Here is a 230,686-nt window from a genome sequence, read left to right as displayed (position 1 = left end):
GGTGGAACCGCCGCGCAGAGGTGCCTATACGCTTCAAAAAGGCGCCAAAATTGGGCATTCTTCGCATGTGGTGACCATGGACGTACGGCCTCAGCTCATCGACGCACTTTCCGCCCTGCGCGACCGTGTCGCCGCCGTGCGTCTTCCACTCCCGCTTCCCGGGGCCGCGCGGGCCCGGCAGACCAGGGTGGAACTGCTCGCCCAGCTCGACGACTACCTCGTGCCACGGCTCAAGGACCCCGAAGCGCCGCTGCTCGCGGTCATCGGCGGGTCCACCGGGGCCGGGAAGTCGACGCTCGTCAATTCACTCGTGGGATGCCGGGTCAGCGAGGCGGGCGTGCTGCGGCCGACCACACGGACACCGGTGCTCGTCTGCCACCCGGACGACCATCACTGGTTCGCGGGGGTACGGGTGCTCCCGCAGCTGACCCGGATCTGGCTGCCGCCGGGTCAGGCCCCGGACCCGGACGGGCTCGACGACCTCGCGGCGGCCGGGGACGAGGAGGGGACCGTCCTGCGGGTGGAGACCGCCGCCACGCTGCCGCGCGGGCTCGCCCTGCTGGACGCCCCCGACATCGACTCCCTCGTCGTACGCAACCGGGTCCTCGCCGCCGAACTCATCTGCGCCGCCGACGTATGGGTGATGGTGACCACCGCGTCGCGCTACGCCGACGCCGTGCCCTGGCATCTGCTGCGCACCGCGAAGGAGTACGACGCCTCCCTCGTCACCGTGCTCGACCGGGTGCCGCACCAGGTGATCGCCGAGGTGTCCCGGCAGTACGCGGCGCTGCTCACCCGGGCGGGTCTGGGAGAGGTGCCGCGCTTCACCATCCCCGAACTGCCCGAGTCGGCGGGCGGCGGCAGCGGGCTCCTGCCCACCACCGCCGTCGCCCCGCTGCGCGCCTGGCTCACCCACCGCGTCCAGGATCCGGCCGCCCGCCAGCAGGCCGTGGGGCGTACGGCGGCCGGGGTCATCGAGTCGCTCAACGTACGCGTCCCGGGGCTGGCCGGAGCCGTCGCCGCACAGCACGCGGCGGCGGTACGGCTGACCGGGGTGGTCGAGGAGGCGTACCGGAAGGAGGAGTCCCGGATCCGCCGGAGGCTCCAGAGCGGCGCCGTACTGGCCGGGGACGCCCGGACCCGGTGGCGCGGCTATCCGCTGGACAGTTCCGCCGAGGAACTCATCGAAGCGCTGGTGGACAGCCTGGTGGCGCTCCTCCAGTGCGCCGTGGCCGCCGCCGACGAGCAGATCCGTACGACCTGGCAGCACGATCCGTCCGCCGGTCTCTTCCGCTTCGGGAGCGCCGGCCGGGAAGCCGGGGGATGGGGGCCCGCCGAGGACATCGAGGGGCGGATCTCCATGGCCGTACGACGGTGGCGGCGGGTACTCGAAGAGCTGGCGGAGGAAGAGGTGCGGCTGCTGGAACGCAACGTCGCACCCGATCCCGAGACCGTGGCCGCGCTGCTGGCGGCCGCCCTGCTCGGCGGGCGCCGGGCCCGCACCGCGGGGGAGCAGCTCGCCGAACGCATCGGTGCACAGGGCGCGTTGAGGCTCCGCGACAAGGGCGGCGCGCTGCTGACCGGCTATCTCGATCAGGTACTGAACGGTGAACGCGACCGGCGGCTCGCCCCGCTCGACGCGCTCGACGTCGCTCCGGAACCACAGGCCGAACTGATCGCCGCGCTTTCCGTACTGCAGAAGGAGAGGTGGCAGCGATGACCGCCGTCACGGGACAGAACCAGGAGCAGGGTCAGGACCACGGGCAGGACGAGGGGCCCGGCTCGGGCCAGAGCCAGGGGCAAGGCGCAGGCCAGGGGCAGGGCACGGGTGCGGGCAGGGAGGCACAGCGGGAGGACGGGCGTTGGGACGACGGGCTCATCGCCCGGCGCGCGGCGGTGGTCGCCCGCGCGGACACCGGGCCGCTGAGCGCGCCGGACGACGACGTACGCCCCCAGGTCGAGGCATACGTGGGGTCCGGCAGCCCCCTGCGCACACGGCTCGACGCGCTGCGTGAACTGGTCGGGCTCTCCAGGGCCCGGCTCGATCAGGGGACGCTCACCGAGGCGGGGCGGGTGCTCGACGAGGCCGCCGCCCGGCAGCGGCTCTCCTCCCGGCACACCGTCGTCGCCGTCGCCGGAGCCACCGGCAGCGGGAAGTCGACCCTGTTCAACGCGCTCGCGGGCGTCCAGATCTCCGACACCGGGCTGCGCAGGCCGACCACCGCCTCGCCGATCGCGTGCAGCTGGACCGACGGAGCCGCCGGGCTGCTGGACCGGCTCGCCATTCCCGGGCGGCTGCGGCGCAGGCCCCAGCAGGGGGGTACGGAGTCGGACGAGGCGCTTCACGGGCTCGTCCTGGTGGACCTGCCCGACCACGACTCGGCGGCGAGCGGCCACCGCGACCAGGTGGACCGGGTGCTGGCGCTGGTCGACGCGGTGATCTGGGTCGTCGACCCGGAGAAGTACGCCGACGCCGCTCTGCACGAACGCTATCTGCGCCCGCTGGCCGGGCACGCCGAGGTCACCTTCGTCGTCCTCAACCAGATCGACCGGCTGCCCGGCGAGGCCGCCGACCTGGTTCTGGATGATCTGCGGCGGCTGCTGGACGAGGACGGCATGGCGCTGGGCGAGCACGGCGAACCCGGTGCCACCGTCATGTCCCTGTCCGCGCTCACCGGTGACGGGGTGGCCGAACTGCGCGAGATGCTGGGCCGGTTCGTCCAGGAACGCACGGCCGCCGCCCGCAGGCTCTCCGCCGATGTGGACGCCGCGGCGGCACGGCTGAGGCCGGTGTACGTGGCGGAGGGGCGGCCCGGTCTCGGCGAGCGGGCCCGTGAGGAGTTCACCGACCGGCTCGCGGAGGCCGTCGGGGCGGCCGCCGCCGGACAGGCGGCGGAACGCGAGTGGCGCAGGAACGCCGGGCGGGCGTGCGGGACCCCGTGGCTGCGGCTGTGGCGCTGGTACGAATCGTCGCGGCAGCCGGGCAGCCTGGACCGGATGGCGCAGGTCCTGGCCCCGCCGGAGGAGGAGCTGACCGCCAGGCAGCGGGTGGAGCAGGCGGTACGGACCGTCGCGGACGACGCCGCCGACGGGCTGCCCGCCCCCTGGGCGCAGGCCGTGCGCGAGGCGGCGGTGAGCGGGGCGAAGGGGCTCTCGGAGGCGCTGGACGAGCTGGCGGTGAAGGCGGGGGCCGGTGCGGGGAGCCGGACCGCGAAGGAGAGCGGGCCCGAGACGTCCGGCGGTGCGGGCCAGGCGGAACGGACCGGGGCGGGCAGGGCGGCACGGACCGGGGCGGGCGCCGGGCTCGCGCTCGGTGGACGGGGCGTGCGGCCGCCGCGGCCGAAGTGGTGGCCCGCCGCCGTGCTGGCCCAGGCGTCGATGACCCTGCTCCAGATCTTCGGCGGCCTGTGGCTGCTCGGCCAGATCGTCGGAGTCCTGGAACCGGGCCTGGTCACCCCCGCGCTGATCATGCTGGCCGGAGTCGTCGGCGGGCCGTTGGTGGAGTGGTCGTGCGCGGCCGCCGCCAGGGGGCCGGCGCGACGGTACGGGCAGGAGGCGGAGCGGCGGCTGCGTGACGCGGCGGCCGGTTGCGGCCGGGCCCGGGTCCTGGACCCGGTGGCGGCGGAACTGGTGCGCTACCGCGAGGTGCGGGAGCGGTACGTGGCGGTGACGGAGTTTTCCACAACCGGCCGGTAGTCCACAGGCTCCGACGCGATTCCCCTCTTCCGTCCACCATGAAGTCAGCAGGCAGGACGGGCTGGACGAAGACGGACGAGGGGGACGGAAATGAACGAGACCTTGGTGACGGTGGTGGGAAACGCCGCCACGGGCGTGGAGTTCCGGGAGACGGCCACCGGCCCGATGGCACGATTCCGGTTCGCTGTGACACCGCGCCGCTGGGACTGGGAGAAACAGCACTGGGCGGACGGGCACACCAGTTTCTACACGGTCTGGGCATGGCGGACGCTCGCGTCGAATCTCGCCGGATCCGTGTCCGTCGGAGAACCACTGCTCGTGCACGGACGGTTGAAGGTGCGCGAGGAGGAACGGGACGGTCAGCGGCGGACCTTCGTGGACATCGAGGCGGTGGCCGTGGGACACGACCTGACGCGGGGGACCGCCGCCTTCCGCCGAGTGGTGCGGGCGGAGCCCTCGCTGACGGCCGGTCCGGCACGCGGTGGGGGTGACCCGGGCGGGGGTCCGGCACGCGGTGAAGGTGACGCAGAGGAAGGTACGGCGCCGTCGCGGAGGAGCCGGGAACAGGCCACCGAGTTGGCGGCGGTGTCCTGAAATGGCAGGTGAGCGGCCTGTACCGGCCGTACCGGCGATAACGATTCCGATTCGGAATGGTTGTCCGAGGCTGAGACGGGGGACTACGCATCGTTGCGGTCCTTAGGATTCCTCAGTACTCACGGGGCACTTGAGTCTGCTGGCGGGGCATTCCCCACACGCGCACCATGCGCGAGGGCCCGCCCGGAGGGGAATTCTGTGTTTTCTGCGTCTTCAGCGTCCACCCTGCCGTCCGACACGACGGTGGTGCACTCCGTCCGTGGCAGAGCCGGGGGAAGAACGCGTGGCTCGGGGCGTACCCGGCTGGGCGCTGTGACGCTGGTCTCGGGTCTCCTCATGGCCGGCACCCTCGCCGGTGCGGGCGGGGCGGCCGCCGAGGACGTGCCCCAGCACCAGGGCGGCGCGGTCGCGGTGCTGGACGGGCTGAAGACCTTCGACACCGCCGTGCTCCACACGGAGGGCCTGGGCGGTGAGCCGGACCGGACGCAGCAGCTGCCCGCCGGGCTCTTCGAGATGACCGTCGACGGCGGCGGCAAGCTCAAGACGTACTGCATCGATCTCCACAACCCCACCCAGGAGCAGGCGAAGTACCTGGAGACCCCCTGGGGCCAGACCTCGCTCGGGGCCAACCGGAACGCCGGCAAGATCCGGTGGATCCTTCAGCACTCCTACCCGCAGGTCGACGACCTCGCCGCACTCGCCGAGGAAGCCGGCACCGGACCGCTCACCGAGCGGACCGCCGCCGCGGGCACCCAGGTCGCCATCTGGCGCTACTCGGACGACGCCGACGTCAACGCCTCCGACAAGCAGGCCGAGAAGCTCGCCGACTGGCTGGAGCGGCGCGCCAAGGACGTCGGCGAACCCAGGGCGTCCCTGACGCTGGAGCCCGCCGCGGTCTCCGGCCGGGCCGGGGAACGGCTCGGCCCGGTCACCGTCCGTACCGACGCGGACCAGGTCTCGGTGGCGCCGCCCGCCGATGCCGCCGCCAGCGGTGTCAGGATCAGCGACAAGGACGGCAGGCCCGTCACCGCCGCGGCCGACGGGGCCCGCCTCTACTTCGACATACCGAAGGACACGGCCGACGGCTCCGCGGCGCTGACCGTCCAGGCCACCACCTCCGTGCCGGTGGGCCGGACCTTCGCCGGGGTGACCAGGAGCCAGACCCAGATCCTCGCCGGGTCCAGCGAGTCCACGGTCTCCGCGCGGGCCACCGCCACCTGGGGCGAGACGGGCGCCGTGCCCGCCCTCTCCGCCAGGAAGAACTGCGCCAAGGGCGGGGTGGACATCACCGCGGCCAACAAGGGTGACGCGCCGTTCACCTTCGAGCTGGCCGGTTTCGAGCACACCATCGCCGCCGGAACCACCAGGACGGTCACGATCCCGGTGGCCGAGGACCAGGGCTACGACTTCACCATCACCGGACCGGGAGGGTTCGCCAAGAGTTTCAAGGGCGTCCTGGACTGCGTCACCAGTGGCAGTACCAAGGACACCGACGGCGGCATCGACATCCAGAGCGCCAAGCAGCCCGTCCCGGCCTCCACCGGCACCAGCTCGACGGGGATCGAGGGCGACCTCGCCGCGACCGGCGGGTCCAGCGCCACCCCGATGATCGCGGGCATCGCCATCGTCCTGGTCGTCGTCGGCGGCGGCGCGATCTTCGTCCTGCGCCGGAAGAAGCCGCACACCGACGGTGAGTGAGCACGCGCGCACCGTGCCGGTGCGCTGAACAGCGGCCCCGGGCGCCTCGGCGTACCGGGGCCGCCGTGCGCCGGGGCCGACGTCTGCCGGGGGCCGACGTCTGCCGGGGGCTCGTCAGGAGGCGGCCACGGCGATCGGCAGGCAGGGGCTCGTCAGGCGGGACCACGGCGGGATGCTGCGTCGAGAGCGGTCCTCCTGGACGTCCAACTGGGCGAAAATGGAAGGCGGTTGACCATCCCCTGGGGGGATCATGGGGCTTGGAGGCGGGCCACCGAACCTGGGGGGCCGGTCCGCCCTGCGCGCATCGCCGCGGCGATGCCGGATGATGAGGGATATCTCAGTGAACCTGCGAAGAACCATCACGGTCCTGTCCGGTGCGGCGCTCTCGCTCGTCATGCTGGTGACGCCGGTCGGCGCACAGTCGACGCAGACCGGAGCCTCGACCACCTACCAGATCAACGCACGCCACGACGGCAGTCTCGTCGACACCGCCGTGGGCGCGCCGCCGCTCAGCCGGAAGTGGTCCCGTGACCTGGGCGGGAGCGTCTCCTACCCCATCGTGGCCGGTGGGCGCGTCTTCGCCACCGCCGCCTCGCCGGACGGGTACGGCACCACCCTCTACGCCATCGACGCGGCCACGGGCGAGGACGCCTGGAAGCCCGTCGGCCTCGGTGGCACCTACTGGTGGTCCGCGCTCACCTACGGGGGCGGCCGGCTCTACGCCCAGAACTACGACGGTGTGCTGACCGCGTTCAACCCGGTCACCGGGAAGAAGATCTGGACCGTCGCACTGCCCGATCAGTACTCCTTCACCTCGCCGCCCACGTTCGCCGGCGGCGTGGTGTACACGGGCGGCGCCGGCTCGGGCGGCACCCTGTACGCGGTGAACGCCGCCGACGGTGCGGTGCTCTGGACCCAGCCTGTCGAGAACGGGGACAACAGCTCGCCCGCCGTCACGGCCAACGGGGTCTACGTCTCCTACGCCTGTGAGCTGACCTACGCCTTCGACCCCAAGTCGGGCGCCCCGGTCTGGCACCACCGGACGGGCTGCTCCGGTGGCGGGGGCCGCACCCCTGTTGTCGCCGACGGCGGTGTCTGGATTCGCGACGACGGCGGAATCGCCCTCGACGCCGCCGACGGGAAGGTCCGCAGCACCTACGGGGCCACCGGCCGGGCGCCCGCACCGGCCTTCGACGGCCGCCAGGGCTACTTCGTCGACGACGGTGTCCTTCAGGAGCGGCACAGCCGCACCCTGGCCACCCGCTGGAGGTTCGAGGGCGACGGCCTGATCACTACCGCGCCGATCGTCGTCAACGGATACGTCTACGTCGGTTCTCAAAGCGGTCGGCTGTGGGCGCTCAACGGCGCCACCGGTCAGTCCGTCTGGTCCACCGACGTCGGCGCACCGATCAACGGGCCCGACGAGCAGAACGTGTCCCAGCCGCTGACCGGGCTCGGAGCGGGTGGCGGGCTGGTGGTGGTTCCGGCCGGCGATCTGCTGGTCGCGTACGGGCAGTGAGCAGAGGGGGTGGTGGCCGGTTCCGGTCACCACCCCCTCGCCCCGTGCGAGACCGTTCGGAGGACTCCCACCGCCCGAGGAGGCCCGACAGCGATCGCCGACGACAGGCAGTGACCGGTCGACTGCGGGCGGGGGTTGGCGAAAGGGCAGGTCACGGGCGCCCGATGAGATGGGTTTCCGTCCGGGGATGGACGTCAGGCAAGATGGGGTGTATCTGCCCACACCTCTATTGCTGCCGGACGGTTTCTCTTGGCTGAGTTCATCTACACCATGCGCAAGACGCGCAAGGCGCACGGCGACAAGGTGATCCTTGATGACGTCACCTTGAACTTCCTGCCCGGCGCGAAGATCGGTGTCGTGGGGCCCAACGGCGCCGGTAAGTCCACGGTGCTGAAGATCATGGCGGGCCTGGAGCAGCCGTCCAACGGTGACGCGTTCCTGTCACCCGGTTTCAGTGTCGGCATCCTCATGCAGGAGCCGAAGCTCGACGAGACGAAGACCGTCCTGGAGAACGTCCAGGCCGGCGCCGCCGAGATCATGGGCAAGCTCCAGCGCTTCAACGAGGTCGCCGAGCTCATGGCGACGGACTACTCCGACGCGCTCATGGATGAGATGGGCAAGCTCCAGGAGGACCTGGACCACGCCAACGCGTGGGACCTGGACGCCCAGCTGGAGCAGGCCATGGACGCCCTGGGCTGCCCGCCCGGCGACTGGCCGGTCACCAACCTCTCCGGTGGCGAGAAGCGCCGTGTGGCGCTCTGCAAGCTGCTCATCGAGGCCCCGGACCTGCTCCTCCTCGACGAGCCCACCAACCACCTCGACGCCGAGTCGGTGAACTGGCTGGAGCAGCACCTCTCGAAGTACGCGGGCTGTGTCATCGCCGTCACCCACGACCGGTACTTCCTGAACAACGTCGCCGAGTGGATCCTTGAGCTCGACCGCGGCCGCGCCATCGCGTACGAGGGCAACTACTCCACGTACCTGGAGAAGAAGCAGGCCCGCCTCAAGGTCGAGGGCCGCAAGGACGAGAAGCGCCAGAAGCGGCTCAAGGAAGAGCTGGAGTGGGTCCGCTCCAACGCCAAGGGCCGCCAGACCAAGTCCAAGGCCCGTCTCGCCCGTTACGAGGAGATGGCGGCCGAGGCGGACAAGATGCGGAAGCTGGACTTCGAGGAGATCCAGATCCCGCCGGGCCCGCGCCTCGGTTCCATCGTCGTCGAGGTCGAGAACCTCTCGAAGGCCTTCGGCGACAAGGTCCTCATCGACGACCTGTCGTTCACGCTGCCGCGCAACGGCATCGTCGGCGTCATCGGTCCGAACGGCGCGGGCAAGACCACGCTGTTCAAGATGATCCAGGGCCTGGAGACGCCGGACACCGGCTCCATCAAGGTCGGCGACACGGTCAAGATCTCCTACGTCGACCAGTCCCGCGCCAACATCGACCCCAAGAAGACCCTCTGGGCCGTCGTGTCGGACGAGCTGGACTACATCAACGTCGGCCAGGTCGAGATGCCCTCGCGCGCCTACGTCTCCGCGTTCGGCTTCAAGGGCCCGGACCAGCAGAAGCCTGCGGGCGTCCTGTCCGGTGGTGAGCGCAACCGCCTCAACCTGGCGCTGACGCTCAAGGAGGGCGGCAACCTGCTGCTCCTCGACGAGCCCACCAACGACCTCGACGTCGAGACCCTGTCGTCGCTGGAGAACGCCCTGCTGGAGTTCCCCGGTGCCGCGGTGGTCATCTCCCACGACCGCTGGTTCCTGGACCGCGTCGCCACGCACATCCTGGCGTACGAGGGCGACTCCAAGTGGTACTGGTTCGAGGGCAACTTCGAGTCGTACGAGAAGAACAAGATCGAGCGCCTCGGTGCGGACGCGGCCCGTCCGCACCGCGCCACGTACAAGAAGCTCACGCGGGGCTGATCGTCTTGGCTCGTCATATCTACAGCTGCCCGCTGCGCTGGTCGGACATGGATGCCTTCGGCCACGTGAACAACGTGGTCTTCCTCCGCTACCTGGAGGAGGCGCGCATCGACTTCATGTTCCGGCTGGCGCCCGGGGACGGCTCGCCGTCGTTCTCGGGCGGGTCCGTGGTGGCCCGGCACGAGATCGACTACGTACGGCCGCTGGTGCACCGGCACGCCCCGGTGACCGTCGAGTCGTGGGTCACGAAGATCGGTGCCGCGTCGCTGACGATCTCGTACGAGATCAAGGACCCCGAGCAGGTGTACGTGCGCGCCTCGACCGTCGTCGTGCCGTACGACCTGGCAGCGGCGCGACCCCGGCGGATCTCCGCGGAGGAGAAGCTCTTCCTCCAGCAGTACCTGGCAGAGGAGCCCGCCGCAGCATGACGGTGCCCGTGCGGTCGCCGCAGTTCGCCGACGCGAGGGAGGCGGCGGATCTCGCCGCCTTCCTCGGTCGGCTGCTCCACTACGACCGGGCCGCCGCGGTCCGGCTTCAGGCGGGCGGCGGCGACGCCCTGGCCGTCTTCGGCCGGCCGCCGTCGTTCGAGGTCCTCGCGATCCGTACGGCGCGGCTCGCCCACCCCGAGACGTTCGACATCACGGTGTCGGCCGGGGAACTCCTCGAATCGCTGGATGTCGAGGAGCCGGCCGACGCGGGTGCGGGTGGCGGTTCCGGTTCCGGAGCGCTGCCGGGGCCCGTCACCGGACCGCCCTGGACCGGTGTCCTGCCGCCCCGCGGCCCCTGGCGGGAACTGCCCGGCCTGCCCGGTCCGGACGCCCTGCGCGTCGCACTCACCGCCGCGGTCGCGGAGTTCCGCACCCGTGACGAGGCGCTGCCCGACGAGCACCGCACCCGGGCCGAACGCGACCGCATCGGCCGGGAGATCTGGTCCCGCCCCGTCGGCACCACGGAGCTTCCCCTCCGGGCCGTCCACGCGGCCCAGTCCCTCGGCTTCCTCCGGGCCGACCCGCACTTCCCCGTGTCGCTGCTGTCCTCGGGGACCTGGCTCCGGCTGCGGACCCCGTACGGGTCGATCGCCCTGCGCCGTGCGGCAGGCGGCGGGCTCGGCGCCCTGCCCTTCACCGTCGGCCCCCGCTGACCCCGTAACGCACGCCCGGCTGACCCGAGGCCCGGCGGCCCGGTACTCCGGCCGCGAGAGCCCACCGCCGGCCCGTCACCGCCGCCGCCGTCACCGTCATCACCGCCGTCACCACCGGCCCGTCAGCGCCCGGTCCACCAGTCGGCGGGCCGCCCGGTCCTGGGCGTCCTGGCCCGCGCCGCCCATGCGCAGCGTGAACGTGGCGCTGGTCGCGGCCCGTTCACCGTCCGGCGTCACCCCGCTCTCCGAGACGACACCCAGATGCGTGCCCCCGTGGAACCAGACGCCGCCGCGGCTGCCCGCCACCGGCCGCCAGGCGATCCCCAGCCCGTAACGCACTCCGGGAGCGTCGATCCAGTCGTCGGCGGCCACCGTCTCCTTCATCGCCGCCAGTTGGGCCGGGCGCAGCAGCCGGCCGCCCATCAGCGCGCGGAGGAAGCGGCCGTGGTCATGGGTGTCGCTGATCAGGCAGCCGTCGGCGCCGCCCCCGTACGCCAGCGTCGTGTCCGTGAAGCCGTCCTCGCCGGGGAACCTGGTGTACGCGGTGGCGGTCGGGGCCGGGACGTAGGGGGAGGTGCCCGGCGAGAAGGTGTGGCGCAGGCCGAGAGGTTCGATGATCCGGTCGTGGATCTCCTGCGCCCAGGGATGTCCCGTCACCTCCTCGATCACCAGACCCATGAGGGTGTAGTTGGTGTTGGAGTAGCCCCAACGCCGTTTTCCGCCGGGGGAGCCGACGGGGTCCGGAAGCCACTGCGGAGGCCGGCTCAGGGCGGCCGCCACCTGCTCGCGGGCGGTCTGCGAGCGGAACCGTGAGCGGTGATAGCCCTCCGGGGTGAACGCCTCCGCGGCGTCGGGCGACACCGCGAGGTAGTCGTTGAGCCCGCTGGTCTGGCCGAGCAGATCGCGCACGGTGATCCGGGTGCCGTCGTTGCCGTTGCCCCGCACCGTTCCCGGCAGCCACCGTTCGACCGTGTCGTCCAGCGCGAGTCGGCCCTCGCCGACCAGTTGCAGGGCGAGGGTGGCGGTGAAGGTCTTGGTGTCGCTCCCGATCCGGTACGAGGCGTTCCGTGGGACCGGGGTGCCCGGGTCCGCCAGATCGGCCGTCCCGGAGGACGCCGTCCTGCTGCCGAGCGCGCTCTGTACCTCGGCGACCACCCCGGTGGCCCCGGTCGCCACGATCGCGTCCGCGTCGGTCCGCAGGCGGTGCTGTGCCGCACGGGTGGCGGCCGCGGGGGCCGGGGCCGGGCGGGTGGCTGCCGCCGCCGGTCCGGCCGCGCCCGCCAGGAGCGCCGCCGCGGTGGCCGTGAGGCCCGTACGCCTGCTGATCATCGCTCGGACCTCCGGGTCGCGGGGCAGGTGAGGTCGTGCGCGGGCAGGGTGCCGTCGCGCAGATAGTCGTTGACGGCCCGGTCGGCGCAGGGCACCGGCCGCATCCCGTCGATCCCGCGTCCGTAGACGCCGTGCGAGCGGATGTCCGCCGTCACCAGCCGCGAACCGGTCAGCCTGCGGTGCAGGGCCAACGCCCCCTCGTAGGGGACGTTGTTGTCGCGGCGGGCCTGGAGCATCAGGACGGGTACGTCATTGCCGATCGTCGTGCCGGGCTCGGCCGGTTCCGTCTCCCAGAAGGCGCAGGGGGCCGTCATCCCGTTCACGAACGGACCGAAGACGGGCTGCTCGGCCCGGCTGCGCACGGAGTTCTTCCAGTACGTCTCCGGGTCCGCCGGCCACCCGCCGGACGGCCAGCCGCCGTCCCCGCACATGAACACCGCACCGCCCAGCATGCCGTCCGCCAGCTCGGGGGAGGAGAGCAGCTCCAGCATCGCGGCCAGTTCCGGACCGGGCTCGACCGGCTTCCCGGCGGCCGCGTCCACCAGGTCCCGTACGGTGCCGGCCAGCGCCGCGTCGTACTCCTCGTGCTGGATCAGCTGCCGGAGCACCAGCCGCAGGACGGGGGCGTCGAGCCGGATACCGGCGACGGGCACCGGGTGCCTCTCCGCCCCGTCGAGGAGCCGCTGCACGCGGGCCCGCACCTCGGTGGCCGTGCGGCCCAGCGCGTAGGTGCCGTGGTGCCGGGCGGTCCAGCCGGCCCAGGCGTCCAGGGCCTCTTCGAGCGGCTTCCCGGCCGACCGGAACAGTTCGTACTGGGTGGCCGTCGGGTCGGTGCTGGAGTCGATCACCATCCGGTCCGCCCGCCGCGGGAACAACTGGGTGTAGACGGCGCCCAGATCGGCCCCGTACGAGATGCCGTAGTACGAGAGCCTGCGCTCGCCCAGCGCCGCCCGGATCGCGTCCATGTCACGGGCGACGTTGCGCGAGGAGGCGTGCGGGAGCAGCGTGGCGTTGTCCCCGTGCCGGCCGCAGCGCTGTGCGGTGTCACGGGCCGAGCGGACCGATCTGTCGAAGTCCTGGCGTGCGGAGGTGACGGGTCCGGGTGGCACGGCCGGGGCCGCCGGGGCGCAGCCGACCGGGGTGGAGTCGCCGAGGAAGCGCGGATCGAAGCCGATCAGGTCGTAGCGGTCCGCCACGTCCCCGAGCGCCGGCCGCAGGCGCAGGGTGTTGTCGAGCCCGGTCCCGCCCGGTCCGCCCGGGTTGGAGAGGAGGATGCCGCGACGCTTGGAGGGGTCCGCGGCCTTGATGCGGGAGATGGCGACCCGGATCGTCCGGCCGCCGGGATCGGCGTGGTCGAGGGGCACGGTGACATCGGCGCACTGGGCGCCCGCCGCGTTCAGGTCCTCGTACCGGTCCGGGCAGGGCCCCCAGTCGAGGCGCTGGTGCGCGGGGGTGGGGGCGGGTGACGGGGCGGCCGCGGTCGCGGGCACCGCACCCGCGAGCAGACCGGCCAGTCCCAGGCCGACGAAGGACAGGGGGGCGACGCGCATGGTGCTCCTCGGAACAGGTGGAATGACCTGACCGACGCTACGAGCGCACAGGGTGCCGCCACCATCGGGACAGCCCCTCGAACTGCCCTGGTGCCAGCCCTACTTGCCCTGCTCGCACGTGCCGTGCTCCGTGCCCGCACGTGCCGTGCTCCGTGCCCGCACGTGCCGTGCTCCGTGCCCGCACGTGCCGTGCTCCGTGCCCGCACGTGCCGTGCTCCGTGCCCGCACGTGCCGTGCTCCGTGCTCCCTGCTCGCAGGCGACGTGCCGCGTTCCCTGCTCCCTGCCCGAGCTGTGTTTCCGCCCGGCCGCTCCCGGCCCGCGGCTCTACTTGCCCGGCTCCTCCGGGGCGTCCGGCCATACCCCGATGTGGTCCTGCTCCAGCTCCAGCATCACCCGGTGCTCCATGCCCAGCGCCTGGGTGTAGTCGGCGGGGAGCTGGAGGCGTCCGGCGCGGTCGAGCATCGCGTACTCCCGGGCCACCTGGGACTCCTGGCCCGTCGCCGCGTCGACCTCCGTGCGGCGCAGCACCTCGGAGGACGTACGGCCGTCCCGGATGGCGACCGTGCGGCGCACCTCGCTGGCCACCGCCTGGTCGTGCGTGACGATCACGATGGATGTGCCGAGCTCCTCGTTGGCGCGGCGGAACGCGGCGAAGACCTGCTCGCCGGTGGCCGAGTCCAGCTCACCGGTCGGCTCGTCGGCGAGCAGGACCGACGGGTTGTTGGCGAGGGCCACCGCGATCGCCACCCGCTGCTGCTGCCCGCCGGACAGCTGCTGCGGCCGGCGGTCCCGGCAGTCGTCGATGTCCAGCATCCGGAGCAACGAATCGGCGCGGGCGGCCCGTTCACGGCTGCGCCCGCCGCCGCGCAGCTGCATCGGCAGCGTGATGTTCTGGATCGCCGTGAGGTACGGCAGCAGGTTGCGCGCGGTCTGCTGCCAGACGAAGCCGACCACGTCACGGCGGTAGCGGAGCCGTTCCTTCGGTCCCATCGACAGCAGATCGCAGCCCGCGACCTTCGCCGACCCGGCCGTGGGCACGTCCAGGCCCGCCAGGATGTTCATCAGCGTCGACTTGCCGCTGCCGGACGCGCCGACCAGGGCCATCAACTCGCCTTCGGTGACCAGCAGATCGAGGCCCTGGAGGGCCTGCACCTCCACCCCGTCCGTGGTGAAGATGCGTACCAGCCGGTCGCAGGCGATCAGCGCGTCATGGCCGTACGAGGGGCGGTCCCGGCGCGCGGTGGCCCGCTGTTCGAGTTCCGCCAGCGTGGTCTCGGTGGTCGACGTCATCGGGTGTCTCCTGCCCTGAGTTCGGTGATCGAGCCGCGGCGGCTCGCCCACCAGGCCTGGACGCCGGCCACGGCGGCGGCGAGAACGATGACCCCGAGCGCCGGAAGCACCAGCGACCAGGGGTCGGCCCGCAGCGAAACGGTGTGCTGGGCGGTTCCGGAAGCGCCGGCCAGGGCCAGCGTGACCAGGTTCACCCCGGGTGCCAGCAGGGCGATGGTCGCCCAGCCGACGAGCAGGCCGCCGACGGCGGCCAGCAGCGCCTGCGGCATCGCCTCGAACGCGAGGAGCCGCCTGCCCTGCCCGGTGGTGAGCCCCATCGTGCGCAGCCGGGCCAGCAGTGTGGTGCGCTCCGGCGCGGTCTGGAGCAGCGACAGCAGCACGGCCAGCAGGGCGTAACCGGCGCCCGCCGTGATCGCCGCCGTGTAGATCCGCTCGGCGCCCGCCTGCATCGGGGTGTCGACGAACGCGTCGAGTTCCTCGGACCGCAGCTGTACGGCGAAGTCCTTGCCGGTGTCGTGCGCGGCGGCGCGCAGCCCCTTCGCGTCCGGATCCGGGCCCGTGACGAGCAGTGTGGTGGGGTGGCCTTCGGAGAGCGACGCGCTATTGACGATCATGAAGTCGGAGTCCGCCACCGCCGATGTGCTCGGCTGGACGCCCACGACCCGCACCTTGAAGTCCCCGGCCAGCGACTCGATGTCCTGCGGCTGGTCGCCGAGCCGTTCGGCGACCGAGGGCGAGGCGATCACGGGCAGTACCCGGTCGAGTGACGGGAAGGTCCCCCTCGGGACCGGCGCGGCCGAGCCGGTGGCCTTCAGCCGGTCGCCGGGGAACGCCTTCAGCCCGGTCGCGCGTGCCAGCCGTGCGTACGACTCGGGTTCGACGCCCACCAGAGTGGCGCCCTTCGCGTCCGTGGAGCCGTCCGCGGCGGGCGGCAGCAGGACGCCGTAGTCGATCTGGACGGGCGCCACGTCATCGACTCCGCGCACCGCGCGCACCCGGTCGGCGAAGCCCTTCGGCAGCGTGCTGCGATCGCCCGGACCGCTGATCCGGGCATCCGCCCCGACGGCCTTCAGCGCCGCGTCGCCGCGGGCGTCCCCGACCCCGGCGAGCACCGAACCGCCGAACGCCGCGGTGGTCAGCGCGATCAGCAGCGCGAGCAGCGGCAGTGTGCCGCTGGAGGAGGCACGTCCGGCGCGGGCCAGCGACAGGAAGCCGATGGCCCCGCGCAGCCGGGCGACGGGACGCGATGCCAGCCGCAGGGGCAGCGGATAGAGCCGTACGAGGACCAGGGCCGCGATCAGCCCGACCAGCACGGGCGCCGAGCTGACCAGCAGATCGGTGCCGCCGTCCGCGTCCGTGCCCCGGCGGCGCAGCGCGGCGACCGCGCCGATCGCCAGGACGAGCAGGGTCAGTTCGGCGACGGTGCGCCGGCGCGAGGGCCGGGCGTTCATCATGTCGTCGCGGGCGCCGTGCAGTTGCGGCCGAATGTGCCGCAGGGTCGTGCGGAGCGGCAGCGCGGCGCAGACCAGTACGGTCACGGCCGCGGCGGCGGTGACCGCCGGCCACAGCCGGGCCTGTCCGACGGTCAGCACGGCGAGCAGCAGCCCGAGCGCCGCCGCGGGCAGCACGGTCACCGCGGTCTCCGCGAAGAGGCGGCGGCCGATGCCCCGCAGTGAGCCGCCGCGTGAGCGCAGCAGGGCCAGTTCGTGGTGGCGGCGAGCGCCGATCAGCCCGCCCGTCATCAGCAGGACGACGGCGGCGACCGCCCCGATCCCGACCGCGGCGACCGTCACGACGGGACTGATCGCCGACCGCATCCGGGTGTGGGCGAGGACGATCTCGTCCAGATCGGTGGTGAGCGTCGCGGTGGGACCCGCGATGTCGCGCAGCTTCAGCAGCTCGGGACCGCTCTCCAGCGAGGCGACGGCGGACCGCAGCCCGGACACGTCGAGCCCGGTGAGGTGAGCGGCGTCCGGGGCGATCCGCCAGAACAGCTCCGGCTCGTTCATCGTGGCCAGCAGGGCGGGCGCGGCGTCCGGGGGCAGCAGCAGGGCGGCCGTCCAGTAGTTCTTCGGTTCCGAACTCCCGCGCTCCGGGATCAGCGCCGGTCCCCTGAACAGCGGCTCGACGGACCAGAAGCTCTCGGTGGGGCGCAGGGGAGTGACGATGCCGGTGATACGGACGGTCAGCGGAGTACCGGTCCGGGTGGGCACCGAGAGCGTGGAGCCGACCTTCATCCTCAGGGCGGACGCCGTCTCGGCGGTCACTGCGGCCTCCACCTCCCGGCTGTCCGCGGAGACCTCGCCGCGGACAGCTGGCCATTTCCCGGAGCGCAGGGTGCCGTGCTTGTCGAGTCCCGACGCGGTGGCGTAGGTGAACTGCGGGGCGAGGCCGTCCGGCCGGGGCAGCCACGGCTCGGACGCGACGGCGGGGGCCGTGGTGTGCACCCCGTAGGACGAGCGCGCGGCGTCGGGCCGTACCGGTTCCGGCAGCGACTTCATCAGCGCGGCGTCGACCCGGGACATCCCGGCGCTCCGCACCGCGGTGTCCCGCGCCTCCGGCCGCAGGTCCGGGGAGGGCGGCGGCGACGTCACTTCGAGGACGCTCCGGCTGGGCGAGGCCGAGACGATGTCGTGCCGCAGCCCGTCCGTCTCGTAGGCCTCCACGGAGCGCGGGAACGCCGCGGCGAGGAACGTGGTCAGCAGCACGAGGCCCGCGAGTGCCGCCGCGGCGCCGGGGGCGGTACGCAGCCGGGTGCGGACCCACGGGGCGCAGGCAGCCGCGCGCCGGGCGACGGCCGTGCCGGGGCCGGCGGTGGCGGCCGGGGTCTTCTCCGCTCCGCCGGGCGCGCCGGTGTTCTGGTTCTGGTCGGCGCTCATGTCAGTTGTCCCCCTGGTGGCGCAGCGATACCGCCGGGTCGGCGCGGCGCAGCGAGATCGCCGCGACGATCAGCAGCGGCAGTGCGGCGACCCCGGCCAGCAGTGCGGCGACCTGTACGGCCGGCAGGTGCACCAGCACCTCGGGCACCGGCTGGGTCGCCTGCCCGGTCAGCACGATGAGTGGCACGACGGCCCTGGTCAGTACGGCTCCGAGGGCCAGCCCGACCAGCAGTGCGATGGCGATCAGCACGCCCTGTTCGGCGGCGATCATCCGGGCCAGTTTGCGACGGGGTGCCCCCAGCGCCCGCAGGACGGCGAATTCGGCGGACCGTTCGCGCTGCGAGCCGACGACGCTGACCGCGAAGCCGACCGCCGCCAGCGCGGCGGCCACCACGGCCACGGCGAGCAGCGCGGACTGCGGACCCGCCCCCAGCGGGTCGTTGACCAGCTCCCGGGCCGTCTCGTCGCGCACCTCGACCTGCGCCGGGTCGGTGTCGGGCAGCTCGCGCAGCGCGGCGGCGACCTTCGAGGCGTCACCCGCCTCGGTGCTCAGCCACCACTCGGTGGCGGCGATGGTGGCGCCCGGCCGCTGGGCGAGCAGATCGGTGACGGACCGGAGGTCGAGCAGCAGGGCCCCGCCGTCCTTGGTCCGGGTCAGCGAATCCCGGGACTCCGTGAGGGCGCCGGGTCCGGTCGTGGGCAGTTGGCGCACGGACTTCACCAGGGTCACCCGGACCGTGTTCCCGGCCAGCGTGAGGTCGACCTGCTGGCCCAGCTTCGCGCCGGAGGCCTTCAGATACGCGTCCGTCACCACGGCGTTGACCGGTGCGGCCTTCGCGCGGGCGGTGGTGATGCGCAGCGAACCGTTCGAGGTCGCGTAGTCCGACACGGTGTCCTCGGAGGACCCGGTGCTGTAGCTGAAGTCAGGGGCGCCGCCGGCCTCGTTCTTCTGGACCGGAGTCTCCCCCGGCTGCTCCTCGCCGAATTCGGTGAGCATGGTGGCCCCCACCCAGCGCAGCCCCTTCTGGGCGCGCACCGGGAGCCGGCCGCCGTCGGCGGTCACCGCACCGAGTCCGCTCACGGAGAACCGGCGCTGCTGTGCCTCGACGGGCAGCCGGTCGTCCACCTCGAAGCCGGTCACGGCCAGTTCGCCCGCGGCGGCCACCGCGATCGAGAGGGTGTGCGGCCGGCCGTCGGCCGGCACCGGCCCGGCGAGAGTCCGGTACGGGATGCCGTAACGGTCCTCCAGCAGGACGGTCACCACAGGCACCCGGTCCGGGGCCCAGGAGTCCACCTGCTCGTCGCGGGACTTCTTCGACGGGCCGCTGATCCGCGCGTCGAACGTCAGTCGCTCGCTGCCCTTGGGCAGCAGCAACCCGGTACGGGCCGTCTTCGCCGGGGCGATCGCGTCGAACAGCTGCTGCGGCGTCTCGTCGCCGAGGTCCGGGCGCATCAGCATGCCCTCGTCGGCGTGCGCGGTGTCCAGGGCGATGACCTGGGCCGTGCGGTCACCGGAGAGTTCCACGCCCGTGCGGTAGGCGGGCGCCGCCTCCCGTACCCCCGGAAGTCCCACGTACGCGCCCGCCTTCGCCGGATCGCCGCTGAGCCCGCCCACCATGCGGACCGACGCACCGGACCTGAAGTCGGCCTGGTCGCCCTGCGAGCGGTTCCAGGACGCGCTCTGACCGATCGCCAGCATGCCCATCGCGACCGAGAGGACCAGCAGCAGCACCGGTCCGGCACCGCGCAGCGGCCGTCGGCTGAACTGCCAGCCGGCCAGTGCCGCGGGCAGCCCGCGGCCACCCGCCGCGCGGCGCTCCGCGAGCTTCGCCGCCGGGGGCAGCAGCCTCAGGGTCAGTACGGTGCCCGCGAGCAGCGCCAGCGCGGGCGCGGCCACCAGCAGCGGATCGATGCCGAGGTCGCCCTCCCGGTCACCGCTGAGTGCCCCGTTGCCGGAGCCGCCGGTCTGCCGGTCCAGCTGCCAGTACGCCACCGCGGCGATCAGGAGCAGCCCGACGTCGGCACCGGCGCGCACCGGCCCGGGGAGCGCGGCGGCCCGCGCCCGGCGGCCACCGCCCGCGCTGGCGGCCAGCGCGGGCGCCACCACGGCGAGTGCGCAGGCCAGCGCGACGGCGGCGGCGACCAGCCACACCGTGCCGGTCGTCGCCTCCTCGAACCGCAGTCCGATCCGGGAGAGCACGCTGCGCTCAGCCAGCAGCCGGGTCAGCGGCCCCGCGAGCAGCGGGGCGATGACGGCGGCGGGTACCGCGAGCATCAGCGCCTCGATCGCCGCGAACGAGGTGATCCGGCCCCGTGAACCGCCGCGGGCCCGCAACAGCTCGGTCTCGCCGCCGCGTTCGCTGCTCAGCAGCCGGGCCACGAGCAGCAGTGCGTACGCCGCGAGCAGTACCAGCTGCACCGCGACGATCATCAGCGTCGAACGCGAGACCAGGAGCGCCCGGTCGATCTGGTCGAGCACGGTGGGCAGCGAGGTCCGAACGTTGGCGCCGTCCCTGAACACCGGGGTGGCCAGCAGGGCCTTCGGCCCGTCCGTCGACGCCTTGTGCAGCGTGTCCATCGAGCCGGTGGTCACGTCGGTGAAGTCGGCCGTGGCCAGCCAGGACGTCTCGCCGGTGCTGATCCGGCCGGAGCCGAGGACGGAGGGGTCGGTGAGCAGGGGACCGTAGGTGGTGAAGACGACCTTGCGGACACCGCGCCCGCCGAGCGCGTCCAGCTGCCAGTACGTGTCGGCCTGGTCGGACGCCTCGTACAGGCCGGTGACCAGGATCTGCTGCGGCTTGTCGCCCAGCCGGTCGGTGAGGGTGAGCCGGGTGCCCGGCTTCAGCTTCAGGACCTCGGCGGCGGCCCCGGGCAGGGCCACCTCCACGGGGCCGTCCCCGTTCGCGCCCGCCGGAAGCCGTCCTTCGGTGAGCCGGACGCGGCTGCGGTCGAGGGCGGCGAAGTGGGTGAGGTCGGGTTCGCCGCGCCGGGCGGCCGGGGACTGGAGGTCGCGCGGCAGCGCGTACGGCCCCGAGCTCTCCAGCTTCCGTACGGTGACGGGCAGTCCGCCGAAGGTGTCGTGGGCCGCCTTGCGGGTGGCCTTCTCCGCCTCGCCGCGCTGCTCCCGGTCCACCTGTGCCGAGACGAACAGCGAGGCGGAGGCCGCGGACCGGTGGGTGAGCGTGTGCCGCAGCGCGGCATCCCCGACGGAACCGGAGAACGCGGTGAGCGCGGCCAGTACCGATGTGGTGAGCAGTACGGCCAGGAGAGCCGCGGCGAGAAGGAGCCGATGCGCCCTCACCCGCAGAAAGACGAACCCCGTCACTTACTCCCCCAGAACCCCTGAAACCCGCACGCCCCCCGACGTCCCCGTGATGCTTTCAGAGGGCACAGGGTTCTGGAAACCGCTTACGGGGGCACCTTGATGCGATCGTGACCGTTATTCGGGGGTGGAGTACCGCATTCCGGATATTAGTCGGCGGTATTGATCATCGATGCGGCAGCATATGTCAGGTATTTCCACAATTGCTGCTCGTGCTCCGGCGCCAGGCCGAGTTCGTCGAGAGCGACGCGCATATGACCGAGCCAGGCGTCATGAGCGGCCCGGTCCACCCGGAACGGGACGTGCCGCATCCGCAGCCGGGGGTGTCCGCGCTGATCGCTGTAGGTCCGCGGGCCGCCCCAGTACTGGATCAGGAACAGCGTGAACCGCTCCTCGGCCGGGCCCAGATCCTCCTCCGGGTACATCGGCCGCAGCAGTTCGTCGCCCGCGACCCTCTCGTAGAAGCGGTGGACCAGGCGCCGGAAGGTCGCCTCGCCGCCGACCTGCTCGTAGAAGGTCTGCTCCTGAAGCGTGCCGTGCGGAATCTCTGTCACCCGTCCATGGTCGCAGACGCACCGGCCGAGGTCCCGGGTCCTAGGTCCTTCGTCCCGCACACCTGTCCGGGACCCGGCTCGGCCACTCGGCCCGCACACTGGCTCCCGGGGCGCCGCCGCAGGACAGTGGGGACATGGGCGGACACCAGGAACAGTTCGTGGCCGACGCCGACGAGGCACGGTGGTCCATGGCACGGGCCATCGCGGCGCGCGGCGGCCTGACGGACCCCGCCTGGCGCGCCGCGTTCGAGGACGTACCGCGCCATCTGTTCGTGCCGTACTTCTCCGTGGGCGGGGTCCGCGGCTACGAGCGGCTGTGGGGCGAGGACCCCGACCCGGTACGCCGCGGACGCTGGCTGCGCGAGGTGTACGCGGACGCGCCGCTCGCCACCCGGATCAGGGACGGCGAACTGATCTCGTCGAGCAGCCAGCCCTCGCTGATGGCCCTGATGCTCGACGAACTGGACGTACGGGACGGGCACACCGTCCTGGAGATCGGTGCGGGCACCGGCTACAACGCGGCGCTGCTCTCCCACCGGCTCGGTGACCGGGCGGTGACCACCGTCGATCTGGACCCGGAGATCACGGAGTCGGCCCGCCGTCATCTGGCCGCCGCCGGATACCGCCCGACGGTGATCACGGGGGACGGCGCACGCGGCTGCCCGGCGCGGGCCCCCTACGACCGGATCATCGCGACCTGCACCCTGCCGTCCGTGCCGTGGGCCTGGCCGGCGCAGTGCCGGGACGGCGCACGGATTCTGGCCCCGTTCGCCACCGGACTGATCTCCCTGCGGGTACGCGACACGGCGCACGGCCGGAGCGCGGAGGGACGGTTCCTGCCCACCCCGGCGTACTTCGTGCCCCTGCGCGGAGCGCTGCCTCTGCCCGCAGAGCTCCAGCCCCTCGCCGGACTGCCGAGGCGCGTGATCGACGACGAACTCTTCCGCTTCCTGCTGACGCTGACCGCGGGCACCCTCGATCCGCACGAGGCCCTCTCCCTCTGGCGGCGCGAGCGGCGCCCCCAGCGGGAGAGGTACGGCATCACGGTCGGGCCGGACCGGCAGTGGGCCTGGCTGGACGACCCGCAGGGGCCGTACGCCTGGCCGCTCGCCGGGCCCTGAACCGCACGGCGCGAGCGGTGCCCCGCCCGGCCCGTGACGCGCCCCGGACGAGCTGGTGCCGTGACCGGCAAAGCCTGTCGGGAGGGGCGCTAGTCCCGGCGGACCGTGATCGTCGTCCAGGCACCGACATGCACCTGGTCGCCGTCCTGGAGCGGGACGGGGACATAGGGCTGGATCGGGTCCTCGGCGCCGTTGAGCGTGGTGCCGTTGGTGGAGTTCTGGTCGACCACGGCCCAGCTGCCGTCGGGCTGCTGCACCAGCACCGCGTGCTGGTGCGAGACACCCGGGTCCTCCGGCGGCACCGACAGATCGACGTCGGGGGACTCGCCGGTGCTGTGCCGACGGCGCCCGATGGTGATCTGGCTGCCGGTGAGCGGGAGGCGCTGCTCCGGGGAGTAAGCGGGCAGGTTGAGCCCGGTCGCCTCGGGGCCGCTGCGCTGCATCATCGCCAGGAAGTACTCACGGTCCGGGGCGATCACGGCGGTCCAGCTGGTGGAGACGGGCTGCTGCTGCGCCTGGCCCTGGTCATGTCCCTGGCCCGGTACGGGGCCGTGCCCGTGCCCCTGGTCATGTCCCTGACCCGGGAACTGCGGTGACCCCTGCGGCCCCTGCTGCTGGTACCCCTGCGGCAGCTGCGGGGCGGGGGGTGCCTGATGCGACGGGGGAGCCTGCGCCTGCGAGGGAGGCGACAGCATCCAGTCGTCCGCCCCGGTTTGCGGGGCCTGCGGCTGCGGCGGCGCGGGCGGCGCCGACTGCTGCTGCTGGTGCGGCGGGAACGGCGCCGGCGGCTGCTGGGCGAACGGCGACGGGGACGGCGCCGACTGCTGCTGGAACGAGGGCGGGGGCGGCGGGCCCTGCTGGAACGACGGCGGCGGCCCGGGGTGACCACCCTGGGCACCCGGTCCACCAGGTCCGGCCTGAGCACCCGGTCCACCGGGTCCTCCCGGTCCGGCCTGACCGCCGTGACCAGCCTGGCCACCCGGTCCGCCCGGTCCGCCCTGCTCGGGCGCGAGCGTCTCGGCCGGACGGTTCACCTGCGAAGGCCGCGAGCTCTGGTACTCGAACGGGTCGCGCGGCTGCTGCTGCTGAGGCGGCGCGGGCTGCTGGGCCTGGAAGCCCGGCGGCAGGCTGAGCCCCGGCACCGGACCGCTGGGGCCGCCGTGCGGCGGGGCGAGCGGGGTGTAGGAGGTCGCCGTGTTCGTGAGGAAGTTCCAGCGGCATTCCTCGCAGAACGGCGCCATCGCCTCACGCGGGGTGCGGCACTGCGGGCAGAGCTCCGCCTGCATGGTCGGCTGCGAACCGGGGCCGGGGCCCTGCGGGTATCCGTAACCGGGTGCGGGCGGCGGGGGAGGGGGCGGGGGAACCGCGCCCGCGGGCGCGCCCGCCCCGGCCATGCGGTGTCCGCAGACCTCGCACCAGTCCTCGGAACCCGACTGGTGTCCGTTCGGGCAGGTCGGCATGTCGGCGCTTCCCCCTCTCCTCGTCCGGCCCAGGGGGCCGTCATGCTCGTTCGGTTGCGGTGTGCTGTCTTGACGCTACTTCTTGACGCGAACGGTCTTGGTGGAGCGCGTTTCGAGGGTCATCTCGTCCGCCTCCGCCACCTTCGCCTTCAGTCGCACAGTACCCGTCGCCGCGTCTACGACGTCGACCACCTTCGAAAGCAGTTTCGCAGTGTCCTCGTTCCCCGAGGCCGACGCGAGCTGCACCGCACGGCCCAGTTTCGCGGTCGCGCCGTCGAAGTCGCCCGACTTGCGTGCGTCGAGCCCCTGCTGGATGACTTGTGCCAGTTCCGCCTGACCTGTGTAGTGCGCGACCTGCGGATTGATCGACGTCGACGCTGCCATGTCGTCCGTCCACACCGCCCGTACGAGGCCCTGCGACAGGGTCTGCGGAGTGCCACCGCCGGACGGGGCGGGAAGGATCAGCGAGACCCGGGCCGCCAGCATCTCCTGGCCGATTCCGGCCGTGGGGACCTGGACGCACACGTGGTAGTCGCGGGACTCGTCGCCCCAGGAACCCGTGGGGTAGTCACCGGCGCGCGGTCCCGCCCCGGTGCGCCGGTCGGTCAGGTCGGCGACCGTGGGCGCCACCTGCTTCACAAATCTGATCTCGACCCCGACGGGCGTCCAGAGCCGCAGCGCCACGTCCGCGACCTCCTTGCCCATCGCGTTCTCCATCATCTGTGTGAAGTCCGCCGCCAGGCCCGCCGGATCGGCGACGATGTCGGCGGTCCCGAGCAGCGCGGAGGCGATGGCGGTGACCTCCTTCACCTCCCAGTCGGTGCCGACACCGCGTGCGTCACAGGTGAAGCGGCCCGCGCAGGAGTCGAGCGCGGCCCGCAGATCCTCCGGGGCCTCGTGCTCGTTGCGGCCGTCGGTCAGCACGATGCCGTGCCGGATGTCCACGTCGGCGGCGGCGAGCAGCCGGTCGGCCAGCCGCAGCCAGGTGCCGATCGCGGTGCCGCCGCCCGCGCTCAGACGCCGCAGGGCGTCCTTCGCCTGGGCCTTGGTCTGCGGGTCTGCGGTCGCGAGCCGTCCGTTGCCCGGATAGACGTCCTTGGCCACGTGCGTACCGGCGACCACCGCGAACTGCGTGCCCTCGCGCAGGGTGTCGATGGCCGCGGCCGTCGCGTCGCGGGCGTTGCGCATCTTCGTCGGCGGGTAGTCCATCGACCCCGAACAGTCGACCATGATCACCACGGCGGCGTTCGGCGCCTGCCCCGGAAGGTGCGAGGGCGACAGGGACGCACCGGTCAGCGGAATGCCACCGGTGGTGCCGCCGCCGGTCGAGGTGACGGTGACGATCGCGTTGACCTCGCGTCCGCCGTCGGGCAGATAGGCGTTCTGATACACCTCGACGGAGAACTGCGGCACATTCGACTTGGAGAAGTTGGCCATCTGATCGGCTCCTTGAAGCGGGAAACAGCCGGAGGACTGGGGCGCAGCCGGAGGACGGGGAGACAGGGACCGGACAGGGACCGGGAGACGCGCCGGGTCAAGCGGTGCCGACGCCCGGTCCCGCCTCGTGAGGCGTTACGGCGAACGGCAGCAGGGCCACCGTGATGTTGTCGTGGCCTCCGCCGTCGAGCGCGTGACCCACCAGCACCTGGGCGCCGTGCAGCGGTCGTTCGTACGCGTCCGGCGGCACGGCCGCAGCCATCTCCACGGCGGACTCCGCGTAGTTCCACAGCCCGTCCGTGCAGACCACCACCAGACCCGGCCGGTCCGGTTTGAACGAGGCGGTGTGCGGTTCCAGTTCGTAGCTGTCGGCCCCGAGCCACCCCGTGATGGCATGGGCGCGCTCGTCCGCGTACGCCTCGGCCTCGCTCATCAGGCCGGCCGCCACCATCTGCGCGGCCCAGGAGTCGTCCTCGGTGAGCCGGGCGGGCGGGACGGTGCGGTCGTCCGGCACCCAGTAGACCCGGCTGTCGCCGACCCAGCCGATGACCAGCAGGCCGCCCGCCATGATCGCGCCGACCAGCGTGCAGGCCGGGGCGTTCTGATGGCGGTGGGGATCGTGCTCCATCGCCCGGCCCGGCTCCTGGGCCAGCGCGTTGACCGCCTCGGAGGCGGCGATGATCGCGTCGTGCATCGCCTGCTGCGGGTGCGTACCGCGCGGCAGGGACTCCAGCAGCGTCTCGTTGGCGCAGCTCGCGGCGGCCGCCGACGCCTCGTCGGGCCGGCTCGCGGAGGAGACGCCGTCGCAGACGATCGCGACGACGGCCGGTGAGCCGTCCGGCAGGGCGGTCGAGGACACCGCGAAGGAGTCCTCGTTGCGGTGGTGGCGCAGACCCCGGTCGCTGACCGCGGCCACCGAGCCCAGTTCCTGCTCCATGTGGTCGCGCTCGCGGGGCTGGGCGTGGCCGCAGTTCTCGCAGTAGCCGTCGGGGTCCACCCGGCCCGAACGGCAGGCCACACAGAGCTTGGTGCCCGCCGCCGGGGTGGAGGTGTGCTCCGCCGTACGGGGGTCCGGCGCCGCGAGCGCGAAGTCGCCCGAGGAGTCCGTTCCCGCCGGCCCGTCCGGGGCGGCCCGGTCGTCGTACCGGACCGGGTCCGCGGCCGTGGTGGGCAGCGGCTTGCCGCCCGAGTCCGTGCCGGGCAGGTCGGCCGGACGGTGCGTCGGCGCGGGCAGATCGGAGCTGTCGACCTCGGACGCGGGCGGCCAGTCCACCGCCCCCGCACCCGGAACGGGACCGGCGGGAGGGGCCGGAGGGGCCGCAGGGGCCGCAGGAGCGTGCGCGCCGGCGACGGGCACGGCGATGGGCATCGTCGGCCGGTCTTCCGGCGGCGCGGGCACGGCCGACAGGTCGTACCCGCACGCACCGCAGAACAGGTCGCCCGACTCCAGCGGCTCCTCGCAGCCGGGGCACCTCGACAAGGAGGTCTGCTGGTGGATCTGTGACATCTTCACACCCACGTCCGGGGGCGGAAACGGTTGGCCCGCTCCACCAGTTCGATCCGCTCGTCGCCACGCTGCGCCAGCCGGGCGAGCATCCGGTACGAGCGTTCCAGCCCGAACCGCAGTCCCCGCTCGTCCAGTTCGGTGCCGAGCAGTTTCCGCGTACCCGGAGCACCGGCGGACGACCCGCCCGGCAAGGGCGCACCGGGACTACCGGAGAGTACCCAGTCCAGCGCCTTGCCCAGTACCTCGGTCGACAACCGCTCGCGGCGCACCGCGTCCAGGCCGAACCCGGCCAGCGCCGCCACCTGGACCGCGGCGGCCGTCAGATCCGTCAGCAGGGGCTCGCCGGGGTCCCGTTCACGCAGCCGCGCCCGCACGGCGGCGACCCGTGCCGCCGTGTAGTGGATCGACGCCTCCGGCACCGACTCCAGGGTGCGGACCGCCCCGGACCGGTCCCCGGCGGCGATCTGCACCCGGGCCAGTCCGAACGCGGCGCTCACGAAGCTCGGATCGGTCGTCCACACCAGACGGTAGTACTCGGCGGCGTTGTCCAGCTGACCCAGCACCTCGGCGCAGATGCCCAGCGCCAGCTTGGGCGCGGGCTCCCCGGGAAAGGCGTCGTAGACCGCGTCGAAGGACAGCGCGGCGACCTCGTTGTCCCCGGTCACCAGCGAGGTGATGCCCCGGTACCAGACGACCCGCCAGTCGTCCGGGTGCTGCCCCTCCAGCGTGCTCAGGGCCCGTGCGGCGGCGTCCGGTTCGCTCATCTCCAGCCGGGCCCGCAGCTCCCGCAGCCGCGTCTCCAGCGAGGCGGCGGGCACGGCGTGCAGCGCGGCGATCAGCTCGGCGGGCGCGGACGCCATCACCCCGGCGAGGAAGCCGGCGTTGGGGTCGTCGGCGTCGACCCGGGGCACCGGCAGCGCGAGCGAGGTGCCCCGCGCGTCGAGCCCGGGGAGCCGGAGACCGCGCCGGGCGGACGCCCCCGACGGACCGGCGGGCGCCGTCCGGGGCGCCGGAACCACGGCCTGCGGCTGCGCGTACGCGAGAGCGGCACCGGCTCCGGCGCCGCTCCCCGGACCGCCGCCCCGGCCTCCCTGTACATGGGTGACCGGCGCCGACAGCGGAGCGCCCCCCGGAGCGCGGTACCCCGGCGGGGGCGGGCCCGCGGGCTGTGCGCCCACCGGCAGCGCGCTCGCCACCGCCGTCGCGGCCGCCCCCGGGGGGACCGGCACCGCGGCACCGGCCGCCGCGCCCGCACGGCGCTTGCGCCGGCCCGGCCGCCCGCCGCCCGGCGGATCGGCCCGGACACCCAGGCGCGACACATCCTGCGTCAGCTCGAAGAACAGCTCCGTGTCCGTCACCCGCAGTTCCGTACCGAAGAGTGTCGACAGCGCCGGCCTCGGCCGCCCCGTCTGGAGCGACACGACCTCGCGCAGCACTCCCGTCAGCTGCTCGGCCATCTCCGTCGCCGAGGCGAACCGCCGCGCCGGATCCGGGTCGGTGGCCCGCACCAGCAGCCGGTAGAACGACTCGTACGTCCGGAACACCTCGATGTTGTCCGGGTCCGGCAGCGAGTCCACGAAGACGTTCGTGTACCCCTGGAAGTCGAACGTGAGCACCGCGAGCGTCCGCGCGACCGTGTACAGGTCGGAGGCGACCGACGGGCCGACCTCCGCGACCTCGGGCGCCTGGTAGCCCACGGTGCCGTAGATGGCCGACTCCTCGTCGTCCATCCGGCGCACCGCGCCCATGTCGATCAGCTTGAGCTGGCCCTCGGTCTGGATCGCGTTGTCGACCTTGAAGTCGCAGTACAGCAGATTCCGGCTGTGCAGATGACCGAGCGCCTCCAGGGCCTCGATCCCGTACGCGCACGCCTGCTCGACCGGCAGCGGGTCCCGCTTACCGGCCGGGGTGCGGCGCTCGTTCGCGATCTCCTTGAGCGCCTTGCCGCCGACGTACTCCATCACGATGTAGCCGTCGAGCGAACCGGTCCGCTGGTCCAGGTGCTCGACGAAGTTGTAGATGCGGACGATGTTGGAGTGCTCGATCTCCGCGAGGAAGCGGCGCTCCGATATGGCCGCCGCCATCGCGTCCTGGTCCCCGGTGTCCAGCAGGCCCTTGAGGACCACCCAGCGGTCGGAGACGGCACGGTCCACCGCGAGGTAGACCCAGCCGAGACCGCCGTGCGCCAGACAGCCCGCGACCTCGTACTGCCCGTGCACGATGTCACCGCCGCGCAGCTTCGGCACGAAGGAGTAGGGGTGGCCGCACTTGGTGCAGAACCCCTCGGTGCGGCCCGCCCGTTCGCCGCGTGCGCGGCCCACCGGGGCCCCGCAGTCGGAGCGCGAACAGAACCGCTTGCGCTCGGGGACCTCGGGATTCTCCATCACGGCGGTACGCGGATCGGGACGCGGCACGTCCGGGACCTGCACCAGGCCCACGCCCAGCCTGCCCCGGCCGGAGGAGCCGGACGCGGTCCCCGAGGAGCGCACCGACACCGAACGGGACGTCGAGGCACCGGACAGCGAGCGCGACAGCCGCCCGGAGACGGAACGCCGTGAGGTCGACGAGCGGGACGAGGCACGGGAGGAGGCACGCGAACTCGACCGCTGTGACGTGCTGCGGCTGCCGGCCCGGCCGCCGCCCGCGATGCCCGTGGGCGGCGAGGCGACCGTCCCGTCGCCGGCTTCCCGGTGCTGCCCGGACAGGGGAGACCCCGTCGACGGGACCACCGGTGCCAGACCGCAGGTGTCGCAGTACAGCTCACCGCCGCCCATGTCCTCGTAGGCGCCCTCGCACGCGGGGCGCTGGCACTGCGTACTCATCGTGTCTCCCCCTGTTCGCCCCGCCGGTCCTCGGGTGAGGACGGCCGCTGCGGTGTCAGCAGTTCCGCGGCCGCCTGCTGATAACGCAGCACCGCCTGCCCGGCGACCCGCAGATCGCACGGGGCGCTCCACAGCATCCGGCGCGCGGCGTCGTACCGCTCGATCAGCACCGGGTCCTCCGCCAGACCGTGCCGGGCCACCTTCGCCTTGTACGCGTCGAGCCGGCCGCGCAGCTCCGCACGGACCGCGAGCGGCGCCGTGACGGACGTCAGTGATGCACGGGCCCGCATCAACTCGTCCTCGGCCTCCCGCTCCAGTGACTCCAGGAGCGGTGAGAGCCGGTGCCACTGCGCGTACCTGCGGTAGTCGGACGCGGCCGCGAGCCGCTCCTGCAACGCCGTCGGCGGGCCGCTGACCGCGGGCACCTCGGACGCGGCGATCTTCGCCAGCACCTCACCGCGCGCCGAGCGCGCCTCGGCCAGGGTGCGGTCCGCCCGCGAGAGCACGTCCCGCAGCTGGACCAGGCGCTGTTCGGCGTCCTGCCGGACCGCGAGCACCGCCTCGATCTCCCGGCGCACATCCTCCAGCGCCCTGGCCGCCCGGTCGTAGCGGGTGGTGTCCGGACGGCCGCCGCCGGGCGCCGCGCTGCCGGGGCCCGGCAGCCAGAACGCCAGCGGGTCGGAGATCACCTGCGTCCGCAGCGTGGTCAGCTCCTGGGTGATCTCCGCCAGGTCGTCGCCCGCCGGATGCTCACCGGGGCGCACCCCCACCGAGTGCGCCAGCGAGCGCGTCCGGTGCAGTTCGGCGGCGAGCAGATCTATCCGGGCGGGCAGCGCGGACCAGACGGAGTCCGAGGCGACGACCATGTCCAGCGAACGCGCGTACAGCTCGTTCATCCGGCTCACCAGCTCCTCCAGCGTGAACCGCTCGGAGAGCCGGGCCGGGCCGGTGATCGAGGCATCGGGCACCGCCGCGGTGTTCGCCACGGTGATGTCGTCGCCGCGCAGCAGCCCGGTCAGGGCCACCAGGTCGTCCCGGTTCGGGTAGCGCCTGCGGGCCCGCACCTCGCGGGCCAGGGCGAGCGCCCCCGCGTAGGCGTCGAAGTACCCCCACAGCAGCGTGATCGCCCGGTCGGTCGTGGCCCAGCGGTCCCGGGTCACCCCGGTCAGCTCGGCGCCCTCCAGGAGCCGGCGGCCGGCATGGTCCTGCAGGGCGAGGAGCGAGGTCTCGATCGCCTCGTGCTCCGCGCCGAGCCGGGCCAGCGCACGGTCCGCCTCGTCCCGGTCCATGACCGGGCCGGGGGGCTTCCCCGCGAAGCCGGGGAAGGATCCCGCCACGCCCATCGATCACCTCTCCGCTCTCCCCGCCGGGCCGGTGGGCCCGGACGGGATCAGTTGCTCCGGTACTTGGGCGCGGGCGGTGCCTCGATGCCGGGCAGTCCGGTCGCCAGCCACGCGCGGTACGACACCATCCAGTCGCTGTCCTTCCCGCCCCGGCGATAGTCGTCCAGCACGGCGTTGACGCGGGCCACCAGGTCGTTCGCGCCCTTCTTCGTCGCCACGCCGTAGTACTCGGTGGTGAACGGGGCGCCCTTGAGGACCACCGCCGGGTCCTGCGCGGCCTGGCCGGCCGCCAGGGCGTTGTCCGTGACGACGGCGTCGACCTCACCGAGCTGGAGACGGACCAGGCAGTCCAGCTGATTGGGCACGGTCAGCTGGTCCTTGTCCCGCTCGGTGCCGTCGGACTCGTCCTTGAAGACCGCGCCGTAGGACTGCTTCTCCAGCGCCTCGTACGCGGTGGAGCCCTCGGCGGTGCAGACCCGCTTCCCCTTCAGCGAGGAGTCGTACCCCGTGATCGCCGATTCCTTCGGGGCCAGCACCTGCTGCCCGGCCTGGAAGTAGGCCGTGGAGAAGGAGACCTGGTCCAGCCGCTTGCAGTTGATCGTCATCGTCCGTACGACGACGTCGACCCGGTCGTGCTCCAGGGCCGCTATGCGCTGGTTGGTGGGAATGGCCCGGAAGATCACCGCGTCGGGGTCGCCCAGGATGTTGCCCGCGATGGCCCGCACCAGGTCGATGTCGAAGCCTTCGAGCGTGCCGGTGTCCGGGTTGCGATAGCCCCACCGGAAGCTGTTCTGGTCCACGCCGGCGATCAGCTTGCCGCGCTTGCGGATCTTCTCGATGCTCGGCCCGCCCGCGCTCGACGGCGGCAGACTCGCCTCCGGGTCGGTGCAGGCGTCGGCCCGTGCGGGCAGCGCCGAGGCCGCCCCCGGGCCCGCGGTGTTCACGCCGAAGGGATCGGCGCCGCCGTGGGAGAGGGGCAGCAGGGTGAGCGAGGCCGTGAGGGCACAGGCCACGGCCATGCCCGTCACCCCGCCCCAGCCACGCAGCCCGCCGCGCGCCGCCCAGTCCTTCACCCCGGTCATCGCTGCCCCTCTCACCGGTACTCCGAGAGCCTGCGGTTGACCCCGAGGACGGCGGCGGCCGCGCCGAGCACGGCCAGGGCGCCGGCCCCGACCGGCAGCCCGCCCAGCGCCCCGCGTCCGTCGGCCGCCGACCTGGTGAACTCGTCCTGCTCGACGGCGAGCGCCTTTTCGAGCGCCGAGTCCACGCGCTGGAACGACTGGCCCGTGGAGTCCCGCGTGCCGATGATCTGCACCAGGGCACCCTCGTAGTCGCCCTGGTCGTCGGTCGCACGGGCCTTGCGGTGGCGGTCCTGCCACTCGGACACACTGGTGATGGCCTTCGCCACCGGCTCGCTCCCCCGGAAGTCGTCGGCGAGCTTCTCGGCCCTCTTCAACTGCGCGTCGAGGGCCTTCATGCCCGAGGTGTAGTCGGTCTCGTACTTGTCGCCGGTGCCGTCCGCGGTCAGTACGGCACCGCGGGCGACCAGGGTGAGGTTCTCATTGGCGCGCGCCTTCAGCGAGTTGATCCGCGCGTTGTTGAGGACATCGAGTGACTCCTGCCCGTGGGCCATCGCGGCACGCACTTCGGTACGCGCCACCGTATGCCCCACCGCCAGCCACAGCAGCAGCACGGTCGTCGCGGCCGTCGCCGCCAGCAGGCCGTGGTTGAAGACCCTGTTCGTGCGACGGTAGTTGCGCCGCTGCATCCACACCAGCGCGCCCAGCGCCACGATCCCGGTCAGCAGCGAGAGGTACGGAGACCGCCGGGCGTCGGCGGAGTCGCGGCCGAGCCGCCCGGTCTCCGCGACGTACAGCCGCTCGGCGGCGGGCAGCATCTCGTCGGTCATCTTCTGGTTCGCGTACCGGAGGTAGGCCCCGCCCAGCGGCAGACCCTGCCGGTTGTTGGCGCGGGCCCGCTCGATCAGTCCGGTGTAGACCGGGAGCAGTTCGTTCAGTGTGGTGATCTCGTGCCCGGACGTGGTGGTGGAGTCCGTGTTCGCCGCGGCGCTCACCAGCAGCCGCGAGGCGTCCTTGATGTCCTTCTCGTACTGCTCGTGCACATCCCTGGGCTCCTGGGCACCCGCCAGGAAGCCGCTCGCCGCCATCGTGTCCGCGTCGGCGAGCGAGCGGTAGACGGCCGCCGCGTCCGCGCTCAGCGGCTGACTGCGGCTGACGACGTCATCGGCCGCGGCGGCACGGTCCGAGATCTCCAGGGCGGTCACCGCCCCGAACGCCACGACCAGCAGCGCCAGTACGGCTCCGATGATCTGGAGCCGGCCGGGCTCGGTCGTCGCCGCGGCCCGCAGCCGCTCCGTCCGCCCGGTCCAGGCACCGCGGCGCTGCGCGGGTACGGGCGCGGACAGTTCGCCGGGCGCGGACGGCTGAGCCGGTGCGCGCTCCGCCTGCGAGCCCCCGATCGGCGGGTATGTCACTCGGCCTCCCCCTCGGTCACTGACGACGGCCCGGCCCCCCGGCCGATCGGAGGACTGGTGCCCGGCCAGAAGTATGGCCGCAGGGAACGGAGTCCATACGGAGAACGCCTGGATCGTGCATCGGTCCACGCATTCGATCAGGGCGAGCGCGGGCGATCAAGACGATCGCCGTAACAAGCCCCGAAACATCCCCGTCAGCGCTGCCGAAGCATCCCCGAAGCGGACCGGATCCCCACCAGGAACACGTTCGGGACCACTGATCGGTTCCCTCACGCCCGGGGGCGCCTCACGGCGCGAACGCGGTGAGACGCCCCACGGGAGTGTCCAGTGTGTCAGGTGTACTGGGCGCGCAGCCTCCGGTGCACCTCGGGCGCCGCACCCACGTGGTCCAGGCCGAGCAGCGCGGCCCCCAGGACCGGCGGCTGCGACACCACCCGGACCACCGCCTTCGGGGCCCGGACCGCGAGGAGTTCGGCGATCCTGGCGTCCAGCTGCGGGTGGCGTGCGGCCAGCACACTGCCGCCCAGGAGCACCGGCGCCTCCTCGTCCAGCAGACCGAGCCGGGTCAGCGCCACCGAGGCCATCGCGACGACCTCCTCGGCCAGCCGGTCCACCACGGAGCCCGCCAGCGGGTCACCGGCCGCACTCGTGGCGAACAGCACCGGGGTCAGCTCATGGCGCCGCTCGTAGGGAATCCGCCCCCGGTGCAGCGCCTCGATCAGCGCGTACATCGAGTCGAGCCCGAAGTGGCCGGGCAGCGTACGGACCAGTTCCGTCGGCTCACCGCGGCCGTCCTCGGCCCGCGCGGCCAGCCACAGGGCCTCCTCGGCCAGCCCCGAACCGCCGCCCCAGTCACCGGATATGCGGCCGATCGCGGGGAAGCGGGCGGTGCGCCCGTCCGGCACCATGCCGACACAGTTGATCCCGGCGCCGCAGACCACGGCGACGCCCCGCGGCTCGTCCACCCCGGCCCGCAGTATCGCGAAGGTGTCGTTGCGCACCTCCACCGTGCCGGCCCAGCCGCGGGCGAGCAGAGCCTCGGTCAGCTCCGCCTCCTCGACCGGGAGATCGGCGTTGGCCAGACACGCGGACACATGCCCGATGTTCCCGATGGGCCCGCCGGCGGCGGCGACCGCACGGTCCAGGATCGAGGACAGGACGTCCACGGCCGCCGTCACCCCGACGGCGGGCGGCTGGAAGCCGCCGCCCCGGGCCGTGGACAGCACGCTTCCGTCCTCGCCGATCAGAGCCACATCGGTCTTGCTGTTCCCCGCGTCGATGGCGACGACCGAGACGTTCACGCCCACGCGAGGTGCTCCCGGTTGTGCGCGATCAGCCGGTCGGTGAGGCCCTCGGCGTACTCGTACTGGCCGACCAGCGGATGGGCGAGCAGCGCCTTGAAGACCCGGTCCCGGCCGCCGCGCAGCGCGGCTTCCAGGGCGAGGTCCTCGTACGCCGTGACATGACCGATCAGACCGGCGTACAGCGGGTCCAGCGCCGGGACGGCGAGCGGGGTCGCGCCCGTGCCGTCGATCCGGGCCTGCACCTCGATCACCGCGTCGTCCGCCAGGAACGGCAGCGTCCCGTTGTTGTACGTGTTGACCACCTGCACCGCGGAACCGCCGCCGCCGAGCAGCGAGGCCGCCAGGTCCACGGCCGCCTCCGAGTAGAAGGCGCCGCCGCGCTTGCCGAGCAGGGCCGGCTTCTCGTCCAGGGCCGGGTCGCCGTACATCTCCAGGAGTTCCTTCTCCATCGCCGCGACCTCGGCGGCCCGGGACGGCTTGGTGCCGAGCTCCCGGACGACCTCGTCGTGCGCGTAGAAGTACCGCAGGTAGTACGAGGGGACGACGCCCAGCCGGTCCACGATGGCGCGCGGCATGCGCAGGTCGTCCGCGATGGCGTCGCCGTGCTCGGCGAGCAGCTTCGGCAGGACGTTCTCGCCGTCGGGGCCGCCCAGGCGCACCCCGAGCTCCCAGGTCAGGTGGTTCAGTCCGACGTGGTCCAGGTGGACCTCGCCGGGGGTGACGTCGAGCAGCGCGGCGAACTTCCGCTGGAAGCCGATCGCCACGTTGCACAGGCCGACGGCCTTGTGCCCGGCCTGGAGGAGCGCCCGGGTGACGATGCCGACCGGGTTGGTGAAGTCGATGATCCAGGCGTTCGGGTTCGAGCGGCGGACCCGCTCGGCGATGTCGAGGACGACGGGCACCGTGCGCATCGCCTTGGCGAGGCCACCGGCACCGGTGGTCTCCTGGCCGACGCAGCCGCACTCCAGCGGCCATGTCTCGTCCTTGTTGCGGGCGGCCTGTCCGCCGACGCGCAGCTGGAGCAGGACCGCGTCGGCGTCGGCGACGCCCGCGTCCAGGTCGGAGGTGGTGGTGATCCGCCCCGGGTGGCCCTGCTTGGCGAAGATCCGCCGGGCCAGGCCGCCGACCAGCTCCAGCCGGTCGGCCGCCGGGTCGACGAGCACGAGCTCCTCGACCGGCAGGGTGTCGCGCAGCCGCGCGAAGCCGTCGATCAGTTCAGGTGTGTAGGTGGACCCGCCACCAACTACTGCGAGCTTCATGGTCAGCCCTTTACTCCGGTCAGTGTGACGCCCTCGACGAATGCCTTCTGGGCAAAGAAGAAGACGGCGATCACGGGGGCCATGACCAGTACGGTCGCGGCCATGGTCAGATTCCAGTTCGTGTGGTGCGCGCCCTTGAAGGATTCGAGGCCGTAACTGAGCGTCCAGGCGGCCGGGTTCTCGGAGGCGTAGATCTGTGGGCCGAAGTAGTCGTTCCAGGCGGCGAAGAACTGGAACAGCGCGATCGCCGCGATGCCGGGCTTGGCCATCGGCAGAACGACTCTGATCAGCGTGCGGAATTCGCCGCAGCCGTCGACCTTGGCCGCGTCGAGGTACTCGTTGGGGATGGTCAGGAGGAACTGCCGCAGCAGGAAGATGGAGAACGCGTCACCGAAGGCCATCGGGATGATCAGCGGCCAGAGGGTGCCGGACAGGTCCAGCTGCTTGGCCCAGAACAGGTACATCGGGATGATGACGACCTGCGGCGGCAGCATCATCATCGAGATGACCAGCATCAGCGACAGCTTGCGGCCGCGGAAGCGGAACTTGGCGAGCGCGTACGCCACGGGCACGGACGACACCACCGTCAGCACGGTGCCGACCCCCGCGTACAGCAGGGTGTTGCGCCACCAGGTCAGGAAGCCCGGAGTGTCGAAGACCTGCTTGTAGTTGCCCCACTCCCAGGTGTTCGGGGTGAGGTCGCGGGTCAGCGCCTGCTGGTCGGTCATCAACGAGGTCAGCACCACGAAGACGAACGGCAGCACGAAGAAGAGCGCGGCCGCGACCCCGAGCGAGTGCACGGCGATCCAGTGCAGCAGTGCCTTGCGGCGGGCGGTGCGCGCGGCGGGCGTGGGACCGTCGGTCACCTGGACGGCGGGCTTGTCGAGGAGTTGGGTCATGACTCAGTCACCGGCCTGGAGAAGGTTGTTGCGGCCGCGCATCAGCAGCGCGGTGAAGGTCATGGCCAGGGCGAACAGGACGAGGGCGACGACACAGGCGGAGCCGTAGTCGAAGCGCTGGAAGCCGAGGTTGTAGACGAGCTGCGGAAGCGTCAGTGTCGACTTGTCGGGATAGCCCGGCTCGAAGGCCTGGCCGGAGCCGCCGATGATGCCGGAGGCGACCTTCCCCGCGACCAGCGGCTGTGTGTAGTACTGCATCGCCTGGATCACTCCGGTGACCACGGCGAACAGCACGATCGGCGAGATGTTCGGCAGCGTGACGAAGCGGAACTTCTGCCAGGGCGAGGCGCCGTCCAGCTCGGCGGCCTCGTACTGCTCCGTCGGCACGTCCAGCAGCGCGGCCATGAAGATGACCATCAGGTCGCCGATGCCCCACACCGCGAGCATGGTGAGCGCCGGCTTGGACCAGGAGTCGTCGTTGAACCAGCCGGGCGTCGGCAGCCCCAGGTCGCCGAGGATCGAGTTGACCGGCCCCGTCCCGGGGTTGAGCAGGAAGACGAAGGCCAGCGTCGCGGCGACCGGCGGCGCCAGGTACGGCAGGTAGAACAGGGTACGGAAGACGCCCGTACCCGACTTGATCTTGGTGATCAGCATGCCGATGCCGAGGCCGAAGACGACCCGGCAGGTGACCATGACGAGGACCAGCCAGAGCGTGTTGCGCAGCGACGGCCAGAACATGGGGTAGTCCTCGAAGACGTACCTCCAGTTCGTGAGGCCGTTGAAGACCGGCGCACCGAAACCGTCGTAGTCCATGAAGGAGAAGTAGACGGTCGAGATCATCGGGTACGCGAAGAAGACGGTGAACCCGATCAGCCACGGCGACATGAAGGCCGCTGTCCGAAGGGCCGACCTGCGGCGCTTGGAGCGGAGCGTGTGCGTTGTCATCGTGCTGCTACTTAGCCTTGGCGATGTCGGTGTCGATCTGCTTCGCGGTCTTCTCCAGGCCGGCCTGGAGGTCCTTCACCGCGCCCTTCTCGTACTGGTAGCCGAAGTCCTGGATGGTCTGCTGGTACGTCGCGCCGTTGATGGCCCCGTCCGGGGTGTTGGACTTGGGGTGCTGGGCGATGTCCAGGAAGGTCTTGAAGCGCGGGTCGAACTCCAGGTCGGGCGACTTCAGCGCCTCGAAGGTGGAGGGCACGTTGCGGATGCCGTTGGCGAAGTCGACGACGGCCTTGGTGTCGCTGGTCATGAACTTGACCAGCTCCCAGGCGGCGTTCTGCTTCTTGCTGGCCGGGGCGATGCCCATGATCGTGCCGGACAGGAAGCCCTTGCCGTAGCTGTCGGCCTCGTCGTCGGCGACGGGCATCGGCGCGACACCGATCTCGAACGGCACCTTGGCGTCCTCGGCCATGCCCAGCCGCCACTCGCCGTCCAGCTGCATGGTGACCTGACCGGTCTGGAAGGGGTGCTTGGAGCCCCACTCGTCACCGAAGGTGCCGCGGTACTTCTCCAGCTTGTCGTAGCCGCCGAGGTCGGCGACCAGCTTCTTCTGGTACGTGAACATCTTCGCGAAGGACGGGTCCTTGGCGATGTTGGACTTGCCGCTCTCGTCGAAGTACTTGTGGTCCCACGAGGACATGTAGTGGTCGGCGACCGTCTCGTAGCCGTGGAAGGTCGGCATGAAGCCGAGCTGCTGGTAGCTGTCGCCCTTCTCGACGGTCAGCTTCTTCGCGATGCTCGCCAGCTCGGACATCGTCTTCGGCGGCGCGGCGATCCCGGCCTTCTCGAAGGCGTCCTTGTTGTAGTACAGCCCGTACGCGTCGGCGAGCAGCGGCAGGGCGCAGCGCTTGCCCTCGAACTGGGTGTAGTCCAGCAGGACCTTCGGGAAGGTCTTCTCCAGGTCGAGCTTCGACTTCTCGATGAAGGGCTTCAGATCGGCGAACGCGCCGGACGAGCAGAACTTGCCGACATTGGACGTGGTGAAGGAGGACACCACGTCGGGGCCCTTCGAACCGCCCGCGCGCAGCGACTGGTTCAGCTTGTCGTCGTTGATGTTCCCGACGACGTTGACCTCGATGTTCGGGTGGGCCTTCTCGAACCGGTCGACGTTGTCCTGGACCGCCTTGACCTCGGCGGGCGCGCTCCAGCCGTGCCAGAAGTTGATCGTGGTCTTCGCGTTCGGATCGTCGGTCGCGGCGGACTCGGACTGGCCGGTACACGCGGTGGCAAGAACCGAGATCGCGGCGACGGCGACAGCGGCGGTGGTGGTCAGACGGCTTTTGCGCATGACGGGACTCCCAGGGACAGGGACAGGGGATGGAAGCAGGGGACGAGCGGGGAAATGAGGAGAGGAAAGAAGAGGGGAGGGCGGTGCGGCGGATCAGCGCGAGGTGTCGAACACTTCGTCGCGGGTATCGGAGAGGGCCCTTTCCAGGGCACCCCGCAGGACCGGATGCCGGTCGATCTCGCCCAGGACGAGACGGGGCCGGGAGGCGGCGAGTTCGGCGAGCTCGGACTGGATCAGGGACCGCAGGAGCTCGCCGCCCGCGGAGACCAGCTCACCGGAGAGCACGATCAGCCCGGGGTCGAGTACGGCGGTGACGGAGGCGAGACCGGTGGCGAGCCGCTGGGCGTACTGGCGCAGCAGCTCGGTCAGCGGCTCGTCCTGCTCGTACGCGGCGGTGGCCCGTACCAGCAGGGCGGCGGCGACCTCGGGGTAGGGCGTCTGAGGGGTGTCGATGCCGAGTGTCCGCGCCAGCCGCGGCAGCGCCTGGGCGCCCGCCAGTTCCTGGAAGCCGCCGCTGTTGGCCTTCACCACCTGGCGTACGAGCGGAGTGCCCGGCACCGGCAGGAAGCCGACCTCGCCCGCGCCGCCGGTGAAGCCGCGGTGCAGCCGTCCGTTGATGACGAGGGCGGCGCCGAGGCCCTCCTCGTTCCACAGCAGGACGAAGTCCTCGTTGCCGCGGGCCGCGCCGAGCCGCTGTTCGGCCACGGCGACCAGGTTCACGTCGTTCTCGTACTCCACCGGCATCGGCAGGAACGCGGCCAGCTCGTCCAGCAGCGTGCCGGAGTGCCAGCCGGGCAGGTGCGAGGCGTACCGCAGGCGGCCGGTGCCGGGATCGAAGGCGCCCGGCGTGCCGATGACCACGCGGTGCACGTCGGAGCGGGTGAGCCCGGCGTCCTTGACCGCGCCGTCCAGCGCTTCGGTCACCTGGCGCACCACGCTGTCGGCGCGCCGGCCGGGGGTGCGCAGCTCGAACTCGCCGACGGTCTCACCGGTCACATCGGCGACCGCGGCGACGATCCGCTGGGCGTTCACATCGAGCCCGGCGACATGGGCGGCCCGCGCGTTCACGGTGTACAGCTGCGCGTTGGGCCCGGGGCGCCCCTCGCTGGTCCCGGTGGCCACGACCAGACCGGCCGCCTCCAGCCGGGCCAGCAGCTGGGACGCGGTGGGCTTGGACAGCCCGGTCAGCTTCCCGATCTTCGTCCGGGAGAGCGGGCCGTGTTCCAGGAGCAGGTCGAGGGCGGCCCGGTCGTTCATGGCGCGCAGGACGCGTGGCGTACCCGGGGTACCCGGTGTGGTTCCCGCCATGATCGATGCACCGCCCTCTGTTAGGAAACTTTCCTATTCGGTGAGAGGACGGTATGGCGCTGGTCACCGGACCGTCAATGGTTCACACCCCTGTGGCAACCAAAGCGTTACCTGGAACCGTGATCGCACCCGCCGAACGGTCCGGGGGCGCCCCGCGAACCGCCGCGGGGCGCCCCTGGACCGTGCTGACGGGCGGGTGTTACTTCGTGATGCTCGGTGGCGCTATCGGGGTCGCGGCCATCGACTGCGGCGAGGTCGACGAGGCGTACGCGGACGGGGCGGCCATCCCGGCCGTCGGGTCCGGGACCGTCTCGCCGTCCGTCTGGACCGGCATGGTCCCGACCATCCGGATGCCCGCCTCGTCCAGCGCCTGCTTGATCCGCCAGCGCAGCTCCCGCTCCACTCCCAGCGCCTTGCCCGGCATCGTCTTCGCGGTGACCCGGACCGTCATGGAGTCCAGCAGCACGGCGTCCAGGCCGAGGACCTCCACCGGGCCCCACAGCCGCTCCGCCCACGGGTCCTCCTTGGCCATGGTCTCCGCGGCGGCGGTGATCGCCTTGCGGACCCGGTCCAGATTCTCCGTGGGGCGCACCGTCACATCGACCCCGGCGGTGGACCAGCCCTGGCTGAGGTTGCCTATCCGCTTCACCTCGCCGTTGCGGACGTACCAGATCTCACCGTTGTCGCCGCGCAGCTTGGTGACCCGCAGGCCCACCTCGATGACCTCGCCGGAGGCGACGCCCGCGTCGACCGTGTCGCCGACGCCGTACTGGTCCTCCAGGATCATGAACACCCCGGACAGGAAGTCGGTGACGAGGTTGCGCGCGCCGAAGCCCAGCGCCACTCCGGCGACACCCGCCGAGGCCAGCAGGGGCGCCAGATTGATCTGGAACGCGCCCAGGATCATCAGGGCGGCCGTGCCCAGGATCAGGAACGAGGTCACCGAGCGCAGGACGGAGCCGATGGCCTCCGAGCGCTGACGGCGGCGCTCCGCGTTGACCAGCAGGCCGCCCAGCGCGGTGCCCTCCACCGCCTGGGCGCTGCGGTTCATCCGCTCGATCAGGTTGGTCAGGGCCCGGCGGATCACGTAGCGCAGCACGATCGCGATCGCCGCGATGAGCAGAATGCGCAGACCGGTGTTCAGCCAGGTGGACCAGTTCTCCTCGACCCAGCCCGCGGCGTTGCCGGCCTGCTTGGCGGCTTCGTCCAGCGAGCCGCCCGGCTCGGGTGACGGGGCTACGGCCAAGAGGACGGACAGGGACACGGTGGGAACCTCCAACAGGGGGCGACGGCTGACCAACCACACTAACGAAGCCGGTGGAGTGGATCGTTGCCGCTTTCCGGGGAGAGACACGTCTCACCTGGGAACGGAGTGAGTGTGGCCGATCGCACAGTGCGGGCGGCCACCCCGGTGAAGCACCTGTTCCGGCGGGCTCCGGCGCCCCGTCCGGGCGGTGGTGAGAAAAATCCTCCCGGCCCGTTACCCGCACGTGGTGGCGCTTGGACCAGGCAGGAGGAGAGACTGAGATCGGATCGTCCCGGCGCGAGCCACGCGCCGCCGGCGTACAAGGAGGCATCCACGTGCCGCACGTCCTGGTTCTCAACGCGTCGTACGAGCCGCTCGGCGTCGTACCGCTCCGTCGCGCGCTCGTCCTCGTGCTGGAGAACAAGGCGATCTGCCTGGAGGAGTCCGGCTCCTTCCTGCACAGCGCCACCCGTGCTCTGCCGGCGCCCAGTGTCGTCCGCCTCAAGCGCTTCGTACGGGTCCCCTACCGGGGGCCCGTTCCCCTGACGCGCCGCGCGCTGTTCGCCAGGGACGGCGGGCGCTGCATGTACTGCGGAGCCGCCGCGACCAGCGTCGACCATGTCATTCCGCGCAGCCGCGGCGGTCAGCACGCCTGGGACAACGTGGTGGCGGCCTGCCGCCGCTGCAACCACGTCAAGGCCGACCGGCATCTGCCCGAGCTGGGCTGGCGGCTGCGCCATCAGCCCGCCCCGCCGACCGGGCTGGCCTGGCGGATCATCGGGACCGGACACCGCGACCCGCGCTGGCTGCCGTATTTGCAACCGTTCGGCGCGGACGACGTGATGGCCCGGATCGACGGCGTTTCCGCCTGAGACCCGGGCCTTCGTCGTCCCGGCGTCGCCGCCGTGGAGCCACGGCGTGCGCCCGCGGGCGACGGTGCACCGCTACGGGGCGACGGCGTACGCCTCCACCGACCAGAGGGAGTAGCCGTACTCGGTCGCCCGGCCGTCGCCCTGGATCCGGAGGAAACGGGTGTCCTTCGCGTCCATCCGCACCGCTTCGCGCCCGCCCCCGCCTTCCCGCACGGTCGCCGCCGTGCGCCAGGTGCGGCCGTCCGCGGAGACCTGTATGCGGTAGCGGGAGGCGTACGCGTCCTGCCAGTGCAGCACCACCTGGCCGAGCCGGGCCGGCTCGGCCAGTTCGGCCTGCCACCAGGCGCCGTCCTCGACCGGTGAGGACCAGCGGGTGGCGGGATCGCCGTCGGAGGCCGCCGAGGCGGGGAAGTCCGGGGTCTCGTCCCCGGACGAGGACGCCCTGGCCGTACGCGCCAGATCGGGCCCCGCCGTGCGCGGGAAGGCCCGGACGGTCAGCGTGCTCTCCTCGCCCCCGAAGGTGAACGGCACCTCGTACTCGCCGGCCGGGGTGTCCGCCGGGACGGTGATGTCCACGGGGACGTCGGTACGCGAGCCGCGCGGCACCGTCGTCCGCTTCGGGACCTTCACCTCGATGCCCTTGGGCGCCTTGGCGGTGAGCTCGCCCCGTACCTCGGCGGGGCGCTGCGCGGCCAGCCGGGCCGCCACGCGCTGCGTGCCGCCGCCGATCTCCGCGTCCGTCACCCCGCGCACGAGATCGAGCTTGGCCGCGGGCTCGTCACCGAACCACGGGATCAGGCCGCGCACCTTCGGCGCACCCCGGTCCACCAGGGGAGCGGCCGGCAGGGCGGGGCTCATGAAGGAGGGGGGAGCGGTGCTGGCGCTCTCCGGCAGGCGGACGCGGATCGCGTCCGCCCGCAGCCCCTTCGCCGCCGTCTGGGTCCAGCCGCTCGCCGAGAGCCGGCCCAGCGTCCGCCAGCCCTCGCCCGGCACATGGCCCTCCAGGACCGCGTCGGCGAATCCGCCGCCCGGTTCCGTCATCGCCGTCACGGACTCCACGGGGCGGGCCCGGTTCAGCCGGACGGTGTAGCTGTCCGCGTCGCGGCTGACCGTTCCGGCGGTGCGGTCGGTGCCGTTCCAGCTGTCGGCCGCCTTGCGGGCCCGGTCCAGGAACGGGCCCAGCACGCCCTTGCCGACGGTCGCGCCGCTCGCCGCGATGTCCTTGCGCAGCGGCTCCAGGGCCAGCTGCGCCTGCCAGGCCGCCGCCCCGTCACCGCGCGCCTGGGCCTGGAGCAGATCGACGGTCAGTTCGCCCGCCTCGCCGTACCGGGCCAGCTGCTCGGTCCACGGCCGCACTTCCTCGTCCAGCCGTCCCTCCGCCGGGGTCTTCAGCCGCTCGGGGGCCTCTCGCATCACGGAGAACGCCGCCCGCAGATCGCGTGCGGCACCGTCCCGCACCGCCGCGTCCGCCGCCCGGGACTTCCAGAACGCGGCGAGCAGCGGCTGGAGATAGGCGGACTCGTCGCCGCCGAGCACGGAGGTCGCGCTGTTGCCCGCGAGCGCCCGCAGCGCGGCCCGGGTACGGGCGTCCCCGCCCGCCAGGTCGTCGATCGCCGCGTGCCAGGACTCCTGCGGCCGGTACCCCTTCGGGTTCCAGGCGAAGTCGGCGGCGGTGAACAGCGGGATGCGGGAGGCGGACGCCTGCTCCATCGCGTTGGCGAGCAGTGCGGCCGAACCGCTCGCCACCGCCGGATCCCGGCCGGTGTACGGGCCCAGGAAGATCCGGTCCTGCGCGTAGTCGTTGACCGGATAGTTGTCCATGGTGACCAGCGGGTGCCGGAACGCGGCGCGCGCCCCGGCCAGTTCACCCCCGGTGATGGTCTTCGGCACGACCCCGACTCCGGTCCAGGCCACCTGCACCCGGTTGTCCAGCTCGGCGGCGAGCGCCGTGCGGTAGTCGGTGGCACCGTCCTGGTAGAACTCGGTCGGCAGCACCGACAGCGGGGCCGCGCCGGGGTGACGGTCCGCCAGGTGCTGGGCGAGCGCGCCGGCCACCCGGGCCTGCGCCCTGGCCGCCGCCCGGGGGCCGCTGCCGAAGGTGTCCGCGTCCTGGCCGCAGTGCCATTCGCTGTAGCTGACGTCCTGGAACTGCAACTGGAACACCCGCACGCCCAGCGCCCACATGGCGTCGACCTTGCGGGTCAGCGCCCTGACGTCGGCGTCCGACGCCATGCACATCGCCTGGCCGGGGGAGACGGCCCAGCCGAGCGTCACATGTTCGGCGCGGGCCTTCTCGGCGAGCGCCCGGAAGTCGGCGCGCCGCTCGGCCGGGTACGGGTCGCGCCAGCGGGCCAGCCGATAGGGGTCGTCGCCCGCCGCGTACAGATACCGGTTCTGCTTCGTGCGCCCCATGAAGGCGATCTGCGCGAGCCGTTCCTCGCGGGTCCACGGCTGTCCGTAGAACCCCTCGGCCATCCCGCGCACGGCCGTGCCCGGCCAGTCGCGCACCACCACCCCGGCCACGGAGCCGTCGCCCACCAGCTGACGCAGCGTCTGGACGCCGTGGAAGAGGCCGTCCTCGCCGATGCCGTCCAGGGCGACGGTGGAGCGCCCGGCGATCCGGCCGACGGCGATCCGGTAGCCGCCCGGGGGCAGGTCGGCGCGTTCGGGGGCGCGCAGGGTCCGCAGCGCGTCCTGGGCACCCGTGCCCCCGATCCGGACGACCGGACCGCGGCCGGGCAGGCCCTCGTGCAGGGTCCGTACGCCCGCCTCGCGCAGCACGGTGCGCAGCGCGTCGACGGCGTACGGATCGGCGTCCGCGGCGGCGACGACGGTGACCTCGGTGCCCAGCGGCACGGCCTGTCCGGCGGCCTTGATGCTCTGCGGCCGGGGCCAGACGGAGGGCAGCCGCGCGTCGTCGGCGCGGTCGGGCGAGGTGGCGGCCGGCTGGCCGGGTACGACGGGGGCGGCCGTCGCGGCCGGTGCGACGGCCCCGAGCAGTCCGCCGATCACGGCGACGGCGACGGCCGTCGCGTGCTTTCTGCGCCCGAACCGCACGTCGCTCTCCCCTCGTCCCACCGGTGGGCTCCGAGCCCACCACCCGGGACCGGGGGTGTCAATGCACGTGGCCGTTCTGTCGGATATGCCGGATGTGTTGGCGGGTGCGGTTCCTGATGGGCCGTAAGGGGGGCATTGGGGTGGCCGAAAACGCCTCATACCTGCCGTACGGGGGAACGGAATGTGACCTACGGCACGTTGGGCTCGTTGTCATAACGCCTATGTCTCGTCCACGTCTGCGCCCGCCAGGTCTGGGTAGGTCTGCTGTGTCCTGTTCTCCACGGCCAGGAGGCCACCATGCCCGCTTCCGCGCAGCTTCTGCTCTCCGCCTTCTCCAAACAGGTACCGGACCAGGCCGGCTCGGCCCCACTGACCAGTGAGCCTCCCCTGGCGCAGGTCGCACCGCTGATCAGCGAGCTGCCGCTCGCCGATGTCTCCTCCCTGATCGGTGAATCCTCGTTCGCCGACACCGCCCCCCTGACCAGCGAGCCCCCGCTCGCCGACGCCACCCCGCTCACGAGCGAGCCACCGCTCGCCGCCGTCGCCCCTCTGACCAGCGAGCCGACCGCCCCCGGCACCGCAGGGGGCATGGAGTTCCCTGGAGTCTGAATGGGCTTGTCCCGGCTCGCCGCACTGCATGGCGTCGCCACCTCCTACTCCCCGTCCGCGGATGTCACGGTGTCCGTCCCCGACGACACGGTCACGGCCGTGCTCGCCGCGCTGGGCGTGGACGCCGGCACCCCCGAGGCCGTACGGAAATCACTGGCGGCCGCCGAATCGGCGGCGGCTTCGCGCCTGCTTCCGCCGACGCTGGTGGTCTGGTCCGGCGAGGCGCTGCCGCCCGCCCTGACCGCGCTGCCCCCCGGCACCACGCTGACCCTCACCCCGGAGACCGAACCGGGCCGGGGGAACGGCCGGGCGCCGCGGAAGCTGCGGATGCGGGTGACGGAGCGGCCTGCGGGACTGCCCTCGGTACTGGAGGGGCTGGGAGGGGCGTCCGCGGTACGGGAAGGGGCCTCGGCGGGACCGGAGGGGACCCGCGGACTTCCCGCGCAGGGCGCACCCGCCGCCGGGCCCGGGGGATCACCGGTCCCCTCCTGGTGGACCGGCCCGCCCCACGGCGTCCACCGCCTCGACGTCCGGGCCCCGGACCGCAGCAGCGCCACCGTCACGCTCGTCGTCGCCCCGCCCCGCGTCCCGCAGCCGCCCGCCCGCACCCACGGCTTCCTGGTCCAGCTCTACTCCCTGCTCTCCGGCCGCTCCTGGGGCATGGGCGACCTCGGTGACCTGGCCGACCTCGCCGCCTGGTCCGGCCGGACGCTCGGATCCGGATTCGTCCAGGTCAACCCGCTCCACGCCGCCGTACCGGGCAGACCCACCGACCCGTCCCCCTACCGCCCCTCCTCGCGCCGCTTCCCCGACCCCGTGCATCTGCGGGTCGAGTCGATCCCCGAGTACGGGCACGTCCAGGACCGGGCCACCCTCGACGACCTCCGGCAGGACGCCGCGTCCCAGCGCGAAGCCGTACTGAACAAGGGCGCGCTGATCGACCGGGACGCCGTCTGGGAGCTCAAGCGGCAGGCCCTGGAGCTCATCCACGAGGTGGAGCTGACCCCCGGCCGCCGCGCCGCGTACTGCGACTTCCTGGCCGAGCAGGGGCAGGCACTGGAGGACCACGCCCTGTGGTGCGCCCTCGCCGAGGTGCACGGCTCCGACTGGCACGCCTGGCCCGCCGCCCTGCGCGACCCCCGCTCGGCGGGGACCGCCCGCGCCCGCGCCGGGCTCCTGGACCGGGTCGACTTCCACTCCCGGCTCGCCTGGCTGACCGCCACTCAGCTCGCCGACGCCCAGCGCGCCGCCGAGGACGCCGGGATGGAGATCGGGATCGTCCACGACCTGGCCGTCGGCGTGCACCCCGCGGGCGCCGACACCTGGGCCCAGCAGGACGCCTTCGCTCAGGGGATGTCCATCGGCGCGCCCCCGGACGCCTTCAACGCGCGAGGCCAGGACTGGGGACTTCCCCCGTGGCGCCCCGACGCCCTCGCCGCCACCGGCTACGCCCCCTACCGCGGCCTCCTGCGCGGGCTGTTCGGCCACGCGGGCGCCCTGCGCATCGACCATGTGATGGGCCTCTTCCGGCTCTGGTGGGTGCCCGAGGGCAGGCCGCCCACCGAGGGGACCTACGTCGCCCAGGACGCCGAGGCGATGCTCGCCGTGCTCGTCCTGGAGGCACACCGGGCCGGGGCGGTCGTCGTGGGGGAGGACCTCGGCACCGTCGAACCGGGCGTACGCGAGGCGCTCGCCCGGCGGGGCGTGCTCGGCACCTCCGTGCTCTGGTTCGAGCGCGACTGGGACGGCACCGGCCGCCCGCTGCCGCCGCGGAACTGGCGCCGGGACTGTCTGGCCACGGCCACCACGCACGACCTGCCGTCCACCGCGGCCCGGCTGACCGGCGACCATGTGACGCTGCGCCACCGCCTCGGGCTGCTCACCCGGCCCCTGGAGCAGGAGCTGGCCGAGGACGCCACCGACACCGCCGAGTGGCTGGCCTGCCTCGCCCGGCTCCGGATGCTCCCCGAGGGCGACGGCGACGAGGAGGCGGCTGTCCGGGCCGTCCACCGGTTCCTGATGGACACCCCCGCCCGCATGGTCGGCGTCTGGCTCCCCGACACGGTGGGCGACCGCCGCCCGCAGAACCTCCCCGGCACCTGGGACCAGTACCCCAACTGGCGGCTGCCCGTCGCCGACGCCGAGGGACACCCCGTCACCCTGGAGGAACTGGCCGTCTCGTCCCGGCTGCACGGCCTGATGGACGTTCTGAGACCCCGAAAGGGTCATACGGCACCCCCGGGCGCGCGTCGCTCCTAGGCGTTCGCTACGTTTGCACCGTGGACAAGAAGAACGCTATGCGCGCCGGCGCCGTCGCGGCCGGTACGACGCTGATGATGCTGCTCATGTCGTCCCCGGCGCTCGCGCTGACCCGCGACGACGGTGACGACCCGGGTCCGGGCCTGAGCGCGATGGAGACCATCGGTCTCTATGTCGTGGCGCCCATCGCCCTGTTCTTGGTGATCACGGGCCTGGTCATGGTCCTGGACAAGTCCAAGAAGCAGGCCTAGCCCCACACGCTCCTGACGAGTGCGCCGCCGGTACGAGGTACCGCGCGGCGCATTCGCATGTCCCGGCCCACCTGCCCGTACGGTGCGGTGGTCCACGAGCCCGCACGGTGCGGTGGCCCACGCGCCCGGCGAAGCCCCGGCCCGCGTGTACGCCGAATCTCCCGCCTGTGCTTACCCCAGGTCCCGGCCTGCGCCTACGCCCAGGCCCCTGACCGCTCGGCGGTCCAGGTGCGCGTGTCCTCCCGGTAGGTTGCGCCCATGACCGAGTGGGACGTGAAGAAGCTCCGCATCCTGCGCACCCTGCGCGACCGGGGCACCGTGACCGCGACCGCCGAGGCGCTGTCGATGACCCCGTCCGCGGTCTCCCAGCAGCTCACCAATCTGGCCAGACAGCTCGGGGTGCCGCTCCTGGAGGCCCAGGGCCGCCGGGTCCGCCTCACCGACGCCGCGCACCTCGTACTCCGCCACGCCGAGGTGGTCTTCGCCCAGTTGGAGCGCGCCGACGCCGAACTGGCCGGCTATCTGCGCGGTGAGGCGGGCGAGGTGCGGGTCGGCGCGTTCTCCACCGCGGTGTCCGCCCTCGTCGTACCCGCGGTCCGGCTCCTGCGCGCCGAGGGCCGGCCGGGTCCCGACGTACGCGTACGGGAGGCCGAGGCGGCGCAGGCGTACGAGCTGCTCACCTCGGGCGATGTGGACCTGGCCCTCTCCCTCGCCGCGCACGCCCCCACGGCCCGCGACCCCCGCTTCACCCTGCTGCCGCTGCTGGCCGATCAGCTGGACGTGGCGCTCCCGGCGGACCACCGGCTGGCGCACACCCCCGCCCTCCGCCTGGCGGACCTGGCCCGTGACCCCTGGATCTTCGGCGGCTCGGGCCCCTGGTCGCAGATCACCACCGCCGCGTGCGAGGCCGCGGGCTTCGTGCCCGAGCAGGCCCACAGCGCCGCCGGCTGGACGGCGATCCTCTCCATGGTCGAGGCGGGCATGGGTATCGCGCTGGTTCCCCGGATGGCGTCGAGGGAGCGCAGTGAGGGCGTGGTGATGCGGGTCCTGGACGCGGACCAGCCGCGCCGCCATGTGGTGGCGGCGGTGCGGCAGGGGGCGGAGCGGGGCCCGGCCGTGGCGCGCGTCCTGAAGGCGCTCACCCGGGCGGCCGAATCGTTCAGCTGAGCTGAATATCATCTGCGAAAACTTTCGATGGACCTGATGGGTAAGGCCGTAGGACAGTCGTCGCATGACCTTCGACGCGAGCGGGACCACATTCCAGGACACCGACCCCCACGCCAATGACGCGGCCCCCTACGGCGGCGGCGACCCGTACGCCGACTACCGCACCGCCGACGACCTGCCCTTCACCGAACTCGTCGACCTCGCCGACCGCCGCCTCGGCGCGGGCGTGATCGCCGCCGACGACGAGTTCTTCGCCGAGCGCGAGAACCTCCTGATCCGCGAGCGCGCCGTCTTCGACCCCGAGCGCTTCGGGCACAAGGGCAAGATCATGGACGGCTGGGAGACCCGCCGTCGCCGCGGTGCCGACGCGGCCCATCCCTTCCCGGCCCCCGGGGAGCACGACTGGGCCATCGTCCGGCTCGGCGCCCCCGGCATCATCCGCGGCATCGTCGTGGACACCGCGCACTTCCGCGGCAACTACCCGCAGCGCGTATCGGTCCAGGCGACCGCGGCCGAGGGCGCGCCCGGCCCGGACGAGCTGCTGGCCGACGACGTGAAGTGGGAGGAGATCGTCGCGCCGACGCCCGTACGCGGCCACGCCGCCAACGCCTTCGAGATCACCGGCGGCCGCCGCTACACCCACATCCGTCTCTGCCAGCACCCCGACGGCGGCATCGCCCGCCTCCGCGTGCACGGCGAGGTGATCCCCGACCCGGCGTGGCTCGCCGCACTCGGCACCGTCGACCTGATCTCGGTCCTGAACGGCGGCACGTACGAGGACGCCTCGGACCGCTTCTACTCCTCGCCCACCCAGATCATCCTGCCCGGCACCTCCCGCAAGATGGACGACGGCTGGGAGAACCGCCGCCGCCGGGTCCGCGACACCAACGACTGGGTCCGCTTCCGGCTGCCCGCCCAGGGCGCGGTCCGCGCGGTCGAGATCGACACCGCCTACCTCAAGGGCAACGCGGCCGGCTGGATCGCTCTCCAGGGCCGCAACGGCGAGACCGGCGAATGGTTCGAGATCATCCCCCGCACCCGGCTCCAGCCGGACACCCTCCACCGCTTCGTCCTGCGCGCCCAGGCGGTGGTCACCCACGTCCGCCTCGACACCTTCCCCGACGGCGGAGTGGCCCGGATGCGCCTGCACGGCACGCTCACGGAGACCGGCACGGCCGAACTGGCCCGCCGTTACGAGGAGTCGGGCGCCTGAATCCGGTCGGGCGCTCCTGCCCCACCCCGCTCCCGCCCGGCGGACGGCTGCGCTCGTGCGCCTGCCCGCCGGGCGGATTCCACGCTCCGGACGGCCGAGGGGGACGCCCGGGGAAGAGGCCGCGCGGGACGGGCTAGTCTGCCGTCGATCCCGTTGTTTCGCCCCCGTGGGGATGGCAGATGGCAGAGCTCGTGCTGTGCACCGGACTGGATCCGGACGAACCGGACTCCGTGACGCTCGTCGTGGTCGTGGCGGAGGAAGGGGCCGAGGACGAGCGCGCCGTCGCGCGGCTCGGGGCGTACGGCTACGAGGGCGACGGCTGCCTCTACTTCGTGCGGACGGACGGCTGGGCCGAGCGGCGGCTGGACGGCGAGCTGCTGACCGTGGACATCGTGGCGTACCCCGCCGTACTCGAAGGGCTGGAGGCCGACGCGGAGCTGTTCCCCGGACGGTCCTCGGCCGACCCGGCGGCGCTGCGGCTGCTGCGTGTGAGCGGCCGTGTCAGCCCCGGCCTGTACGCACGGGCCCAGGACAGCACCCTCGTACTGACGGCACCCGCCGGAACGCCGGCCGGACAGGTCGTGGCGGAGGCCCGGTCCGGCGAGAACTGGCCGCTCGTCCTGGCACCGCCGCCCGAGTAGTCCGGGAAGAGCCGCCGCCCGGACAGCCCGGAAGACGGAGAGGGGCGCCCCCCGAAGGAGGCGCCCCTCACCCATGCGGTGGTGCGGCGCTTACGCGGTCGCCGCCTCCGCGTCCGCGGTCCGGGCCTTCAGGGCGCGTTCCACGCCCGACCGGGACTCCGACATCAGGCGGCGCAGGGCCGCGCTCGGCTCCGCCGAGGCGAGCCAGGCGTCGGTGGCCTCCAGGGTGGCCTCCGAGACCTGGAGGGCCGGGTAGAGGCCCACCGCGATCTGCTGAGCCATCTCATGGCTGCGCGAGTCCCAGACGTCCTTCACCGCGGCGAAGAACTTCTCCGTGTACGGGGCCAGCAGCTCGCGCTGATCGGTCTGGACGAAGCCGCCGATCACCGCCTCCTGGAGGGAGTTCGGGAGCTTGTCGGACTCGACGACCGAGGCCCACGCGGCGGCCTTGGCCTCCGCGGTGGGCTGGGCGGCACGGGCGGACGCCGCGTGGCGCTCACCCGCCGCCGTCCTGTCCCGCTCGTACTCGGCGGCGATCTCCTCCTCGTCCAGCAGACCGGTCGCGGCCAGCCGCTGCACGAACGCCCAGCGAAGCTCGGTGTCGACCGCCAGGCCCTCGATGGCCCCCGTGCCGTCCAGCAGCGCCTGGAGCAGGTCCAGCTGCTGCGGGTTGCGGGCCGTCGCCGCGAAGGCGCGGGCCCACGCGAGCTGGTGGTCGCTGCCCGGCTCCGCCGCGTGCAGATGGGCCAGCGTCGCGTCCGTCCACTGGTTCAGGAACGCCTCGCGGGACTCCGGCGCCGCGTACAGGTCCAGCGCCAGCTTCACCTGACGGTGCAGCGACTGGACCACGCCGATGTCCGACTCCTTGCCGATGCCGGACAGCACGAGCGAGAGGTAGTCCCGCGTCGCCAGCTCGCCGTCGCGGGTCATGTCCCAGGCCGAGGCCCAGCACAGGGCCCGCGGCAGGGACTCGGTGAAGTCGCCGAGGTGCTCGGTGACGACCCGCAGCGACTCCTCGTCGAGACGGACCTTCGCGTACGAGAGGTCGTCGTCGTTGAGCAGGATGACCGCCGGGCGTGCGGTGTCCGCCGGGAACGGGACGGCCGTGCGCTCGCCGTCGACGTCCAGCTCGATCCGCTTCGTACGGACCAGCTTGCCGGCCCCGTCGAGGTCGTAGCAGCCGATCGCGATGCGGTGCGGGCGCAGGGTCGGCTCGCCCTTCGCACCGGCGGGCAGGGCGGGAGCCTCCTGGAGGACCGCGAAGGACGTGACGTGACCGTGCTCGTCCGTCTCGATCTCCGGGCGCAGGATGTTGATCCCGGCCGTCTCCAGCCACGCCTTCGACCAGGTCTTCAGATCACGCCCGGAGGTCTTCTCCAGCGCGCCCAGCAGGTCCGAAAGCCGGGTGTTGCCGAAGGCGTGCGCCTTGAAGTACGCCTGGACACCCGTGAAGAACTCGTCCATGCCGACGTACGCCACGAGCTGCTTCAGGACCGAGGCGCCCTTCGCGTACGTGATCCCGTCGAAGTTCACCAGGACGTCGTCGAGATCGTTGATCTCCGCCATGATCGGGTGCGTGGAGGGCAGCTGGTCCTGCCGGTACGCCCAGGTCTTCATGGAGTTGGCGAACGTGGTCCAGGAGTGCGGCCACTTCGAGCCCTCGGCGTACGCCTGGCAGGCGATCGAGGTGTACGTGGCGAACGACTCGTTCAGCCACAGGTCGTTCCACCACTCCATGGTGACCAGGTCGCCGAACCACATGTGGGCCAGCTCGTGCAGGATGGTCTCGGCCCGCACCTCGTACGCGGCGTCCGTCACCTTCGAGCGGAACACGTACTGGTCGCGGATCGTGACCGCGCCCGCGTTCTCCATCGCGCCCGCGTTGAACTCCGGGACGAAGAGCTGGTCGTACTTGGCGAAGGGGTACGCGTAGTCGAACTTCTCCTGGAACCAGTCGAAGCCCTGCCGCGTGACCGCGAAGATCTCGTCGGCGTCCAGGTACTCGGCCAGCGACGGGCGGCAGTAGATGCCGAGCGGAACGGACTGGCCGTCCTTCTCGTAGCTGCTGTGCACCGAGTGGTACGGGCCGACGATCAGTGCCGTGATGTACGTCGAGATGCGCGGCGTCGGCTCGAAGGACCAGACGTGGTCCTTCGGCTCCGGGGTCGCCGAGTTCGAGATGACGGTCCAGCCCTCCGGCGCCTTCACCGTGAACCGGAACGTCGCCTTCAGGTCGGGCTGCTCGAAGCTCGCGAACACCCGGCGCGCGTCCGGCACCTCGAACTGCGTGTACAGGTACGCCTGCTCGTCGACCGGGTCGACGAACCGGTGCAGACCCTCGCCCGTGTTGGTGTAGGCGCAGTCGGCGACGACCTTCAGCTCGTTGGTGCCCGCCAGCAGATGCGGCAGTGCGATCCGTGAGTCACGGAAGACGGCGGCGACATCGAGCGACTTCCCGTTCAGCTCGACATCGTGCACCGCCGGGGCCACCAGGTCGATGAAGGACTCGGCACCGGCTTCGGCGGAGTCGAAGCGCACGGTGGTGACGGACCTGTAGGTGCCGCCCTCCTGCGCTCCGGAGAGATCGAGATCGATCTCGTACGCGTCCACGGTCAGCAGGCGCGCCCGCTCCTGTGCCTCTTCGCGGGTCAGATTCGTGCCAGGCACGCGGTCATCTCCTTGATGTGCTACTTGGACCGACCGGCACATGGGAGCGGTCGATCTTGCTATGCGGCGTTTCCGGCCATCCTTCCACGCGGCACCACACAGTGCGATGTCCGTTTTCCGCCGGACGCGGACGGCGGGCGCGCTCACCCTCGAACCATGACCGGATACGAGGCACGTCCCATCGGACCCACCGCCCTCAAGGAGCTCCGCGACACCGACGACGCGGGGCGCCCCTGCCTCCCGTACACCGCCGTGGAGAGCGGCGGCCCGCTGCGCTGCTGTCTGCGCGGCGCCGAGCCGGGGGAGCGGATCGCCCTGGTCTCCTACGCGCCGCTGCGCCGCTGGGCGGCCGAGGCGTGGGCCCGGCCGGGGGCGTACGACGAACAGGGGCCGGTCTTCATCCACGCCGAGGAGTGCGGGGGCCCCGCCCCGGAGCGGGCGGGCTACCCCTTCGCGCGGACCGGGGCGCTGCGGACCGTCCGGCGCTACGACGCGGAGGGGCGGATCGTGGGAGGGCGGCTGATGGAGATCCCCGCGGACCACGATCGCGGGTTCGACACGGCCTTCGACGAGGCGTTCGCCGATCCGGCGGTGGCGCTGGTGCATGTGCGGGCCGTGGAGTACGGCTGCTTCCAGTTCGAGGTGCGGCGCGGCTGACCCCGCCCCTCCCGCGCCGAAGGCCCGCCGGGGCCGCACCGGTCCCCGGACGCCGACGGGCGGCCACCGTGTGCCGGTGGCCGCCCGTCGGCGCGTACGGAGCCGGATGCCCGGCAGCGTACGGAACTCAGCCCTGGAGCTCGGCCGCCACCAGCTCCGCGATCTGCACGGCGTTCAGCGCCGCGCCCTTGCGGAGGTTGTCGTTGGAGACGAAGAGCGCCAGGCCGTGCTCGACGGTCTCGTCGACCCGGATACGGCCCACGAACGAGGCGTCCTTGCCGGCCGCCTGGAGCGGGGTGGGGATCTCCGAGAGCTCGACGCCCTCCGCGTCCTTCAGCAGCTCATGGGCGCGCTCGACGCTGATCGGCCGCGCGAAGCGGGCGTTGACCTGGAGCGAGTGGCCGGAGAAGACCGGGACCCGGACGCAGGTGCCGGACACCTTGAGCCCCGGGATCTCCAGGATCTTGCGGGACTCGTTGCGGAGCTTCTGCTCCTCGTCCGTCTCGAACGAACCGTCGTCGACGATCGAACCGGCCAGCGGCAGCACATTGAAGGCGATCGGACGCTTGTAGACGGCCGGCTCGGGGAAGTCCACGGCCTCGCCGTCATGGGCCAGCCTGTCGGCCTCGGCGACGACCTTGGACGCCTGGCCGTGCAGCTCGGCGACACCGGCGACACCGGAGCCGGACACCGCCTGGTACGTGGCCACGGTCAGCGTTTCGAGACCGGCCTCGGCGTGCAGCGGGCGCAGCACGGGCATCGCGGCCATGGTGGTGCAGTTCGGGTTGGCGATGATGCCCTTGGGGCGGATCAGCGCCGCGTGCGGGTTGACCTCGGAGACGACCAGCGGGACCTCGGGGTCCATGCGCCAGGCGGAGGAGTTGTCGATCACGACGGCACCCTGGGCGGCGACCTTCTCCGCCAGCGCCTTGGAGGTCGCGCCACCGGCCGAGAAGAGCACGATGTCCAGGCCCGTGTAGTCGGCCGTGGAGGCGTCCTCGACGGTGATGTCCGCGCCCTGCCACTCGATCGTGGAGCCCGCCGAACGCGCGGAGGCGAAGAGCCGCAGCTCGGCGACCGGGAACTTCCGCTCGGCCAGGATCCCGCGCATGACTGTGCCGACCTGACCGGTGGCGCCGACGATTCCGACCTTCACAGGATCTCCTCTGTACGTTTGTGCGGCCCGCTTGCCGCTCCATGATGCGTATGTCCCTGCCCGCCTTGTCCAATCCATTGTCCGGCCTGCGGACTCCCGGCCCTCGGACCGAACGTTCTGCCGCGTTCCGGCGTCTGAGGGGAAACATCTTCAGGGGGAGGCAGTCCTTGCTGGGACGGAAGGCGTCGGGCGCGGGGGAGGACCCGCTGTCCCCGGCGCAGGTGGACAGGGTCAGGGCCGTGCTGTCCCTCGGCGGTGTGCCGTACGCCGATCTCCAGGACGCTGTGCAGCAGATACGGCTGCGGCTGCTGGAGCGCGCGGCGAGCGGCAGGGAGGCACCGCGCGACATCGGTGCCTGGGCGGCCGTGGTCGCCTCGAACCTGGCGGCCGACTGGCACCGCGGCCGCGGCCGGCAGGAGCGGATCGGCGCCAGGCTCGCGGCGCTGACCCCGCCGGACGGGGCGGCCGAGGGCGGCCAGGAGGCACGGCTGCTGGCCCTCACGGTCGCCGCCGGGCTCGACGAGCTGCCCGGACCGCAGCGCCAGGCCCTGGTGCTGCGGTTCTACGCGGACCTGTCCGTACCGCGGATCGCGGCCGAGCTGGGGATTCCGGAAGGCACGGTCAAGAGCCGCCTGTACGCGGCGGCCGGGGCGATGCGCGAGCGGATGGCGCTGCTGCGCACGGACGAGGTGGTGTGACGATGAACACGGGCGAGCCGTACGGATCGGACGAGCTGATGGCCGTGCTGCTGGGGGAGCCGGCGCCCCGGGACGGGGGGAGCGGCACCGCGGCCCGGTACGCGGCGGTGGAACGGGACCTCGCGGTGCTCGGTACACAGCTCCGGCTGATCGGGGACGCACTGGCCGCGGGCCCGCGGCCGGCCGTCCCGGAGCCCCCGGCCCCGGAGCCCCCGGCCCCGGAGCCCGCCGCTCCGGCGTCTCCCGCCCGGCGGTCCCGGTGGCGGGTGCTCGCACTGGCCGCGTCGCTGGTGGGCGCCGCCGCGCTGGCAGGCACCGGGATCATGTGGTCGGTGGCACGGCCCCCGGACGGCGGGCACGGTGACGCCAAGCCGACCCACGAGGGGATCATGGCCTGCGCCCGCCTCGTCGTGGACGGCACGGTGAACCGTACCGAGCGGGTCGCGCCCGGCCTGCGCGTGGTGCTGGACGTCGAGCGCCGGCTGAAGCCGGAGCGCGGCCCGCGTCAGGCCGTGTTCCTCGTGCCGGGCAAGGACGCCGGCCACTACCCGCCCGGCGCCCGCGTGGTCGTCAGGGTGTCGCGCTTCCCCGGCGAGGGGGTCGACTCGTACACGGCGGCGGCGGACCGGGCGGCGGCCTGGGAGTGGATGTCGGCCGCGCTGCCGGGCTCCCGTGACACGGAGTGCTCCGGGCCCGGCTGACGTCACGGACCCTGGCGGCTGACGGCCCGGACCCGCGCCCGGCTGACGTCACGGACCCTGGCCCGGCTGACGGCTGACGGCTGACGGCTGACGGCTGACGGCTGGCGGCTGGCGGCTGGCGGCTGGCGGCTGCCCGCCCGGACCCGGACCCCGCTGACGGCCGACGGTCCGGCCCCGACCCCGGCCGACGTCCTGGACCCGGAGCACCGGCGCGGGACGTGCAGCGGGGCGGGAGCTCCCGGGAGAGCGCCCGCCCCGCTGGCCGTTCAGTGGGTCACCGCTCCGGTGACCCACCGGTGCGACGGCTCACCGAGCCGTCGCACCGGTCGCTACGGCGTGACCTTCTCGATCACGACGCTGCCGGTGCCCGCCGCGGTGCCGCGGGGGTTGACCAGCTGGATCTCACCGAAGAACTGCCGGCCCTCGGGAGCCGCTCCGGCTACCAGGACCTCGGCGCCGACCTGGGCCGAGGCGCCGTTGGCCAGGTTCACGGCCTTCGACTCGTCGACCTTGATCGTGCCGAGCGTCGGCGAGTAGAACACGTCGCGGTAGGCGAACTCGGTGGTCCCGGCCGGGACCGAGTAGCCGTCGACGACGACGGTGTACGTACCGGCGGCGGGCTTGACCAGGCTGACCGACTCCTCGGAGCCCGCGGTGGTCGACTTGCCGGCCTCCTTGTCGCCCTTGAAGACATACAGGTCGATGTCCGCGTTGGCGTCGGAGGTGCCGCCGATGGCGACGTCCAGCTTCTCGACACCCTCACCGATGGTGACCGTGGTCTCGTAGGTCCCACCCGTGGAGATCGACGGGCGTTCGACGTCGGCCGAACCCAGCGAACCGCCCTTGAGCTTGCCCTCCAGGGCGGCGGCGCTGTTGGTGACCTTCCAGTTCACCGCGGCCGGGCTGCCGATCTTCGCCTCGGCGATGGTCTGCACGGCCGGGTCGAAGGACGCGCCGAGCAGGCTGACATCCAGCTTGTACGGGTTGTCCAGCAGCGGCGACGTACGACGCGACTCGACCTCGACCTCCCAGACGCCGGGCTGCGGGTCCTTGTAGGAACGCACGTCCGGGCGGCAGGTGTTGGCCGGGTTCTCGTAGTTCGGGTAGCAGTAGATCGTGGCGCTGTCCTCCACCGCGACCCCGTAGGGGTGCAGGGAGATGAACCGCGTCTGGCTGCCCGAACGCAGGGCGCTGAGGGCGACCTCAAGGGTCTTGGCGCCCTCCGGTACGTTCAGGAAGTACGACGTGCTGCTGTTGCGCTGCACCGAGCCGGACGCCTTGAACGCGTAGCCCGGCTTCTTGAGGTCGGTGGCGACGACGACGGTGGTGAGGATCTGGTGGTCCACGCCGACGGTCTTCTTGTCATCGACCTTGAGGATCGCGCTGTGCACACCGGTGCTGCCGGGCTTCGCCTGGACCTTGACGGTCACCGGCTTGCCGAGCGGCAGCGAGACGGTGCTCGGACCGGTCAGCTTGAAGGTGCCGTCGTTGTTCTTCCACGACAGCGTGTGCTTGACGTTGCGGTCCGGACCCGTGGTGCGGGTGACGGTGACGTCGTACGACTTCTTCTGGCCGGCCTTCAGGCCGCCCTCACGGTCGTACAGGCCCGTGCCGAAGCCCGGGTCCTTCAGCGCGAAGTCGATCGCGGTGTCGACCGGGGCCTTCACCGTGTACTCGTGCGCGGTGGCGCCCTTTCCGATGGCCTTCCAGGCACCGACGATGTCGATGAGACCGGCACCCTGGGCGTGCGCGGGCACTCCCTTGATGTGGGTGGCGGTGCTGGTCAGCGCGGTGCGCAGATCCGCCGGCGGCAGCTCGATGTTCTTCTGCTTCGCGGCGGACAGCAGCAGCGCGGTCGCACCGGCGGCCTGCGGGGAGGCCATCGAGGTGCCCTGGAGCATGGAGTAACCGGCCGGCAGGTCGTAACCCGCCTCCTTGACCGGTCCGCCCGGGATCCAGGTCTGGGTGGTGTTGATGGACGCACCCGGCGCCGTCAGGATCGGCGCGAAGCCGCCGTCCTCACGCGGACCGCGCGAGGAGAAGGGCAGCATGTCGTACTTCTTGGTGACCTTCGAGCCGTAGTTGGCGGCCCAGGTCTCCTTGGAGATGGACGCGCCCACCGAGATGACGTGGTCGGCGAGACCGGGGTCACCGATGGTGTTGACACCCGGGCCGTCGTTGCCGGCCGAGATGACCAGCTGGACGCCGTAGATGTCGATGAGCCGCTTGTAGAGCTCGGCGCGCGCGTTGTTGCCGTCGTTCAGCGGCGGCAGGCCGCCGATCGACATGTTGACGACGTCGACACCGCGGTTCACGACGAGGTCGATCATGCCCTCGGTGAGCGCGATGTTGGTGCAGCCGCCGGTCCAGGTGCAGGCACGCGAGGAGACGATCTTGGCGCCGGGCGCCGCACCGTTCATCTTGCCGCCGAACAGGCCGTTGGCCGCGGTGATGCCCGCGACGTGCGTACCGTGCTCGCTCTCGATGACACCGATGCTGACGAAGTCGGCCTTGGCGCCCGCGGCGTTGTAGACGACGTTCTTGCGGGTCTCGACGACGAACGGGATGCGCTCGACGACGTCGGTGCGCGGGTCGTCCTTGCCGAAGTAGGCGACCTGGTGCTTGTCCTTGTACGGCTTCAGGACGGTGTCGTCGGCGAAGTTCGCGTTGCCGTTCAGGTCGACCCGCGTGGTGCCGGTGACCGGGTCGTACAGCACGCCCCAGGTGTCGGTGGTGTCACCGTCACGGTTGAGGTCGCCCGCCATGTCGCCCCCGAGCGTGGCGGACTCCTTGAACAGGCTGAACCGGTACGAGCCCGCGGGCGCCGAGTACGTCTTGCCCAGGGCCGTGAACGTCGGGCCGGTCACGGCCTCCGTCATCCGCAGCCAGGTGCCGTCCTCGTCGTCGACCGGGTCGGTGGCGGTCACCCAGTCGACGATCTTGCGCTCGCCGGTGGTGGTCTTCTGGAGGGCCGGGTGACCGAGGTCGACTCCGGAGTCCAGGACACCGATGGTGATCCCGCGGCCGTCGGCCTTCGGGTGCTGCTTGACGAAGTCGACCGCGCCCGTCTCGAAGGACGGGTTGTACGGGTTCTTCGCCGGCGTCTTCCTGCCCGGGGCCGCGTGGCTGCCCGTGGACTTCGCCTTCTTCGCCCCGGCGGCCCGGTCGCCCTTGGGCGTCGGGTCGTCCAGCTTGATCTCCTGCTTGAGGTCGATGCCGAGGACGGACGACAGCTTGGAGGCCGCCTTGATCGTCGACTCGGCCGAGGCGGTCGGTACGGTCGCGCGGACATAGCCGAGCTTGTCGTACGTCTGCCCCAGCACGGACCCCTTGACGGCGTCCAGCTGCTTGGTGACCTGCTCGGTCGCCCCCGGAGTGGTGGCGACCATCATCGTGACGCTCTTCTCGCCCTCGGCCTCGGCCTTGGACAGCACGTCGGCGTCGGCCTTGCCGAGCTTGTCGCCCTTCCCGCTCGTGGCGGAGGGCTTGACGGGCGCGGTGGCCGGGTCGTCGGCGGCGAAAACCGGGGCGGCACCGGAGGCGGCCAGTGCGGCCACCAGACCGGCGGCGGCCGCGATACGGGCCGCGCGTCTCGCCCCGGGTATGGAGCTGGGGGATTCCTTGGTCATCAGCATCCCTGTATCTGAAAGAGAGAGTCCGGAATTCGGTACCGGATGACCGCTCACCCTGTCGTAAATGACAGGGGTTTGTGGAGAGTTGACGGAGACGAGAAATGGACATGGCGTAGATCCGCCAGTGGGTCCGATGCGTCACGAGTGATGAATGGGGTCAAAAGGGCGCCGCGGAGGCCCTCATCGGGGCAGGACCATCACATACGCCGCCGGTTCGCGGTCACCCGCCGCCATCAGCGCCGTACGCACCACGGTGGCCTGTTGCTCCGCCGCCTCGCGCAGTTTCCTCGGCGTGACATGGACGACGGTGATTCCGAGCCGCTCCAGGTGCTCCCGCTCGGCGGCGTACGCGGACCACCGCGCGCCCTGTTCCTCCTGGCGCCCGTCGGCCGGCGAGCCGTGCCCGGAGCTGCGGATGTCCAGCCCGAGGGCGACGGCCTCATCGGGCCAGTAGGCGTCGACCCCGCCCAGCGGCGGGCCGCCCGGCAGCCGCAGCTCCACGTTCCACAGCGGCTCCGGCAGCCCGTGCGCGCGCACCATGTCGTACAGCCGCAGCTCCGCCTCGGCCCGCCCCTCGGCCAGCAGCGACTCCACGGCGTCCACCACCGGCGTCCGGCCCAGGAGCTTCGCCGCGCTCAGTTCCCGTACGAGGGCGGCACTCTCGCCGTGCCCGTCCCGGACCGCCTCGGTCAGCAGCCGGCGCACGGCCCCCGAGTCCGTGAGCTCCGCCACCGCGTCGGCCACCGCCCGCTCCACCGGTGCGACCGGCAGCCCGGCGACGCGCTCCGGCTCCGGCAGCGCGGCCGACCGGAGCACCTGCACGAACCGGGTCGAACGCAGCCGCCGGGAGCGCGGCACGAGCACATCGATCCGGTGCAGCGACATCAGGTGCGGCGCGGAGGCGAACCCGTGCAGCGTGAGCGCCGCGAGCCCGGTGACCATCGCCTCCCCGTACTCCGCCCCGCCGTGCGCGGGCGCCGGGGCCCGCCGCCCGGAGACCGGCGGACGGCCCGCGTACAGCAGGGCGCCGTGCAGCCGTTCCGCACCGGAGGGCCGACCCGGCCGCAGCAGGTACACCCCCGGCAGCAGCTGCTGCCAGGGGCCGCCGCCCAGGCACTGTGCGGCGGTCTGCGCGGCGGACACCCCCCGCACCCGCAACTGGGCGGCGGACAGCACGCGTTGCCGCACCTCGTGGAGGTGATTCAGGGGGCAGGGGGAGAGTGGGGTGTTCTGGGTCATGCCCCGGGGTTTCCCGCTCACCCACAGGTTGCTAACCCCTGTTACACGCCCGTCGACAATCCAGGACAACGCCGTCCTAAAGTACGGGCGTTCGAGAGCCGAAAAGCACCGTCACGCAGGGGATTGTGCGGGGCGCCAGGGACGGGTGTGCGAGCGCCGCCTCCGCGCCGCTCGCACCCCCCGGCTCACGCCCTGCGGTCGCACTCCTGCCCGCGCAGCGCCCGCGCAAGGGCGTCACGGGCCTCCAGGACCAGTCGGCGCAGTGCCGGTGCCGCGTCCGGGTGCGAGGTCAGCCACGCGTCGGTCGCCGCGAGCGTGGCCGGGTCGTCCTGGAGTCCCGGGAACAGCCCCGAGACCACGTCCATGCCGATCTGGATGGAGCGCTCGGCCCACACCCGCTCGATCGCGTCGAAGTACGCGGTCGTGTACGGCGCCAGCAGCTCGCGCTGCGAGGACTGCACGAACCCCGCGATCGTCGCCCCGGCCAGGGCGTTGGACAGCTTGTCCGACTCCACGACCGCCGCCCACGCCTGCGCCTTGACCGCGGCCGAGGGGCGCGAGGCCAGACAGCGCACCTGGTGCCGCTTCCCGGACGCCGTGTCGTCGCGGGCCAGTTCGGCGTCGATCACCGACGCGTCGGCGATCCCGTGCGAGGCCAGCGGGGACAGGAACGCCCAGCGCAGCTCCTGGTCGACGTCCAGGCCGTCGATCCGGGCGGTGCCGCCGAGTAGCTCGGTCAGCAGCTGGAAGTCCGCCTCCGAGGCGGCGACCGCCGCGAAGAACCGGGCCCAGGTCAGCTGGTGCTGGCTGCCCGGCTCGGCGAGGCGCAGCTCGTGCAGCGCACCCTCGGACAGGGCCTGGCCGCCCTCCTCGCGCCAGGCGGGCGCGGCGTAGTGCACCAGGGCCGACTGCGCCCAGGCGTGCAGCATCTGGAGCACGCCGATGTCCGTCTCCCGGCCGGAGAAGGCCAGCACCAGGTGGACGAAGTCGCGGGCGGGCAGCAGACCGTCGCGCGTCAGGTTCCACAGCGCCGACCAGCACAGCGCCCGTGCCAGCGGGTCGGTGATGTCGCCCAGGTGCTCGCGCAGGGTGGCGAGGGACACCTCGTCGAAGCGGACCTTGCAGTACGTCAGGTCGTCGTCGTTGACCAGGATCAGCTCGGGCCGCTCGGCCCCGGCCAGCTCCCCGACCACCGTGCGCGGCCCGGCGACGTCCACCTCGGCGCGGGCGTAACGCACCAGGTCGCCGTCCGGGTTGCGCCGGTACAGGCCCACCGCGACGCGGTGCGGGCGCAGCTCCGGGTGCGACTCGGCGGCCTCCTGGAGCACGGCGAGCTCGGTGATCCGGCCGGCCGCGTCGTACGTCGCGACGGGGTTGAGCACATTGACGCCCGCCGTCTGGAGCCAGGAGTGCGACCAGGTGGTCATGTCGCGGCCGGAGGTCTCCGCCAGCACCGACAGCAGGTCGCCCAGCCGGGTGTTGCCGTACGCGTGCCGCTTGAAGTAGCGCCGGGCGCCCTCCAGGAACGCGTCCCGTCCGACGTACGCCACCAGCTGCTTCAGTACGGACGCGCCCTTGGCGTACGTGATGCCGTCGAAGTTCAGCTTGGCGTCCTCCAGGTCACGGATGTCGGCCGTGACCGGGTGGGTGGAGGGCAGCTGGTCGGCGCGGTAGGCCCACGCCTTGCGGTTGTTGGCGAAGGTGATCCAGCCGTTGGTGAAGCGGGTCGCCTCCACCATGGAGAAGGTCCCCATGAAGTCGGCGAACGACTCCTTCAGCCACAGGTCGTCCCACCACCGCATGGTGACCAGGTCGCCGAACCACATGTGCGCCATCTCGTGCAGGATGACGTTGGCCCGGCGCTCGTAGGACGCCGAGGTGACCTTGCCGCGGTAGATGTACTCCTCGCGGAAGGTGACGCAGCCCGGGTTCTCCATGGCGCCGATGTTGTACTCGGGCACGAACGCCTGGTCGTACTTCCCGAAGGGGTACGGGTAGTCGAAGTGGTCGTGGAAGAAGTCCAGGCCCTGCTTGGTGACGAGGAAGATGTCGTCCGCGTCGAAGTGGCGGGCGAGCCCCTTGCGGCACATCGCGCCGAGCGGGATCTCCAGCGTGGAGCCGTCGTCGAAGGTACGGGTGTAGTGGTCGGTCTCGTAGTGGTACGGACCGGCGACGACCGCCGTGATGTAGGTGGAGATCGGCTTCGTCTCGGCGAACCGCCACACCTCGCCCTGGTGGGACTCCTCGGCCCCGTTGCTCCAGACCCGCCAGCCCTCGGGCGCCGTCACCTGGAAGCGGAAGGGCGCCTTGAGGTCGGGCTGCTCGAAGTTCGCGAAGACGCGCCGGGCATCGGCCGGCTCGTACTGCGTGTAGAGGTAGACCTCGCCGTCCTCCGGGTCGACGAAGCGGTGCATGCCCTCGCCGGTCCGGCTGTACGCGCACTGCGCGTCGACGACCAGGACGTTCTCGCCCGCGGCGAGGGAGTCCAGCGCCACCCGGGTCCCGTCGAAGACGGCCGCCGGGTCCAGTGCCGTGCCGTTCAGCGTCACCGCGTTCACCCGCGGCGCCACCAGATCGGCGAACGACGAGGCCCCCTCGCGGGCCGCACGGAAACGGATGGTGGTCAGCGAGCGGAAGGTACGCGGACCGGTGCCGTCGGCCTCCTCGTCCCCGCCTGGCTCCCCGACGGCGGAACGCAGGTCGAGGGCGACCTCGTATCCGTCGACGGTCAGCAGCTCGGCCCGCTCATGGGCCTCGTCGCGGGACAGGTTTTCACCGGGCACGGGCACTCCTTCGTGACGCGCGTTTTCTGTCGTGTTCGAACACCTTTGATCCTCCCATGTGGCTCGGGACGCCGGAATCCGGGAATGGGGGGACCGCCCTGCGGTGTTCTGCCGGACAGGTGGGAACCGCCCTCTTGAGGAGAGACATGTCTGACAACAGCACGGCCAACGGCAGGACTCCGGTCGATTTCTGGTTCGACCCGCTCTGCCCCTGGGCGTGGATGACCTCCCGCTGGATGCTGGAGGTGGAGAAGGTCCGCGACGTCGAGGTCCACTGGCATGTGATGAGCCTGGCCGTCCTGAACGAGGACAAGCTCGACCAGCTGCCCGAGGAGTACCGCGACCTCCTGGAGAACAAGGCATGGGGCCCGGTCCGGGTCGTCGTCGCCGCCCGGCAGAAGCACGGCGACAAGGTCGTCGGCCCCCTCTACACGGCGCTCGGAACCCGGTTCCACAACAAGGGCGAGGGCCCGACCCGCGAGGCGATCATCGGCGCCCTCACGGACGTCGGCCTGCCGGCCGAGCTCGCGGAGTACGCCGATTCCGACGCGTACGACACCGAGCTGCGCGCCTCCCACAAGGAGGGCATCGACAAGGTCGGACAGGAGGTCGGCACCCCGGTCATCGCCGTCCCGGGCGCCGACGGTGAGCAGATCGCGTTCTTCGGTCCCGTCGTCACCCCCGCCCCCAAGGGCGAGGAGGCGGCGAAGCTGTGGGACGGCACCCTGCTGGTCGCGTCCATTCCGGGCTTCTACGAGATCAAGCGGACCCGGACCCAGGGCCCGATCTTCGACTGACGTATCCCGAGGCGCGGCGGGCGGGTGGCGCGGGGTTCCGGCCGGGACTCCGCACCACCCGCGCGTTCCCGCCTCTTCCCGCCGAACGGAAGGGGGACCGGCGCATGCGTGTGCGCGCGGGCGAGGCGGCGGAAGCCGCGGAACTGACCGAACTGGCCCTGCGCTCCAAGGGCCACTGGGACTACGACGAGGACTTCCTGGCCGCCTGCCGCCAGGAGCTGACCGTCCACCCGGCCGACGTGGCCCTCCGGCGGACCGCGGTCGCGGAGGAGCACGGCCGGGTGCTGGGCTTCACCACCCTGGACGGGGACCCGCCCGAGGGGGCGCTCGGCATGATGTTCGTCGACCCGGACGCGATGGGCCGGGGCATCGGGCGCCTGCTGTTCGCCCACACCGTGGACGAGGCCCGCCGTCTCGGCTTCACCCGTCTGATGATCGACGCCGACCCGAACGCGGAGCCGTTCTACCTGGCGATGGGCGCCGTCCGCATCGGCGCCACCCCGTCCGGCTCGGTCCCGGGCCGCGAGCTGCCGCTGCTGGAGGTCGCCCTGCGCTGACGCCTCGCCGATCGCGTACGCAGAGTGTCCCGGGCCCGCTGTCAGTGCCTCGCCGTACGGTGAAAGGCATGAGAATGGCTGCGGAGATGATCACGATCGACTGTGCGGACGCGCGTGCGCTGGCCGACTGGTGGGCCGGTGCGCTCGGGGTGGAAGTGGCGCAGGACTACGGGGAGTTCGTCATCCTGGCGGCCCAGCCGCTGGTGCTGGGCTTCCAGCAGGTGCCCGAGCCGAGGGCCGGCAAGAACCGGGTCCACGTCGACTTCTCCTCCGAGGACCGGGCCGCCGACGTGGAGCGGCTGGTGGGGCTGGGGGCCGTGGTCGTCGGTGAGCACGAGATGCCGGGGCTGGCCTGGACGACCCTTCAGGACCCGGTGGGCAACGAGTTCTGCGTCTCCGGCTGAGCGGAGCGGGAGGGCGGGCCCGCCGGAGCTGAGGTAATCCGGTGGATCCGTCCCCGCCGCGTTGTTACGGTGCTCGCACCTTCACGCGGGACCGACCGCGGGTGACCTCTGGGCGTATGCCCCGGAAAGCAGCTGATGTATGCCCCGGCCAGTGATTCCGAGCTTCCCTCGCCGCGCCTCTCGCGCCGGGGGGACGGGACCTGCCCGCATGCGACTGTTCGCCGCTCCTCGCTGACACACCATGCCGTCCGGCCCGTGACCCCTGCCCCGTGACGCCGTGCGCCGAGGGCTGCTCGGTACTCCCCTGCTGCTTCGTTCCTCACCTTCGGCAAGGAGTATCCGGGTGTCACACGACAACCCCCAGCACCGCTCAGCCATGTCCTCCATCGGCACCTTCACCTGTGTGCGCTGCGGACTGACCGTCGCCGCGCTCGCGCCCGACGGCAGCCGCCGCAACCACTGCCCCAGCTGTCTGCACTCCAAGCATCTGACCGACCACATCGAGGGCGGGCCCTCCGGCTGCGAGGGCCGGATGACCCCGATCTCCATCGCGGTGCTGCGCACCGGCGACTGGATGGTCGTCCATCGCTGCACCCGCTGCGACGAGCTGACCTCGAACCCGGTCTCCGGGGACGACAACCAGCTGATCCTGATGCGGATGGCCGTGCGCCCCCTGGCCCAGCCACCCTTCCCGCTCGAAGCGTTCGGTGACCTGTGAAACGGGCCCGAGGGCTCCGGAGCAGGGCGGGAGGGGGCGACCGTGCCGCGACGTAGACCCCGGCGGGACGGCGGTCACCGTCCCCAGCGGCCCAAGGACGTACTCCACGGACCGGCCGGGGCACGTGGCGACGCGTTCCGGTGTGCCGGCTGCCGGCTCGACGTGCCGCTGGTGGCGCCGGGCACCGCCCACCGCAATCACTGCCCGCACTGTCTGGCCAGCCTGCACGTCGACCGGCGGATACCGGGCGATCGGGCGGCCGGTTGCGGCGGACGCATGGCGGCGCTCAGCCTGTCGGTGCGCCAGGACGGGGAGTGGACGCTGATCCACCACTGCCTGACCTGCGGGGAGTTGAGCGCCAACCGCATCGCGGGCGACGACAACCCGCTTGCCCTGATGCGGCTGGCGCTGCGGCCCTTGGCGGACGCCCGTATCCCCGTACGGGCGCTGCTCGCGCTGTGACACGGCGGGGCGCCCGGAATCCTCCGGGCGCCCCCTGGGCCGGAGGGTTCGCGGCGCCCACCGACTGCTCGCCCGAGGCAACGGTCCACGGCGGGACCGTCGCCCGAGGCAACGGTCCACGGCAGGACCCGGCCCTGGCCCCGGTCCGCGCCCTGCCCGTGGCCTCGCCGCGCGTCTGCTCCGGTCCGCGCGGACAATGGGACTGTCTCCCGAGGGGGCGAACAGGCAAGGAGTCGTACATGACGGCTTACCGGAGAAGGCGCCGCGCTGCCTGTGCAACTGCTGCGCTGACGCTCACCCTTGCTGCCGCTCCGATCACCGCACACGCCGTTGTGGCGGAGTCGCAGGCCGATCGGGGAGCCGCGAGGGCCCTTGAGCCCTGCGCGGAGGCCAATGCACCCGTAACCATCGCGCCCGGTTACGACGGCCTGTACACCCACTCCGCGGACGTGGTGTCCGGTTGCTCAGTGGTCACGAACGTCGGCACCCTGCCCCTCCAGCTCTGGAGCGACAACGGCAGCGTGATCGGTGCGCCCGCGCGTCCCGCGACCCCGGCGGGCTGGGCCACCGAGACCGCCGCCCGGCAGATCCTGCTCGGGCTGCCTCGGGGAAGGGTGGTCGTCCTGCCCGGAGAGCAGGCGGTGCTGTACCAGCCACCACCTGCGTACACCGTGGATGTGGTCCCCCTCGAACTCACCCAGGAGGCCGTTTTCGCGGCGCAGTACGCCGGCTTGGCCAAGGATCTCGCCGAGCGCGACGGCGTCCAAGTCGTTCCGCTTCCGCTGTACAACCGCTTGGGCAACGCCATCAACAAGTGCGCGAAAGCCGCGGCCGGCACATTCAACGAACTGCGGCAGGAGGGGGCGGTGAACTCGCTGGCGGACATCTTCGACCAGGCGAAGGGCCTCCCCTCGTGCAAGACCGCCTACAGCATGCTCGACCCCAGCTCCACCAGCGCCGACAAGCCCTCACTCCTGGAGAAATGGCGCCAGAAGGTCACCCGCTTCAACGTCAAGTGGAACACCCAGCTGGTGGACGACATCGTCACGCGCATCCCCAGCAACCTGGGAAAGCTCCATAGATGACCTCCGCGTGAAGGCGGGCGGGAGCCGTAGCCGGGGACCGGCTACGGCCTCAACCACCGGATCACGGCGCTCACTTCGGCCGGACGGGCGCCGCGGCCTCCAGTGCGTCGAGGGTGCCGGACATGACGGTGCGGATGTGCTGGGTGAGGTGCTCGGTGGGCCAGTCCCACCAGGCGACGGCCAGCAGGCGCGCGACGTCCTTCTCCTCGTACCGGGTGCGGATGAGCTTCGCCGGGTTCCCGCCGACGATGCCGTAGTCCGGTACGTCCGAGACGACGACCGCCCGCGAGCCGATGATCGCGCCGTGCCCGATGCGGACGCCGGGCATCACCGTGGCCCCGTAGCCGAACCAGACGTCGTTGCCCACCACGGTGTCGCCCCGTCCGGGCAGACCGGTCAGCAGGTCGAAGTGGTCGGCCCAGGCGCCGTCCATGGAGGGGAAGGGAAAGGTGGACGGGCCGTCCATCCGGTGGTTGGCGCCGTTCATCAGGAACCGCACCCCGGTGCCCAGCGAGCAGAACTTCCCGATGACGAGCCGCTCGGGCCCGTAGTGGTACAGCACATTGCGGGTCTCGAACTCCTCCGCGTGCTCCGGGTCGTCGTAGTACGAGTACTCCCCGACCTCGATCAGCGGAGAGGTCACCAGCGGCTTCAGCCGCACCACCCGTGGCTGACCGGGCAGCGGGTGCAGGACGGTGGGATCGGCGGGGACGGGGCTCGTGGGCACAGGGGTCGCTTCCAGGTGATCGTTCGGCAGGGGCGGGCCCATCGTGGCAGCCATGGACCTGCGGCGACGTGCATTTTCTTGCCGACCCTAGTAAGTTCCTTAAAGGAACTCACCCGGTGAGCAGGGAGAACGCATGACGCAGGCACAGTGGACCGCGGTCGACAACTACTTCAACGGCTTGCTCGTGGGGCCCGACGAGGCCCTGGACGCAGCCGTCGGGGCGAGCGGGGCGGCGGGTCTGCCCGCGATCCAGGTCGCCCCCAACCAGGGCAAGCTGCTGAACATGCTGGCCCGGCTCCAGGGGGCGCGGACCATCCTGGAGATCGGCACCCTCGGCGGATACAGCACCATCTGGCTGGCGCGGGCGCTCCCGGCGGGCGGCAGGCTCGTGACGCTGGAGGCCGATCCGGCGTACGCCGAGGTCGCCCGCGCCAACATCGCACGCGCCGGGCTCGCCGAGGTCGTCGAGGTCAGGGTCGGGCCCGCGCTGGAGACGCTGCCCGCGCTGGCCGCCGAGGGGTACGGGCCGTTCGATGTCGTGTTCATCGACGCCGACAAGCCCAGCAACCCCGACTACCTCGCCTGGTCCGTCGAGCTGACCCGGCCCGGCAGCCTGATCATCGCCGACAACGTCGTACGCGACGGGGACGTCGTCGACGCCGACAGCACCGACCCGAAGGTGCAGGGAGTGCGCCGGTTCACCGAACTCGTCGCGGCCGACCCGACGCTGAGCGCCACCGCGCTCCAGACCGTGGGGGACAAGGGGTACGACGGCCTGATGGCCGTGCTCGTCACCGAGGGGGAGCGGCCGGAGCGGTGAGGGGGAAGGGTGCGCGCGGCGACCAGCGGGCCGGGACGCCCCGCATGACCAGCACGCTGTCCAGCGCGGCACTCCCCGGGGGGAAGCGGTCCGGGTCCTCGAAGAACGAGGACCGCACGGACCGGACCCGCCCGGCCGTCACCCGCCAGGCGTCGGTGCTCATTTCGAGGACGTCGAGATGGCGGCCGGCGGCGTTGGGGGACAGGCCCCTGGACCCCGCGCGGAAGAACGCCGATGCCTCGGCCAGGTCCATGAACAGCTCGCTGCCGCGCAGTTCGTCCGTGGGTTCCACCGAGGCGTCCACCCGGACCTCGCCGTCCCGGGTCGCGAAGGCCACCCGCACCTCGTCGGCGCCCTCGCACACCGTGAAGTCGGCGCGCCCGTGCGCGCCCGGGAAGATCCGGCCGCCCGCGAGGACGTTGAGCCGCGACGCGCTGTCGCGGCGCGGGATGTAGACACCGCTCTCCACGCCCCCGGGGCCGTCCCACTCCACGGAGATCCGGTGCGCGGCGTTCTCGCTGCGCACGCCGACGGCGGCCGGACTCCAGCCGGGGCGTACGCCGCCGACGCGCAGCAGGCAGATCCCGGCGACCGCCCTGCCACGCACGAGCTGGGGGCGCAGGGGGGCGGGCAGCAGCCCCGCCGCGATGTCCGGGTCCACGCGGTAGTTCACCAGGAGGCGGCGTTCGATGACGCTGGACAGCCGGGGGCCGGTCATGAGGCATCGCCCTTCGGATCCTGCCGCCACGCGGTGCGGCGGAGGACGATCTGTTCGGGGCAGACGGCGCTGAGGAACCGTCCCACGCACATCGCGAGCCGCTCCTCGGCGAGCGAGTAGAGGATGCGGTTGGCGTCGCGGCGCTCGGTGACGAGCCCGGCGCCCTTGAGTACGCCCAGGTGGCGCGAGACGGACGGTGCGCTGATCGGGAACCGGCCCGCGATCTCGCCGGCGGCCAGCTCACCGCCCCGCAGGTCCTCCAGGATCTGGCGCCTCGTCGGGTCGGCGAGAGCGCGGAACGCGCTTGCCTCGTCGGCGGAAGGATTCTCCATGATCCATGTTTAGCATATGAGCTAAATGGCTAACAAGCCAGGTCGAGGCGGGGGCTTGGGCATGGAAGAGCCCCCGCGAGTCATGTCCTCGCGGGGGCTCTTCGTTCATCCGCCTGCCCGGGTGAAGGTTGAGAAGACGATCACGAGGCAGGACGCCTGGGGATCGTCAGGGGGCGAGCAGGAGCACGTCCGCGCGCTCCTTCGCGGCGGCGTACCGCTTCGCCACGTCCTGCCAGTTGACGACGCGCCACATCGCCTCGATGAAGTCGACCTTCTGGTTCTTGTACTGCAGGTAGAAGGCGTGCTCCCAGGCGTCGAAGACCAGGACCGGGACCGAACCCTGGCCGACGTTGCCCTGGTGGTCGTAGACCTGCTCGACGATCAGCTTGCCGCTGACGGGCTCGTACGCGAGGACGCCCCAGCCGGAGCCCTGGGTGGTGGCCGCGGCCTTCGTCAGCTGGGACTTGAAGCCCGCGTACGAGCCGAACGACTCGGTGATCGCGTCGGCCAGATCGCCGACGCCGTCCGCCGCGAGGGGCTCGCCGCCGCCGTCGCCCGTCATGTTGTGCCAGTAGATCGAGTGCAGGATGTGGCCGGAAAGGTGGAACGCGAGGTTCTTCTGAAGGCCGTTGATGGCACCCCAGGCTTCCTTGTCGCGGGCCTCTTCCAGCTGCTCCAGGGTGTCGTTCGCACCCTTCACGTACGCGGCGTGGTGCTTGTCGTGGTGCAGCTCGATGATCTGGGGATTGATGACCGGTTCGAGCGCCGCGTAATCGTAAGGGAGCTCCGGGAGCGTGTACGTGGCCATGATGCGAACCCTCCGACTGCTGGGAATGCCGTCCAGTTGTTATTGCAACCTATATGCAGGAGCAGGCTAACAGCAGGAGGGTTCGTCCGTGATCAGCCCTTCGGCCTAGGTCTCCCGGCGGGCGAGGGGTGGGCGACGGGGCGGGCGCGCGAGGGCGGAGCTACGGCCGCAGGTCCTCCCGCGCCGCCGCCGCGATGTCCGGGAAGTCCGTCACCACCGCGTCCACGCCCAGCCCGTAGTGGAAGGCGTACTCGGCGAACGCGTCACCGAAGTCGTTCGGTGCGGTGCCCCGGCGGTACTGCGCCGGGAGGTACTGGTTCTCGGCGCGGAAGGTGTACGCGCCGACCTTCAGGCCCGCCGCGTGCGCGTCGGCCGGCAGGGTGAGCGGCGGGACGAGCGAGGACTTGTCCGGGCCGATCCAGTCCGCGTACGAGGCGATCTCGCGCAGTCCGGCCGGAGTCATCATCTCCTTGTAGGTGCTCCCGTGGCCGTAGGGGCCGCCGCTGGTGCCCAGTGCCTGCCAGAGCGGCAGACCGAGCCCGGCTTCGGCCACCCGGTGCAGGCTGGACGGTTCGAAGGACTGGACGACACATTCCCGGGCGGTGAGACGGTTGCGCCGGATCACCCGGATCAGCTCCGGCTCCAGCGGCAGGCCGATCGAGCGGAAGTACGTGGGGTGCTTCGTCTCGGGGAAGACCGCGATCCGGCGGCCGTACTCCTTCGACAGGGCGCGGGCCAGATCGATGACCTCCTGGAACGTCATGACCTGCTGGCGGCCGTCGAAGACCGTGTTGCGGTTGCGGATCAGCGGCAGCCGCTCCACCGCGCGCAGCGTCTTCAGCTCCTTGAGCGTGAAGTCCTCGGTGAACCAGCCGGTGACGGCCTTCCCGTCGACCGTCTTCGTGGTGCGGCGGCCGGCGAACTCCGGATGGCGGGCGACATCCGTCGTGCCGGAGATCTCGTTCTCGTGGCGCACGACCAGGACGTGGTCCTTCGTCGGTACGAGGTCCGGCTCGATCCAGTCGGCGCCGGACCGTACACCGAAGGTGTAGGCGGCTGCCGTGTGTTCGGGGCGCCAGCCCGCCGCGCCGCGGTGGCCGATGACCACGGGGCCCCGGGGGCGGTGCGGGCGGCGGTCCGTGGCGGAAGCGGGCGTGGTCGCCGCCGCCGCGGTCACCGCGGCGGTGGCCAGAAGGAGCGAACGGCGGCCGGGGGCAGGGGACATGGGATCTCCTCGGGTGGGCGGTAGGACCACCAAAGCGATGGGGGGTTACGGCCGGGCGGCCGGCGGCTTGCCGGGTCATGTACGGCCGTGGGTACGGGCCCGCGTACCCGGCCCGCGTACCCGGCCCGCGTACCCGGCCCGCGTACCCGGCCCGCGTACCCGGCCCGCGTACCCGGCCCGTGCACCGGTCCGTGCGCGGGCGGGGTCGGTGCCGTCGGCGCCGGGCGCGCGTCGGCGGGCTCCGCTACAGCGCCACCGACGGGCTCCCGGTGGTGCGGGCCCGTGTGCGCGCGTCCGCGAGGCGTGCCAGGTGGTCCTCGTACACCGTCGCGTAGAAGGCCGCCCGCCGCGGATCCGGTGTCACCACCGCCGTGGGCGCCGTCCAGGACGCCGTGTCCAGCTCCGCCCCGAAGCGCCCGGCCGCCGCGAGCACCGCACCCCGCGCCCCCACCTCCCCCTCCACGATCCGGACCGGCCTGCCCAGCACATCGGCGAACAGCCGCATCCAGGCGGGGGAGCGGGTGCCGCCGCCGCACAGGGCCAGGGTGCCGGTCAGCCCCGCGGCCTCCAGGCAGTGCCGGGCGGCGAAGCCGATGCCCTCGCAGACCGCGCGGATCAGGTCCGCCGGGGTCGACTCCAGGGAAACGCCGGTGAGTTCGGCCCGCAGCCGGGGCTCGACGAACGGGGCGCGTTCACCGGACGGCGCGAAGTACGGCAGCACCCGCACGCCGCGTGCGCCGGGCGGCGTCGCGTCGAGGAGGGCGTCGAGCTGCCGGTGGCGTACGCCGGTGGTGGCCAGGACCCAGTCCAGCGCCGCCGTGCCCACCATCGCGGGCATGGCGCGCAGCCAGTGGCCGGGACGGTCGGTGGAGATGTGCAGCCCGGCCGGTTCACCGGACAGATCGAGACGGTCGGTGGCGACCAGCGCCGCCAGACAGGTGCCGATGATCAGCAGGCCGTCGCCGGGGCGGGTGACACCTGCCCCGATCGCGGAGGCCGGCAGGTCGTACGGGCCGTTGGCCAGCGGCACCCCGGTGGGCAGCCGGGCGGTCGCCACCGGGTCGCTCACCGGAGGCAGCAGCCCGGCCCTGTGGGTGAGGCCGAGCGCGGCCAGGACCCCGGGGGAGTACGCCCGGGTCACCGGGTCCAGGAACGGCATCGAGGCGTCGGACACATCGGTGGCCCGGACGCCCGTCAGCCGCTGGAACACCATGTCCTTGCAGTACAGCGCCGTGGCCGCCGCGTCCAGGACGGCGGGTTCATGACGGTCGAGCCAGGCCAGCACCGGCCCCGGACAGCCCGGGAACATCGCGCTGCCGGTGGCCCGGTAGACCTCCTCGAAGACACCCGACGCCAGCCAGCCGTCGACCACCTCATGGGCCCGGCCGTCCATCCAGGAGATCGCCCTGCGGACCGGGCGGCCCGCCGCGTCCACCAGCCAGACCCCGTCGCCCTGCCCGGTGAGACCGGCGAACGCCACCCCGTCCGGGCCCAGGGCGGCAAGGACCTCGCGGACCGCCCCGTACACCTCGTCCATGTCCTGCTCGACACGGCCGCCGCGGATGTCCAGCCCGACGGGGCGGGACTCCACGGCCAGCGTGCGGCCCCGTTCGTCGAAGGCGGCCGCCTTCACCAGCGAGGTGCCGACATCGATCCCGACGTACCTGGTCACGGCGCATGGCCTCCGGTCAGAGGAGTTCGAGGGAGTGCGGGCGGTGTCGCGCGGTCACAGGACGTGGGCCAACGGCTCGCCCCGCGCATAGCGGGCCACCTCGTCCGCCGCGATCCGGGCCGCCTTCTCGGCGACGGCACGGCTGGCCCCCGCCACATGCGGGGTCATCAGCAGATGCGGGGTCCGGAACAGCCGGGAGGACGCGGGCGGCGGCTCCTGCTCGTACGTGTCGAGCGCCGCGGCCCCCAACTGACCCGAATCCAGCGCGTCGCAGAGCGCGTCGGTGTCCAGCAGCCCGCCCCGCGCCGCGTTCACCAGCACCGCCCCCCGAGGCAGCAGGGCCAGCTCGCGGGCGCCGATCAGATGCCGGGTCTCGGGAGTCAGCCGGGCGTGCAGGGTCAGGACCCGGGAGCGGGCGAGCAGCGCGTCCAGCGAGGCGGCGCGCATCCCGTGGACGTCGCCGCGCACATAGGGGTCGTACACCTCGACCTCGGCGCCGAACGCGCCGAGCACCCGGGCCACCCGGCTGCCGACCGCCCCGTAGCCGATCAGACCGACCGGGACGTCCTCCAGTTCGAGGCCGGCCTGCTCGTACAGGAAGTGCGAGGCGTCCCAACGGCCCTGGGTGCGCAGGGTCCCGTGGGCCTCGGGGATGCGCCGGAGCGCGGCCAGCAGCAGGCCCACGGTGAACTCCGCGGTCGCCGCCGCGTTGCGCCCGGGGGCGAAGCACACCCGTACGCCCCGGTCACGGGCGGCCGCCGCGTTCACATTGACCGGGCCGCCCCGGCAGACGACGACGAGCCGCAGCCGGGGCGCCGCGGCGAGGACGCGCTCGGTGAACGGCCCCATCTGCGTCACGCACACCTCGATCCCGTCCAGGGCCTGGATCAGGGCGTCCTCGGCGTCGCTGGCCTCGTCGACCTCGCCGACCCTGCCGAACGGCTCCAGGGGCCAGGGGAGGGTGAGTTCCGTGATGTCCGCGTCGCCCGCCACCGTCCGGCGCAGGGCCTCGGTGATCAGCGAGGCACGGACGAAGTGGTCACCGGCTGCCAGAATCCTCATCGGGGGGCGGTTCATCGAAGTGCGTCTCCTGTTTCGGCGTCGAAGACATGGATGTGCCGCGGGTCGGCGGCGACCGTCACGGTGTCGCCCCGGCCGAGCCGTACTCCGGGTCCGGTCAGGACGACGACGGGCCCGGCCACCCCGTCCAGGGCGAGCGTGGCGATGCCCGTTTCGAGGAGGGGCTCATGGGCGGCGACCCGGGCCGGTACGCCCGTGTCGCCCAGGGTGAGGTCCTCGGGCCGGATGCCCAGGACCACGGAGCGCCCCGGTGCGGCGCAGCGGTGCGGTACCGGGAAGGCCACGGTGTCCGAGAGCCGTACGCCCCCGCCGTCCATGACGCCCGGAAGCAGATTGACCGCCGGTTCCCCGACGAAGTCGGCGACGAAGAGATTCGCCGGGGCGTCATAGATCTCCTCGGGCGTGCCGAGCTGCTGGATCTCGCCGTCCCGCATGACCGCGATCCGGTCGGCGAGCGACAGGGCCTCCTCCTGGTCGTGCGTCACGAGGATCGCGGTGTGCCCGGAGTCCCGCTGGATGCGTTTCAGCTCGCGCCGTGTGGCGTCCCGCTGGGCGGCGTCCAGATGCGAGAGCGGTTCGTCGAGCAGCAGTACGTCGGGCTCGCGGATCAGCGCGCGGGCCAGCGCCACCCGCTGCTTCTGCCCGCTGGAGAGCGCGGCCGGGCGGGATCCGAGCAGGTCGGTGATCCCGAGACGTTCGGCCATGGCCGCCACTCTGCCGCGAATCTCGGCCCGGCCGTGGCGTCGCCGCGCCGACAGCCCGAATCCGAGGTTCTCCGCGACCGTCAGCGGCGGATACAGCGCGTAGTTCTCGAACGCGACCCCGATATTGCGCCGCTGCGCCGGGAGCGGCACGACCGAGGAGCCGCCGATGAGGATGTCGCCGCCGGTGACGGTCTCCAGACCGGCGATCATCCGCAGCGTCGTGGACTTGCCGCAGCCGGAGGGGCCCAGCAGGCCCAGCAGCTCTCCGGACCGCAGCTCGACGTCGATGGACCGCACCGCCTCGACCCCGGCCGCCCGGCCCCGCCCGGGGTAGGTCTTGCGCAGGGCGCGCAGGGCCAGTTCAGTCACCGTTCACCGCCACCTCCCGATGCCGTGCCGACGCCCGCCCCGTTGTCGTCGCCCGCGCTCGTGCCGGTCGCGCAGACCTCGTAGGGGACCTTGTGCTCGTCCAGATCGCGCAGTGCCTCGGCGGACGCCCCGTCGTCCACCAGCACCAGATCGAACCGGCTGAGCGGGGCGAGCCGGTGCAGGGCGACGCGCCCCAGCTTGGAGTGGTCCAGCAGCAGGACGTTGCGTGCGGCCGAGTCGAGCATCGCCCGCTTCACGGACACGATGTGCTGCTCCTGGTGATAGGCGAAGCCGCCGGACACCGCGGACGTCGAGGTGAAGCAGACGTCGACCTGGAGGGACTGCACGGCCTCCACGCAGGAGACCCCGAGGAAGGAGGAGTGCAGCGGGTCGTAGTCGCCGCCCAGGCCCATCAGATGGATGCCCCGCTCCTGCGACAACACGGTTATCGCTTCGAGGAAGTTGGTGACGACGGTGAGGGGGGTGATGGCCCGCAGCCGCCGCGCGATCTCCAGGGTCGAGGTCGAGTCGTCCAGCATCACCGCCATGCCCGGCTCGATGAGCCGCACCGCCCGCTCGGCGACGGCGGCCTTCTCGGCGCGCATGGTCTTCAGCCGGTAGGCCACGTTCGACTCGAAGACACCGGAGGGCTGGGCCGTCACCCCACCGCGGAACTTCCGGACGATGCCCTGCCGCTCCAGCTCGTCGAGGTCGCGGTGGATGGTCATCAGACTGACGTCGAACCGCTCGGCCAGCTCGGCGGCGCTGACCTCGCCCTCGGCGAGGACGTACTCGGCGATGGACGCCTGACGGGGGGCGGGTCCGCGCTGCTGAAGACTGCTCATGGGCTGATCCTTCGTCCTGGTCTCTCCGGCCGGTCGGCCTCGAACAACAGCAGTCTCGTCCGCGCCGCGTGGAGCCGCACCGGTTCGTCGGGACGCAGGCCCGCGGCCTCGGCGCGCGGGACGACGAGGGACAGCTGCTGTTCGCCGATCCGGACGGTGACCTCGGTCGCCCGGCCCAGCACCTCGGTGATGTAGACGGAGCCCGTGAACGCGACCCCGGGTCCGCTGCCGGGCCCGCCGCCCGACGCTCTGCCGGCATCGCTCACCCGGCCTTCCCCGAGCCCGATGTCCCGTGGGCGCAGCCCCAGTTGAACGGCCGTGCCCGGCGCCGCGGGCACGGTCAGCGGCAGTTCGTACGAGCCGTCCGCCGCCCGGAAGCGGCCCTCGGACGTCACGGTGCCCGGCAGCAGATTGATCCGGGGCCGGCCGAAGGCACGGGCGACGAAGGTGTCGTCCGGGTGGTGCCACAGCTCCTCGCGGGTGCCGCTCTGCACCAGGCGGCCGTCCCTGATCACCCCGATCCGGTCGCCGAGTGCCAGCGCCTCCACCGCGTCGTGCGTGACGTACAGGGTGGTCGTGCGCCGCACCTCGCCGATCGCCCGCAGCTCGGCGCGCATCGCCTGGCGCAGCTTGGCGTCCAGGTGCGACAGCGGCTCGTCGAGGAGGAAGGCCCGCGCCGGACGGACCAGCACCCGGCCGAGCGCGACGCGCTGGCGCTGCCCGTTCGACAGGGCGCCCACCGGCCGGTCCAGCAGGGCGCTGATCCCGAGGAGTTCGGCGGTCTCCCCGATCCGGGCCCGCACCTGGTCCGCGGGGAGGCGGTGGCGGGGCGAACGGAGCGGGGAGGCCAGATTGTCGTACGCCGTGCGGTGCGGGTACAGCGCGTACGACTCGAAGCACATGGCCACGCCCCGGTCGTACGGCTCGACGCCCGCCATGTCGGCCCCGCCCAGCTCCACCGACCCGGACTGCGGCTCCACCAGGCCCGCGACGGTCTTCAGCGTGGTCGTCTTGCCCGCGCCCGACGGGCCGAGCAGACAGTAGAACTCGCCCTCCGCCACCTCCAGGTCCAGCCCGTCCAGCGCGACGTTCCCGCCGTAGCGCAGATGCACGGAGCGCAGCGCGATGGCGGCCGGGGCGGTCATGACTTCACCGCCCCGAACGACAGACCCCGCACCAGATACCGCTGGATGGTCAGCGCCAGCAGCAGCGGTGGGACGGCCGAGATCAGCGCGGCGGCCGCCGTGAGGTTGTACTTGGGCCGGTCACCGCCGAGGAAGGACAGCGCGCCGACCGTCACCGTCTGGGCGTTCGACGAGGTCAGGATGAGCGGGAAGACGAAGTTGTTCCACGCGAAGATGAACGCCAGCAGCGAGACGGCCGCGATGCCGGGTTTCACCAGCGGCAGCACGACCCTGAAGAACGCCTGCTTACGGGTGTAGCCGTCCAGCAGCGCCGCCTGCTCCAGCTCCGGTGACAGATCGGAGAAGTACGAGCGCATGATCCAGACGATCAGCGGCAGCGTCACCAGCTGGAGCACCCAGACCATGCCGACGTAGGTGTCGAAGAGCCCGAGCTTCTGGTAGAGCACGAACAGCGGGATGATCACCGTCAGTTCGGGGGCGAAGCGGAAGGAGAGCAGGGTGAACATCAGGTTCTCCGAGCCGCGGAACCGCCACCGGGCGGCGGCGTACGCGGCGGGCAGCCCGATCACCAGTGACAGGGCCACCGCCCCCACCGACACGATCAGGCTGTTGACGAAGAAGCGCGGGAACGGCACGCCCCGGTCGTCCCCGGCGCCGAGCACCGTGCGGTACGCGTCGAGGGTCGGGGTGAACGAGAAGTACGTGCTGAACAGCTCGTTCGTCGGCTTCAGCGACAGGATCACCATCCAGACGACGGGGAACAGCGCGAAGACGAAGTAGACGATCAGCGCCCCGTCCGCGGCCACCGACAACAGCCTCCGCCTGCCGTCCCCGGCCCGCGGTCCCGCCGCGCTGCCACCTCCGGCCCCGCCCCGTGGTTCCCGCCTCACTTCGGCACCTCCGCCGCACGGTTCTGGATCCGGCCCAGATAGCGCACCAGCACCATCGTGACCAGGTAGACCACCGCCCACAGCACGATCATGTAGCTGATGCCGAACGAGTAGCGCTGGAAGCGGATCGCCTCCAGATACGCCCGGATCTGGAGCACCACCGTCGAGTCGCCGGGGCCGCCCTCGGTCAGCGCGTAGATGATGTCGAAGACCTTCAGCGAGTCCATGAACCGGAAGATCACCGCCACCAGGACGTACGGCCAGAGCATCGGCAGCGTGAGCCGCCGGAAGGTGAACCACCAGCCCGCCCCGTCCACCGCCGCCGCCTCGAACGGCGACACGGGCAGCGAGCGCAGCCCGGCCAGCGCGAGGACCGCGACGAACGGCGTGTACACCCACACATCGACGGCGATCGACGACAGCAGCGCCCCGGCCGGGGTGTCGGTCCACTGCACCCCGCCCAGACCGACCGGCTCCAGCAGATGGTTGACCACCCCGACCGAGGGCTGGAGCATCAGCTTCCACATGATCGCGGCGATCACCGGCGCGATCATCAGCGGCAGGATCAGGATCTTCTCCAGCACCCGCCCGACCCTGCTCGCCCGGTGCAGCAGCAGCGCCACCGACACCCCGAGCACCGTCTCGACCGCCGCCGCGCCCACCGCGTACAGCACGGTCACCCGGGCCGACTCCCAGAACGAGGACTGGGAGAGGATCCGCCGGTAGTTCTCGACCCCCACCAGGTCCGGCCGAGGCTTGCTCGCCGCGAAGTCGAACAGCGTGTAGTAGAGGCCCAGACCGAACGGGTAGAGGATGCCGCCGGTCAGCAGCAGCGCCGGGACGATCAGGAGGTACGGCCGCAGCGAGCGGCGCCATCCCGGCACCGGCCGTACCGGCGCGGTCTCCCCGCCGGGGACGGCCGGGCGGTCCGGGGGCGCCGGAGGCGTCGTCAGGGCCACCGGTCAGCCGATCTTCGACGCCAGATCGCCCGCGAGTCCGTTCAGCACGGACGAGGGGTTCTTCCCGCCGTAGATCTCCTGGAGCGCCGAGGCCCAGCTCGTCGTCGCGTCGAAGAACTGCTCCTGCGGGGTGAACTGGATCCTCGTCTGGTCGACGACCGCCTCGAACGTCTCGATGAAGCCGGGGATCGCCCCCATCTTGTCCCGGTACGCGGCGGCCTCGCTCACCGACCTGCGGACCGGATCGATGTGGTTGTCCTGGACCGCGCCCCTGAGCAGATGGTCCTTGCCGGTCGCCCACTGGAGGAACAGCCAGGCCGCCGGCTTGCTGCGGCTCCTGGCGTTCATGCCCAGCGACCAGATCCACATGTTCGTCGCGAGCGAGCCGCCCGGCCCCTTCGGACCGGGGTGGAAGGCGATCTTCCCGGAGGCCGGGGAGGCACCCTTCACCGCCTGGAAATACGCGGCGGTGTCCGCGTCGAACAGCATCCCGGCCTTCTTCGCGCCGAGGTCGCCGGAGCACTGGTACCAGGTGTACGAGGTCCAGGACGGCGGCCCGCCCTTCCTGACCATCTCCGCCCAGTCCCCGGTGAACGCGATGGCCCGCGGGGAGTTCATCGCGGGCTTCACCTTCCCGTCCTCGACGGTGAAGTCCTTCAGCCCGTTGCGCGCGTACATCGTCATGAAGCCGGGGTGGATCGTGGCCCAGCTGCGCGACCCGCGCACCGCGACCCCGTACATCCCGTCGAATCCCGCGCCCGGCGCCCTGCGGGTGATGGTCCCGGCCAGCTCCCGCAGCTCGTCGAAGGACTCGGCGGGCTTCAGCCCGAGCTTCTTGAACACCTCGGTGTTGTACGCGACGACGTTCGTCTCCCAGCCCCACGGCAGCGCGTACTGTCCGCCCTGTCCGAGCGGGGCGCCCGCCTTCAGGGACCACTGGCCGGCCTGGAGCAGATTCGGGTAGAAGTCCGCCTGGTCCCATTCGGCTCCGGTCGCCGAGGAGTTGCGCATCCACGGCCCGAGGTCCTCCAGCCAGCCGGGCGGGCCGTACTGCCACACCATGTACGCGCCGAGCATGAACACGTCGTACGAGGCACGCCCGCTGGAGAGGTCGACGGTGAGCTTGTCGAAGTAGTTGTCCTCGGGGAAGACGTCGTACTCGACCTTGATGCCCGTCTTCTCGGTAAACGCCTTCAGATCGGCGATCAGGGCATCGGTGTACGGGTGTTTGTTGAGCAGCGCCCTGACGGTCTTCCCCTCGGCCCGCTTCCAGTCGAAGGCGCCGGTGACCTCGTCGGCCGCGGAGCCGCCCCCGCCGGTGGTGTCGCCGCCGAAGCCCGCCCCGCAGGCTGACAGCAGCGGAGCTGCGGATGCTGCGGCTGCCGCGCCGAGAGCGAATAAGCGGCGCCGGTCGTGCCCGTGCCTGTCCATCCGTGACCTCCACGGTCCGGCCGGAGATGCTGATCACATAGTGTGCTGATTGGTTAACAGAGCTTGGAACAACGCAAGTTGCCCGTCAATCCCTCGCGCAAGTGAAATTCTCAGTGCACAGTGAGAAGTTCACAGAGGGAGCCGATATGTGGATGGGCATCGATCTCGGTACGCAGAGCGTCCGCGCGGTCCTCGCCTCCGACCGCGGGAAGATCCTCGGCAGCGGGTCGGCCCCGCTCGGCGGCAGGCGCGACGGCGTACGCCACGAGCAACTGCCGGAGCACTGGTGGACGGCGGTGTGCGCGGCGACCCGGCAGGCGCTGCGCGAGGGCCCCGCGCCCCGTGCGCTCGCCATCTGCTCCACCTCCGGCACGGTCCTGCTCACCGACCGCACCGGCCGGCCGCTCACCCCCGCGCTGATGTACGACGACGGGCGCGCCGGGGCCGAGGCGGCCAGGGCCGGGACACCACCGACCTGGGCGCTGCCCAAGGTGATGTGGCTGCTGGGCGAGTACGGGGGAGGGGGCGACGGCGTCCGCGTGGCGCACCAGGCCGATCTCGTCCTGGCACGGCTCGCCGGGCACCCGCTGCCCACCGACTCCAGCCACGCCCTCAAGACCGGCTACGTGCTGGAGGGGGACGCCTGGCCGCACGCGCGATTCGCCGGACTCGGCCTGCCCGAGGGGCTGTTCCCCGAGGTGGTGCGGCCGGGCCGGCGGATCGGCGAGGTGGGGCGCGCGGCGGCCGAGGAGACCGGTATCCCGGCGGGCACGCCCCTGGTGGCCGGGATGACGGACGGCTGCGCGGCGCAGATCGCCTCGGGCGCGCTCACCGTCGGCTCCTGGAACGCGGTGCTCGGTACGACCCTGGTGCTCAAGGGGGTCACCGACGCACCGGTCGCCGACCGGACCGGGGTGGTCTACAACCACCGGGCCCCCGACGGGAGCTGGCTGCCCGGCGGCGCGTCCGGGACCGGCGGCGGGGCGCTGACCGCCGCCTTCCCGGAGGCGGACCCGGCCCGGCTGGACGCTCTCGCCGCCGGGCTCGGGCCGTCGGACGTGGTGGCGTACCCGCTGGTGGCGCGCGGCGAACGCTTCCCGTTCCTCGCCCCCGACGCCACCGGCTTCCTGCTCGGCGAACCCGCGTCCGACGCCGAGCACTGGGCGGCGCTCCTGACGGGCGTCGGCCTCGTCGAACGGCTCTGCCTCGACTACCTCGACCTGCTCGGCGCGCCCCTGCACGGCCCGCTCACCTTCACCGGCGGCGCCGTCCGCAGCGACCACTGGAACCGGCTGCGCGCCGACATCCTCGGCCGGACCGTCCACCTCCCGCACCACAGCGAACCCGCCCTCGGGATGGCCGTCCTCGCCGCGTACGGGGCGGGGGCCGCGGACACCGTGCAGGAGGCCGCGGGCCGGATGGTGCGGCTGCGGCAGACCCTGCACCCGGACCCGGCGCGTACCGCCCGCCACCTTCAGCCGTACCGCACGCTGGTGGACGAGCTGGAACGGCGCGGCTGGCTCCCGGCCACCGTCGCCGCGCACGCCCGCACCCGAACGGAGCACCCATGACCGCGAGCCCGCCCCCCACCACGCTGCTGCTCGCCCGCCACGGGCAGACCGTCTGGCACGCGGAGAACCGCTACGCCGGGGTGAGCGATGTCGCCCTCACGGACGAGGGAGGGCGACAGGCGGAGCGGCTGGGCCGGTGGGCCGCCCGGCACCCGGTCGACGCGGTCTGGACCTCCACCGTCTCCCGCGCCATGGCGACCGCCGACCCGGCCTGCCGGGCACTCGGCCTCGTACCGATGCGCGAACACGGGCTGCGCGAGTGCGACTTCGGAGTGGTGGAGGGGCGCACCCTCGCCGAGTTCGCCGCCGAGGACCCGGAGCGGGCACAGGCGTTCCGGGCCGACCCGGCGGCCAACCCGTTCCCGGGCGCCGAGGACCCGCGGGCGGCGGCGGCCCGGGGGACGGCGGCCCTGCGCCGCATCGCCGCGGGCGGACCGGGCGGACGGATCCTGGTCGTCGCGCACAACACGCTGCTGCGCCTGGTCCTGTGCGAGCTGCTGGGCATTCCGCTGGGCTCCTACCGCAGGGTCTTCCCACGGCTGCGCAACGCGGCGGTGAGCGAGATCCGCCTGTCGGGCGAGGGCGGCGGGGGTGCGGCGCTGCTCTCCCTGAACGTGCCGTGCGACGACTGACGTGATCTTCGGCCCCGGGGCCGAAGATCACGTGGGGGCCCGTCCGGCGCCTGCGGCATCACGGCCGGCGCGGGACGGGCCCGAGGGCACGGCGGTCACCCCGCGGCGGCGCCCCGGCGCTGCCGCAGCAGCCCCACGACGATCAGCACCGCGGTCAGCGCCCCCGTGGCCAGCAGCTGATCGCGTGTGCCGGGCTGCCGCAGCATCAGCAGGAAGATGCCGGCCATCGCCGCCAGCGCGAGCACCGTGCCCACCGGGAACAGCCACATCCGCACCACCAGCTTCTCCGGCGCCTCCCGCTCCATCCGGCCGCGCAGGATCAGCTGCGAGACGGCGATGAAGATCCACACCACCAGGATCACCGCGCCGATCATGTTGAGCAGCCAGGGGAAGACGTCGTCCGGCCGCCAGTAGCTGAGCAGCACGCACAGGAAGCCGAAGACGGAGGAGACGAGAACGGCCGTGCGCGGCACCCCGGAGGTGATCCGGCCCAGCCGCTTCGGTCCCTGGCCGCGTGCGACGAGGGAGCAGGCCATGCGCGAGGCGCCGTAGATGTTGGCGTTCATCGCGGAGAGCAGCGCGATCAGGATGACCACGTTCATGATCTCCGCCGCGCCACTGATGCCGAGGTGGTCCAGTGCCGCGTAGAACGGGCCGACCTCGACGACCTTCGGGTCGTCCCACGGCACCAGCGCGACGATGACCGCCATCGAGCCGACGTAGAACACCGCGATGCGCCACATCGCCGTCCGGACCGCCTTCGCGACGCCCCGTACCGGGTTCTCGGACTCGGCGGCCGCGATGGTGACGGTCTCCAGACCGCCGTAGGCGAAGACGGAGGCGAGCAGTCCGATGATGAAGCCGTCGGAGCCGTTGGGCAGGAAGCCGCCGTCCCCCGTGAGGTTGGAGGTGCCGGGCGCGTCCGTGCCGGGCAGCACCCCGAGGATCGCCAGCACACCCAGGACGAGGAAGAGCGTGATCGCGACGACCTTCAGCGCGGCGAACCAGAACTCGAACTCGCCGAACTTCTTCACGGCGGCGAGATTCGTCCCGAGGAACATCACCATGAACAGCGCGACCCAGGCCCACTCCGGGGTGCCGGGCAGCCAGCCGGTGACGATCTTCGCGGCGCCGATGCCCTCCAGGCCGACGGCGACGCACAGGAGCACCCAGAAGGCCCATCCGGCGGTGAAGCCCGCCCAGGGGCCGATCGCGCGTTCCGCGTGGACGGAGAAGGAACCGGAGGCCGGATTGGCGGCCGACATCTCGCCGAGCATGCGCATCACGAACATGACCAGCAGCCCGGAAATCCCGTAGGCGATGACGATCGAGGGCCCGGCGGCGGCGATGCCCGCACCGGAACCGACGAACAGCCCGGCCCCGATGACCCCGCCCAGGGCGATCATCGAGAGGTGGCGCTGCTTGAGGCCGTGGGTGAGAGCGGAGTCGGTCGTGGCGGTGCCGGCGGCTGCGGAGTCAGCGGTGGGGGGAGACGCGGAGGTCCGAGGCATGGACGAGCTCAGTTCGGTAGGTGAGACGGGAACGGGCCAACAGTCTGAGCACGGCCCCCGCTCACAAGGAACAGCTGTCCGCTATACGGTCACGAGGCTCACACAAGGTGCGCACGTGCCTACTCCCGAGTAGCTCCCGGCCGGGTGCGGAACTCCCGCACCACCGAGACCAACAGCACCAGCGCCGTCGCCCCGGCCGACCACAGCACCTGCGGGCGGGCCGCGTCATCGCTCAGCATCAGCAGCAGCACCCCGAACAGACCGGCCAGCGTCAGCCAGGTCAGATACGGGAAACACCACATCCGCAGGGTCAGCGCCTCCGGTGCCTCGCGCTCGATCCGGGCACGCAGCCGCAACTGCGAGGCGGCGATCAGGGCCCAGACGAACAGCAGCACCGCGCCGACCGAGTTGAGCAGGTAGAGGAAGACCGTGTCCGGCCACCGCAGATTGAGCAGGACGGAGACGAAGCCGAAGGCCACCGACGCGAGCACCGCCCGCCGCGGCACACCGCCTCCGCCCCCTGCCCCGCCGCCGCGCCCCCGCCCGCCGCCCGACACCTTCAGCAGCCCGCGCGGCGCCTCGCCGCGCTCGGCCAGCGAGAAGATCATCCGCGAGGAGCCGTACAGATTGGCGTTGAGCGCGGAGAGCAGTGCCACGAACACCACGATGTTCATGATCTGCCCGGCGGACGGCACCCCGATGGAGTCCAGCACCTTCACATAGGGGCTGAGCCCGGCCTGCTGCGCGGTCCACGGCAGCACGGTCACGATGACCAGCATCGAACCGACGTAGAAGAAGAGGATGCGCACCACCGCGCTGCGCACGGCGCGCCCCACCGCCCGCGCCGGGTCGTCGGTCTCGGCCGCCGCGATGGTGACGACCTCCAGGCCGCCGAAGGCGAAGACCACGGTCAGTACGCCGGAGACCACCCCGTCCCAGCCGTTCGGCAGGAACCCGCCCTGCCCGGTGAGGTTGGTCATCCCGACCGGATCGGTGTCCGGGAGCAGACCGAAGACCGCCAGCAGCCCCAGCACCAGGAACGCCACGATCGCGCCGACCTTGAGCGCGGCGAACCAGAACTCGAACTCCCCGAAGTTCTTCACGGCGGTCAGGTTGGCCACGGTGAACACCACCATGAAGACCAGCACCCAGGCCCACGGTTCCATCCCCGGCACCCAGCCATGGGCGATCTGCGCGGCGGCCGTCGCCTCCACGGCGAGCACCACCACCAGCAGGAACCAGTAGAGCCAGCCGGCGCTGAACCCGGCCCAGCGGCCGAGCGCCCGCTCCGCGTGCACGGAGAACGAGCCGGAGGCCGGCATGGCGGCCGACATCTCGCCGAGCATCCGCATCACCAGCATCGCGAGCGCCCCCGCGATCAGGTACGAGACGACGATGGCCGGGCCCGCCACCGCGATCCCGGCGCCCGACCCGACGAACAGCCCGGCCCCGATCACCCCGCCCAGGCCGAGCATCGTCAGATGCCGCTGCTTCAGACCGTGGGAGAGCGGCTCGGCCGGTACGGGGGAGTGCGTGGGGGGAGGCACGTCGTGCATGGGGTGCGGGTCACTCTCGGCTCATTTATGGGGAACCTACAGTCTCACGCCGCGAGCCCCCGTCCGGCAGGAGGCGCCCGCTCCACCCCAGGCTCAGTGACCAGCGTCACGCCCGCGGATGATTGCGGGCCGGTCTTTGTGTGAACCCCACCATGCCCTCCGTCACCGCTTTGTGGGCGGCTGACGGTGATCGAGCGTTAACCCGTGGGCTAACGTCAACTCCAGTCTGTCTCCACCCGGCTGTCCCACCCGGCTGTTCCCACCGGATGTCCCCAGCCCGCCTGCACCCACGGTGCTCGCGCCCACCCTGCCTGCCCTCACCCGCGGAGTCCCGATGAGCACTGCAGTCGCACCCGTCCGTTCCGGAGCGGTCCTCGCCGACCTGCTGCCCGCAGCCCGGCACCGTTACGCCGTCGACACGGCCCTGGTCATGGGCGGCGCCGCCCTCACCGGCATCGCGGCCCAGATCGCCGTCCCGGTCCCCGGCTCCCCGGTCCCCGTCACCGGCCAGACCTTCGCCGCTCTCCTCATCGGCACCGCGCTGGGCGCCCGCCGCGGCTTCCTCTCGCTCGCCCTGTACGCGCTCGTCGGCATGGCCGGCATGCCGTGGTTCTCCGAGGGCTCCTCCGGTGCGGGCGGCGCCTCGTTCGGCTATGTGCTCGGCATGCTGCTCGCCGCCACCGTGGTCGGCTCTCTCGCCCGTCGCGGCGGCGACCGCTCCGTGCTGCGCACCGCGGGCACGATGGCGGTCGGCTCCGCGGTCATCTACGCGGTCGGCGTGCCGTACCTCGCGTTCTCCACCGGGATGTCGATGGGCGCGGCCGTCGCGGCCGGCCTGGTGCCGTTCCTGATCGGCGACGCCCTCAAGGCGGCGCTGGCCATGGGCGCGCTGCCCGCGTCCTGGAAGCTCATCGGGCGCCGCGGCTGATGCCGTAGGGCCCTCGCAGGAGGCTCGCCGGATCGTACTGGGAGACCAGACCGGCGAGCCTTTCGCGTGTCCGGGGGTCGTGGAAGCCCTCGGTGCGGTCGCCGCCGCCGAAGGAGAAGTTCAGCGACCGGCCCAGGACGTCCGGTGCCAGCACCCCGGACACCCGCGCGTACAGGTCCCGTACCGCCGCCACGTCCGTACCGTCCAGCGGGGACAGCAGCCGCAGCAGGTAGCCCGCCTCCCGGTACGGCACCGCGCTGTCCACCCCGGGCCGCTCGGCCAGCGCCCCGCCCAGGTGGTTGAGCTGGACCACCGTCATCATCGGCGCCTTCGGCCCGGTCAGCTCCAGCACCCGCGCCGCCCGCCCCGCGTCCGCCTCCCCGAGCAGCGCGCTGTCGCCGTAGTAGGCGTGCGGGAACGGCGGGTCGCTGTGAATGGTGTGGCTGTCGGTGTACGGCATCTCCCGCAGCGAATCCGCGAGCGCGGGCCCGATCGCGCGCAGCGGCGCGACCAGCCGCTCGCCCTCCGCCGTACCGCCCGTGAACGCCACCCGCACCGAGACCACGTACCGTCCCCGCAGCGCGCCGGGCAGCTGCGGGGCGTCGGGGTACTGGATCGCCGCGAGCGAGGAGCTGAGGGTCCGCGGAACGGTCCGGGTCCACTCCAGGTACCGGCCCAGGACCTCGTCGGCCCCCACCCCGTCGAAGGCGACCGAGCCGCCGTACAGCCGCTCCACCGCCACCAGGCCGATCTCCATGCCCGTCACCACCCCCAGGCGGTGCCCGCCGCCGCGCAGGCCCCAGAACAGCTCGGGCTCGCTGTCCGCGGTGACCCGGCGTGCCACAGCGTCGGCGGTCACCACGTCGAGGGAGCGCACATGGTCGGCGGCGTACCCGAACTCCCGGGCCAGCAGGCCCAGCCCGCCGCCGAGCGTGTAGGAGACGGCGCCCACCGACGGGGCCGAGCCGTTCAGCGGGGCGAGCCCGTGCGGTGCGGCTGCCGCGATCACCTGCCCCCAGGTGGCGCCCGCTCCGACCAGGGCGGTGCGGCGCTGCGGATCGATCCGTACGGAGTCCATCCGGCGGGTGCTGATCAGTACGCCGCCCTCGACGGGGCCGGGCAGCCCGTGCCCGGTGGCGTGGACCGCGATCCGCAGCCCGCGCCCGGCGGCGTGGGCCACGGCGGCGCGCACGTCATCGGCGCCGGTGGCCTCGACGACCCGGTCGGGACGGATCGGGAAGCCGGTCTGGAAGGTGTCAGGTGCGTACGTCATGAGGGGAGGCTCTCCATTCGCCCGCGACGCACCCGGTGGGCGTCGCGGGGGAGAGCCTCCCCGGTAAACCTGACATCGGCCGTCAGGTATCGGTTCACTTGTCGGCGGTGACCCCGGCGGCCCTGCGGCCGCGCGCCTCACGTACCAGCGAGATCGTCACCACGAGTGCCGCGACCAGCAGCGAGAGCAGTACCTGCTCGCGTCCGGCGTCGTCGGTCAGCATGTAGACCAGGACGAAGGAGATCATCGCGATCGTCGCCCAGGTCAGATACGGGAACAGCCACATCCGTACGACGAGCTTCTCCGGGGACTCGCGCAGGATGATCCCGCGCATCCGCAGCTGGGTGAAGCAGATGACCAGCCAGACGAACAGGGCGACGGCGCCCGAGGAGTTCAGCAGGAACTGGAAGACGGTGTCGGGCCACTGGTAGTTGAAGAACACCGCGACGAAGCCGAACACCACGGAGGACAGGATCGCCGCCTGCGGCACCCCGCGCTTGTTCACCCGGGCGAAGGCCCTCGGCGCGTCCCCCCGGCCGCCGAGGGAGAACGCCATGCGGGAGGCCGTGTAGAGGCCGGAGTTCAGACAGGACAGCACGGCCGTCAGCACGATGACATCCATGACCTGGCCCGCGTGCGGGATGCCGATGGAGTTGAGGGCGGCGACGTACGAACCCTCCTTGAGGATCGACGGGTCGTTCCACGGCAGCAGGGTCAGGACGACGAAGATCGAGCCCAGGTAGAAGACCGCGATCCGCCAGATCACGCTGTTGGTCGCCTTGGACACGGCACGCTGCGGGTCCTCGGACTCACCGGCCGCCAGGGTCACGATCTCACTGCCCATGAAGGAGAAGACGACCATCAGCACACCGGTGAGGATGGCGCCCGGCCCCTCGGGGAAGAACCCTCCGCTGTCGGTGAGATGCGCGAGCCCGGATCCCGGGTTGTCCGAGCCCGGCAGCAGTCCGAAGACGGCGAGCAGACCGACGACCACGAAGGCGCCGATCGCCACGACCTTGATCCCGGCGAACCAGAACTCGAACTCCCCGTACGAACCGACCGAGACCAGGTTCGTCGCGGTGAGCACGATCATCACGATCAGCGCCCAGGCCCACTGCGGCACGCCCGGGATCCAGCCCTCCAGGATCTTGGCACCGGCCGTCGCCTCGACGGCCAGCACCACGACCCAGAAGAACCAGTACAGCCAGCCGATGGAGAAGCCCGCCCAGCGGCCGAGCGCCTGGTCGGCATAGGCGGAGAAGGAGCCTGAGCTCGGCCGGGCGGCGGCCATCTCGCCCAGCATCCGCATCACGAACACGACCATCAGGCCGACGAGCGCGTAGGAGAGGAGGATGGCCGGACCCGCGGCGGCGATGCCCGCGCCGGATCCCACGAAGAGGCCCGCACCGATCACACCGCCGATCGCGATCATCGAGAGGTGGCGGTTCTTCAGACCGGCCTGGAGCCCGTCCGGGGAGACCGGCTTTTCCGGCTCACCGGGCTCCTCGCCCGACTTCGCCAGCGTCGTCTGCGACGTCATGGAACGGATCCTTACGTTTACGGTCACGCGGGTCGGCTCCGGCTCCGCGTGGTGGTGCGGAGACAGGGCCACGCATTCAAGCCCGGCATCTGGTTGAAACGGAACCCCCCATTCCGAATCGTTGACCGGATCGTTGCCCGAGTGGTGTTGCCCACACGGACGCCGTGGAGGGTCCCGACCCCGCTGACGGCTACCCCGCGATGTTCGTGCCACACTTCGGCACATGCGCGTGTACCTCGGATCGGACCATGCCGGTTACGAACTCAAGAACCACCTCGTCGAGTGGCTCCAGGCCCACGGCCACGAGGCCGTCGACTGCGGCCCCCACATCTATGACGCCCAGGACGACTACCCGCCGTTCTGCCTGCGCGCCGCCGAGCGGACGGCCGCGGACCCGGAGAGCCTGGGCATCGTGATCGGCGGCTCGGGCAACGGCGAGCAGATCGCCGCCAACAAGGTCAAGGGCGTCCGCGCCGCACTGGCCTGGAGCGAGCAGACCGCCGCGCTCGGCCGCGAGCACAACAACGCCAATGTGGTCGCCATCGGCGGCCGGATGCACACGGTGGAGGAGTCCACCAAGTTCGTCGAGATCTTCCTCGCCACGCCGTACTCGAACGAGGAGCGTCACACGCGCCGCATCGAGATGCTGTCGGCGTACGAGGCGACGGGCGAGCTCCCCCCGATCCCGGCCCACCACCCGCAGCAGGGCTGAGCAGCCCGCACCGCTTCACCGTGCCGCCGGGCCCGCCCGGCGGCACGGTCATGCCATCACCACCGCACCGTCACCACCGCACCGCACAGGGAGCCGGCCGTGCCCGAGGGACACACCATCCACCGCCTCGCCGCGGACCACCGGGACAGATTCGCCGGGCGGCCGGTACGGGTGAGCAGCCCGCAGGGCAAGTTCGCCGACAGCGCGGCCCTGCTCGACGGCCGGGTGCTGGACGCGGTGGACGCCCACGGCAAGCACCTCTTCCTCGGCTTCGGGGACACCGGCTGGGTCCACATCCACCTCGGCCTGTTCGGCAAGCTCGGCTTCGGTACGGCCCCGGCGCCGCCGCCCACCGACACGGTGCGGCTGCGTCTGGCGAACGGGGAGCACCACGCCGATCTGCGCGGGCCCACCACCTGCGCCCTGATCACCGAGCCGGAGAAGCGCGCGATACACGACCGCCTGGGCCCGGACCCCCTGCGCACCGACGAGAGGGGCGAACGGGCCTGGTCGCGGATCTCCCGCAGCCGGATCACCGTCGCGGCCCTCCTGATGGACCAGAAGGTCATCGCGGGCGTCGGCAACGTCTACCGCGCCGAGGTCCTGTTCCGGCACGGCATCGACCCGTACCGCCCCGGCAAGGACCTCACCCGCCACGAGTGGGACGCGATCTGGGCCGATCTGGTGATGCTGATGCGCGAGGGCGTACGGAACAACCGGATCGACACGGTCCGCCCCGAGCACATGCCCGAGGCGATGGGGCGCGCGCCCCGCGTGGACGACCACGGCGGCGAGGTCTACGTGTACCGGCGCACTCACCAGCCCTGCCACATCTGTCACACCGAGATCCGCACGGCCCCGCTGGCGGCCCGCAACCTCTTCTGGTGCCCCACCTGCCAGCCGCCGGGCTGAGCCCGCCCGGCCGCTCGGCCGAACCCGCCGGGCCGCTCGGGCCCGGCAGGCTCAGAACCGGCGGCCTCGGAAGCCGCGGCTCAGAACCGGCGGCCTCGGAGGCCGCGGCTCAGAACCCGTGCGGCAGCCACGGCTCCACGTCCCAGGAGAACGCCGCCCCGGCCTCGGCCAGCGCTCCCGTGCGCAGTTCCCGCACCCGCCCGGCCGCCGCCAGCGAGGCGAGCGACACCCCGCCGAGATACGCCGACCCCAGCTCCCGTACCGAGAGCTCCAGATCCGCGTCGTCCTCCGTCCGCCGGCACGAGGCCACGCCCTTCGCGTCCGCGGTGAGCCGCCAACGCCCCGTGTTCCAGGGGCAGAACGCGTCCTCGACCTCCAGCACCACATCCACCGGCGCCCGGTAGGTCCGCGCCTCCAGGGCCGCACCCACCTCCACCAGCCGGACGTACAGCCCGTCCTGCATGCGCACATCGCAGCGCCGGACATCGGAGACGAGATGCAGGAGCGCGTCGTCCGCCGGCCGGTTGCCGCACTCGACCGTCGACATCAGGTCGATGTCGAAGAGGAACTGCCACAGCGAGGCGTACGAGGCGGGATCGAGCGCCCCGAGATCCCGCAGCGACACCGTGCCGGCGGGCTTGGTCAGGTTCCACTCGGGCTTGGTGTGGAAGGTGGCGTACCCGACGACCTCCCCGTCCCGCTCCGCGAGCACACACTGCAGCGGGGAGGCGCCCGACCGCTCCCGCTCGGGGTCGAGCACCGCCGTACGGTCCCAGTTCGGCCTGCGCACGGGGGTCCCCGGGCGCCCCGGCGCCAGCCGCGCGTACACCGCCTCGCAGGCGGCCAGGGCCTCCACCGGATCCGCGTACCGCAGCCGGACCCCGTCCGAACCGGCCGGCCGGGCGAGCCGCACGCGGTCGGTGTCGATGTCCAGGTGCATCTCCCGGGTGGCGGCTCCGTAGCCGAAGCGTCCGTAGATCGCCGGTTCCGAGGCCGTCAGCACGGCCAGCGGCTCACCCCAGGAGCGGACGTCGTCGAGCTGGCGCCGCATCATCCCGGTGAGCGCCCCGCGTCTGCGGTGCGTCGCGGCGACGCTCACCATGGTCACCCCGGCGGCGGGCACGGCGGCCCCGCCCGGCACGGTCAGCCGGAAGCTGTACGCCCCCGTCGTTCCCACGCATTCGGCGCCGTCCCACAGCCCGAGGAACCGCTCGTACTCGGCGAGGGCGAGCCAGAGCTCCCGTGCCTCCGGAGGGCTGGGCACCGCGCCGAAGCCACGCTCCAGGCAGGTGATCCAGTTGTCCCATTCGGAGGGCCGGAGAACCCGGAGTTCTGTTGTCATATGCCATCCCTACCAGGGCGTCGGCGAGCAAGCGACCCGTTTTCGAACACATTGTCACCGGGGTCCCCCTGCACCGGAGGCGGCCGGGTGGATAAAGTCCCCGCAATGGACCGTCGCGGAGGAGTGGACGCGTACCCGGCCCGCTGGCGGAAGTCGGCGCACCGGGCGCGCATCGCGCTGCGCAAATCCGGGGTCGACTACTTCCGTGGTGACGGCTCCGACTGGATCGCCCTCATCGGCCTGTTGCTGACCGTCCCGGCCATCACCTGCGCCACGGTGCTGAACCCCGTGTGGTGCCCCCCGGCCGCCCTCGTCCTGCCGATCGTGGCGGGCGGTCTGCTGCTGCGGCCCGCCAGCCTGCTGGGCCTGTACGCGACGGCGGCCGTCGCCCTGATCGTGGAGGCCCTCACGCTCGGCCCGTACGCGGACGGCCCGGCCCGGGTCACCCCGGGCACCGTCCTGGTGGTCGCGGCCTGCGGGTTCTTCGGCCTGGTCCTCGCGCAGTTCCGGGCCCGCGTCGGGGTCCCGTGGCGACGCGGCGGCACCATGCTCTTCGACCTGCGCGAACGCATCCGGGTGCAGAGCGCCCTGCCCCGGCTGCCGCAGGGCTGGCACCGGGAGATGGCGCTGCGCCCCGCGGGCGGCCAGTCCTTCTCCGGCGACTTCGTCGTCGCGGCCCGGACCAACGGCGGGCGCACCCTGGAGGCCGTACTGACCGATGTCTCCGGCAAGGGCATGGACGCGGGTTCCCGCGCCCTGCTGCTGTCCGGCGCCTTCGGCGGGCTCCTCGGCTCGCTGCCCCCGCACGGCTTCCTTCCCGCGGCCAACGGCTATCTGCTCCGCCAGGACTGGGACGAGGGCTTCGCGACCTCGATCCATCTGGTCCTGGACCTGGAGTCGGGCGACTACGAGATCCTCTCGGCAGGTCATCCGCCCGCCCTCCAGCTGCACGCGGGCAGCGGTCACTGGGAGGAGAAGTCCGGTGAGGGACCGCTGCTCGGGGTCTACGACGGGGCGCAGTTCGACGCGGTGAAGGGCCGACTGGCGCCCGGGGACGTGCTGATGCTGTTCACGGACGGCCTGGTGGAGGCGTCCGACCGGGACATGGCCGAGGGCATCGACCGGCTGACCGGTGAGGCCGACCGCTATGTCACCACCGGCTTCGAGGGCGCGGCCTGGCACCTGATCGAGGCCTGCGCGAAGGACGTCAACGACGACCGCGCGCTGCTGTTGCTGTCCCGCCGCGCCTGAGCCGCGCACCGACGCCCCCGCCGATCCGCGAACCATGCGCAAACCGGCGATATCGCTCGGACGTCAACGCGGGGGTGCCCCGTCACCGAAAGGTGCGGAGCCGGGGCGCCCCCGCGCCGCCGCCTCAGGCCGTCACCGGAATCTTCCCCGGATTCGGATCCCCGTTCCCGTCTCCGCCGCCGTCACCGTCTCCGCCCTTCGTCCGGCCGCCGGGCAGAATCCGGGCGAGCCAGTGCGAGCGTCCGGCCGCCAGCGGTGCGAGGACGGCGAGGACGAGCACATAGCCCGCGATGAACGGGGAGAGCCGTTCGTCCAGACCGGCGCCCGCCGCCATCGTGGCCAGGATCAGCGCGAACTCGCCGCGGGCCAGCAGGGTGGTGGAGATGTTCGCCGTGGCCTGCGGCCCGAAGGTGTACACCTTGGCCGCGGCGAGCCCCGCGAACACGTTCATCGCCATGGTCACCGCGACGGCCGCGAGCACCGGCCACACCACGCTGGGCAGGTCGCCCGGATCGATGGAGAGGCCGAAGGCGAAGAAGAAGATCGCTCCGAAGGCGTCCCGCAGCGGGTGGACCAGCTTGAGGATGCGGCCGCCCGAGGTCGTACTGCCGAGCATCAGGCCGACCATGAAGGCGCCGATCGCGTCGGCCACACCGAACCACTCGGAGACCCCGGCGACGAAGACCGCGGCACCGAGGAAGGAGATGACGAGGAGTTCGTCGTCCTTGGTGTTGATCAGCTTGGAGATGACCTTGGTGCCGAAGCGGGCCGCCAGGGCGAGCAGCAGCAGGAAGCCGAACGCCTTTCCGCCGTCGACGACCGCGGCGGAGAGGCTGTCCGCACCGGACAGGATCGGCTGGAGAGCGGCCAGGTACAGGGCGAGGAAGACGTCCTCGACGACGATGATGCCGAGGATCGGCTTGGTCTCCGGATTGCCGATGCGCCCGAGGTCGACCAGGACCTTGGTGACGATGGCCGACGACGAGATGCCGAGGACCCCGGCCAGGACCAGCGCCTCCGAGGTGCCCCAGCCCAGCGCGAAGCCGAAGCCGAGCCCCGCGCCGACGTTCAGCGCGAGATAGGCCCCACCGGCGAGCGCCATCCTGCGCCCGCCCGTCTTGAGGTCGTCGAGGTGGAATTCGAGTCCCAGATAGAAGAGCAGCAGCACGAGGCCGAGTGCGGAGAGCATCTCCAGCTCGTGCGGGTCGGCGACGAGAACGATGCCGGGGGTGTGCGGGCCGAGCAGGATTCCGGCCAGGATGAACAGGGGGATGGTCGGCAGTCCGATACGGCCGCCGACCCGGGCGAGGACGGCGGCGGCCAGGAAGGCGCCGCCCATGGCGATGAGCGTGTCTGCGTGTCCGATGAGCTTGGTCCTTCGGTAGGTCAAGGGGGCGTCAAGAAATCGTCAGTAATTAGTTTACCGAACGATTGACGTCGCAACTATGCCCCCCGTGGGATCCGCCCGGGAACCCCTGCCGGTTCCGCCCCCGGGACCCCGTGCGAACCGTCCGGGACCCGCGTGCGAACTGTCCCGGGCCCGCGTGCGAACCGTCCGGGGCCCCTGTCGAATCCGTCGGGGGTGGGGCAATCCCCACCCCTGATCCACCAGTAGCCGCCATGGCCCGGGACACCCCGTGATCCGTACGTTCGAGGTATCGATCAAGCAGGGCGACGGAAGGACGGAACACCATGGGGCTGCGACGCACGAGGCGCACCGCGCAGAGCTCGCGGGACGCGCAGAGCTCGCAGGCCGCACGGGACCCGCGGGGCGCCCACGGGCAGCACGCTCACGCCGACGCGGCCGTCGAACTGCGGGGCGTCCAGCGGCGGTACGGCCGCGGCTCCGCCACCGTCCACGCCCTGCGCGGCATCGACCTGACACTCTCGCGCGGCAGCTTCACCGCCGTGATGGGCCCCTCCGGATCGGGGAAGTCGACCTTCCTCCAGTGCGCGGCCGGACTCGACCGGCCGACCGAGGGGTCCGTACGCCTCGGTGGCACCGAGATCACCGGCATGAGCGAGAACAAGCTCACCGAGCTGCGCCGCAGCCGACTCGGCTTCGTCTTCCAGGCGTTCAACCTGCTGCCGTCCCTGACGGTCGAACAGAACATCATCCTGCCCATGCGGCTGGCCGGCCGGGGCACCGGCTCCGCCGCCCGCCGCAGCGCCGCCGACATGCTCACCAGGGTCGGCCTCGCCGGCAAGGGCGACCGCCGCCCCGGCCAGCTCTCCGGCGGCCAGCAGCAACGCGTCGCCATCGCCCGCGCCCTGGTCACCGCACCCGATGTGATCTTCGCCGACGAACCGACCGGCGCCCTCGACACCACCACCGCCGTCGAGATCCTCGGCCTGCTCCGGCACGCCGTGGACAGCCTCGGCGCGACCGTCGTCATGGTCACCCACGACCCGGCGGCCGCCGCCTGGGCCGACCGGGTGCTCTTCCTCGCCGACGGGGAGATCGCGGACAGCCTGCCGCACGCCACCGCCGAGCGGATCGCCGCCCGGATGACCGCGCTCACCGCCCCCGCCCACGCATACGCGGGAGCGGCAGCCTGATGTTCACCCCGCACCTCCCGAACGGCCTGGCCCGCGCGGCGGTCCGCTTCCGGCCCTCCTCGTTCGTCGGGACCTTCGTCGCGCTGCTGATGGCCGCCGCGATCGTCTCCGCCTGCGGCATCCTGCTCCAGACCGGCCTCACCGCCTCCGTCCCCGCCGACCGGTACGCGAAGGCACCCGTGCTCGTCGCCGCCGACCAGCAGGCCAGTGTGACCTCCGGCCGCGGCGACGAGGCGTACGAATCGACCGCCGTACTCCCGGACACCGCACGGCTGCCCGAATCCCTCGTGAAGAAGGCCGCGGCCGTGCCTGGCGCGGCCGCCGCGATCGGGGACCGCACCTTCCCCGTGCAGCAGCACCGGACCCCCCTCACCGCCCACGGCTGGGGCTCCACCGCCTTCACCGGCACGGAGTTGGTCACCGGTGAGGCGCCGAGGACCGGTGAGGTCGTCATCGGCAGCGGCATCGACGGCCGGGTCGGCGACACCCTCACCCTGGACACCCCGGCGGGCCCCCACGAGTTCCGCGTATCGGGCACCACCGCCACCGACGCCACCCTCTGGTTCACCGACCGGCAGGCGGGCACCGTCTCCGGCCACCCCGGCCGGGTCGACGCCATCGCCGTACTCGCCGCCCCCGGCACCACCGCCCGTACCCTCGCCGCCCAGGTCGGCCGGGCCATGGGCACCGAGCACGCCGCCCAGGTCCACACCGGCGACGACCGGGGCGGCGTCGAGGACCCCGGCCTCGCGAGCGCCGAGGAACTCCTCGTCGGACTCGGCGGCTCCTTCGGCGGCATCGCCGCCATGGTCGCCGTCTTCACCGCCGCCGGTACGGTCGCGCTCTCCGTCGGCCAGCGCGGCCGCGAGTTCGCCCTGCTGCGCGCGATCGGAGCCACCCCGCGCCAGCTGCGCCGCACCATCGCCACCGAATCCCTGCTCGTCGCCCCGCTCGCCGGAGCACTCGGCACACTGCCCGGAATCGCCCTGGCGAACTGGTGGTTCGGCCGGCTGAAGGACAAGGGGGCGATCCCCGACGCGGTACGGCTCGACATCGGGTGGCTGCCGCTGGGCGTCGCCGTCGCCGCCACGGTGCTCACCGCGCTGCTCGCCGGATACCTGGCCGCCCGCCGTCCCGCGAAGACCAAGCCCGGCCTGGCCCTCGCCCGGACCGCGGTGGAGGGCTCCCCGTTCGGCCGGATCCGTACGCCGCTGGGTTTCATCGCCCTCGCCGGCGGTGGCGTCTTCGCGGGCATCGCCGCCTCCCAAACCGGCGAGGACGCCGCCAACGCCGCACTCGGCGTGGTCATGCTCTTCATGATGGCCGTCGCCCTGCTCGGCCCGGTGATCGCCCGCGTCTGCGCGAGCGTCCTCGGCCTCCCACTGCGCGCCGCGGGCGCCTCCGGGGCACTGGCCGCGGCCAACTCCCGTACGAACGCCCGCCGGCTGGCCTCCGCGATCACCCCGATCGTGCTCGCCATGGCCTTCTCCTCGACCCTCGTCTTCATGCACACGAGCGAGAACCGGGCCGTCGAGCACCAGCAGCGCGACGGCATCACCGCCGATCACATCGTCTCCGACCCGGCGGGACTGGCCTCCGACGCCACCGCCCGCGCCGCCGCGACCCCCGGGGTCTCCACCGCGGTCGGCCTGGTCCGCAGTTCCGTCCTGGTGCCCAGCGGAGGCTCCTCCGAGAGGTACCTGGCCACCGCATCCGCCCAGGGGGTCATCGGTTCGCCCGCCGACCTCGGACGGGTCCAGGACCTCGATGTCCGTACCGGCACGCTCGACGCCCTGCGCCCCGGCACGATCGCCATCGACACCACCCTCGCGGCGTCGGCGAAGGTCACCACCGGCGACCGGCTCGCGCTGCACCTTCCGGACGGCACCAAGGCGTCCCCGAAGGTGGTCGCCGTCTACGGCCGCGGCCTCGGCATCTCGCTCGTCACGCTGCCCGCGGCCGACCTCAAGGGCCATGTGACCTCGCCGTACGCCTCGGACGTCCTGGTCCGCGCCACCCCGGCCGCGGCCGGGGCACTCGGCGCACTGGGCACCGTCACCGACTCCTCCGGCTACGCCGCCACCCAGAACCAGCAGCGGGAACTCAGCGCCTGGGCCAACACGGTCATGGCAGCGGTCCTCGGCGGTTTCGCCGCGGTCGCCGCCGTCAACACGCTGGTCATGACGGTCCTGGACCGCCGCCGCGAACTGACCGTGCTCCGTCTGGTCGGCTCCACCCGGCGTCAGGTCATGGGCATGATCCGCTGGGAGGCCCTGCTGGTCACGGGTGCGGGCATCGCCCTCGGCACGGGCATCGCCCTGGCCACGCTCGTCCCGATGATGAAGGGCCTGACGGGCGAAGCCCCGTACATCCCGCCGATGCTGTACGGCTCGTTCGCCGCGGTGACGGTGCTCCTGGGGCTCGGGGCGACCGCCATACCCGCTCGGGCGGCCCTGCGCTGAGCCGCCGTCCGCCCGTACAGTCGGGGCCGTGCCCACCCCGTATCTGACCCTGGCCGAGATCGAGGCGATCGCCCGCACGGCCCACGCGACCCAGAAGGACAAGGCGGGACGCCCGTACACCGAACACCTCGCGGCGGTCGCCGAGGGGGTACGGGTCCGGGGCGGCAACGACGAACAGATCGCCGCCGCCTGGCTCCACGACGCGATCGAGGACGACGCGCTCACGGCCGGCTGGCTGGCCGGGGCGGCACTGCCGCAACAGGTCAAGGACATGGTCCTCGCCGTCACCAAACGGGCCGGCGAGGACCTGTCCGCGTACACCGGACGGATCCTCGCCACCCCCGGCGCCCTGCTGATCAAGGAGTCGGACCTGGCCCACAACGCCGACCCGGCCCGCCTCGCGGTCCTGGAACCGGCGACCCGTACCCGGCTGACAGCGAAATATGCGCAGGTACGCGGCCTGTTGGGTCTCACGGGGGCCGAATCGCCCACCGACCAACGGGATCAAGCCAACCCGGCGGCGCACTGACAGCCGCAGCGGCGGACCCGTACCGGCACAGCCGTACGGACTGCCGCACCGCGACAGACGCGTACGGGCCCTGCCGGACAGTCCGGCAGGGCCCGTACGCGTCTGTCGCGGAGGTTCAGCGCTCAGCGGCGTTCCGCCGGAACGCCCATGTCATGTCCGGCTCCGTGGCGAACCGCAGCGCTCGGCGCACCGGCGGAGTGCACAGGAGCGTCACCGCTCCGGCGGCGACGACCGAGACGACGATCAGCCCGACCGGATCGGCGAGCCACTCGTAGCGGTCGAAGAGACCGGCGTATCCGGCGCCCTTGATGAGGAAGCCGTGCAGCAGATAGCCGCAGATGGTCCCGGCACCCAGCACCGTGAACCACATGCGGCGGCGCGGCACCCAGGCCAGGAATCCGGCGGTCAGCACCAGCGCGCACCCGAACATCGCCAGTGACATCACCGCGCCGGACCACCACGGGGCGTCCAGTTCCTGCGCGCTGTTGCTGCGGTAGAACCAGCCGAGCTGCATACGGGGGGCGGCCCAGTAGGCGAACAGCAGGGCCCCCGCGAACAGCGGCAGGGACAGCAGCCGCGCCTCGCGCCGCCTGACCAGGTCGAAGTGCTCGGGCTTCATGATCAGGCCCAGCACGAAGAACGGCAGGAACTGCAGGACCCGCTGGAGATCGAGGTCGTCGCCGATGTCCGGCGACACGGAGGCGAGCACGGCGATCGCGAGCGCGACCGGCAGCGGATGGCGCAGCGTGCGCCAGATCGGTGTGGTGACCCGCCAGACGAAGAGGGCGACCAGGAACCAGGTCAGGAACAGCGGATCGAGCAGGCTGACCGGTTCGTCGGGCGAGCCGCCCGCGTACCGCTTGAACAGCGCGTACGCGGTCTCGAACAGGACGTACGGCACGGCCACACCGGTGACCAGGCGCTTCACCTTGGCGGGCGTCATGTCGAAGGAGCGGGAGAAATAGCCGGAGATAAGGATGAAGGCCGGCATGTGGAACGTATATACGACGAGATACAGGGCCCGGGTGGCGCGGCTGCCGTCCATCACCGGTTCCCAGGCGTGCGCCACCGCGACGAGCACGATGGCCAGATACTTCACATTGTCGAAGTAGGGGTCACGTTTCTTGGCCGGTGAGGACGCCGACGCGGTGCCCGGCGGGGTGACCGGCACCGGGGCGGGGGGAGTCCTGGTGGCCGTCATGGTCTGCTCGTGTCTGGGCTCCGACTCCCGGGGCGCTGGGGGGAGCGGGGCCCTCTGAAATACGCTCGGAGCTTGGAACATCTAAGGCACCTTAGACCCGTCGATTGTCATTCGTAAAACGGCCACGAGATATTGCGTGTTCCCGCCCATTCGAAAGTGAAACCACCAAACACCGACCGTTATGACACGATTGATCCTGCTTAAATAGGGCATATCGGCGGCCAGTTGGGCCAAGTGAATTACGTCGCATGTCGCGCCCGTAAAAGCCTGTGAACGAACTGTGGGGATACGGAAACGATCACTGTGATTCATATTCGGCCCCGTGTCCTCGGCGGCGTACGCACAGTTCACCCACAGCCCGCGCACAGCTGCCGGTGAAGCCCCGTCAGCGCGGCCCGAACCGGCTCCCGCCGCGCCCCGACTCGCCCCGCGGCGACCCGTGTTCATCGGATCCCGGCCGCGAGGATGGCGGAATCCGGTCAGGTTGATTCATCAGGCGGCAGCAACCACAGGGGAGTTGGTGGCACGATGGAGGCAACGGGGCGCGCTCTGGTGTGCGCTTCCGGGCCGGCAAGGCGGACCGACCGAGGGTGTGAATCAGACGTGGCTATTTCACTGTCTATGGTGCTGCTGTTCGCGGTCATCCTGGTGGTGCTGATCCGTGGTGGATCCATCAAGGCCGGGCCCGCGATCGTGGCAGTGCTGTTCGGATTCTTCCTGGCATCGACCGGCATGGCGCCGTCGATCAACAGGTTCATGAACTCGATAGCGGACACCATCAACCAGATCAGCTTCTGACCCGCGACCCGTTCCGCGCCCCGCACCGGGGGCGCGCACGGGGCACGCGGCACCCTCGCGGCACGCAAAAGGCCCGGTTCGGCGATCGGATCGCCGGACCGGGCCCACGCATGGAGCGGGCGACGGGAATCGAACCCGCGTAGCTAGTTTGGAAGACCCCGTATGCGCATGGGCCCTGGCCAGCGAACTCGCTGACCTGGTACTTCGTTGCTCGTGTCCCGAGCTTCCCCGTGGCGCCCCGCTGGTTCCCTCTGGAACGGGCACGCGGCGGGCACGCCTACATCAGTTTGGCGATCAGGGGCGTGAGTGCTGTGACGATGCTGGCCACAGCCGCGATCAGGGATGACGTGCCCGCGAGGTCGTAGGCCCGTCGCTTGTTGTGTCGATCGACAGGGCTGGGGTAGGGTGTGCTCTGGAACCTATGGCGTACGCAATAGGTTTCGGGTGACTGCTCCTCATCTGACATGAGGCTCCTTCGCTCTCACGCCGTGGGGCACGCGTTCTCTTGCCGGAGAGTGCCCGCACGGCCATTTTGGGTTTCAAGTGGGATTGAGCCTAGCGCACTTGGGGATGTCAATGCTCCGCATGTCCGGCGCTTCCTTAACCCACCACTCACCCCAGCTCCCATCCCGTCCGCCTCCGACCCACACACCGTGGAGCGGTCGCGGTTCAGGGCGTCAAGGTGGAGCGCGCCACTGTACGAACGACCTTGACGCCCTGGGCCGTGACTGCTCGGCTCTGCCTGGGTCGGAGGTGGTCGGGATGGGAGCCCACGACGCTCGCCACGTTCCGGCCGGCACTCGCGAACGGCGCCCCCACCATCCCGGTGTCTTTGCGCCCCCGCCGGAGGCATCGTCTTGAAGCCGCGGACTTGGTTCTCGTCTCATGCCCTCGGGCCTACACAGCGGGCGCGCGTCGGCGGCGGCAGCGCCGAGCGGGCCGGAGGCAGGAGCGCGGGCGCAGCCAGAGCCGGGAAGCGCGCCCGGCGGAGCGGAGCGCAGCCGGGTGCCTTGATGAGGTAGAGAAACCTGTAACCCCTGGGAGCTAGCTGGCGGGCCAGACGTAGCACTTGGCGGGGATCTGCTGACCGGCTCCGTATTGGTGAGTGGCTTCGCCGATGAAGTGCCAGCCCAAGCGTTCGTAGAGGCGGATGGCTGACGTGTCCTTGTCCATCACGTCGAGCACTAGGTGGAGGCCGTGCACCTTCGCGTAGTCCATGGCGGCGCGCATGAGGCTTTCGCCAACGGCGTTCTTCCGGGCGCTCTGGACGACGAAGAGCCGAGCCAGGACACCGATGTGCGTTTCGTCCTCGCCGATCTGCCTTCGCCAAAGCGTGACGGCCTTCTCCCCTTGCGCCCTCATGACTGCGACGTGCCCCACGATCTTGTGGTCCACCTCTCCCACCCATGCCTGCACAACCTCCGGCGGCGTGATCCAGGCTTCAGGCTGTGCCACCCCTTCCACCGGATATCCATCCGTCGCATGCACCTCCATCAGGGCAGCAGCAGCCCCGGCGACGTCGGCGTCTTGGATGGGGCGAACAACGGTGTCGACCATGGGTCCTCCAGCAAGGTGGGTGGGCTACGTAACGGGAAGCTCGTAGAGCAGGCCGGTTTGATCGGCGCGGTGCACGTAGCGGGACACCTCGAAGGGCTCTGAGTTCTGGTCCAGGCTGGTGTGCAGGACTTCGAGCACGGGTACCCCCGGCAACAGGTCAAGAAGCTCCGCCTCTTCAGGCGTGGGCATGCGAGCGCTGATCTCGTCTCGAACGCGCGTCATGACGTGCCCCAACTCCTCCAGGCGGCCGTAGATCCCATTGGGCCCGGACTTCGCTTGCATCAGGAGGGTTCCTTCCGCCTCTTCCCACCGGACATAGGTGGAGACGATCTGGACCGGTTCGTCATCCGCGAAGTAGTGGTTCTCGCGATGAACGACGCTCTCGCTGTCGCCAGGAACCTGGAGTCGCTCTGCCACGTCGCGGGGCGGAACCTCACGAGTGATGCTCAGAACGTCGATGCGCGGAGTTTTCCCTTGACGCTTGGCCTCCAGTCGAAATGGCGTCAGGCCCGTCTCACGGTTAGCGAGCGAGTACCGGTCACTCCCAAAACGGAACAAACGCTGAGGCTCGCGAACAAAGACGCCTCGCCCATGCTTCGCCGTCACTAGCCCCTGCTCGGCCAGGAGGCGGATGGCCTCTCGCGCGGTATTGCGCGCAGCACCGTACTCCTCGGCCAAGGTTCGCTCCGAGGGGAGTCTGTGCCCCGCCGCCAGCTCGCCGCGCTCGATCGCAGCACGAAGAGTGTCGGCGATTCGCCTGCTAGCTGGCTGTTGAGGGGAACGGTCGGATGCGGTCATATCCCGAGCATACCAACTGGCTTAAGCCAGTGTCTTGACCCGCGTGCACCGAGCGTGCTCAACTGGCTTAAGCCAGTAACTGGCTCAAGCCAGTGGGAGCGGCGTTCCTACCGCCAAGCAGACACGCCGCTCCCCATCCCCTGAGGGAGCTTCCATCATGACTGCTTCTGCTGTGTTTGTGCGTCGTTCGGCGTTGGGTCGGGCCTGCCCGGCGTGCGCGGAATCGCGTTGCGCCGATCCGGCTGAGTGCCTGTACTTCCTGACTTCTCGCCCGTGGGCGGACTGCTCGGAGTGCGCCGGGTCCGGCTGGGCGGGTGATGACGACTACCTGTCGGTGTTCTGCTGGGTCTGCAACGGTTCCGGGCTGGAGGAGCACACCGCCCGCTCCATCGTGCACGCCACCGTCAGCGCCCGGCCTCGCGCCCGTCTCCTCGCCCACATCGAGCGCCTGACCGTCGAGGTCTCCGACTCCGTGGCGGTGGCCGCGTAATGGGACTCTTCGGTCGGAAGAACAACGACGAGAACAGCGACGACGCGATCGACCGCCAGGAAATGGAGTGGGAGCGCTTCAAGCAACTGCGCCGTGACGAGCGGGCGGCCAGGAACTTCCACCTCTATCACGAGACCCCGCGCCTCGACTCGTACGAGAAGGGCGGTGACCGGAAGAGCAAGCAGAAGGCTTCCGGTCCCGCGTGCCCCTCGGCGACCACTCCCAAGCGGCGGCGGCTCTGGTGACCGTCTTCCCTGTCGCCCCGGCCGAGGTCGCCCCCGTGGCTGCCTCGGTCGGGGTTGCCCCCATGACCCTGGCCGACCTCCTGCGTGTCGCCAACGCCCCCGGCTTCGACCGGTGGCAGGAACAGGTACGCCGTACCGGTGGCTGCTCGGACCCGATCCACCTGGAGGGCATGACCACCACCCGCGACGCGAAGTCCGGGCAGGTGCTCTACTCCTACAGCACCCAGGGCGAACCCGGTGGACGGCTGCGGGTGGCCTGCGGGAACCGCCGTGCCTCCCGGTGCCCCTCCTGCGCCTGGACCTACGCCGGAGACACCTTCCACCTGATCCGCGCCGGACTCACCGGCGACACCAGCAAGGGCACCCCGGTCACGGTGCGCACGCACCCCAAGGTGTTCGCGACGCTGACGGCCCCGTCGTTCGGCCCGGTCCACAACCGGCCCGCCAAGGGCGTCTGCCGCTGCGGCACCGACCACCCGGAGGGCTCCCCGCTGCTGGGCTCGGCGCTGAACCCGTCCACGTACGACTACGCCGGGGCGGTGCTGTGGAACAACCACGCCGGGGACCTCTGGCGCAGGTTCACCATCTACCTCCGCCGCGAGATCGCCCACCGCGCAGGACTCTCACAGAAAGCCGCGGCCGAGACCTGCCGGGTCTCCTTCGGGAAGGTCGCAGAGTTCCAGAAGCGCGGCGCCGTCCACTTCCACGCGATCGTGCGTCTCGACGGCCCCGACGGTCCCGACACCGCTCCGCCGTCCTGGGCGGGCGTGGCCCTGCTGTCGGATGCGATCCAGGCCGCGGCTGCCCGTGTGAGTGTGCCCGTCCCGCCCTCGGGCGACCAACCGGCCCGGACCCTGCGATGGGGTGCGCAGGTGGATGTGCGGCCGATCGGCGCGGACAGCGCGAACGATGACCTGACCGAACAGGCCGTGGCCGCGTACGTCGCGAAGTACGCCACCAAGGCAGCCGAGACCACCGGAACCGTCGACCGCCGCATCGGAGAACTCGCCGAACTCGACAAGCTCACGGACCTGCCCGGCCACGCCCGGCGCCTGATCGAAGCGTGCTTCGACCTGGACGACGCCTACCCCGAACGCAAGCTCTGGCAGTGGGCCCACATGCTCGGCTTCCGCGGCCACTTCTCCACCAAATCCCGCCGCTACTCCACCACCCTCGGAGCACTCCGCCAGGTCCGCGCCGACTTCCGCGCCCGACAGGAACGCCACGAACGGGGCCTGCCCGACCCCGACGACTCTCCGGAGGGCTCCACACTCACCCTCGCCCACTGGGCCTACGCCGGACACGGCCACACACCCGGCGAATCTTGGCTCGCCGCCACCATCGCCCGCGACATCCACACCAACCGCGAAACCGCCAGAGAAGCACGCACCGAACTCGAAGCACTCGACACAACGGGGGAGTGGTGAGCATGGAACGCCTGCTCAGCGTTGATCAGGTCGCCGAACTGCTCGGCACCACTGTCCGGTTCCCCCGGCGGCTGATCGAGGAACGCCGGATCACCTTCGTCAAGGTCGGCCGACACGTCCGCATCCCCGAGACCGCCGTAGCGACCTTCATCGCTGCCAACACTGTGGAGCCTTCGACGGTGCGCCGGGCTGTCCTGAGGAGGGCTGCCTAGTGGCGGGCAAGAAGCGTTCCTTCGGGCGGGTACGGAAGCTGCCTTCCGGCCGCTATCAGGCTCGGTACCTCGGTGCGGATGGCATCGACCGGCCCGCGCCCGAGACCTTCCGGACCAAGCGGGATGCCGATGACTGGCTGGCGGAGCGGCAGGCGGAACTGCGGTCGGGTGACTGGTCGGACCCGGATGCGGGCCGGATCGACTTCGGTTCCTACGCGGCCACTTGGATCACCGAGCGCGGCATTGGGGCCTCGACTGCCGACCTGTACCGCTCGCTGCTCCGCAATCACCTAGTCCCGACCTTCGGCAAAGTCGCGGTAGCGGACATCACCTCGGCCATGGTCCGTGCGTGGCGGGTCGTCCGGCTGGAGAGCGGGACCGGCCCGTCAACGGTTGCGAAGTCGTACGCACTCCTTCGGGCAGTGCTGATGACCGCGGTGGATGACCGGTTGATCCGGCGAAACCCCTGCCGGGTCAAGGGGGCCAGCACCGCACCGACCCCTGAGCGGCCCACAGCGACCGTTCAGGAGGTCTACGCGCTCGCGGAGGCCATTCAGCCCCGGTATCGGGCTCTAGTCCTCCTGGCGGCCTTCTCCGGGCTTCGCTGGGGGGAGTTGGTCGGGCTCCGTCGTCGGGACTTGGACCTGACGGCCGGCGCTTTGCGGGTGCGTCGGAATATCGCCGAACTCCACAACGGCACGCGTCTGGTGAAGGAGCCTAAGAGCGCTGCCGGGAAGCGCACCGTGGCGATCCCAGCGGTGATCCATGAGGAGCTGGCCACACATCTGACGGTCTATGCGGAGCCCGGTGCGGATGGCCGCGTCTTCGTTGGCGCCAAGGGGGCGACGCCTCGGCGGAATCACTTCAACCGGCTGTGGCGCAAGGCGTGCGATCTCGCTGGGATCAAGGGGCTGCACTTCCATGATCTTCGCCATACGGGCAACACCCTGGCAGCGGCGACCGGTGCCAGCACGCGCGAGTTGATGACGAGAATGGGCCACAGTACGGCCCGTGCGGCGCTGATCTACCAGCACGCGACCGCCGAGCGAGAGCGGCTGATCGGCAATGCCGTGAGCGCGGCCGTTGAGCAGGCCCGGAAGCAAGATCCCGATCCGAACGGGCATGCAGCGGGCACGTAGGGCCGAATGAAGATCGGCAACGCACAAGGGCCAGGCTGGAGAATGACTCTCCGACCTGGCCCTTAAGCATCTGGAGCGGGCGACGGGAATCGAACCCGCGTAGCTAGTTTGGAAGACTAGGGCTCTACCATTGAGCTACGCCCGCAAGCATCGCACCGCAGGTCACTGCGACCGCGGCACGAAGAGCATCGTAGCGGGTCGGTGGACCGGTCCGCACACCCCTCGTGCCGGCCGGCGGGCGACCGGGTGGCGGGCCGCCGGGTAAAGCGGCGGAAGCACTGCCCTTCTGCATGTACCCTACGTGTCGCACCGACGGGGTGTGGCGCAGCTTGGTAGCGCGTCCGCTTTGGGAGCGGAAGGTCGTCGGTTCGAATCCGGCCACCCCGACCACCAGCAAGATCGCATTGTGGGAGTCATCCTCCTTGCCGTTACTATGCAAAATGCGTGCCCGTGTGTCTGATGTACCGGGCTCGGTCCGCGAAGCCGCCTCTCGGCGGCCCAGCAGAACCCCAAGAAGTCAGCCACCAAGGAGACCGAACCGTGAAGAGCGCCGTGGAGACCCTGAACCCGACCCGGGTTCGGCTCAGCATTGAGGTGCCCTTCGAGGAGCTCAAGGACAGCCTCGACGCGGCGTACAAGAAGATCAACCAGCAGGTCACGGTGAAGGGCTTCCGCAAGGGCAAGATCCCTGCCCGGGTCATCGACCAGCGGTTCGGCCGTGGTGCGGTGCTGGAGGAGGCCGTCAACGACGCCCTCCCGAAGTTCTACACCGAGGCCGTCAACGAGGGTGAGCTGAACGTCCTCGGCCAGCCCGAGGTCGACATCACCGAGCTGAAGGACGGCGAGCTGCTGGCCTTCACTGCCGAGGTTGACGTACGCCCCGAGATCGAGATCCCGGACTACTCCGGCATCGAGGTCACCGTGGACGCCCTCGAGGTCACCGATGAGGACGTCGAGAAGGCCGTGGAGCAGCTCCGCGAGCGCTTCGCCTCCACCAACCCGGTCGAGCGCGCCGCCGCCGAGGGCGACGTCGTGACGATCGACCTGGAGGCCAAGGTCGACGGAGAGGTCCTGGAGGACGGCGTGGCCGCCGGTGTCTCGTACACCATCGGTTCCGGCGAGCTCCTCGACGGCATCGACGAGGCCGTGACCGGCCTGGAGGCCGGTGGCGAGGCCACCTTCACCTCCGAGCTGAAGGGCGGCTCCGCCGAGGGCAAGGCCGCGGAGGTCACCGTCAAGGTCACCGCCGTCGCCGCCCGCGAGCTTCCCGAGCTGGACGACGACTTCGCCCAGATGGCGAGCGAGTTCGACACGCTCGACGAGCTGAAGGCGGACAGCCGCAAGCGCCTGGAGAACACCAAGCAGTACGACCAGGCCACCCAGGCCCAGGAGCGCGTCCTGGACGAGCTGCTGAAGCTCGCCGAGGTCCCGATCCCCGAGAAGCTCCTCGCGGACGAGGTCCAGACCCGCAAGCACAACCTGGAGCACCACCAGCTCGGCCAGATGGGTCTCGACCTGGAGAAGTACCTGGAGATCCAGGGCAAGACCCTTGAGGAGTTCGAGGCCGAGACCGCCGAGCAGGCGATCAAGGGCATCAAGACCCAGTTCATCCTTGACGAGCTCGTCAACAAGGAGAAGCTGAACGTCAACCAGGAGGAGCTCACCGAGCACCTCATGCGGCGTGCCGCTTCCTCCGGCATGAGCCCCGACCAGTTCGCCCAGGCCGTCGTCGAGGGCGGCCAGGTGCCGATGCTCGTCGGCGAGGTCGCCCGCGGCAAGGCGCTGGCCGTGGTCGTCGAGGCCGCCAAGGTCGTCGACACCAACGGTGAGGTCGTCGACCTCGAGGACGACGAGGACGAGGCCACCGAGGCCGCGGCCGAGGAGACCACCGAGGCCGCCGCCGAGGAGCAGTCCACGGAGAAGACCGAGGCCTGAGTCCCGCGCTGATCGGCTCCGGCTGATCCGCACGGACCGGTCCGTACGACGGGCTCCGGACGCACCGCGTCCGGAGCCCGTCGTCGTATCGCCGTGCGACCACCGGAACCCTTGTGCCCACTGCGGACCTTGCGCTCCCAGCGAACAGTTGGGGAAGCGGGATGGCGTTGTCCTACCTGCGCGTTAGGGTCCATGAATAGGAAGGGTGGGGGAGTCCCCACCCACCCGGTACGAAGACGCTGAGACGGCCGGAGCCGTCAGAGACGAGCAGGTGGATACGTGACGAATCTGATGCCCTACGCCGCCGGAGAGCCGTCCCTCGGTGGAGGCCTCGGTGACCAGGTCTACAGCCGACTGCTCGGCGAGCGCATCATCTTCCTCGGTCAGCAGGTCGACGATGACATCGCCAACAAGATCACCGCACAGCTTCTCCTCCTTGCCGCCGACCCGGACAAGGACATCTACCTCTACATCAACAGCCCCGGCGGTTCGGTGACGGCCGGCATGGCGGTCTACGACACCATGCAGTACATCCCGAACGACGTGGTCACCATCGGTATGGGCATGGCGGCCTCGATGGGCCAGTTCCTGCTCACCGGCGGCTCCACGGGCAAGCGCTTCGCGCTCCCGAACACCGACATCCTCATGCACCAGGGTTCGGCCGGCATCGGCGGTACCGCCTCGGACATCAAGATCCAGGCCGAGTACCTGCTCCGTACCAAGAAGCGGATGGCGGAGATCACCGCCCACCACTCCGGCCAGACCGTGGAAACGATCATCCGCGACGGCGACCGCGACCGCTGGTACACCGCGGAGGAGGCCAAGGAGTACGGCCTCATCGACGAGATCATCACGTTCGCGTCGGGCATCCCGGGCGGCGGCGGCACCGGTGCCTGATCCGGCCTCCACCGGACCGGCAGCACCTTCCGCGCACCTCTCGTACGCCGAGATCCCCAGCCCACAGAACGCCACCAGGATGGTGAACACCCACATGAACAACTTCCCCGGCGCCTCCGCGAGCGGCCTCTACACCGGCCCGCAGGTGGACAACCGCTACGTCGTCCCGCGCTTCGTGGAGCGCACCTCGCAGGGTGTGCGTGAGTACGACCCGTACGCGAAGCTCTTCGAGGAGCGCGTGATCTTCCTCGGCGTCCAGATCGACGACGCCTCGGCCAACGACGTCATGGCGCAGCTGCTGTGCCTGGAGTCGATGGACCCGGACCGCGACATCTCGATCTACATCAACAGCCCCGGCGGCTCGTTCACCGCGCTCACCGCGATCTACGACACGATGCAGTTCGTGAAGCCGGACATCCAGACGGTCTGCATGGGCCAGGCGGCCTCCGCCGCCGCCGTCCTGCTGGCCGCGGGCACGCCGGGCAAGCGCATGGCGCTCCCGCACGCCCGGGTGCTCATCCACCAGCCGTCCTCGCAGACCGGCCGCGAGCAGCTCTCCGACCTGGAGATCGCGGCCAACGAGATCCTGCGGATGCGTTCGCAGCTGGAGGAGATGCTGGCCAAGCACTCCACCACCCCGCTGGAGAAGATCAGCGAGGACATCGAGCGCGACAAGATTCTCACCGCCGATGACGCCCTCGCGTACGGTCTGGTTGACCAGATCGTCTCCACCCGTAAGACCACGGCCGGCGCGGCCGTCTGACGTCGGTTTTTCCCCTTGGCACATGACGGTCACACGGTCCGGACCGTGTGAACCGTGCCAAGGGGGGCCCGAACGGGGGGCTAGGCAAGGTACCGTCGGATAGAGGCACCAGGAGTCGCTGAACCAGGCGTCTCCCAGGCGAAGGGGAAGCACCTCGTGGCACGCATCGGTGATGGCGGCGACCTGCTCAAGTGCTCGTTCTGCGGAAAGAGCCAGAAGCAGGTGAAGAAGCTCATCGCGGGACCCGGTGTGTACATCTGCGACGAGTGCATCGATCTCTGCAACGAGATCATCGAGGAGGAGCTCGCGGAGACCTCCGAGGTCCGTTGGGAAGAGCTTCCCAAGCCTCGCGAGATCTACGAGTTCCTCGAGGGGTACGTCGTCGGGCAGGAGCCGGCGAAGAAGGCCCTCTCGGTCGCGGTGTACAACCACTACAAGCGGGTCCAGGCCGGGGAGAACGGCGGCGGCGCCAATCGCGAGGACGCGATCGAGCTCGCCAAGTCGAACATCCTGCTGCTGGGCCCCACCGGTTCCGGCAAGACGCTCCTCGCGCAGACACTGGCCCGCATGCTCAACGTCCCGTTCGCCATCGCCGACGCGACGGCGCTGACGGAGGCCGGCTATGTCGGTGAGGACGTCGAGAACATCCTGCTCAAGCTGATCCAGGCGGCGGACTACGACGTCAAGAAGGCCGAGACCGGGATCATCTACATCGACGAGATCGACAAGGTCGCCCGCAAGAGCGAGAACCCGTCGATCACGCGTGATGTCTCCGGCGAGGGTGTCCAGCAGGCCCTGCTGAAGATCCTGGAGGGCACCACCGCCTCCGTACCGCCGCAGGGCGGACGCAAGCACCCGCACCAGGAGTTCATCCAGATCGACACGACGAACGTGCTGTTCATCGTGGGCGGTGCCTTCTCCGGTCTGGAGAAGATCATCGAGTCGCGGGCCGGCGCCAAGGGCATCGGCTTCGGCGCGACGATCCGTTCCAAGCTGGAGATCCAGGCGAGCGACCAGTTCCAGGAGGTCATGCCGGAGGACCTGGTGAAGTTCGGGATGATCCCCGAGTTCATCGGCCGCCTTCCCGTGCTGACCTCGGTGCACAACCTGGACCGCGAAGCGCTGCTCCAGATCCTGGTCGAGCCGCGCAACGCCCTGGTGAAGCAGTACCAAAGGCTGTTCGAACTCGACGGTGTGGAGCTGGACTTCGAGCGCGAGGCCCTGGAGGCCATCGCCGACCAGGCGATCCTGCGCCAGACGGGCGCACGCGGTCTGCGCGCCATCATGGAGGAAGTCCTCCAGTCCGTGATGTACGAGGTGCCGTCCCGCAAGGACGTCGCCCGCGTGGTCATCACCCCGGACGTCGTCCGCAACAACGTCAACCCCACGCTGGTCCCGCGCGAGCCGCGCACCATCGGCAAGAACGACGGCGGCGGCCGCCACGAGAAGTCCGCGTAGCGGAAGTCGCCCAGGAGGTACGCCGAAGGGGCGCCCGGCCGGTCAACCGGCGGGCGCCCCTTCGTTGTTGTGCGGTGCCGCGTGGTGACGCGGGATCAGATCTTGGTGCGCGAGGTGTTGTAGAGCTTGGCGGTGAGGGCGGCGACGTCCTCCTGCGGCATGGCCTTGCCGGTCACGGACGCGCCGATGTCCAGGCCCACCACGATTCCGATGGTGCTGTAGTCGGCCCAGATGCAGACCGGCATGACCATTTCCTTCGGGCCGTTGGCGGGCGTGCCGTCACCCTTGGCATTGATCATCTTCATGCTCTGGCACTTCATCAGCGCGCCCTTGAAGCCCGCCGGTGTGACGTTCTCGGGACTGCCGACCAGGGAGAACGTCGAGCCGTTGTCCCCCTGCTTCATCTCCTTCTCGGCGTTCTTGAAGGAGCCGTCGACGACCTTCGCGGGATCGCTGACCTCGCCCCACCTGCCCTGGAAGGAGAGCACCTTCTGCGCCAGCGGGTTGTCCTTGCTCCCGCTGGCGTAGCTGGTGACCGCCTTCTGGGGGTTCTTGATCCCCATGGCCTCGGCCTCGGTCTTCTCCGTGCCCGTGACGGGGCCGGACGGTGCCGACTGCTGGCTGTTCTTCTTGTAGTCGTCCACCGAGTCCGGGGGCGTCAGCTTGTAGCCCTTGGTCGAGTCGGCCACGTCACTGTTGCTGGAGCTGCCGTCCGAGGTGAGGAAGTACACCCCGCCCGCGATGACCGCCAGTGCGACGACGGCCACACCGATGATCAGACCGGTCTTCTTCTTCGGTGCCGCCGGGGGGAACGGGGGCTGGCCGCCGTATGCCTGCTGGCCACCGTAGGGGGGCGTGGGCGGCTGCTGGCCGTACGGGCCCGGCTGCTGGGCCTGCGGGTAGCCGTAGCCCTGCGGGGGCTGCTGCGGGGGAACGCCCTGGGGGGCCTGCTGCGGGTACCCGTAGCCGGGCTGGCCCTGCGGCGGACCCTGGGGCGGCTGGCCGCCGTACGGGCCCGGCTGCTGTCCGTACGGTCCGGGCTGGCCCTGCGGCGGCTGCCCACCGTATGGGCCCGGCTGGTTGTAGCTCATTGCGCTGTCCCCTCCAGAAATGCTTATGCGTTCCGAACATCCTGGCGGAAGCGGCGCTGACATGGGGCATCGCGGATCACACCGTTACTGAACAATCCCGTTTCAGTACGGGACTGTGACGGCCCTAAACTGTCTCCCGTGACCGAGAACACTCAGCAGCAGCCAGCCAGCAACCCCGAACTGCCGACCCAGTACGCGCCGGCCGATGTAGAGGGGAAGCTGTATGAGCGCTGGGTAGAACGCGGGTACTTCGAAGCGGACGAACACAGCGACAAGCCGCCCTACAGCATCGTCATCCCGCCGCCGAACGTCACCGGAAGCCTCCACCTGGGGCACGCCTTCGAGCACACCCTGATCGACGCCCTCGTCCGCCGCAAGCGCATGCAGGGCTTCGAGGCGCTGTACCAGCCCGGCATGGACCACGCCGGGATCGCCACCCAGAACGTCGTCGAGCGCGAGCTCGGCAAGGAGGGCAAGTCCCGCCACGACCTGGGCCGCGAAGCCTTCGTCGAGCGCGTCTGGAAGTGGAAGAACGAGTCCGGCGGCCAGATCGCGGGACAGATGCGCCGCCTCGGCGAGGGTGTCGCCTGGTCCCGTGAGCGCTTCACCATGGACGAGGGCCTGTCCAAGGCCGTCCAGACCGTCTTCAAGCGGATGTACGACGACGGCCTGATCTACCGCGCCGAGCGCATCATCAACTGGTGCCCCCGCTGTCTGACCGCGATCTCCGACATCGAGGTCGAGTACCAGGACGACGACGGCGAGCTCGTCTCCATGAAGTACGGCGAGGGCGAGGACACCATCGTCGTCGCCACCACCCGCGCCGAGACGATGCTCGGTGACACGGCCGTCGCCGTCCACCCCGACGACGAGCGCTACCGGCACCTGGTCGGCAAGCAGATCAAGCTGCCGCTCACCGACCGTACGATCCCGGTCGTCGCCGACCACCACGTCGACCCCGAGTTCGGTACCGGTGCCGTCAAGGTGACCCCCGCGCACGACCCGAACGACTTCGAGATCGGCAAGCGCCACGACCTGCCGTTCCTCACGGTCATGGACGAGCGCGCCGTCATCACGGTCCCCGGCCCCTTCCAGGGCCTCGACCGGATGGAAGCCCGCTCCGCCATCGTCGCCGCGCTGCGCGCCGAGGGCCGGATCGTCGCCGAGAAGCGGCCGTACGTCCACTCGGTCGGTCACTGCTCGCGCTGCAAGACCACCATCGAGCCGCGCCTCTCCCTCCAGTGGTGGGTCAAGGTCGCCCCGCTCGCCAAGGCGGCCGGTGACGCCGTCCGCGACGGCAGCGTCAAGATCCACCCGCAGGAGATGGAGAAGCGGTACTTCGACTGGGTCGACAACCTCCACGACTGGACGATCTCGCGCCAGCTCTGGTGGGGCCACCGCATCCCCGTCTGGTACGGCCCGAACGGCGAGGTCGTCTGCGTCGGACCGGACGACGAGGCGCCCACGGGCGAGGGCTGGACCCAGGACAGCGATGTCCTGGACACCTGGTTCTCATCCGGCCTGTGGCCGTTCTCCACGCTCGGCTGGCCGGAGCGGACCGACAGCCTCGCGAAGTTCTATCCGAACTCCGTCCTGGTCACCGGCTACGACATCCTCTTCTTCTGGGTCGCCCGGATGATGATGTTCGGCCTGTACGTCAACGACGGCGTCCCGCCGTTCGGGACCATCGTCCTGCACGGCATGGTCCGCGACGAGCACGGCAAGAAGATGTCGAAGTCCTTCGGCAATGTGGTCAACCCGCTGGACTGGATGGACAAGTACGGCTCCGACGCCCTGCGCTTCACGCTGGCGCGCGGCGCCAACCCGGGCACCGACGTCCCGATCGGTGAGGAGTGGGTCCAGGGCTCGGCGAAGTTCGCCAACAAGATCTGGAACGCCACCCGCTTCGCCCTGATGAACGGCGCCACGATCGAGGGCGATCTCCCGTCCGCCGACGAGATGTCGGTGACCGACCGCTGGATCCTGTCCCGGCTCAACAAGACCGTCGCCGAAGTCGACGCGTTCTACGACGACTACCAGTTCGCCAAACTCAGCGAGACGCTGCGGCACTTCGCGTGGGACGAGGTCTTCGACTGGTACGTCGAGCTCTCCAAGACCACGTTCTTCGCTGGCGGCAGGCAGGCCGAGGTCTCCGGCCGGGTCCTCGGTGAGGTCCTCGATGTGATGCTGCGACTGCTGCACCCCATCGTCCCGTTCGTCACCGAGACGCTCTGGACCGCGCTCACCACCCGGGAATCCGTCGTCATCGCCGACTGGCCCGCCGACTCCGGCTTCCGGGACGACGCGGCCGAGAAGGAGATCGAGCTCGTCCAGCAGGTCGTCACCGAGGTCCGCCGCTTCCGCTCCGACCAGGGCCTCCAGCCCGGCCAGAAGGTCCCGGCCCGGCTCACCCTGACCGGTACGGCGCTCGCCCCGCACGAGGCGGCCATCCGCCAGCTGCTGCGGCTCCAGCCCGCCGAGGACGGCTTCCACGCCACCGCGACCCTGCCCGTCGCGGGGGCCACGGTCGCCCTCGACCTCTCCGGCACGATCGACATCCCGGCCGAGCGCAAGCGCCTCACGAAGGACCTGGAGGCGGCCGGGAAGGAGAAGGCCCAGGCCAACGGGAAGCTCGGCAACGAGGCGTTCCTGGCCAAGGCCCCGGACAACGTGGTCGACAAGATCCGCGGGCGCCTGGCCAAGGCCGAGGCCGACATCGAGCGGATCACCGCCCAGCTGGCGAGCCTGCCGCAGGGATGATGACCTGAGAGCGAAGCCCCCGCACGCCCGACCGACCGGGAGCGCGGGGGCTTCGCCGTACCCGGCGCACCTTCTATGTCTCCCGCGCGGCCGGTCCGACCATCAGCGGCTCCGCGTTGCGGCGGGTCTTCGCCCAGCCGTTGCGCCCCCGGAGCATCCGGACGAAGCCCCGGGCCGAGACGATGAACAGGTGGTACGCGTACAGCCACAGCGCCACGCCCCACACCAGGGACTTCAGGAACGACGCGTCGGGCACGTGATCGCGGCGGTAGACCGGCCCCCACAGGATGAACGGCGTCACCGACACCACGGCCAGGACGACCATCACGGGCCAGTGGACCAGCAGACCCTCCAGCTCGTGCACGCCGTCGCCCCGCACCGCCCCGACGGCCGGCGACGCGAGGATCACCACCGTGAGGGCCAGTGTCAGCAGATGCGCCAGCGGCTGGACGAAGGTGTAGAGCGTCTCCATCACCCCGCGCCCCCGGATGTGCCGGGAGGAGACGATCCGCGACGCGTAGCGCACGCACTGGAGATTGCCCTGCGCCCAGCGGGTCCGCTGCGCGAGCAGCCGACGCCCGCTCGGCAGCGCCTCCTGGGTGACGTGGGCGTCGGCGACATGCGTGGTGCGGTATCCCGCGAGCAGCATGTGGAGGCCCAGCTCGTAGTCCTCCAGCAGCGCGCCTCGCTGCCAGGGACGGCGCTCGGCGGTCGCGATCCGGTCCAGGGCACTCAGCCGGGTGAACTGGCCGTTGCCGCCGAGCCCCGTCGAACCGGTGCGGTTGCGCAGCAGCTGCATCCCCGTGTTCGACACGGCGAACTCCATGTCCTGCACCCGTACGAGGACCCGCCCCAGGGCGTTGGCCGCGCGGCCGCGCTCCGGGAACGGCCGGCGCTCGCCCGCGTTCCGCATCCGTACGGACACCTGCACCCCGCCGGTCTCCGGGTCGCCCAGCGCCTCGGGACCCGAGACGGGGACCAGGGCCCCCGGATCGAGCTGTCCGTCCGCGTCGATCACACAGACGATCACCCGGGAGCGGTCGGTGCCCGCCGGGAGGAATTCCCCGAGCCGTTCGTACGCGGTGTTGAGCGCGGCCCCCTTTCCGGTCCTGGCGTCCGGGCGGCGGCGGCGGACGAGATGCACCCGCGGATCGTCCGCGGCGAGCGCGGCGGCGATCTCGCCGGTCGCGTCGTCGCTGTCGTCGTCGATCACCCAGACGTCCGCGCCGGGGAAGCCGGCACGCAGTCGCGCCACGGTCGTCCCCACCACGGCCTCCTCGTCCCGGCAGGGGACGAAGAAGTGCCAGTCGAACAGCGCCGGGTCACCGGGCGCGGTGGGGCGGCGGCGCAGGTAGGAGCGGCGTGATCCCGCCCAGTAGAGAAGGAAGCAGAGCAGGAGGGCGAACGGATAGACGAGAAGTGCGGTGGTCAGTGGGGCAGGCACGACAGGCTCCGAAGAGTCGGGCGGAAGGGGACGGGCTCTCAGGCGGCGAGTGCCGCGTCGCGGGCGGCGGGCCGCACGAGGCCGGTGATGAGCGCCGCGATCCGCTGGGCGGCGAGGCCGTCGCCGTACGGGCTGGGGGTCCGCTCCAGCAGGCGCAGCCCGGGGGCGCCCTGGGCGAGGCGATGACGGGCCAGTCGGCCGATCTGCGGCCCCGGCGACACGAGGTGGGCGAAGTGGGCCATCGACTCCGGGCGCTCGGTCGACCGGCGGACCACGATCAGCGGCCGGCCCAGGACGGTGCACTCCTCCTGGACGCCGCCGGAGTCGGAGATCAGCAGCGCCGTGTGCCGGGCCAGGGCGAGGAACTCCCCGTACCCCAGCGGGGCCAGCACGGTGATGCCGTCCAGCAGTCCGCCCAGCTCGGCTTCCTCGATACGGGCGCGGGTGCGCGGGTGCAGGGGCAGCAGCACCGGCAGGCCGTCGGTGGCCAGCGCGGCGAGTTCGGCCAGGACGGTGCGCAGGGTCGCGGTGTCGTCGGTGTTCTCGGGCCGGTGCAGGGTCGCCAGGATGTAGTGGTCCGGCTCCAGTCCGTGGTGCGCCAGCAGGGCTCCGCGCCGTTCGGCCGGGGGCAGATGGCGCCGTACCGCCTCGACGACGGTGTTGCCGGTCAGGGTGATGCGCGCCGGGTCGATGCCCTCGGCCAGCAGGTTCGCCCGGTTCTCCGGGGTGGCGGCGCACAGGACGTCGGCGATCGAGTCGACGAGGACGCGGTTGTGTTCCTCGGGCATCGCCGGGTCGTTGCTGCGCAGTCCGGCCTCGACGTGGACGAGGGGAATGTTCCGTGCGTTGGCGGCCAGCGCCCCCGCGAGCGTGGCGTTCGTGTCGCCCTGCACGACGACGGCCGCGGGCGGGTGCTCACCGAACAGCGCGTCGAGCTGTTCCAGCGAACGGCCGATCTGGACGGCGCGCGGGGTGCCGCCGACGCTGCGCAGGAGCTCCGGTGCGGGCAGACCCAGTTCCGCGACGAACCGGCCCGACATGGCCTCGTCCCCGTGCTGGCCGGTGTGGATGAGCCGGGCCGAGGAACCGAGGCGGTGGATGACGGGGGCGAGCTTGACCAGTTCGGGCCGGGTGCCCAGGACGACGGCGACGGAGCGCGCGGGCAGCTCGGAGAGTTCGGGGGACATGGGGGGCCGTTCCTTTCGCCGTTCCCGGCCGGGGGAGTCCCAGGCTCGGCGGCGCAGGTTGCACGGCGGGTGTACGGGGGGTGCGGCGACGTTGCGCGACGCCGGTGCGCACGGATGGGGAAGTTGGTCCCGGGACCTATGGCCCGGACGGGCCGGGCCGGTCCGGGCCCAACGGCCCGGTGGACGTCCCCTTCGGAGCCTGCGGAGCCTCGGGAGCCGGATAGCGGTAGCCCAGGCCCCGTACGGTCTCGACCGGCGCGGGCCGACCCGTCGTCCGGGCGATCTTCCGGCGCAGCCGCAGCACGGTGTACTTCACCCGTGCCGGATCGCTGCCGGGCGGTACCTCCCACACCATGTGCAGCAGCTGATCGGCGGACAGCACCTGACCGGCGTGCCGGGCGAGCGCGGTCAGCAGGGCGAACTCGATCGGCGTCAGATCGAGCCACTGCCCGTCCAGCACCGCCTCGTGCGCCCTGAGGTCCAGCGTGAGCCGGCCGTCCTCGACCAGGGGCATCACCTCCGGCGCCCCGCCCGCCGCACGCCGCAGCCGGGCCCGCAGCATCGGCTCGTACAGTGCCTGCGGCACCTCGGCGGTCACATAGTCGTCGGCCCCGGAGTTCAGCGCCCGTACGGCGTCGCGCACATCGAAGGAGCCGTCCACGACCGCGATCGGCAGATCGCTCATGTCCCGTACCCGGCTCAGTACCTCCCAGGGGCTGAGCCCGCCCAGCCGCAGGCTGAGGATCAGCAGGTCCGGCCGATGCTTGTACAGGGCACGCAGAGCGCTCTCGCCGCTGTGCACGACCAGGGTCTCGTAGCCCTCGCCCGAGGTCACGCCGACCAGCCCCGGATGGACTCCGTCCGGGGCCGCGATCAGGATCAGCGGGATGGGGCGCACTCCTCCACCATGCGGCAGCGCGCGGCTTCGCACCGCGCGCACCGGCTCCGAACGGCCGATCCGCCCCGGCCGCCGGGCGCTGCGCGCGATGTCCGTGCCCATCCGTAGACTGGCCCCGTGAGTGAGCCCCGCCCTTCAGACCGGCACGACGCGTCAGAGTCCGACGACACCTTCGAGGAGATCGTCGACGAAGCGACCCAGCGCGACCCCGACCTGGCGGTGATCGAGGCCGGGAGCCGCACCCTGCGCACCCAGTCCGGACCGCCCCTGGGCGACACCGTCCCCACCCGCCCGGCCGATCCCGAGACCGACAGGGCACTGCACGCCGTGGAGCAGGAGCTCGCCGGCCGCTGGGGCGAGACCAAGCTCGAACCCTCGGTGACGCGCATCGCGGCACTGATGGACGTGCTCGGTGAGCCGCAGCGCGCGTACCCCTCCATCCACATCACCGGCACCAACGGCAAGACCAGCACGGCCCGCATGATCGAGGCCCTGCTGAACGCCTTCGAGCTGCGCACCGGCCGGTACACCTCGCCGCACGTCCAGTCGATCACCGAGCGGATCAGCCTGGACGGCGCCCCGATCGAGGCGGCGCGCTTCATCGAGACGTACGAGGACGTCAAGCCGTACGTCGAGATGGTCGACGCCCAGCAGCCCTACCGCCTGTCGTTCTTCGAGGTGCTGACCGGCATGGCGTACGCGGCCTTCGCCGACGCCCCGGTCGACGTCGCGGTGGTCGAGGTCGGCATGGGCGGCACCTGGGACGCGACGAACGTGATCGACGCGACGGTCGCCGTCGTCACCCCGATCTCGCTGGACCACACCGACCGGCTCGGCGACACGCCCGCCGAGATCGCCGGGGAGAAGTCCGGGGTCATCAAGCAGGGCGCCACGGTCATCCTGGCGCAGCAGCCGGTGGACGCCGCGCAGGTGATGCTGAAGAAGGCCGTCGAGGTGGACGCCACCGTCGCCCGCGAGGGCATGGAGTTCGGTGTCGGCTCCCGGGAGATCGCGGTCGGCGGCCAGCTGCTGACGCTGCGCGGTCTCGGCGGCGAGTACGACCAGATCTTCCTGCCGCTGTACGGGGCCCACCAGGCGCACAACGCCGCGGTGGCGCTCGCCGCGGTCGAGGCGTTCTTCGGCATCGGTGCCGAGCAGGCCCGGACGCTCGACGTCGACGCGGTCCGCAAGGCCTTCGCCTCGGTGCTGTCCCCGGGCCGTCTCGAAGTGGTCCGCTCCAGCCCGACCGTCGTCCTGGACGCCGCCCACAACCCCGCCGGTGCGCGCGCCGCGGCGGACGGCATCTCCGAGGCGTTCAGCTTCTCCCGGCTGATCGGTGTGGTCGGGGCGAGCGGCGACAAGGACGTGCGGGGGCTGCTCGAAGCCTTCGAGCCGATCTTCGCCGAGGTCGTGATCACCCAGAATTCCAGCGCCCGCTCGATGGACGCGGACGAGCTGGCCGGTATCGCCGTCGAGGTCTTCGGCAACGACCGGGTCCAGGTCGAGCCCCGGCTGGACGACGCGCTGGAGGCGGCGATCACCCTCGCCGAGGAGCACGAGGAGTACGCGGGCGCCGGGGTCCTGGTGACCGGATCCGTGATCACGGTCGGCGAGGCCCGGCTGCTGCTGGGAAGGGGCTGAGCCCGGTGCGTACTCTCTGCGCGTCCACGCTGATCGGTGAGTTCTTCGTGATCGGCTTCGCGGGACTCGTCGCGATGAAGTCCGACGACCTGACGGCGGCCACGGTCTGGACGGTCTGCGGCATCGGCATGGCGCTGTCCGTGCTGCTGTGCGGCGTGATCACCCGCCCCGGCGGCGTACAGCTCGGCTGGGCGCTCCAGATCGCGCTGGTGCTGAGCGGTTTCGTGGTCCCGATGATGTTCATCCTCGGTCTGGCCTTCGGCGGTCTGTGGTGGGCCTCGGTGCACTACGGCCGGAAGATCGACGAGGCGAAGGCCCGGTGGGCGGCGCAGGAGACCACCGAGGCCCCTGCCTGAGACCCGGCCCGGCCCGCCCGGTCGCGGGACTCCACGAGCCCGGCCGTGGGCCCGGGGATGACGCTGCGTAACCCGGCCGTCGGGCCGTTCCCGTACCCCTGTAATCTCGCCTCACCGCACCCGTATGCCTGCAAGGAGCCGTACATGACTCAGCGCACCCTCGTCCTTCTGAAGCCGGACGCCGTCAGGCGTGGGCTGATCGGCGAGATCGTCGGCCGTATCGAGCGCAAGGCCGGCTGGCAGATCACCGCGCTGGAGCTGCGTACGCTCGACGAGGGGACGCTGGAGCAGCACTACGGCGAGCACAAGGGCCGCCCGTTCTACGAGCCGCTCGTGGAGTTCATGGCATCCGGCCCCGTCGTCGCCCTTGTGGCCGAAGGCGAGCGGGTCATCGAGGGTGTACGTGCCCTGGCCGGCCCCACCGACCCGATCGCCGCCGCGCCCGGCTCGATCCGTGGCGACTTCGGCACGATCACCAGGGAGAACCTCATCCACGCCTCGGACTCCGAGGAGTCCGCAGAGCGAGAACTGAAGCTGTTCTTTCCGGGACTTTCCTGACCGGGGATCGGCCAAACAGCGCTCATGACCTGGGGCGACCGAAGTAATTCGGTCGCCCTTCGGCATAGGGTTCGAGATCGCGGGAACGCATCCCTCCGACGTAACGTCACCATGGGTAGAACGGGAACCCGTTCCGCTCACAATGGCGAAGGACCCTCGCGCTGTGTCCGTGCATACGGCACTACGATGGAAGCTTCCACGCCCGCAGCGCCAACCTCGCCTACCAAAACAAGCCACTCTCGCTTCTTGGGAAGGCCCGACGCATCCTCATGGGGAACAAGGGGAACTCAATGTCGTTCATCGGCCGTGACATGGCTATCGACCTCGGGACTGCCAACACGCTGGTGTACGTCAGGGGGCGCGGCATCGTTCTGAACGAGCCGTCCGTCGTGGCCATCAACACCAACACCGGCGGCATTCTCGCGGTCGGCTCCGAGGCGAAGAAGATGATCGGCCGTACGCCGGGCAACATCGTTGCCGTACGACCGCTGAAGGACGGCGTGATCGCCGACTTCGAGATCACGGAGCGGATGCTCCGCTACTTCATCCTCAAGATCCACAAGCGCCGCTACCTGGCCCGCCCGCGGGTCGTCGTCTGCGTTCCCTCCGGTATCACCGGGGTCGAGCGACGCGCCGTCATCGAGGCATCGACGCAGGCCGGGGCGCGCCAGGTGCACATCATCGAGGAGCCCATGGCCGCGGCCATCGGCTCCGGTCTGCCGGTCCACGAGGCCACCGGGAACATGGTCGTCGACATCGGTGGCGGCACCACCGAGGTCGCCGTGATCTCGCTCGGCGGAATCGTCACTGCCCAGTCGATCCGGGTGGCCGGGGACGAGCTGGACAACGCGATCATCCAGCACATCAAGAAGGAGTACTCCCTCCTCCTCGGTGAGCGCACCGCCGAACAGATCAAGATCACGATCGGTTCCGCGTTCGAGCTGGAGAAGGACGAGCACACCGAGATCCGCGGCCGCGACCTGGTCTCCGGGCTGCCCAAGACCGTCGTGATCTCCGCGACCGAGGTCCGCAAGGCCATCGAGGAGCCGGTCAACGCGATCGTCGACGCCGTGAAGACAACGCTCGACAAGTGCCCGCCGGAGCTCTCCGGCGACGTCATGGACCGCGGCATCGTCCTCACCGGCGGCGGCGCGCTCCTGCGCGGACTCGACGAGCGGCTGCGCCACGAGACGGGCATGCCGATCCACATCGCCGAGGACCCGCTGGACTCGGTGGCCCTCGGATCGGGCAAGTGCGTCGAGGAGTTCGAGGCGCTCCAGCAGGTGCTGGACGCCCAGCCCCGACGGTAGAAACTCCATGATCCGACGTGCGGACGCTGCCACTCCGTACGTCGGATCGTTGATATACAGGCACGAACATTCCGACGAGGAAGGCACGGCCGCCGCACGTGAGGGACACACGAGAGAGCCGGCTGCTCCTGGTGCTGCTGATCGCCATCGCATTCGCTTTGATTACGGTGGATATCCGCGGCGGCGAGGAGTCACCGGTGGACGGCGCCCGGCAGGCCGCCGCGACGGTCTTCGGACCGGTCGAGAACGGGGTGGCGGCAGCCGTCGACCCGGTGGGCAACGCCATCGGTGCCGTACGGGACTCCGGTGACCGGCACGACCGGATCGCCGCCCTGGAGCGGGAGAACGCCGCGCTGAAGGCCAGGCTCGGCAGCGACGACCGCAACAGCAGCCGGGTCCGCCAGCTCGACGCCATGATGAAGAACGCGGGCGCCGGCCAGTACGGCATCAAGGGCGCCGAGGTCATCGCCATAGGAGCGGCCCAGGGCTTCTCCTGGACGATCACCATCGACGCCGGAAGCAACGACGGCGTCAAGCGGGACATGACGGTGCTCAACGGCCAGGGACTGGTCGGCCGGGTCACCACCGTCGGCCCGGACACCGCGACCGTCCTGCTCGCCAACGACCCCGACTTCACGGTCGGCACCCGGATGGAGAAGACCGACGAACTCGGCTTCGCCACCGGCCAGGGCTCCCGGCCGCTGTCGGTCCAGTTCCTCAACGGCAAGGCCAAGGTGAAGAAGGGCGACCGTCTGGTCACCTTCGGCTCCAGCAAGGACAAGCCCTTCGTGCCCGGCGTCCCGGTCGGCGAGGTCGTCCGCGTCGACCCGTCCGGCGGTGATCTGACCCGGACCGTCTATGTGAAGCCGTACGTCGGCTTCACCAAGCTCGACATCGTCGGCATCGTGGTCCAGGCCCCGCGCGAGGACCCCCGCGACATGGTCCTGCCGAAGAAGCCCGCCAAGCCGAAGCCCACCCCCACGGTCACCGTCACCGTCCAGCCGAACGGCGATCTCGTCGGCCCCGGTGGAAAGGTCGTCGGGAACATCAACGAGAAGCCCGGCACGAAGCCCACCGGCAATGGCACGGACAATCCGGCGGGGAACACCGGAAACGCCACGGGAAATACCGACGGCAATACCACCGGGAACGCCGACAACGCGGCCGATCCCGACGGCGCCGGTAATCCCGACAACGCGGTAAACGACCAGGAGTAGGGCTGATTCCCATGCGCTTCAACCGGACTCTGCTCTCCGTCACCCTGGTCGTGGTCGCCCTCGTCGTCCAGGTCTCCGTACTCGCCCGGCTCCAGCTCCCCGGCGCCGTCCCCGACCTCCTGCTGCTCACCGTCCTCGGACTCGCCTTCGTGTACGGGCACGTCAGCGGAGCGCTCATCGGCTTCGGCGCGGGCCTCCTCGCCGACCTGGCACCGCCCGCCGACCACGCCGCCGGGCGCTACGCCCTGGTGCTGTGCGTCATCGGCTACCTCGCGGGCCTGGCCCGGCCGGAGAACGGACAGCTCAAGTCGGCGTTCGCCCCGATGGCCGTCGTGGTCGCCGCGGCCATCGGCTCGACCCTGCTGTACGCCGGGGTCGGCGCCCTCGTCGGTGACACGGCCGCCCGCCATGTGGGCCTGGGCAGCCTGCTGTTCACCGCCGCGATCTACGACCTGCTGCTGGCGCCGTTCACCGTGCCGCTGATCATGGCCCTCGCCAGACGCACCGAGAACGACCCGCTGGCCGAGTCCTCCTCCGGCGGCGATGTCGCCGCCGGATGGCTCGCCTCGGGCACCGGGCTGCGGATCGGCAGCCAGCGCGGCGGACTGCGCGTCAAGGCGGCCCGCAACCGCGCCGCACGCGCGGGAAGGATCAAGGGGGTCAAGCGCCTGTGAGGCCGCACTTCCCGGGGGACATCCCCCGTACCCCCAGCCGGACCACCACCGGGGGCGCCCCGTGAGCAACATCCCCGAGACCGGCCGGACCCAACGGGTCCAGATCCGGCTCATCGTCATTCAGGTCCTCGTCTTCTCCCTGCTGCTCACCCTCGGAGGCCGCCTCTGGTACCTCCAGATCCGCAACGGCCAGGAATACACCGACGAGGCCAAGAACAACCACGTCCAGCAGGTCGTCCAGCCCGCCGTCCGCGGCTCCATCCTGGACGCCCGCGGCGTACCGCTCGCCGACAACGAGACCCGCCTCGTCGTCTCCGCCAGCCGCACCGAGCTGATGAAGATGGACGACAAGGGCAACGGCGTCCTCACCCGGCTCGCCGAGGTCCTGGACATGAAGCCCAAGGACGTCCTCGACAAGGTCCGGCTCTGCGACGCGAAGACCCCGCAGCCCTGCTGGAACGGATCGCCGTACCAGCCGATCCCGGTCACCGACGAGGCCACCACCCAGCAGGCCCTCCAGATCCGCGAGCGCGCCGAGGACTTCCCCGGCATTACCGCCGAACCCACCGCCGTACGCCGCTACGCCGCACCCGGCAAGGCCAACACCGCCCAGGTCCTCGGCTACCTCTCACCGGTCACCGACGAAGAGATCACCAAGGCCCAGGACACCGAGTCGCCCTACCTCCGCTCCGACCAGGTCGGCCGCTCCGGACTGGAGCGCACCTACGACAAGGCGCTGCGCGGCAAGGCGGGCGTCACGCGTTACGAGGTCGACAACCTCGGCCGGGTCATCGGCCAGGCGGCCAACGACAAGGCGGAGCCCGGCGCGAGCGTCGTCACCTCCATCGACGCCCGCGTCCAGGCGGTCGCCGAGTACGAGCTGAACAAGGCCATGGAGACGGCCCGCAAGGAACTCGACCGCAACACCGGTGTGAACTACAAGGCCGACTCCGGCGCCGTCGTCGTCATGGAGGCCAGGACCGGCCGCATCGTGTCGATGGCGTCCCTGCCCACCTACGACCCGAACTCCTGGGTCGGCGGCATCTCCGGCAAGGACTACACCAAGCTCACCAGCAAGAAGTCCAACTTCCCGCTGCTGAACCGGGCCATCCAGGGACAGGCCGCCCCCGGCTCGATCTTCAAGGTGATCTCCTCCACCGCCGCGGTCAACGCGGGCTACGACTTCGACGGCAACTACCCCTGCCCCAGCTCGTACTCCATCGGCGGCCAGACCTTCAAGAACTTCGAGTCCCAGGGCTACGGCAGCATCAGCATCGGCCGCGCCCTGGAGGTCTCCTGCGACACCGTCTACTACGGCCTCGCGCACAGGGAGTGGCAGAAGGACGGCGGCACCCAGCCGAAGAAGAACGCCAAGGACTGGTTCTACCGGACCGCCCACCAGTTCGGCCTCGGCAAGGAGACCGGCATCGACCTCCCCAACGAGGTCACCGGCCGGGTCCCCGACCGCAAGTGGAAGCAGGACTTCTTCAAGGCGAACAAGGACGCCTGGTGCAAGCAGGGCAAGAAGGGCGGCACGTACGTCGAGCAGATCGCGTACGAGAACTGCCTCGAAGGCAACAAGATGCGCGCCGGTGACTCCGTCAACTACTCGATCGGCCAGGGCGACACCCTCGTCACCCCGATCCAGATGGCGACCATCTACGGCGCCATCTCCAACGGCGGCACCCTGTACAACCCGACCGTCGGCAAGGCGATCGTCAGCGGCGACGGCCGGACCGTCCAGGAGATCAAGCCCGAGTCGCACGGCAAGCTCCCCTTCACCGGAGACACGCGCGACAAAATAGACGAAGCCCTCGCGGGTGTCGCGACCCGGGGCTCGGCCGCATGGCGGTTCGGCGGCTGGCCCCAGGACAAGATCCCGATGCACGCCAAGACCGGCACCGCCGAGGTCTACGGCAAGCAGACGACCTCCTGGTTCGCCACGTACACCAAGGACTACTCGATCGTCATGACGATCTCGCAGGGCGGCACCGGCTCCGGTGCCTCCGGGCCCGCCGTGCGCAACATCTACAACGCCCTCTACGGTCTCGACGCGGCGGGCAAGCAGGACCCGAAGAAGGCCCTCCTGCCCAAGCCGCAGAAGGCGCTCCCGAAGATCCAGCCCGACGGCTCGATCGAATCCCCGAACATCAAGCCGTACACCCCCGAGCCGCCGGTCCAAGAGGGACAGCAGGCGCTCGCCGGTGCACCGGGAAGGCGGGACTGATGGCCGGCGGCTTCTCCGTCTCGCGGTACGCCCCCGAGCAGGGCTCCTGGGCCAAGCTCACCGCCCGTGACTCCGTCGTGCGGCGGCTGGACTGGCCACTGCTCGGCTCGGCGCTCGCGCTCTCCTTCATCGGCTCACTGCTCGTCTGGTCCGCCACCCGCAACCGCGACACGCTCACCCACGGCGACCCGTACTACTTCTTCTTCCGGCACGCCCTGAACACCGGCATCGGCCTCGCGCTGATGATCGGCACGATCTGGCTCGGCCACCGCACCCTGCGCGGGGCCGTGCCGATCCTCTACGGGCTCTCGGTGCTCCTGGTCCTGTCCGTCCTCACCCCGCTGGGCGCCACGGTCAACGGCGCCCACGCCTGGATCATCATCGGCGGCGGATTCTCCCTCCAGCCCTCCGAGTTCACCAAGATCACCATCATTCTGGGCATGGCGATGCTGCTCGCCGCCCGCGTTGACGCGGGCGACCAGCTGCACCCCGACCACCGGACGGTCGCCAAGGCCCTGGGCCTGGCGGTCATCCCGATGGCCGTCGTGATGCTGATGCCGGACCTCGGCTCGGTGATGGTCATGGCCGTCATCGTGCTCGGCGTGCTGCTGGCCTCCGGGGCGTCCAACCGCTGGGTCTTCGGACTCCTCGGCGCGGGCACCGCGGGAGCCGTCTCCATCTGGCAGCTCGGTCTGCTCGACGACTACCAGATCGCCCGCTTCGCGGCCTTCGCCAACCCGGCGCTGGACCCGGCGGGAGTCGGCTACAACACCAACCAGGCCCGCATCGCGATCGGCTCCGGCGGCCTCACCGGCACCGGGCTGTTCGAGGGCACCCAGACCACCGGCCAGTTCGTCCCCGAGCAGCAGACCGACTTCGTCTTCACCGTCGCCGGTGAGGAGCTGGGTTTCCTCGGCGCCGGACTGATCCTCGTCCTGCTCGGTGTCGTCCTGTGGCGCGCCTGCCGGATCGCCCGCGAGACCACCGAGCTGTACGGCACGATCGTGGCCGCGGGCATCATCGCCTGGTTCGCCTTCCAGGCGTTCGAGAACATCGGGATGACGCTCGGCATCATGCCGGTGGCGGGACTGCCGCTGCCGTTCGTGTCGTACGGAGGGTCGTCGATGTTCGCCGTCTGGGTGGCGATCGGGCTGTTGCAGTCGATCAGGGTGCAGCGGCCGATAACAGCCTGAGCCGTGCGGATCTCCTCCACGCCCCTCCCCATCTGCGGACAACGCGTCTAGATTCGGTACATGGCGGACTCGAAGCGTGAGATCGAGCGGAAGTACGAAGCGACTCCCGAGACCCGGCTGCCCGACCTGACCCGCGCGGCCGGGGTCTTCGAGGTCGTCCACCGCGGCGTCCGCGAACTCGACGCCGTCTACTACGACACCGACGACCTCCGTCTCGCCGCCGCCTCCCTCACCCTGCGACGCAGGACCGGCGGCGACGACGAGGGCTGGCACCTGAAGTTCCCCGTCGCCACCGGCATCCGGGACGAGATCGGGGCCCCGCTCGCCGACACCCTGCCGGACGGTCTCGCCGCGCTGCTGCGCTCCCGGGTCCGCCACGCCGCGCTCGTCCCCGTCGTCCGGCTGCGCTCCGCCCGCGACGTCCACCATCTGCTCGACGCCGACGGCGCCCTCCTCGCCGAGCTCAGCATCGACGAGGTCCGGGCCGAACGGCTCACCGAGGACGGCGGCGGCGCCACCGCGGCATGGACCGAGATCGAGGTCGAACTGGCCGACGACGGCGACCCCGCCTTCCTGGACGTGGTCGAGCGGCGGCTGCGCAAGGCCGGGGTACGCCCCTCGGCGTCCTCCTCCAAGCTGGCCAGAGCCCTCGACGAGACGGCCCCGGGGACCGGGCACCACAAGAGCGAGCACAAGAGCAAGCACAGGAACGACCGGGGGAAAGCCCCCGGGAAAGCTTCCGCGAGCGGCCCGGCGAAGGCCACCGCGGGTGACCACGTCCTGGCCTACGTACGCGAACAGACCGAGGCGATCATCACCCTCGACCCCGCCGTACGCCGTGGCCTCCCCGACTCCGTGCACCGGATGCGCGTCGCCACCCGCCGGCTGCGCAGCGCCTTCAGGACGTACCGCAGGATTCTGGACCGCACGCTCACCGACCCGCTGGGCGAGGAGCTGAAGTGGCTGGCCGCGGAGCTGGGCGTCGACCGTGACCAGGAAGTCCTCGACGAACGGCTGAGCGACGCCCTCGCCGCGCTGCCCCGCACCCTGCGCCTCGGCCCGGTCCGCGGCCGGCTGCGCATCTGGTCGACGGCCCGTCGCGCGGGCTCGCGCCGCAGGACCGTGGCCGTACTCGACGGACAGCGCTACCTCACCCTGCTGGACTCCCTCGACGCGCTCCTCGCCGACCCGCCCCTGCTGCCCGACGCCGCCCGGTCACCCGGCAGGGCCCTGCCCCGCGCGGTGCTGAAGGACCACGACCGCCTCGCCGCCCGCATCGACCACGCGCTCGTGCACCCGCCGGGCCACGAGCGGGACCTGGCCCTGCACGAGGCCCGCAAGGCGGCCAAGCGCGCCCGGTACGCGGGCGAGGCGGCCCGGCCCGCGCTCGGCGGGCCCGCCAAGAGGTTCGCCCGCCGGATGAAGGACGTACAGAAACTCCTCGGCGACCACCAGGACAGCGTGGTCGCCCGTGACGCCCTGCGCGACCTCGCGGTCCAGGCGCACGCGGCGGGGGAGTCCGCCTTCACCTGGGGGCTGCTGCACGGGCAGGAGGAGGCGCGGGCGGCGGCCCGTGAACGCGAGCTGCCGGAGAGCTGGGCGAGGGCGTCCGGGCCGGGGTTGCGGGCGGATCTGAAGGGCTGAACAGCGGGGTACGCTGGATGGTCACCCCTGCCAGCTCACGAAGGTTCGCGAGATGTCTGCCGAGTCGGTCTTCCCACAGCTCGAAGCTCTGCTCCCGCATGTGCAGAAGCCCATCCAGTACGTCGGCGGTGAGCTGAACTCCACCGTCAAGGAGTGGGACAGCTGCGACGTCCGCTGGGCCCTCATGTACCCCGACGCCTACGAGGTCGGACTCCCCAACCAGGGCGTCATGATCCTCTACGAGGTGCTCAACGAGCGCGAAGGGGTCCTCGCCGAACGCACCTACAGCGTCTGGCCCGACCTCGAAGCGCTGATGCGTGAGCACCGGGTCCCCCAGTTCACCGTGGACAGCCACCGGCCCGTCGGCGCCTTCGACGTCTTCGGCCTCAGCTTCTCCACCGAGCTCGGTTACACCAACATGCTCACCGCCCTCGACCTCGCGGGCATCCCGCTGGAGGCCGCGGACCGTACGGTCGACGACCCGATCGTGCTCGCGGGCGGCCACGCGGCGTTCAACCCCGAGCCGATCGCGCGGTTCATCGACTGCGCGGTCATCGGCGACGGCGAGCAGGCCGTCCTGGAGATCACCGAGATCGTCCGGGCCTGGAAGGCCGAAGGCCGTCCCGGTGGCCGTGACGAGGTGCTCTTCCGGCTGTCGAAGACGGGCGGTGTCTACGTCCCGCGCTTCTACGACGTCGAGTACCTCCCCGACGGCCGCATCGGCCGGGTCGTGCCCAACAGGTCCGGCGTGCCGTGGCGGGTGTCCAAGCACACCGTCATGGACCTCGACGAATGGCCCTACCCCAAGCAGCCGCTGGTCCCGCTCGCCGAGACCGTCCACGAGCGGATGTCCGTCGAGATCTTCCGCGGCTGCACCCGCGGCTGCCGTTTCTGCCAGGCCGGCATGATCACGCGCCCCGTGCGGGAGCGAAGCATCACCGGCATCGGCGAGATGGTCGAGAAGGGTCTCAAGGCCACCGGCTTCGAGGAGGTCGGCCTGCTGTCCCTGTCCTCCGCCGACCACAGCGAGATCGGCGAGATCGCCAAGGGCCTCGCCGACCGGTACACCGAGGACAAGATCGGGCTCTCGCTGCCCTCCACCCGCGTCGACGCGTTCAACGTGGACCTGGCCAACGAGCTGACCCGCAACGGCCGCCGCTCCGGTCTCACCTTCGCCCCCGAGGGCGGCTCCGAGCGCCTGCGCAAGGTCATCAACAAGATGGTCTCGGAGGAGGACCTGATCCGTACGGTCTCCACCGCGTACGGCAACGGCTGGCGCCAGGTGAAGCTGTACTTCATGTGCGGCCTGCCCACCGAGACCGACGAGGACGTCCTCCAGATCGGTGACATGGCGGTCAACGTGATCGCCAAGGGCCGCGAGGTCTCCGGCCAGAACGACATCCGCTGCACCGTCTCCATCGGCGGCTTCGTACCCAAGCCGCACACGCCCTTCCAGTGGGCCCCGCAGCTCAGCGCCGAGGAGACCGACGCCCGGCTGACGAAGCTCCGCGACAAGATCCGCGGCGACAAGAAGTACGGCCGCTCCATCGGCTTCCGCTACCACGACGGCAAGCCCGGCATCGTCGAGGGACTGCTCTCGCGCGGCGACCGCCGGGTGGGCTCCGTCATCCGCGCGGTCTACGAGGCCGGCGGCCGTTTCGACGGCTGGCGCGAGCACTTCAGCTACGACCTCTGGATGGCCAGCGCGCAGAAGGCGCTGCCCGAATTCGGCGTGGACGTCGACTGGTACACCACCCGGGAGCGGACGTACGAGGAGGTCCTGCCCTGGGACCACCTGGACTCCGGCCTCGACAAGGACTGGCTCTGGGAGGACTGGCAGGACTCGCTCGACGAGACCGAGGTCGAGGACTGCCGCTGGACCCCGTGCTTCGACTGCGGCGTCTGCCCGCAGATGGACACCAGCATCCAGATCGGCCCGACCGGCAAGAAGCTCCTGCCGCTCACGGTCGTGAAGTAGCCCCACGGCGCTCCGCCCGACCCCGCGGGGCCCGGCGGGCGCGCGGCGCGTAACCGCCCGCGGCCGCGCGAGTGACAGCTCGGTGACGATGGCCCGGTCCGGGAAACCCCGGACCGGGCCATCGCGTCATGTACGGCATGGAATACGGCAAGCACCAGGCGCCCGCGCGGTACGAGTCCGGCGAGGGCTGCCTGACCACCCTGGTCAGGATTCCGGTCCGGATCGTGGTCCTGGTGGTCGTGCTGCCCGTACGCATGGTCTGGGACGCGCTCGCCGCCACCTGGCACGCCGCCGAACGTGTACTGCTGCGCCCCCTCGGCCGGGCCCTGGCGTGGCTGTGCGACGTACTCGTCGTGATCCCGTCGGCCTGGCTGTACCGCATGGTCCTCACCCCGCTCGGCCACGCCCTGCTGTGGCTGGCCACGGCCCTGTTCGTCCGGCTCTGGACCGGCCTCTGGCGCTACCTGGTGGTGCCGCTGGTCCGGTACGGGCTCGTCGTCCCGCTGGTGTGGCTGTACGAGGCGGTCCTCACTCCACTGGGCCACGGGCTCACCTGGCTGTACCGCTCGCTGCTCGCCCCGGCCGGACGGGGCATCGGCACCGCGCTGGGATGGCTGCTGACCACGGTGTTCGTCCGCCCGGTGGTGGGCCTGTGGCGGTACGTGGTGGTGCCGCTGGTGCGGTACGGGCTCGTCGTCCCGGTGGTGTGGCTGTACGGGGCGGTCCTCACCCCGGTCGGACACGGCATCTCCTGGCTGCTCGCCCTGCTGGGGCGGGGTCTCGCCGCCGTCGGGAACGCTCTCGCGACGGCCTGCGTGTGGCTGATCCGCACGCTGCTCGTCGTCCCCGTCTCCTGGGTGTACACGCGCGTCCTCGTTCCGGTCTGCCGCGAGATCGGCACCGCGATCGGGGTCGCCTGGCGCGTCGCCGGGTACCTCTCCCGGGCGGTCGGCCGGGCCCTGGCCTGGCTGGCGTGGCATCTGGTCGGCGCGCCGGTGGCCTGGGTCTACCGCACCGTGTGCACCCCGGTCGGACATTTCGTGCGCGACGCGGTCTGGGCCCCCGCCAAACGGGCCGCCGTGGAGGCCGGACGGGCCGCACGCGGCGCCCTGCGCGCGGCCCGCGAGAGCGTCCGGCAGGCCCGGCGGGACGCCTGGCGGGCACTGGTCGGGGGAGGGCCGGACCCCCGGGCCGGGGAACAGGGCGTGGTTGCTGCGCGTACGCTGGGTGGTGCGCAACAAACAACGACTGTCCCCAGCGCGGCGCAGGCACCAGAGATCTCCCCGCTCGGAGAGCGATTCACCAAGCGGGGGTGAGCCGGTACGGGCACCCCGGGGCCACCCGTATTTCGTGGGCGGCGCGCCACCGCGCCCGCCCCGCACCGAGGAGAAGAACCACTGGGCAAGCGACAGCCCGAAGGCCCGCCGCCCGCACCGGCAGTGCAGCGCATCCGCCTGCGCTACACCAAGCGCGGCCGCCTCCGGTTCACCAGCCACCGAGACTTCCAGCGGGCCTTCGAGCGGGCACTGCGCCGCTCCGAGGTGCCGATGGCGTACTCGGCGGGCTTCACCCCCCACCCCAAGGTGTCGTACGCCAATGCCGCCCCCACCGGCACGGGCAGCGAGGCCGAGTTCCTGGAGATCGCCCTCACCGAGGCGCGTGATCCCGACGTACTGCGCGACCTGCTCAACGCGTCGCTGCCGGACGGTCTCGACGTCACCGACGCGGTGGAGGCCCGTACCTCGGGTCTCGCCGACCGGCTGACCGCCTCCGTCTGGGAGATGCGCCTCGACGGAGTCACGTCCGAGGACGCCCGCAGGGCCGTCTCCGCCTTCAACGACGCCGAGACCGTCGAGGTCCAGCGCCGCGCGAAGAACGGGATGCGGACCTTCGACGCCCGTGCCGCCGTCGCCGACCTGCAGGCTCTTGATCCACAGCCTGATAGGCCCGGGGACAAGCCCTGTGCGATACTGCGGCTGGTTGTTCGGCACGTGACACCTGCCGTGCGACCCGACGACGTCCTGTCCGGTCTCCGAGCTGTGGCCGACCTCGCGCCGCCGGTCCCCGCAGCGGTGACCAGGCTGGCGCAGGGGCTCTTCGACGAGGAGTCCGGCACGGTGACCGACCCGCTCGCGCCTGACCGCGAGGCAGCCCCGACCGCTCAACCAGCGGTCGCACAGGCTGCCGTCGCGACAGCGCCGGAAGGTACAGGTTCCGCGTAAGGCGGTCGTTGAAGCGCAGCCCTTGGACTCGGGAGCCACCTGGGTCGGGCCGCGCACTGACCAGAAGACTTTCGCCAGGCCGTGCGTACAACGCGTACGGAACCGGCGAGCCAGACATCAGCTCCTGTGCGGCGCCCGCGCCCCGGACGGCGGTATCGCACCACATGCGGACCGTGACGGACCGGAATCAGACGCGGCGCCCGGGAGCGTGACGGGAGAACCGCCCGCATGCTTGAGTCGAACGAACCCGGTACGACCGGAAACAGCGAAGACGACACCCCCGGCGACAAGCTGCCGCCGCGCCGCAGGCGCCGCGCGGCTTCCCGCCCCGCGGGCCCGCCCACGGCGGGCGCACCGGGCACGGGCGCCGAAGACGTGACGCCGGCCATACCGGCCGTCGAAGCCGCGGACACCGCGCCGGACGAGGCCGCGCCCCCGGCGCGCACACGCCGCCGCGCGGTCCGTAAGGCCACCGCTCCGGCTGGTGCCCCGCAGACCGCCGAGACGGTGGAGAGCGCCGCCGAGCCCGCACCCGTGGAGGCAGTGGAGGCCCCGGCCGACCCCGAGCCCGCCGAGGCCCCCGCGCCGCGTGCCCGCCGCCGCGCGGTCCGCAAGGCGACCGCCCCGGCGGGTGCCCCGCAGACCCCCGAGGCCGTGGAGAGCGCCGCCGAGATCGTGGAGCCCGTGGCGGAGCCCGTCGAGGCGGTCGAGGAGCCGGTGGCTCCCCGTGGCCGTCGTCGTGCCTCCCGCAAGGCGACCTCCCCCGCCGGAGCCCCGCAGACCGCCGAGGCCGCCGTCGTGGTCGAGCCGGCCGCGTCCGCCGAGCCCGAGGCCGTCGCGGAGCCCGCCGAAGCCGTCGAGGAACCGCAGGCCCCGGCAGCACCCCGCGCCCGTGCCCGGCGCCGCGCGTCGGCCCCGGCCGGTGCGCCGCAGGCCGCCGCCGCGGAGAGCGCCGTCGAGATCGTGGAGCCGGTGGCCGAGGCCGTGGTGGAGCCCGTCGAGGCGGTCGAGGAGCCGGTGGCTCCCCGTGGCCGTCGTCGTGCCTCCCGCAAGGCGACCTCCCCCGCCGGAGCCCCGCAGGTCACCGAAGCGGCCTCCGAGGAACTGGCGGCCGAGACCGGCGAGAGCCTTCCCGAGGCGGTCGCCGAGGAGCTGGCGACCGAGACCGAAGAGGTCGAGGAGGCCGCGCCGCGCGGCCGTCAGCGCCGTCGGGCCACCGCCGCCGCGGGCAGGCCGGAGTTCACCGGCAAGGTCGAGGAGCCGACCCGCAAGGGCCGCCGTGCGGCGCGCCCCGCCGTGGCCGTCTTCCAGGCGCCGGTCTTCGCCGAGCCGATGTTCCAGACCCCCGAGACCGCCGCTGCCGCCGCTGCCGCGGCCGGTTCGGTCGCGCCGTACGACGAGAGCGACGAGGCCGAGGAGCAGGTGACGGCCGAGGCCGAGCCCGCCCAGCAGGCCGCGCCCGCCGAGGCCGAACCCGCCGAGGCCGCGTCCCAGGGCGGCTCGCGCCGCCGTCGCCGCCGTCGCGGCGAGAGCGCCGAGCCCGAGCAGACCGCCGCGCCCGCCGCCCCGGCCGATGAGCCCGTCGAGCAGCCCGGCAACGAGCAGGACGAGCCCGAGGCCGAGGCCGACGCCGAGCACGAGGGCGAGGACTCCGACGAGTACGGTGACCGGCCCTCGCGCCGTCGCCGTCGCGGTGGACGCCGTCGTCGTCGCGGTGAGATCAACGACACGGACGACGCCGAGCAGCACGGCGACGAGACGCATGCCGACCGCTCCGACCGCTCCGAGGACGAGCAGGGGCAGTACGCCGACGAGGCGGAGGACGAGGAGGACAACGACTCCTCGCCCGCCGGTTCGAGCAGCAGCCGTCGCCGTCGCCGTCGCCGCCGTCGCAGCGGTGACGCCGGACCCGAGACCGAGAACGGCCAGGACGACCCGGAGCGTACGGTCGTCAAGGTCCGCGAGCCCCGCAAGAAGGAAGAGCGCGAGCCCGGCACCGGCTTCGACGAGGTCCAGTCCATCAAGGGCTCGACCCGTATGGAGGCGAAGAAGCAGCGCCGCCGCGAAGGCCGTGAGCAGGGCCGCCGTCGCGTCCCGATCATCACCGAGGCCGAGTTCCTGGCCCGCCGCGAGGCCGTCGAGCGGGTGATGGTCGTCCGCCAGAACGGCGAGCGCACCCAGATCGGCGTCCTTGAGGACAACGTGCTCGTCGAGCACTACGTCAACAAGGAGCAGGCCACCAGCTACGTCGGCAACGTCTACCTGGGCAAGGTGCAGAACGTTCTGCCGTCCATGGAGGCCGCCTTCGTCGACATCGGCAAGGGCCGCAACGCCGTCCTGTACGCCGGTGAGGTCAACTTCGAGGCGCTCGGCATGGCCCACGGGCCGCGCCGTATCGAGACCGCGCTGAAGTCCGGCCAGTCGGTCCTCGTCCAGGTGACGAAGGACCCGATCGGTCACAAGGGCGCCCGCCTGACCAGCCAGGTCTCGCTGCCCGGCCGTTACCTGGTGTACGTGCCCGAGGGCTCGATGACCGGGATCAGCCGCAAGCTGCCCGACACCGAGCGGTCCCGGCTGAAGTCCATCCTCAAGAAGATCGTCCCCGAGGACGCGGGCGTCATCGTGCGCACCGCCGCCGAGGGCGCGAGCGAGGACGAGCTGCGCCGCGATGTCGAGCGGCTCCAGGAGCAGTGGGAGGAGATCCAGAAGAAGTCGAAGAACAGCGGCAGCTCCAACGCGCCGACGCTGCTCTACGGCGAGCCGGACATGACCGTCCGGGTCGTCCGCGACATCTTCAACGAGGACTTCTCGAAGGTCATCGTCAGCGGTGACGACGCGTGGGAGACCATCCACGGCTATGTCTCGCACGTGGCCCCGGATCTGACGGACCGCCTGTCGCGGTGGACCTCCGAGGTCGACGTCTTCGCGACCTACCGGATCGACGAGCAGCTGATGAAGGCGCTGGACCGCAAGGTCTATCTGCCGAGCGGCGGCTCGCTGGTGATCGACAAGACCGAGGCGATGGTCGTCGTCGACGTCAACACCGGCAAGTTCACCGGCCAGGGCGGCAACCTGGAAGAGACCGTCACCAAGAACAACCTGGAGGCGGCCGAGGAGATCGTGCGTCAGCTGCGGCTGCGCGACCTCGGTGGCATCGTCGTCGTCGACTTCATCGACATGGTGCTGGAGTCCAACCGGGACCTGGTGCTGCGGCGACTGCTGGAGTGCCTGGGCCGGGACCGTACGAAGCACCAGGTCGCCGAGGTCACCTCGCTGGGCCTGGTCCAGATGACCCGCAAGCGGGTGGGCCAGGGTCTGCTGGAGTCCTTCTCCGAGACCTGTGTCCACTGCAACGGACGCGGTGTGATCGTGCACATGGAGCAGCCGACGTCCGTCGGCGGCGGCGGTGGCGGTGGCAAGCGCTCCAAGAAGCGCCGCGGCGGCTCGGGCCAGGAGCACGACCACGAGAGCGGTCAGTTCACCGAGCACACGGAGCACGCCGAGCACGAGGCGGAGCACGAGCACGCGGCCGAGACCGAGGCCGAGCTGGCTGCCGAGGTCGCCGCCCCGGTGGCGCTGCCCGAGCCGGAGTTCGTCCCGGACGAGGAGCTGTACAGCAGCCCGGCCGAGGCCGAGGCGGCCGCCACGCGCGGCCGCGGCCGTCGGCGTGCGACCCGCAAGGCGACGGCTCCGGCCGGCGCCCCGAAGGCCGCCGCCGCTCCCGCCCCGGTGACCGAGAGCGCCCCGGTCGCCGAGGAGCGGCCCGAGCCCGAGCCGGTCGTCGAGACCCCGGAGGCCGCTCCGGCCCCCGAGGCCGAGGCGGCTCCGCAGGGCCGGACGCGTCGCCGCGCGACCCGGAAGGCGTCCGCCCCGGCGGGTTCGCCCAAGCAGGCCGAGGCGGCGGAGCCGGTGCAGCCGGCCGAGCCCACCACGGACCCGGTCGCCGTCGAGGACCCGGTCGTCGAGGCGCCGGCCGCCGAGACCCCGGTCGCCGAGGCCCCCGCGGCCGAGGTCACCGAGACCCCGGCAGCCCCGCCGCGTGCCCGGCGCCGGGCGACCCGTAAGGCCACCGCCCCGGCGGGCTCGCCCGCGGGTACCGAGGAGCCGGCGGTCGTCGTCGTGACGACCACGCCCGAGTCCGAGGCCCCGGCCGACGGTGCGCAGACCGGGGCGGAAGCCCCGGAGGCTCCGGCGAAGAAGACGGCGCGCAAGACCGCCAAGAAGGCGACGGCCAAGAAGGCCACCGCCACGAAGACGGCTGCGAAGAAGACGGTCGCCAAGAAGACCGCCGCGAAGAAGACGACCACGAAGAAGGCCACGAAGAAGACGGTTGCCGCAGAGCAGTCGTCGCCTTCCGTGACCGCTTCGGCGCCGTCCGCGGAGGGTACGCCGTCCGACAGCTGACGAATCCGTAACCGGTAGTTCATCTCCTGTGTCCCGTCCCGACCACTTCGGGGCGGGACACAGGTTTTGTTTCAGAACTGATGCAAGCACGGGTTAACGGGCCCGAAATCGGCCGAGAAATCCCTGATAATGTGACGGCGGTCGCTGTCCTGTAGCTGTTCTCAGCAGAAACTACAATCGGTGACCGGCCCGGTGATGGACAGACCGGACCCAGAATCCTCGGCAGGGCGTCGGCATTGCGCCGGTGGGGTTGGGCGCGGCCTCGTGAGACGTCCCCGCACCCCAGACCTCTGCCTGTCAAGAGCTCTTGCGGTGTTCAAGGAGGACGTCCATGACGAGCATCAACGAGCAGCCGATTCCTGCTGCCCGCCCGGTCATCGGGGAAGACGAGATCGAGGCCGCGGTGCGCGTGCTGCGCAGCGGCCGTGTCGTCCAGGGACCCGAGGTCGCGGCCTTCGAAGAAGGCTTCTCGGACCTGGTCGACGGCCGGCACTGTGTCGCCGTGAACTCCGGCACATCTGCCCTTCACCTGCTGCTGCTCGCCCTGGGCATCGGCCCGGGCGACGAGGTGATCGTCCCCTCCTTCTCCTTCGCGGCATCCGCGAACGCGGTCCGTCTGGTCGGCGCCGATGTCGTGTTCGCCGACATCGAGCCGGGCAGCTTCGGCCTCGACCCGGCCGCGGTCGAGGCCGCGATCACGCCGCGCACCGCCGCGATCATGCCGGTGCACCTCTACGGTCACCCGGCGGCGATGGACAAGCTCATGCCCATCGCGGACAAGCACAATCTCGCCGTCGTCGAGGACGCCTGCCAGGCGCACGCCGCGGCGCTGAACGGAACCCCGGTCGGCGCGTTCGGCGCGGGCGGCACCTTCAGCTTCTACCCGACCAAGAACATGCACTCGCTCGAAGGCGGCATGGTCACCACGGCCGACGCCGAGACCGCCCGCACCCTGCGCCTCCTGCGCAACCAGGGCATGGAGCAGCGGTACGCCAACGAGATCGTCGGCGCCAACATGCGTATGACGGACGTGGCCGCCGCCGTCGGCCGCGTACAGCTGATCAAGCTCGACGGCTGGACCGAGCAGCGCCGGGCCAACGCGGCATACCTCGACGCGCACATCACCGCCCCGAACGTGGTGACCCCGCCGGTGGCCGAGGGCGCCCGGCACGTCTACCACCAGTACACGATCCGGGTGCTGGGCGACCGGGACGCCGCGATGGCGAAGCTCACCGAGGCGGGCATCGGCAACGCGGTCTACTACCCGACGCCGATCCACCGGCTGAAGCCCTACTGGGAGCCGGACCAGAAGGCCGGCCGCACCTGGGACCTGCCGGAGACCGAACGCGCCGCCGCCGAGGTCGTCTCGCTGCCCGTCCACCCGTCGCTCGGCGAGAGCGACCTGGAGCGCATCGCCGCCGCCGTGAACGCACTGGGGGAGAACCTGTGACCGCCGCACTGAAGGCCGGACTCATCGGCCTCGGTTCCATGGGCCGCCACCACGCCCGGGTGCTCGCCGGCCTGGAGGGCGTGGACCTGGTCGGCGTCGTCGACCCGATGGGGGACAAGAACGGCTGGGCGCAGGGCGCACCCGTCCTGTCGACCGTCGAGGAGCTCATCGGCCTCGGCGTCGACTACGCGGTCGTGGCCTGCCCCACCGGACTGCACGAGGAAGTCGGCCTGCAACTGGCCGACGCCGGTGTCTGCGCGCTGATCGAGAAGCCGCTGGCGGACACCGTCGAGGGCGCCCGCCGCCTCGTCGAGGCCTTCGAGTCGCGTGACCTGGTGGCCGGTGTCGGCCACATCGAGCGCTGCAACCCGGCCCTGCGCTCGCTGCGCACCCGGCTGGAGGCCGGCGAGCTCGGCGATGTGTACCAGGTCGTGACCCGGCGCCAGGGACCCTTCCCGCACCGGATCGCCGACGTCGGTGTGGTCAAGGACCTCGCCACCCACGACATCGACCTGACGGGGTGGGTGACCGGTCAGACGTACAACTCGATCGCGGCCCACACCGTGTCGAAGTCCGGCCGCCCGCACGAGGACATGGTCTCCGCAGTGGGCCAGCTCTCCGACGGCACGATGGTCAACCACCTGGTCAACTGGCTGAGCCCGCTCAAGGAGCGGTTCACCTCGGTCACCGGTGAGCGCGGCTGCTTCATCGCCGACACCCTCACCGCCGACCTCACGTTCCACTCGAACGCGTCGGTGACCACCGAGTGGGAGGCGCTGCGCGCGTTCCGCGGGGTCTCCGAGGGCGACATGATCCGCTACGCCATCCCGAAGCGCGAGCCGCTGCTTGTCGAGCACGAGCTCTTCCGGGACGCTGTACAGGGCAAGTCGTCCGATATTTGTACATTGAGGCAGGGGCTGCGGACCGTCGAGGTGGCGGCTGCGGTTCTCGAGTCGGCTGCAGACGGTAAGACCGTCCGTCTGGACAACACCAGTGCGGCGGTCTGACATCTCGGCAGTGGGTGCACCACTCGCTCGCCCGGTGCTCGGCGCGTTTCCAGGGAATGGGCCGCAGGCACCGACTCGATTGCCTTCCACCGGAGGAAGTACAGAATGAAATCCCCTGCCCGCCGACCGCGGCTAGCGGTGATCGTCGCCAATGGCATCAGTGGCGACTCGCGGGTCCAGAAGACAGCGTTGGCCGCCGCCCGCGACGGTTGGGACGTCACGCTGATCGGCCGGAGCGACACCAAGCGCGTACAGCGGTCCAGGATGGGCCCGATCGAAGTGGTTCGAGTCCCCGTGACCCCGGAGTACGGGCGATCGGTGAAAGCCCGTAAGGCTCATCCGCTGCGCGGCGCCATGACACAGTTCCGCATTCACGACCAGACGGCGCTGAAACACTACCGGGTCTCCTATCGGGCCTGGGTGCGCCAGATGTCTGCCGAAACTGCGTGGTCGGGTGCGCCCCGGCGGGCCTCGCTGAAGGCAGTGCTGCGCGCGCGCCGTGCCGTGTACCGGCTGAGGGTGCGTGCGTTCAAATGGGAGGAACACAGAACCTCCAAGGATCCGCAGCCGGCCCGCGACTGGCGGCTCGCCTGGCCGCAGCTGGTCGACCTGGATCTGGCGTTCGGCCCGGTGATCGAGGAACTCAAGCCGGACGTCATCCATGCCAACGACGCCACGATGATCGTGACGGCCGCGCGCAGTGCCGCCCGTCTCCGGGCGAGTGGCCATGGATGCGTCTGGATCTATGACGCACATGAGTACATTCGCGGTGTCGAGTGGCCCAACCCGCGGCAGGCATACGCCCTTCCCGCGGCCGAGGCCGAGTACATCGGCCGGGCCGACGCGGTCGTCACGGTGTCCCCGCAGCTGGCCGAGTTGCTCAAGGACGACCACAACCTCCCCGGGTTGCCCCTGGTCGTGGGTAATTCCCCGGTGCGCGAGGTGATCGGATCCGGGTCGGTGCGGTCGTCCGTCCGCGAGGTATGCGGTCTGGATCCCGACGTTCCGCTCATGGTGTACGCGGGGTGGCTGGGCCCCGAGCGCGGTTTGGACGCAGTGATCGACGGGCTTCCCGAGCTGCCCGGTGTGCACCTGGCGCTTGTCTGCGGCAGAGGAACGTCTCTCCTGGAGGAGTTGCTGGCCACCGCCGAGAAGCTCGGTGTGCGTGACCGTATTCATCTGGTCCCCTATGTGTCGCAGCACGAGGTCGCCGACTATCTGTCGTCCGCGGATGTCGGTCTGACGCCCTTCAGACGGGTTCCCAACTGCGAGGTCTCCTTGCCGACGAAGGTCTCCGAGTACCTTCAGGCAGGGCTGCCGCTCGTTACCAGCGATGTCCGTGTGATCAAGGAATATGTGGAGGAGAAGGGGCTCGGCGAGGTCTTCACCTGGGACGACCCCAAGACCTTCGTGGCTGCCGCTTCACGAGCGCTGAAGGGCCGCCGAGAGCTTGCGGCGCACATCAGCGAGGATGTGCTCAAGGAGCTTTCCTGGGAACACCAGAGTGCCGGGCTGCTCGAGTTGTACCGCACGCTGTCGAAGAAGACACCGACGGTGCCGGCTGTCGAGGTGTCATGGGTCGTCCAGGAGTCTCCTGGGGCCGCCCCGATCGGGGCGAGCAGCGGCAAGGCCGGAGCACCGGTCTGGACGCCCCTCGGCTCAACCCGGATCAAGCTCGGCATAGGGCCGGCCAACTACGCCGGTCAGGGCGCGGCCTTCGCGCAGGCGGTGTCACAGGCGAATCCGGATGTGTCCGTCGAGGTCGTCATGAACCGACGTGCGGACACATTCGACTATCCCGCAGACGTTTATGTCGACGCCGCCGGACTCGGCGAGCTCGATGTTCAGCTGCAACAGGTGAGGCGAGCGGTCGGCCGATACAGCCACCTGCTCGTCGACGCCTTTTTGCCCGTCTTCGGACGCCTCAACGGCGACACGATCGCCGGTGATCTGGCAGCACTGGACAAGGCCGGCATCAAGGTGGCGATTCTGTCGCACGGCAGCGACATCCGGCACCCCGCCCGGCATCTGGAGCGGCACGAGTACTCGCTTTTCCGGGATGCTCCCGACGGTATTGCCGAAAAGCTTCAGCGCAAGGCCGAGATCAACCGACGGATCGCCGACGAATGCGGCCTGCCGCTCTTTGTCACGACTCCTGATCTTCTGGATGACCTGCCGACGGCCAAATGGGTGCCGCTCGTGGTGGATGTCGCGTCGTGGGCGACCGACAGCCCGGTGATGGAGCGCAAGCGGCCCATTGTGTTGCACGCTCCGTCCAAGCGCTGGACCAAGGGCACGGACCGGATCATGCCCAGTCTCACCGAGCTGCACGATGAAGGTGTGATCGACTTCAGGCTCGCCGAGAACATTCCGTGGGCGGAGATGCAGGAACTGGTCAAACAGAGCGATCTGGTTCTGGATCAGTTCACCACAGGCAGTTACGGCACGTTCGCGGTGGAAGCGATGGCCGCCGGTAGGCCGGTGATCGGCCACATCAGCGATGCGGTGAAGATCGCGACGAATGGCGAACTGCCTGTCGTCAGTGCTACGCCGGACACCCTGCGCGAGGTGCTGGGTTCCTTGATCGACGACCGGGACGGAACCGCAGCCGTCGGTCGTGCCTCGTCGGAATTCGCTCGCACGTATCACGACGGACGCTGGAGCGCACAGGCGCTGAGTGGATTCCTCAAGTGAATCGTCCGGAAAGGTTGTTGATGGAGACGCAGGAATTCGGCGACGATCGGCCGGCCAAAGGCCGGGTGGTCATGCTGGTCGACAACAAGGTCGAGGGCGACTCGCGCGTACAGAAGGCCGCCGAGTCCATGGCTGCGGCGGGCTGGGACGTGACCCTGTTGGGCCTCGTTCGTACTGGCAGGGGCCGCAGCTGGAAGCTGGGCGATGCCGAAGTGCGGCTGCTGCCGCTGAAGGCGCCCCTGGCGAAGCGGCATGCCGAGCGGCACCGCTCACTCCTGCGCCGCCCCCTGGCGTATCCGCCGGGCCCTCTCGGCGCCTATCGACGGCAGTGGGCAAAGGCCTGGCGTACCGATGTCGCGACTCGTCGTGCCTCACTCAAGGTCGCGCCCCATGCGGTCGGCTCGCCGGCCTTCCGCAAGGCGGAGCGCGCCCGCCTCGCTGTAGCAGGACCGGCGTCGAAGGTGATGCAGCGCTGGATCGAGTTCCGTTCCGAGCAGTCCGTGGAGGCCCAGAAAGCCGGCCGACGGCTCCAAGGGCCGCTCGACCGTGCCTTCACCGCGGCCTGGAAGGGTGCCAAGGGGAAGAGGGCTTGGCGCAGGCTCGAACCTGCTCTGTGGGATTACGAGTTGACGTACGGCAAGGAGATCGAGGCTCTCAAGCCGGATCTGATCCACGCCAACGACTTCCGGATGCTCGGGGTCGGTGCCCGCGCGGCGGTTCGCGCCCGGGCCGCGGGCCGTCAGGTCAGCCTTGTCTGGGACGCCCACGAATTCCTGCCGGGTGTCCGTCCCTGGGAGGACAATGCGCACTGGATCCCCGGCAACACGGCGCACGAGAGCGAGTACGCCCCGTACGCCGACGCGGTAGTGACCGTCTCCGAGGGCCTTGCCGATCTCTTGCGCGAGCGCCACTCCCTGTCCACGCAGCCGACGGTGGTGCTCAACGCGCCCGATCGTCCGGTCGAGCCGCTCCCGGGACAGGACGCCGATCCTGTGCCGGATCTGCGTTCGCTGTGCGGCATCGGCCCGGAGGTTCCGCTGGTTGTCTACAGCGGTTCGCCCGGTCCGCAGCGGGGCCTCGGGGACATGGTGGAGGCGCTGCCGCATCTGGACGGCGTACACATGGCATTCGTCGTTCCCAATCCGGCCGCGGCCTACATAAAGACCCTTCTGGCCAGGGCCGAGGAACTCGGCGCGGGGGACCGTCTGCATGCGGTGCCGTACGTACCGCACTGGCAGGTTGTCCCGTTCCTTTCTACGGCGGACGTCGGCTGCATTCCGATCCATCACTGGCCGAACCACGAGATCGCTCTGATCACCAAGTTCTTCGAGTACTCGCACGCGCGGTTGCCGCTGGTGGTCAGTGATGTGAAGACCATGTCCGAGGTGGCTCGTTCGACCGGCCAGGGCGAGGTATGCACCGCCGAGGACGTAACCGATCTGGTCCGCGCGATCAAGCGGGTGCTGGCCGATCCCGGCCGGTACCGTGCCGCTTACGACAAGCCCGGGCTCCTCGACACCTGGACCTGGGAAGCACAGGCGGAGCTCCTGGACGAGCTCTACACCAATCTGCTCTCCGACCGCGAGAAGGCGGAAAACTGACTATGACGACGGCTCCTGACGTCAGTGTGGTTGTCGCCGTTTACAACACCATGCCCTACTTGACGGAGTGCTTGAACTCTCTTGTCCGGCAGAGCATCGGCCTCGACCGCATCGAAATCGTGGCGGTCGACGACGGGTCGACGGACGAGAGCGGTGCCGAACTCGATCGGTTTGCCGACAAGTATCCCGGCACGTTCAAGGTCATTCATCAGGCCAACTCAGGAGGGCCCGCCGCACCGAGCAACCGGGCTCTCGATCTCGCCACCGGTCGCTTCGTGTACTTCATCGGTTCGGACGACTACCTCGGCGAAGAGGCCTTGGCGCGGATGGTCGCCTACGCGGACGATCACGGCTCGGACGTGGTGGTCGGCAAAATGGTGGGCACCAACGGCCGCTACGTTCATCAGAAGTTGTACGTGAAAAATGACCCGGACATCAGTCTCTACGATTCGAGTCTGCCTTTCACGTTGGCCAATACCAAGCTCTTTCGCCGCGAGTTGGTGGAGAAGCACCAGTTGCGTTTCCCGGAGGACCTGCCGGTCGGCAGCGACCAGCCGTTCACGATCGAGGCGTGCGTCCGGGCCCGCAAGATCTCCGTGCTCTCCGACTACACGTATTACTACGCGGTCAAGCGCGGCGACGCGAGCAACATCACCTACCGGGCCGATCATCTGGCCCGGCTCCGGTGCACCGCGAAGATCATGAAGCACACGGCCGGTCTCATCGAGCCCGGACCGCAGCGCGACGCCGTCTTCAAGCGGCACTTCGACTGGGAGCTGTCCAAGCTTCTGCAGAAGGACTTCCCCGCCCTCGACACCAGCACCAAGCGCCTGGTGTGCGAGGGTCTGGCCGTCCTGATCGACGCGTACTACACCGACGGTCTGCGCGACGGTACGGGAGTGACGCGGCGGGTGCGCTTCGGTCTGGCCCAGCGCGGCGCCGTCGACGAGCTCAGCCGCGCTATCGCGGAGGAGACCGAGCACGGCGCACCGCCCTTCTTCCTGGAGGGCGACCGGGCTTTTGCCTCCTACCCCGGCTTCCGGGACGACGCCGTCGGCCTGGACGACCGCTTCTACGAGGTGCTCGGCGAGGCGGTGCCCGGCAGGCTCTCCAAGGGGACCGAGCTGGAGTCGGCCGCGTGGGAGCAGGACGGGGCGGAGCTGTCGCTCGCCCTGAAGGTGCGGCTCGGCATCATCGGCGACACGTCCTCGGCCGTGGTCGCGCTGGCCCAGGGTGCGATGCCCAAGAGCGCGGACAAGCCGGGAGCGCTGCGGATGTCCAAGGACGCCCGACGCCCCGAGGCGGTCGGCGAGTTCGTCAGGGAGACCGTGGGCGACGACCGCGGGACCCTGCTGAGCGCCCGCATCCCGGTCCAGCCCGTCAAGGCCAAGCGGGGAGTCCGGGTCTACGCCGACGTGGCGGGCTCGACGTACGAGATCCCCGTACGCACCGACGGGCTGCCGATGCCGCTGGCACGCCGATGGGGGCGCGTCGTCCCGTATCGCGTCGCCGCGAATCCGAACACCAAGGGCCGGCTCGTGATCACGACGGCCCCGCTGTGGGAGACCAAGGCCGGGACGCTGACGCGGCTGCGCCGCAAGCTGTCCGGTCGGAAGAGGAAGTAACACCGATGAACATCTGCGTAGTCGCGCTCGGCAAGATCGGGCTTCCGCTCGCCGTGCAGTTCGCCGCCAAGGGCCACACGGTCATCGGCGCGGACGTCAACGAGAAGGTCGTCGAGCTGGTCAACGCGGCCACCGAGCCGTTCCCCGGCGAGCACGACCTGGACGTCAAGCTCAAGGAGACGGTGGGCGCCGGGCTGCTCTCCGCGACGACGGACACCACGGCCGCGGTCGCCGCGTCCGACGCCGTCGTGGTCGTCGTCCCGCTCTTCGTGGACGCCGAGGGCACCCCGGACTTCGGCTGGATGGACAACGCCACCAAGGCGATCGCCGCGGGGCTTAAGCCGGGCACCCTGGTCAGCTACGAGACCACGCTGCCCGTCGGTACCACCCGGACCCGCTGGGCACCGATGCTCGCCGAGGGCTCCGGTCTCACCCCGGGCGAGGACTTCCACCTGGTCTTCTCCCCGGAGCGCGTGCTGACCGGCCGGGTCTTCGCCGACCTGCGCCGTTACCCCAAGCTCGTCGGAGGCATCGACGAGGCGTCCGCCCGGCGCGGCGTCGAGTTCTACGAGGCCGTGCTCGACTTCGACGACCGCGAGGACCTGCCGCGCCCCAACGGTGTCTGGGACCTCGGTACGGCGGAGGCGTCCGAGCTCGCCAAGCTCGCCGAGACCACCTACCGCGACGTCAACATCGGCCTGGCCAACCAGTTCGCCCGGTTCGCCGACCGGACCGGCATCGACGTCAAGAAGGTCATCGAGGCCTGCAACAGCCAGCCCTACAGCCACATCCACCAGCCCGGCATCGCCGTCGGTGGCCACTGCATCCCGATCTACCCGCGGATGTACCTGTGGAACGACCCGGAGGCGACCGTCGTGCGCTCGGCCCGCGAGGCCAACGCCGCGATGCCCGAGTACGCCGTGGACCTGCTGGCCGCCGCCTACGGCGACCTGGACGGTGTCGGCGTGCTGGTGCTGGGCGCCGCCTACCGCGGCGGGGTCAAGGAGACCGCGTTCTCCGGTGTCTTCGGAGTCGTCGAGGCGCTGAAGGCACGCGGCGCGATGCCGTTCGTCTCGGACCCGATGTACACGCCCGAGGAGCTGACCGCGCACGGCCTCGTGCCGCACCAGGGACAGACCGTCACCGCGGCCGTCCTCCAGGCCGACCACGCCGAGTACCGCGAGCTGGCCGCCGCCGACCTGCCGGACGTCCGCGTCCTGGTCGACGGGCGCCGGACGACGGACCCGGCCAACTGGACCGGTGTGCGCCGCGTCGTCATCGGCGGCTGATCGTCCGACAGAACAGTGGGAGGCTGGACCGGCCGACCGGTCCAGCCTCTCGTTGCTGGGGAATCAGAGCCCTGCGCCGGTGCCGGCGTCATGGGGACTGCCCACGCTCGATATCCCCGGTGGGCAGCTATCGGGGCCCGTCGGCGCTCCTCGCCTCGGCGTCGGCCGAAGGTGTACTGCTCAAGCCCGGCTCCGCGCGGATCCGGGTGTGCCCGATGTGCGCGCACGCCGACCAGTAGGCGCAAGCGGGACCCAGGACCGGTTCACAGCTTCGTGCGCAGCCAGCGGACCGCGGGCCGTTCCAGGTAGCGGTGCACCAGCCAGGACAGCACCAGCAGGACCGTCACGGTGACGGCCAGCGTGGGCCACGCTCCCAGGTGTCCGTAGAGGGTGCGGATCATGGCCCAGCCCAGTTCCTCGTGGAGCAGGTACAGCGGGTACACCAGCGCTCCGGCGGTGGCGAGCCAGCGCCACTGCACCCGGTCGAGCCAGTGCAGCGCCACGGCGAGCACGAGGAGATAGGAGACCGTCACCACGGCCAGGGCCACGTACGGGGAGCGGTCGAAGCCCAGATCGTCCCGCAGCCGGTCCCCGTGTTCCACGAGGTCGCTCTGCATGGTCAGCCAGCTCATGCCGAGGAGCAGCCACAGCTTCAGGTCGGGCCCGAAGCGGTACATCAGGTACATGGTGATGCCGGCGACGAACAGCGAGGTGTTCAGCGCTGGGGCGAGCGTGGGAAGCAGCGGTACCCCGTCGTACTGCTGGATCAGCACGGAGAGGACCAGCCAGGACCAGCAGAAGACGTAGACGCGCTGGAGACTGATCGGTTTCACCAGCACGACGAGGAAGACCAGGTAGAAGCAGAGCTCCAGCCAGAGCGTCCAGTAGGCGCCGATCAGGTGCTGTGCCTTCAGTGGCACCTGGAACATCGTCAGGTTCGTCAGAGCGTCGCTGAAACTCGGGGACTTGCGAACTCCGTCCGGCAGCACCCGGTACAGCACGAGCGCGACGATCACCGAGAACCAGTAGGCGGGGAAGAGCCGCAGGAACCGGGCACGGACGAACTGCCCCGGGGTGCGGCCCCAGGCCGACAGACAGATGACGAAACCGCTGATGATGAAGAAGAGCTGGACCCCGTAGGAGCCGTACTTCGCGAAGGGGAAGAGCCAGGGGAACAGCTCGCGGGGATTGACACCCCAGTTGACCGCCGTCGCCTTGTCGATCCCCGCGAAGTGGAACGCGAGGACGGCCAGCGCCGCCACGACCCGCAGGGCATCGAGTGCGTAGAGCCGTGGAGCCGGGCTCTTGGCCCGGCCGCCCCCGTCGTCGGATACGGCCGGGGCCGGAATCTCCGATCGCGCTTCGCCCGACGGGTGCGGACCGATCTTGGCTGGCAGGGAAGGAAAGTTCACTGCCTCATCGTCGGCTGTTCAAGCCCCTTCTTGGGGAGAACGCGTCGGATCGAGATCAAATGGCGACCGAGTTTGCCCGAGTTGCGGGGAGTCTTACGCGGCCCGTTCGCTGAGGACCCCGTCCTTCTCCTCGTACACCGCCCCGCTCTGCGGGCACTCCCACACGCCCGGCTCGCCCGCGCGCTCCACGAGGCGCACACCGCTGTGGCCCACCCAGCCGATCTGCCGGGCCGGTACGCCCACCACCAGGGCGAAGTTCGCCACGTCCTTGGTGACGACGGCGCCTGCGGCCACCATCGCCCAGCGCCCGATCCGCACCGGCGCGACACAGACGGAACGCGCGCCGAGCGACGCGCCCTCGGCCACCTTCACACCGACGGCCTCCCAGTCGCCCCCGCGCTTCTGCTTGCCCTCGGGGTCGACGGAGCGCGGGTTGTGGTCATTGGTGAGGACGACGGCGGGCCCGACGAACACACCGTCGCCGAGCTCGGCGGGCTCGTACACCAGGGCGTAGTTCTGGATCTTGACGTTGTCGCCGATCTGAACGCCCGTACCCACGTAGGCGCCGCGGCCGACCACGCAGCCTTCACCGAGCTTGGCGCCCTCGCGGATCTGGGCGAGCTCCCACACGCTGCTGCCGTCGCCGATCTCGGCGGTCTCATCGACCTGGGCGGTGGGCTGGATCCTGTAGTTCACGTGCGGTGCCTTCCTGGCGGGCGTATCTGCCCGCCGAGCATACGATCTCCCGGGACCTGCCCACTTCCCACACTCCTCCGGGACGCGCGCGAGGTCCCGCTCCCCGGACGGGGAGCGGGACCTCACCGGTGCGTGGGTGTCAGCCCTTCGGCGAGATGAAGGCGAGCGCCGGGCCGGCACCGATCGGGCTCGAGGCGGTGTCCCAGTTGAACCAGCTGGTCTTCTGGACCTGGTGGCTCTCGTTCCCGCCGACCGTCTCGATCTGCTTGCCGTCGGACGAGACGGCGATCACGATGTTCACGTGATCGGCCTCACCGTCGGTCAGGTTGCGGTCGGTGTCGTAGAGCACGGCGTCGCCGACCTTGGGGGAGCCGGTCCGGTACGTGTCGTGCTTCAGTCCGTACTCGCGCAGGCTGATCGCCCTCGCGTCCAGCGCCGACGAACCGGTCACGTCGTTCCCGGCCCAGATGTACTTCACGAACTCGGCGCACCACGCCCGGCTGTACGTGAAGTCGTAGTCGTTGAAGTTGTTGCCGACCTCCGTCTTGGCGTCCTTGGCGATGTCCTCACCGAGCGTGCTGACCGACTTGCAGGTGACTTGTCCGGGTGCGGCGGAGAGGAGCTTCTGGGTCCAGCCGGAGGCGTCGACCGGGTCGTCGTTGTTGTAGGTGATGTCGTCGCCGTTGCCGTCGGAGATGTTGGCGTCCTTGTACCAGTACATGGCTCCGGTCTTGGCGATGCGGCCGTAGTAGAAGCCGCTGCCGGAGGAGGTGACCTGGTCGAATCCGGACCAGCCGGACTCCTTCAGGTCGTCCCGCTTCCAGGCACCACCAATGATCTTGTAGGAGTGGAGCTTTCCGGCTTCGGTGGTGCCGAGGAGACGGTTCTGACCGGTGCTGGTGAGGGTCTTGAGGACGAAGCCGGTGCCGATTTCGGTGCGGCTGGTGATGTGCTGGGGGCCCTGGGGCTTGGCCTGGGTGACGGCGTACTGGAGGAGGACTCCGGTGGTGGTGGTGCCGTAGAGGTGGCCGTATCCGTCGTAGGTGAGCTTGTCGTGGGTCCAGCCCTGGTCGGCGATCTTCTCGATGCTGGAGACGGTGAGGGTTTCGTCGTTGCTCTTGACGTCGACGCGGTAGAGGGCGCCGGTGGTGGAGGTGACGAGGATGGTGTTGAAGTTGAGGGTGGCCATGGCCTGGGGTTCGAAGCCGAGGGCGGGGCCGATGCGGGTCTTGATCCGGTTGCCGTTGCCGGGGGTGATCGAGGAGTAGGTGAGTCGGCCGTCGTCCAGGACGCCGTAGATCGAGGTGGTGCCGGTGCATACCTGTTCGGCAGCCTGAACCGTGCCCGCACCGGCGGTCAGCAGACCGAGCGACATCGCGCCGGCGGCAATTGACGTGACAGCGGTACGCAACGCCTTGGAGGAAACGAACACAGGATGACTCCTTGATTTCGGGCAGCCCGGACGTCGGGCCGAGGTACTGGGCAAGTGGTACGGCGAGGCGAAGAGCCGGAATGCGGGAGGTTCAGTACCAGCCGGTGTTCTGGGAGTGGGTCCAGGCGGCGCACGGTGTCGCATAGCGGTCGTCGATGTAGTCGAGCCCCCACTGGATCTGAGTGAGGGGATTGGTGCGCCAGTCGCTGCCGGCGGAGGACATCTTCGTTCCGGGGTTTGCCTGAGGAATGCCGTAGGCGGCGGAGGTGGGGTTCTGGGCATTCCAGCGCCAGCCGCTCTCGCGGGTCCAGAGACTGTCCAGGCAGTTCCACTGCGCGGTGGTGGCCCAGTCGCGGTCCTGCTTGTTCATCAGGTCGCGGCCGGCCTTTTTCACCTCGCTGATGTTGTCGCGGTCGAGGGTTTCCTCAGGCGTCGTGCAGGTGACTTGTCCGGGTGCGGCGGAGAGGAGCTTCTGGGTCCAGCCGGAGGCGTCGACCGGGTCGTCGTTGTTGTAGGTGATGTCGTCGCCGTTGCCGTCGGAGATGTTGGCGTCCTTGTACCAGTACATGGCTCCGGTCTTGGCGATGCGGCCGTAGTAGAAGCCGCTGCCGGAGGAGGTGACCTGGTCGAATCCGGACCAGCCGGACTCCTTCAGATCCCCCCGCTTCCAGGCGCCGCCGCTGATCTTGTAGGAGTGGAGCTTTCCGGCTTCGGTGGTGCCGAGGAGACGGTCCTGGCCGGTGCTGGTGAGGGTCTTGAGGACGAAGCCGGTGCCGATTTCGGTGCGGCTGGTGATGTGCTGGGGGCCCTGGGGCTTGGCCTGGGTGACGGCGTACTGGAGGAGGACTCCGGTGGTGGTGGTGCCGTAGAGGTGGCCGTATCCGTCGTAGGTGAGCTTGTCGTGGGTCCAGCCCTGGTCGGCGATCTTCTCGATGCTGGAGACGGTGAGGGTTTCGTCGTTGCTCTTGACGTCGACGCGGTAGAGGGCGCCGGTGGTGGAGGTGACGAGGATGGTGTTGAAGTTGAGGGTGGCCATGGCCTGGGGTTCGAAGCCGAGGGCGGGGCCGATGCGGGTCTTGATCCGGTTGCCGTTGCCGGGGGTGATCGAGGAGTAGGTGAGTCGGCCGTCGTCCAGGACGCCGTAGATCGAGGTGGTGCCGGTGCATACCTGTTCGGCAGCCTGAACCGTGCCCGCACCGGCGGTGAGAAGCCCCACCGAAACCGCCCCCGCGAGCAGCAGGCCGACGGTGGTGCGGGTCTTGCTGGACCTGGTCTTCATGGTGTTGTCCCCCCAGGGATCGGTGATTACTGCCAGCTCATGTCGTTCGGAGTGACGACTGCGGGCACGTCGGTCCCCACTACTGCGGCAGCGGCGGAGTTGCTCTGGACCGGCACGGAGAGGGCGATCACGGGGGCCGCGAACACCAGGGCGAGAACGGTGAGCGTGCTGGCCTGGAGGTGACGGGAGAGGCTCATGGCGTGGCTGGCCCTTCATGTGTGCCGGTCGGCAGGTGGGGTGGCTATGGCCTTGCGGATGCTGCGTCGCAGTGACGCGCCCCGTTCGGTGATGCATAGCTAAGTCGCAGCTCAGAGGGGTAGGAAGAGGCTGCGGCTGACCCAAAGCGGCCTTGGACGGTTACGTCCAGAGGGGCCGGATCGGGCCTCCTGGACGTACGGCTGGACGGGCTGCCTCGGGCGCGGAACCGGTCATTGCCTGAGCAGAGGGGCGATGAGAGGTACGCCCACATCCAGGAGCTCGGCCGGAGGGACGCGTGTGTCATCGAGCAGCCGTCGGCTGATCTCCTCCGCTGTGGCTTCCGCCTGTGCCAGCGAGTCCGACAGGAGATAGAAGCCCAGTACGAAGTGCCGCGGCGGCACGAGGTGGACCGCGACATGTTCGACCTGATCGCCAAGGACGAGCGCGGCGCGCGCCAACTGCCGTATTTCCGGCGAAACTTCAAGGCACTTCAGCGTCTCGAAGCGTGCGTGGACGAGAAACATGCTCTTCACCATGGACGGCTTGGCGGGAGGGAATGGCCATCGGCAGTGGACGGTTTCGGCCATGGCCGCATCGGGCCCCGCTTATTCGCCCCGGCGGACATGCATACGCTGATCAATTGAAGTGTTGGTGAAGATTCTGAGATGATTCATTTGGTTGGGCGTACCAATTGATGGCGGGGTGGGGGCAAACGTGTTGACCGAGCTCGGGCTGGACGTCACAGCCGAAGCTGTCTATCGCACCATGCTGTCCATGCCGCGAGCCGGTGTGGCCGCCATCTCGGCGGCCCTCGGGGCATCGGAGGACGCCGTGCGCCGGGCGCTGGACGAGCTCAGCGAACTGGCGCTCGTGCGGCCGTCGGTCGAGCAGGACGGGCGGTTGCGGGCCGTCTCGCCGGATATCGGGATGGAGATCCTGATGGCCCGGCGGCAGGCTCAACTCACGGCCCAGCAGCAGCGATTGGATGCTTCGAGGGCGGCTGCCGTGCAGCTCATAGCGGAGTACGCCGAACTGACGCCGGACAGTGATCATCCGGGCGTGGAGCAGCTCGTCGGGCTGGACAGGATCCGGGACCGGCTGGTCTCCCTGACTCACGGCACGAGGGAGGAGGTTCTGTCGTTCTCGCCGGACTCGGTGCTGACCGAGGCGGCCATCGCCGCCTCCCGACCTCTCAATGAGGACCTGCTCGGCCGTGGTGTAAGGATGCGCACGATCTACCTCGACAGCGTCCGCAACAGCCGGCCGACGATCGAGCACGCGAACCTGCTGGCAGGCTTGGGCGGGCATGTCCGTACCGCCGCTTCACTGCCCATACGCATGCTCATCGTGGACCGTTCCACCGCTCTGATTCCGGTCAGCAGCAACGACACCGCAGCCGGTGCGGCCATCCTGACCGGCGAGGGCATGCTCACCGCTCTCTGTGCGCTCTTCGAAACCACCTGGGCGGCCGCCCAGCCGCTCGCCGATGTCCAGGTATGCGGCACGGACGGTCTCACCGCGCAGCAGTCGACCGCGATCCGACTGCTGGCCCAGGGGCACACCGACGAGTCCATCGCCAAGCGGCTGGGAGTCTCGCCGAGGACCGCCCGGCGGATCGCCAACGAGCTGATGGAGCGATTGACCGCCCGTAGCCGTTTCGAGGCCGGGGTCCGTGCCGTCCAGCGCGGCTGGCTGCCGCCGCACGCCTGAGGGCCCGGTCCGCCGACCGCGACCCGGTTTGACCCCCCGAACCCCGCCCCGTAACCTTGACCCTCGGTGTGTTTCTGTACGCACCTACCCCTGAGCACATCCCTTCCGGACCCGGTCGGCGTTCGCGTCGTCCGTCACGGGAGAGGCCGCTCATCCTTCCGGATCGTCCCGGGCCCCGGCCCGTGCGAGCGGCTGGCATCAGGGGATCCGTTCCGAGCGAGAGAGAGATCCGCGTGTACGCCATCGTGCGCAGCGGTGGTCGCCAGCACAAGGTAGCTGTCGGCGACATCGTTGAGGTTGACAAGATTCCCACCGCCCAGGTCGGCGACACCGTAGAGCTCTCTACGCTGCTCGTGGTCGACGGCGACGCCGTCACCAGTGACCCGTGGGTCCTGGCCGGGATCAAGGTTCAGGCCGAGATCGTGGACCACCACAAGGGCGCGAAGATCGACATCCTTCGCTACAAGAACAAGACCGGCTACCGCCGTCGCCAGGGTCACCGCCAGCAGTACACGGCGATCAAGGTCACCGGTATCCCCGCGGCTGCGAAGTAAGGGACTGAGGAGACATGGCACATAAGAAGGGCGCATCGTCCACTCGGAACGGGCGCGATTCCAATGCTCAGCGGCTCGGCGTGAAGCGCTTCGGCGGTCAGGCCGTCAACGCCGGTGAGATCCTGGTCCGCCAGCGTGGCACCCACTTCCACCCGGGCACGGGCGTCGGCCGTGGCGGCGACGACACGCTGTTCGCGCTGACCGCCGGTGCGGTGGAGTTCGGTACGCACCGTGGCCGCAAGGTCGTGAACATCGTTCCGCTCGCCGTCTGATCTTCTTCGGCGCACGCAGAGCGACACACAGCACCTTCCGAGGGCGGATCTCAGCTTTCCCGGTAAACGGGGAAGCGGGTCCGCCCTCGGCGTGTTACGACAGAGACAATTCCGTATTTTTCCGCAGTACCTGGAGGCACCAACCATGACCACCTTCGTGGACCGCGTCGAGCTGCATGCCGCCGCGGGTAACGGAGGCCACGGCTGCGCCTCCGTCCACCGTGAGAAGTTCAAGCCGTTGGGCGGCCCCGACGGGGGCAACGGCGGGCGCGGCGGCGATGTGATCCTCGTCGTCGAGCAGGCCGTGACCACGCTGCTGGACTACCACCACAGCCCCCACCGCAAGGCCACCAACGGCCAGCCCGGTGCGGGTGACAACCGCTCCGGCAAGGACGGCCAGGACCTGGTCCTGCCGGTTCCCGACGGCACCGTCGTCCTCGACAAGGCGGGCAATGTGCTCGCCGACCTGGTCGGCCAGGGCACCACCTTCGTCGCCGGTCAGGGCGGCCGCGGCGGCCTCGGCAACGCGGCGCTGGCCTCCGCCCGCCGCAAGGCGCCCGGTTTCGCGCTGCTCGGTGAGCCGGGCGAGGACCGGGACATCGTCCTGGAGCTCAAGACCGTCGCCGACGTCGCGCTCGTCGGCTACCCGAGCGCGGGCAAGTCCTCGCTGATCTCCGTGCTCTCCGCGGCGAAGCCGAAGATCGCGGACTACCCGTTCACCACCCTCGTACCGAACCTCGGTGTCGTGACCGCGGGCGGGACCGTCTACACCATCGCGGACGTCCCCGGGCTCATCCCGGGCGCCAGCCAGGGCAAGGGCCTCGGCCTGGAGTTCCTGCGCCATGTGGAGCGCTGCTCGGTGCTCGTGCACGTCCTGGACACCGCGACGCTGGAGTCGGACCGCGACCCCGTCTCCGACCTCGACATCATCGAGGAGGAGCTGCGGCAGTACGGCGGTCTCGACGACCGGCCGCGCGTCATCGTCCTGAACAAGGTCGACATCCCCGACGGCCAGGACCTCGCCGACATGATCCGCCCGGAGCTGGAGGACCGCGGTTACCGCGTCTTCGAGGTCTCGGCCATCGCGCACAAGGGCCTCAAGGACCTCTCGTACGCGCTCGCGGGCATCATCGCCGAGGCGCGCGCCGCCAAGCCGAAGGAGGAGGCGACCCGGGTCGTCATCCGCCCGAAGGCCGTCGACGACGCGGGCTTCCAGGTGGCCGTGGACGACGAGGGCATCTACCGCGTGCGCGGCGAGAAGCCCGAGCGCTGGGTCCGGCAGACCGACTTCAACAACGACGAGGCCGTCGGCTACCTCGCGGACCGCCTCAACCGCCTCGGCGTCGAGGACGCCCTGATGAAGGCGGGCGCCCGTGCCGGTGACGGCGTCGCCATCGGCCCCGAGGAGAACGCGGTCGTGTTCGACTGGGAGCCGACCGTGACGGCCGGTGCCGAGATGCTGGGCCGCCGCGGCGAGGACCACCGCCTGGAGGAGCCGCGGCCCGCCGCGCAGCGCCGCCGGGACCGGGACGCCGAGCGGGACGACGCGCAGAAGGAGTACGACGAGTTCGACCCCTTCTAGGCCGGAGCGACCGGAACGGGCCCGCCCGCGAGAGACCTCGCGCGGCCGGGGCCCGTCCGGTCCGGGCCGCCGGGTCGGATGTGTGCCGTCGGGAAGCTGTGTGGCCCTGGGTTGGCCGTGTGCCGTCGGGAAGCCCGAGTAGCCCCCGGGTCGGCCGTGTGCCGTCGGGAAGCCGTGTGGCCCCGGGTCGGCCGTGTGGCGCAGGGCCGGTTGTGTGCCGCGGAAGCGCCCCTGCGGTACACGACCGACCCGGAACCCGCGCCTCCGGACCCGACCGGCCCGCGAACGGTCCGAGAAGGAGTCCCGCCCGCCCGCCGTGCGTCGCCCGCCGGCCCGTACCGCACCGGGAATTGCCTGGTGACGGCCGGTGTACGTGCGGCAGATGTGCGGATTACGCAACACCTCTGTGGATTCGGTCACCTCGTGTACCGGCCCCGTGGAACCCAACCTCCCTGGCCAGGCAGTGAACTGCGGGTATCCGCAGGGCATGCGACGATCGACGTCCGCCTTGCGAGACGGTCACGGAGAGTGCGACCATCACACTGTTTCCCTCGTCATAGCAAGGTAGGTCGTCTGTGTCTGTGCCGCATGAAGCCAAGCCCCGGACCACAGCAGTCGTGCTCGCCGGTGGTACCGGTCAGCGCGTGGGACTGTCGATCCCCAAGCAGCTGCTGAAGATCGCCGGCAAGGCAGTCATCGAGCACACGCTGACCATCTTCGAGAACGCCGAGGGCATCGACGATGTGATCGTGCTGATGGCGCCGGGGTTCGTGCCCGAGGTCGAGAAGATCGTCGCCAAGGCCGGACTCACCAAGGTCACCCGGATCATCGAGGGCGGCAGCACCCGGAACGAGACCACCGAGCGTGCCATCGCGGCCCTCGGCGAGGGCCTCGCCGAGGGCGAGGACCGCAATGTCCTCTTCCATGACGCGGTCCGGCCTCTCCTGTCACAGCGCGTCATCAAGGACTGCGTCGACGCCCTCGGCCGCTACGAGGCCGTCGATGTCGCGATCCCCTCCGCGGACACGATCATCGTGACCCGCACCCACGGCGGGGACGGCGAGTTCATCACCGACGTGCCCGACCGGTCCCGGCTGCGCCGGGGGCAGACCCCGCAGGCGTTCAAGCTCTCCACGATCCGCAAGGCGTACCGGATCGCGGCGGGAGACCCCAACTTCCAGGCCACCGACGACTGTTCGGTCGTCCTCAAGTACCTCCCCGACGTGCCGATCTATGTGGTCGCGGGCGACGAGTACAACATGAAGGTCACCCAGCCGGTCGACGTCTTCATCACCGACAAGCTCTTCCAGCTGGCCTCCACCGCCGCCCCGCGCCAGGCCGACGAGGCCGCCTACCGTGAGCTGCTCTCCGGCAAGACCCTCGTCGTCTTCGGCGGTTCGTACGGCATCGGCGCCGACATCGCCACGCTGGCCGAGCAGTACGGCGCGAGCGTCTACGCGCTGGGCCGCTCCACCACCGGTACGCACGTCGAGAACCCGGAGCACATCGACGACGCGCTCTCCAAGGCGTACGCGGAGACCGGCCGCGTTGACTACGTCATCAACACCGCGGGCGTGCTGCGCATCGGCAAGCTGGCCGAGACCGACAACACGACGATCCAGGAAGCGCTGAACGTCAACTACCTGGCGCCCGTCCAGATCGCCCGCGCCTCGTACAAGTACCTGGCGGAGACCAAGGGCCAGCTGCTGCTCTACACCTCCAGCAGCTACACCCGGGGCCGTGCCGAGTACAGCCTCTACTCCTCCACCAAGGCCGCGATGGTGAACCTCACCCAGGCGCTGGCCGACGAGTGGGCGGGCGAGGGCATCCGCGTCAACTGCGTCAACCCGGAACGCACCGCGACGCCGATGCGCACCAAGGCGTTCGGCCAGGAGCCCGAGGGCTCGCTGCTCTCCTCGGAGGCGGTGGCGCGTACCTCGCTGGACGTGCTCCTCTCCGCGTTGACCGGCCACGTCATCGACGTACGGCAGCAGGACCCGACGCGCGGGGCCGCCGAATCCTCCGGGTTCGAGCAGGCGCTGGCCTCGGTGCTTGATCGTCAAGAAGATGTGTAATAATTCTTGAAAATTGTGCTTTTCCGGGCCTCTGTGATCGCTTAGTGCGATGGCAGAGGCCCGAATGCGTGAAGCCGCACCTTCACATTTCCCTCAATAGGTGAATCAACCGGCACCCCCCTGGAGCAGGTTCTTCGTGATTTCGACAGCCATTCGCCTGGCCCGTGTGGGCAGCAGGTCGGAACTGGCGGCAGCAATGTTGATGGGGCTGGGATATCCCTGCGTCATGGTCGCCGCTCTCCTCCCCAACATCTGGTTCTTCGCGGCGGCCACGGCGCTCACGTACGTCGCGGACTGGTACCTGCACCAGCGGGGGAGTTACCTGGTCAACCGGCTCGGCAAGGTGCGGGCGGGACTGCCCATCCGCTTCCTGCTCCGCCAGCTGATGCTCATCCTGCTGCTGGCCCGGCTGGATCTCGCGGAGGAGCCGCTCTTCTACACGGCGGTCGCCTGCTTCCTGGTCTTCTACGGACTTCAGGCCCCGCACGGCGCCCTGACCACCCTCATCCGGATGCGCCGCACGATGCCGGTCGTCACCCGCAACGTGGACCTGCACGCCGTCCGTATCCCCGACGCCCCGCCGAACGCGCTGCTGCACCGCCCCGCCGAGAAGATGCTCCACCTCGACATCCCGGCCGTCGTGGGGATACTGATCGCCGCCGAGACCGGCAGGTACGTCATCGGCTACGTGGGCGCCGCGATCACGCTGACGCTCGCCGTCCTGTACAACGCGGTGCTCGTCCCGTACCTGCGCCGCGGCCGGCTGGTTCCGCCGGCACCCGCCGTGCTCAAGGCCGTGGACACCTGGCTGCGCGAGTACCAGCCGACCGTCGTGCTCTACTTCTCCGGCTCCAACGAGTCCGCGTACCAGGGCAACATGTGGCTCGACACGATGGCACGGGTCGAGGGCCGCCCGCTGATCATCATGCGTGAGCGTGGTCTGGTGCCGCAGCTGGCCGAGACCGGCGTACCCGTGATCTGCATTCCCGCGGGCACCCACCTGATGAACCTGGACCTCTCCACCGTGCGGGTCTGCCTCTACCCCGCCAACGTCGGCAAGAACATCCACATGCTGCGGGTCCCGACCATGAAGCACGTCTTCATCGGCCACGGCGACAGCGACAAGCTGGCCAGCGTCAACCCGTTCTCCAAGGTGTACGACGAGGTGTGGACCGCGGGCCGGGCCGGACGCGACCGGTACGCCCTGGCCGACGTGGGCATCCGCGACGAGGACATCGTCGAGGTCGGACGCCCGCAGCTGGCGCCCATCAAGAGCTGGACCGGCACCACGAAGAACGCCGTCCCGACCGTCCTGTACGCACCCACCTGGGAGGGCTGGGACGACAACCCGGGCAACACCTCCCTGCTGCTGGCGGGCGAGAACATCGTGCGGCGGCTGCTGGCGGCCGACCGGCCGGTCCGGATCATCTACAAGCCGCACCCCTTCACCGGCATCCGCAGCGCCAAGGCCAAGGCCGTGAACGCGCGGATCACGGCGATGCTGGACCGGGCGGCCGCCGAGCGCGCCGCCGAACCCCGCTGGGCGAAGGAGGCGGCCTCGGACGCCGCCGGGCAGAGTGCGGCCAAGGCCGAGCTGGCCCGGATCGAGGCCCGCCTCGCCGCGCTGACGGCGACCGGGCAGTCCGGCGGCGACGACGCGGAGGAGTCGCGGGTCTCGCTCGCCGACCCCGCGCGCGAGGCCGAGACGGCCGCCCTGCGGGCCGAGTGGGACGACGCCTACTGGCGTTCGTTCGGCTGGTGGGAGCACCGGACCGTGTCCGGCGCCCAGCCGAAGCTGTACGACTGCTTCAACGAGTCCGACGCGATGGTTTCGGACATCTCCAGCGTGGTCTCCGACTTCATCGCGAGCGGCAAGCCGTACGCGGTCACCGACTCCGCCCAGCTCGGTGCCGAGGAGTTCAAGCGACAGAACACCGCCGTGCGGGCCGCGGTCATCCTGTCCAACAGCGCCGAGGAGATCGGTGAGCTGCTGACAGCGGTCACCGATCCCGCGGCCGACGCGCTGGCCGGCGCCCGCCGTGAGCTGAAGAGCTACCTCCTGGGCCCGGACGAGCCGACCTCCATGGAGCAGTTCAACGCCGCGGTGGCGGCCCTCGCGGCGAAGGCCGAGGCACGCAACGCGGGCGTCGCGCAGCGCGTCGCCGAGCAGGTCGTCGCGGAGCCCGACCGGGAGGCGGCCTCCAGCGGCGCCGGGACCGGTGAGACGGAGATCGTCGCGGCCGCCGCGACCACCGCCGACGCGGACGCGGTGGGCACGCCGGGCGACGAAGCCCCGCTCGCCGCAGGGCCCACGGCGGTGCGCTGACCGTCCTCACGATGGTGCGCTGACCGTGTCTCCGCGGTGGTGTGCTGACCGTCCTCACGGGCGGTGTGCTGACTGATCGCCGCGGCCGTGCCCTGACTGTTCGCGGCAGGTCAGGCCGACCGGACCGCCCAGACCGACGACCCGGTCGATTCCGTTCACCAAATGGCAAAGACGGTCAAAACTGGCCGAAAATGGAGCAACCCCCGCAACGGCCCGTACGTCTCTCCCTCCGGAGAGGCGTACGGGCCGTTCGGCATGTTGATGCACGTTGGGTGCGATAGTCGGACAATTGGCCCCCAATCGTGATCAAATCGACAGGTGTACAGCATGGCCGAAATGCCGATCAAGAACAGCGAGCCCGATGTCAGCGTGATCATCGGCGCCTACGAAGCGATGCCCTATCTGGTCCGCTGTCTGGAGTCCGTCGAAGCGCAGACGCTCGGCGCCGGGCGCATGGAGATCGTCGCGGTCGACGACGGCTCCACGGACGGTACGGGGGAGTACCTGGAGGAGTTCGCCGCCCGGACCGACATCCCCATGAGAGTGATCCGGCAGGCCAATTCCGGCGGGCCCAGCGGGCCCCGCAACGTGGGCCTGGGGCTCGCCCGCGGCCGGTACGTCTTCTTCCTCGACGCCGACGACTACTTCGGCGAGGAAGCCCTGGAACGCATGGTCGCGATGGGTGACCGGGCCGGTACGGATGTGGTGCTCGGCAAGGTCGTCGGCGTCAACCGCGGCGCGGCCAAGTCGATGTGGAAGGAGACGGTCGAGCGGGCCGACCTGTATTCCTCCAACATCAAATTCACCCTGAGTGCCCAGAAGCTGTTCCGGCGCGAGCTTCTCGCACGGCTCGGGATGAGATTCGACGAGGAATTGAAGACCGGTGAGGACGCCCTCTTCACCATGGAGGCGTACCTGCGGGGCAACGGCGTCTCCGTCGTCGCCGACTACACCTGCTACTACCTGGTGGGCCGTGACGACGGCAAGCACGTGACCAAGAGCGGCGGCTACGTTCTGCGGTTCGACTCGGCCAGGGCGCTGATGGGGCTCATCGCCACCCATGTGCCCGCCGGGCCGCACCGCGACGCCCTGATGGTCCGGCCGTTCGTCATCACGCTGCTGCCGCAGTTCGGTCCCAGGATGCTCAAGCAGACGGCCTCGGTGCACCGGAAGAAGATGGCGCTCGCGGCCCCGCTGATGGAGTCCTACTGGACACCGGGGCTCGCGCGCCGCCTCAAGGTCCACGAGCGGCTGCGGCTGGTCTGCGTGGCGAAGGGCCGGCTCGACCTGCTGCTCGACGTCGTGCGCTTCCTGCGGGCCAAGGAGGCCCCGGAACTCGTCCGCAGGACGGACCCGGCCCGGCTGTACCTGGCGTATCCGCACTTCGGGGACGGCTCGGGACTGCCCGACGAGGCGTACGCGGTGACCGTGACCGAGTGGGTCGGCGGTGAGCGCGTCCTGCCGCCGGAGCCGCGGCCCTATGTGTCCTTCGCCAGGCGCGCGGTCCGCAAGGCCCGCCGTACGGTCCTGTCGCTCCTGCGCGCACCGCGGGCGCACCGGGCCTGACGGCGGATGTACCGCGCCCAACTCCGGGCGCGGTACGGCGGATTCGCGCTCGGGCGCGATACGGCGGCCCACCGCCGGAGCCCCGTCCCGGAAGTGCCGGGGGCCGGTCGATCCTGTGACTGGGTTCACGTCATACTGTGGGGCAACCATGAGACCGTTGTAGGCGTCTCATTTACGCCCCGTCTTCCTGGGGTTCACATCTGTACGTCCCCCCGGAAAGGCCCTCCCGCCGTGGCGTCCCTCGAAGCGATTCCCGAAGAGCTCAGCCGGCTCATGAAGTACTTCCCGGAGACCCCGGTCGAGGAGCGTCCCGCCTTCCACAGCGCGGCCAAGGAGTTCCTGGCCCAGGCCGCGCCCAAGCTCGTCCGCAAGTTCTCGCCGATGGCCCGGGTCAAGTGGCACCTGGCGGCCAGCGGACGCGGGGACGAGCTGGAGGGACTGCTCCACTACGAGCGCGAGAACCCCGGCGCCTTCTCCGTCAGGGGCCTGCGACGGGCCCGGATCGAGCTGCCCGGCGTGGAGAACTCCTCGCTGCCGCCGACCGTGCGCAACTTCAACCGCAGCGAGCTGCCCGTACGCGGCAAGCTGCTGGACCTGACCTGGAAGGACGGCCGGCTGGTCGTCCACGGGTACGCGTACATCCCCAATGTCCCCTCCGCGACCGGCAAGCGCTCGCTGCGGGTCGCCGTCCTGCGGCGCCAGGGCAGCCGGAGCACCCTTCCGCTTCGCGTGCGCACCGTCCAGGAGCCCAGGGCGACCGCCGAGGCCAAGGGCGCCCTGCACAACTACGACTGGTCCGGCTTCGAGATCGGTATCGACCCGGCCCGCCTGCGCACCCGCGGCCAGTGGCAGCCGGGCACCTGGCGTCTGGGCGTCGGCATCCCGCGCCCCGGCGGCATGTCCGTCGGCAGCGTGACCAAGAACAACGCGGGCGCCGCGGGCCACAGCCAGGTCCACGTGCTCGACGACGGCGTACGGCTCGTCGCGGGCTTCGACCGCAACCGGCTGAAGCTCACCGTGGACATCGTCCCCGCCGAGGTCGAGGCCCAGGAAGCGGACGCCGACACCCTCTCCGTGACGCTCCGCTCCCGCGCCACGGGCAAGAAGCCCACCGCGCTGCGCATCGACCACGAGGCCAGCGGGTACGCCACCGACCTCCCGCTGGTCAAGGGCGACACCGGCGCCGACGGCTGGGTCCGCCACACCGCCCGCCTGTCCTTCGCGGACCTCCCCGTCGACGGGGTCACCCCCGGCCGGGCCAGGAAGTACCGCGCGCTCATCGTGTTCGAGGACGGCACCACCCGCCGCGCCACCATCGGACAGAAGCCGGCCACCGGTGTGCACCCGCTGCCCGGCGGGCTGGAGTTCGCCGTCCTCACCGACGGAGCGGGCAACTTCACCCCGCAGCTGCGGTCCGTCCAGCCGGTCGTCGACAGCGTCGAGTGGTCGGCCGGCGGCGAGCTGGTGCTCTCCGGCACGTACACCGGCCCCGCCGAAACGATGAAGCTGATCCTGCGCCACACCGGGCGCAACGAGGACCGGCCGCTCCCCGCGGAGTTCGAGGACGGCCGGTTCACCGCCCGCGTCACACCGGACAGCATGCCCGCGTACGAGGGCACCCTGCCCCTGCGGGCCGGGCGCTGGCTGCCCTTCCTGCGCGCCCGCGCCGAATGGGACCACACCCGCGACATCCCCGTCACGATCCGCCCCGACCTCGTCGACACCCTGCCGCTGACCCACCGCGGCGCCCACCGGACGTACACCGTGGAGCGGCTCGACTTCGACCGGATCTTCGTGGAGTCCGGGCCGGTCCTCGACCCCGAACTGCGCGGCGCCTACCGCCAGCGGCTGATGCGCGACGTGTACACCCCCGAGCAGCGCGCGCTGCCGCTGCGCGAAGCCGTGCTCTACAACAGCTTCGGCGGCAAGCAGTTCTCCGACTCGCCCCGCGCGGTCTACGAGGAACTGGTACGCCGCGGGACCGAGGTCGAGCACATCGCGATGGTCCACGACCAGCAGGTCGTCCTCCCGCCCGGCGTGCGCGGTGTGGAGTGGGGCAGCAAGGAGTGGTACGAGGCGCTGGCCCGCAGCCGTTACGTCGTCACCAACGGCGGCATCCGCGAGTGGTTCGTCCGCCGCGAGGGGCAGGTCGTCGTCCAGACCTGGCACGGCACCCCGCTCAAGCGCATCGGCGCAGACCTCCTCGGCACCCCGAAGGCGAACCTGGCCTACATCGCGAGCCTGCCCCAGCGCTCCCGCCAGTACAGCCTGTTCATCACGCCCAACTCCTTCACCACCCCGATCATGACCAACTCCTTCCGGCTGGAGTGCGAGGTGCTGGAGGCGGGCTACCCGCGCAACGACGTCTTCCACGCCCCGGACCGGGTGAAGCGGGCATCGGCGGTGCGGGAGAAGCTCGGCATCCCCGCGGGCAAGAAGGTCGTCCTGTACGCGCCGACCTGGCGTGACGACCAGCGCTACGGCGGCCGCCGCTTCAAGCTGGACAACCAGATCGACGTCGACGCGGCCCAGCGGGAGCTCGGCGATGACCATGTGCTGCTGTACCGCAAGCACCACAAGGTCCTCGACAGCATCCCCGGCGCCGGGCAGGGCTTCGTCTGGGACGTCACGTACTACCCGGACATCGCCGACCTCTACCTGATCGCCGACGTGCTGATCACGGACTACTCCTCGGTGCTGTTCGACTTCGCGCACTCCGGGCGGCCGATGCTGTTCTTCACGTACGACCTGGAGCACTACCGCGACACCCTGCGCGGCTTCTACTTCGACTTCACCTCGCGCGCCCCGGGCCCGCTGATCAAGACGTCGGAGGACCTCGTCTCCGCGATCCGGAACATCGGCGCCGTGACGGAGGAGTACAAGGAGAAGTACGCACAGTTCCGGGTGGACTTCTGTGAACCGTCCGACGGCCGGGCCGCCGCCCGGGTCGTCGACCGCATGCTGACGGTCAACGACGGCTGAGCAGCGGCATCGCCGCTCCCGCCCGGTCCGCCCGCCGCCCCGCTGCCCGCCGTTGCCGCCGTCCGCCGCTGTCCACCGGACGGAATGGGCGGGCGCGGAGCGTGGCCGCTCGCGTACTGTGCTGAGCCGGGACGGCCCGGCACCACCGCCTCACGGCGCCCACGGCCATCCCTTCGGATCCACCGGGCGAGCCAGAGCGAGGAAGCACGTGTCAGCTGCAAGGCCGGAAGTGACCGAAGCCCGCCGGATCGTCGTCAAGGTCGGCTCCTCCTCGCTCACCACGGCGGCGGGCGGCATCGACGCCGACCGGGTCGACGCACTCGTCGACGTACTGGCCAAGGTCAGGAGCGGCGGCGAGCGGGAGGTCGTCCTCGTCTCCAGCGGTGCCATCGCCGCCGGACTCGCCCCGCTCGGCCTGGTCCGCAGGCCCAAGGACCTGGCCCGCCAGCAGGCCGCGGCCAGCGTCGGGCAGGGACTGCTCGTGGCCCGCTACACCGCCTCGTTCGCGCGCTACGGCGTACGCGTCGGCCAGGTTCTCCTCACCGCCGACGACACCAGCCGCCGCGCCCACTACCGCAACGCCTACCGCACCCTCGACCAGCTCCTGGACATGGGCGCCCTCCCCGTCGTCAACGAGAACGACACCGTGGCCACCGAGGAGATCCGGTTCGGCGACAACGACCGGCTCGCCGCGCTCGTCGCCCACCTCGTCCACGCCGACCTGCTGGTCCTCCTCTCCGACGTGGACGGCCTCTACGACGGCGACCCGAGCACCCCCGGCACCACCCGCGTCGCCGAGGTCGGCGGCCCCGAGGACCTGGCCGACGTCACGATCGGCAGAGCCGGGAAAGCGGGCGTCGGCACCGGAGGCATGGTCACCAAGGTCGAGGCGGCGAGGATCGCCACCGCCGCCGGCATCCCGGTCGTCCTCACCTCCGCGAGCCGGGCCGCCGACGCCCTCGCGGGCCGCGACACCGGTACGTACTTCCACCGCACCGGACGCCGCTCCGCCGACCGGCTGCTCTGGCTGGCCCACGCCTCCACCCCGAGGGGCGCGCTGACCCTCGACGACGGAGCCGTACGGGCCGTCGTGGAGCGCCGCACCTCGCTGCTGCCCGCCGGAATCTCCGCCGTCGAGGGCGAGTTCACCGCCGGTGACCCGGTGGAGCTGCGCGACCTGCGCGGCCTGCCCGTCGCCCGAGGACTCGTCAACTTCGACGCCAAGGAGATCCCCCAGCTGCTCGGCCGCTCCACCCGCGACCTGGCCAGAGAGCTGGGCCCCGCCTATGAGCGCGAGGTCGTACACAGGGACGATCTGGTCGTTCTCACGCCCCGCCTCGCCCCCTGAATCGGCTGAAAGTCCGGCCTCAGGACAGAGAGCTTCACCAAAACCGCCCCAAGCCCGGCCTCGGACTGGTCAACTTTGTAGCGGGGACACCAGGGGTAGACAGCACAGCAACACATTCACAGGAGGCCGCCGGTGAGACGAGCGCGCCCGGGGGCGCCGCCCCGCGGATCGGGCAGCCGCGCCCTGACCAGCGTCGGAGCGGGGGCCGACTTCGACAGGAGTGTGCCCGCGGACCGCACCACCGAGCAGGAGCCGGTGACGGCGAAGGAGGAACACACCCAGTCGAAGCTGTGGCACATCACCCTCTGCGTCTCGGGAACCGAGACTCCGCTGAAGGAGGTCAGACGCGGCCTGGAACAGCTGGCGCACGACCACCCCTTCCTGCTGACCAGCCGCTACGCCAACGACCATGCGGAGATCCGCTATTGGGAAGAGGCCCGCGACCTGCACGACGCGGCGGCGGTGGCCCTGCGGCTGTGGGGCGAGCACCGCTCCAGCGCCCAGCTCCCGCCCTGGAAGATCGTGGGGCTGGAAGTGATCGACCGGGAGACGTACCACCAGCGCATCGCCGAGGGGTACGGGCCGCCACCCGCGGCCCCGGTCGGGGTGCACCCGTACTGACCGGTGTATCTGTACTGACCGGTGCACCCGTACTGACCGGTGCATCCGTACTGATCGGTGTGCGTCTGCGCTGATCGGTTCGCACTCGTCACGGTCGGTGTGCACTCGTCCGTATCGGTGTGCACCCGTCCCGGTCGGTGTGCACCCGGACGGGGACGACCATCTCTCGGGGCGGTCGTCTCGCATCACGGGATACGTGACGGATGCCCGCAGTGTGCGCACTACTCTGCGGGCATGACCACGCTTTCGCCGTACGACAACATGTCCCCGGTCGCGCAGGCCGCCTACCGGGCACGCGCTGCCGCCGCCGACATCGCGCCACTTCCGCGCTCCGCCAAGGACGACGCGCTGTTGGCGATCGCGGACGCGCTCGAAGTACGCACGAGCGAGATCGTCGCGGCCAACGCCGAGGATGTCGAGCGCGCCCGCGAGGCCGGGACGAGCGAGGGCATCGTCGACCGGCTCACCCTCACCCCCGAACGGATCCGCGCCATCGCCGCCGACGTACGGGACGTGGCGGCACTGCCCGACCCCGTGGGCGAGGTCGTACGCGGCTCGACCCTGCCCAACGGCATCGACCTGCGCCAGGTACGGGTACCCCTCGGCGTGGTCGGGATCATCTACGAGGCCCGGCCCAACGTGACGGTGGACGCGGCGGCCCTGTGCCTGAAGTCCGGCAACGCGGTGCTGCTGCGCGGCTCGTCGTCCGCGTACGCCTCCAACACCGCCCTCGTACGGGTGCTGCGCGACGCCGTCGGCGGCTCGGGTCTGCCGGCCGACGCGGTGCAGCTGGTGCCGGGGGAGAGCCGCGACTCGGTACGGGAACTGATGCGGGCCCGCGGCCTGGTGGACGTCCTCATCCCGCGCGGCGGCGCCTCCCTGATCCGCACGGTCGTCGAGGAGTCCACGGTCCCCGTCATCGAGACCGGCACCGGCAACTGCCACGTCTACGTCGACGCGCGGACGGACCTGGCCATGGCCGTCGACATCCTGATCAACTCCAAGGCGCAGCGCCCGAGCGTCTGCAACTCGGCAGAGACCCTGCTGGTCCACAAGGACATCGCCGCGGAGTTCCTGCCGCTCGCCCTGGACGCGCTGGCCGAGGCGGGCGTGACCGTGCACGCCGACGAGCGGGTGCTCGCCCACGCGGAGGGGTCCAAGGCCACGGTGGTGGCGGCGACGGCGGAGGACTGGGAGACCGAGTACCTCTCGTACGACATCGCGGCGGCGGTCGTGGATTCGCTGGACGCGGCCGTGGCGCACATCCGCCTCTGGTCCTCCGGCCACACCGAGGCGATCGTGACCACCTCGCAGGCTGCGGCCCGCCGTTTCACCCAACTGGTGGATTCGACGACGGTCGCGGTGAACGCGTCCACCCGCTTCACGGACGGCGGACAGTTCGGATTCGGCGCCGAGATCGGCATCTCCACGCAGAAGCTGCACGCACGCGGCCCGATGGGACTGCCGGAGCTGACATCGACGAAGTACATCGTCACCGGCGACGGCCACATCAGGTAGGCAGCCGATCCGGCACCTGCTGCCAGCTGCCAGCCGCCCGTTGTTCGGCGGGTCGGCGGGCAGCAGCGGCGTGCGGCATGTCGGCCCGCCGAACAGCGCCGTGCGGCGGGCCGGAGTGGTCCGTGGAGGATCATGCGGCGGGCCGGATGGGGCCTCGGAGGGGCGTGGGACGGGTGGGGTGGGCGGGTCGGGTGAGTTTGCGGGCGTCCCTGCCGAAACCGCCCCTTCAGGGCTACGCTGAAGCTGTGCCGGACGACGTGGGGGGCAGGCCGTTCCCGGACGGCTGGGAGCCCGACGACGACCGCGGGGGCGCGGACGAGGACTTCGCCGCCGTGGTGTTCGACGAGGACTTCGTACGGGCCGCAGCGGTCCATGAACCCACCGCGGTGGAGCGGCTGCTCGCCGCCGCCCAGGCCCGTGCCGAGGCCGACGCCGCCCGAGCCCGCCGCGGCGGCCCCATGGACGACGACCTCTACGAGGACTTCGGCCGGGACGGCGCGTACGGCCGTGAGAGGGCGTACGGGGACCCGCTGGACCCTGACGACGACGACGCGGCCGGTACGGGCCCCTACGGGCGCCACGGCGGCTCCCTGCGCCCCTACCGGGGCGCCGCACGCTGGCACCGCCCGGTGGCCTGGCTGCTCGCCCTCGTGATGGGCGTCGGCATGGTCGCGCTGGCCTTCACCGCCGTCTACCGAGGTGGCTCGGCAAGCCGGGGCGAGCAGGCGCCGCCGCCGGTGACGAGCGGCGTCGACAAGCCCGGTTCCGATCAGTCCGGTACCGATCGGTCCGGTTCCGATACGCGCGGCTTCGACAGGCCGGGTGCCGCCCCTTCCGCCTCGGCCGACTACTCCCGCCCGGCGGTCTCCGCAGTCCCACGCACCCCCTGATCCACCCCTCCCTCCTGGTCCACCGTGTGATCCACCCGCCTGGCCCACTCCTCATCCGGTCGGCCCCGAGGCACGCGCTCCGGTCGCCCCACGCGTCCCCGCACCGTCACCGCACCGTCTCCGTGCACCTCCCCGCACCGTTCTCGCACCGTCCCCCCGCGCCCCACGCCGACCGGCTCGCCGGTCCCCCCGCACAGTTCTCACCCGTCTCCGCGTTTACGTTCGGGGCATTCGACCTACTCTGAAGATGTGACCCCTCTTCGAGGGGGCTTCTCACTGCCGTAAGCCTCAGGCCGAAGCAGACCGTTACGCACCGACCGTCGGCCGGTGGTGTGGAGATCGGGAGAAGTGGATGACAGGCCGTGGAGAACCACCCGAAGGCCCGATCGAGAACCCCTCGGGCGGCGAGGACGAGTACCGCTCACTCGTCTTCGACGAGTCGTTCGTCCGGGCTGCCCGGCTACAGGAATTCTCCGCCCAGGAGCGGATGGGCGAGCACGCCCGCGCGGTCCGCTCCCTGCCGGGACGCGCTTCCCGCAGCGGCTCCAGAGCCGCCATAGCGCTGGTGGTGCTCATCGCCCTCGCCTTCGCCATGGCCGTCTACATCGGATTCCGCCACCCGTACCCCCAGCCCGCCGTCAGACGCGCCGAAGCCCTGCGGGCCACCGTGGTCCCCCTCGCGCCCCGGGGCACCGTGCCGGGCGGGACCCCCACCCACCTGTACGCGACGAGCCCGGCCGCGGAATACCCGACCGGCGCCGACGGCATCAACCTCCCCCCGGTCCGCCGTACGAAGAACTTCTCGGACAGTCAGGTGATGGCGGGCCTGGCCATCGCCAAGGACTACCTGGTGGAGTCCTCACTGAATCCCGACGTCCTGAGCGGCCAGGCCCTGCGCCCCGTCGAGCATCTGCTCGACCCCGATCAGACGGCCCAGTTCGAACGCAGCATGGACGCCCCCGCCGACGACGGACAGCACGCGGCGACAGGATGGCTGGTGCGCTTCGACCCGGCCGACGCGGAGCTGGCGGATCCGCAGATCCGGGTCCAGGGCACGCTCTCCTACGCCGAGACGGAGTCCGGCACCCTGGAAGTGGTGTCGGACCACACCTTCACGTACACCCTGCGCCCTGCGGCCACGGGGCCCGGCGGGCAGGGCGCCGCCTCCCTGTTCACCGTGCGGCGCGAGCTGCACTTCCGGTTCGACCGCGAGGACCTGCGGCTGCACCGGGCGGAGCTGCGCACGGCCTATGTGCAGGCCGGACCGCAGTCCTGCTCGGCAGAGGCGGCCGGTGCACTGCGCCCCCTGCTCGCCGGGGAACGGGCGGACAACCGGGGTCCGGCCGGGACCGACCCGTACGCCACGGGCCGGCCCACCGCGGCGATGTGCGGAACGCTGGCGGTCAGCTCCCCGTCGTCTCCGGCCCCTCCTCAGGGTTCTGCGGCCGGCCAGGCCCCTCGGACCGGCCCGTAGCGGCCCCGCCGCCACTGCCCCCGCCGGTGAACTTGTCGCGCAGCTTGCCGCCCAGGTCTCCCGCGCCGCCGGCGATGTCACCGACGAGCTTCATCAGCGGGTCCTTGCTGGTGCGCACCGTGTCGGCGTAGTGCGAGGCGGACTCGCGGAAGGAGTCGGTCACCGAGGTGTTCTTGTCCTCGTCGCGCCGCGGGTAGTGACCGTCCATGATCCGCTGGTAGTCGCGGGTCTCCGACCACTTCTTCAGCTCGGCGGCCCGCACCGTGGTGAAGGGGTGGGTCCGGGGCAGCACATTGAGGATCTTGAGCACGGAGTCGCGCAGATCGCCGCCCTTCTCGTACTCGTCGGCCTGCGCGAGGAAGGCGTCGACATTCATCTCGTGGAGGTGATTGCCACCGGCGATCTTCATCAGACCGCGCATCGACGCATTGAGGTCCTGGCCGACCAGCAGTCCGGCCCGGTCGGCGGACAGCTCGGACTTGCGGAACCACTCGCGCAGCGCCGTCACGATCGCCATGATCGCGACATTTCCGAGCGGGATCCAGGCCACCTTCAGGGCCAGGTTGGTGAGGAAGAGCAATATCGTGCGGTACACCGAGTGCCCGGAGAGGGCGTGGCCCACCTCGTGGCCCACCACCGCCCGCATCTCCTCCTCGTCGAGCAGTTCCACCAGCCCTGTCGTCACCACGATGATCGGCTCGTCGAGGCCGATACACATGGCGTTGGGCTGCGGGTCCTGGTTGACATACATCGGCGGGACCTTCTCCAGGTCCAGGATGTAACAGGCGTCCCGCAGCATGTCGTTGAGGTGGGTGAACTGAGCGTCGCTCACCCGGACGGAGTCGGACAGGAAGAGAAGTCGCAGACTGCGCTCCGGGAGCAGTCCGCTGAGTGCCTTGAACACGGTGTCGAAGCCGGTCAGCTTGCGCAGGGCAACCAGGGCCGAACGGTCCGCCGGGTGTTCGTACGCCCGGGACGAAATGCCCGGGAACCGCTTGCGCTGCCTGCTCGGCACGTTCTCGTGACTGCTGTCGGTCATGGATGGCCCCCTGTTCGTACGAGACGTCGCTCGTCCCCCTGACAAATGCCAGCGTATGTGCTGGCGCTACGGTGTGCGGGGGGCTGTGGATAACTATGAGGAGCGCCCGAAATGCCGCACACCGTCGCACTGCTCGCCGCCGCGTCCGAGGAGCAGGGACCGGGCAACACCCTCCGGATCGTGCTGCTCGTGTCGATCGTCGGAGCCGCTCTGCTCGCCTGGTTCCTGCTGCGTGGATACCGCAACGACGACAACAACGACTGAGTCGGCGTGAGCGTGCCCGGGGCTCCCGCATACGATGTGCCCGACGTCTTCCTTCCGACTCCCGATCGATAGGTCCTGCTGAAGATGAGCCTCACGAGCACTGCCCACCAGCTGGTCACTCTCGCCTCCGAGGGCGGCGCGGGCGGCAACCACGAAAGCCTCAACCCCTACCTGACCGGTGGTGGCGCGTTCCTCGCGCTGATGTTCCTGCTCTGGGTCACCACCCGCTTCAACCGCGACCGCTGAGGCGGGGGCGTACAACCGTGCCAGTAGGCTCTGCACGCATGGGAGAGCAGAAAGTGCCTACCGGCCCCGGCAAGCGCCGACTCGGCGTGATGGGCGGGACTTTTGACCCGATTCATCATGGACACCTGGTGGCGGCCAGTGAAGTGGCCGCCCAGTTCCACCTCGATGAGGTCATCTTCGTCCCGACCGGGCAGCCGTGGCAGAAGAGCCACAAGCAGGTCTCCCCGGCCGAGGACCGCTATCTGATGACGGTCATCGCCACGGCGTCCAACCCGCAGTTCTCGGTCAGCCGCAGCGACATCGACCGTGGCGGACCGACGTACACGATCGATACGCTGCGGGACCTGCGCGAGGTCCACGGCGACGCGGACCTCTTCTTCATCACCGGCGCCGACGCGTTGTCCCAGATCCTCACCTGGCGGGACGCGGAGGAGCTGTTCTCGCTCTCCCACTTCATCGGTGTGACCCGGCCGGGTCACGTGCTCACGGACGACGGGCTGCCGGAGGGCGGTGTCTCCCTCGTGGAGGTTCCGGCACTGGCGATCTCGTCCACGGACTGCCGTGGGAGGGTCGCGCAGGGGGATCCGGTCTGGTACTTGGTGCCGGACGGTGTGGTCCGCTACATCGACAAGCGCCAGCTGTACCGCGGCGAATGAGCCACGGAGAGGGGCACCGGTGAACGACCGACAGAACCCGTACTACCAGCAGCCGCAGATCATCGGCTACGACGAGTACGGGCAACCGGTGTACCAGCAGCAGGGGCAGCAGCAGTACGACCCCTACGCGCCTCAGCAGAGCCAGCAGGTTCCGCAAGGCCAGCAGGGCCAGCAGCTTCAGCAGGGCCAGGGCCAGGCTCCGGACCAGGGGTACGGATACGACGCGTACGCCCAGCCGCAGCAGCCCCAGTACCCGCAGCAGCCCGAGCAGCCCCAGTACCCGCAGCAGTACGACCCGTACGCGGAGCAGCCCCAGCAGGGCCAGGGCGCCGATCAGGGGTACGGCTACGGGAACTACGCCAACTACGGCTACGACACCGGGCAGCAGACGGCCGCGGTCGACACCGCCCAGCAGTGGGACATCCCGCACCAGGGCTCCGCCCCCGCTCCGGCCCAGCCCGTCGAGGAGCCCGCCCGACCCGCCGAGGAGCCCGTCAGGGAACCCGAGGCGCCCACGGATCAGGAACCCCTCGTCCCGGGGCAGCGGCGTCCCGCCGACTACGGCACCGAGCAGTTCTCGTTCATCGAGGAGCCGGACGAGGACTCCGAAGACGTCATCGACTGGCTGAAGTTCACCGAAAGCCGCAGCGAACGGCGTGAGGAAGCGCGGCGCAAGGGCCGTAACCGGATGGTCGCGCTCATAGTCGTCGTCGCGCTCGTCGTGGTCGGCGGGGTCGGCTATCTCTGGTCCGCCGACAAGATCCCCGGCCTCTCCGGCTCGGACGAGAAGAGCGGCACCGTCGCCGGTCCGCAGCAGCGGGACGTCATCGTGGTGCATCTGCACAACACCAAGAAGGGCGGCACCTCCACGGCGCTGCTCGTCGACAACACCACCACCAAGCAGGGCACCACCATCCTGCTCCCCAACTCACTCGCCGTCGCTTCCGACGACGGCACCACCACGACGCTCGGCAAGTCCGTCGACGAGGACGGCAGCACCGGCACCCGTGAGTCGATCGACACCCTTCTGGGCACCAAGATCAGCGGTACCTGGCGGCTGGACACTCCGTACCTGGAGAACCTCGTCGAACTGGTCGGCAACATCGAGGTCGACACCGATACCGATGTGCCCGATGCCAAGAAGGGCGCCGCGCCCCTCGTGAACAAGGGCGAGTCCCAGACGCTGAGCGGTCCGATGGCCGTCGCCTACGCCACGTACCGCGGTGAGGGCGAGACCGAGGCGAAGCAGCTGCTGCGCTTCGGACAGGTCGTCCGGGGAGTCCTGCGGAAGCTCTCGGAGGACCCGAAGGCCGCCACCGTCACCGTGGAGACGCTGGCCCAGATCCTCGACCCGTCACTGCCCGAGAGGGACCTGGGGGTCTCGCTGGCCAAGCTGGCCGGGCACGCCAAGGTCGGCGACTACAAAACGGCGCTGCTGCCGGTCCAGGACGACGGCACCCTCACCGACAAGGCCACGGAGAGCGTCGTCAAGGACATCCTGGGCGGCACGGTGAAGGCCCCGGACCAGGACGCGGCCGTCCGCGTCGGTGTCAGGAACGCCACCGGCAACGCGAACGGAGGCGAGGCGGCCCGGGTCCAGCTGGTCAACGGCGGATACGCCTACGTCGACAGCGGGAAGGCGGGCACCGAAGCATCGTCGGAGGTGCTGTACCGGACCCCCGAGGACAAGGCGAAGGCGACCGAGGTCGCCAAGACGCTGGGGCTGCCGGCGGAGGACGTGAAGCAGGGCAAGCCCGCCGCGAACGCCGACGTATCGGTCGTGCTCGGTCAGAACTACAAGATCAAATAGTGCGCGGTGGCGCCCCGCTCCGGCCACCGGAGAGCGCCGTGGAGCATCGCAGTAAGGGCTGTCGGCGGTCCGTGAGACCCTAGAGGTTGATCTGACCGCCGACGAAAGCCTGCATGTGACCGCCACGGACCGCTCCATCGAGCTCATCAACGCCGCCGCTCAGGCGGCCGCCGACCGGCTCGCGCACGACATCATCGCCTACGACGTCAGTGATGTGCTGTCGATCACCGACGCCTTCCTGCTGGCCTCGGCCCCCAATGACCGCCAGGTCAAGTCGATCGTCGACGAGATCGAGGAGCGGCTCCAGAAGGAGCTCGGCGCCAAGCCGGTGCGCCGTGAGGGCGACCGCGACGCCCGCTGGATCCTCCTCGACTACGTCGACATCGTGATCCACGTTCAGCACAGCGAGGAGCGCGTCTTCTACGCGCTCGAGCGCCTGTGGAAGGACTGCCCCGAGATCGCGCTCCCCGACGACGCGATCAAGACCCGCGGCAAGGCCGAGGAGCACGCCCAGCTCAACGGTGGCACGGAAGGTGACCTGAGCTGAACGGCAGCAGCAGCGCCAGGGGCCGCAGGATCGTCCTCTGGCGGCACGGCCAGACGGCGTGGAATCTGGAGCGCCGTTTCCAGGGCTCCACGGACATCGAGCTCACCGATGCCGGCGTCGGGCAGGCCCGCCGGGCCGCCCGGCTGCTCGCCTCGTTGAAGCCGGACGCGATCGTCGCCTCGGACCTGCGGCGGGCGGCGGCCACGGCCGCCGAGCTCGCTGCCGTCACGGGCCTCGAAGTCGCCCACGACTCCGCGCTGCGCGAGACGTACGCGGGCGCCTGGCAGGGCCTTACGCACGAAGAGATCATCGGGCAGTACGGCGAGCAGTACGCGGCCTGGAAGCGCGGTGAGCCCGTGCGCCGGGGTGGTGGCGAACTGGAGACCGAGGTGGCCGACCGGGCTGCCCCGGTGGTCCTGGAGCACGCCGCGAAACTGCCCGACGCGGGCACGCTCGTCGTGGCCAGCCACGGGGGCACGATCAGGACGACCATCGGCCGTCTGCTGGGCCTGGAAGCGCACCACTGGGAAGGGCTGGGCGGACTCACCAACTGCTGCTGGTCCGTGCTGGGCGAGGGCGCGCGCGGCTGGCGCCTGCTGGAGCACAACGCGGGGACGCTCCCCGAACCCGTGCTCGGCGACGACGATTAGGCAGAGCCCGCGGACCGTCTCCGGGCGGCCTCGGCCGGATTTCACTTTCTGGCTGGTCACAGGCTAAAGTTCTTCTTGTTCGCAGCGCGGAAACGCAGGGAAACACAGCGAACAGCGGGGCTATAGCTCAGTTGGTAGAGCGCCTGCATGGCATGCAGGAGGTCAGGAGTTCAATTCTCCTTAGCTCCACAATCAAGATCCCGTCCCTTTCAGGGGCGGGATCTTTGCCGTATCTCCTCCATGCCGTCCTGCCCCGTTCTGTGCGTCCTGCGCGGTCTCTGCCGGTTCGCGGGCTGACCCCCTTGCGGGGTCATGGCAGAATCGGAGCGCCGGAGGGGGCGATGGACCGATCGGGAGGGAGCGCGATGCCTGCGAGTCGCGAGCAGGTCCCCGACCTGCCCCTTGTTCCCGTCTCGCCCCCCGGTTCCGTAACTCCCGAAGATCGATCCCGTCTCGGCTGCCCGTCCTGCGGTTCGTCCCACGTGGCTCAAGCGCCGGGTGGCAACAGCGGGGTCTCATACGTGTGTACGGCCTGCGGCCACAGCTGGAGCTGACTGATGGGTGCGCACAGGCGGAAGTGTGACTGGTGCGGCAGCGGTACGCCCATCGTCAGGGATATGGACCCGATCAATCCTGAGTACCAGTACTGGTGCGAGGAGTGCGCGCGGGCGCTGATCATAAAAGGCGACCCCATCGAGACCTACCGCGAGCTGGAGGGGGAACCGATCTACGGGCGGCTCCTGGAGGAGCACTGCACCCTCAAGCGCTTCTACTCCTTCGCGACGGCGTGACGACGCGACGGCGTGACGACGCGGACATGGTGGCGTAGCTGATATTCGGGCATACCTGACTAAATGGGAAACGATTTGGTGGAGGGCCGGGGGGACCGTGTAATGTTCTCGATGTCGCCAAGGGAAACCGGGCGGCGCGCAGTGAGGGGCTATAGCTCAGTTGGTAGAGCGCCTGCATGGCATGCAGGAGGTCAGGAGTTCAATTCTCCTTAGCTCCACAGTGGGGAAGCGGGTCATCCGAATCGGATGGCCCGCTTTCTCGTTGTCCGGCCGCGCCCGACGCGTTCCATCGGGTACGACCGCGTTGCGCCGGGGGGTGAGAACCGCGTTCCAGCGGGCGCGAACCGCGTTCCACGGGGCACGAGCGCGTCCACCGTGTTCGCGCACCGGCTCGCTTCCGCCTGCCGCCGTGCTGTGGAGCGCCCCCGCCTCCCGGACGAACCGTCGGAGGCGGGTTGTCCACAGGTCGGTTACTCCCGGCCCGGCTCCGGGTCCGTGCGGTACCCTGACGCCATGCGTGCCGTACGACTTCTGCTTAGCGAGCCGCGCTGATCAGTCCCGACCGGTGAGAATGCCTGGTCGGAATCGGCGCGGCGTCCCCTCCTGTGCGAGGGGATTTTTCGTTTCGGTAGACGCGTGTCCGTAGACATGGGCGCCGGCAGATGACGATCGATGGAGCTTTGAGGATCATGAGCGAGACGAATTCCGCAGCCGAGACAGCTGCGCCGCACCGCTACACGGCGGCGATGGCCGCCGACATCGAGGCACGCTGGCAGGACTTCTGGGACGCCGAGGGGACCTACGAGGCGCCGAACCCCACCGGTGATCTGGCGGACGGCCCCGAGCTGGCCGCCAAGCCGAAGAAGTTCATCATGGACATGTTCCCGTACCCCTCGGGTGCTGGCCTGCATGTCGGTCACCCGCTGGGCTATATCGCCACCGACGTCTTCGCCCGGCACCAGCGGATGACCGGCCACAACGTCCTGCACACCCTGGGCTTCGACGCCTTCGGACTGCCCGCGGAGCAGTACGCCGTGCAGACCGGCACGCACCCGCGGGTCTCCACCGAGGCCAACATGGCGAACATGAAGTTCCAGCTGCGCCGGCTGGGCCTGGGCCACGACAAGCGCCGCTCGTTCGCGACGATCGAGGCCGAGTACTACAAGTGGACCCAGTGGATCTTCCTGCAGATCTTCAACTCCTGGTACGACACCGAGGCCGACAAGGCGCGGCCGATCGCCGACCTGGTCGCGCAGTTCGAGAGCGGGTCGCGTGCGACCCCCGACGGCCGTGACTGGAGCGCGCTGAGCGCCGCCGAGCGCGCCGAGGTCCTGGGCGAGTACCGCCTGGCGTACGCCTCCGACGCGCCCGTCAACTGGTCGCCGGGCCTGGGCACCGTACTGGCCAACGAAGAGGTCACCGCCGACGGCCGTTCCGAGCGCGGCAACTTCCCCGTGTTCAAGGCCAAGCTGCGCCAGTGGAACATGCGCATCACCGCCTACGCCGACCGGCTGCTGGACGACCTGGACCCGCTGGACTGGCCCGAGGCCATCAAGCTGCAGCAGCGCAACTGGATCGGCCGGTCCGAGGGTGCGCGCGTGGACTTCCCGGTCGACGGCGCGGGCAGTATCACCGTCTTCACCACCCGCCAGGACACCCTGTTCGGCGCGACCTACATGGTGCTGGCCCCCGAGCACGACCTGATCGAGCGGATCATTCCGGCCGCCTGGCCCGAGGGCACCCACCCGGTGTGGACAGGCGGCCACGCGAACCCGGCCGAGGCCGTCACCGCGTACCGCAAGCAGGCCGCGGCCAAGTCCGAAGTCGAGCGGCAGGCCGAGGCCAAGGACAAGACCGGCGTCTTCACCGGCGCGTACGCGACCAACCCGGTCAGCGGCGAGAAGGTGCCCGTATTCATCGCCGACTACGTCCTGATGGGCTACGGCACCGGCGCGATCATGGCCGTGCCGGCGCACGACGCACGCGACTTCGCGTTCGCGCGCGCCTTCGAGCTGCCGATGCGCTGTGTCGTCGAACCGTCGGACGACCGCGGTACGGACGCCTCCACCTGGGAGGACGCCTTCGGCTCGTACGACGCGAAGCTGGTCAACTCCGCGAACGAGGAGATCTCGCTGGACAGCCTGGGTGTCGTCGACGCCAAGGCGAAGATCACCGAGTGGCTGAAGGCGCACGGCGTAGGCGAGGGAACCGTCAACTTCCGGCTGCGTGACTGGCTGTTCAGCCGCCAGCGCTACTGGGGCGAGCCCTTCCCGATCGTGTACGACGAGGAGGGCGTCGCCCACGCGCTGCCCGAGTCGATGCTGCCCCTGGAGCTGCCGGAGGTCGACGACTACTCGCCGCGCACCTTCGACCCGGAGGACGCGGACACCAAGCCCGAGCCTCCGCTGTCCCGGAACGCCGACTGGGTCAACGTCACGCTGGACCTGGGCGACGGAAACGGCCCGAGGAAGTACCGGCGTGAGACCAACACCATGCCCAACTGGGCGGGTTCCTGCTGGTACGAGCTGCGTTACCTGGACCCGAACAACGACCGGCAGCTGGTCGACCCGGCCATCGAGCAGTACTGGATGGGACCGCAGGAGGGACAGCCCAAGGGTGGTGTCGACCTGTACATCGGCGGCGCCGAGCACGCCGTACTGCACCTGCTGTACGCCCGCTTCTGGTCCAAGGTGCTGCACGACCTGGGCCACATCTCGTCCTCCGAGCCGTTCCACAAGCTGTACAACCAGGGCATGATCCAGGCGTTCGTCTACCGCGACAGCCGTGGCATCGCGGTGCCGGCCGCCGAGGTCGAGGAGCGCGACGGCGCCTTCTACTACGAGGGCGAGAAGGTCAGCCGCGTCCTGGGCAAGATGGGCAAGTCCCTGAAGAACGCCGTCACGCCGGACGAGATCTGCGGCGAGTACGGCGCCGACACACTGCGCCTGTACGAGATGGCGATGGGACCCCTGGACGTGTCGCGGCCGTGGGACACGCGCGCCGTGGTCGGCCAGTACCGGCTGCTGCAGCGGCTGTGGCGCAACATCGTCGACGAGGAGACCGGTGAGGTCACCGTCGTGGACACGGAGCCCGGCGAGGACACGCTGCGGGCCCTGCACAAGGCCATCGACGGGGTCGGCCAGGACATGGCCGGGATGCGCTTCAACACGGCCATCGCCAAGGTCACCGAGCTGAACAACCACCTGACCAAGGCCGGCGGCCCGCTGTCGAGGTCGGTGGCCGAGCGGCTGGTCCTGCTGGTGGCGCCGCTGGCACCGCACGTGGCGGAGGAGCTGTGGAGGCGCCTGGGCCACACCGAGTCCGTGGTGCACCAGGACTTCCCGGTGGCGGACCCGGCGTATGTCGTGGACGAGACCGTGACCTGTGTCGTGCAGATCAAGGGCAAGGTCAAGGCCCGACTGGAGATTCCCCCGTCCATCACGGACGAGGAGCTGGAGGCGCTGGCGCTGGCCGACGCCGGTGTCGTGGCCGCGCTGGGCGGGGCGGGGATCCGCAAGGTGATCGTGCGGGCGCCCAAGCTGGTCAATATCGTCCCCGAGTGATGCCTGCCGTACGCGGTTAGGTTTCCGTCAGGGCTTTCCCCTACGGGCAGGTTGGGGGTTCCGATGGAACCCTTGGCCTGCCCGTTCCGTTTACGGTGGAAGGGGCACCGGTACCGGCAGCCGCATCGACAACCGAGGGGCGTCCATGGAAGCCACGATCACGATCCTGGCGCTTCTCCTCGTCGCGTTCGTCGCGCTGGGTGTGTACATCGGAGTCAAGGCGGTCCGCGCGGCCAAACGGGGCGTGGACCGCACGATCACGCAGGCACGGCGCACCGTGGAGGACACCACTCTCCGGGCGAAGAGCTACGGGCAGGTGGGCGTCGCGGGCACGCTCGCGCAACTGCGGCTCGACCTGCGTACATCCATGCGGGCCACCCAGGACGCGCTGCAGGCGGGCGTGGCGGAGGACGCCTCGCTCTCGGAGTCCCTGGGGCTGTTCGAGCGGCTGAGCGTCCATGGACGCGAGCTCGACGACGAGCTGAAGCGGCTGGAGCGCGAGCCGGACCGGGCGACGGTCGCCGCGCTGCTGCCGAAGCTGAAGGAGCGCACGGAGCGGATCACGCATTCGGCGGATTCGCTGCGGTGGGCGGCGCGGGACCGGGCGCAGCGGTTCCACGAGGACGATCTGGACGCGCTGAACGCGCAGATCGACGTCGAGGCGGGGGCGCTGCGGCACTGGACGGTGGAGGACCCGCAGGCACAGCCACAGGCGCCCGCAGCGGGTGCGGGGGCGGCGGGCACCGTACCGAGGACGGATACGGCGCGGGGGCGCGGCCCGGGTGTGGAGTGGCCGGAGCCGTCCGCCGGCGCCGGGAGCAGCAGTACGGCCGAAGCGAGCTGGAAGGGTCCGGCCGACGAAGAGGTGCCGCAGGCGATCACGGCTCCGGACCCGCGGCTCCGGACCGGCTATCCGTGGCAGAAGTCGGCCAGGCCGGAGACGACGAACTGAGGCCCGGCAGGCACCCCGTACGGTCGGCGGGGGTGCGCACCGCGGGTGGGCGAGGGTGGCAGGATGCGTGGCGAAGCGACCGCGAATGATCAGCGGGCCGGGGGCGGGCTCCCGCACCACAGCCCCGGAAGGTAACCTCCGGCTCATGTCCCGCCATGTCGCGATCGTCACCGATTCAACGGCCCACCTGCCGCGCCAGGCGATGGAACGGCACGGCATCACCTCAGTGCCGCTGACCGTCGTCCTGGGCGATCAGGCACTGGAAGAGGGCACGGAGATCTCGGCCCGCTCGCTGGCTCTCGCGTTGCAGAAACGCCACTCCGTGACCACGTCCCGTCCCAGCCCCGAGGTCTTCGCGGCGGCGTACCGGGCTGTGGCCGATGCGGGGGCGACCGCCATCGTGTCCCTGCATCTGTCGGCCGAGCTCTCGGGCACGTACGACGCCGCGCTGCTCGCGGCCAAGGACGCGCCGGTGCCGGTACGGGTGGTGGACACCGGAATGGTCGCCATGGCGCTGGGGTTCTGTGCGCTGGCGGCGGCGGAGACGGCGGAAACGGGCGGCAGCCTGGACGAGGCGGTGGCGGCCGCGGAGAAGCGGGCGGCAGGAACGTCCGCGTATTTCTATGTCGACACGCTGGACTATCTGCGCCGAGGCGGCCGTATCGGCGCGGCGCAGGCGCTGCTGGGTTCCGCGCTGGCGGTGAAGCCGATCCTTCAGCTGGACGGCGGCCGGATCGATCTGCTGGAGAAGGTGCGGACGGCGTCCAAAGCCATCGCGCGCCTGGAAGAGATCGTTGCCGAGCGGGCAGGTGCGGGCTCGGTGGACATCGCCGTACACCATCTCGCCGCGCCCGACCGTGCCGAGCGGCTGGCCGAGCGCCTGCGCGAACGGATTCCGGGACTGGGTGACCTCCACGTCAGTGAGGTGGGCGCGGTGATCGGGGCGCACACCGGGCCGGGACTGCTGGGCGTGGTGATCTCGCCGCGCTGAGGCGGCTGTGGTGTGGTCGCAGTGGTGAGCGCGCCTCGGTGGGCGCGCCGTAGTGAGACCGCCGTGCTGAGTGCGTTGTGGTGAGCGTGCCCTTGAGGTACACCCGGGAGGGTGGCGAAGTTATCCACAACTGGGCGGTTATCCACGGGAATCGGAGCTGCTCGGCGGGTTCGGGCAGATGTGCCTAATGTCGTGAGGCATGGCCCTTCGATCACTTCGGACACCCGTTCCCGCACCGGCTTCGGCCCCCGTTCCGGCACGCTCTCCCGACCTCGGTACCGGTTCTGACCTCGGTACCGGTTCTGACCTCGGTACTGGTCCTCACCTCGGCCGTGGTCGCGCCGCTGGCCCCGGTCCCGGTTCTGTTGCCGGTCCCGGTCCCGGTCCAGTGCCGGGCGGACGGGCGCGACATGGGCCCGGCCGCGGCCCCAGCGGCGCGGCGGGCACCGGCCCCGGCGCTCGCCACGGGCGGCGGCGGCCCCCACGTGGACACAGCGCAGCCGTTGCGGCGGCTTCGCGTCGTCGGGCGGATGCGCTGATGACGAACGCCCTCGAAGGTGTGCTCGGCTCGACTGTGGCGGAGCCGGGCCCGCTCCCGTCCTTGTCCTCGGCATCGGGCTCGGCCACAACCCCGTCTTCGGGCTCGGCCACAACTCCGTCTTCGGCTTCAATCCCGGCTTCGGTCAACGTTCCAGTCCCGGCACCTGTGTCGGCTCCCACGACGTCCGCCGGCGGACAGGGCACGGGCCTGTCGCGGCGGAGTCGGCGGCTGGTGCTCGCGCTCCGCGAGAGGCTGCCGCTCTGGTTGCAGCTCCGGTGCGGTCTGGAGCCGAAGACGCTTGCCGCACTGGCCGTTGTTCTCGTCGGAGCCGCCGTCCTTGCCGCGGTGCACTTCTGGACCGTCCGCCCGCAGTCGGTCCGTGCGCCTGAGCCGGTGAGAGGGGGAGAGGCCGCCCCGGCGGCCGTTCGGGAACCCGCGCACCCCGGAAGCCCGGCGCCGCCGCCAGGCCCGGCCGCCGGGCAGCCGCCCGCAGCTGACCCCGGAGGTCAGATCGTCGTCGATGTGAGCGGCAAGGTGCGTATGCCGGGTATCCGGCGGCTGCCGGCCGGTTCGCGGGTCGCCGATGCGTTACGGGCGGCCGGAGGCGTGCGTGAGGGCACGGACATCACCGGTATCAACAGGGCGCGGGTCCTCATGGACGGCGAACAGGTCGTGGTGGGGCCGGCCGCGGTCCCGTCCGGATCCGGGACAACGGGCGGCGGTGGTCCCGCAGCCGGGCATGCGGGACCGACGGCGCCGGTGAGTCTGAACACGGCGACCATGGACCAGCTCGAAACCCTTCCCGGGGTCGGCCCCGTCCTGGCGCAGCACATCGTCGACTACCGCACGGAACGCGGCGGCTATCGCTCCGTCGACGAACTCCGTGAGGTCAACGGAATCGGCGACCGCCGGTTCGCGGACCTTCAGCATCTGGTCCGGCCATGATCAGCCCGGGGACAGGGCCCGGGGCCGCCCCTCGGGGCAACACGGGGGGCAGCGCCGTTCCCCGCGGCAGCACGAGCGACAGCGCCGACAGCCCTGGCAGCGTCGACGTTCACGGGGCGTCGGGGCGGCGTCTCGGCGTGCCGGATCCGCGGCAGGAGGGGGCGGCAGATCTGCGGCTCGTCCCGCCCGCTCTCGCGGCCTGGGGGGCCGCGGCGCTCGGTCTCGGACTGCCGGGGCGGTGGACGGTCTGGGGAGCCGTGGTCTGTGCCGGCCTGGCTCTGGGGCTGCTGGCCTCGTTGCGGCTGTCGGCCCCGGCGGACAGCAGAAGGCGGACCAGGGCCACTGCCGCGGGAGCGGTCCTGCTCTGTGCGGCGGCCGGGGCGGCGACTGCCGGGCTGCACGGCGCCGATGTCCGGCGGGGGCCCGTACCCGCTCTGGCGCAGTCGTACGCGCGGATCGATGCGGAGGTGACCGTCACCTCGGATCCCCGGAAGGCCCGGCCACGGGTCCGCGGTGACCACAGCACGCCCGCCACACTGCTGCTCGACGCCGAGGTCACCCGGGTGACCGCTCCCGACGGTGCCGTCACCCGGATCCGTACGCCGGTACGCGTCATGGTCTCGCCCGGCGGCACCGCGGCTCCCTGGGAGCGGCTGCTGCCGTCCACCCGTCTCCATCTGACCGGCCGCCTCGCGCCCCCGGCGCACGAAGGGGAACGTATCGCCGCCGTACTGCGGGTGGAGGGCGAGGGGCCACCACGGATCACCGGGCCTCCGTCGGTCCTCCAGCGCACGGCGGGGAAGCTGCGTTCCGGGCTGCGTGAGGCGACCGACGGGCTCGACGCGGATGCGCGGGCGCTGCTGCCGGGCCTCGTGGTCGGCGACACCTCCAGGATCCCGCCCGAACTGCACGACGCCTTCAAAGCCACCGACCTCACACACCTGCTGGCCGTATCGGGCGCCAACCTGTCGATCCTGCTCTTCCTGCTCGTCGGACCGCCGGGCAGCGCCCTGCGGGCGGAACGGCGGGGGCTGGCGCCCCGGTTGGGGATCTCCCTGCGGACGACCGCCCTGATCGGCGGGGCACTCACTCTCGCCTTCGTCGTCGTCTGCCGGCCCGAGCCGAGCGTCCTCCGCGCGGCTGCGTGCGGCCTGATCACCCTGCTCGCCATCGGAACAGGCCGTCGCAGATCCCTGATTCCCGCACTCGCGGCGGCTGTTCTGCTCCTCGTGCTGTACGACCCGTGGCTGGCCCGTAGTTACGGATTCCTCCTGTCCGTGCTGGCCACCGGTGCGTTGCTCACGCTCGCGCCCCGGTGGAGCGCGGCTCTGCAACGGCGACGGGTTCCTCCCCGGCTCGCCGAGGTGCTGGGGGCGGCCGCGGCCGCCCAGGCGGTGTGCGCGCCCGTGGTCGTGGTCCTCGCCTCGCGGGTCAGCCTGGTGGCGATCCCCTGCAATCTGCTGGCCGAATTCGCGGTTGCGCCCGCGACGGTTCTCGGGTTCGCCGCGCTCGCGGTGGCCCCGGTCGCCATGTCGGCGGCCGAGGTGCTGGCCTGGGTCGCGGGCTGGCCGGTCGGGTGGATCGCGTCGGTGGCCCGTACCGGGGCGGGCCTGCCCGGGGCGGAGGTCGAGTGGCCGGGAGGATGGGCCGGGGCGGCGTTGCTCGCCGCGCTCACGGGCCTGTTGGTGCTGTTCGCCCGCCGTCTGGCCCGGCACCCGTGGGTCTGCTCGGCTGCCGCGTTGCTCCTGGTCCTTGCGCTGCTGCGGCCGGTGCCGCTGACCCGGATCCTGACGGGGTGGCCTCCTCCTGGCTGGGCGTTCGCGCTGTGTGACGTCGGGCAGGGCGACGCCATGGTGCTCGCAGCCGGGGAGGGGGCCGGGGTGGTCATCGACACCGGGCCCGAACCCCGGTTGATGGACCGGTGCCTTCGGGACCTCGGAGTCACCCGGGTACCGATACTGCTCCTCACCCACTTTCACGCCGACCACGTGCGGGGTCTGCCCGGTGCGCTGCGCGGCAGAGCGGTGGGCGCGATCCAGACGACGAGCCTCGACGAACCGGCCGAGCAGGCCGCGTTCGTGCGGAGGACGGCCGCCGGCGCGGGGATTCCGGTGGTGCGCGCGGTGCCGGAGGAGCGACGCCGCATCGGCCCGCTCGACTGGCGTGTCCTCTGGCCGGACGACGGAACGGGGCGTGTACCGGCAGAGCGTACGGACACGGGGCGTACAGAGGCGGGGCGTGCGGGGGCCGGGGGAGCGGGTGGGGGCTTTGGCACGGCGGAGCCGAACGACTCCAGCGTCACCCTTTACGTACGGGCAGCGGGAGGGCTGTCGCTGTTGCTCCTGGGTGATCTCGAACCCCCTTCGCAGCAGGCGCTGTTACGTACGTATCCATCCATGCCGCAGGTGGACGTTCTCAAGGTGGCCCACCACGGCTCCGCCTTCCAGGACACCGCGCTCCTGCACAGCACACGGCCGAGACTGGCTCTCATCTCGTGCGGCACGGGCAACCCGTACGGCCACCCGTCGGCCCGTACCGTCGACGCGCTCAGGACCGGGGGAGCGAACGTGCTGCGTACGGACAGGGACGGCGCCATCGCGGTGACCGGAGCCGGGAATCAACTGCGGGCGGTGGGCCGGTCCTGACCACGGACACCGCAGCGGAGAACCGGCCTCGGTCGGCGGTCCTAGGACCTGTGGCTCATGGCGGGGGAGCACGCGCCGGGACAGACTTCGGTCATGAATCCGCAACCGCCCCAGGACGCCGACGCCGCAGCACCAGGCCCCTCCGCAGGCACCTCCACAGCCCACGACGCCACGGCCTCCGGCTCCGCCGGACCGGAGACGGTCGCGGCGTACCTCGACCGCATCGGTGCCGAACGGCCCGCGCGGGCCGATGCCGAGGCGTTGCACGCGTTGCAGCTCAGGCACCTCATGACCGTGCCCTTCGAGAACCTCTCGATCCATCTCGGCGAGGAGATCGTGCTGGAGGAGCAGGCGCTCCTGGACAAGGTGGTGAACCGTGGGCGGGGCGGCTTCTGTTACGAGCTGAACGGAGCCTTCGCCGTGCTGCTGAGGGCCCTCGGCTTCCGTGTGACGCTGCTCCAGGCCCGGGTCTTCGGCGACGGCGGGCGCCTCGGCATTCCGTACGACCACATGGCGCTGCGGGTGGAGACCGAGGACGGTACGGGGCCGTGGCTGGCGGACGTGGGCTTCGGCGACCACGCCCTGCGGCCGCTCGCGCTGGACGACCGTGCCGAGCAGGAGGATCCGCGCGGTGTGTTCAGGTTCAGGGCGGCGCCGCAGGGCGATCTCGACCTGCTGCGGGACGACTCGCGCCAGTTCCGCCTCGATCTGCGGCCTCGGGTACTGGCGGACTTCCGGGCCGGGGCCTGGTACCACCGCACCTCACCCGACTCCCACTTCACCCGGTCCCTCGTCTGTTCACGGGTCACCGATACGGGCCGGGTGACGCTGAGCGGCCGTTCGCTGGTCACGACCGTCCGGGGCGAGCGGCACAGCACGGAGCAGGCCACGGACGCCGAGGTGCTCGCCGCCTATCGCGACCATTTCGGCCTGCGGCTCTCCCGGCTGCCCGAAGTCCATGAGCGCCGCGACATCCCGCACAAGTGACCGGCGGCGAGTGGAACAGTCAATTCGGACCTTCGGTGATACCTCGCCACAACCCCCTCCGAGCGCTCCGTTTGCCTCGAACATCGCATCAGTGGTCGAATGCATGCTCGTCGGTGGGCCGCTGTTCCGACAACGACGAGCATGCCGTCAGAGGCCCCGAAGTGTGAGACCGCCACTGGGAGTGCGTAAGAGATGTTCGGCCGTTGGCTGGGAAGCAGGAGTCGGACGGGCGCCGCGCACCAGGGCGCCTTCGCCGGATTGGCGGTGCCGCGTTCGGCCGGTGTGCTCAGCTGCCGGGTGCTGGACCCGGTCAACGAGCCGGTGCGGCACGCCGAGTACGTGGTGACCGACAGCGCGGGCCGCAAGGTCGTCGGCGGTGAGACCGACCCCTTCGGCAGCGTTCTCGCCACCGTCCCGGCGGGCGAATACCGGCTGGCGGTCACGGCGGACGGCTTCACTCCGTTCCACGGGGCGGCCGTCGTCTCCGAGAACGCCCACGCGAGCCTCGGCGATGTGACGCTTCAGATGTCACAGCCCCCGCAGCTGCCCGACCCCGGCGAGTGGGAGGTCGAGCCGAACCACTCGCAGATCGGCTTCACCGCCCGCCACATCGGCATGGCCCGTATCCACGGCAGGTTCAACACCTTCGCCGGTGCGGTACGGATAGCCGACCGCATGGAGGACTCCGCCATGCACGTGATCATCGACGCCGCCTCGATCGACACCAACGTCCAGATGCGCGACGACCACCTGCGCTCCGGCGACTTCCTCGACGTCGGGCGCTACCCGACGCTGGAGTTCTACAGCGACCGCTTCGTCCACCGCGGCGGCAGCCGCTGGGGCGTCACCGGTGCGCTCACGCTGCACGGGGTCAGCCGCACGGTGACGCTGGACACGCAGTACCTCGGTCTGGGCAACGGCCTGGAGGGCGAGGTCCGCGCCGCCTGCCGCGCCACCACCGAACTGCACCGGGAGGACTTCACCCTCACCTGGCAGACGATGCTGGCCCGCGGCATCGCCGCGGTCGGCTCCAGCATCTCCATCGACATGGACATCCAGATCGTCCCCAAGGGCTGAGCCGGCGCTCGCCCGGCCAACCACGCACGAGCTGGTCAGGGCACCTCCAGCCACCCCTCGTACTCCGCGGCGAAGGAGTCGAGCGAGGCCGGGTCCAGGCGCCCGGCAGGGTCCTCGACGACCACCAGCCACTGGGCGTCCTCGGCGTCGTCCTCACCGGCCAGCGCGTCCCGTACGAGCTGCGGCTCCTCGGCCACGCCGAACCGGTCGGCCAGCTCCCCGGCCACCTCCTCCGCGGTGTCGCGGTCGGGCAGCACCAGTACATGTCTCACATCGCTCACCTGCCCATTCTCGGGCACCGGGACGGGTGCCCCGGGCCGGTGGTCCGTCCCCGGGCTGTCGGTGGGGCGTGGGATGCTGGAGCGCGATGGCCACCAGGAAGAATTCTGCCGACGATCCGCTCGCCCCCGTCACGCTCGCCGTGGGCCAGGAGGACCTCCTCCTGGACCGTGCCGTGCAGCAGGTGGTGGCGGCGGCCCGCGCCGCCGACGCCGATACGGATGTCCGCGACCTCAGCTCCGACCAGTTGCAGCCCGGCACGCTCGCCGAGCTGACCAGCCCCTCGCTCTTCGCCGAGCGCAAGGTGGTGATCGTGCGCAATGCGCACGACCTCTCCGCCGACACGGTCAAGGACGTCAAGGCGTACGTCTCCGCGCCGGTCGAGGAGATCACCCTCGTCCTGCTGCACGCCGGGGGAGCCAAGGGCAAGGGGCTGCTGGACGCGGCGCGCAAGGCCGGGGCGCGTGAGGTCGCCTGCCCCAAGACGACCAAGGCGGCCGAGCGGCTGTCCTTCGTACGGTCCGAGTTCCGTGCGCTGGGGCGTTCCGCGACGCCGGAGGCGTGCCAGGCGCTGGTCGATTCCATCGGCAGCGATCTGCGGGAGCTGGCCAGTGCGGCGTCCCAGCTCGTCGCCGATGTCGAGGGCACGATCGACGAGGCGATCGTCGGGCGCTATTACACGGGCCGCGCCGAGGCGTCCTCGTTCACCGTCGCCGACCGGGCGGTCGAGGGCCGGGCTGCCGAGGCGCTGGAGGCGCTGCGCTGGTCGCTGTCGACCGGGGTCGCGCCCGTCCTGATCACCAGCGCACTGGCACAGGGCGTGCGGGCGATCGGCAAGCTCTCCTCGGCCCGGGGCGGCCGGCCCGCGGACCTCGCCCGTGAGCTGGGCATGCCGCCGTGGAAGATCGACCGGGTGCGGCAGCAGATGCGGGGCTGGACGCCGGACGGGGTCGCGGTGGCGCTGCGGGCGGTGGCGGCGGCCGACGCGGGCGTGAAGGGCGGCGGGGACGATCCGGAGTACGCCCTGGAGAAGGCCGTCGTCGCCGTTGCCCGGGCTGCGCGCTCGGGGCGGTAGCCGGGGGCGGCGCCGAGCGGCACCCATGCCCGACTGTTCCCGTAGCCCGTAGCCCGTAGCCCGTAGCCCGTAGCCCGTAGCCCGTAGCCCGTAGCCCGTAGCCCGTGCCCCGTAGCCCGTGCCCCGTAGCCGGTGGCCCGTGCCCCGTAGCCCGCGCCCCTAGCCGGTGGTCCGTGCCCGTAGCCGTCCCATCCGCATCCCCATCCCCATACGCGCGTACGGGTACGCGAAAGCCCCGGTCGCCGTCCTGGGGAGGACGAGCTGCCGGGGCTGTCGGTTCAAGCGTTTTGTGCGCCGCACCCGCGTGGCGAACGCAGGTTCGGTGTGCGGCGCGGGGTGCCGGTCAGGAGCGGGAGAGAGGGCCCGCTGAGTCCGTACCGGCGATCACATCAGAAAGTTCAGGCCTGGAGAGCGGCAACCTTGGAGGCCAGCGCCGACTTCTTGTTGGCGGCGGCGTTCTTGTGGATGACACCCTTCGAGACAGCCTTGTCGAGCTGACGGGAAGCGTCGCGGACGGCCGTGGTGGCCTTCTCGACGTCACCGGCAGCGGCGGCCTCTCGGGCCTTGCGGACCGCGGTCTTGAGCGACGACTTGACGGCCTTGTTGCGCAGGCGCGCCTTCTCGTTGGTCTTGTTCCGCTTGATCTGGGACTTGATGTTCGCCACGAAAGAGCCTTTTCAGGTTCGTTGGATCTTCGATGTGCGCCACGCCGCTCGTGAGAGCCACGAGGCACAGCTGCCCACGGTACCAGTCACTCCGCGACCGGCCTAAACCGGTCTCTGCCCCGCGGTCATGGGACGATGGAAGCTACGTATTGATCCGACCGACCCGACATCGACCCGAGACACGGCGTTCGGCGTCTCAAGAATCAGGACCCTGCGTGCCCGCGACTCCTATCCACGTGCCCGAGCCGAGCCGTACCGACCCGGCGCTGATCCGCAATTTCTGCATCATCGCGCACATCGACCACGGCAAGTCGACCCTTGCCGACCGGATGCTTCAGCTGACGGGCGTGGTCGACCAGCGGCAGATGCGCGCTCAGTACCTCGACCGGATGGACATCGAGCGCGAGCGCGGCATCACCATCAAGTCCCAGGCGGTACGTCTGCCCTGGGCTCCCAACACCGCAGAGGGCAAGGGCAGCACCCACATCCTCAACATGATCGACACGCCCGGCCACGTGGACTTCACCTATGAGGTCTCCCGTTCGCTCGCCGCCTGCGAGGGCACGGTCCTGCTGGTCGACGCCGCGCAGGGCATCGAGGCCCAGACGCTCGCGAACCTCTATCTGGCGATGGAGAACGACCTCACCATCGTTCCCGTACTCAACAAGATCGACCTGCCCGCCGCGCAGCCCGAGAAGTTCTCCGAGGAGCTGGCCAACCTCATCGGCTGCCAGCCGGAGGACGTCCTCAAGGTCTCCGCGAAGACCGGTGTCGGCGTGGACGCCCTGCTCGACCGGGTGGTCCGGGACGTGCCCGCCCCGGTCGGCAAGGCCGACGCCCCCGCCCGAGCGATGATCTTCGACTCGGTCTACGACTCCTACCGCGGTGTCGTCACCTACGTCCGTGTCGTCGACGGCCAGCTCAGCAAGCGCGAGCGCATCCGGATGATGTCCACGGGCGCCACCCACGAGCTGCTGGAGATCGGTGTCTCCTCCCCGGAGATGACCCCGGCCGACGGCATCGGCGTGGGCGAGGTGGGCTACATCATCACCGGGGTGAAGGACGTCCGGCAGTCCAAGGTCGGTGACACGATCACCTCCCTCAGCAACGGTGCCACCGAGGCGCTCGGCGGTTACAAGGACCCCAAGCCGATGGTGTTCTCGGGGCTGTACCCGCTGGACGGCTCGGACTACCCGGACCTGCGCGAGGCGCTGGACAAGCTCCAGCTCAACGACGCCGCCCTGGTGTACGAGCCGGAGACCTCCGCGGCGCTGGGCTTCGGCTTCCGTGTCGGCTTCCTCGGTCTGCTCCACCTCGACGTGGTCCGTGAGCGTCTGGAGCGTGAGTTCGGTCTCGACCTCATCGCCACCGCCCCGAACGTGGTCTACCGCGTCGAGATGGAGGACGGCACCGAGCACATCGTCACCAACCCGAGCGAGTTCCCCGAGGGCAAGATCGACAAGGTGCACGAGCCCGTCGTGCGCGCCACGGTCCTGGCCCCGAGCGAGTTCATCGGCGCGATCATGGAGCTCTGCCAGAACCGGCGCGGCACCCTGCTCGGCATGGACTACCTCTCCGAGGACCGGGTCGAGATCCGCTACACCCTGCCGCTCGCCGAGATCGTCTTCGACTTCTTCGACCAGCTGAAGTCCAAGACCCGCGGCTATGCGTCGCTCGACTACGAGCCCACCGGCGAGCAGTCCGCGCAGCTCGTCAAGGTCGACATCCTGCTGCACGGCGACAAGGTGGACGCGTTCTCCGCGGTCACGCACAAGGACAAGGCGTACGCGTACGGCGTACGGCTCGTCGCCAAGCTGCAGAAGCTCATCCCGCGGCAGAACTTCGAGGTGCCCATCCAGGCGGCCATCGGCGCCCGGGTCATCGCCCGCGAGACCGTCCGCGCCATCCGCAAGGACGTCCTCGCCAAGTGTTACGGCGGTGACATCTCCCGTAAGCGGAAGCTGCTGGAGAAGCAGAAGGAGGGCAAGAAGCGGATGAAGATGGTCGGCAACGTGGAGGTTCCTCAGGACGCCTTCATCTCCGTGCTGTCGACGGACGAGTCGGCCGGCGAGGCCAAGGGCAAGAAGTAGCCCGACGCGGAGAGGCCCCGGCCATCCGTACCGATGAGTAGCGCAACGGGCCCCCGTGCCGCAGAACCTTGCGGCGCGGGGGCCCGTTCGTTATGAAGCGGCGGCCGATTGCCTCTTACATGGCGCTCCCGCGCGCTCTACTCTGATCACAACCCGTTGGTTACTCACCAGTTAAACAAGCGTGATCCAACGGCAACGAGCGAGAGCGCCGAGCACGATCGTCGAGCACGAACGACGAGCAGGTACCACGCGCCAGAACGACGAGCGAGAAGCACGAGCAGGATCAGCAGAAGCAGCCGCAGTATCAAGAAGCCGGTCGAAGCAATGCCGCAGGCCCGGAGGACGCGTCGTGAGCGACACACAGACCTTGATCGATAACCGACCGCCCTCCGTGGCGACTCTCTTCATCGACCGCGTGGCGGCCACCCCGGACGGGGAGGCGTACCGCTATCCGGTGCCCGCCGTCTCGGGCCGGGGCCCCGACGAGTGGAAGTCGCTGAGCTGGGGGCAGGCCGCCGAGCGGGTCTACGCGATCGCCGCCGGGCTGATCGCGCTCGGGGTGGAGCCGGAGGAGCGCGTCGCGCTCGCCTCGGCCACCCGCGTGGAGTGGATCCTCATCGACCTCGGTGTGATGTGCGCGGGCGGCGCGACCACCACGATCTACCCCTCCACGAACACCGAGGAGTCCGCCTTCATCCTGGCCGACTCCGAGAGCCGGGTCCTGATCGCCGAGGACGCCGCGCAACTGGCGAAGGCCCGTGAGGCCCGCGCCGAGCTGCCGAACCTCGCCCATGTCGTCGTCATCGACCCGGCCGGTGCCGAGCCCGTCGAGGGCGATCCGGAAGGCTGGGTCCTCACCCTCGCCGACCTGGAGGCGCGGGGTGCCGAGCACCTGGCGAAGCACCCGGACGCGGTCACCGACCGGGTCTCCGCCATCACGGCCGACCAGCTGGCCACCCTGATCTACACCTCGGGCACCACCGGCCGCCCCAAGGGCGTCCGGCTGCCGCACGACAACTGGTCGTACATGGCCAAGGCCACCGTGGCGACCGGTCTGATCACCGCGGACGACGTCCAGTACCTCTGGCTGCCCCTCGCGCACGTCTTCGGCAAGGTCCTCACCTCCGGGCAGATCGAGGTCGGTCACGTCACCGCGGTCGACGGCCGTATCGACAAGATCATCGAGAATCTGCCGGTCGTCCAGCCGACCTACATGGCCGCCGTCCCCCGGATCTTCGAGAAGGTCTACAACGGGGTCGCCGCCAAGGCGCGGGCCGGTGGCGGCGCCAAGTACAAGATCTTTCTCTGGGCCGCCGGGGTGGCCCGGGAGTACGCGAAGGTCACCCAGGACAACTTCCGGCGCACCGGCACGGCTTCCGTGCCCTTCGCGCTCGGCGCCAAGCACAAGGTCGCCGACACACTCGTCTTCGCCAAGATCCGCGAGGCGTTCGGCGGCCGGCTGCGTGCCTGTGTCTCCGGCTCCGCGGCACTCGCCCCCGATATCGGCTACTTCTTCGCCGGGGCCGGGGTCCACGTCCTGGAGGGCTACGGCCTGACCGAGAGCAGCGCCGCGTCCTTCTGCAACCCGGGCGAGGCCTACCGCACCGGCACCGTCGGCAAGCCGCTCCCCGGCACCGAGGTGCGGATCGCGGACGACGGCGAGGTCCTGCTGCGCAGCCCCGGCATCATGCAGGGCTACCACCGGCAGCCCGACAAGACCGCCGAGGTGCTGGAGTCGGACGGCTGGCTGCACACCGGCGACATCGGCGAGCTCTCCGTCGACGGCTACCTGCGGATCACCGACCGCAAGAAGGACCTGATCAAGACGTCCGGCGGCAAGTACGTCGCCCCGGCGGAGGTCGAGGGCCAGTTCAAGGCGGTGTGCCCGTTCGTCTCCAACATCCTGGTGCACGGCGCGGACCGTAACTTCTGCTCCGCCCTCATCGCGCTCGACGGGCCCACCATCCTCGGCTGGGCCGCCGAGAACGGCCTGGAGGGCAAGTCGTACGCCGAAGTGGTGGCGGCGCCCGCGACGGTCGAACTCATCGAGGGCTATGTGAAGCGCCTCAACGAGGGCCTCCAGCGCTGGCAGACCATCAAGAAGTTCCGCCTGCTGCCGCGTGACCTCGATGTCGAGCACGGCGAGCTGACCCCCAGCCTCAAGCTGAAGCGGCCGGTCGTCGAGCGCGAGTACAAGCAGCTCATCGAGGACATGTACGCGGGCTCGCGCGAGGCGTGACGGGCGGTTCGGGCGCCGGGGCACGTCAGGTCTGCCGGACCGGAGAGCCGGGGCACCGTCAGGTCTGCCGGAGACGGGACCGCTCAGGGGAGCGTGCCGAAGCGTGTACCGGTCAGCGCGGTGAGACGCGTGCCGAGGCGCGCGGTGAAGCGTGTGCCGCGGGGGTGTCGAGGCGCGCGGTGAAGCGTGTGTCGCAGGGGGCGTCGAGCAATGGACGCGCCCTGCGGGACGCACGTGGTGCGGGCGGGAGCGGCAGATGTGTACGTATCTCCCGCACCCGCCCGTATTCCGCTTCTACCTGCCCATCCGCGTTCTGCTTCCTGCCACATTGCGTTCGAATCTGCTCGAATTTCTGCCCACTTCGGTAACTCGGTGCTTATGCCCGCGGCCGGTCTGTCACTCTGTCGTTGTTGTCGGCGGCGTTTCGTGAGACCGGTAGGAGCCGCACGTGGGGCCCATTCCCTTGCAGCGGGACATCGTGCACCGTCCCGTCACCGGCGGTGCCGGTCAGTTCGACGACCCGCGCCTGGTCAGCCGTACCAGCCTGCCCGGAATACCGCTTGCCCCGTCCGCGGCGCGCAAGTTCGTGCGCGCCGCGCTCGCGGAGTGGGCCGGGATCGGCGTACCCGCGGCCGCGGGCTTCAGCGACCGGCTGGCCGATGACGCGGTGACCGTCGCCAATGAGCTGGTCACCAACGCGGTCGTGCACGCCGGGACGGCCGTCGACCTGCTCTTCCGGCTGGAGGAAGCGGCCGACGAGACACCCGCCGCCCTCGTGCTGGAGGTCACCGACCACCACCCGGCCCGCCCGGTGAGCGGCGAACGGTCCGGGGCCGCGGCCGGCCCTCCGGCGGAGCGGCCCGACCCCGCCGAGTACGGCCGCGGCCTCCAGCTCGTCGCCACCCTCGCCGAATCCTGGGGCATCACCTACCGCACCGGCCTCAAGACCGTCTGGGCCCGCCTGTCCGTCGACGAGTGGAGCGCCCCGCCGGGACCGTCCGAGGAGGACACGCTGCGGTGCGGCCTGCGGGCCGCCGAGATCCTCGCCCCCACCGTCCGGCGCGCCGAACGCGACGACGCGGGCTGGGACAACCGGGGCGCGCTCTCCTTCCTCGCCGAGGCGTCCGACCTGCTGGCGGGCCAGCTCGACGAGGACCTCGTGGCGGCCATAGCGGGACAGCTGCTGGTGCCCAGGCTCGCGGACTGGTGCGCGATCTGGCTGGAGAGCGAGGGCGGCGGGCCCGCGGCGGCACCCCGGCTCGCCCGCGTCTGGCACCACGACGAGACGGACACCGAGGCGCTGCGCTCGGTGCTGGAGAAGGAACCCCTCCGGCTGCCCGGCAGCGCCGGCTCCGGGCCCGTACCCATGCCCTGGCCCACGGACGGCGGTCCGGAGGCCGCCGAGCGGCACGGATCGCCGGACGGTGGCACAGGGACCGACGAGCGGCACGGGCCGCCGGACGGCGGCACAGGGACCGACGAGCGGCACGGATCGCCGGACGGCGGGTCACCGGACGGTGGCGCTCCCGAGGAGGAACCGGACGCCCGGCCCGGCGGCCGTGACGGGGCCGCCCTCGCCTACCGGATCACCGCGGGCGGCCGCACGCTCGGCGCCGTCCTCGTCGGACGGGAAGGCGTCGCCCGGGTCCCCGACGAGGTGGCCGCGCTGATCGAGGACTTCGTCCGCCGCCTCGGCCTCGCCGTCGGCGCGGCCCGCGCCTACACCCGGCAGGCCACGATCAGCCGCATCCTCCAGCGCGGACTGCTGCCCAGCAAGGTCGCCGAGATCCCCGGAGTCACCAGCGCCCTGGTGTACGAGCCGAGCGACGACGGCGTGGTCGGGGGTGACTTCTACGACATCTTCCCGTGCCCCGGCGACCGCTGGTGCTTCGTGCTCGGCGACGTCCAGGGCAGTGGCCCCGAGGCCGCCGTCGTCACCGGACTGGCCCGCCCCTGGCTGCGGCTGCTGTCCCGGGAGGGCTTCGGCGTCGGCGAGGTCCTGGACCGGCTCAACCGGCTCCTCCTCGACGACGCCATGGAGGCCGCGGAGGCCGCCGCCCTGATGGTCGCGGCGGCGGGCGGGCAGCAGCTCCAGGACGGCTCCCAGTCCCGGTTCCTGTCCCTGCTGTACGGGGAGATCGTCCCGCTCCCGGACGGCGGGGTGCGCTGCACCGTGGCCAGCGCGGGCCACCCGCTGCCCCTGCTGCTGCGGCCCGACGGCTCCGTACGTCCCGCGGCCGATCCCCAGGTGCTGCTCGGCGTCGTCGAGGACGTCGCGTACGAGAGCCAGAGCTTCGACCTGGCGCCCGGAGACGCCCTGCTCTGCGTGACCGACGGGGTGACCGAGCGGCGTTCGGGGCGGCTCCTGTTCGACGACGGGGACGGGCTCGCGCGGGTGCTCTCCGGATGCGCCGGGCTGCCCGCGGAGACGATCGCCGACCGGATCAAGCGGGCCGTCCACGAGTTCGCCGAGCTGCCGCCGGACGACGACGTGGCCCTGATGGTGCTCCGGGCCGACTGAGGACGGGCGCCGGGGCCGCCCCGGCCCGCAGCGGGTCGGGGCCGCTCCCGCGGCGAGTGACAATGGACGGTATGCCTTCCGTACTGCCCGATGGTGAGCCCGTGCCCGACGACGGGGCGCTGCCCCGCCATGCCCTGGAAGGCGCCGCCGACCGACCGCTCGGCTTCTATCTGCATGTGCCCTACTGCGCCACCCGCTGCGGCTACTGCGACTTCAACACCTACACCGCCACCGAGCTGCGCGGCTCCGGCGGCGCCCTGGCCTCCCGCGACAACTACGCCGCGCACCTGATCGAGGAGGTCCGCCAGGCCCGCAAGGTCCTGGGCGACGACCCCCGGCCGGTCCGGACCGTGTTCGTCGGCGGCGGCACCCCCACGCTGCTGCCCGCCGCCGATCTCGTACGCATGCTGGGGGCGATCCGCGACGAGTTCGGGCTCGCGGACGATGCCGAGATCACCACCGAGGCCAATCCGGAGTCCGTCGATCCGGCCTATCTGGCGGCCCTGCGCGAAGGCGGCTTCAACCGGGTCTCCTTCGGCATGCAGAGCGCCCGGCAGCACGTGCTGAAGATCCTGGACCGTACGCACACCCCCGGCCGCCCCGAAGCGTGTGTCGCCGAGGCCAGGGCGGCGGGCTTCGACCACGTCAACCTGGACCTGATCTACGGCACCCCCGGCGAGTCCGACGACGACTGGCGGGCCTCCCTGGACGCGGCCATCGGCGCCGGCCCCGACCATGTGTCGGCCTACGCCCTGATCGTCGAGGAGGGCACCCAGCTCGCCCGGCGCATCCGGCGCGGCGAGATCCCGATGACCGACGACGACGCGCACGCCGACCGGTATCTGATCGCGGACGAGGCGATGGCCGCCGCGGGCTTCTCCTGGTACGAGGTGTCCAACTGGGCCCGGACACCCGAAGGCCGGTGCCTGCACAACGAGCTGTACTGGCGCGGCGCCGACTGGTGGGGCGCCGGGCCGGGCGCGCACAGCCACGTGGGTGGGGTGCGCTGGTGGAACGTGAAGCACCCGGGGGCGTACGCACAGGCGCTCGCCGAGGGCCGCTCGCCCGGGGCGGGGCGCGAGATCCTCGCCGCCGAGGACCGCCGGGTCGAGCGGATCCTGCTGGAGCTGCGGCTGCTCGAAGGGTGCCCGCTGTCGCTGCTCAGGCCGGACGGCCTCGCGGCCTCGCGACGGGCCCTCGCGGACGGGCTGCTGCAGGCCGGTCCGTACGAGGAGGGGCGTGCGGTCCTCACCCTGCGGGGGCGGCTGCTGGCCGACGCGGTGGTGCGGGACCTGGTGGACTGAGCCGCCCCCTCCGGTACCTCCTCCGCCCCCTCCGCTACCTGCCCCCGGCCGCCCCCTGCCCCCGCCGGCACTGCCCCCCGCCGGCTACGGCTTGCAGTCCTGGCGGGCCAGCGGCTTCGGTACGCCCGCCGGTTTGCCGCACAGGACGGTCCGTTCGGCGTCCGGTCCGGGGCGGACCACCTTGATGATGTTGATGCCGTGCATGTTCTCGGCGGGCGACGCCTTGTCCCTGCTGAAGGTGATCGTCCCCGTGGGCATGCTGTTGAGGTCCACCGTGTGCAGCGTCGCCCAGGTCTCCGCCGCGCTTCGCCGGGTGTCCCCCCGGGCGGCGGCGTCGTACAGCGCGGCCGTCGCGCTGTAGGAGAGCACGGTCTGACCGCTGGCGAACAGCTCGTCCTCATAGGCGGGTGTGCCCGCCGACAGGGCCGTCAGCTCCCCGTCGGGGTGCAGGTCGGCCAGCGCGCTGCGGGCATCGCTGTAGAAGCCCTGATTGCCGCCCTTGTCCAGCGGGGCCAGCGAGCTGTGGTAGAGCGTCACGTTCGCCGCGATGGACGTGCTGGCCTCGAAGGTGCCCTTCGTCAGATCGTCCCCCGTGAACACCGTCATGGGCTTCTTGGAGCAGAGCCCCTGCGAGAGGCCGCTCATCAGGTTCGGGACGTCCTCGACCCGTCCGGCGAAGTACAGCGCGTCGGGCACCGGGTCCAGCTTGCAGATCGTGGTCACCGGGGTGTTGAGGCTGGCGCCGCCGGAGAGCTTGTACGTGACGTCCTCGCCCACGCCGAACCCCGCCTTGCGGAGCATCGACCTGCCCGCCTCGCGCTGCTCGGCCGTGTACCGGTCCTTGTCGCCGTTGCGCAGTTCCCGGGAAAGGACGATCGCGCTCGGGGCGGTCCTCCCGCCCTTGAGCTTCTCGGCGATCTGCCGGGCGACCAGACCGAGGGCGTACGCCTGCTCCTCGTCGGTCGCGGCGAGACCGAAGTAGTTCGGGTAGTCCCGGGGCAGATCGCTGCTCGAATTGGTGGTGTCGACCAGCGGCAGACCGGCTTTCCGGAGCCGGCCGGTGGCCGCCGCGCTCTCCTGCGTGTTGCGGCCGAAGCCGACCACGCCGACCACGGTCGGGTCCCGCTCCGCCACCTCTATGATCTTGTCCACCGTGGTCAGCTGATGGAGCATGTCCTGACCGCCGTTGGCCGTGAGGACCCGCAGCTTGACGGGCCGGTGCAACGTCTTGTTCACCGAACGCTGGTGCAGATAGACGCCGGTCAGCTCCTCCAGCCCCTTGCGGGTGAGCTTGTCGTCGCCGTTCCGCGCGGTGAGCGGCCCCGCGTAGACGATGGTGACGTAGTTCTCGTTCGGCCCGATGTCCGCGTTCTCGTCGCGGATCGCCTTCTCGACGCGCTCGAAGCTGATGCCCGCGCCCACACCGTTCAGTGCCAGCTTGTTGCCCTTGGCGAAGAGCACCTCGGGGGAGGTGGCCACCCCCACGCACTCCTTGTCCTTCCCCGAACCGCTCCAGATCGCGTCCGTGTTGCGGTCGGTCAGCGGGCCGTGGCAGTACTCCTTCCGCCAGTGCTCGCTCCACAGGAAGGTTCCCAGCAGGCTCCCGACGAGGACGAGCGCGACGGCCGCCCTGGACATCACCCACCACGCCCAGGTCCGCCGGACCCGGTAGGTGACGAGTTCCGCGTGCGCGTGCTCATGGGTCAGCTTGCCGGTGGACAGCGGCAGCCGGAGCACCCACGCCAGCGTCGCGGCCGCGACGGGGGACTGGCCCAGGCTCAGATCGTCGACCCAGCGCTCGTAACGGGCCCGCGCCGCCGCGGAGAAGGTGGGCCCGCTCGCGGGCGGCGGGTCCGCGGGCAGCGGCGGGGTGTGCCGCATGATCCCGGCGGCGGGCAGGGACGCCAGCAGCAGCAGCGGGTCCACCTCGCTGCGCCGCGACCGTACGCTGTTCATCGCGTTGATCAGCAGGATGCCGCCGTTGTCCTGGGTGGCCGTGGGCAGGAACACCACCGGCGGGACCGTCCGCTTGCTGCGCCGCCAGTCCAGCGTGTGCGGCCGGTAGTTGTGCAGCAGGTCCTCCAGCAGGGCCTGGACCCGCAGCTCCAGATGGAACTGGCGCGCGTGCTCGTCCCCCGCCCGCGCGTCGGCCACCCGCTCGGCGACCGCCGCCGCGCGGGCCCGGATCACCCGCCAGGAACCGCTCGGCGAGAACCGGGACCAGCCGTCGGAGGGGTACCCCGTACTGGAGGCGGCCAGGGAGGAGGTGGTCGCGAACCACCGGCTGGCCCGGCGCAGCCACAGTAGCGGCGGCGCGGCGCTGCTCAGCAGCCGTACGACGGCCAGGCCGAGCAGGGCGACGGCCGCCACCAGGGCGGTCAGCAGCCAGCCGATCTCGCCGAGCAGCACGCTGAGCACGGCGATGAAGACGGCGCCCATGAAGGTCTCCGGCCGCACCGAGGCCCGCAGCGAGTCCCACCAGTTGTTGGCCCCCGACCGGCTCGCCCGCCAGCGCAGCCTGCCCAGCTGCTCAAGAATCCTTTCCTCACGTCCACGCGCCGAGCGCCCGCCGGGCTGCGCGAGCACCGTCGTGGTGGCCTGCTCGATGGCACCGAGGAGGCGTGAGCGGGGGAAGGAGAACGGCTTGTACTGCGAGCTCTCCCGGGTCTCCCAGGGCTCCTCGCTCAGCCTGCGCACCATGTCGAGCGCCGCGTCGTACGGGGTCCGGCCCTCGCCGTCGAGCAGCTTCACCGGGACCCGGCGCAGCTGATTGGCCCGGTGGATCTGGAGCACGATCTGCTCGACGCGCGCGTCGATCTCGGGCCCCGCGTCGGCCTCGGCCGCCTGTGCGACGACCAGTGGCATCACCGGCCGGTTGACCTTGTACTGGTCGATCAGCTGCTGCATCAGGTGGAAGACGGCCGAAGCCGCCTCGTTCTCCGCACTGTCCTGCCACACCTCGCGTGTCATGTCGCCCCCGTGCCTTCCCGTCGCCCGCCGAGCCCCTTCACCTCTCAATAACCGATGGTGCGTGTGTGGCGCAGGCGTTCAGCGGGATCGGTACCGGATCCTCTTCAACGGGGGCCGGGCTTCAGCCGGGAAGCGTCACGAAGTCGATCAACTCCTCGACCCGGCCCAGGAGTTGTGGTTCGAGGTCGCGATAGGAGTGGACCTTGGAGAGGATGTGCTGCCAGGCCGCCCCGGTGTTCTCCGGCCAGCCCAGCGACCGGCACACCCCTGTCTTCCAGTCCTGGCCGCGCGGCACCACCGGCCAGCCCGCGATCCCCACCGAGGAGGGCTTCACCGCCTCCCAGACGTCGATGTACGGGTGGCCCACCACCAGCACGTTCGCGTCCGACACCTGACCGGCGATCCGGGACTCCTTGGAACCGGGCACCAGATGGTCCACCAGCACCCCCAGCCGGGCGTCCGGACCCGGTGAGAACTCGCGCACGATCGCCGGGAGGTCGTCGATGCCCTCCAGGTACTCGACCACCACACCCTCGATCCGCAGGTCGTCGCCCCACACCCGCTCGACCAGCTCCGCGTCGTGCCGGCCCTCCACATAGATCCGCCCGGCCCGCGCCACCCGGGCCCGCGCGCCGGGCACCGCCACCGAACCGGACGCCGTACGGGCCGGCCGCACAGGACCGGCGGCCGAGGGGCGTACGAGCGTGACGACCCGGCCCTCCAGCAGGAAGCCACGCGGCTCCATCGGGAACACCCGGTGCTTGCCGAAGCGGTCCTCCAGGGTGACCGTCGGCCCCTGGGCCGTCTTCTCGCAGCGGATCACCGCACCGCAGAAGCCGGTGGAGACCTCCTCCACGACCAGATCGGGCTCGGCGGGGACCTCCGGGGCGGGGACGGACTTCTTCCACGGCGGGGTCAGGTCCGGCTGATAGCTGCGCATGGCACGACGATAAGTGGGCGGCCTCTCACGACACGCCGAAGCGCTCCGCCAGCCGGTCCCGCTGTGCCCGTACGAACGCCGCGTCCACCACCGCCCCGTGCCCCGGCACGTACAGCGCGTCCTCGCCGCCCAGCGCCAGCAGCCTGTCCAGCGCGGCCGGCCAGCGGGAGACGACCGCGTCCCGGCCCGCCTGCGGTTCGCCGGACTCCTCGACCAGGTCGCCGCAGAGCACCACCGCCGGCTCCCCGTCCGGCCCCGGCACCAGCGCCGCCAGATCGTGGCCGCTGTGCGCCGGACCGACATCGGCCAGCAGCACCTGCCGGCCGCCCCCGAGGTCGAGCGTCCACTCCCCGCGCACCTCGTGGTGCGGGGCCACCAGGACATCCACCGCCTGCGCCGCCTGCTCCTCGGGCACCCCGTGGCGTACCGCGGAGGCGCGCAGACCGTCCGCGCCGCTGCTGAGGAGACCGGCGATGCCGACCGCCCCGTACACCTGGGCCCCGGCGAACGCCGCGGTGCCCAGTACATGATCGAAATGCGGGTGGCTCAGTGCGATATGTGTCACCCTCCGGCCGAGCAACGCCTCCGCCTGCGTCCGCAGCTCGACGCCCTCACGCAGCGTCGACCCGGTGTCGTAGAGCAGCGCCGCGCCCGCCCCGGCCACCAGCGCGACCGTCGCATCCCACCCGGGAAGGCGCCGCCGGCCCACACCGTTGCCCAACCGCTCCCAGCCGAACTCTTCCCAAGAGACGTCCATACGGCGACGCTATCGGCAACGACCTGCGCAGTCTCGCGGTAGCGTGGCCGGTCGCCCTTGCCTGGGGGGCACCCCGCCCCCGTACACTGGCCGGGGGGATTGCTGGCACTCGAACGCACAGAGTGCCAGGCAGACACCGGAGACGACAGCTGGAGGTGTGCGCGATGCTCAGCGAACGCAGACTCGAAGTGCTGCGCGCCATCGTCCAGGACTATGTCGGCACCGAGGAGCCCGTCGGCTCCAAGGCGCTCACGGAGCGGCACAAGCTCGGGGTCTCCCCGGCCACCATCCGCAACGACATGGCCGTGCTGGAGGACGAGGGATTCATCGCCCAGCCGCACACGAGCGCGGGGCGCATCCCGACGGACAAGGGCTACCGGCTCTTCGTCGACCGGCTGGCGGGCGTCAAGCCGCTGTCCTCGCCGGAGCGCCGTGCCATCCAGAATTTCCTCGACGGCGCGGTCGACCTCGACGATGTCGTGGGCCGCACCGTACGGCTGCTCGCGCAGCTGACCCGGCAGGTCGCCGTCGTGCAGTACCCCTCGCTGACCCGCTCGACGGTGCGGCACGTGGAGCTGCTGGCGCTGGCTCCAGCCCGGCTGATGCTGGTCCTGATCACCGACACCGGCCGGGTCGAACAGCGTATGATCGACTGCCCCGCGCCGTTCGGTGAGACCTCTCTCGCCGATCTGCGGGCCCGGCTCAACAGCCGGGTCGTCGGACGCCGCTTCGCGGATGTTCCGCAACTGGTGCAGGAGCTGCCGGAATCCTTCGACAGCGAGGACCGGGCCACCGTCTCCACGGTGCTCTCCGTCCTTCTCGAAACGCTGGTCGAGGAGACGGAGGAGCGGCTGATGATCGGCGGCACCTCCAACCTCACCCGCTTCGGGCACGACTTCCCGGTGATGATCCGGCCGGTGCTGGAAGCACTGGAGGAGCAGGTCGTGCTGCTGAAGCTGCTCGGTGAGGCAACGGACTCGGGCATGACCGTACGTATCGGGCACGAGAACGCCCATGAGGGGCTCAACTCCACGTCCGTCGTCGCGGTCGGCTACGGTTCGGGCGACGAGGCAGTCGCCAAACTCGGCGTGGTCGGACCGACCCGCATGGACTACCCCGGAACGATGGGAGCGGTACGCGCAGTGGCACGTTACGTCGGACAGATCCTGGCGGATTCGTAAGTGGCCACGGACTACTACGCCGTACTAGGCGTGCGCCGCGACGCATCTCAGGACGAGATCAAGAAGGCATTCCGGCGGCTCGCCCGCGAGCTGCACCCGGATGTCAACCCGGATCCGAAGACCCAGGAGCGGTTCAAGGAGATCAACGCCGCTTACGAGGTGTTGTCGGATCCGCAGAAGAAGCAGGTCTACGACCTCGGTGGCGACCCGCTGTCCGCCTCCGGCGGAGGCGGCGCGGGCGGATTCGGACAAGGTGGCTTCGGCAACTTCTCCGACATCATGGACGCGTTCTTCGGTACGGCGTCGCAGCGCGGACCCCGTTCGCGCACCCGGCGCGGCCAGGACGCGATGATCCGGCTGGAGATCGACCTCTCCGAGGCGGCCTTCGGCACCACCAAGGACATCCAGGTCGACACGGCGGTCGTCTGTACGACCTGCAGTGGCGAGGGCGCGGCCCCCGGCACCTCCGCCCAGACCTGTGACATGTGCCGCGGTCGCGGCGAGGTCTCCCAGGTCACCCGGTCCTTCCTGGGCCAGGTCATGACCTCGCGGCCCTGCCCGCAGTGCCAGGGCTTCGGTACGGTCGTGCCGACGCCCTGCCCGGAGTGCGCCGGTGACGGCCGCATCCGCTCGCGGCGCACGCTCACCGTGAAGATCCCCGCGGGCGTCGACAACGGCACCCGCATCCAGCTCGCCGGTGAGGGCGAGGTCGGCCCCGGCGGCGGACCGGCCGGCGATCTGTACGTCGAGATCCACGAGCTGCCGCACGCGGTGTTCCAGCGGCGTGGCGACGATCTGCACTGCACGGTCACCATCCCGATGACGGCGGCGGCGCTCGGCACCAAGGTGCCGCTGGAGACGCTCGACGGCCTGGAGGAGATCGACATCAGGCCGGGCACCCAGTCCGGTCAGTCGGTGCCGCTGCACGGGCGCGGGATCACACATCTGCGCGGCGGTGGCCGGGGCGACCTGATCGTGCATGTCGAAGTACTGACCCCGTCCAAGCTGGACTCGGAGCAGGAGCGACTGCTGCGCGAGCTGGCGAAGCTGCGCGGCGAGGAACGGCCCATCGGCCAGTTTCAGCCAGGTCAGCAAGGGTTGTTCTCCCGGCTGAAGGACGCTTTCAACGGCCGCTGAACCGGTCTCGGCCTGTCACCGCACCGCCCGTCGGTCTTGTACCGGCGGGCGGTGCTGCGTACAGCGGTATATCGGTCATGCCGTCTCATGGCTGATTCGGCCCTGTGCGTCGGACATGGCACGATGCGGTCATGTCCTCCGAGTTGACCGATCTCTGCCGGTATCCGATCGTGCAGGCCCCGATGGCGGGCGGTGTCTCGTCCCCGGAACTCGTCGGGGCCGTCGCCGACGCCGGCGGGCTCGGGTTCCTCGCCGCCGGGTACAAGACGACGGACGGCATGTACAACGAGATCAAACAGGTGCGCAGGCTGACCGGCGGACCGTTCGGCGTCAACCTCTTCATGCCGCAGCCCGCCCTCGCCGACCCGAGCGCCGTCGAGGTCTACTGCCACCAGCTCGCCGGTGAGGCCGTCTGGTACGAGACCCCGCTCGGCGACCCGGACACCAGCGGCGACGACGGCTACGAGGCCAAGGTCGCGATCCTCCTGGAGGACCCGGTCCCCGCGGTCTCCTTCACCTTCGGCTGCCCGACCCGCGACACCCTGGACGCCTTCGCCAAGGTGGGCACGTACACCGTCGTGACGGTCACCACCGCCGAGGAGGCGCAGTGCGCCCAGTGGGTGGGCGCCGACGCCGTCTGCGTCCAGGGCGTCGAGGCGGGCGGCCACCAGTCCACGCACCGCGACGACCCGCAGGCCGACAACACCGGCATCGGGCTGCTCTCCCTCGTCGCCCAGGTCCGCGAGACGGTACAGCTGCCCGTCATCGCGGCGGGCGGCCTGATGCGCGGCTCCCAGATCGCCGCGGTGCTCGCGGCGGGCGCGGACGCGGCCCAGCTCGGCACGGCGTTCCTGGCCTGCCCCGAGTCCGGGGCGCATCCCCTGCACAAGCAGTCCCTGACCAACCCCCTGTTCGTCCGCACGGCGCTGACCCGGGCGTTCTCCGGCCGCCCGGCCCGCGGCCTGGTCAACCGCTTCATGACCGAGCACGGTCCGTACGCCCCCGCCGCCTACCCGCAGGTCCACTATGTGACGAGCGGGCTGCGCAAGGCCGCCGCCCGCATCGGGGACGCCCAGGGCATGGCACTGTGGGCCGGACAGGGGCACCGGATGGCACGCGAGCTGCCCGCCGGAGAGCTGATCGACCTGCTCGCCACCGAACTGGAAGCCGCCCGGGTGGCGGTGAGCGGAAGGAGTGCCCAGTGACGGCACCGGTCTTCGTCGTCGAACGGATGCCCAGCGGGCCCGAGTTCGTCCTGGACGGCCCCGAAGGGCGGCACGCCGTCTCCGTGCGGCGGCTGCACGCCGGTGAGGACGTCGTCCTGACGGACGGTCTGGGCCGGTGGGCGGAGGGCGTCGTACGGGCCGCCGAGGGCAAGGACCGGCTGGTGATCACGGACCTCGCGACCGTTCACGAGGAGCCCGCGCCCGCCCCCCGTATCACCGTCGTCCAGGCCCTGCCCAAGGGCGACCGCGGCGAGGTCGCGGTGGAGACGATGACGGAGACGGGCATCGACGCCGTCGTCCCGTGGCAGGCCGCGCGCTGCATCACGCAGTGGAAGGGTGACCGCGGTCTCAAGTCCCTGGCGAAGTGGCGCGCCACGGCCAGGGAGGCGGGAAAGCAGTCGCGACGGGTCCGGTTTCCCGAGATCACGGAAGCGATGACGACCAAGCAGGTCGCCGCGCTGCTGGCCGCGGCGGACTTCGCGGGCGTGCTGCACGAGGACCGGGACTGCGACAGCGAACCGCTCGCCACCGCCGGACTCCCGGCGCGGGGCGAGATCGTGCTCGTCGTCGGCCCGGAGGGCGGTGTCTCCCCGCAGGAGCTCGCCGCCTTCGCCGAGGCGGGCGCGCGGCCCTACCGGCTGGGCCGCAGCGTGCTGCGCACCTCCACGGCGGGGACGGCCGCCGCTGCCCTGCTGCTGGGTCGCACCGGACGCTGGGGCTGAGGGGCTGAGTCGCACCGGACGCTGAGGGGCTGAGGGGCCGGAAGGGCGGAGTCCGGTGGCTCCGGGGGCTGTTGCGACCGGGACCGGCACGTTTCGATCCGGACCGGGCTGTTCCGACCTGGACGCCCGGACCAGCACGTTCCGCCCCGGACGGACGTGTCCCGAACCGGGGCGGCACGTTCCGCTCCGTGACCGGACATGTCCGAAGCGGACCGGGCTGTTCCACGCCCGACCGGGCGACGGACTGTCAGACCCGTTACGTAGGGTGAGGTCATGTCCAACGAGTCGCCTCTGATCATGAGCCTGCGCACCGCGGTCGACGCGGCGCCGGGCGACGTACCCCTGCGGCTGCATCTGGCCGAACTGCTGCTGGGCGAGGGGCAGTCCGAGGCCGCGGTCGCCCAGGCCGCCGTGGCGCTCCAGCACGCACCGGGGGACGCGGCGGCGCGTGGGCTGATGATGCGCGCGATGGGGATGCCGCAGCCGAAGGCCGAGGACGAGCCGCAGCCGGTGCCGCGGTCCGACGGCGGGTCAGCGGCACCGGCACCGGGCTTCGACTGGAAGGCCGCGGAGAACGAGATCAAGGACGCCGTCCCGCCGCGCTTCGTGACGCCGCGGCAGCCCGGGGCACGGCAGCCCGGAGGGCCCCTGGAGGCACCGCTCGCCGTGGACGGCGGCGGAGACCCCGGGGGCGCCTCGGCCTGGGACACGGAGGCACCCGCCCTGCGGCTCGACGACGTCGGCGGCATGTACGAGGTCAAGGATCGCCTCGAAGCCGCCTTCCTCGCCCCGATGCGCAACCCCGAACTGCGCAAGCTGTACGGCAAGAGCCTGCGCGGCGGCCTCCTGCTGTACGGCCCGCCCGGCTGCGGCAAGACGTTCATCGCCCGCGCCGTCGCGGGCGAACTCGGCGCCCGGTTCCTCTCCGTCTCGGTCAACGACGTCCTCGACATGTGGATCGGCAACTCCGAACGCAACATGCACGAGGTCTTCGAGACCGCCCGCCGTCAGGCGCCCTGCGTGGTGTTCCTGGACGAACTGGACGCGCTGGGCGCCAAGCGCAGCCGTACCGCCAGCAGTGGCATGCGCAACACGGTCAACCAGCTCCTCACCGAACTCGACGGTGTCGACGGCGCCAACGAGGGCGTGTTCGTGCTCGCGGCCACCAACGTCCCCTGGGACGTGGACATCGCGCTGCGCAGGCCGGGCCGCCTCGACCGCACCCTGCTCGTCCTGCCGCCCGACGCCGCCGCACGCGAGGCGATCCTGCGCTACCACCTGCGCGAGCGGCCCATCGAATCGGTCGACCTCGGCAAACTCGCCAGAGCCACCGAGGACTTCTCCGGCGCCGACCTCGCCCATCTCTGCGAGTCCGCGTCCGAGACCGCCCTGCTCGACTCGGCCCGCACCGGCACCGTCCGGATGATCAACATGAAGGACCTGCTGGCGGCCGCCAAGACCGTACGGCCCTCCACCGAACCGTGGTTCGCGACAGCCCGCAACGTCGCGATGTTCGCCAACGACGGCGGCAGCTACGACGACCTGCTGGCCCACCTGAAGAAGAAGCGCCGACTGTGACCACTTCGCACCCACTGACCGAGCAGGCGTACGCCCTCCATTCGCTGGGCCGCTACGACGAGGCCAAGGCGCTGCTGGCACGCCGGCTGGCGGAGGACCCCGACGACGGCCGGGCCTGGGTCCAGCTCGCCCGCTGCCATCTGAGCCTGCGGGAGTACGCGGAGGTCATCACCACCACCGGCGAAGCGCTGCGGGCCGACCCCGAGGACTGGGACGCGCTGATCGTGCGTACCTACGGGCTGCGCCGCACGAGCCGCCGCGACGAGGCGCTGGCCGCCGCCCAGGAAGCCGTCCGGCTCGCCCCCGAGTCGTCGTCGGCGCATGTCGCGCTGTCCGAGGCGGTCATGGCCTGGCAGGAGCGCTGGCCCGAGGCGTTCGCGGTGGCCGAGCAGGCGGTCCGGCTCGGCCCCGAGTACACCGGGGCGTACTACGGACTCTGGAAGGCGTCGCTGGTGGTGGGCCGGGCCGACGCCCGCGATTTCGCGATCCGGCAGACCCTGCGGCTGGACCCGGAGGACCCGTGGGCGCTGGAGGAGTTCGCGCACATGCAGAACGCCGCGAAGGACGTCCGGCTTCCGGCGAAGGCCTCGGCCTACGCCGACGCGCTCACCGCGGACCCGGGCTCCGCGCTGCTGCGCGCCAAGCTGGACCTGACCGTGTTCCGGATGCTGCGCGGCACCCGCTGGCTCGCCGTGCTCAGCCTCTGCGTCGCGGGCGTGTCGATCGACCTCTTCCCGACCGAGGGCGAGGCCCCCAGGGAACTGCCCCTGTCGCTGGGCACCCGGCTGTACGCGATCGCGCTGATGGCCGTGGCCTGGGGCCTCGGCGCCCTCCTCCGCTACCGCCGGCTGCGCAACGGGATCCGGCTCACCCTCCGGTCCCTGCTGCGCCGGATGTTCTGGGCCAGACTGGTCCTCGCGCAGGCTGTGTGGGGGACCCTGCTGGCGGTCGTGATGGCGCTCGTCCCGTGGAGCGAACGCGGCATCCCCCAGGTGCTTTTCTGGACGGGCCTGATACCGGTCCTGCTGACGATCTGGTTCGACCGGCCGCGCAAGAAGTGATCCGCACCGACCCGGATAGCATGCCCGTGTACTGATACCGACGACCGAGGAGACCCGGCCATGGCGGGAGAGCCGCAGACCGACTGCCTGTTCTGCAAGATCGTCTCGGGAGACATCCCGGCGACCATCGTCCGCGAGAGCGAGACGACCGTCGCCTTCCGCGACATCAACCCGCAGGCCCCGACTCACGTCCTGGTCATCCCCAAGGCGCACTACCCGGACGCCGCCTCGCTCGCCGCCGCCGAACCGCAGATCGCCGCGGACATGCTGCGCGAGGCCGGACAGGTCGCCGCCGACGAGAAGATCGACGGGAGCGGCTACCGGCTGGTCCTCAACACCGGCTCCGGCGCCGGCCAGACCGTCTTCCACGCCCACGCCCATGTACTGGGAGGCCGCGGCCTCCAGTGGCCCCCCGGATAGCGGGCACACCCAGCCATGTCCGTACGAGAACTGGTGGTGCTCGGTACCGCCAGCCAGGTCCCCACCCGGCACCGCAACCACAACGGCTATCTCCTGCGCTGGGACGGCGAGGGCATCCTCTTCGATCCCGGCGAGGGGACCCAGCGCCAGATGCTCCGGGCCGGTGTCGCGGCGCACGACATCAACCGGATCTGCGTCACGCACTTCCACGGCGACCACTCGCTGGGCCTGGCCGGAGTGATCCAGCGGATCAACCTGGACCAGGTGCCGCACCCCGTCACCGCGCACTACCCGGCGAGCGGGCAGCACTTCTTCGAGCGGCTGCGGTACGCGACCGCCTACCGCGAGTCCGTCGAGCTGACCGAGGCGCCCGTCGCCGCCGACGGGGTGCTGGCCACCACGGACACGTACACCCTGGACACCCACCGGCTCTCGCACCCCGTCGAGTCGTACGGCTACCGGCTGACCGAACCCGACACCCGGCGCATGCTGCCCGCCAGGCTCGCCGAGCACGGCATCCGGGGCCCGGACGTCGGCCGGATCCAGCGCGAGGGAGCACTCGGCGCGATCACGCTCGACGAGGTCTCCGAGCACCGGCGCGGACAGCGGTTCGCGTTCATCATGGACACCAGGCTCTGCGACGGCGTGTACGCGCTCGCCGAGGGCTGCGACATGCTGGTCATCGAGTCGACCTTCCTCGACGAGGACGAACGGCTGGCCACCGACCACGGGCACCTGACCGCCGGACAGGCGGCCCGGGTGGCGAGGGAAGCGGGCGTACGGCACCTCGTGCTGACCCACTTCTCGCAGCGGTACAACGACCCGGGGCTCTTCGAGACCCAGGCCCGCGCCGCAGGGTTCGAGGGCGGACTCACCGTCGCCCAGGACCTGATCCGGGTCCCGCTGCCCACCCGGCACCTCTGAATTACGGCAGCACCCGAAACACACCAGCACCACCATTCGTGAGCGAGACGACGTGCACCTCCCCAAGGCAGAACTCCACCTCCACATCGAAGGCACCCTCGAACCCGAGCTGGCCTTCGCGCTCGCGAGACGCAACGGGGTGAAGCTGCCGTACGCCACCACCGAGGAGCTGCGCACCGCCTACCTCTTCGACGACCTCCAGACCTTCCTCGACCTGTACTACGCGCTGATGGCGGTGCTGCGGACCGAGGACGACTTCACCGAACTCGCCGACGCCTACCTCACCCGCGCCGCCGCCCAGGGCGTACGGCACGCGGAGATCTTCTTCGACCCGCAGGCGCACACCGCCCGCGGTGTCCCGATCGGCACCGTGATCGAGGGACTCGGCAGGGCGCTGGAGCGCAGCGAGGAGACGCACGGCATCTCCACCCAGCTGATCCTGTGCTTCCTGCGCGACCGGTCGGCCGAATCGGCCATGGAGACCCTGGAGGCGGCGAAGCCGTATCTGCACCGGATCAGCGCCGTCGGCCTGGACTCGGCGGAGGTCGGCAACCCGCCCGCCCGGTTCCGTGAGGTGTACGAGGCGGCCGCGGCGCTCGGGCTGCGCAGGGTCGCCCACGCGGGCGAGGAGGGCCCGCCGGAGTACATCCGGGAGGCCCTGGACGTCCTGGGCGTCGAGCGCATCGACCACGGACTGCGCTGTATGGAGGACCCCGGCCTGGTACGGCGGCTGGTCGCGGACCGGATCCCGCTCACGCTCTGCCCGCTGTCCAACGTACGGTTGCGCGCCATCGACATCCTGGAGGATCACCCCCTGCGGGAGATGATGGCCGCCGGGCTGCTCTGCACGGTGAACTCCGACGACCCCGCCTACTTCGGCGGGTACGTCGGAGACACCTTCCACGCGGTCCACGAGGCGCTCGCCCTGGACCACGAACAGCTGCGCACGCTGGCCCGCAACTCCTTCGAGGCGGCCTTCCTCGACCACGACGAGGAGCGCAGGGCGCGCTACCTCTCCGAGGTCGAGGCGTACGCGTTCGACTGACCGGACCCGCCCGCCGGACCGGCCGTCCGGAACGCGTTCCGGCCCAGGCGCCTGCGGCGCAGGGCGGGCACCACGAGCTCCGTGACGGCCTGTTCCGGTGAACCGAGCTTGGGCACGGCGCCGGGCAGGCCACCGGTGGTCGCGGCGAGCAGCGCGGCCGGGGCACCACCGCGACGGCGGACCGAACCGGGCACCAGCGGACGGCCACCGGTGTGCAGCGCGACGGCGGTGACGGGGGCCGCCACCAGCAGCGTGACCGCTCCCAGGACCAGGCCCATCGCCGGGTAACCGGCCTGCTCGGAGAGCACACTGCCCAGGAGCGGGCCGCAGGCCACCCCGACGGACGAGGCCGAGCCCGCGAGGACCGCCCAGCGACCGCGTATGTCCAGCGAGGCGGCGAGGCCGATCAGATACGACAGGACCACCGGGTAGACGGTGTTCCACAGGATCTCGCCGGTCGCGAACGAACCGAGGTCCCGCGCCGAGGAACTGAGCACGATGCTCACCGCGATGATCATCGTGCCGAGACCGATCGGCACCGCCCTGCCGAGCCGCGCGCCCAGCATTCCGGCACCCATCACACCGAGCAGCCCGGCTCCGAGCGCGGCGGCGAACACCGCGCCGATGGTGACCTCGGAGAGCCCCACCTGTGCGACACCGATGCGGCTGCTCACACCCCACAGCGCGTTCTGCGCCATGGACCAGATGAGCATCCCGGCCGCCAGCACCAGACCGGAGCGGCGGTGCGGCAGGCGTCCGGAGACCTGCGCCGGGCTCTGCGCCGCCGTGGCGGTACCGAGCCGTGCGGTGGCGGGCCAGACGAGCAGGGCGACCAGCGCGATCGAGGCGAACGGCAGCCGGTGGCCGCCTTCCAGGTGCGGGATCGTCAGATAGAGGGCGCCCGCGGTCGCGGAGACGGTGAGCAGCCCGAGCGACGAGGTCCGGTGCGGGTCGCGCTGGGCGGCGATCCCGGCCGCGGCGACGGCGGTCGCCGTACCGGAACCGAGGCCACCGATCATCGCGCCCAGGACCACCAGCGGAACGGACCCGGCCAGCGCGGCACAGCCGTAGCCCACTATCGCCAGCGTCAGTCCGATACGTGCCGGTCTCCGCGCCCCCCAGCGCTCGACGCGGCCCGCCAGAGTGAAACCGGCACTGGCCGAACTCAGCAGGAGTGCACTGCCGACCAGGCCGGCCTGGGCCGCACTGAGGCCCAGATGGACGCTGAGCCGGCCGACGATGGTGGGGAGCAGATAGGCGGCGAGGTAACCGGCGGTGAACACGGCAACCAAGGGCCACGCGGCGCGAGGGCGCGAGGACATGGGCGTTCCTGAAGACATGCCTGAGAAGGCAGGGGGTGGCAAGGCGGGGAGGGTGGAGCGAGGGGGGTGAAGCCAGGGTGAAGACAGGGGTGGGGCAAGGGGGAAAAGCGGAAAATGAGGGGAGATGGGGCACTCGTCGGTAACAGCCCCCAACGGTGCTCGCGGGCCAATTTGTATCAAGTGCTCCCAGTCGATCGAAAGCCGCTCCAGTGTGATCTAGGTCACTTATGCGTTTATGCACTCCGGAGCCGGGTAACAGCGCATGTTTATGCAGGTCAGGTCGGTCTGAGCGGCACGGCGCAAACGCCCCATCCGGCGACGCGAATCGGGCACACTGACCGGATCGCGCAGCGAACGCACGGACCAGATCCGCCACGGCCGGGGAGCGCACGGTGAGCACAGACATTCCAGGCATCGACCCGCTGCTGGCGCTGCGCGCCCCGCAGGACCCCGCGTGCGACGTCTTCCTGACCGGCACGGTCTTCCTCGACATCATCTTCACCGGGCTGGACAGCGCCCCGGTGCGCGGCACCGAGTCCTGGGCACGGGGCATGGGCTCCAGCCCCGGCGGTGTCGCCAACATGGCCACCGCCCTCGCCCGGCTCGGCCTGCACACCTCACTGGCCGCGGCCTTCGGCGACGACCACTACGGGGAGTACTGCTGGGACGCCCTCGAACAGGGCGAAGGCATCGACCTGTCGATGTCCCACACCGTCCCCGGCTGGCACTCACCGGTCACGGTCTCCATGGCCTACGAGGGCGAGCGGACGATGGTCTCCCACGGCCACGAGGCGCCGGCCCCCGCCATGGCCACCGTGCCCGGCCGGACGTTCCCGCACTGCCCGCCGCGCGCACGGGCCGCCATCGCCTCGCTCGCCCCGGGCCGCAGCGAACCCTGGGTGGCCTCCGCCGCCCGGCACGGCGCCCGGATCTTCGGCGACGTCGGCTGGGACGAGACCGGCCGCTGGGACCTGGACGCGCTGCCGGACCTGGCGCACTGCGAGGCGTTCCTGCCCAACGCCGAGGAGGCGATGCGCTACACCCGCACCGACTGCCCGCGAGCCGCCGCCCACGCACTCGCCGACCGCGTGCCCCTCGCCGTGGTCACCCTGGGCGCGGAAGGCGCGTACGCCGTCGACGGGCGGACCGGCGCCACGGCCGAGGTGCCCGCCATCGCCGTGGCGGCACTCGATCCGACCGGGGCCGGTGATGTCTTCGTCGCCGGGTTCGTCACCGGAACCCTCGCCAACTGGCCGCTGGCCGACCGGCTGGCCTTCGCCGGGCTGACCGCGGCCCTCTCGGTGCAGGAGTTCGGCGGTTCGCTGTCGGCTCCCGGCTGGGTGGAGATCGCCGCCTGGTGGCAGCAGGTGCGCACCTGCGCCGACCAGGACCCGGCCGCGCTGGAGCGGTACGCGTTCCTCCAGGAACTGCTGCCCGCCGCCGCCCGCTCCTGGCCGCTGCGCCGCGCGGTGCCGACGATCGGCTTCCGTCAGTGAGCGGGTGAGCCGGCGAACACGTGCCCGGTAAAACCTCTCGGTGTTGTCGGTGGCGAGTCGTAGGCTTGGTAATCCAGAGGTTGTCGAGCAGCGAGAACCCTGCAACGGGAGGTATGCGCAGGCCCGAGGGCCGGCCCATGACTCAGACACCCACACAGCCGCAGGCGCGTGCCCAGATCAGGATTCCGGCCGCACACCCCATGGTGATGCTCCTGGGATCGGGCGACTCGCTGCTGCGCGTGATCGAAACGGCTTTCCCGGCGGCCGACATCCATGTCCGGGGCAACGAGATCAGTGCCACGGGCGAGGCAGCCGATGTCGCCCTGATCCAGCGCTTGTTCGACGAGATGATGCTGGTGCTCCGCACCGGGCAGCCGATGACGGAGGACGCAGTGGAACGGTCGATCGCCATGCTCCGGGCGAGCGGCAACGGGCAGGGGGGCCCGCACGGCGAGACACCCGCCGAGGTGCTCACACAGAACATCCTCTCCAGCCGCGGCCGCACCATCCGCCCCAAGACCCTCAACCAGAAGCGGTACGTCGACGCGATCGACAAGCACACGATCGTCTTCGGCATCGGACCCGCCGGCACGGGCAAGACCTACCTCGCCATGGCGAAGGCGGTCCAGGCCCTCCAGTCCAAGCAGGTCAGCCGGATCATCCTGACCCGGCCCGCCGTCGAGGCGGGGGAGCGGCTCGGCTTCCTGCCGGGCACGCTCTTCGACAAGATCGACCCGTATCTGCGCCCGCTCTACGACGCACTCCACGACATGCTCGACCCCGACTCGATCCCGCGGCTGATGGCGGCGGGCACGATCGAGGTGGCGCCGCTGGCCTATATGCGTGGCCGGGCGCAACCCGTCTTCACCAACGTCCTGACGCCGGACGGCTGGTGCCCCATCGGCGATCTCCGGGTCGGTGACCTCGTCATCGGGTCGAACGGCGAGCCGACCCCGGTGCTGGGCGTCTACCCGCAGGGCGAGAAGGACATCTACCGCGTCAGCGCACAGGACGGCTCCTGGACGCTGTGCTGCGGCGAGCACCTGTGGACCGTTCGCACGGCCTCCGACCGCCGCCGCGACAAGCCGTGGCGGGTCCTGGAGACCCGGGAGATGATCGGCGACCTCCGCGCGGCGCACGCCCGCCGCTACGAGCTGCCGATGCTGACCGCGCCGGTGAGCCACCCCGAGCGTGACGTTCCCATGGATCCGTACGCGCTGGGGCTCCTGCTCGGCGACGGATGCCTCACCGGCTCCACCACGCCGTCGTACGCCACGGCCGACCCGGAGCTGGCCGAGGCACTGGAGGGAGCGCTTACGGGCGTCACCCTGCGGCACCGGGGCGGGCCGGACTACGTTCTTAACCGGATCAAGGCGCCGGGCGACGTGGTCACCCTGGAGAACCCCGTCACCGGCATCCTGCGTCAGCTGGACCTGCTGGGGACCCGGTCGCACTCCAAGTTCGTCCCGGACGGCTATCTGCTCAACTCCGCCGAGGTGCGCCTGGGAGTGCTGCAGGGGCTCCTCGACTCCGACGGCGGTCCGGTCACACAGGCGGACCGCACCTGCCGTATCCAGTACTCGACGTCGTCGATCGCCCTGCGGGACGATGTGATCGCCCTCGTGCGGTCGCTGGGAGGCGTCGCGTACACGCGCCGCCGGTCCGCCGAAGGGCGGGCACCCGGCCTCGCCCAGGGGCGGGAGGTGCACCACCGCTATGACGCCCATGTCGTCGATATCCGTCTTCCCGAGGGCATCGAGCCCTTCCGCCTCGCCCGCAAGGCGGACACGTACCACGCTGCCGGGGGCGGCGGACGCCCCATGCGCTTCATCGACAGCATCGAGCCGGCGGGCCGTGAGGAGGCCGTGTGCATTCAGGTGGCGGCCGAGGACTCGCTGTACGTCACCCAGGACTATCTGCTGACGCACAACACCCTGAATGACGCCTTCATCATTCTCGACGAGGCGCAGAACACCAGCGCCGAGCAGATGAAGATGTTCCTCACCCGGCTCGGCTTCGACTCGAAGATCGTCGTCACCGGTGACGTCACCCAGGTCGACCTGCCGAGCGGCACCAAGAGCGGTCTGCGGCAGGTGCAGGACATCCTGGAGGGTGTCGAGGACGTGCACTTCTCCCGGCTCACCTCCCAGGATGTCGTCCGGCACAAGCTGGTCGGCCGTATCGTCGACGCGTACGAGAAGTACGACAGCCGAGACAGCCACAACGGGAAGTAGTCGCAGCGCACCATGTCGATCGACGTCAACAACGAGTCCGGAACCGAGGTCGACGAGCAGGCGATCCTCGACATCGCCCGCTACGCGCTCGCCCGGATGCGGATCCACCCGCTGTCCGAACTCTCGGTGATCGTGGTGGACACCGACGCCATGGAGCAGCTCCACATCCAGTGGATGGACCTCCCCGGTCCGACGGATGTCATGTCCTTCCCGATGGACGAACTGCGTCCGCCGGCCAAGGACGACGAGGAGCCCCCGCAGGGGCTCCTCGGTGACATCGTGCTCTGCCCGGAGGTCGCGAAGAAGCAGGGCGAAGAGGCGGAGACCCAGCACTCCATGGACGAGGAGCTTCAGCTCCTGACCGTTCATGGAGTGCTGCATCTGCTGGGCTACGACCACGAGGAGCCGGACGAGAAGGCCGAGATGTTCGGTCTTCAGGCGGCCATCGTCGACGGCTGGCGCGGCGAGCACGGACTCACCGGCGCCTCGCCCGCCCCCACCGTCTCGTGAGCCTCCCGCTCATCACGGGTGCCGTTCTGCTGGTCGTCGTCGGCTGGCTGGCGGCCTGCGCGGAGACGGGCATCGCCCGCACGTCGAGCTTCCGGGCGGCGGAGGCGGTACGGGCGGGGCGGCGCGGCAGCGCGAAGCTGGCGCAGATCGCGGCCGACCCGACCCGCTATCTCAATGTGGCCCTGCTGGTGCGGGTCGCCTGCGAGATGTCCGCCGGGGTGCTCGTCACCTACGCCTGCCTGAAGGAGTTCCCGCAGACGTGGGAGGCGCTGGCCGTGGCGATGGGCGTGATGGTCCTCGTCAGCTATGTCGCTATCGGGGTCTCCCCGCGCACCATCGGCCGCCAGCACCCGCTGAACACGGCGACGGCGGCGGCGTACGTCCTGCTGCCGCTGGCCAGGGTCATGGGCCCGATCCCCCAGCTGCTGATCCTCCTCGGCAACGCGCTCACCCCCGGCAAGGGGTTCCGCAAGGGCCCGTTCGCCAGCGAGGCGGAACTGCGGGCGATGGTCGACCTCGCGGAGGCGGAGTCGCTGATCGAGGACGACGAGCGCCGCATGGTGCACTCGGTCTTCGAGCTGGGCGACACGCTCGTGCGCGAAGTGATGGTGCCGCGCACCGACCTGGTCTGCATCGAGCGCTACAAGACGATCCGGCAGGCCCTGACGCTCGCCCTGCGCTCCGGTTTCTCGCGGATTCCGGTGACCGGGGAGAACGAGGACGACATAGTCGGCATCGTCTATCTCAAGGACCTGGTCCGCAAGACGCACATCAACCGGGAGTCGGAGGCCGATCTGGTCTCCACGGCGATGCGGCCCGCGGCGTTCGTGCCGGACACGAAGAACGCCGGGGACCTGCTGCGGGAGATGCAGCAGGACCGCAGCCATGTCGCGGTCGTCATCGACGAGTACGGCGGCACGGCCGGCATCGTCACGATCGAGGACATCCTGGAGGAGATCGTCGGCGAGATCACCGACGAGTACGACCGCGAACTCCCGCCGGTCCAGGAGCTGGAGAACGGCTGCTACCGGGTGACCGCACGCCTCGACATCGGCGACCTCGGCGAGCTGTTCGGGATCGACGAGTACGACGACGAGGACGTGGAGACGGTCGGCGGGCTTCTCGCGAAGGCGCTCGGCCGGGTCCCGATCGCCGGTGCGTCCGCGGTGGTCGACCTGCCCGACAGCAGGAAGCTCCGACTGACCGCGGAGTCCCCGGCGGGCCGGCGGAACAAGATCGTCACGGTGCTGGTGGAGCCGGAAGGGGCACAAGCGGAATGACACCGGAGCGGCTGAGGGCGTTCTGCCTGGAGTTCAACGCGAGCGCGGAGGAGTTCCCGTTCGGCCCGGAGACCTCGGTCTTCAAGGTGCTCGGCAAGATGTTCGCGCTCAGCGCGCTGGACGGGCGGCCACTGACGGTCAACCTGAAGTGCGACCCGGACGAGGCGGTACGGCTCCGGGAGGAGCATGCCGCGATCGTCCCCGGCTGGCACATGAACAAACGCCACTGGAACACGGTGACGGTCTCCGGGGTGCCGGACCGGAAGCTGCGCGAGCTGATCGAGGACTCGTACGACCTGGTGGTGGCGGGCCTGCCGAAAGCGGAACGGCTGCGGCTGGACCGGCCGTAGCGCGCCCCGGCCACGGTCCTCGCACGCCCCCGCGGGCCCGCTCCACGGTGTGACCTGCCGTGGAGCGGGCCCGTGGGCCTGTTCATCCGCGGCGCAACCCCGCCGCCACCGCCGCTCCGGCCACCAGCAGGATCGCCGCGGCCACCGCCACCACCGTCCGTACGCCGTCGAACAGCACGTCCTGCGTGGTCGCCAGCACCCCCAGCAGCGGGATGCCGACGGTGATGCCGACCTGCTGGGTCGTGGTGACCAGCCCCGTCGCCAGGCCCTGCTCCTCGTCCGGGACACCCGAGGTCACCGCCAGGCCGTACGAGATGATCGCGCCCAGGTGGCACATGCTCGCCAGTGAGACGGCCGCGGTCGCCAGCAGGACGCCCGACTCCTCGCCGAGTCCCAGCAGCGCGCCGATGAACACGCCCTGGCCGAGCAGCGACAGGGCCAGCGTCCGGCGGGCGCCGATACGGCCGATGAGCTTGGGGGCGTACATCCCGGCCAGTACCGAGAACACTCCCTGCACCCCGAAGACCAGCCCCGTCCCGAGGGCGGACAGGTCCAGGACCTCCTGGAGGTACAGGGTCAGGACGAACACGACGGTGCTCATCATCGAGAAGGTGATCAGACCGCCCAGATTCCCGAAGGCCACCGTCCGCCGCCGCAGCATCGGCAGCGAGACCAGGGGTGCCGCCGAGCGGGACTCCACGACCACGAAGGCGATCAGCAGGGCCACGCCCAGGACCAGCGTGACCAGGACGTCCGCGCCGTCGAACCCGCGCTCGGCCGCCGTCGACAGGGCGTAGATCAGGGCCAGCAGACCACCGGTCACACTCACCGCGCCCGGCACGTCGAGCTTCGGCCGGTCCGTCGTACGCGACTCGCCGAGCACCTTCGGGGCCAGCACCAGCACCACGGCGGCGGCGATGCTCAGCAGCCCCATCGTGGAACGCCAGCCCAGTGTGTCGGTCAGTACGCCGCCCGCCACCATGCCCACCGTGAAGCCCAGCGAGAGCAGGGTTCCGCTGATTCCCAGCGCCCGGTCCCGCAGCGGGCCCTCCGGGAACGTGGTGGTCAGCAGCGACATCCCGGTCGGCACGATCACGGCCGCACCGAGCCCTTGCAACGCCCGCCCGGCCAGGAACGAGGCCGGGTCCCAGGCCAGTGTCGCCAGCAGCGAGGAAGCCCCGAAGACGACGAGCCCGGCGAGAAACAGCCTGCGCCTGCCGTACAGATCGGCGATCCGGCCGAACAGCAGCAGGAATCCGCCGGACGGCAGGGCGAACGCGGTGACCGCCCATTGCAGCCCGGACGTGCTCAGGCCCAGGTCCTCGCCGAGTACCGGCAGTGCCACATTCAGTACGGAGAAGTCGAGCGCCACCATGAACTGGGCGGCGCACAGCACGAAGAGGACCAGCCGGGCCCGGCCGGAGAGCCGTTCCGGGGCGTCGGCGGGTGCCGGGGTGCGGGAGGCCGGGGAGGCAGGGGAAGGGGGAGTGTCGATCGCCATGGCCCCACCCTGCGGCGACCGGAATATCCGTGGGGAGCGGGAACTTATCCTGTTGCTCGCACCACCAGGCAGGAGCGCGCACGGACAGCAGGGGGAGTACGTGGCCACACCGGCCCAGCACGCGACGGACGGCATCAAGGCGCACCGGCTCGCCGAACTGCGCGAATTCCTGATGAGCCGACGGGCCCGGGTCACCCCGGCCGAGGCGGGTCTGCCGGACGGCGGTGCCCGTCGCCGCACCCCCGGACTGCGCCGCGAGGAGGTCGCCGTCCTCGCCGGAGTGGGCGTCTCCTGGTACCAGTGGCTGGAGCAGGGGCGCGACATCACCGTCTCCCCGCACGTGCTGGACGCGGTCGCCCGGGTGCTGCGGCTCAGCAGCGCCGAGCGCCGTCACCTCTACTCCCTGGCCGGGCTGAACCCGCCCCCGGCCGAGGTCGACCCGGCCCACGCGGACATGTGCGAGGGGCTGACCCGGCTGATCGACGCCTGGATGCCGTTCCCGGCCCACATCATGGACCGCTACTGGAACACCGTGCTGTACAACGACGCGGCCTCGATGGTGCTGGGCATGCGCCCCGGCATCGTGCAGAACTGTCTGATCGCCTTCTTCACCGATCCCGTCTACCGCTCCCGGTCCGGGACCGGCTGGTCCGCGCTCGCCCCGCAGGTCGTGGCGCAGTTCCGGGCCGCCTGCTCGGAGTGCCCGGACGACGAGGGCTTCCGGGCCGTCATCGACGAGGCGAAGGGGGCGAGCGCCGAGTTCGCCGAACTGTGGCAGCGGCGCGACGTCGCCCCGGGCGGCCAGGTCCGCAAGGAGCTGCACCACCCGGTGGTGGGCACCCTGTCCGTGGAGTCCACCCACCTCCGGGTGCCGGCCCGGCCCGATCTGGCGATCGTGCTGCACACCCCGCTGCCGGCCACCGGCACGGAGAGCAAGCTCCAGTGGCTGGCCTCACCGGAGGGCCGGCGCGGTTCCATGTACCCGGTGCCGGGGTGAGGCACCCCGTTGCCGCGTCCGGGTCCGCCCGCTTCGTATGCTCGTGCCATGACTGAGAGCACCGACCTCGACCCCGAGGACCGCAAGATCGTCACGCTGGCACGCAGCACCCGCGCCCGCAACGGGGTGCCCGAGGGCGCGGCCGTACGGGACGAGACGGGGCGCACGTATGTCGCGGGCACGGTGGAGCTGGAGTCGCTGAAGCTGAGTGCCCTGCAGACCGCCGTCGCGATGGCGGTGGCCAGCGGTGCCACTTCGCTGGAGGCCGCCGCGGTCGTCTCCGCGGCCGAGACCCCTTCGGACGCGGACCGGGCGGCGGTACGGGACCTGGGCGGGCCGGACACCCCGGTGCTGCTCGCCGGGCCCGACGGCACCGTACGGGTCAGGGTGACGGCGGGCTGATACGGCAGCGGCGTACCGGCCGGTGGCGTGCCGCCCCCGGCCCGTCGGCTCCGCCCGTGCCCCCGGCGCGGCGCGCCCGCACGGCTCTGCTCCGACGCCCCGCACCTCCACGGTGCGGGGCGTCCGGCGTTGTGGCGGGACGGGATCATGACAGCGTCCGATGGGCCATCGGTCGACGCGATTCGTCTCCCTTGACTTCTTTCCGGCCGGGGCCGTCAATGGCCCCCCGCCGGCGCAGAGGAGCCGCTGTGCCGCCATCCCGCAGGAGGGGCACCCGTTCATGCGAGCAGCCATGCGAAGATCCCCCGGCCCGTGGCACCGCCGGGCCGCCGCGCTGGGCGTCACCGCACTCGTCGTCGCCGGCTCGGGAGTGCTCGGCGGCGGTCCGGCCCTGGCCAGGACGGCGGACTCCGCCGCGGTGGACTTCCCCACCCACTGCGTCCCGCCGCCCATCGCCGGAATCCCGCCCATCGACGGTCCCACCACCGCCGAGATCGCCGTCGACAACGCCGCCCCGAAGGTGGGCGACACGGTCACGGTGACGTACACCGTGGTCGAGCCCGCCGCGAGCAACCCCGTCGATCTGGCGCTGCCCGCCGACATCATGACGCCGACCGGGAAGGTCGTCGTGGCCGGTGCGCAGTCCGCCGAGGTCACGGTCGCCGGTCCGAGGAAGAACGAGCCGGTCCCCGGCAAGGGCGCGTTCCCGTCGTTCTCGATGACGGGCACGTTCACGGTCACCGCGCCCGGTGAGATCACCCTGTCGCCCGGCGACTACAACATCCACACCAGCTATCTCATGGAGCTGGACACCCCGTGCACGGTGATGGACCCGCCCGCCCCCGTCTCACGGACGATCGTCGCGACCGACGGCGGCGGCCAGATTCCCGACGGCAGCCAGCGGCTCACCGCGTCCGTGCGGGCGGGCACGCTCTCCATGGTCCAGGACGGCGACGGCGTGGAGATGTCGGCGGTCGACTTCGGCCGGGGCGGCGCCTCCCGCGGCTCCCTGCGGACGGTGACGGTCGAGGACTACCGCGGTGGTCCCGCGGGCTGGTCCCTGACCGGCAGGGTCACCGACTTCCAGGGCCCCGGCGACGCGAGGATCGGCGCCGGCGCGCTGCGCTGGACCCCGGTCTGCGCGACGAAGCCCGGCAGCCCGAGCACCTGCGCGGCCGGTTCCGAGGGCCCGGTCGGCAGCGCGGGCGCCACTCTGGCCTCCACCCCCGACGGCGCGTCCACCGGAGGTGAGTTCCGCGTCGACGCCCGGCTCGCGCTGGACGTACCGGCGTACACCGCCACCGGCGCGTACTCCGGAGTGCTGACGCTCACCCTCACCTGACGGCACGCGGCCCTGATCCACCGGGCGGGCCGGGCGCGCACCCGGCCCGCCCGCTCCGTCCGGACAAGCTCCGCAAGCTCCCTGGGGGTCCCGCACCGTGCGCAAGCTCTCCGTACTCCTCCTCACCGGCGTCCTGCTGCTGATCGCGCCGCCCGCCGCCCACGCCGCCGACAACGGCAGCTGGTCCGTCTACCCGGCCGCCGCCCGGTCCGCCGCGCGGCCGTACTTCTATCTCTCCGCCGACCCCGGCGCCACGCTCACCGACCGGGTCACCGTCACCAACAAGACCGCCCGGCCGCTCACCTTCCGGCTGTACGCGGCCGACGCGTACAACACCGCACGCGACGGCGGGTTCGCGGTCCGCGCGCAGGACGAGAAGCAGCGCTCCATCGGCGCCTGGGCGCGAACCGGCCGCGACCGGGTCACCGTGAAGGCGCGCGGTTCGGTCACCGTCCCGGTCACCATCACCGTCCCCGAGGACGCCGAACCCGGCGACCACCCGGGTGCCCTCGTCGCCCTCGACGAGCGGGTCGAGGACGCGGAGCAGGGCGCCGTAGCCCTCGGCGTCCGCAAGGCCGTCGGCGCCCGGATCTATCTGCGGGTGAACGGGCCCACCATGCCCGCGCTCTCCGTCGACGACATCCGCGTCGAGCACAGCCGGCCCCTGGTCCCCGGCACCGGAAAGAGCCGGGCCGTCATCTCGTACACCCTGCGCAACCGCGGCAACGTCACACTCAACCCCGAGGTCGCCCTCCGGGCCGAGGGACTCTTCGGCCGCACCCTGCTCGCCCGTGACCTCAAGAAGATCCCCTCCGAGCTGCTGCCCCGCCAGCAGGTGCGGCTGACGGAGACCTGGGCCGGGGCGCCCCAGTTCGAATGGGGCGAGATCCGTCTCACCGCCACCGCCCGGGACACCCGCGAGTCCGCGACCGCCCCGTACATCGCGTTGCCCTGGCTGGTCGCGGCGGCCCTCGGGGTGATCGTCGCGGCGGGTACGGGGCTGTGGATACGGGCCCGCCGGGGCCGTGCGCGCACCTCCTGAGGCGTCCGCGACAAGCCCCGGTGCGGACCGCTGTGCGGCGCAGCCGCCGGGATCGGGGAGAATGGTCGCCATGAGCGCTCGACCGAACCCAGAAGCTGCTGCGCAGCAGGCGGAGAACAACGCCCCCCACCGGGCCGGCTTCGCCTGCTTCGTGGGCCGCCCCAACGCGGGCAAGTCCACCCTCACGAACGCTCTGGTCGGTCAGAAGGTGGCGATCACCTCCAACCGCCCCCAGACCACCCGGCACACGGTGCGCGGCATCGTGCACCGCGACGACGCCCAGCTGATCCTGGTCGACACCCCCGGCCTCCACAAGCCGCGCACGCTGCTCGGCGAGCGGCTGAACGATGTCGTGCGGACCACCTGGGCGGAGGTCGACGTCATCGGCTTCTGCCTGCCCGCCGACCAGAAGCTCGGCCCCGGCGACAAGTTCATCATCAAGGAACTCGCGGGCATCAAGAAGACCCCGAAGATCGCGATCATCACCAAGACCGACCTGGTCGACTCCAAGGCGCTCGCCGAGCAACTGCTCGCCGTCTCCCGCCTCGGTGAGGAGCTCGGCTTCGAGTGGGCCGAGATCGTCCCGGTCTCCGCGGTCAAGGACCAGCAGGTCAGCCTGCTCGCCGACCTGATCGCCCCGCTCCTGCCGGAGAGCCCGCCGCTCTACCCCGAGGGCGACCTCACCGACGAGCCCGAGATGGTCATGGTCGCGGAGCTGATCCGTGAGGCCGCGCTGGAAGGCGTGCGCGACGAGCTGCCGCACTCCATCGCGGTCGTCGTCGAGGAGATGCTGCCGCGCGAGGACCGCCCGGCGGACAAGCCGCTGCTGGACATCCACGCGAACGTCTACATCGAGCGCCCCAGCCAGAAGGGCATCATCATCGGCCCGAAGGGCAAGCGGCTGAAGGAGGTCGGCACCAAGTCGCGCAAGCACATCGAGGCGCT

General features: G+C 71.0%; 182 protein-coding genes and 4 tRNA genes (1 of these 186 running past the window's edge). 119 read left to right on the top strand and 67 right to left on the bottom strand.

The annotated features are described in order from the left end of the window. Window positions 1-76: 76 nt before the first annotated feature. From OG251_RS12935 to OG251_RS12900, 8 genes are all read left to right on the top strand, one after another. A complete protein-coding gene (locus OG251_RS12935; RefSeq protein WP_326677304.1) occupies window positions 77-1,720 on the top strand; it encodes a dynamin family protein in 1,644 nt (547 codons plus the stop codon). Then, window positions 1,717-3,696 carry a GTP-binding protein gene (locus OG251_RS12930; RefSeq protein ID WP_326677303.1) on the top strand — a complete coding sequence of 660 codons (1,980 nt, stop codon included), beginning with the start codon at window positions 1,717-1,719 and terminating at the stop codon, window positions 3,694-3,696. The genes OG251_RS12935 and OG251_RS12930 overlap by 4 nt, the downstream gene beginning before the upstream one ends. A gap of 90 nt (window positions 3,697-3,786) precedes the next feature. Beyond that, on the top strand, window positions 3,787-4,290 hold the full coding sequence (locus OG251_RS12925) for a single-stranded DNA-binding protein (protein WP_326677302.1): 504 nt from the start codon (window positions 3,787-3,789) through the stop codon (window positions 4,288-4,290). Between the two features lie 198 nt (window positions 4,291-4,488). Further along, the gene (locus OG251_RS12920) at window positions 4,489-5,988 is read left to right on the top strand and encodes an LAETG motif-containing sortase-dependent surface protein (RefSeq protein WP_326677301.1); all 1,500 of its coding nucleotides are present in this window, start codon (window positions 4,489-4,491) and stop codon (window positions 5,986-5,988) included. Window positions 5,989-6,328: 340 nt separating this feature from the next. Then, on the top strand, window positions 6,329-7,507 hold the full coding sequence (locus OG251_RS12915) for a PQQ-binding-like beta-propeller repeat protein (protein WP_326677300.1): 1,179 nt from the start codon (window positions 6,329-6,331) through the stop codon (window positions 7,505-7,507). A 249-nt stretch (window positions 7,508-7,756) separates the two neighbouring features. Beyond that, entirely contained in the window at window positions 7,757-9,421 is a 1,665-nt protein-coding gene (gene ettA / locus OG251_RS12910; RefSeq protein ID WP_326677299.1) for an energy-dependent translational throttle protein EttA, read from the top strand. A 5-nt stretch (window positions 9,422-9,426) separates the two neighbouring features. Further along, entirely contained in the window at window positions 9,427-9,849 is a 423-nt protein-coding gene (locus OG251_RS12905; protein ID WP_073723307.1) for an acyl-CoA thioesterase, read from the top strand. Further along, window positions 9,846-10,562 (top strand): hypothetical protein, encoded by a 717-nt coding sequence (locus OG251_RS12900; protein ID WP_326677298.1) that lies wholly within the window; start codon window positions 9,846-9,848, stop codon window positions 10,560-10,562. Before OG251_RS12905 ends, OG251_RS12900 begins: the two co-directional genes overlap by 4 nt. Before the next feature lie 108 nt (window positions 10,563-10,670). Here OG251_RS12900 and OG251_RS12895 read toward each other — a convergent pair whose 3' ends face one another. The 6 genes from OG251_RS12895 to OG251_RS12870 form a co-directional block, all read right to left on the bottom strand. Beyond that, complete coding sequence (locus OG251_RS12895) at window positions 10,671-11,891, bottom strand: serine hydrolase domain-containing protein (RefSeq protein WP_326677297.1); 1,221 nt, start codon at window positions 11,889-11,891, stop codon at window positions 10,671-10,673. Further along, window positions 11,888-13,441, bottom strand: coding sequence for an alpha/beta hydrolase (locus OG251_RS12890; RefSeq protein WP_326677296.1), 1,554 nt, complete (start codon window positions 13,439-13,441; stop codon window positions 11,888-11,890). Before OG251_RS12890 ends, OG251_RS12895 begins: the two co-directional genes overlap by 4 nt. Window positions 13,442-13,766: 325 nt before the next feature. Further along, on the bottom strand, window positions 13,767-14,732 hold the full coding sequence (locus OG251_RS12885; RefSeq protein ID WP_326677295.1) for an ABC transporter ATP-binding protein: 966 nt from the start codon (window positions 14,730-14,732) through the stop codon (window positions 13,767-13,769). Continuing rightward, window positions 14,729-17,611, bottom strand: a complete 2,883-nt coding sequence (locus OG251_RS12880) for an ABC transporter permease (RefSeq protein ID WP_326677294.1) — start codon at window positions 17,609-17,611, stop codon at window positions 14,729-14,731. The genes OG251_RS12885 and OG251_RS12880 overlap by 4 nt, the downstream gene beginning before the upstream one ends. Before the next feature lies 1 nt (window position 17,612). Further along, window positions 17,613-20,936, bottom strand: coding sequence for an ABC transporter permease (locus OG251_RS12875; protein WP_326677293.1), 3,324 nt, complete (start codon window positions 20,934-20,936; stop codon window positions 17,613-17,615). A 146-nt stretch (window positions 20,937-21,082) separates the two neighbouring features. Further along, window positions 21,083-21,487 carry a globin gene (locus OG251_RS12870; RefSeq protein WP_326677292.1) on the bottom strand — a complete coding sequence of 135 codons (405 nt, stop codon included), beginning with the start codon at window positions 21,485-21,487 and terminating at the stop codon, window positions 21,083-21,085. 134 nt (window positions 21,488-21,621) lie between these two features. Between OG251_RS12870 and OG251_RS12865 the strand changes: the two genes are divergently transcribed. Beyond that, complete coding sequence (locus OG251_RS12865) at window positions 21,622-22,608, top strand: methyltransferase domain-containing protein (protein ID WP_326677291.1); 987 nt, start codon at window positions 21,622-21,624, stop codon at window positions 22,606-22,608. Window positions 22,609-22,697: 89 nt separating this feature from the next. Here OG251_RS12865 and OG251_RS12860 read toward each other — a convergent pair whose 3' ends face one another. From OG251_RS12860 to OG251_RS12795, 14 genes are all read right to left on the bottom strand, one after another. After that, on the bottom strand, window positions 22,698-24,068 hold the full coding sequence (locus tag OG251_RS12860; protein WP_326677290.1) for an FHA domain-containing protein: 1,371 nt from the start codon (window positions 24,066-24,068) through the stop codon (window positions 22,698-22,700). A 75-nt stretch (window positions 24,069-24,143) separates the two neighbouring features. Continuing rightward, window positions 24,144-25,505, bottom strand: coding sequence for a vWA domain-containing protein (locus OG251_RS12855; RefSeq protein ID WP_326677289.1), 1,362 nt, complete (start codon window positions 25,503-25,505; stop codon window positions 24,144-24,146). A 97-nt stretch (window positions 25,506-25,602) separates the two neighbouring features. Next, window positions 25,603-27,012 carry a PP2C family serine/threonine-protein phosphatase gene (locus OG251_RS12850; RefSeq protein WP_326677288.1) on the bottom strand — a complete coding sequence of 470 codons (1,410 nt, stop codon included), beginning with the start codon at window positions 27,010-27,012 and terminating at the stop codon, window positions 25,603-25,605. A 2-nt stretch (window positions 27,013-27,014) separates the two neighbouring features. After that, the gene (locus tag OG251_RS12845) at window positions 27,015-29,834 is read right to left on the bottom strand and encodes a serine/threonine-protein kinase (protein WP_326677287.1); all 2,820 of its coding nucleotides are present in this window, start codon (window positions 29,832-29,834) and stop codon (window positions 27,015-27,017) included. After that, window positions 29,831-31,177, bottom strand: coding sequence for a hypothetical protein (locus tag OG251_RS12840; protein ID WP_326677286.1), 1,347 nt, complete (start codon window positions 31,175-31,177; stop codon window positions 29,831-29,833). Before OG251_RS12840 ends, OG251_RS12845 begins: the two co-directional genes overlap by 4 nt. Window positions 31,178-31,224: 47 nt before the next feature. Then, window positions 31,225-32,259 (bottom strand): glutamate ABC transporter substrate-binding protein, encoded by a 1,035-nt coding sequence (locus OG251_RS12835; RefSeq protein ID WP_326677285.1) that lies wholly within the window; start codon window positions 32,257-32,259, stop codon window positions 31,225-31,227. A gap of 11 nt (window positions 32,260-32,270) precedes the next feature. Next, a complete protein-coding gene (locus OG251_RS12830; RefSeq protein ID WP_326677284.1) occupies window positions 32,271-33,671 on the bottom strand; it encodes a hypothetical protein in 1,401 nt (466 codons plus the stop codon). A gap of 332 nt (window positions 33,672-34,003) precedes the next feature. Continuing rightward, a complete protein-coding gene (locus OG251_RS12825) occupies window positions 34,004-34,978 on the bottom strand; it encodes an N-acetylglucosamine kinase (RefSeq protein ID WP_326677283.1) in 975 nt (324 codons plus the stop codon). Next, window positions 34,969-36,234: a 6-phospho-beta-glucosidase gene (locus tag OG251_RS12820; RefSeq protein WP_326677282.1), complete on the bottom strand. Its 1,266-nt coding sequence runs from the start codon at window positions 36,232-36,234 to the stop codon at window positions 34,969-34,971. The genes OG251_RS12825 and OG251_RS12820 overlap by 10 nt, the downstream gene beginning before the upstream one ends. Before the next feature lie 2 nt (window positions 36,235-36,236). Further along, the gene (locus OG251_RS12815; RefSeq protein WP_326677281.1) at window positions 36,237-37,133 is read right to left on the bottom strand and encodes a carbohydrate ABC transporter permease; all 897 of its coding nucleotides are present in this window, start codon (window positions 37,131-37,133) and stop codon (window positions 36,237-36,239) included. 3 nt (window positions 37,134-37,136) lie between these two features. Continuing rightward, the gene (locus tag OG251_RS12810) at window positions 37,137-38,078 is read right to left on the bottom strand and encodes a carbohydrate ABC transporter permease (RefSeq protein ID WP_326677280.1); all 942 of its coding nucleotides are present in this window, start codon (window positions 38,076-38,078) and stop codon (window positions 37,137-37,139) included. 7 nt (window positions 38,079-38,085) lie between these two features. Continuing rightward, window positions 38,086-39,420: an ABC transporter substrate-binding protein gene (locus OG251_RS12805; RefSeq protein ID WP_326677279.1), complete on the bottom strand. Its 1,335-nt coding sequence runs from the start codon at window positions 39,418-39,420 to the stop codon at window positions 38,086-38,088. A 93-nt stretch (window positions 39,421-39,513) separates the two neighbouring features. Continuing rightward, complete coding sequence (locus tag OG251_RS12800; RefSeq protein WP_326677278.1) at window positions 39,514-40,728, bottom strand: ROK family transcriptional regulator; 1,215 nt, start codon at window positions 40,726-40,728, stop codon at window positions 39,514-39,516. 199 nt (window positions 40,729-40,927) lie between these two features. After that, window positions 40,928-41,992 (bottom strand): mechanosensitive ion channel family protein, encoded by a 1,065-nt coding sequence (locus tag OG251_RS12795; RefSeq protein ID WP_326677277.1) that lies wholly within the window; start codon window positions 41,990-41,992, stop codon window positions 40,928-40,930. Window positions 41,993-42,309: 317 nt separating this feature from the next. Here OG251_RS12795 and OG251_RS12790 point away from each other — a divergent pair, with 317 nt between their 5' ends. Continuing rightward, window positions 42,310-42,846 carry an HNH endonuclease gene (locus tag OG251_RS12790; RefSeq protein ID WP_073723265.1) on the top strand — a complete coding sequence of 179 codons (537 nt, stop codon included), beginning with the start codon at window positions 42,310-42,312 and terminating at the stop codon, window positions 42,844-42,846. Between the two features lie 72 nt (window positions 42,847-42,918). On the opposite strand, the gene OG251_RS12785 is transcribed toward OG251_RS12790, so the two are convergent. Continuing rightward, the gene (locus tag OG251_RS12785; RefSeq protein WP_326681243.1) at window positions 42,919-45,903 is read right to left on the bottom strand and encodes a beta-N-acetylglucosaminidase domain-containing protein; all 2,985 of its coding nucleotides are present in this window, start codon (window positions 45,901-45,903) and stop codon (window positions 42,919-42,921) included. A 297-nt stretch (window positions 45,904-46,200) separates the two neighbouring features. Between OG251_RS12785 and OG251_RS12780 the strand changes: the two genes are divergently transcribed. From OG251_RS12780 to OG251_RS12755, 6 genes are all read left to right on the top strand, one after another. Next, on the top strand, window positions 46,201-46,512 hold the full coding sequence (locus OG251_RS12780) for a hypothetical protein (protein WP_326677276.1): 312 nt from the start codon (window positions 46,201-46,203) through the stop codon (window positions 46,510-46,512). Next, window positions 46,513-48,771, top strand: coding sequence for a 4-alpha-glucanotransferase (gene malQ / locus OG251_RS12775; protein WP_326677275.1), 2,259 nt, complete (start codon window positions 46,513-46,515; stop codon window positions 48,769-48,771). Window positions 48,772-48,791: 20 nt separating this feature from the next. Next, the gene (locus OG251_RS12770) at window positions 48,792-49,022 is read left to right on the top strand and encodes a hypothetical protein (protein ID WP_073723257.1); all 231 of its coding nucleotides are present in this window, start codon (window positions 48,792-48,794) and stop codon (window positions 49,020-49,022) included. Window positions 49,023-49,280: 258 nt separating this feature from the next. Next, entirely contained in the window at window positions 49,281-50,189 is a 909-nt protein-coding gene (locus tag OG251_RS12765) for a LysR family transcriptional regulator (RefSeq protein WP_326677274.1), read from the top strand. A 64-nt stretch (window positions 50,190-50,253) separates the two neighbouring features. After that, entirely contained in the window at window positions 50,254-51,402 is a 1,149-nt protein-coding gene (alc, locus tag OG251_RS12760) for an allantoicase (RefSeq protein WP_326677273.1), read from the top strand. A gap of 179 nt (window positions 51,403-51,581) precedes the next feature. Then, window positions 51,582-52,043, top strand: coding sequence for a hypothetical protein (locus OG251_RS12755; RefSeq protein WP_326677272.1), 462 nt, complete (start codon window positions 51,582-51,584; stop codon window positions 52,041-52,043). A 90-nt stretch (window positions 52,044-52,133) separates the two neighbouring features. Here OG251_RS12755 and pepN (OG251_RS12750) read toward each other — a convergent pair whose 3' ends face one another. Further along, window positions 52,134-54,710: an aminopeptidase N gene (pepN, locus tag OG251_RS12750; RefSeq protein WP_326677271.1), complete on the bottom strand. Its 2,577-nt coding sequence runs from the start codon at window positions 54,708-54,710 to the stop codon at window positions 52,134-52,136. 156 nt (window positions 54,711-54,866) lie between these two features. On the opposite strand from pepN (OG251_RS12750), the gene OG251_RS12745 reads away from it, so the two are divergent. Then, on the top strand, window positions 54,867-55,367 hold the full coding sequence (locus tag OG251_RS12745; protein ID WP_326677270.1) for a DUF1203 domain-containing protein: 501 nt from the start codon (window positions 54,867-54,869) through the stop codon (window positions 55,365-55,367). A gap of 127 nt (window positions 55,368-55,494) precedes the next feature. Here OG251_RS12745 and OG251_RS12740 read toward each other — a convergent pair whose 3' ends face one another. Then, window positions 55,495-56,523, bottom strand: a complete 1,029-nt coding sequence (locus OG251_RS12740) for an aspartate-semialdehyde dehydrogenase (RefSeq protein ID WP_326677268.1) — start codon at window positions 56,521-56,523, stop codon at window positions 55,495-55,497. Between the two features lie 146 nt (window positions 56,524-56,669). Between OG251_RS12740 and OG251_RS12735 the strand changes: the two genes are divergently transcribed. Both OG251_RS12735 and OG251_RS12730 read left to right on the top strand, forming a co-directional pair. Beyond that, window positions 56,670-57,221, top strand: a complete 552-nt coding sequence (locus OG251_RS12735) for an RNA polymerase sigma factor (protein ID WP_442818419.1) — start codon at window positions 56,670-56,672, stop codon at window positions 57,219-57,221. A 2-nt stretch (window positions 57,222-57,223) separates the two neighbouring features. Continuing rightward, entirely contained in the window at window positions 57,224-57,922 is a 699-nt protein-coding gene (locus tag OG251_RS12730; RefSeq protein WP_326677266.1) for a hypothetical protein, read from the top strand. 329 nt (window positions 57,923-58,251) lie between these two features. On the opposite strand, the gene OG251_RS12725 is transcribed toward OG251_RS12730, so the two are convergent. The 3 genes from OG251_RS12725 to pepN (OG251_RS12715) all read right to left on the bottom strand — a co-directional run bounded on the left by OG251_RS12725 (window position 58,252) and on the right by pepN (OG251_RS12715) (window position 65,576). Next, window positions 58,252-61,557 (bottom strand): S8 family serine peptidase, encoded by a 3,306-nt coding sequence (locus tag OG251_RS12725; protein ID WP_326677265.1) that lies wholly within the window; start codon window positions 61,555-61,557, stop codon window positions 58,252-58,254. 177 nt (window positions 61,558-61,734) lie between these two features. Next, window positions 61,735-62,793 (bottom strand): hypothetical protein, encoded by a 1,059-nt coding sequence (locus tag OG251_RS12720; RefSeq protein ID WP_326677264.1) that lies wholly within the window; start codon window positions 62,791-62,793, stop codon window positions 61,735-61,737. Window positions 62,794-62,978: 185 nt separating this feature from the next. Continuing rightward, complete coding sequence (pepN, locus tag OG251_RS12715; RefSeq protein WP_326677263.1) at window positions 62,979-65,576, bottom strand: aminopeptidase N; 2,598 nt, start codon at window positions 65,574-65,576, stop codon at window positions 62,979-62,981. A gap of 146 nt (window positions 65,577-65,722) precedes the next feature. On the opposite strand from pepN (OG251_RS12715), the gene OG251_RS12710 reads away from it, so the two are divergent. The 6 genes from OG251_RS12710 (at window position 65,723) to OG251_RS12685 (ending at window position 69,599) form a co-directional block, all read left to right on the top strand. Next, window positions 65,723-66,373: a mycothiol-dependent nitroreductase Rv2466c family protein gene (locus OG251_RS12710; RefSeq protein WP_326677262.1), complete on the top strand. Its 651-nt coding sequence runs from the start codon at window positions 65,723-65,725 to the stop codon at window positions 66,371-66,373. 104 nt (window positions 66,374-66,477) lie between these two features. Beyond that, the gene (locus OG251_RS12705; RefSeq protein WP_326677261.1) at window positions 66,478-66,930 is read left to right on the top strand and encodes a GNAT family N-acetyltransferase; all 453 of its coding nucleotides are present in this window, start codon (window positions 66,478-66,480) and stop codon (window positions 66,928-66,930) included. 68 nt (window positions 66,931-66,998) lie between these two features. Beyond that, window positions 66,999-67,334, top strand: a complete 336-nt coding sequence (locus OG251_RS12700; RefSeq protein WP_326677260.1) for a VOC family protein — start codon at window positions 66,999-67,001, stop codon at window positions 67,332-67,334. 376 nt (window positions 67,335-67,710) lie between these two features. After that, window positions 67,711-68,052, top strand: coding sequence for an RNHCP domain-containing protein (locus tag OG251_RS12695; protein WP_073723905.1), 342 nt, complete (start codon window positions 67,711-67,713; stop codon window positions 68,050-68,052). 42 nt (window positions 68,053-68,094) lie between these two features. Continuing rightward, on the top strand, window positions 68,095-68,514 hold the full coding sequence (locus OG251_RS12690; protein WP_326677258.1) for an RNHCP domain-containing protein: 420 nt from the start codon (window positions 68,095-68,097) through the stop codon (window positions 68,512-68,514). Between the two features lie 467 nt (window positions 68,515-68,981). Then, window positions 68,982-69,599, top strand: coding sequence for a hypothetical protein (locus OG251_RS12685; RefSeq protein ID WP_326677257.1), 618 nt, complete (start codon window positions 68,982-68,984; stop codon window positions 69,597-69,599). Between the two features lie 70 nt (window positions 69,600-69,669). Here the strand turns inward: OG251_RS12685 and OG251_RS12680 are convergent, their stop codons facing one another. Then, a complete protein-coding gene (locus OG251_RS12680; RefSeq protein WP_326677256.1) occupies window positions 69,670-70,326 on the bottom strand; it encodes a CatB-related O-acetyltransferase in 657 nt (218 codons plus the stop codon). Between the two features lie 133 nt (window positions 70,327-70,459). Between OG251_RS12680 and OG251_RS12675 the strand changes: the two genes are divergently transcribed. Continuing rightward, window positions 70,460-71,146: an O-methyltransferase gene (locus tag OG251_RS12675; protein ID WP_326677255.1), complete on the top strand. Its 687-nt coding sequence runs from the start codon at window positions 70,460-70,462 to the stop codon at window positions 71,144-71,146. On the opposite strand, the gene OG251_RS12670 is transcribed toward OG251_RS12675, so the two are convergent. The 12 genes from OG251_RS12670 to OG251_RS12615 form a co-directional block, all read right to left on the bottom strand. After that, window positions 71,118-71,864, bottom strand: coding sequence for a DUF2071 domain-containing protein (locus tag OG251_RS12670; RefSeq protein ID WP_326677254.1), 747 nt, complete (start codon window positions 71,862-71,864; stop codon window positions 71,118-71,120). The two genes, OG251_RS12675 and OG251_RS12670, sit on opposite strands and share 29 nt — an antisense overlap. Further along, entirely contained in the window at window positions 71,861-72,196 is a 336-nt protein-coding gene (locus OG251_RS12665) for a metalloregulator ArsR/SmtB family transcription factor (RefSeq protein WP_326677253.1), read from the bottom strand. The genes OG251_RS12670 and OG251_RS12665 overlap by 4 nt, the downstream gene beginning before the upstream one ends. Before the next feature lie 166 nt (window positions 72,197-72,362). Further along, entirely contained in the window at window positions 72,363-73,004 is a 642-nt protein-coding gene (locus OG251_RS12660) for a superoxide dismutase (protein WP_018959211.1), read from the bottom strand. Between the two features lie 160 nt (window positions 73,005-73,164). Continuing rightward, window positions 73,165-74,229 carry a glycerophosphodiester phosphodiesterase family protein gene (locus tag OG251_RS12655; RefSeq protein ID WP_326677252.1) on the bottom strand — a complete coding sequence of 355 codons (1,065 nt, stop codon included), beginning with the start codon at window positions 74,227-74,229 and terminating at the stop codon, window positions 73,165-73,167. A gap of 244 nt (window positions 74,230-74,473) precedes the next feature. Then, entirely contained in the window at window positions 74,474-75,901 is a 1,428-nt protein-coding gene (locus OG251_RS12650) for an FGGY-family carbohydrate kinase (RefSeq protein WP_326677251.1), read from the bottom strand. 54 nt (window positions 75,902-75,955) lie between these two features. Next, window positions 75,956-76,963 (bottom strand): 2-hydroxyacid dehydrogenase, encoded by a 1,008-nt coding sequence (locus OG251_RS12645; RefSeq protein WP_326681242.1) that lies wholly within the window; start codon window positions 76,961-76,963, stop codon window positions 75,956-75,958. Window positions 76,964-76,974: 11 nt separating this feature from the next. Then, window positions 76,975-78,054: an ABC transporter ATP-binding protein gene (locus tag OG251_RS12640; protein ID WP_326677250.1), complete on the bottom strand. Its 1,080-nt coding sequence runs from the start codon at window positions 78,052-78,054 to the stop codon at window positions 76,975-76,977. Then, complete coding sequence (locus OG251_RS12635; protein WP_326677249.1) at window positions 78,051-78,899, bottom strand: DeoR/GlpR family DNA-binding transcription regulator; 849 nt, start codon at window positions 78,897-78,899, stop codon at window positions 78,051-78,053. Before OG251_RS12635 ends, OG251_RS12640 begins: the two co-directional genes overlap by 4 nt. After that, window positions 78,896-80,044, bottom strand: coding sequence for an ABC transporter ATP-binding protein (locus tag OG251_RS12630; protein WP_326677248.1), 1,149 nt, complete (start codon window positions 80,042-80,044; stop codon window positions 78,896-78,898). Before OG251_RS12630 ends, OG251_RS12635 begins: the two co-directional genes overlap by 4 nt. Beyond that, complete coding sequence (locus OG251_RS12625; protein ID WP_326677247.1) at window positions 80,041-80,850, bottom strand: carbohydrate ABC transporter permease; 810 nt, start codon at window positions 80,848-80,850, stop codon at window positions 80,041-80,043. The genes OG251_RS12630 and OG251_RS12625 overlap by 4 nt, the downstream gene beginning before the upstream one ends. 80 nt (window positions 80,851-80,930) lie before the next feature. Next, window positions 80,931-81,893: a carbohydrate ABC transporter permease gene (locus OG251_RS12620; protein ID WP_326677246.1), complete on the bottom strand. Its 963-nt coding sequence runs from the start codon at window positions 81,891-81,893 to the stop codon at window positions 80,931-80,933. 3 nt (window positions 81,894-81,896) lie between these two features. Then, window positions 81,897-83,324 carry an ABC transporter substrate-binding protein gene (locus OG251_RS12615; RefSeq protein WP_326677245.1) on the bottom strand — a complete coding sequence of 476 codons (1,428 nt, stop codon included), beginning with the start codon at window positions 83,322-83,324 and terminating at the stop codon, window positions 81,897-81,899. 146 nt (window positions 83,325-83,470) lie between these two features. Between OG251_RS12615 and OG251_RS12610 the strand changes: the two genes are divergently transcribed. Both OG251_RS12610 and OG251_RS12605 read left to right on the top strand, forming a co-directional pair. Continuing rightward, window positions 83,471-84,895 carry an FGGY-family carbohydrate kinase gene (locus tag OG251_RS12610; protein ID WP_326677244.1) on the top strand — a complete coding sequence of 475 codons (1,425 nt, stop codon included), beginning with the start codon at window positions 83,471-83,473 and terminating at the stop codon, window positions 84,893-84,895. Beyond that, window positions 84,892-85,527, top strand: a complete 636-nt coding sequence (locus OG251_RS12605; RefSeq protein WP_326677243.1) for a histidine phosphatase family protein — start codon at window positions 84,892-84,894, stop codon at window positions 85,525-85,527. The genes OG251_RS12610 and OG251_RS12605 overlap by 4 nt, the downstream gene beginning before the upstream one ends. A 95-nt stretch (window positions 85,528-85,622) precedes the next feature. Here the strand turns inward: OG251_RS12605 and OG251_RS12600 are convergent, their stop codons facing one another. Continuing rightward, complete coding sequence (locus tag OG251_RS12600; protein WP_326677242.1) at window positions 85,623-87,038, bottom strand: amino acid permease; 1,416 nt, start codon at window positions 87,036-87,038, stop codon at window positions 85,623-85,625. Window positions 87,039-87,157: 119 nt separating this feature from the next. Beyond that, window positions 87,158-88,594: an amino acid permease gene (locus OG251_RS12595; protein WP_326677241.1), complete on the bottom strand. Its 1,437-nt coding sequence runs from the start codon at window positions 88,592-88,594 to the stop codon at window positions 87,158-87,160. Between the two features lie 334 nt (window positions 88,595-88,928). Between OG251_RS12595 and OG251_RS12590 the strand changes: the two genes are divergently transcribed. Next, window positions 88,929-89,522 carry a biotin transporter BioY gene (locus OG251_RS12590; RefSeq protein WP_266806937.1) on the top strand — a complete coding sequence of 198 codons (594 nt, stop codon included), beginning with the start codon at window positions 88,929-88,931 and terminating at the stop codon, window positions 89,520-89,522. Here OG251_RS12590 and OG251_RS12585 read toward each other — a convergent pair. Together OG251_RS12585 and OG251_RS12580 are read right to left on the bottom strand one after the other, a co-directional pair. Beyond that, complete coding sequence (locus OG251_RS12585) at window positions 89,503-90,795, bottom strand: FAD-binding oxidoreductase (RefSeq protein ID WP_326677240.1); 1,293 nt, start codon at window positions 90,793-90,795, stop codon at window positions 89,503-89,505. The two genes, OG251_RS12590 and OG251_RS12585, sit on opposite strands and share 20 nt — an antisense overlap. Window positions 90,796-90,889: 94 nt before the next feature. Further along, a complete protein-coding gene (locus tag OG251_RS12580) occupies window positions 90,890-92,335 on the bottom strand; it encodes an amino acid permease (RefSeq protein ID WP_326677239.1) in 1,446 nt (481 codons plus the stop codon). A gap of 223 nt (window positions 92,336-92,558) precedes the next feature. Here OG251_RS12580 and OG251_RS12575 point away from each other — a divergent pair, with 223 nt between their 5' ends. Both OG251_RS12575 and OG251_RS12570 read left to right on the top strand, forming a co-directional pair. Beyond that, a complete protein-coding gene (locus OG251_RS12575) occupies window positions 92,559-93,047 on the top strand; it encodes a ribose-5-phosphate isomerase (protein ID WP_326677238.1) in 489 nt (162 codons plus the stop codon). 99 nt (window positions 93,048-93,146) lie between these two features. Continuing rightward, a complete protein-coding gene (locus tag OG251_RS12570; protein ID WP_326677237.1) occupies window positions 93,147-93,959 on the top strand; it encodes an Fpg/Nei family DNA glycosylase in 813 nt (270 codons plus the stop codon). A gap of 109 nt (window positions 93,960-94,068) precedes the next feature. Here the strand turns inward: OG251_RS12570 and OG251_RS12565 are convergent, their stop codons facing one another. Continuing rightward, window positions 94,069-95,301, bottom strand: a complete 1,233-nt coding sequence (locus tag OG251_RS12565; RefSeq protein WP_326677236.1) for a GNAT family N-acetyltransferase — start codon at window positions 95,299-95,301, stop codon at window positions 94,069-94,071. 105 nt (window positions 95,302-95,406) lie between these two features. Between OG251_RS12565 and OG251_RS12560 the strand changes: the two genes are divergently transcribed. Continuing rightward, the gene (locus OG251_RS12560) at window positions 95,407-96,552 is read left to right on the top strand and encodes a PP2C family protein-serine/threonine phosphatase (protein WP_326677235.1); all 1,146 of its coding nucleotides are present in this window, start codon (window positions 95,407-95,409) and stop codon (window positions 96,550-96,552) included. A gap of 124 nt (window positions 96,553-96,676) precedes the next feature. Here the strand turns inward: OG251_RS12560 and OG251_RS12555 are convergent, their stop codons facing one another. Further along, the gene (locus tag OG251_RS12555; protein WP_326681241.1) at window positions 96,677-97,891 is read right to left on the bottom strand and encodes a cation:proton antiporter; all 1,215 of its coding nucleotides are present in this window, start codon (window positions 97,889-97,891) and stop codon (window positions 96,677-96,679) included. Window positions 97,892-98,244: 353 nt separating this feature from the next. Between OG251_RS12555 and OG251_RS12550 the strand changes: the two genes are divergently transcribed. From OG251_RS12550 to OG251_RS12540, 3 genes are read left to right on the top strand one after another with little or no spacing between them, the layout of a single operon-like run. Next, the gene (locus OG251_RS12550; protein WP_326677234.1) at window positions 98,245-99,111 is read left to right on the top strand and encodes an ABC transporter ATP-binding protein; all 867 of its coding nucleotides are present in this window, start codon (window positions 98,245-98,247) and stop codon (window positions 99,109-99,111) included. Next, window positions 99,111-101,573: an ABC transporter permease gene (locus tag OG251_RS12545; protein WP_326677233.1), complete on the top strand. Its 2,463-nt coding sequence runs from the start codon at window positions 99,111-99,113 to the stop codon at window positions 101,571-101,573. The genes OG251_RS12550 and OG251_RS12545 overlap by 1 nt, the downstream gene beginning before the upstream one ends. A gap of 28 nt (window positions 101,574-101,601) precedes the next feature. Next, the gene (locus OG251_RS12540) at window positions 101,602-102,102 is read left to right on the top strand and encodes an HD domain-containing protein (RefSeq protein ID WP_326677232.1); all 501 of its coding nucleotides are present in this window, start codon (window positions 101,602-101,604) and stop codon (window positions 102,100-102,102) included. Between the two features lie 115 nt (window positions 102,103-102,217). On the opposite strand, the gene OG251_RS12535 is transcribed toward OG251_RS12540, so the two are convergent. Then, window positions 102,218-103,384, bottom strand: a complete 1,167-nt coding sequence (locus OG251_RS12535) for an acyltransferase family protein (protein WP_326677230.1) — start codon at window positions 103,382-103,384, stop codon at window positions 102,218-102,220. A 522-nt stretch (window positions 103,385-103,906) separates the two neighbouring features. Here OG251_RS12535 and OG251_RS12530 point away from each other — a divergent pair. Then, window positions 103,907-104,101 carry a hypothetical protein gene (locus OG251_RS12530; RefSeq protein WP_073723181.1) on the top strand — a complete coding sequence of 65 codons (195 nt, stop codon included), beginning with the start codon at window positions 103,907-103,909 and terminating at the stop codon, window positions 104,099-104,101. 1,044 nt (window positions 104,102-105,145) lie between these two features. Here OG251_RS12530 and OG251_RS12525 read toward each other — a convergent pair. Then, the gene (locus OG251_RS12525) at window positions 105,146-105,658 is read right to left on the bottom strand and encodes a GNAT family N-acetyltransferase (RefSeq protein WP_326677229.1); all 513 of its coding nucleotides are present in this window, start codon (window positions 105,656-105,658) and stop codon (window positions 105,146-105,148) included. A 24-nt stretch (window positions 105,659-105,682) separates the two neighbouring features. Continuing rightward, complete coding sequence (locus OG251_RS12520; RefSeq protein WP_326677228.1) at window positions 105,683-106,456, bottom strand: GntR family transcriptional regulator; 774 nt, start codon at window positions 106,454-106,456, stop codon at window positions 105,683-105,685. Between the two features lie 157 nt (window positions 106,457-106,613). On the opposite strand from OG251_RS12520, the gene OG251_RS12515 reads away from it, so the two are divergent. The 5 genes from OG251_RS12515 (at window position 106,614) to OG251_RS12495 (ending at window position 109,969) form a co-directional block, all read left to right on the top strand. Beyond that, on the top strand, window positions 106,614-106,946 hold the full coding sequence (locus tag OG251_RS12515; protein ID WP_326677227.1) for a hypothetical protein: 333 nt from the start codon (window positions 106,614-106,616) through the stop codon (window positions 106,944-106,946). Further along, on the top strand, window positions 106,946-107,191 hold the full coding sequence (locus OG251_RS12510; protein WP_326677226.1) for a hypothetical protein: 246 nt from the start codon (window positions 106,946-106,948) through the stop codon (window positions 107,189-107,191). The genes OG251_RS12515 and OG251_RS12510 overlap by 1 nt, the downstream gene beginning before the upstream one ends. A 62-nt stretch (window positions 107,192-107,253) precedes the next feature. After that, a complete protein-coding gene (repSA, locus tag OG251_RS12505) occupies window positions 107,254-108,618 on the top strand; it encodes a replication initiator protein RepSA (protein ID WP_326681240.1) in 1,365 nt (454 codons plus the stop codon). 2 nt (window positions 108,619-108,620) lie between these two features. Further along, window positions 108,621-108,830 carry an excisionase family DNA-binding protein gene (locus tag OG251_RS12500; protein ID WP_326677224.1) on the top strand — a complete coding sequence of 70 codons (210 nt, stop codon included), beginning with the start codon at window positions 108,621-108,623 and terminating at the stop codon, window positions 108,828-108,830. Next, window positions 108,830-109,969, top strand: coding sequence for a tyrosine-type recombinase/integrase (locus OG251_RS12495; protein ID WP_326677223.1), 1,140 nt, complete (start codon window positions 108,830-108,832; stop codon window positions 109,967-109,969). Before OG251_RS12500 ends, OG251_RS12495 begins: the two co-directional genes overlap by 1 nt. A gap of 71 nt (window positions 109,970-110,040) precedes the next feature. Here the strand turns inward: OG251_RS12495 and OG251_RS12490 are convergent. After that, window positions 110,041-110,114, bottom strand: a tRNA-Gly gene (locus OG251_RS12490). 168 nt (window positions 110,115-110,282) lie between these two features. Here OG251_RS12490 and OG251_RS12485 point away from each other — a divergent pair. The 5 genes from OG251_RS12485 to clpX all read left to right on the top strand — a co-directional run bounded on the left by OG251_RS12485 (window position 110,283) and on the right by clpX (window position 115,022). Further along, a tRNA-Pro gene (locus OG251_RS12485) sits at window positions 110,283-110,359 on the top strand. A gap of 150 nt (window positions 110,360-110,509) precedes the next feature. Beyond that, window positions 110,510-111,904 (top strand): trigger factor, encoded by a 1,395-nt coding sequence (gene tig, locus OG251_RS12480; RefSeq protein WP_073723179.1) that lies wholly within the window; start codon window positions 110,510-110,512, stop codon window positions 111,902-111,904. Between the two features lie 291 nt (window positions 111,905-112,195). Next, window positions 112,196-112,801, top strand: coding sequence for an ATP-dependent Clp protease proteolytic subunit (locus tag OG251_RS12475; RefSeq protein ID WP_073723895.1), 606 nt, complete (start codon window positions 112,196-112,198; stop codon window positions 112,799-112,801). A 79-nt stretch (window positions 112,802-112,880) separates the two neighbouring features. After that, a complete protein-coding gene (locus OG251_RS12470) occupies window positions 112,881-113,564 on the top strand; it encodes an ATP-dependent Clp protease proteolytic subunit (RefSeq protein WP_073723177.1) in 684 nt (227 codons plus the stop codon). A 156-nt stretch (window positions 113,565-113,720) separates the two neighbouring features. Beyond that, window positions 113,721-115,022: an ATP-dependent Clp protease ATP-binding subunit ClpX gene (clpX, locus tag OG251_RS12465; RefSeq protein WP_073723175.1), complete on the top strand. Its 1,302-nt coding sequence runs from the start codon at window positions 113,721-113,723 to the stop codon at window positions 115,020-115,022. 95 nt (window positions 115,023-115,117) lie between these two features. Here clpX and OG251_RS12460 read toward each other — a convergent pair whose 3' ends face one another. Beyond that, window positions 115,118-116,113 carry a hypothetical protein gene (locus tag OG251_RS12460; RefSeq protein ID WP_326677222.1) on the bottom strand — a complete coding sequence of 332 codons (996 nt, stop codon included), beginning with the start codon at window positions 116,111-116,113 and terminating at the stop codon, window positions 115,118-115,120. A gap of 138 nt (window positions 116,114-116,251) precedes the next feature. Between OG251_RS12460 and OG251_RS12455 the strand changes: the two genes are divergently transcribed. Continuing rightward, window positions 116,252-118,873: a valine--tRNA ligase gene (locus OG251_RS12455; protein WP_326677221.1), complete on the top strand. Its 2,622-nt coding sequence runs from the start codon at window positions 116,252-116,254 to the stop codon at window positions 118,871-118,873. Window positions 118,874-118,946: 73 nt separating this feature from the next. On the opposite strand, the gene OG251_RS12450 is transcribed toward OG251_RS12455, so the two are convergent. From OG251_RS12450 to OG251_RS12440, 3 genes are all read right to left on the bottom strand, one after another. Further along, the gene (locus OG251_RS12450) at window positions 118,947-120,317 is read right to left on the bottom strand and encodes a glycosyltransferase (protein ID WP_326677220.1); all 1,371 of its coding nucleotides are present in this window, start codon (window positions 120,315-120,317) and stop codon (window positions 118,947-118,949) included. A 38-nt stretch (window positions 120,318-120,355) separates the two neighbouring features. After that, window positions 120,356-121,504 carry a non-hydrolyzing UDP-N-acetylglucosamine 2-epimerase gene (wecB, locus tag OG251_RS12445; RefSeq protein ID WP_326677219.1) on the bottom strand — a complete coding sequence of 383 codons (1,149 nt, stop codon included), beginning with the start codon at window positions 121,502-121,504 and terminating at the stop codon, window positions 120,356-120,358. A 136-nt stretch (window positions 121,505-121,640) separates the two neighbouring features. Beyond that, a complete protein-coding gene (locus OG251_RS12440) occupies window positions 121,641-122,402 on the bottom strand; it encodes a response regulator transcription factor (RefSeq protein ID WP_326677218.1) in 762 nt (253 codons plus the stop codon). Window positions 122,403-122,519: 117 nt separating this feature from the next. Here OG251_RS12440 and folC point away from each other — a divergent pair, with 117 nt between their 5' ends. The 19 genes from folC (at window position 122,520) to OG251_RS12345 (ending at window position 151,492) form a co-directional block, all read left to right on the top strand. Then, window positions 122,520-124,043 carry a bifunctional tetrahydrofolate synthase/dihydrofolate synthase gene (gene folC, locus OG251_RS12435; RefSeq protein ID WP_326677217.1) on the top strand — a complete coding sequence of 508 codons (1,524 nt, stop codon included), beginning with the start codon at window positions 122,520-122,522 and terminating at the stop codon, window positions 124,041-124,043. 5 nt (window positions 124,044-124,048) lie between these two features. Next, window positions 124,049-124,399 (top strand): DUF4233 domain-containing protein, encoded by a 351-nt coding sequence (locus OG251_RS12430; protein WP_326677216.1) that lies wholly within the window; start codon window positions 124,049-124,051, stop codon window positions 124,397-124,399. 144 nt (window positions 124,400-124,543) lie between these two features. After that, window positions 124,544-124,957, top strand: coding sequence for a nucleoside-diphosphate kinase (gene ndk / locus OG251_RS12425; RefSeq protein ID WP_073723159.1), 414 nt, complete (start codon window positions 124,544-124,546; stop codon window positions 124,955-124,957). Window positions 124,958-125,247: 290 nt separating this feature from the next. Then, window positions 125,248-126,267: a rod shape-determining protein gene (locus OG251_RS12420; protein ID WP_073723157.1), complete on the top strand. Its 1,020-nt coding sequence runs from the start codon at window positions 125,248-125,250 to the stop codon at window positions 126,265-126,267. A gap of 98 nt (window positions 126,268-126,365) precedes the next feature. Next, window positions 126,366-127,484: a rod shape-determining protein MreC gene (gene mreC / locus OG251_RS12415; RefSeq protein ID WP_326677214.1), complete on the top strand. Its 1,119-nt coding sequence runs from the start codon at window positions 126,366-126,368 to the stop codon at window positions 127,482-127,484. Between the two features lie 11 nt (window positions 127,485-127,495). Then, window positions 127,496-128,158: a rod shape-determining protein MreD gene (gene mreD, locus OG251_RS12410; protein ID WP_266806977.1), complete on the top strand. Its 663-nt coding sequence runs from the start codon at window positions 127,496-127,498 to the stop codon at window positions 128,156-128,158. A gap of 61 nt (window positions 128,159-128,219) precedes the next feature. Continuing rightward, a complete protein-coding gene (gene mrdA / locus OG251_RS12405) occupies window positions 128,220-130,385 on the top strand; it encodes a penicillin-binding protein 2 (RefSeq protein ID WP_326677212.1) in 2,166 nt (721 codons plus the stop codon). After that, a complete protein-coding gene (gene rodA / locus OG251_RS12400; protein WP_326677211.1) occupies window positions 130,385-131,578 on the top strand; it encodes a rod shape-determining protein RodA in 1,194 nt (397 codons plus the stop codon). The genes mrdA and rodA overlap by 1 nt, the downstream gene beginning before the upstream one ends. Before the next feature lie 60 nt (window positions 131,579-131,638). Next, complete coding sequence (locus tag OG251_RS12395) at window positions 131,639-133,222, top strand: CYTH and CHAD domain-containing protein (RefSeq protein ID WP_326677210.1); 1,584 nt, start codon at window positions 131,639-131,641, stop codon at window positions 133,220-133,222. A gap of 52 nt (window positions 133,223-133,274) precedes the next feature. Next, the gene (locus tag OG251_RS12390) at window positions 133,275-135,200 is read left to right on the top strand and encodes a TIGR03960 family B12-binding radical SAM protein (RefSeq protein ID WP_326677209.1); all 1,926 of its coding nucleotides are present in this window, start codon (window positions 133,275-133,277) and stop codon (window positions 135,198-135,200) included. A 137-nt stretch (window positions 135,201-135,337) separates the two neighbouring features. Continuing rightward, window positions 135,338-136,516 (top strand): hypothetical protein, encoded by a 1,179-nt coding sequence (locus OG251_RS12385; RefSeq protein ID WP_326681238.1) that lies wholly within the window; start codon window positions 135,338-135,340, stop codon window positions 136,514-136,516. 123 nt (window positions 136,517-136,639) lie between these two features. After that, window positions 136,640-137,422 (top strand): TIGR03936 family radical SAM-associated protein, encoded by a 783-nt coding sequence (locus OG251_RS12380; RefSeq protein ID WP_326677208.1) that lies wholly within the window; start codon window positions 136,640-136,642, stop codon window positions 137,420-137,422. Window positions 137,423-137,650: 228 nt separating this feature from the next. Further along, window positions 137,651-141,826, top strand: coding sequence for an Rne/Rng family ribonuclease (locus OG251_RS12375; RefSeq protein ID WP_326677207.1), 4,176 nt, complete (start codon window positions 137,651-137,653; stop codon window positions 141,824-141,826). A 331-nt stretch (window positions 141,827-142,157) separates the two neighbouring features. Beyond that, on the top strand, window positions 142,158-143,276 hold the full coding sequence (locus OG251_RS12370) for a DegT/DnrJ/EryC1/StrS family aminotransferase (protein WP_326677206.1): 1,119 nt from the start codon (window positions 142,158-142,160) through the stop codon (window positions 143,274-143,276). Then, window positions 143,273-144,283: a Gfo/Idh/MocA family protein gene (locus tag OG251_RS12365; RefSeq protein ID WP_326677205.1), complete on the top strand. Its 1,011-nt coding sequence runs from the start codon at window positions 143,273-143,275 to the stop codon at window positions 144,281-144,283. Before OG251_RS12370 ends, OG251_RS12365 begins: the two co-directional genes overlap by 4 nt. Before the next feature lie 105 nt (window positions 144,284-144,388). After that, window positions 144,389-146,977, top strand: coding sequence for a glycosyltransferase (locus tag OG251_RS12360; RefSeq protein WP_326677204.1), 2,589 nt, complete (start codon window positions 144,389-144,391; stop codon window positions 146,975-146,977). Between the two features lie 20 nt (window positions 146,978-146,997). Continuing rightward, window positions 146,998-148,578 carry a glycosyltransferase gene (locus OG251_RS12355; RefSeq protein WP_326677203.1) on the top strand — a complete coding sequence of 527 codons (1,581 nt, stop codon included), beginning with the start codon at window positions 146,998-147,000 and terminating at the stop codon, window positions 148,576-148,578. A 2-nt stretch (window positions 148,579-148,580) separates the two neighbouring features. Further along, entirely contained in the window at window positions 148,581-150,203 is a 1,623-nt protein-coding gene (locus tag OG251_RS12350; RefSeq protein WP_326677202.1) for a glycosyltransferase family 2 protein, read from the top strand. A 5-nt stretch (window positions 150,204-150,208) separates the two neighbouring features. Further along, a complete protein-coding gene (locus OG251_RS12345; RefSeq protein ID WP_326677201.1) occupies window positions 150,209-151,492 on the top strand; it encodes a nucleotide sugar dehydrogenase in 1,284 nt (427 codons plus the stop codon). A 263-nt stretch (window positions 151,493-151,755) separates the two neighbouring features. Here OG251_RS12345 and OG251_RS12340 read toward each other — a convergent pair whose 3' ends face one another. The 6 genes from OG251_RS12340 to OG251_RS12315 form a co-directional block, all read right to left on the bottom strand. Then, window positions 151,756-152,904: an acyltransferase family protein gene (locus OG251_RS12340; RefSeq protein ID WP_326677200.1), complete on the bottom strand. Its 1,149-nt coding sequence runs from the start codon at window positions 152,902-152,904 to the stop codon at window positions 151,756-151,758. A 93-nt stretch (window positions 152,905-152,997) separates the two neighbouring features. Continuing rightward, entirely contained in the window at window positions 152,998-153,600 is a 603-nt protein-coding gene (locus OG251_RS12335) for an acyltransferase (protein WP_326677199.1), read from the bottom strand. A 139-nt stretch (window positions 153,601-153,739) separates the two neighbouring features. After that, complete coding sequence (locus OG251_RS12330; protein WP_326677198.1) at window positions 153,740-155,032, bottom strand: CHAP domain-containing protein; 1,293 nt, start codon at window positions 155,030-155,032, stop codon at window positions 153,740-153,742. 91 nt (window positions 155,033-155,123) lie between these two features. Then, window positions 155,124-156,311 (bottom strand): peptidase S1 and S6, encoded by a 1,188-nt coding sequence (locus OG251_RS12325; protein ID WP_326677197.1) that lies wholly within the window; start codon window positions 156,309-156,311, stop codon window positions 155,124-155,126. Window positions 156,312-156,337: 26 nt separating this feature from the next. Further along, window positions 156,338-156,508: a hypothetical protein gene (locus tag OG251_RS12320; protein ID WP_326677196.1), complete on the bottom strand. Its 171-nt coding sequence runs from the start codon at window positions 156,506-156,508 to the stop codon at window positions 156,338-156,340. A gap of 231 nt (window positions 156,509-156,739) precedes the next feature. Continuing rightward, window positions 156,740-157,096, bottom strand: coding sequence for a hypothetical protein (locus OG251_RS12315; RefSeq protein WP_326677195.1), 357 nt, complete (start codon window positions 157,094-157,096; stop codon window positions 156,740-156,742). Between the two features lie 127 nt (window positions 157,097-157,223). On the opposite strand from OG251_RS12315, the gene OG251_RS12310 reads away from it, so the two are divergent. The 13 genes from OG251_RS12310 (at window position 157,224) to OG251_RS12250 (ending at window position 175,427) form a co-directional block, all read left to right on the top strand. After that, on the top strand, window positions 157,224-158,219 hold the full coding sequence (locus OG251_RS12310) for a helix-turn-helix transcriptional regulator (protein ID WP_326677194.1): 996 nt from the start codon (window positions 157,224-157,226) through the stop codon (window positions 158,217-158,219). 233 nt (window positions 158,220-158,452) lie between these two features. Further along, window positions 158,453-158,773: a 50S ribosomal protein L21 gene (gene rplU, locus OG251_RS12305; RefSeq protein ID WP_073723125.1), complete on the top strand. Its 321-nt coding sequence runs from the start codon at window positions 158,453-158,455 to the stop codon at window positions 158,771-158,773. Between the two features lie 14 nt (window positions 158,774-158,787). Continuing rightward, on the top strand, window positions 158,788-159,045 hold the full coding sequence (gene rpmA, locus OG251_RS12300) for a 50S ribosomal protein L27 (RefSeq protein ID WP_015608479.1): 258 nt from the start codon (window positions 158,788-158,790) through the stop codon (window positions 159,043-159,045). Between the two features lie 145 nt (window positions 159,046-159,190). After that, the gene (gene obgE, locus OG251_RS12295) at window positions 159,191-160,627 is read left to right on the top strand and encodes a GTPase ObgE (RefSeq protein ID WP_326677193.1); all 1,437 of its coding nucleotides are present in this window, start codon (window positions 159,191-159,193) and stop codon (window positions 160,625-160,627) included. 575 nt (window positions 160,628-161,202) lie between these two features. Beyond that, on the top strand, window positions 161,203-162,702 hold the full coding sequence (locus tag OG251_RS12290) for a bifunctional cytidylyltransferase/SDR family oxidoreductase (RefSeq protein WP_326677192.1): 1,500 nt from the start codon (window positions 161,203-161,205) through the stop codon (window positions 162,700-162,702). 196 nt (window positions 162,703-162,898) lie between these two features. Beyond that, window positions 162,899-165,028: a hypothetical protein gene (locus tag OG251_RS12285; RefSeq protein ID WP_326681237.1), complete on the top strand. Its 2,130-nt coding sequence runs from the start codon at window positions 162,899-162,901 to the stop codon at window positions 165,026-165,028. A gap of 327 nt (window positions 165,029-165,355) precedes the next feature. Further along, window positions 165,356-166,594 (top strand): glycosyltransferase family 2 protein, encoded by a 1,239-nt coding sequence (locus tag OG251_RS12280; RefSeq protein ID WP_326677191.1) that lies wholly within the window; start codon window positions 165,356-165,358, stop codon window positions 166,592-166,594. Window positions 166,595-166,825: 231 nt separating this feature from the next. Further along, window positions 166,826-169,576, top strand: a complete 2,751-nt coding sequence (locus OG251_RS12275; RefSeq protein ID WP_326677190.1) for a CDP-glycerol glycerophosphotransferase family protein — start codon at window positions 166,826-166,828, stop codon at window positions 169,574-169,576. Between the two features lie 229 nt (window positions 169,577-169,805). Beyond that, complete coding sequence (gene proB, locus OG251_RS12270; RefSeq protein WP_326681236.1) at window positions 169,806-170,924, top strand: glutamate 5-kinase; 1,119 nt, start codon at window positions 169,806-169,808, stop codon at window positions 170,922-170,924. A 132-nt stretch (window positions 170,925-171,056) separates the two neighbouring features. Then, on the top strand, window positions 171,057-171,545 hold the full coding sequence (locus tag OG251_RS12265) for a hypothetical protein (protein WP_073723111.1): 489 nt from the start codon (window positions 171,057-171,059) through the stop codon (window positions 171,543-171,545). 234 nt (window positions 171,546-171,779) lie between these two features. After that, entirely contained in the window at window positions 171,780-173,063 is a 1,284-nt protein-coding gene (locus OG251_RS12260) for a glutamate-5-semialdehyde dehydrogenase (RefSeq protein ID WP_326677189.1), read from the top strand. A gap of 245 nt (window positions 173,064-173,308) precedes the next feature. Further along, window positions 173,309-173,953: an SCO2584 family spore wall biosynthesis protein gene (locus tag OG251_RS12255; protein WP_326677188.1), complete on the top strand. Its 645-nt coding sequence runs from the start codon at window positions 173,309-173,311 to the stop codon at window positions 173,951-173,953. A 352-nt stretch (window positions 173,954-174,305) separates the two neighbouring features. Continuing rightward, window positions 174,306-175,427, top strand: a complete 1,122-nt coding sequence (locus OG251_RS12250) for an SCO2583 family membrane protein (RefSeq protein ID WP_326677187.1) — start codon at window positions 174,306-174,308, stop codon at window positions 175,425-175,427. On the opposite strand, the gene OG251_RS12245 is transcribed toward OG251_RS12250, so the two are convergent. Continuing rightward, on the bottom strand, window positions 175,357-176,466 hold the full coding sequence (locus OG251_RS12245) for a M48 family metallopeptidase (protein WP_326677186.1): 1,110 nt from the start codon (window positions 176,464-176,466) through the stop codon (window positions 175,357-175,359). The two genes, OG251_RS12250 and OG251_RS12245, sit on opposite strands and share 71 nt — an antisense overlap. A gap of 111 nt (window positions 176,467-176,577) precedes the next feature. Here OG251_RS12245 and OG251_RS12240 point away from each other — a divergent pair, with 111 nt between their 5' ends. The 16 genes from OG251_RS12240 (at window position 176,578) to OG251_RS12165 (ending at window position 193,131) form a co-directional block, all read left to right on the top strand. After that, the gene (locus tag OG251_RS12240; RefSeq protein ID WP_198953220.1) at window positions 176,578-176,730 is read left to right on the top strand and encodes a hypothetical protein; all 153 of its coding nucleotides are present in this window, start codon (window positions 176,578-176,580) and stop codon (window positions 176,728-176,730) included. 84 nt (window positions 176,731-176,814) lie between these two features. Then, window positions 176,815-176,976, top strand: a complete 162-nt coding sequence (locus OG251_RS12235) for a hypothetical protein (RefSeq protein ID WP_198953217.1) — start codon at window positions 176,815-176,817, stop codon at window positions 176,974-176,976. Window positions 176,977-177,014: 38 nt separating this feature from the next. Then, window positions 177,015-177,632: a nicotinate-nucleotide adenylyltransferase gene (gene nadD / locus OG251_RS12230; RefSeq protein ID WP_073723100.1), complete on the top strand. Its 618-nt coding sequence runs from the start codon at window positions 177,015-177,017 to the stop codon at window positions 177,630-177,632. Between the two features lie 19 nt (window positions 177,633-177,651). After that, window positions 177,652-179,442, top strand: a complete 1,791-nt coding sequence (locus tag OG251_RS12225) for an LCP family protein (RefSeq protein WP_326677185.1) — start codon at window positions 177,652-177,654, stop codon at window positions 179,440-179,442. Window positions 179,443-179,557: 115 nt separating this feature from the next. Beyond that, window positions 179,558-179,989 carry a ribosome silencing factor gene (gene rsfS, locus OG251_RS12220; RefSeq protein ID WP_073723096.1) on the top strand — a complete coding sequence of 144 codons (432 nt, stop codon included), beginning with the start codon at window positions 179,558-179,560 and terminating at the stop codon, window positions 179,987-179,989. After that, complete coding sequence (locus OG251_RS12215; RefSeq protein WP_326681235.1) at window positions 179,986-180,639, top strand: histidine phosphatase family protein; 654 nt, start codon at window positions 179,986-179,988, stop codon at window positions 180,637-180,639. Before rsfS ends, OG251_RS12215 begins: the two co-directional genes overlap by 4 nt. Before the next feature lie 116 nt (window positions 180,640-180,755). Next, a tRNA-Ala gene (locus OG251_RS12210) sits at window positions 180,756-180,828 on the top strand. Between the two features lie 368 nt (window positions 180,829-181,196). After that, window positions 181,197-181,430 carry a hypothetical protein gene (locus OG251_RS12205; protein ID WP_015608461.1) on the top strand — a complete coding sequence of 78 codons (234 nt, stop codon included), beginning with the start codon at window positions 181,197-181,199 and terminating at the stop codon, window positions 181,428-181,430. 145 nt (window positions 181,431-181,575) lie between these two features. Then, a tRNA-Ala gene (locus OG251_RS12200) sits at window positions 181,576-181,648 on the top strand. A 471-nt stretch (window positions 181,649-182,119) separates the two neighbouring features. After that, window positions 182,120-184,993 carry a leucine--tRNA ligase gene (gene leuS, locus OG251_RS12195; RefSeq protein ID WP_326677184.1) on the top strand — a complete coding sequence of 958 codons (2,874 nt, stop codon included), beginning with the start codon at window positions 182,120-182,122 and terminating at the stop codon, window positions 184,991-184,993. Window positions 184,994-185,138: 145 nt separating this feature from the next. Next, a complete protein-coding gene (locus OG251_RS12190; protein WP_326677183.1) occupies window positions 185,139-185,945 on the top strand; it encodes a hypothetical protein in 807 nt (268 codons plus the stop codon). Between the two features lie 145 nt (window positions 185,946-186,090). Then, window positions 186,091-186,936, top strand: a complete 846-nt coding sequence (locus OG251_RS12185) for a DegV family protein (protein WP_326677182.1) — start codon at window positions 186,091-186,093, stop codon at window positions 186,934-186,936. 538 nt (window positions 186,937-187,474) lie between these two features. Continuing rightward, complete coding sequence (locus tag OG251_RS12180; protein WP_442818326.1) at window positions 187,475-188,422, top strand: helix-hairpin-helix domain-containing protein; 948 nt, start codon at window positions 187,475-187,477, stop codon at window positions 188,420-188,422. Then, window positions 188,419-191,067: a ComEC/Rec2 family competence protein gene (locus OG251_RS12175; protein WP_326677180.1), complete on the top strand. Its 2,649-nt coding sequence runs from the start codon at window positions 188,419-188,421 to the stop codon at window positions 191,065-191,067. The genes OG251_RS12180 and OG251_RS12175 overlap by 4 nt, the downstream gene beginning before the upstream one ends. A 93-nt stretch (window positions 191,068-191,160) precedes the next feature. After that, window positions 191,161-192,054, top strand: coding sequence for an arylamine N-acetyltransferase family protein (locus OG251_RS12170; protein WP_326677179.1), 894 nt, complete (start codon window positions 191,161-191,163; stop codon window positions 192,052-192,054). 192 nt (window positions 192,055-192,246) lie between these two features. After that, window positions 192,247-193,131 (top strand): YceI family protein, encoded by an 885-nt coding sequence (locus tag OG251_RS12165; protein WP_326677178.1) that lies wholly within the window; start codon window positions 192,247-192,249, stop codon window positions 193,129-193,131. Between the two features lie 35 nt (window positions 193,132-193,166). Here OG251_RS12165 and OG251_RS12160 read toward each other — a convergent pair whose 3' ends face one another. Beyond that, window positions 193,167-193,412 carry a hypothetical protein gene (locus OG251_RS12160; RefSeq protein WP_326677177.1) on the bottom strand — a complete coding sequence of 82 codons (246 nt, stop codon included), beginning with the start codon at window positions 193,410-193,412 and terminating at the stop codon, window positions 193,167-193,169. An 86-nt stretch (window positions 193,413-193,498) separates the two neighbouring features. Here OG251_RS12160 and holA point away from each other — a divergent pair, with 86 nt between their 5' ends. Next, entirely contained in the window at window positions 193,499-194,485 is a 987-nt protein-coding gene (gene holA / locus OG251_RS12155) for a DNA polymerase III subunit delta (RefSeq protein ID WP_326677176.1), read from the top strand. Window positions 194,486-194,883: 398 nt separating this feature from the next. On the opposite strand, the gene rpsT is transcribed toward holA, so the two are convergent. Further along, a complete protein-coding gene (gene rpsT, locus OG251_RS12150) occupies window positions 194,884-195,150 on the bottom strand; it encodes a 30S ribosomal protein S20 (protein ID WP_073724481.1) in 267 nt (88 codons plus the stop codon). A gap of 215 nt (window positions 195,151-195,365) precedes the next feature. Between rpsT and lepA the strand changes: the two genes are divergently transcribed. From lepA to hemW, 4 genes are all read left to right on the top strand, one after another. Continuing rightward, entirely contained in the window at window positions 195,366-197,240 is a 1,875-nt protein-coding gene (gene lepA, locus OG251_RS12145) for a translation elongation factor 4 (RefSeq protein ID WP_326677175.1), read from the top strand. Between the two features lie 349 nt (window positions 197,241-197,589). Next, the gene (locus tag OG251_RS12140; protein ID WP_326677174.1) at window positions 197,590-199,479 is read left to right on the top strand and encodes an AMP-dependent synthetase/ligase; all 1,890 of its coding nucleotides are present in this window, start codon (window positions 197,590-197,592) and stop codon (window positions 199,477-199,479) included. Between the two features lie 448 nt (window positions 199,480-199,927). Further along, the gene (locus tag OG251_RS12135; RefSeq protein ID WP_326677173.1) at window positions 199,928-202,000 is read left to right on the top strand and encodes a SpoIIE family protein phosphatase; all 2,073 of its coding nucleotides are present in this window, start codon (window positions 199,928-199,930) and stop codon (window positions 201,998-202,000) included. Window positions 202,001-202,062: 62 nt separating this feature from the next. Then, window positions 202,063-203,304 (top strand): radical SAM family heme chaperone HemW, encoded by a 1,242-nt coding sequence (hemW, locus tag OG251_RS12130; RefSeq protein ID WP_326677172.1) that lies wholly within the window; start codon window positions 202,063-202,065, stop codon window positions 203,302-203,304. Between the two features lie 84 nt (window positions 203,305-203,388). Here hemW and OG251_RS12125 read toward each other — a convergent pair whose 3' ends face one another. The 3 genes from OG251_RS12125 to OG251_RS12115 form a co-directional block, all read right to left on the bottom strand. Then, entirely contained in the window at window positions 203,389-206,274 is a 2,886-nt protein-coding gene (locus OG251_RS12125) for an ABC transporter substrate-binding protein (RefSeq protein WP_326677171.1), read from the bottom strand. Window positions 206,275-206,395: 121 nt separating this feature from the next. After that, the gene (locus tag OG251_RS12120; RefSeq protein WP_326677170.1) at window positions 206,396-207,214 is read right to left on the bottom strand and encodes a DUF3097 domain-containing protein; all 819 of its coding nucleotides are present in this window, start codon (window positions 207,212-207,214) and stop codon (window positions 206,396-206,398) included. 25 nt (window positions 207,215-207,239) lie between these two features. Continuing rightward, a complete protein-coding gene (locus OG251_RS12115) occupies window positions 207,240-207,971 on the bottom strand; it encodes an MBL fold metallo-hydrolase (protein ID WP_326677169.1) in 732 nt (243 codons plus the stop codon). Between the two features lie 164 nt (window positions 207,972-208,135). Between OG251_RS12115 and hrcA the strand changes: the two genes are divergently transcribed. From hrcA to OG251_RS12070, 9 genes are all read left to right on the top strand, one after another. Continuing rightward, entirely contained in the window at window positions 208,136-209,152 is a 1,017-nt protein-coding gene (gene hrcA / locus OG251_RS12110) for a heat-inducible transcriptional repressor HrcA (protein WP_073724497.1), read from the top strand. Then, entirely contained in the window at window positions 209,153-210,289 is a 1,137-nt protein-coding gene (gene dnaJ, locus OG251_RS12105) for a molecular chaperone DnaJ (protein WP_326677168.1), read from the top strand. 131 nt (window positions 210,290-210,420) lie between these two features. Continuing rightward, window positions 210,421-211,494 (top strand): nitronate monooxygenase, encoded by a 1,074-nt coding sequence (locus tag OG251_RS12100; RefSeq protein ID WP_326677167.1) that lies wholly within the window; start codon window positions 210,421-210,423, stop codon window positions 211,492-211,494. Beyond that, window positions 211,491-212,237 carry a 16S rRNA (uracil(1498)-N(3))-methyltransferase gene (locus OG251_RS12095; RefSeq protein WP_326677166.1) on the top strand — a complete coding sequence of 249 codons (747 nt, stop codon included), beginning with the start codon at window positions 211,491-211,493 and terminating at the stop codon, window positions 212,235-212,237. Before OG251_RS12100 ends, OG251_RS12095 begins: the two co-directional genes overlap by 4 nt. Before the next feature lie 273 nt (window positions 212,238-212,510). Continuing rightward, the gene (locus OG251_RS12090; RefSeq protein WP_326677165.1) at window positions 212,511-213,815 is read left to right on the top strand and encodes an ATP-binding protein; all 1,305 of its coding nucleotides are present in this window, start codon (window positions 212,511-212,513) and stop codon (window positions 213,813-213,815) included. Next, complete coding sequence (locus OG251_RS12085) at window positions 213,812-214,876, top strand: tetratricopeptide repeat protein (RefSeq protein WP_326677164.1); 1,065 nt, start codon at window positions 213,812-213,814, stop codon at window positions 214,874-214,876. The genes OG251_RS12090 and OG251_RS12085 overlap by 4 nt, the downstream gene beginning before the upstream one ends. Window positions 214,877-214,936: 60 nt before the next feature. Then, window positions 214,937-215,296 carry a histidine triad nucleotide-binding protein gene (locus OG251_RS12080; RefSeq protein WP_073724507.1) on the top strand — a complete coding sequence of 120 codons (360 nt, stop codon included), beginning with the start codon at window positions 214,937-214,939 and terminating at the stop codon, window positions 215,294-215,296. A gap of 15 nt (window positions 215,297-215,311) precedes the next feature. After that, window positions 215,312-216,220, top strand: a complete 909-nt coding sequence (locus tag OG251_RS12075) for a ribonuclease Z (protein ID WP_326677163.1) — start codon at window positions 215,312-215,314, stop codon at window positions 216,218-216,220. Between the two features lie 52 nt (window positions 216,221-216,272). Then, window positions 216,273-217,265, top strand: a complete 993-nt coding sequence (locus OG251_RS12070; protein WP_326677162.1) for an adenosine deaminase — start codon at window positions 216,273-216,275, stop codon at window positions 217,263-217,265. On the opposite strand, the gene OG251_RS12065 is transcribed toward OG251_RS12070, so the two are convergent. After that, window positions 217,229-218,587, bottom strand: coding sequence for an MFS transporter (locus tag OG251_RS12065; protein ID WP_326677161.1), 1,359 nt, complete (start codon window positions 218,585-218,587; stop codon window positions 217,229-217,231). The two genes, OG251_RS12070 and OG251_RS12065, sit on opposite strands and share 37 nt — an antisense overlap. 392 nt (window positions 218,588-218,979) lie before the next feature. Between OG251_RS12065 and OG251_RS12060 the strand changes: the two genes are divergently transcribed. The 5 genes from OG251_RS12060 to OG251_RS12040 all read left to right on the top strand — a co-directional run bounded on the left by OG251_RS12060 (window position 218,980) and on the right by OG251_RS12040 (window position 224,457). Beyond that, window positions 218,980-220,083: a carbohydrate kinase family protein gene (locus tag OG251_RS12060; RefSeq protein WP_326677160.1), complete on the top strand. Its 1,104-nt coding sequence runs from the start codon at window positions 218,980-218,982 to the stop codon at window positions 220,081-220,083. Between the two features lie 137 nt (window positions 220,084-220,220). Continuing rightward, window positions 220,221-222,317: a PhoH family protein gene (locus tag OG251_RS12055; RefSeq protein WP_326677159.1), complete on the top strand. Its 2,097-nt coding sequence runs from the start codon at window positions 220,221-220,223 to the stop codon at window positions 222,315-222,317. A 12-nt stretch (window positions 222,318-222,329) separates the two neighbouring features. Then, a complete protein-coding gene (ybeY, locus tag OG251_RS12050) occupies window positions 222,330-222,827 on the top strand; it encodes an rRNA maturation RNase YbeY (RefSeq protein ID WP_073724519.1) in 498 nt (165 codons plus the stop codon). Further along, complete coding sequence (locus tag OG251_RS12045) at window positions 222,824-224,107, top strand: hemolysin family protein (protein ID WP_326677158.1); 1,284 nt, start codon at window positions 222,824-222,826, stop codon at window positions 224,105-224,107. Before ybeY ends, OG251_RS12045 begins: the two co-directional genes overlap by 4 nt. Then, window positions 224,104-224,457, top strand: a complete 354-nt coding sequence (locus OG251_RS12040) for an MmcQ/YjbR family DNA-binding protein (RefSeq protein WP_073724523.1) — start codon at window positions 224,104-224,106, stop codon at window positions 224,455-224,457. The genes OG251_RS12045 and OG251_RS12040 overlap by 4 nt, the downstream gene beginning before the upstream one ends. Before the next feature lie 82 nt (window positions 224,458-224,539). Here the strand turns inward: OG251_RS12040 and OG251_RS12035 are convergent, their stop codons facing one another. Beyond that, on the bottom strand, window positions 224,540-225,958 hold the full coding sequence (locus OG251_RS12035) for an MFS transporter (RefSeq protein ID WP_326677157.1): 1,419 nt from the start codon (window positions 225,956-225,958) through the stop codon (window positions 224,540-224,542). A 100-nt stretch (window positions 225,959-226,058) separates the two neighbouring features. Here OG251_RS12035 and OG251_RS12030 point away from each other — a divergent pair, with 100 nt between their 5' ends. The 5 genes from OG251_RS12030 to era all read left to right on the top strand — a co-directional run. Beyond that, window positions 226,059-226,955 (top strand): helix-turn-helix transcriptional regulator, encoded by an 897-nt coding sequence (locus tag OG251_RS12030; protein ID WP_385890540.1) that lies wholly within the window; start codon window positions 226,059-226,061, stop codon window positions 226,953-226,955. A gap of 48 nt (window positions 226,956-227,003) precedes the next feature. After that, window positions 227,004-227,357 carry a cytidine deaminase gene (locus OG251_RS12025; protein ID WP_326677156.1) on the top strand — a complete coding sequence of 118 codons (354 nt, stop codon included), beginning with the start codon at window positions 227,004-227,006 and terminating at the stop codon, window positions 227,355-227,357. Between the two features lie 280 nt (window positions 227,358-227,637). Continuing rightward, window positions 227,638-228,699, top strand: a complete 1,062-nt coding sequence (locus tag OG251_RS12020) for a beta-xylosidase (protein ID WP_326677155.1) — start codon at window positions 227,638-227,640, stop codon at window positions 228,697-228,699. A gap of 97 nt (window positions 228,700-228,796) precedes the next feature. Continuing rightward, window positions 228,797-229,741 (top strand): WxL protein peptidoglycan domain-containing protein, encoded by a 945-nt coding sequence (locus OG251_RS12015; RefSeq protein WP_326677154.1) that lies wholly within the window; start codon window positions 228,797-228,799, stop codon window positions 229,739-229,741. Between the two features lie 61 nt (window positions 229,742-229,802). Beyond that, window positions 229,803-230,686, top strand: partial view of a GTPase Era gene (gene era / locus OG251_RS12010; protein WP_198953375.1) — the 5' portion only. It continues 91 nt past the right edge of the window; the window shows 884 of its 975 coding nt (coding positions 1-884); the start codon lies at window positions 229,803-229,805; the stop codon falls past the right edge of the window.

Source organism: Streptomyces sp. NBC_01237, assembly GCF_035917275.1.
Taxonomy (GTDB): Bacteria; Actinomycetota; Actinomycetes; order Streptomycetales; family Streptomycetaceae; genus Streptomyces.
The sequence above is the reverse complement of the archived record's forward strand: the minus strand, read 5'-3'. Positions and strand labels throughout refer to the sequence as shown.

What these genes read in the sequence shown, in the direction of transcription:
- OG251_RS12695 (WP_073723905.1), top strand. Translation starts at nt 67,711, where the DNA reads ATGTCCTCCATCGGCACCTTCACCTGTGTGCGCTGCGGACTGACCGTC.
- OG251_RS12180 (WP_442818326.1), top strand. Translation starts at nt 187,475, where the DNA reads ATGACGAACGCCCTCGAAGGTGTGCTCGGCTCGACTGTGGCGGAGCCG.
- OG251_RS12850 (WP_326677288.1), bottom strand. Translation starts at nt 27,012, where the DNA reads ATGTCACAGATCCACCAGCAGACCTCCTTGTCGAGGTGCCCCGGCTGC.
- OG251_RS12040 (WP_073724523.1), top strand. Translation starts at nt 224,104, where the DNA reads ATGACACCGGAGCGGCTGAGGGCGTTCTGCCTGGAGTTCAACGCGAGC.
- OG251_RS12320 (WP_326677196.1), bottom strand. Translation starts at nt 156,508, where the DNA reads ATGAGCCTCTCCCGTCACCTCCAGGCCAGCACGCTCACCGTTCTCGCC.
- OG251_RS12730 (WP_326677266.1), top strand. Translation starts at nt 57,224, where the DNA reads ATGAACACGGGCGAGCCGTACGGATCGGACGAGCTGATGGCCGTGCTG.
- hemW (WP_326677172.1), top strand. Translation starts at nt 202,063, where the DNA reads ATGGACGGTATGCCTTCCGTACTGCCCGATGGTGAGCCCGTGCCCGAC.
- OG251_RS12635 (WP_326677249.1), bottom strand. Translation starts at nt 78,899, where the DNA reads ATGAGCAGTCTTCAGCAGCGCGGACCCGCCCCCCGTCAGGCGTCCATC.
- OG251_RS12805 (WP_326677279.1), bottom strand. Translation starts at nt 39,420, where the DNA reads ATGCGCAAAAGCCGTCTGACCACCACCGCCGCTGTCGCCGTCGCCGCG.
- OG251_RS12755 (WP_326677272.1), top strand. Translation starts at nt 51,582, where the DNA reads ATGGCAGAGCTCGTGCTGTGCACCGGACTGGATCCGGACGAACCGGAC.
- OG251_RS12780 (WP_326677276.1), top strand. Translation starts at nt 46,201, where the DNA reads ATGCCCGCTTCCGCGCAGCTTCTGCTCTCCGCCTTCTCCAAACAGGTA.
- OG251_RS12075 (WP_326677163.1), top strand. Translation starts at nt 215,312, where the DNA reads ATGTCCGTACGAGAACTGGTGGTGCTCGGTACCGCCAGCCAGGTCCCC.
- OG251_RS12240 (WP_198953220.1), top strand. Translation starts at nt 176,578, where the DNA reads ATGCCGCACACCGTCGCACTGCTCGCCGCCGCGTCCGAGGAGCAGGGA.
- OG251_RS12500 (WP_326677224.1), top strand. Translation starts at nt 108,621, where the DNA reads ATGGAACGCCTGCTCAGCGTTGATCAGGTCGCCGAACTGCTCGGCACC.
- OG251_RS12120 (WP_326677170.1), bottom strand. Translation starts at nt 207,214, where the DNA reads ATGCGCAGCTATCAGCCGGACCTGACCCCGCCGTGGAAGAAGTCCGTC.
- OG251_RS12610 (WP_326677244.1), top strand. Translation starts at nt 83,471, where the DNA reads ATGTGGATGGGCATCGATCTCGGTACGCAGAGCGTCCGCGCGGTCCTC.
- rodA (WP_326677211.1), top strand. Translation starts at nt 130,385, where the DNA reads ATGGCCGGCGGCTTCTCCGTCTCGCGGTACGCCCCCGAGCAGGGCTCC.
- OG251_RS12025 (WP_326677156.1), top strand. Translation starts at nt 227,004, where the DNA reads ATGACTGAGAGCACCGACCTCGACCCCGAGGACCGCAAGATCGTCACG.
- OG251_RS12190 (WP_326677183.1), top strand. Translation starts at nt 185,139, where the DNA reads ATGGAAGCCACGATCACGATCCTGGCGCTTCTCCTCGTCGCGTTCGTC.
- OG251_RS12395 (WP_326677210.1), top strand. Translation starts at nt 131,639, where the DNA reads ATGGCGGACTCGAAGCGTGAGATCGAGCGGAAGTACGAAGCGACTCCC.
- OG251_RS12890 (WP_326677296.1), bottom strand. Translation starts at nt 13,441, where the DNA reads ATGCGCGTCGCCCCCCTGTCCTTCGTCGGCCTGGGACTGGCCGGTCTG.
- OG251_RS12165 (WP_326677178.1), top strand. Translation starts at nt 192,247, where the DNA reads ATGTTCGGCCGTTGGCTGGGAAGCAGGAGTCGGACGGGCGCCGCGCAC.
- repSA (WP_326681240.1), top strand. Translation starts at nt 107,254, where the DNA reads ATGACCCTGGCCGACCTCCTGCGTGTCGCCAACGCCCCCGGCTTCGAC.
- OG251_RS12510 (WP_326677226.1), top strand. Translation starts at nt 106,946, where the DNA reads ATGGGACTCTTCGGTCGGAAGAACAACGACGAGAACAGCGACGACGCG.
- OG251_RS12375 (WP_326677207.1), top strand. Translation starts at nt 137,651, where the DNA reads ATGCTTGAGTCGAACGAACCCGGTACGACCGGAAACAGCGAAGACGAC.
- OG251_RS12035 (WP_326677157.1), bottom strand. Translation starts at nt 225,958, where the DNA reads ATGGCGATCGACACTCCCCCTTCCCCTGCCTCCCCGGCCTCCCGCACC.
- OG251_RS12810 (WP_326677280.1), bottom strand. Translation starts at nt 38,078, where the DNA reads ATGACAACGCACACGCTCCGCTCCAAGCGCCGCAGGTCGGCCCTTCGG.
- OG251_RS12925 (WP_326677302.1), top strand. Translation starts at nt 3,787, where the DNA reads ATGAACGAGACCTTGGTGACGGTGGTGGGAAACGCCGCCACGGGCGTG.
- OG251_RS12660 (WP_018959211.1), bottom strand. Translation starts at nt 73,004, where the DNA reads ATGGCCACGTACACGCTCCCGGAGCTCCCTTACGATTACGCGGCGCTC.
- OG251_RS12580 (WP_326677239.1), bottom strand. Translation starts at nt 92,335, where the DNA reads ATGACGTCGCAGACGACGCTGGCGAAGTCGGGCGAGGAGCCCGGTGAG.
- OG251_RS12170 (WP_326677179.1), top strand. Translation starts at nt 191,161, where the DNA reads ATGAATCCGCAACCGCCCCAGGACGCCGACGCCGCAGCACCAGGCCCC.
- OG251_RS12670 (WP_326677254.1), bottom strand. Translation starts at nt 71,864, where the DNA reads ATGACCGGCCCCCGGCTGTCCAGCGTCATCGAACGCCGCCTCCTGGTG.
- obgE (WP_326677193.1), top strand. Translation starts at nt 159,191, where the DNA reads ATGACCACCTTCGTGGACCGCGTCGAGCTGCATGCCGCCGCGGGTAAC.
- OG251_RS12125 (WP_326677171.1), bottom strand. Translation starts at nt 206,274, where the DNA reads ATGACACGCGAGGTGTGGCAGGACAGTGCGGAGAACGAGGCGGCTTCG.
- OG251_RS12820 (WP_326677282.1), bottom strand. Translation starts at nt 36,234, where the DNA reads ATGAAGCTCGCAGTAGTTGGTGGCGGGTCCACCTACACACCTGAACTG.
- OG251_RS12235 (WP_198953217.1), top strand. Translation starts at nt 176,815, where the DNA reads ATGAGCCTCACGAGCACTGCCCACCAGCTGGTCACTCTCGCCTCCGAG.
- holA (WP_326677176.1), top strand. Translation starts at nt 193,499, where the DNA reads ATGGCCACCAGGAAGAATTCTGCCGACGATCCGCTCGCCCCCGTCACG.
- OG251_RS12840 (WP_326677286.1), bottom strand. Translation starts at nt 31,177, where the DNA reads ATGGGCGTGGCGGGATCCTTCCCCGGCTTCGCGGGGAAGCCCCCCGGC.
- OG251_RS12930 (WP_326677303.1), top strand. Translation starts at nt 1,717, where the DNA reads ATGACCGCCGTCACGGGACAGAACCAGGAGCAGGGTCAGGACCACGGG.
- OG251_RS12565 (WP_326677236.1), bottom strand. Translation starts at nt 95,301, where the DNA reads ATGACAACAGAACTCCGGGTTCTCCGGCCCTCCGAATGGGACAACTGG.
- OG251_RS12245 (WP_326677186.1), bottom strand. Translation starts at nt 176,466, where the DNA reads ATGACCGACAGCAGTCACGAGAACGTGCCGAGCAGGCAGCGCAAGCGG.
- alc (WP_326677273.1), top strand. Translation starts at nt 50,254, where the DNA reads ATGACCTTCGACGCGAGCGGGACCACATTCCAGGACACCGACCCCCAC.
- OG251_RS12360 (WP_326677204.1), top strand. Translation starts at nt 144,389, where the DNA reads ATGAAATCCCCTGCCCGCCGACCGCGGCTAGCGGTGATCGTCGCCAAT.
- OG251_RS12865 (WP_326677291.1), top strand. Translation starts at nt 21,622, where the DNA reads ATGGGCGGACACCAGGAACAGTTCGTGGCCGACGCCGACGAGGCACGG.
- malQ (WP_326677275.1), top strand. Translation starts at nt 46,513, where the DNA reads ATGGGCTTGTCCCGGCTCGCCGCACTGCATGGCGTCGCCACCTCCTAC.
- OG251_RS12800 (WP_326677278.1), bottom strand. Translation starts at nt 40,728, where the DNA reads ATGGCGGGAACCACACCGGGTACCCCGGGTACGCCACGCGTCCTGCGC.
- OG251_RS12895 (WP_326677297.1), bottom strand. Translation starts at nt 11,891, where the DNA reads ATGATCAGCAGGCGTACGGGCCTCACGGCCACCGCGGCGGCGCTCCTG.
- OG251_RS12390 (WP_326677209.1), top strand. Translation starts at nt 133,275, where the DNA reads ATGTCTGCCGAGTCGGTCTTCCCACAGCTCGAAGCTCTGCTCCCGCAT.
- OG251_RS12315 (WP_326677195.1), bottom strand. Translation starts at nt 157,096, where the DNA reads ATGGCCGAAACCGTCCACTGCCGATGGCCATTCCCTCCCGCCAAGCCG.
- OG251_RS12260 (WP_326677189.1), top strand. Translation starts at nt 171,780, where the DNA reads ATGACCACGCTTTCGCCGTACGACAACATGTCCCCGGTCGCGCAGGCC.
- OG251_RS12585 (WP_326677240.1), bottom strand. Translation starts at nt 90,795, where the DNA reads ATGACGTACGCACCTGACACCTTCCAGACCGGCTTCCCGATCCGTCCC.
- OG251_RS12675 (WP_326677255.1), top strand. Translation starts at nt 70,460, where the DNA reads ATGACGCAGGCACAGTGGACCGCGGTCGACAACTACTTCAACGGCTTG.
- OG251_RS12355 (WP_326677203.1), top strand. Translation starts at nt 146,998, where the DNA reads ATGGAGACGCAGGAATTCGGCGACGATCGGCCGGCCAAAGGCCGGGTG.
- OG251_RS12090 (WP_326677165.1), top strand. Translation starts at nt 212,511, where the DNA reads ATGTCCAACGAGTCGCCTCTGATCATGAGCCTGCGCACCGCGGTCGAC.
- hrcA (WP_073724497.1), top strand. Translation starts at nt 208,136, where the DNA reads ATGCTCAGCGAACGCAGACTCGAAGTGCTGCGCGCCATCGTCCAGGAC.
- OG251_RS12815 (WP_326677281.1), bottom strand. Translation starts at nt 37,133, where the DNA reads ATGACCCAACTCCTCGACAAGCCCGCCGTCCAGGTGACCGACGGTCCC.
- OG251_RS12725 (WP_326677265.1), bottom strand. Translation starts at nt 61,557, where the DNA reads ATGCTGATGACCAAGGAATCCCCCAGCTCCATACCCGGGGCGAGACGC.
- OG251_RS12055 (WP_326677159.1), top strand. Translation starts at nt 220,221, where the DNA reads ATGACTCAGACACCCACACAGCCGCAGGCGCGTGCCCAGATCAGGATT.
- OG251_RS12080 (WP_073724507.1), top strand. Translation starts at nt 214,937, where the DNA reads ATGGCGGGAGAGCCGCAGACCGACTGCCTGTTCTGCAAGATCGTCTCG.
- OG251_RS12205 (WP_015608461.1), top strand. Translation starts at nt 181,197, where the DNA reads ATGGGTGCGCACAGGCGGAAGTGTGACTGGTGCGGCAGCGGTACGCCC.
- OG251_RS12115 (WP_326677169.1), bottom strand. Translation starts at nt 207,971, where the DNA reads ATGGACGTCTCTTGGGAAGAGTTCGGCTGGGAGCGGTTGGGCAACGGT.
- OG251_RS12645 (WP_326681242.1), bottom strand. Translation starts at nt 76,963, where the DNA reads ATGAGGATTCTGGCAGCCGGTGACCACTTCGTCCGTGCCTCGCTGATC.
- OG251_RS12325 (WP_326677197.1), bottom strand. Translation starts at nt 156,311, where the DNA reads ATGAAGACCAGGTCCAGCAAGACCCGCACCACCGTCGGCCTGCTGCTC.
- OG251_RS12350 (WP_326677202.1), top strand. Translation starts at nt 148,581, where the DNA reads ATGACGACGGCTCCTGACGTCAGTGTGGTTGTCGCCGTTTACAACACC.
- nadD (WP_073723100.1), top strand. Translation starts at nt 177,015, where the DNA reads ATGGGAGAGCAGAAAGTGCCTACCGGCCCCGGCAAGCGCCGACTCGGC.
- OG251_RS12665 (WP_326677253.1), bottom strand. Translation starts at nt 72,196, where the DNA reads ATGGAGAATCCTTCCGCCGACGAGGCAAGCGCGTTCCGCGCTCTCGCC.
- OG251_RS12285 (WP_326681237.1), top strand. Translation starts at nt 162,899, where the DNA reads ATGTTGATGGGGCTGGGATATCCCTGCGTCATGGTCGCCGCTCTCCTC.
- OG251_RS12590 (WP_266806937.1), top strand. Translation starts at nt 88,929, where the DNA reads ATGAGCACTGCAGTCGCACCCGTCCGTTCCGGAGCGGTCCTCGCCGAC.
- rpmA (WP_015608479.1), top strand. Translation starts at nt 158,788, where the DNA reads ATGGCACATAAGAAGGGCGCATCGTCCACTCGGAACGGGCGCGATTCC.
- OG251_RS12550 (WP_326677234.1), top strand. Translation starts at nt 98,245, where the DNA reads ATGGGGCTGCGACGCACGAGGCGCACCGCGCAGAGCTCGCGGGACGCG.
- OG251_RS12710 (WP_326677262.1), top strand. Translation starts at nt 65,723, where the DNA reads ATGTCTGACAACAGCACGGCCAACGGCAGGACTCCGGTCGATTTCTGG.
- OG251_RS12765 (WP_326677274.1), top strand. Translation starts at nt 49,281, where the DNA reads ATGACCGAGTGGGACGTGAAGAAGCTCCGCATCCTGCGCACCCTGCGC.
- OG251_RS12575 (WP_326677238.1), top strand. Translation starts at nt 92,559, where the DNA reads ATGCGCGTGTACCTCGGATCGGACCATGCCGGTTACGAACTCAAGAAC.
- ybeY (WP_073724519.1), top strand. Translation starts at nt 222,330, where the DNA reads ATGTCGATCGACGTCAACAACGAGTCCGGAACCGAGGTCGACGAGCAG.
- OG251_RS12475 (WP_073723895.1), top strand. Translation starts at nt 112,196, where the DNA reads ATGCCCTACGCCGCCGGAGAGCCGTCCCTCGGTGGAGGCCTCGGTGAC.
- ndk (WP_073723159.1), top strand. Translation starts at nt 124,544, where the DNA reads ATGACTCAGCGCACCCTCGTCCTTCTGAAGCCGGACGCCGTCAGGCGT.
- OG251_RS12020 (WP_326677155.1), top strand. Translation starts at nt 227,638, where the DNA reads ATGCGAGCAGCCATGCGAAGATCCCCCGGCCCGTGGCACCGCCGGGCC.
- OG251_RS12615 (WP_326677245.1), bottom strand. Translation starts at nt 83,324, where the DNA reads ATGGACAGGCACGGGCACGACCGGCGCCGCTTATTCGCTCTCGGCGCG.
- OG251_RS12345 (WP_326677201.1), top strand. Translation starts at nt 150,209, where the DNA reads ATGAACATCTGCGTAGTCGCGCTCGGCAAGATCGGGCTTCCGCTCGCC.
- OG251_RS12470 (WP_073723177.1), top strand. Translation starts at nt 112,881, where the DNA reads ATGGTGAACACCCACATGAACAACTTCCCCGGCGCCTCCGCGAGCGGC.
- OG251_RS12280 (WP_326677191.1), top strand. Translation starts at nt 165,356, where the DNA reads ATGGCCGAAATGCCGATCAAGAACAGCGAGCCCGATGTCAGCGTGATC.
- wecB (WP_326677219.1), bottom strand. Translation starts at nt 121,504, where the DNA reads ATGTCCCCCGAACTCTCCGAGCTGCCCGCGCGCTCCGTCGCCGTCGTC.
- OG251_RS12250 (WP_326677187.1), top strand. Translation starts at nt 174,306, where the DNA reads ATGACAGGCCGTGGAGAACCACCCGAAGGCCCGATCGAGAACCCCTCG.
- OG251_RS12420 (WP_073723157.1), top strand. Translation starts at nt 125,248, where the DNA reads ATGTCGTTCATCGGCCGTGACATGGCTATCGACCTCGGGACTGCCAAC.
- OG251_RS12370 (WP_326677206.1), top strand. Translation starts at nt 142,158, where the DNA reads ATGACGAGCATCAACGAGCAGCCGATTCCTGCTGCCCGCCCGGTCATC.
- OG251_RS12185 (WP_326677182.1), top strand. Translation starts at nt 186,091, where the DNA reads ATGTCCCGCCATGTCGCGATCGTCACCGATTCAACGGCCCACCTGCCG.
- mreD (WP_266806977.1), top strand. Translation starts at nt 127,496, where the DNA reads ATGCGCTTCAACCGGACTCTGCTCTCCGTCACCCTGGTCGTGGTCGCC.
- OG251_RS12545 (WP_326677233.1), top strand. Translation starts at nt 99,111, where the DNA reads ATGTTCACCCCGCACCTCCCGAACGGCCTGGCCCGCGCGGCGGTCCGC.
- OG251_RS12385 (WP_326681238.1), top strand. Translation starts at nt 135,338, where the DNA reads ATGGAATACGGCAAGCACCAGGCGCCCGCGCGGTACGAGTCCGGCGAG.
- OG251_RS12600 (WP_326677242.1), bottom strand. Translation starts at nt 87,038, where the DNA reads ATGCCTCGGACCTCCGCGTCTCCCCCCACCGCTGACTCCGCAGCCGCC.
- OG251_RS12630 (WP_326677248.1), bottom strand. Translation starts at nt 80,044, where the DNA reads ATGACCGCCCCGGCCGCCATCGCGCTGCGCTCCGTGCATCTGCGCTAC.
- OG251_RS12845 (WP_326677287.1), bottom strand. Translation starts at nt 29,834, where the DNA reads ATGAGTACGCAGTGCCAGCGCCCCGCGTGCGAGGGCGCCTACGAGGAC.
- OG251_RS12705 (WP_326677261.1), top strand. Translation starts at nt 66,478, where the DNA reads ATGCGTGTGCGCGCGGGCGAGGCGGCGGAAGCCGCGGAACTGACCGAA.
- OG251_RS12595 (WP_326677241.1), bottom strand. Translation starts at nt 88,594, where the DNA reads ATGCACGACGTGCCTCCCCCCACGCACTCCCCCGTACCGGCCGAGCCG.
- OG251_RS12065 (WP_326677161.1), bottom strand. Translation starts at nt 218,587, where the DNA reads ATGTCCTCGCGCCCTCGCGCCGCGTGGCCCTTGGTTGCCGTGTTCACC.
- OG251_RS12860 (WP_326677290.1), bottom strand. Translation starts at nt 24,068, where the DNA reads ATGCCGACCTGCCCGAACGGACACCAGTCGGGTTCCGAGGACTGGTGC.
- OG251_RS12605 (WP_326677243.1), top strand. Translation starts at nt 84,892, where the DNA reads ATGACCGCGAGCCCGCCCCCCACCACGCTGCTGCTCGCCCGCCACGGG.
- OG251_RS12515 (WP_326677227.1), top strand. Translation starts at nt 106,614, where the DNA reads ATGACTGCTTCTGCTGTGTTTGTGCGTCGTTCGGCGTTGGGTCGGGCC.
- OG251_RS12535 (WP_326677230.1), bottom strand. Translation starts at nt 103,384, where the DNA reads ATGTTCCAAGCTCCGAGCGTATTTCAGAGGGCCCCGCTCCCCCCAGCG.
- OG251_RS12655 (WP_326677252.1), bottom strand. Translation starts at nt 74,229, where the DNA reads ATGTCCCCTGCCCCCGGCCGCCGTTCGCTCCTTCTGGCCACCGCCGCG.
- OG251_RS12560 (WP_326677235.1), top strand. Translation starts at nt 95,407, where the DNA reads ATGGACCGTCGCGGAGGAGTGGACGCGTACCCGGCCCGCTGGCGGAAG.
- OG251_RS12935 (WP_326677304.1), top strand. Translation starts at nt 77, where the DNA reads ATGGACGTACGGCCTCAGCTCATCGACGCACTTTCCGCCCTGCGCGAC.
- OG251_RS12835 (WP_326677285.1), bottom strand. Translation starts at nt 32,259, where the DNA reads ATGACCGGGGTGAAGGACTGGGCGGCGCGCGGCGGGCTGCGTGGCTGG.
- OG251_RS12885 (WP_326677295.1), bottom strand. Translation starts at nt 14,732, where the DNA reads ATGACGTCGACCACCGAGACCACGCTGGCGGAACTCGAACAGCGGGCC.
- OG251_RS12745 (WP_326677270.1), top strand. Translation starts at nt 54,867, where the DNA reads ATGACCGGATACGAGGCACGTCCCATCGGACCCACCGCCCTCAAGGAG.
- OG251_RS12700 (WP_326677260.1), top strand. Translation starts at nt 66,999, where the DNA reads ATGAGAATGGCTGCGGAGATGATCACGATCGACTGTGCGGACGCGCGT.
- OG251_RS12720 (WP_326677264.1), bottom strand. Translation starts at nt 62,793, where the DNA reads ATGACCCAGAACACCCCACTCTCCCCCTGCCCCCTGAATCACCTCCAC.
- OG251_RS12880 (WP_326677294.1), bottom strand. Translation starts at nt 17,611, where the DNA reads ATGAGCGCCGACCAGAACCAGAACACCGGCGCGCCCGGCGGAGCGGAG.
- OG251_RS12855 (WP_326677289.1), bottom strand. Translation starts at nt 25,505, where the DNA reads ATGGCCAACTTCTCCAAGTCGAATGTGCCGCAGTTCTCCGTCGAGGTG.
- OG251_RS12900 (WP_326677298.1), top strand. Translation starts at nt 9,846, where the DNA reads ATGACGGTGCCCGTGCGGTCGCCGCAGTTCGCCGACGCGAGGGAGGCG.
- OG251_RS12555 (WP_326681241.1), bottom strand. Translation starts at nt 97,891, where the DNA reads ATGGGCGGCGCCTTCCTGGCCGCCGCCGTCCTCGCCCGGGTCGGCGGC.
- OG251_RS12460 (WP_326677222.1), bottom strand. Translation starts at nt 116,113, where the DNA reads ATGAGCTACAACCAGCCGGGCCCATACGGTGGGCAGCCGCCGCAGGGC.
- OG251_RS12175 (WP_326677180.1), top strand. Translation starts at nt 188,419, where the DNA reads ATGATCAGCCCGGGGACAGGGCCCGGGGCCGCCCCTCGGGGCAACACG.
- OG251_RS12525 (WP_326677229.1), bottom strand. Translation starts at nt 105,658, where the DNA reads ATGGTCGACACCGTTGTTCGCCCCATCCAAGACGCCGACGTCGCCGGG.
- OG251_RS12100 (WP_326677167.1), top strand. Translation starts at nt 210,421, where the DNA reads ATGTCCTCCGAGTTGACCGATCTCTGCCGGTATCCGATCGTGCAGGCC.
- leuS (WP_326677184.1), top strand. Translation starts at nt 182,120, where the DNA reads ATGAGCGAGACGAATTCCGCAGCCGAGACAGCTGCGCCGCACCGCTAC.
- OG251_RS12520 (WP_326677228.1), bottom strand. Translation starts at nt 106,456, where the DNA reads ATGACCGCATCCGACCGTTCCCCTCAACAGCCAGCTAGCAGGCGAATC.